The organism is Streptomyces dryopteridis, from assembly GCF_049606955.1.
Classification (GTDB): Bacteria; Actinomycetota; Actinomycetes; order Streptomycetales; family Streptomycetaceae; genus Streptomyces.
Window position 1 is genome coordinate 1,552,648 of sequence record NZ_CP187113.1, and the last position, 226,648, is coordinate 1,779,295.

General features: G+C 72.9%; 199 protein-coding genes, 3 tRNA genes, 2 pseudogenes and 1 riboswitch (1 of these 205 cut by a window edge). Of the genes and pseudogenes, 87 read left to right on the forward strand and 117 right to left on the reverse strand.

Annotation, left to right across the window (positions count from 1 at the left end; all coding sequences use genetic code 11):
* A protein-coding gene (locus tag ACN20G_RS06205; RefSeq protein ID WP_424211714.1) for a hypothetical protein crosses the window boundary here: on the reverse strand, nucleotides 1-126 show its start. It extends 270 nt beyond the left edge of the window; the window shows 126 of its 396 coding nt (coding positions 1-126); its start codon is at nucleotides 124-126; the stop codon falls past the left edge of the window.
* 406 nt (nucleotides 127-532) lie between these two features.
* Here ACN20G_RS06205 and ACN20G_RS06210 point away from each other — a divergent pair, with 406 nt between their 5' ends.
* The 4 genes from ACN20G_RS06210 to ACN20G_RS06225 all read left to right on the forward strand — a co-directional run bounded on the left by ACN20G_RS06210 (nucleotide 533) and on the right by ACN20G_RS06225 (nucleotide 4,519).
* Nucleotides 533-850, forward strand: a complete 318-nt coding sequence (locus ACN20G_RS06210) for a hypothetical protein (RefSeq protein WP_424211715.1) — start codon at nucleotides 533-535, stop codon at nucleotides 848-850.
* Nucleotides 847-2,490, forward strand: a complete 1,644-nt coding sequence (locus ACN20G_RS06215; RefSeq protein WP_424211716.1) for a peptidoglycan-binding protein — start codon at nucleotides 847-849, stop codon at nucleotides 2,488-2,490. Before ACN20G_RS06210 ends, ACN20G_RS06215 begins: the two co-directional genes overlap by 4 nt.
* A 110-nt stretch (nucleotides 2,491-2,600) precedes the next feature.
* Nucleotides 2,601-3,272, forward strand: a complete 672-nt coding sequence (locus ACN20G_RS06220) for an ABC transporter ATP-binding protein (protein WP_424211717.1) — start codon at nucleotides 2,601-2,603, stop codon at nucleotides 3,270-3,272.
* Nucleotides 3,269-4,519: an ABC transporter permease gene (locus ACN20G_RS06225; protein ID WP_424211718.1), complete on the forward strand. Its 1,251-nt coding sequence runs from the start codon at nucleotides 3,269-3,271 to the stop codon at nucleotides 4,517-4,519. The genes ACN20G_RS06220 and ACN20G_RS06225 overlap by 4 nt, the downstream gene beginning before the upstream one ends.
* A 31-nt stretch (nucleotides 4,520-4,550) precedes the next feature.
* Here the strand turns inward: ACN20G_RS06225 and ACN20G_RS06230 are convergent, their stop codons facing one another.
* Nucleotides 4,551-4,883 carry a thioredoxin family protein gene (locus ACN20G_RS06230; protein ID WP_424211719.1) on the reverse strand — a complete coding sequence of 111 codons (333 nt, stop codon included), beginning with the start codon at nucleotides 4,881-4,883 and terminating at the stop codon, nucleotides 4,551-4,553.
* A 128-nt stretch (nucleotides 4,884-5,011) separates the two neighbouring features.
* Nucleotides 5,012-5,398, reverse strand: a pseudogene (locus ACN20G_RS06235) (MerR family transcriptional regulator); the annotation flags it as partial.
* Nucleotides 5,399-5,804: 406 nt separating this feature from the next.
* Here ACN20G_RS06235 and ACN20G_RS06240 point away from each other — a divergent pair.
* On the forward strand, nucleotides 5,805-6,488 hold the full coding sequence (locus ACN20G_RS06240; RefSeq protein WP_424211720.1) for a helix-turn-helix domain-containing protein: 684 nt from the start codon (nucleotides 5,805-5,807) through the stop codon (nucleotides 6,486-6,488).
* Between the two features lie 266 nt (nucleotides 6,489-6,754).
* Here the strand turns inward: ACN20G_RS06240 and ACN20G_RS06245 are convergent, their stop codons facing one another.
* Complete coding sequence (locus ACN20G_RS06245) at nucleotides 6,755-7,780, reverse strand: ATP-dependent 6-phosphofructokinase (protein WP_424211721.1); 1,026 nt, start codon at nucleotides 7,778-7,780, stop codon at nucleotides 6,755-6,757.
* Between the two features lie 487 nt (nucleotides 7,781-8,267).
* Here ACN20G_RS06245 and pta point away from each other — a divergent pair, with 487 nt between their 5' ends.
* The 3 genes from pta to pyk all read left to right on the forward strand — a co-directional run bounded on the left by pta (nucleotide 8,268) and on the right by pyk (nucleotide 13,196).
* Nucleotides 8,268-10,361 carry a phosphate acetyltransferase gene (pta, locus tag ACN20G_RS06250; protein WP_424211722.1) on the forward strand — a complete coding sequence of 698 codons (2,094 nt, stop codon included), beginning with the start codon at nucleotides 8,268-8,270 and terminating at the stop codon, nucleotides 10,359-10,361.
* A 121-nt stretch (nucleotides 10,362-10,482) separates the two neighbouring features.
* A complete protein-coding gene (locus ACN20G_RS06255; RefSeq protein WP_424211723.1) occupies nucleotides 10,483-11,700 on the forward strand; it encodes an acetate kinase in 1,218 nt (405 codons plus the stop codon).
* A gap of 62 nt (nucleotides 11,701-11,762) precedes the next feature.
* Nucleotides 11,763-13,196 (forward strand): pyruvate kinase, encoded by a 1,434-nt coding sequence (gene pyk, locus ACN20G_RS06260; RefSeq protein ID WP_424211724.1) that lies wholly within the window; start codon nucleotides 11,763-11,765, stop codon nucleotides 13,194-13,196.
* A gap of 99 nt (nucleotides 13,197-13,295) precedes the next feature.
* On the opposite strand, the gene ACN20G_RS06265 is transcribed toward pyk, so the two are convergent.
* The 4 genes from ACN20G_RS06265 to ACN20G_RS06280 form a co-directional block, all read right to left on the reverse strand.
* Entirely contained in the window at nucleotides 13,296-14,690 is a 1,395-nt protein-coding gene (locus ACN20G_RS06265) for a hypothetical protein (protein WP_424211725.1), read from the reverse strand.
* Complete coding sequence (locus ACN20G_RS06270) at nucleotides 14,680-15,384, reverse strand: DUF6114 domain-containing protein (protein ID WP_424211726.1); 705 nt, start codon at nucleotides 15,382-15,384, stop codon at nucleotides 14,680-14,682. Before ACN20G_RS06270 ends, ACN20G_RS06265 begins: the two co-directional genes overlap by 11 nt.
* Before the next feature lie 136 nt (nucleotides 15,385-15,520).
* On the reverse strand, nucleotides 15,521-16,174 hold the full coding sequence (locus ACN20G_RS06275; RefSeq protein ID WP_424211727.1) for a DUF6230 family protein: 654 nt from the start codon (nucleotides 16,172-16,174) through the stop codon (nucleotides 15,521-15,523).
* A gap of 586 nt (nucleotides 16,175-16,760) precedes the next feature.
* Entirely contained in the window at nucleotides 16,761-17,726 is a 966-nt protein-coding gene (locus tag ACN20G_RS06280) for a tetratricopeptide repeat protein (protein ID WP_424211728.1), read from the reverse strand.
* A gap of 285 nt (nucleotides 17,727-18,011) precedes the next feature.
* On the opposite strand from ACN20G_RS06280, the gene ACN20G_RS06285 reads away from it, so the two are divergent.
* Entirely contained in the window at nucleotides 18,012-18,659 is a 648-nt protein-coding gene (locus tag ACN20G_RS06285; protein WP_424211729.1) for a TetR/AcrR family transcriptional regulator, read from the forward strand.
* A gap of 79 nt (nucleotides 18,660-18,738) precedes the next feature.
* Here the strand turns inward: ACN20G_RS06285 and ACN20G_RS06290 are convergent, their stop codons facing one another.
* The 5 genes from ACN20G_RS06290 to ACN20G_RS06310 all read right to left on the reverse strand — a co-directional run bounded on the left by ACN20G_RS06290 (nucleotide 18,739) and on the right by ACN20G_RS06310 (nucleotide 23,573).
* Nucleotides 18,739-20,439, reverse strand: coding sequence for an acyl-CoA mutase large subunit family protein (locus ACN20G_RS06290; protein WP_424211730.1), 1,701 nt, complete (start codon nucleotides 20,437-20,439; stop codon nucleotides 18,739-18,741).
* 65 nt (nucleotides 20,440-20,504) lie between these two features.
* Nucleotides 20,505-21,155, reverse strand: a complete 651-nt coding sequence (locus ACN20G_RS06295; RefSeq protein ID WP_424211731.1) for a hypothetical protein — start codon at nucleotides 21,153-21,155, stop codon at nucleotides 20,505-20,507.
* Nucleotides 21,156-21,303: 148 nt separating this feature from the next.
* Complete coding sequence (locus ACN20G_RS06300) at nucleotides 21,304-21,639, reverse strand: DUF3817 domain-containing protein (protein ID WP_424211732.1); 336 nt, start codon at nucleotides 21,637-21,639, stop codon at nucleotides 21,304-21,306.
* A 43-nt stretch (nucleotides 21,640-21,682) separates the two neighbouring features.
* Nucleotides 21,683-22,192, reverse strand: coding sequence for a MarR family winged helix-turn-helix transcriptional regulator (locus ACN20G_RS06305; RefSeq protein ID WP_424211733.1), 510 nt, complete (start codon nucleotides 22,190-22,192; stop codon nucleotides 21,683-21,685).
* 43 nt (nucleotides 22,193-22,235) lie between these two features.
* Nucleotides 22,236-23,573 (reverse strand): MFS transporter, encoded by a 1,338-nt coding sequence (locus ACN20G_RS06310; protein WP_424211734.1) that lies wholly within the window; start codon nucleotides 23,571-23,573, stop codon nucleotides 22,236-22,238.
* 113 nt (nucleotides 23,574-23,686) lie between these two features.
* Between ACN20G_RS06310 and ACN20G_RS06315 the strand changes: the two genes are divergently transcribed.
* Both ACN20G_RS06315 and ACN20G_RS06320 read left to right on the forward strand, forming a co-directional pair.
* A complete protein-coding gene (locus ACN20G_RS06315) occupies nucleotides 23,687-24,697 on the forward strand; it encodes a DUF5937 family protein (RefSeq protein WP_424211735.1) in 1,011 nt (336 codons plus the stop codon).
* 124 nt (nucleotides 24,698-24,821) lie between these two features.
* Nucleotides 24,822-25,895 carry a glycoside hydrolase family 6 protein gene (locus ACN20G_RS06320; protein ID WP_424211736.1) on the forward strand — a complete coding sequence of 358 codons (1,074 nt, stop codon included), beginning with the start codon at nucleotides 24,822-24,824 and terminating at the stop codon, nucleotides 25,893-25,895.
* Between the two features lie 44 nt (nucleotides 25,896-25,939).
* On the opposite strand, the gene ACN20G_RS06325 is transcribed toward ACN20G_RS06320, so the two are convergent.
* From ACN20G_RS06325 to ACN20G_RS06340, 4 genes are all read right to left on the reverse strand, one after another.
* Nucleotides 25,940-27,949 (reverse strand): galactose oxidase-like domain-containing protein, encoded by a 2,010-nt coding sequence (locus ACN20G_RS06325; protein ID WP_424211737.1) that lies wholly within the window; start codon nucleotides 27,947-27,949, stop codon nucleotides 25,940-25,942.
* Between the two features lie 5 nt (nucleotides 27,950-27,954).
* Nucleotides 27,955-29,739: a glycosyltransferase family 2 protein gene (locus tag ACN20G_RS06330; RefSeq protein WP_424211738.1), complete on the reverse strand. Its 1,785-nt coding sequence runs from the start codon at nucleotides 29,737-29,739 to the stop codon at nucleotides 27,955-27,957.
* 170 nt (nucleotides 29,740-29,909) lie between these two features.
* Complete coding sequence (locus tag ACN20G_RS06335; RefSeq protein WP_424211739.1) at nucleotides 29,910-30,206, reverse strand: MTH1187 family thiamine-binding protein; 297 nt, start codon at nucleotides 30,204-30,206, stop codon at nucleotides 29,910-29,912.
* Nucleotides 30,203-30,559 carry a DUF3817 domain-containing protein gene (locus ACN20G_RS06340; protein ID WP_424211740.1) on the reverse strand — a complete coding sequence of 119 codons (357 nt, stop codon included), beginning with the start codon at nucleotides 30,557-30,559 and terminating at the stop codon, nucleotides 30,203-30,205. The genes ACN20G_RS06335 and ACN20G_RS06340 overlap by 4 nt, the downstream gene beginning before the upstream one ends.
* Before the next feature lie 163 nt (nucleotides 30,560-30,722).
* On the opposite strand from ACN20G_RS06340, the gene ACN20G_RS06345 reads away from it, so the two are divergent.
* The 5 genes from ACN20G_RS06345 (at nucleotide 30,723) to ACN20G_RS06365 (ending at nucleotide 33,563) form a co-directional block, all read left to right on the forward strand.
* The gene (locus ACN20G_RS06345; protein WP_424211741.1) at nucleotides 30,723-31,361 is read left to right on the forward strand and encodes an AIM24 family protein; all 639 of its coding nucleotides are present in this window, start codon (nucleotides 30,723-30,725) and stop codon (nucleotides 31,359-31,361) included.
* Nucleotides 31,361-32,011: an AIM24 family protein gene (locus tag ACN20G_RS06350; protein WP_424211742.1), complete on the forward strand. Its 651-nt coding sequence runs from the start codon at nucleotides 31,361-31,363 to the stop codon at nucleotides 32,009-32,011. The genes ACN20G_RS06345 and ACN20G_RS06350 overlap by 1 nt, the downstream gene beginning before the upstream one ends.
* Nucleotides 32,008-32,841, forward strand: coding sequence for an AIM24 family protein (locus tag ACN20G_RS06355; protein ID WP_424211743.1), 834 nt, complete (start codon nucleotides 32,008-32,010; stop codon nucleotides 32,839-32,841). Before ACN20G_RS06350 ends, ACN20G_RS06355 begins: the two co-directional genes overlap by 4 nt.
* Before the next feature lie 56 nt (nucleotides 32,842-32,897).
* On the forward strand, nucleotides 32,898-33,374 hold the full coding sequence (locus ACN20G_RS06360) for a MarR family winged helix-turn-helix transcriptional regulator (RefSeq protein WP_424215392.1): 477 nt from the start codon (nucleotides 32,898-32,900) through the stop codon (nucleotides 33,372-33,374).
* A 114-nt stretch (nucleotides 33,375-33,488) separates the two neighbouring features.
* Nucleotides 33,489-33,563: a 50S ribosomal protein bL37 gene (locus ACN20G_RS06365; protein WP_372460710.1), complete on the forward strand. Its 75-nt coding sequence runs from the start codon at nucleotides 33,489-33,491 to the stop codon at nucleotides 33,561-33,563.
* 57 nt (nucleotides 33,564-33,620) lie between these two features.
* On the opposite strand, the gene meaB is transcribed toward ACN20G_RS06365, so the two are convergent.
* The gene (gene meaB / locus ACN20G_RS06370; protein WP_424211744.1) at nucleotides 33,621-34,583 is read right to left on the reverse strand and encodes a methylmalonyl Co-A mutase-associated GTPase MeaB; all 963 of its coding nucleotides are present in this window, start codon (nucleotides 34,581-34,583) and stop codon (nucleotides 33,621-33,623) included.
* 99 nt (nucleotides 34,584-34,682) lie between these two features.
* Nucleotides 34,683-35,885, reverse strand: coding sequence for an acetyl-CoA C-acetyltransferase (locus ACN20G_RS06375; RefSeq protein ID WP_424211745.1), 1,203 nt, complete (start codon nucleotides 35,883-35,885; stop codon nucleotides 34,683-34,685).
* 135 nt (nucleotides 35,886-36,020) lie between these two features.
* On the opposite strand from ACN20G_RS06375, the gene mce reads away from it, so the two are divergent.
* The 7 genes from mce (at nucleotide 36,021) to ACN20G_RS06410 (ending at nucleotide 46,279) form a co-directional block, all read left to right on the forward strand.
* Complete coding sequence (mce, locus tag ACN20G_RS06380) at nucleotides 36,021-36,461, forward strand: methylmalonyl-CoA epimerase (RefSeq protein ID WP_424211746.1); 441 nt, start codon at nucleotides 36,021-36,023, stop codon at nucleotides 36,459-36,461.
* Between the two features lie 183 nt (nucleotides 36,462-36,644).
* On the forward strand, nucleotides 36,645-41,138 hold the full coding sequence (gene scy / locus ACN20G_RS06385) for a polarized growth protein Scy (RefSeq protein ID WP_424211747.1): 4,494 nt from the start codon (nucleotides 36,645-36,647) through the stop codon (nucleotides 41,136-41,138).
* 205 nt (nucleotides 41,139-41,343) lie between these two features.
* Nucleotides 41,344-42,282: a cellulose-binding protein gene (locus tag ACN20G_RS06390; protein WP_424211748.1), complete on the forward strand. Its 939-nt coding sequence runs from the start codon at nucleotides 41,344-41,346 to the stop codon at nucleotides 42,280-42,282.
* A 100-nt stretch (nucleotides 42,283-42,382) separates the two neighbouring features.
* Nucleotides 42,383-43,396 (forward strand): ABC transporter ATP-binding protein, encoded by a 1,014-nt coding sequence (locus tag ACN20G_RS06395; RefSeq protein ID WP_424211749.1) that lies wholly within the window; start codon nucleotides 42,383-42,385, stop codon nucleotides 43,394-43,396.
* A 2-nt stretch (nucleotides 43,397-43,398) separates the two neighbouring features.
* Entirely contained in the window at nucleotides 43,399-44,178 is a 780-nt protein-coding gene (locus ACN20G_RS06400) for an ABC transporter permease (RefSeq protein ID WP_424215393.1), read from the forward strand.
* 185 nt (nucleotides 44,179-44,363) lie between these two features.
* Nucleotides 44,364-45,464, forward strand: a complete 1,101-nt coding sequence (locus ACN20G_RS06405; protein ID WP_424211750.1) for an ABC transporter ATP-binding protein — start codon at nucleotides 44,364-44,366, stop codon at nucleotides 45,462-45,464.
* A complete protein-coding gene (locus ACN20G_RS06410; protein ID WP_424211751.1) occupies nucleotides 45,461-46,279 on the forward strand; it encodes an ABC transporter permease in 819 nt (272 codons plus the stop codon). Before ACN20G_RS06405 ends, ACN20G_RS06410 begins: the two co-directional genes overlap by 4 nt.
* 26 nt (nucleotides 46,280-46,305) lie before the next feature.
* On the opposite strand, the gene ACN20G_RS06415 is transcribed toward ACN20G_RS06410, so the two are convergent.
* On the reverse strand, nucleotides 46,306-46,575 hold the full coding sequence (locus ACN20G_RS06415; protein ID WP_424215394.1) for an ATP/GTP-binding protein: 270 nt from the start codon (nucleotides 46,573-46,575) through the stop codon (nucleotides 46,306-46,308).
* A 251-nt stretch (nucleotides 46,576-46,826) separates the two neighbouring features.
* Between ACN20G_RS06415 and ACN20G_RS06420 the strand changes: the two genes are divergently transcribed.
* Nucleotides 46,827-47,858 (forward strand): LLM class flavin-dependent oxidoreductase, encoded by a 1,032-nt coding sequence (locus ACN20G_RS06420; RefSeq protein ID WP_424211752.1) that lies wholly within the window; start codon nucleotides 46,827-46,829, stop codon nucleotides 47,856-47,858.
* Between the two features lie 89 nt (nucleotides 47,859-47,947).
* On the opposite strand, the gene ACN20G_RS06425 is transcribed toward ACN20G_RS06420, so the two are convergent.
* Nucleotides 47,948-48,340, reverse strand: a complete 393-nt coding sequence (locus tag ACN20G_RS06425; RefSeq protein WP_424211753.1) for an SCO5389 family protein — start codon at nucleotides 48,338-48,340, stop codon at nucleotides 47,948-47,950.
* Between the two features lie 235 nt (nucleotides 48,341-48,575).
* Here ACN20G_RS06425 and nucS point away from each other — a divergent pair, with 235 nt between their 5' ends.
* Nucleotides 48,576-49,247, forward strand: a complete 672-nt coding sequence (gene nucS / locus ACN20G_RS06430) for an endonuclease NucS (RefSeq protein ID WP_424211754.1) — start codon at nucleotides 48,576-48,578, stop codon at nucleotides 49,245-49,247.
* Between the two features lie 183 nt (nucleotides 49,248-49,430).
* Here nucS and ACN20G_RS06435 read toward each other — a convergent pair whose 3' ends face one another.
* The 3 genes from ACN20G_RS06435 to ACN20G_RS06445 all read right to left on the reverse strand — a co-directional run bounded on the left by ACN20G_RS06435 (nucleotide 49,431) and on the right by ACN20G_RS06445 (nucleotide 54,090).
* Nucleotides 49,431-52,220, reverse strand: a complete 2,790-nt coding sequence (locus ACN20G_RS06435) for a hypothetical protein (protein WP_424211755.1) — start codon at nucleotides 52,218-52,220, stop codon at nucleotides 49,431-49,433.
* Between the two features lie 240 nt (nucleotides 52,221-52,460).
* On the reverse strand, nucleotides 52,461-52,784 hold the full coding sequence (locus ACN20G_RS06440; protein WP_424211756.1) for an STAS domain-containing protein: 324 nt from the start codon (nucleotides 52,782-52,784) through the stop codon (nucleotides 52,461-52,463).
* A 454-nt stretch (nucleotides 52,785-53,238) separates the two neighbouring features.
* Complete coding sequence (locus ACN20G_RS06445; RefSeq protein ID WP_424211757.1) at nucleotides 53,239-54,090, reverse strand: 3-hydroxyacyl-CoA dehydrogenase family protein; 852 nt, start codon at nucleotides 54,088-54,090, stop codon at nucleotides 53,239-53,241.
* 211 nt (nucleotides 54,091-54,301) lie between these two features.
* Here ACN20G_RS06445 and ACN20G_RS06450 point away from each other — a divergent pair, with 211 nt between their 5' ends.
* The 4 genes from ACN20G_RS06450 to ACN20G_RS06465 all read left to right on the forward strand — a co-directional run bounded on the left by ACN20G_RS06450 (nucleotide 54,302) and on the right by ACN20G_RS06465 (nucleotide 59,380).
* Nucleotides 54,302-54,874, forward strand: coding sequence for a cob(I)yrinic acid a,c-diamide adenosyltransferase (locus ACN20G_RS06450; protein WP_424211758.1), 573 nt, complete (start codon nucleotides 54,302-54,304; stop codon nucleotides 54,872-54,874).
* Between the two features lie 271 nt (nucleotides 54,875-55,145).
* Complete coding sequence (locus ACN20G_RS06455) at nucleotides 55,146-56,462, forward strand: sensor histidine kinase (RefSeq protein ID WP_424211759.1); 1,317 nt, start codon at nucleotides 55,146-55,148, stop codon at nucleotides 56,460-56,462.
* 39 nt (nucleotides 56,463-56,501) lie between these two features.
* Nucleotides 56,502-57,230 carry a response regulator gene (locus ACN20G_RS06460; RefSeq protein WP_424211760.1) on the forward strand — a complete coding sequence of 243 codons (729 nt, stop codon included), beginning with the start codon at nucleotides 56,502-56,504 and terminating at the stop codon, nucleotides 57,228-57,230.
* A gap of 329 nt (nucleotides 57,231-57,559) precedes the next feature.
* Nucleotides 57,560-59,380, forward strand: a complete 1,821-nt coding sequence (locus ACN20G_RS06465; RefSeq protein WP_424215395.1) for a glycosyl hydrolase family 18 protein — start codon at nucleotides 57,560-57,562, stop codon at nucleotides 59,378-59,380.
* A 152-nt stretch (nucleotides 59,381-59,532) separates the two neighbouring features.
* On the opposite strand, the gene ACN20G_RS06470 is transcribed toward ACN20G_RS06465, so the two are convergent.
* The 25 genes from ACN20G_RS06470 to ACN20G_RS06590 form a co-directional block, all read right to left on the reverse strand.
* On the reverse strand, nucleotides 59,533-59,979 hold the full coding sequence (locus tag ACN20G_RS06470) for a DUF2550 domain-containing protein (protein ID WP_424211761.1): 447 nt from the start codon (nucleotides 59,977-59,979) through the stop codon (nucleotides 59,533-59,535).
* 129 nt (nucleotides 59,980-60,108) lie between these two features.
* The gene (locus tag ACN20G_RS06475) at nucleotides 60,109-60,483 is read right to left on the reverse strand and encodes a F0F1 ATP synthase subunit epsilon (protein WP_424211762.1); all 375 of its coding nucleotides are present in this window, start codon (nucleotides 60,481-60,483) and stop codon (nucleotides 60,109-60,111) included.
* A gap of 152 nt (nucleotides 60,484-60,635) precedes the next feature.
* A complete protein-coding gene (gene atpD, locus ACN20G_RS06480) occupies nucleotides 60,636-62,078 on the reverse strand; it encodes a F0F1 ATP synthase subunit beta (protein ID WP_424211763.1) in 1,443 nt (480 codons plus the stop codon).
* Nucleotides 62,078-62,995 carry a F0F1 ATP synthase subunit gamma gene (locus tag ACN20G_RS06485; RefSeq protein WP_424211764.1) on the reverse strand — a complete coding sequence of 306 codons (918 nt, stop codon included), beginning with the start codon at nucleotides 62,993-62,995 and terminating at the stop codon, nucleotides 62,078-62,080. The genes atpD and ACN20G_RS06485 overlap by 1 nt, the downstream gene beginning before the upstream one ends.
* A gap of 20 nt (nucleotides 62,996-63,015) precedes the next feature.
* Nucleotides 63,016-64,608, reverse strand: a complete 1,593-nt coding sequence (gene atpA, locus ACN20G_RS06490; RefSeq protein WP_424211765.1) for a F0F1 ATP synthase subunit alpha — start codon at nucleotides 64,606-64,608, stop codon at nucleotides 63,016-63,018.
* Between the two features lie 129 nt (nucleotides 64,609-64,737).
* The gene (locus ACN20G_RS06495; RefSeq protein ID WP_424211766.1) at nucleotides 64,738-65,553 is read right to left on the reverse strand and encodes a F0F1 ATP synthase subunit delta; all 816 of its coding nucleotides are present in this window, start codon (nucleotides 65,551-65,553) and stop codon (nucleotides 64,738-64,740) included.
* Nucleotides 65,550-66,095 carry a F0F1 ATP synthase subunit B gene (locus ACN20G_RS06500; protein WP_424211767.1) on the reverse strand — a complete coding sequence of 182 codons (546 nt, stop codon included), beginning with the start codon at nucleotides 66,093-66,095 and terminating at the stop codon, nucleotides 65,550-65,552. Before ACN20G_RS06500 ends, ACN20G_RS06495 begins: the two co-directional genes overlap by 4 nt.
* 39 nt (nucleotides 66,096-66,134) lie before the next feature.
* Nucleotides 66,135-66,386, reverse strand: a complete 252-nt coding sequence (locus tag ACN20G_RS06505) for an ATP synthase subunit C (protein ID WP_018535366.1) — start codon at nucleotides 66,384-66,386, stop codon at nucleotides 66,135-66,137.
* A 78-nt stretch (nucleotides 66,387-66,464) separates the two neighbouring features.
* Entirely contained in the window at nucleotides 66,465-67,301 is an 837-nt protein-coding gene (gene atpB / locus ACN20G_RS06510; protein ID WP_424215396.1) for a F0F1 ATP synthase subunit A, read from the reverse strand.
* Between the two features lie 216 nt (nucleotides 67,302-67,517).
* A complete protein-coding gene (locus ACN20G_RS06515; protein WP_424211768.1) occupies nucleotides 67,518-67,955 on the reverse strand; it encodes a hypothetical protein in 438 nt (145 codons plus the stop codon).
* A 262-nt stretch (nucleotides 67,956-68,217) separates the two neighbouring features.
* Nucleotides 68,218-69,648 carry an MraY family glycosyltransferase gene (locus tag ACN20G_RS06520; protein WP_424215397.1) on the reverse strand — a complete coding sequence of 477 codons (1,431 nt, stop codon included), beginning with the start codon at nucleotides 69,646-69,648 and terminating at the stop codon, nucleotides 68,218-68,220.
* Nucleotides 69,649-69,751: 103 nt separating this feature from the next.
* On the reverse strand, nucleotides 69,752-71,014 hold the full coding sequence (glyA, locus tag ACN20G_RS06525; RefSeq protein WP_424211769.1) for a serine hydroxymethyltransferase: 1,263 nt from the start codon (nucleotides 71,012-71,014) through the stop codon (nucleotides 69,752-69,754).
* 76 nt (nucleotides 71,015-71,090) lie between these two features.
* Complete coding sequence (locus ACN20G_RS06530) at nucleotides 71,091-71,720, reverse strand: protein-tyrosine-phosphatase (protein WP_424211770.1); 630 nt, start codon at nucleotides 71,718-71,720, stop codon at nucleotides 71,091-71,093.
* A 23-nt stretch (nucleotides 71,721-71,743) separates the two neighbouring features.
* Nucleotides 71,744-72,391: an L-threonylcarbamoyladenylate synthase gene (locus ACN20G_RS06535; protein WP_424211771.1), complete on the reverse strand. Its 648-nt coding sequence runs from the start codon at nucleotides 72,389-72,391 to the stop codon at nucleotides 71,744-71,746.
* A gap of 52 nt (nucleotides 72,392-72,443) precedes the next feature.
* Nucleotides 72,444-73,289 (reverse strand): peptide chain release factor N(5)-glutamine methyltransferase, encoded by an 846-nt coding sequence (prmC, locus tag ACN20G_RS06540; protein ID WP_424211772.1) that lies wholly within the window; start codon nucleotides 73,287-73,289, stop codon nucleotides 72,444-72,446.
* Between the two features lie 45 nt (nucleotides 73,290-73,334).
* Nucleotides 73,335-74,414, reverse strand: a complete 1,080-nt coding sequence (prfA, locus tag ACN20G_RS06545; RefSeq protein ID WP_424211773.1) for a peptide chain release factor 1 — start codon at nucleotides 74,412-74,414, stop codon at nucleotides 73,335-73,337.
* A gap of 132 nt (nucleotides 74,415-74,546) precedes the next feature.
* Nucleotides 74,547-74,765: a 50S ribosomal protein L31 gene (gene rpmE / locus ACN20G_RS06550; RefSeq protein WP_424211774.1), complete on the reverse strand. Its 219-nt coding sequence runs from the start codon at nucleotides 74,763-74,765 to the stop codon at nucleotides 74,547-74,549.
* A 195-nt stretch (nucleotides 74,766-74,960) separates the two neighbouring features.
* Entirely contained in the window at nucleotides 74,961-76,052 is a 1,092-nt protein-coding gene (locus ACN20G_RS06555; protein WP_424211775.1) for an LCP family protein, read from the reverse strand.
* Nucleotides 76,053-76,297: 245 nt separating this feature from the next.
* Nucleotides 76,298-78,403 (reverse strand): transcription termination factor Rho, encoded by a 2,106-nt coding sequence (gene rho, locus ACN20G_RS06560; protein ID WP_424211776.1) that lies wholly within the window; start codon nucleotides 78,401-78,403, stop codon nucleotides 76,298-76,300.
* A gap of 454 nt (nucleotides 78,404-78,857) precedes the next feature.
* Entirely contained in the window at nucleotides 78,858-79,784 is a 927-nt protein-coding gene (gene thrB, locus ACN20G_RS06565) for a homoserine kinase (RefSeq protein ID WP_424211777.1), read from the reverse strand.
* Between the two features lie 401 nt (nucleotides 79,785-80,185).
* Nucleotides 80,186-81,256: a threonine synthase gene (thrC, locus tag ACN20G_RS06570; protein WP_424211778.1), complete on the reverse strand. Its 1,071-nt coding sequence runs from the start codon at nucleotides 81,254-81,256 to the stop codon at nucleotides 80,186-80,188.
* Between the two features lie 7 nt (nucleotides 81,257-81,263).
* On the reverse strand, nucleotides 81,264-82,553 hold the full coding sequence (locus ACN20G_RS06575; protein WP_424215398.1) for a homoserine dehydrogenase: 1,290 nt from the start codon (nucleotides 82,551-82,553) through the stop codon (nucleotides 81,264-81,266).
* 128 nt (nucleotides 82,554-82,681) lie between these two features.
* Complete coding sequence (lysA, locus tag ACN20G_RS06580; protein WP_424211779.1) at nucleotides 82,682-84,073, reverse strand: diaminopimelate decarboxylase; 1,392 nt, start codon at nucleotides 84,071-84,073, stop codon at nucleotides 82,682-82,684.
* A 30-nt stretch (nucleotides 84,074-84,103) separates the two neighbouring features.
* The gene (locus ACN20G_RS06585) at nucleotides 84,104-85,027 is read right to left on the reverse strand and encodes a DALR anticodon-binding domain-containing protein (protein ID WP_424211780.1); all 924 of its coding nucleotides are present in this window, start codon (nucleotides 85,025-85,027) and stop codon (nucleotides 84,104-84,106) included.
* 129 nt (nucleotides 85,028-85,156) lie between these two features.
* Nucleotides 85,157-85,627: a response regulator gene (locus ACN20G_RS06590; RefSeq protein WP_424211781.1), complete on the reverse strand. Its 471-nt coding sequence runs from the start codon at nucleotides 85,625-85,627 to the stop codon at nucleotides 85,157-85,159.
* Nucleotides 85,628-85,725: 98 nt separating this feature from the next.
* Here ACN20G_RS06590 and ACN20G_RS06595 point away from each other — a divergent pair.
* Nucleotides 85,726-85,797 (forward strand) — tRNA-Arg (locus ACN20G_RS06595).
* 212 nt (nucleotides 85,798-86,009) lie between these two features.
* Complete coding sequence (locus ACN20G_RS06600) at nucleotides 86,010-86,993, forward strand: XdhC family protein (RefSeq protein ID WP_424211782.1); 984 nt, start codon at nucleotides 86,010-86,012, stop codon at nucleotides 86,991-86,993.
* A 9-nt stretch (nucleotides 86,994-87,002) separates the two neighbouring features.
* Here the strand turns inward: ACN20G_RS06600 and ACN20G_RS06605 are convergent, their stop codons facing one another.
* Nucleotides 87,003-88,004 carry an HNH endonuclease gene (locus ACN20G_RS06605; RefSeq protein ID WP_424211783.1) on the reverse strand — a complete coding sequence of 334 codons (1,002 nt, stop codon included), beginning with the start codon at nucleotides 88,002-88,004 and terminating at the stop codon, nucleotides 87,003-87,005.
* Between the two features lie 80 nt (nucleotides 88,005-88,084).
* Here ACN20G_RS06605 and ACN20G_RS06610 point away from each other — a divergent pair, with 80 nt between their 5' ends.
* Nucleotides 88,085-88,477, forward strand: a complete 393-nt coding sequence (locus ACN20G_RS06610) for a DUF6479 family protein (protein ID WP_424211784.1) — start codon at nucleotides 88,085-88,087, stop codon at nucleotides 88,475-88,477.
* Between the two features lie 73 nt (nucleotides 88,478-88,550).
* Here the strand turns inward: ACN20G_RS06610 and ACN20G_RS06615 are convergent, their stop codons facing one another.
* On the reverse strand, nucleotides 88,551-89,612 hold the full coding sequence (locus ACN20G_RS06615; RefSeq protein ID WP_424211785.1) for a Ku protein: 1,062 nt from the start codon (nucleotides 89,610-89,612) through the stop codon (nucleotides 88,551-88,553).
* A gap of 31 nt (nucleotides 89,613-89,643) precedes the next feature.
* Between ACN20G_RS06615 and ligD the strand changes: the two genes are divergently transcribed.
* Together ligD and ACN20G_RS06625 are read left to right on the forward strand one after the other, a co-directional pair.
* Nucleotides 89,644-90,546 (forward strand): non-homologous end-joining DNA ligase, encoded by a 903-nt coding sequence (gene ligD / locus ACN20G_RS06620; RefSeq protein WP_424211786.1) that lies wholly within the window; start codon nucleotides 89,644-89,646, stop codon nucleotides 90,544-90,546.
* A gap of 7 nt (nucleotides 90,547-90,553) precedes the next feature.
* Entirely contained in the window at nucleotides 90,554-91,531 is a 978-nt protein-coding gene (locus ACN20G_RS06625; protein WP_424211787.1) for a DNA ligase, read from the forward strand.
* 6 nt (nucleotides 91,532-91,537) lie between these two features.
* Here the strand turns inward: ACN20G_RS06625 and ACN20G_RS06630 are convergent, their stop codons facing one another.
* Nucleotides 91,538-92,341, reverse strand: coding sequence for an NERD domain-containing protein (locus ACN20G_RS06630; protein WP_424211788.1), 804 nt, complete (start codon nucleotides 92,339-92,341; stop codon nucleotides 91,538-91,540).
* A gap of 256 nt (nucleotides 92,342-92,597) precedes the next feature.
* Here ACN20G_RS06630 and ACN20G_RS06635 point away from each other — a divergent pair, with 256 nt between their 5' ends.
* The 3 genes from ACN20G_RS06635 (at nucleotide 92,598) to ACN20G_RS06645 (ending at nucleotide 95,963) form a co-directional block, all read left to right on the forward strand.
* Nucleotides 92,598-93,359, forward strand: a complete 762-nt coding sequence (locus ACN20G_RS06635; protein WP_424211789.1) for a hypothetical protein — start codon at nucleotides 92,598-92,600, stop codon at nucleotides 93,357-93,359.
* A gap of 205 nt (nucleotides 93,360-93,564) precedes the next feature.
* Complete coding sequence (locus ACN20G_RS06640) at nucleotides 93,565-94,566, forward strand: hypothetical protein (protein ID WP_424211790.1); 1,002 nt, start codon at nucleotides 93,565-93,567, stop codon at nucleotides 94,564-94,566.
* Between the two features lie 74 nt (nucleotides 94,567-94,640).
* Nucleotides 94,641-95,963, forward strand: a complete 1,323-nt coding sequence (locus tag ACN20G_RS06645) for an ATP-binding protein (RefSeq protein WP_424215399.1) — start codon at nucleotides 94,641-94,643, stop codon at nucleotides 95,961-95,963.
* A gap of 43 nt (nucleotides 95,964-96,006) precedes the next feature.
* Here ACN20G_RS06645 and ACN20G_RS06650 read toward each other — a convergent pair whose 3' ends face one another.
* The 3 genes from ACN20G_RS06650 to ACN20G_RS06660 all read right to left on the reverse strand — a co-directional run bounded on the left by ACN20G_RS06650 (nucleotide 96,007) and on the right by ACN20G_RS06660 (nucleotide 98,737).
* Entirely contained in the window at nucleotides 96,007-96,285 is a 279-nt protein-coding gene (locus ACN20G_RS06650) for a hypothetical protein (protein ID WP_424211791.1), read from the reverse strand.
* A 75-nt stretch (nucleotides 96,286-96,360) separates the two neighbouring features.
* Nucleotides 96,361-97,116, reverse strand: a complete 756-nt coding sequence (locus ACN20G_RS06655) for a TetR/AcrR family transcriptional regulator (protein WP_424211792.1) — start codon at nucleotides 97,114-97,116, stop codon at nucleotides 96,361-96,363.
* A 661-nt stretch (nucleotides 97,117-97,777) separates the two neighbouring features.
* Nucleotides 97,778-98,737 carry an AurF N-oxygenase family protein gene (locus ACN20G_RS06660; protein ID WP_424211793.1) on the reverse strand — a complete coding sequence of 320 codons (960 nt, stop codon included), beginning with the start codon at nucleotides 98,735-98,737 and terminating at the stop codon, nucleotides 97,778-97,780.
* Between the two features lie 290 nt (nucleotides 98,738-99,027).
* Between ACN20G_RS06660 and ACN20G_RS06665 the strand changes: the two genes are divergently transcribed.
* The 3 genes from ACN20G_RS06665 to ACN20G_RS06675 all read left to right on the forward strand — a co-directional run bounded on the left by ACN20G_RS06665 (nucleotide 99,028) and on the right by ACN20G_RS06675 (nucleotide 101,940).
* Nucleotides 99,028-100,137 carry a ferritin-like domain-containing protein gene (locus ACN20G_RS06665; RefSeq protein ID WP_424211794.1) on the forward strand — a complete coding sequence of 370 codons (1,110 nt, stop codon included), beginning with the start codon at nucleotides 99,028-99,030 and terminating at the stop codon, nucleotides 100,135-100,137.
* A gap of 98 nt (nucleotides 100,138-100,235) precedes the next feature.
* Nucleotides 100,236-100,931 carry a HEAT repeat domain-containing protein gene (locus ACN20G_RS06670; protein WP_424211795.1) on the forward strand — a complete coding sequence of 232 codons (696 nt, stop codon included), beginning with the start codon at nucleotides 100,236-100,238 and terminating at the stop codon, nucleotides 100,929-100,931.
* Between the two features lie 4 nt (nucleotides 100,932-100,935).
* Nucleotides 100,936-101,940, forward strand: coding sequence for a HEAT repeat domain-containing protein (locus tag ACN20G_RS06675; RefSeq protein ID WP_424211796.1), 1,005 nt, complete (start codon nucleotides 100,936-100,938; stop codon nucleotides 101,938-101,940).
* 16 nt (nucleotides 101,941-101,956) lie between these two features.
* On the opposite strand, the gene ACN20G_RS06680 is transcribed toward ACN20G_RS06675, so the two are convergent.
* From ACN20G_RS06680 to ACN20G_RS06690, 3 genes are read right to left on the reverse strand one after another with little or no spacing between them, the layout of a single operon-like run.
* Nucleotides 101,957-102,445 carry a DUF3291 domain-containing protein gene (locus tag ACN20G_RS06680; protein ID WP_424211797.1) on the reverse strand — a complete coding sequence of 163 codons (489 nt, stop codon included), beginning with the start codon at nucleotides 102,443-102,445 and terminating at the stop codon, nucleotides 101,957-101,959.
* Nucleotides 102,446-102,489: 44 nt separating this feature from the next.
* Nucleotides 102,490-104,034, reverse strand: coding sequence for a penicillin-binding transpeptidase domain-containing protein (locus ACN20G_RS06685; protein WP_424211798.1), 1,545 nt, complete (start codon nucleotides 104,032-104,034; stop codon nucleotides 102,490-102,492).
* Nucleotides 104,031-105,416 (reverse strand): FtsW/RodA/SpoVE family cell cycle protein, encoded by a 1,386-nt coding sequence (locus ACN20G_RS06690; protein ID WP_424211799.1) that lies wholly within the window; start codon nucleotides 105,414-105,416, stop codon nucleotides 104,031-104,033. The genes ACN20G_RS06685 and ACN20G_RS06690 overlap by 4 nt, the downstream gene beginning before the upstream one ends.
* 196 nt (nucleotides 105,417-105,612) lie before the next feature.
* Here ACN20G_RS06690 and ACN20G_RS06695 point away from each other — a divergent pair, with 196 nt between their 5' ends.
* Nucleotides 105,613-107,355: an NlpC/P60 family protein gene (locus ACN20G_RS06695; RefSeq protein ID WP_424211800.1), complete on the forward strand. Its 1,743-nt coding sequence runs from the start codon at nucleotides 105,613-105,615 to the stop codon at nucleotides 107,353-107,355.
* Here ACN20G_RS06695 and ACN20G_RS06700 read toward each other — a convergent pair.
* The 5 genes from ACN20G_RS06700 to ACN20G_RS06720 are packed head-to-tail and all read right to left on the reverse strand — an operon-like array spanning nucleotide 107,352 to nucleotide 113,171.
* Nucleotides 107,352-108,692 carry a styrene monooxygenase/indole monooxygenase family protein gene (locus ACN20G_RS06700; RefSeq protein ID WP_424211801.1) on the reverse strand — a complete coding sequence of 447 codons (1,341 nt, stop codon included), beginning with the start codon at nucleotides 108,690-108,692 and terminating at the stop codon, nucleotides 107,352-107,354. The two genes, ACN20G_RS06695 and ACN20G_RS06700, sit on opposite strands and share 4 nt — an antisense overlap.
* Nucleotides 108,693-108,732: 40 nt before the next feature.
* Nucleotides 108,733-109,386, reverse strand: coding sequence for a GTP-binding protein (locus ACN20G_RS06705; RefSeq protein WP_424211802.1), 654 nt, complete (start codon nucleotides 109,384-109,386; stop codon nucleotides 108,733-108,735).
* Nucleotides 109,367-109,747 (reverse strand): DUF742 domain-containing protein, encoded by a 381-nt coding sequence (locus ACN20G_RS06710; protein ID WP_424211803.1) that lies wholly within the window; start codon nucleotides 109,745-109,747, stop codon nucleotides 109,367-109,369. Before ACN20G_RS06710 ends, ACN20G_RS06705 begins: the two co-directional genes overlap by 20 nt.
* Nucleotides 109,744-110,274 carry a roadblock/LC7 domain-containing protein gene (locus tag ACN20G_RS06715; protein ID WP_424211804.1) on the reverse strand — a complete coding sequence of 177 codons (531 nt, stop codon included), beginning with the start codon at nucleotides 110,272-110,274 and terminating at the stop codon, nucleotides 109,744-109,746. Before ACN20G_RS06715 ends, ACN20G_RS06710 begins: the two co-directional genes overlap by 4 nt.
* The gene (locus ACN20G_RS06720; RefSeq protein WP_424211805.1) at nucleotides 110,271-113,171 is read right to left on the reverse strand and encodes a nitrate- and nitrite sensing domain-containing protein; all 2,901 of its coding nucleotides are present in this window, start codon (nucleotides 113,169-113,171) and stop codon (nucleotides 110,271-110,273) included. Before ACN20G_RS06720 ends, ACN20G_RS06715 begins: the two co-directional genes overlap by 4 nt.
* Before the next feature lie 509 nt (nucleotides 113,172-113,680).
* Between ACN20G_RS06720 and ACN20G_RS06725 the strand changes: the two genes are divergently transcribed.
* A complete protein-coding gene (locus tag ACN20G_RS06725) occupies nucleotides 113,681-114,457 on the forward strand; it encodes a hypothetical protein (RefSeq protein WP_424211806.1) in 777 nt (258 codons plus the stop codon).
* 27 nt (nucleotides 114,458-114,484) lie between these two features.
* On the opposite strand, the gene ACN20G_RS06730 is transcribed toward ACN20G_RS06725, so the two are convergent.
* From ACN20G_RS06730 to ACN20G_RS06745, 4 genes are all read right to left on the reverse strand, one after another.
* Entirely contained in the window at nucleotides 114,485-114,925 is a 441-nt protein-coding gene (locus ACN20G_RS06730; protein ID WP_424211807.1) for a MarR family winged helix-turn-helix transcriptional regulator, read from the reverse strand.
* 161 nt (nucleotides 114,926-115,086) lie between these two features.
* Complete coding sequence (lon, locus tag ACN20G_RS06735) at nucleotides 115,087-117,510, reverse strand: endopeptidase La (RefSeq protein WP_424211808.1); 2,424 nt, start codon at nucleotides 117,508-117,510, stop codon at nucleotides 115,087-115,089.
* A 151-nt stretch (nucleotides 117,511-117,661) separates the two neighbouring features.
* Nucleotides 117,662-118,459: a DUF4097 family beta strand repeat-containing protein gene (locus ACN20G_RS06740; protein WP_424211809.1), complete on the reverse strand. Its 798-nt coding sequence runs from the start codon at nucleotides 118,457-118,459 to the stop codon at nucleotides 117,662-117,664.
* 80 nt (nucleotides 118,460-118,539) lie between these two features.
* Nucleotides 118,540-119,181, reverse strand: coding sequence for a TetR/AcrR family transcriptional regulator (locus ACN20G_RS06745; protein WP_424211810.1), 642 nt, complete (start codon nucleotides 119,179-119,181; stop codon nucleotides 118,540-118,542).
* Nucleotides 119,182-119,329: 148 nt separating this feature from the next.
* On the opposite strand from ACN20G_RS06745, the gene ACN20G_RS06750 reads away from it, so the two are divergent.
* The 5 genes from ACN20G_RS06750 (at nucleotide 119,330) to ACN20G_RS06770 (ending at nucleotide 128,665) form a co-directional block, all read left to right on the forward strand.
* Nucleotides 119,330-120,643, forward strand: a complete 1,314-nt coding sequence (locus ACN20G_RS06750) for an MFS transporter (protein ID WP_424211811.1) — start codon at nucleotides 119,330-119,332, stop codon at nucleotides 120,641-120,643.
* A gap of 107 nt (nucleotides 120,644-120,750) precedes the next feature.
* Nucleotides 120,751-122,475, forward strand: a complete 1,725-nt coding sequence (locus ACN20G_RS06755; protein WP_424215400.1) for a glycoside hydrolase family 3 N-terminal domain-containing protein — start codon at nucleotides 120,751-120,753, stop codon at nucleotides 122,473-122,475.
* A 199-nt stretch (nucleotides 122,476-122,674) separates the two neighbouring features.
* On the forward strand, nucleotides 122,675-123,427 hold the full coding sequence (locus tag ACN20G_RS06760; protein ID WP_424211812.1) for a response regulator transcription factor: 753 nt from the start codon (nucleotides 122,675-122,677) through the stop codon (nucleotides 123,425-123,427).
* The gene (locus ACN20G_RS06765; protein ID WP_424211813.1) at nucleotides 123,427-124,515 is read left to right on the forward strand and encodes a HAMP domain-containing sensor histidine kinase; all 1,089 of its coding nucleotides are present in this window, start codon (nucleotides 123,427-123,429) and stop codon (nucleotides 124,513-124,515) included. The genes ACN20G_RS06760 and ACN20G_RS06765 overlap by 1 nt, the downstream gene beginning before the upstream one ends.
* A 259-nt stretch (nucleotides 124,516-124,774) precedes the next feature.
* Entirely contained in the window at nucleotides 124,775-128,665 is a 3,891-nt protein-coding gene (locus ACN20G_RS06770; RefSeq protein WP_424211814.1) for a multifunctional oxoglutarate decarboxylase/oxoglutarate dehydrogenase thiamine pyrophosphate-binding subunit/dihydrolipoyllysine-residue succinyltransferase subunit, read from the forward strand.
* A gap of 62 nt (nucleotides 128,666-128,727) precedes the next feature.
* Here the strand turns inward: ACN20G_RS06770 and ACN20G_RS06775 are convergent, their stop codons facing one another.
* Nucleotides 128,728-129,918 (reverse strand): aKG-HExxH-type peptide beta-hydroxylase, encoded by a 1,191-nt coding sequence (locus ACN20G_RS06775; RefSeq protein WP_424211815.1) that lies wholly within the window; start codon nucleotides 129,916-129,918, stop codon nucleotides 128,728-128,730.
* Between the two features lie 148 nt (nucleotides 129,919-130,066).
* On the opposite strand from ACN20G_RS06775, the gene ACN20G_RS06780 reads away from it, so the two are divergent.
* Entirely contained in the window at nucleotides 130,067-130,252 is a 186-nt protein-coding gene (locus ACN20G_RS06780; RefSeq protein ID WP_030190019.1) for a DUF6104 family protein, read from the forward strand.
* A gap of 152 nt (nucleotides 130,253-130,404) precedes the next feature.
* Here the strand turns inward: ACN20G_RS06780 and ACN20G_RS06785 are convergent, their stop codons facing one another.
* Nucleotides 130,405-131,607, reverse strand: a complete 1,203-nt coding sequence (locus tag ACN20G_RS06785) for an NAD(P)-dependent malic enzyme (RefSeq protein WP_424211816.1) — start codon at nucleotides 131,605-131,607, stop codon at nucleotides 130,405-130,407.
* A 531-nt stretch (nucleotides 131,608-132,138) separates the two neighbouring features.
* Here ACN20G_RS06785 and ACN20G_RS06790 point away from each other — a divergent pair.
* From ACN20G_RS06790 to ACN20G_RS06805, 4 genes are all read left to right on the forward strand, one after another.
* The gene (locus tag ACN20G_RS06790; RefSeq protein WP_424211817.1) at nucleotides 132,139-133,092 is read left to right on the forward strand and encodes an ABC transporter substrate-binding protein; all 954 of its coding nucleotides are present in this window, start codon (nucleotides 132,139-132,141) and stop codon (nucleotides 133,090-133,092) included.
* Nucleotides 133,093-133,121: 29 nt separating this feature from the next.
* Nucleotides 133,122-134,072 (forward strand): amino acid ABC transporter permease, encoded by a 951-nt coding sequence (locus tag ACN20G_RS06795; RefSeq protein ID WP_424211818.1) that lies wholly within the window; start codon nucleotides 133,122-133,124, stop codon nucleotides 134,070-134,072.
* The gene (locus ACN20G_RS06800) at nucleotides 134,069-134,836 is read left to right on the forward strand and encodes an amino acid ABC transporter ATP-binding protein (RefSeq protein ID WP_424211819.1); all 768 of its coding nucleotides are present in this window, start codon (nucleotides 134,069-134,071) and stop codon (nucleotides 134,834-134,836) included. Before ACN20G_RS06795 ends, ACN20G_RS06800 begins: the two co-directional genes overlap by 4 nt.
* Before the next feature lie 161 nt (nucleotides 134,837-134,997).
* Nucleotides 134,998-135,627 carry a CGNR zinc finger domain-containing protein gene (locus ACN20G_RS06805; RefSeq protein WP_424211820.1) on the forward strand — a complete coding sequence of 210 codons (630 nt, stop codon included), beginning with the start codon at nucleotides 134,998-135,000 and terminating at the stop codon, nucleotides 135,625-135,627.
* Here ACN20G_RS06805 and sodX read toward each other — a convergent pair.
* Entirely contained in the window at nucleotides 135,531-135,968 is a 438-nt protein-coding gene (gene sodX, locus ACN20G_RS06810; RefSeq protein WP_424211821.1) for a nickel-type superoxide dismutase maturation protease, read from the reverse strand. The two genes, ACN20G_RS06805 and sodX, sit on opposite strands and share 97 nt — an antisense overlap.
* 142 nt (nucleotides 135,969-136,110) lie before the next feature.
* On the opposite strand from sodX, the gene sodN reads away from it, so the two are divergent.
* From sodN to ACN20G_RS06830, 4 genes are all read left to right on the forward strand, one after another.
* Entirely contained in the window at nucleotides 136,111-136,506 is a 396-nt protein-coding gene (sodN, locus tag ACN20G_RS06815) for a superoxide dismutase, Ni (protein ID WP_424211822.1), read from the forward strand.
* 130 nt (nucleotides 136,507-136,636) lie between these two features.
* Nucleotides 136,637-137,599 carry a zinc-binding dehydrogenase gene (locus ACN20G_RS06820; protein WP_424211823.1) on the forward strand — a complete coding sequence of 321 codons (963 nt, stop codon included), beginning with the start codon at nucleotides 136,637-136,639 and terminating at the stop codon, nucleotides 137,597-137,599.
* 49 nt (nucleotides 137,600-137,648) lie between these two features.
* Nucleotides 137,649-137,858, forward strand: coding sequence for a helix-turn-helix domain-containing protein (locus ACN20G_RS06825; RefSeq protein WP_424211824.1), 210 nt, complete (start codon nucleotides 137,649-137,651; stop codon nucleotides 137,856-137,858).
* A gap of 1 nt (nucleotide 137,859) precedes the next feature.
* Nucleotides 137,860-138,387 (forward strand): Clp protease N-terminal domain-containing protein, encoded by a 528-nt coding sequence (locus ACN20G_RS06830; protein WP_424211825.1) that lies wholly within the window; start codon nucleotides 137,860-137,862, stop codon nucleotides 138,385-138,387.
* Between the two features lie 1,285 nt (nucleotides 138,388-139,672).
* Here the strand turns inward: ACN20G_RS06830 and ACN20G_RS06835 are convergent.
* Together ACN20G_RS06835 and ACN20G_RS06840 are read right to left on the reverse strand one after the other, a co-directional pair.
* Entirely contained in the window at nucleotides 139,673-140,647 is a 975-nt protein-coding gene (locus ACN20G_RS06835) for a helix-turn-helix transcriptional regulator (RefSeq protein WP_424211826.1), read from the reverse strand.
* A 1-nt stretch (nucleotide 140,648) separates the two neighbouring features.
* Nucleotides 140,649-141,593, reverse strand: a complete 945-nt coding sequence (locus ACN20G_RS06840; RefSeq protein WP_424211827.1) for a DUF4097 family beta strand repeat-containing protein — start codon at nucleotides 141,591-141,593, stop codon at nucleotides 140,649-140,651.
* Nucleotides 141,594-141,859: 266 nt separating this feature from the next.
* Between ACN20G_RS06840 and ACN20G_RS06845 the strand changes: the two genes are divergently transcribed.
* Nucleotides 141,860-142,702, forward strand: a complete 843-nt coding sequence (locus tag ACN20G_RS06845; RefSeq protein WP_424211828.1) for a hypothetical protein — start codon at nucleotides 141,860-141,862, stop codon at nucleotides 142,700-142,702.
* 67 nt (nucleotides 142,703-142,769) lie between these two features.
* Here ACN20G_RS06845 and ACN20G_RS06850 read toward each other — a convergent pair whose 3' ends face one another.
* Nucleotides 142,770-143,705 (reverse strand): LysR family transcriptional regulator, encoded by a 936-nt coding sequence (locus ACN20G_RS06850; protein WP_424211829.1) that lies wholly within the window; start codon nucleotides 143,703-143,705, stop codon nucleotides 142,770-142,772.
* Nucleotides 143,706-143,931: 226 nt separating this feature from the next.
* On the opposite strand from ACN20G_RS06850, the gene snpA reads away from it, so the two are divergent.
* Nucleotides 143,932-144,630 (forward strand): snapalysin, encoded by a 699-nt coding sequence (snpA, locus tag ACN20G_RS06855; protein WP_424211830.1) that lies wholly within the window; start codon nucleotides 143,932-143,934, stop codon nucleotides 144,628-144,630.
* A 155-nt stretch (nucleotides 144,631-144,785) separates the two neighbouring features.
* Here the strand turns inward: snpA and ACN20G_RS06860 are convergent, their stop codons facing one another.
* The 3 genes from ACN20G_RS06860 to ACN20G_RS06870 form a co-directional block, all read right to left on the reverse strand.
* Complete coding sequence (locus ACN20G_RS06860; RefSeq protein ID WP_424211831.1) at nucleotides 144,786-145,382, reverse strand: GNAT family N-acetyltransferase; 597 nt, start codon at nucleotides 145,380-145,382, stop codon at nucleotides 144,786-144,788.
* Between the two features lie 360 nt (nucleotides 145,383-145,742).
* Nucleotides 145,743-146,960, reverse strand: a complete 1,218-nt coding sequence (locus ACN20G_RS06865; RefSeq protein WP_424211832.1) for a family 2 encapsulin nanocompartment cargo protein polyprenyl transferase — start codon at nucleotides 146,958-146,960, stop codon at nucleotides 145,743-145,745.
* Between the two features lie 32 nt (nucleotides 146,961-146,992).
* Complete coding sequence (locus ACN20G_RS06870; protein WP_424211833.1) at nucleotides 146,993-148,402, reverse strand: family 2B encapsulin nanocompartment shell protein; 1,410 nt, start codon at nucleotides 148,400-148,402, stop codon at nucleotides 146,993-146,995.
* 352 nt (nucleotides 148,403-148,754) lie between these two features.
* Here ACN20G_RS06870 and ACN20G_RS06875 point away from each other — a divergent pair.
* The 3 genes and pseudogenes from ACN20G_RS06875 to ACN20G_RS06885 form a co-directional block, all read left to right on the forward strand.
* A pseudogene (locus tag ACN20G_RS06875) lies at nucleotides 148,755-149,192 on the forward strand (RrF2 family transcriptional regulator); the annotation flags it as partial.
* A gap of 301 nt (nucleotides 149,193-149,493) precedes the next feature.
* Nucleotides 149,494-150,696 carry a globin domain-containing protein gene (locus ACN20G_RS06880; protein WP_424211834.1) on the forward strand — a complete coding sequence of 401 codons (1,203 nt, stop codon included), beginning with the start codon at nucleotides 149,494-149,496 and terminating at the stop codon, nucleotides 150,694-150,696.
* Nucleotides 150,697-150,774: 78 nt separating this feature from the next.
* On the forward strand, nucleotides 150,775-151,701 hold the full coding sequence (locus ACN20G_RS06885; protein WP_424211835.1) for a 1-aminocyclopropane-1-carboxylate deaminase/D-cysteine desulfhydrase: 927 nt from the start codon (nucleotides 150,775-150,777) through the stop codon (nucleotides 151,699-151,701).
* 4 nt (nucleotides 151,702-151,705) lie between these two features.
* On the opposite strand, the gene ACN20G_RS06890 is transcribed toward ACN20G_RS06885, so the two are convergent.
* Nucleotides 151,706-153,307, reverse strand: coding sequence for a Na+/H+ antiporter (locus ACN20G_RS06890; RefSeq protein ID WP_424211836.1), 1,602 nt, complete (start codon nucleotides 153,305-153,307; stop codon nucleotides 151,706-151,708).
* 153 nt (nucleotides 153,308-153,460) lie between these two features.
* Here ACN20G_RS06890 and ACN20G_RS06895 point away from each other — a divergent pair, with 153 nt between their 5' ends.
* From ACN20G_RS06895 to ACN20G_RS06905, 3 genes are all read left to right on the forward strand, one after another.
* Nucleotides 153,461-153,721, forward strand: coding sequence for a UBP-type zinc finger domain-containing protein (locus ACN20G_RS06895; RefSeq protein WP_424211837.1), 261 nt, complete (start codon nucleotides 153,461-153,463; stop codon nucleotides 153,719-153,721).
* Between the two features lie 189 nt (nucleotides 153,722-153,910).
* The gene (locus tag ACN20G_RS06900) at nucleotides 153,911-154,324 is read left to right on the forward strand and encodes an anti-sigma regulatory factor (RefSeq protein ID WP_424211838.1); all 414 of its coding nucleotides are present in this window, start codon (nucleotides 153,911-153,913) and stop codon (nucleotides 154,322-154,324) included.
* Nucleotides 154,325-154,503: 179 nt separating this feature from the next.
* The gene (locus ACN20G_RS06905; RefSeq protein WP_424211839.1) at nucleotides 154,504-155,532 is read left to right on the forward strand and encodes an RNA polymerase sigma factor SigF; all 1,029 of its coding nucleotides are present in this window, start codon (nucleotides 154,504-154,506) and stop codon (nucleotides 155,530-155,532) included.
* Nucleotides 155,533-155,619: 87 nt separating this feature from the next.
* On the opposite strand, the gene ACN20G_RS06910 is transcribed toward ACN20G_RS06905, so the two are convergent.
* Nucleotides 155,620-156,066: a hypothetical protein gene (locus tag ACN20G_RS06910; protein WP_424211840.1), complete on the reverse strand. Its 447-nt coding sequence runs from the start codon at nucleotides 156,064-156,066 to the stop codon at nucleotides 155,620-155,622.
* A gap of 57 nt (nucleotides 156,067-156,123) precedes the next feature.
* Between ACN20G_RS06910 and ACN20G_RS06915 the strand changes: the two genes are divergently transcribed.
* Together ACN20G_RS06915 and ACN20G_RS06920 are read left to right on the forward strand one after the other, a co-directional pair.
* Nucleotides 156,124-157,095 (forward strand): diacylglycerol/lipid kinase family protein, encoded by a 972-nt coding sequence (locus ACN20G_RS06915; RefSeq protein WP_424211841.1) that lies wholly within the window; start codon nucleotides 156,124-156,126, stop codon nucleotides 157,093-157,095.
* 319 nt (nucleotides 157,096-157,414) lie between these two features.
* A complete protein-coding gene (locus tag ACN20G_RS06920; RefSeq protein WP_003953983.1) occupies nucleotides 157,415-157,672 on the forward strand; it encodes a WhiB family transcriptional regulator in 258 nt (85 codons plus the stop codon).
* Nucleotides 157,673-157,867: 195 nt separating this feature from the next.
* Here the strand turns inward: ACN20G_RS06920 and ACN20G_RS06925 are convergent, their stop codons facing one another.
* Nucleotides 157,868-159,337 carry a sensor histidine kinase gene (locus ACN20G_RS06925; protein WP_424215401.1) on the reverse strand — a complete coding sequence of 490 codons (1,470 nt, stop codon included), beginning with the start codon at nucleotides 159,335-159,337 and terminating at the stop codon, nucleotides 157,868-157,870.
* A 594-nt stretch (nucleotides 159,338-159,931) separates the two neighbouring features.
* On the opposite strand from ACN20G_RS06925, the gene nagB reads away from it, so the two are divergent.
* The gene (gene nagB, locus ACN20G_RS06930) at nucleotides 159,932-160,717 is read left to right on the forward strand and encodes a glucosamine-6-phosphate deaminase (protein ID WP_424215402.1); all 786 of its coding nucleotides are present in this window, start codon (nucleotides 159,932-159,934) and stop codon (nucleotides 160,715-160,717) included.
* Between the two features lie 188 nt (nucleotides 160,718-160,905).
* Here the strand turns inward: nagB and ACN20G_RS06935 are convergent, their stop codons facing one another.
* The 4 genes from ACN20G_RS06935 to ACN20G_RS06950 form a co-directional block, all read right to left on the reverse strand.
* A complete protein-coding gene (locus ACN20G_RS06935) occupies nucleotides 160,906-162,405 on the reverse strand; it encodes a glycoside hydrolase family 3 protein (RefSeq protein ID WP_424211844.1) in 1,500 nt (499 codons plus the stop codon).
* A 4-nt stretch (nucleotides 162,406-162,409) separates the two neighbouring features.
* The gene (locus ACN20G_RS06940; protein ID WP_424211845.1) at nucleotides 162,410-163,306 is read right to left on the reverse strand and encodes a carbohydrate ABC transporter permease; all 897 of its coding nucleotides are present in this window, start codon (nucleotides 163,304-163,306) and stop codon (nucleotides 162,410-162,412) included.
* Entirely contained in the window at nucleotides 163,303-164,307 is a 1,005-nt protein-coding gene (locus tag ACN20G_RS06945; RefSeq protein WP_424211846.1) for a carbohydrate ABC transporter permease, read from the reverse strand. The genes ACN20G_RS06940 and ACN20G_RS06945 overlap by 4 nt, the downstream gene beginning before the upstream one ends.
* A gap of 142 nt (nucleotides 164,308-164,449) precedes the next feature.
* Nucleotides 164,450-165,754, reverse strand: a complete 1,305-nt coding sequence (locus ACN20G_RS06950) for an extracellular solute-binding protein (RefSeq protein WP_424211847.1) — start codon at nucleotides 165,752-165,754, stop codon at nucleotides 164,450-164,452.
* A 297-nt stretch (nucleotides 165,755-166,051) separates the two neighbouring features.
* Between ACN20G_RS06950 and ACN20G_RS06955 the strand changes: the two genes are divergently transcribed.
* The 6 genes from ACN20G_RS06955 (at nucleotide 166,052) to ACN20G_RS06980 (ending at nucleotide 175,064) form a co-directional block, all read left to right on the forward strand.
* Nucleotides 166,052-166,816: a GntR family transcriptional regulator gene (locus ACN20G_RS06955; RefSeq protein ID WP_424215403.1), complete on the forward strand. Its 765-nt coding sequence runs from the start codon at nucleotides 166,052-166,054 to the stop codon at nucleotides 166,814-166,816.
* Between the two features lie 1,255 nt (nucleotides 166,817-168,071).
* Nucleotides 168,072-170,222 (forward strand): carbon starvation CstA family protein, encoded by a 2,151-nt coding sequence (locus tag ACN20G_RS06960; protein WP_424215404.1) that lies wholly within the window; start codon nucleotides 168,072-168,074, stop codon nucleotides 170,220-170,222.
* Nucleotides 170,219-170,413, forward strand: coding sequence for a YbdD/YjiX family protein (locus ACN20G_RS06965; RefSeq protein WP_424211848.1), 195 nt, complete (start codon nucleotides 170,219-170,221; stop codon nucleotides 170,411-170,413). The genes ACN20G_RS06960 and ACN20G_RS06965 overlap by 4 nt, the downstream gene beginning before the upstream one ends.
* A gap of 84 nt (nucleotides 170,414-170,497) precedes the next feature.
* Nucleotides 170,498-171,004 carry a GNAT family N-acetyltransferase gene (locus ACN20G_RS06970; RefSeq protein ID WP_424211849.1) on the forward strand — a complete coding sequence of 169 codons (507 nt, stop codon included), beginning with the start codon at nucleotides 170,498-170,500 and terminating at the stop codon, nucleotides 171,002-171,004.
* A gap of 300 nt (nucleotides 171,005-171,304) precedes the next feature.
* Nucleotides 171,305-171,458, forward strand: a riboswitch (cobalamin riboswitch).
* A gap of 166 nt (nucleotides 171,459-171,624) precedes the next feature.
* Nucleotides 171,625-174,048, forward strand: coding sequence for a ribonucleoside-diphosphate reductase subunit alpha (locus ACN20G_RS06975; protein WP_424211850.1), 2,424 nt, complete (start codon nucleotides 171,625-171,627; stop codon nucleotides 174,046-174,048).
* Nucleotides 174,039-175,064: a ribonucleotide-diphosphate reductase subunit beta gene (locus ACN20G_RS06980; RefSeq protein ID WP_424211851.1), complete on the forward strand. Its 1,026-nt coding sequence runs from the start codon at nucleotides 174,039-174,041 to the stop codon at nucleotides 175,062-175,064. Before ACN20G_RS06975 ends, ACN20G_RS06980 begins: the two co-directional genes overlap by 10 nt.
* Nucleotides 175,065-175,164: 100 nt before the next feature.
* On the opposite strand, the gene def is transcribed toward ACN20G_RS06980, so the two are convergent.
* From def to ACN20G_RS07020, 8 genes are all read right to left on the reverse strand, one after another.
* The gene (gene def / locus ACN20G_RS06985; RefSeq protein ID WP_424211852.1) at nucleotides 175,165-175,806 is read right to left on the reverse strand and encodes a peptide deformylase; all 642 of its coding nucleotides are present in this window, start codon (nucleotides 175,804-175,806) and stop codon (nucleotides 175,165-175,167) included.
* A 68-nt stretch (nucleotides 175,807-175,874) separates the two neighbouring features.
* Nucleotides 175,875-176,867, reverse strand: a complete 993-nt coding sequence (locus tag ACN20G_RS06990; RefSeq protein ID WP_424211853.1) for a tetratricopeptide repeat protein — start codon at nucleotides 176,865-176,867, stop codon at nucleotides 175,875-175,877.
* A 97-nt stretch (nucleotides 176,868-176,964) separates the two neighbouring features.
* Nucleotides 176,965-178,254: an HD-GYP domain-containing protein gene (locus tag ACN20G_RS06995; RefSeq protein ID WP_424211854.1), complete on the reverse strand. Its 1,290-nt coding sequence runs from the start codon at nucleotides 178,252-178,254 to the stop codon at nucleotides 176,965-176,967.
* The gene (locus tag ACN20G_RS07000; protein ID WP_424211855.1) at nucleotides 178,251-179,729 is read right to left on the reverse strand and encodes an HD-GYP domain-containing protein; all 1,479 of its coding nucleotides are present in this window, start codon (nucleotides 179,727-179,729) and stop codon (nucleotides 178,251-178,253) included. Before ACN20G_RS07000 ends, ACN20G_RS06995 begins: the two co-directional genes overlap by 4 nt.
* 221 nt (nucleotides 179,730-179,950) lie before the next feature.
* The gene (gene rsrA, locus ACN20G_RS07005) at nucleotides 179,951-180,277 is read right to left on the reverse strand and encodes a mycothiol system anti-sigma-R factor (RefSeq protein WP_424211856.1); all 327 of its coding nucleotides are present in this window, start codon (nucleotides 180,275-180,277) and stop codon (nucleotides 179,951-179,953) included.
* Nucleotides 180,274-181,083: a sigma-70 family RNA polymerase sigma factor gene (locus ACN20G_RS07010; protein ID WP_424211857.1), complete on the reverse strand. Its 810-nt coding sequence runs from the start codon at nucleotides 181,081-181,083 to the stop codon at nucleotides 180,274-180,276. Before ACN20G_RS07010 ends, rsrA begins: the two co-directional genes overlap by 4 nt.
* A gap of 119 nt (nucleotides 181,084-181,202) precedes the next feature.
* Nucleotides 181,203-181,889: an alpha/beta family hydrolase gene (locus ACN20G_RS07015; protein WP_424211858.1), complete on the reverse strand. Its 687-nt coding sequence runs from the start codon at nucleotides 181,887-181,889 to the stop codon at nucleotides 181,203-181,205.
* 19 nt (nucleotides 181,890-181,908) lie between these two features.
* The gene (locus ACN20G_RS07020; protein WP_424211859.1) at nucleotides 181,909-182,727 is read right to left on the reverse strand and encodes an SOS response-associated peptidase; all 819 of its coding nucleotides are present in this window, start codon (nucleotides 182,725-182,727) and stop codon (nucleotides 181,909-181,911) included.
* A gap of 53 nt (nucleotides 182,728-182,780) precedes the next feature.
* On the opposite strand from ACN20G_RS07020, the gene ACN20G_RS07025 reads away from it, so the two are divergent.
* The 4 genes from ACN20G_RS07025 to ACN20G_RS07040 all read left to right on the forward strand — a co-directional run bounded on the left by ACN20G_RS07025 (nucleotide 182,781) and on the right by ACN20G_RS07040 (nucleotide 186,380).
* Nucleotides 182,781-183,494: a M50 family metallopeptidase gene (locus tag ACN20G_RS07025; RefSeq protein ID WP_424211860.1), complete on the forward strand. Its 714-nt coding sequence runs from the start codon at nucleotides 182,781-182,783 to the stop codon at nucleotides 183,492-183,494.
* Nucleotides 183,495-183,571: 77 nt separating this feature from the next.
* Nucleotides 183,572-184,930 carry a 3-phosphoshikimate 1-carboxyvinyltransferase gene (gene aroA, locus ACN20G_RS07030; protein WP_424211861.1) on the forward strand — a complete coding sequence of 453 codons (1,359 nt, stop codon included), beginning with the start codon at nucleotides 183,572-183,574 and terminating at the stop codon, nucleotides 184,928-184,930.
* 4 nt (nucleotides 184,931-184,934) lie between these two features.
* Complete coding sequence (gene rsgA / locus ACN20G_RS07035) at nucleotides 184,935-185,945, forward strand: ribosome small subunit-dependent GTPase A (RefSeq protein WP_424211862.1); 1,011 nt, start codon at nucleotides 184,935-184,937, stop codon at nucleotides 185,943-185,945.
* Nucleotides 185,946-186,056: 111 nt separating this feature from the next.
* Entirely contained in the window at nucleotides 186,057-186,380 is a 324-nt protein-coding gene (locus ACN20G_RS07040; protein ID WP_424211863.1) for a DMT family transporter, read from the forward strand.
* Here the strand turns inward: ACN20G_RS07040 and ACN20G_RS07045 are convergent.
* A complete protein-coding gene (locus ACN20G_RS07045) occupies nucleotides 186,346-186,873 on the reverse strand; it encodes a TetR/AcrR family transcriptional regulator (RefSeq protein WP_424211864.1) in 528 nt (175 codons plus the stop codon). The genes ACN20G_RS07040 and ACN20G_RS07045 overlap by 35 nt on opposite strands.
* Nucleotides 186,874-187,071: 198 nt before the next feature.
* Here ACN20G_RS07045 and hisN point away from each other — a divergent pair, with 198 nt between their 5' ends.
* Complete coding sequence (gene hisN / locus ACN20G_RS07050) at nucleotides 187,072-187,893, forward strand: histidinol-phosphatase (protein WP_424211865.1); 822 nt, start codon at nucleotides 187,072-187,074, stop codon at nucleotides 187,891-187,893.
* Nucleotides 187,894-188,132: 239 nt separating this feature from the next.
* On the forward strand, nucleotides 188,133-188,540 hold the full coding sequence (locus tag ACN20G_RS07055) for a cyclic nucleotide-binding/CBS domain-containing protein (RefSeq protein WP_424211866.1): 408 nt from the start codon (nucleotides 188,133-188,135) through the stop codon (nucleotides 188,538-188,540).
* A 97-nt stretch (nucleotides 188,541-188,637) separates the two neighbouring features.
* Here the strand turns inward: ACN20G_RS07055 and ACN20G_RS07060 are convergent, their stop codons facing one another.
* Nucleotides 188,638-190,119: a catalase gene (locus ACN20G_RS07060; RefSeq protein ID WP_424211867.1), complete on the reverse strand. Its 1,482-nt coding sequence runs from the start codon at nucleotides 190,117-190,119 to the stop codon at nucleotides 188,638-188,640.
* Between the two features lie 133 nt (nucleotides 190,120-190,252).
* Between ACN20G_RS07060 and ACN20G_RS07065 the strand changes: the two genes are divergently transcribed.
* Nucleotides 190,253-190,669 (forward strand): Fur family transcriptional regulator, encoded by a 417-nt coding sequence (locus ACN20G_RS07065; protein WP_424211868.1) that lies wholly within the window; start codon nucleotides 190,253-190,255, stop codon nucleotides 190,667-190,669.
* 147 nt (nucleotides 190,670-190,816) lie between these two features.
* Here ACN20G_RS07065 and ACN20G_RS07070 read toward each other — a convergent pair.
* The 4 genes from ACN20G_RS07070 to ACN20G_RS07085 form a co-directional block, all read right to left on the reverse strand.
* Nucleotides 190,817-190,890 (reverse strand) — tRNA-Met (locus tag ACN20G_RS07070).
* 84 nt (nucleotides 190,891-190,974) lie between these two features.
* Nucleotides 190,975-192,990, reverse strand: coding sequence for a sel1 repeat family protein (locus ACN20G_RS07075; protein ID WP_424211869.1), 2,016 nt, complete (start codon nucleotides 192,988-192,990; stop codon nucleotides 190,975-190,977).
* A gap of 216 nt (nucleotides 192,991-193,206) precedes the next feature.
* Nucleotides 193,207-193,280: transfer RNA gene (locus ACN20G_RS07080), tRNA-Met, on the reverse strand.
* A gap of 120 nt (nucleotides 193,281-193,400) precedes the next feature.
* Nucleotides 193,401-196,352: a UPF0182 family protein gene (locus ACN20G_RS07085; RefSeq protein ID WP_424215405.1), complete on the reverse strand. Its 2,952-nt coding sequence runs from the start codon at nucleotides 196,350-196,352 to the stop codon at nucleotides 193,401-193,403.
* A gap of 126 nt (nucleotides 196,353-196,478) precedes the next feature.
* Between ACN20G_RS07085 and ACN20G_RS07090 the strand changes: the two genes are divergently transcribed.
* Complete coding sequence (locus ACN20G_RS07090) at nucleotides 196,479-197,048, forward strand: PPA1309 family protein (protein WP_424211870.1); 570 nt, start codon at nucleotides 196,479-196,481, stop codon at nucleotides 197,046-197,048.
* 90 nt (nucleotides 197,049-197,138) lie between these two features.
* On the opposite strand, the gene ACN20G_RS07095 is transcribed toward ACN20G_RS07090, so the two are convergent.
* The 4 genes from ACN20G_RS07095 to ACN20G_RS07110 form a co-directional block, all read right to left on the reverse strand.
* The gene (locus ACN20G_RS07095; RefSeq protein WP_424211871.1) at nucleotides 197,139-198,227 is read right to left on the reverse strand and encodes a YlbL family protein; all 1,089 of its coding nucleotides are present in this window, start codon (nucleotides 198,225-198,227) and stop codon (nucleotides 197,139-197,141) included.
* Nucleotides 198,228-198,397: 170 nt separating this feature from the next.
* The gene (locus ACN20G_RS07100) at nucleotides 198,398-198,940 is read right to left on the reverse strand and encodes a hypothetical protein (RefSeq protein WP_424211872.1); all 543 of its coding nucleotides are present in this window, start codon (nucleotides 198,938-198,940) and stop codon (nucleotides 198,398-198,400) included.
* A 194-nt stretch (nucleotides 198,941-199,134) separates the two neighbouring features.
* Nucleotides 199,135-199,596, reverse strand: a complete 462-nt coding sequence (locus ACN20G_RS07105; RefSeq protein ID WP_424211873.1) for a molybdenum cofactor biosynthesis protein MoaE — start codon at nucleotides 199,594-199,596, stop codon at nucleotides 199,135-199,137.
* A gap of 103 nt (nucleotides 199,597-199,699) precedes the next feature.
* Nucleotides 199,700-200,863: an SDR family oxidoreductase gene (locus ACN20G_RS07110; RefSeq protein ID WP_424211874.1), complete on the reverse strand. Its 1,164-nt coding sequence runs from the start codon at nucleotides 200,861-200,863 to the stop codon at nucleotides 199,700-199,702.
* A gap of 195 nt (nucleotides 200,864-201,058) precedes the next feature.
* On the opposite strand from ACN20G_RS07110, the gene ACN20G_RS07115 reads away from it, so the two are divergent.
* Both ACN20G_RS07115 and ACN20G_RS07120 read left to right on the forward strand, forming a co-directional pair.
* The gene (locus ACN20G_RS07115; protein WP_424211875.1) at nucleotides 201,059-202,456 is read left to right on the forward strand and encodes a zinc-dependent metalloprotease; all 1,398 of its coding nucleotides are present in this window, start codon (nucleotides 201,059-201,061) and stop codon (nucleotides 202,454-202,456) included.
* On the forward strand, nucleotides 202,453-203,013 hold the full coding sequence (locus tag ACN20G_RS07120) for an NUDIX hydrolase (protein WP_424211876.1): 561 nt from the start codon (nucleotides 202,453-202,455) through the stop codon (nucleotides 203,011-203,013). Before ACN20G_RS07115 ends, ACN20G_RS07120 begins: the two co-directional genes overlap by 4 nt.
* Nucleotides 203,014-203,157: 144 nt before the next feature.
* Here the strand turns inward: ACN20G_RS07120 and ACN20G_RS07125 are convergent, their stop codons facing one another.
* The 4 genes from ACN20G_RS07125 to ACN20G_RS07140 form a co-directional block, all read right to left on the reverse strand.
* Complete coding sequence (locus ACN20G_RS07125) at nucleotides 203,158-203,913, reverse strand: AIM24 family protein (RefSeq protein WP_424211877.1); 756 nt, start codon at nucleotides 203,911-203,913, stop codon at nucleotides 203,158-203,160.
* A gap of 16 nt (nucleotides 203,914-203,929) precedes the next feature.
* Nucleotides 203,930-204,610 (reverse strand): AIM24 family protein, encoded by a 681-nt coding sequence (locus ACN20G_RS07130; RefSeq protein WP_424215406.1) that lies wholly within the window; start codon nucleotides 204,608-204,610, stop codon nucleotides 203,930-203,932.
* A gap of 20 nt (nucleotides 204,611-204,630) precedes the next feature.
* Nucleotides 204,631-206,304, reverse strand: coding sequence for a TerD family protein (locus tag ACN20G_RS07135; RefSeq protein ID WP_424211878.1), 1,674 nt, complete (start codon nucleotides 206,302-206,304; stop codon nucleotides 204,631-204,633).
* Nucleotides 206,305-206,538: 234 nt separating this feature from the next.
* Nucleotides 206,539-207,117: a M48 family metallopeptidase gene (locus tag ACN20G_RS07140; protein WP_424211879.1), complete on the reverse strand. Its 579-nt coding sequence runs from the start codon at nucleotides 207,115-207,117 to the stop codon at nucleotides 206,539-206,541.
* Nucleotides 207,118-207,283: 166 nt separating this feature from the next.
* Between ACN20G_RS07140 and ACN20G_RS07145 the strand changes: the two genes are divergently transcribed.
* Together ACN20G_RS07145 and ACN20G_RS07150 are read left to right on the forward strand one after the other, a co-directional pair.
* Nucleotides 207,284-208,831 (forward strand): ThiF family adenylyltransferase, encoded by a 1,548-nt coding sequence (locus ACN20G_RS07145; RefSeq protein WP_424211880.1) that lies wholly within the window; start codon nucleotides 207,284-207,286, stop codon nucleotides 208,829-208,831.
* Between the two features lie 90 nt (nucleotides 208,832-208,921).
* Nucleotides 208,922-210,286, forward strand: a complete 1,365-nt coding sequence (locus tag ACN20G_RS07150; RefSeq protein ID WP_424211881.1) for an ABC1 kinase family protein — start codon at nucleotides 208,922-208,924, stop codon at nucleotides 210,284-210,286.
* A 242-nt stretch (nucleotides 210,287-210,528) separates the two neighbouring features.
* On the opposite strand, the gene ACN20G_RS07155 is transcribed toward ACN20G_RS07150, so the two are convergent.
* From ACN20G_RS07155 to ACN20G_RS07165, 3 genes are read right to left on the reverse strand one after another with little or no spacing between them, the layout of a single operon-like run.
* Complete coding sequence (locus ACN20G_RS07155) at nucleotides 210,529-212,181, reverse strand: DUF262 domain-containing protein (RefSeq protein WP_424211882.1); 1,653 nt, start codon at nucleotides 212,179-212,181, stop codon at nucleotides 210,529-210,531.
* Between the two features lie 17 nt (nucleotides 212,182-212,198).
* Nucleotides 212,199-213,233 (reverse strand): hypothetical protein, encoded by a 1,035-nt coding sequence (locus ACN20G_RS07160; protein ID WP_424211883.1) that lies wholly within the window; start codon nucleotides 213,231-213,233, stop codon nucleotides 212,199-212,201.
* Entirely contained in the window at nucleotides 213,223-214,533 is a 1,311-nt protein-coding gene (locus ACN20G_RS07165) for a DUF3696 domain-containing protein (protein ID WP_424211884.1), read from the reverse strand. The genes ACN20G_RS07160 and ACN20G_RS07165 overlap by 11 nt, the downstream gene beginning before the upstream one ends.
* Before the next feature lie 349 nt (nucleotides 214,534-214,882).
* Between ACN20G_RS07165 and ACN20G_RS07170 the strand changes: the two genes are divergently transcribed.
* Nucleotides 214,883-215,434, forward strand: a complete 552-nt coding sequence (locus ACN20G_RS07170) for a GNAT family N-acetyltransferase (protein WP_424211885.1) — start codon at nucleotides 214,883-214,885, stop codon at nucleotides 215,432-215,434.
* A 22-nt stretch (nucleotides 215,435-215,456) separates the two neighbouring features.
* Here ACN20G_RS07170 and ACN20G_RS07175 read toward each other — a convergent pair whose 3' ends face one another.
* The 5 genes from ACN20G_RS07175 to ACN20G_RS07195 form a co-directional block, all read right to left on the reverse strand.
* On the reverse strand, nucleotides 215,457-215,642 hold the full coding sequence (locus tag ACN20G_RS07175; protein ID WP_424211886.1) for a hypothetical protein: 186 nt from the start codon (nucleotides 215,640-215,642) through the stop codon (nucleotides 215,457-215,459).
* 146 nt (nucleotides 215,643-215,788) lie between these two features.
* Nucleotides 215,789-216,121: a hypothetical protein gene (locus tag ACN20G_RS07180; RefSeq protein ID WP_424211887.1), complete on the reverse strand. Its 333-nt coding sequence runs from the start codon at nucleotides 216,119-216,121 to the stop codon at nucleotides 215,789-215,791.
* Nucleotides 216,118-216,486 (reverse strand): WhiB family transcriptional regulator, encoded by a 369-nt coding sequence (locus ACN20G_RS07185; RefSeq protein ID WP_424211888.1) that lies wholly within the window; start codon nucleotides 216,484-216,486, stop codon nucleotides 216,118-216,120. Before ACN20G_RS07185 ends, ACN20G_RS07180 begins: the two co-directional genes overlap by 4 nt.
* 173 nt (nucleotides 216,487-216,659) lie before the next feature.
* Complete coding sequence (locus ACN20G_RS07190) at nucleotides 216,660-217,010, reverse strand: hypothetical protein (RefSeq protein ID WP_424211889.1); 351 nt, start codon at nucleotides 217,008-217,010, stop codon at nucleotides 216,660-216,662.
* 174 nt (nucleotides 217,011-217,184) lie between these two features.
* Nucleotides 217,185-219,380, reverse strand: coding sequence for an ATP-dependent DNA helicase UvrD2 (locus ACN20G_RS07195; protein WP_424211890.1), 2,196 nt, complete (start codon nucleotides 219,378-219,380; stop codon nucleotides 217,185-217,187).
* A 227-nt stretch (nucleotides 219,381-219,607) separates the two neighbouring features.
* Here ACN20G_RS07195 and ACN20G_RS07200 point away from each other — a divergent pair, with 227 nt between their 5' ends.
* The gene (locus ACN20G_RS07200; RefSeq protein ID WP_424215407.1) at nucleotides 219,608-219,868 is read left to right on the forward strand and encodes a mycoredoxin; all 261 of its coding nucleotides are present in this window, start codon (nucleotides 219,608-219,610) and stop codon (nucleotides 219,866-219,868) included.
* Nucleotides 219,869-219,947: 79 nt separating this feature from the next.
* On the opposite strand, the gene nudC is transcribed toward ACN20G_RS07200, so the two are convergent.
* The 4 genes from nudC to ACN20G_RS07220 all read right to left on the reverse strand — a co-directional run bounded on the left by nudC (nucleotide 219,948) and on the right by ACN20G_RS07220 (nucleotide 226,544).
* Nucleotides 219,948-220,865: an NAD(+) diphosphatase gene (nudC, locus tag ACN20G_RS07205; RefSeq protein ID WP_424211892.1), complete on the reverse strand. Its 918-nt coding sequence runs from the start codon at nucleotides 220,863-220,865 to the stop codon at nucleotides 219,948-219,950.
* A gap of 160 nt (nucleotides 220,866-221,025) precedes the next feature.
* Nucleotides 221,026-222,450, reverse strand: a complete 1,425-nt coding sequence (locus tag ACN20G_RS07210; protein ID WP_424211893.1) for a dipeptidase — start codon at nucleotides 222,448-222,450, stop codon at nucleotides 221,026-221,028.
* 10 nt (nucleotides 222,451-222,460) lie between these two features.
* Nucleotides 222,461-226,066, reverse strand: a complete 3,606-nt coding sequence (locus ACN20G_RS07215; protein WP_424211894.1) for an ATP-dependent DNA helicase — start codon at nucleotides 226,064-226,066, stop codon at nucleotides 222,461-222,463.
* A 52-nt stretch (nucleotides 226,067-226,118) separates the two neighbouring features.
* Nucleotides 226,119-226,544 (reverse strand): hypothetical protein, encoded by a 426-nt coding sequence (locus ACN20G_RS07220; RefSeq protein WP_424211895.1) that lies wholly within the window; start codon nucleotides 226,542-226,544, stop codon nucleotides 226,119-226,121.
* Between the last annotated feature and the right edge of the window lie 104 nt (nucleotides 226,545-226,648).

A 226,648-nucleotide genomic window follows, 5' to 3' on the forward strand; every position in this document is an offset into this window, starting at 1 on the left:
ACCCAGCTCACCGCTGGTGAGCCAGCCGTCCTTCTCCGCCGCCGAGGCCGTGCCCGTCGAGGCCAGGACGGCCCCGAGCGCGATGCCGGCCGCGGCGATCGCACGTAACACCTTGCGAGATCTCATTGAAGATTCCCCCCTCGGGAAGGTTTTTCGACCAAAGGTTTTCGGTCGATCTTTTTCGAAACCCCGAACCGAACAGGTCCGCAGTGGATCACGCGATTGCCATGATCCACAACTGTCCCGGAGAACAGGTCTCACAGCACCCCCCACACCCTTAGGGTGCCCATGACCACGCTGCCCCAGGAGGCCCCTCATGCGTTTGGCGACTTTCCGACTCGCACTCGTCCCCACCGTGTCGGCGACCCTGTTTCTCCTGGCCGGATGTTCGGGGTCCGATTCCGGTTCGGGTTCCGCCGGCGCCCCGTCCCAGGCCGCCCCCGCCGTCTCTCCCGGCTCGGCCGACGGGAAGAAAGAACCGGCTCCACAACAGGCCGATTTCTTCAAGTGTCTCGGCGAGCAGGGCCTGGTCATGGAACAGACCGGCAGCGGCATCTCCATCCCGGACACCACGAAGAACCCCGTCGACACAATCAAGAACGCCGAAAAGGCGTGCGAGAGCCGACGCTCGATCCCCCAGGCCACCGAGGCACAACTGTCCGAGGCCCGGGCACTGACCGCCTGCATGCGGCGCAACGGGGTGTCCGCGTTCCCGGAGCCCGATCCGCGCACCGCGGAACACCTCGGCCTGGAGCGGCTGAACCTGAAGGAGAGCCCGGAGGCCCGCCGCGCCGGAGCGGCGTGCCGGCAGGGCGGACAGGGCGGCGCGGCACCGAGCCCATCGGCATGAGCTCGAACACCGGGGGAGACGGCGACGACGGCACCGCGATCCTCCCCGTGATCCCCTCCCGAACCCCGAGGGACGGGGGGAACGGCGCGGACGACGACGGGGACGGCGGGAGTGCGGCCGGCGGGGGCCTGTCGCGGCGGCGCAAGTGGGTCGCCGTCGTGGTCGTGGGGGCCGTGGTACTCGGCGGGGCCGGGTTCGGGGCGACGTTGGTCGTGAAGTCCCCGGCCCAGGTCGCCGCCGAGACCGGGCCGCCGCCGATGGACGTGCTGGTGGCGCGGGTGGAACGGCGGGTGCTGCGGGACACCGTCATCGTGCGCGGAACGGTCTCTTCCGCTCAGTCCGTGCAGGTCACCCCGATGGCCGGCGCCGGCGAGGGCGGGGCGGCTCCGGTGGTGACGAAGGTCGGCGTGCGGGCGGGCGACCGGATCACGGCGGGCCTGGTGCTGATGGAGGTGTCGGGCCGGCCGCTGGTCGCGCTGCCCGGCGGCGTGCCCGTGTACCGGGACTTGAAGCCCGGGGCCACGGGGAACGACGTGAAGCAGCTCCAGAAGGCCCTGGCCGGGCTCGGGCACGGCACGGGCTCCGACACGGCCGGCACCTTCGGCGCCGGGACGAAGGCGGCGCTCACGGCGTTCTACCGGGGGATCGGGTACGACCCGAAACCGGCCGTGGCCGACGGCGGCGAGGCCGTGGAGGCCGCCGAGGACGCGGTCACGGCGGCCGAACGGACCGTGGAGGACGTCCGTACGGCGAACCGTCCCGCCCCCGCCGCGGGCTCCGGTGCGAGTTCCGGGACGGGGGCGGGGACGGGGGCGGGAACCACGGCCGGGGGCGCCGGCGGGGGCAAGTCCGTGGGCGGAGCCTCCGGCTCCGGTGACGGCGTACGGCAGTTGGCCCGGGCCCGGGAGGACCTCGCCAAGGCCCGGCAGCGTCTCGCCGAGGCGCGCGCGGCGGCCGGGCCGATGCTGCCGGCGGGTGAGGTCGTGTTCCTGGAGTCGTTCCCTGCGCGTGCCGACTCGGTGGCGGTCCGGCCGGGCTCCCCCGCGACCGGGGTGGCCATGTCCCTGTCGGCGGGCGCACCGATCGTGCGCGGGCAGCTCCAGGAACACCAGAAGGGTCTGGTGCGGCCCGGCCGGAAGGTGGAGATCCTCAGCGAGGTCAGCGGGATCACCGCGCCGGCCGAGGTGTTGTCGGTGGCGGACACCCCGCAGGTCCCGCCCCGGGCCGGCTCCGGTACCGAGGGGCAGGGTCGGGAGAGCGAGGGGCAGGGGAGCGCGCCCCAGGGCGGTCCGGCCGGGTACGAGATGGTCGTCAAGCCGCTCGCGGCCCTGGATCCGAAGCTGATCGGGCAGGACGTCCGCCTGACGGTGGAGGCCGCCGCCACGGACGGCAACGCGCTCGTCGTGCCCGTCTCGGCGGTGTCGGCCGGCGCGGACGGGCGGACCTCGGTGACCGTCGTGGACGGCGCGGGCACACAGCGCCGCGTCGAGGTGCGGCCGGGCACGACGGGGGACGGCTTCGTGGAAGTACGCCCCACCGCGTCCGGCTCCCTCAAGGAGGGGGACTCCGTGGTGACGGGCGTCAATCCGGGAGTGGCCGGCAAGAAGGACTCCGGTGGTCCGGGCGGGGGCGCACCGTGAGCCGGGCGTGGCTGCCCCGGCCGCGTGGCCGCCGTCCCGGCCGCTTCGCAGCGGAGGCCGATGCCCCGCTTCCGTGCCCGACGCCCCCGGCATCGGACGCGGGCACGCCCGTGATCGAGTTCCGGGGCGCGGGGCTGACCTATCCCGGACCGCCGCCGGTGGCCGCGTTCAGGCCCTGCGACCTGCGGGTGGGGCGCGGGGAGTTCGTGACGGTGATCGGCCCCTCCGGGTCGGGCAAGTCCACGTTCCTGAACATCGCCGGCCTGCTCGACGCGCCCACCGAGGGCCGCTACCTCCTCGACGGGATCGACACGGGGGCGCTCGGCGATCGGGACCGGACGGCGCTGCGCGGGCGGCGGATCGGGTTCGTGTTCCAGTCCTTCCATCTGCTGCCGCACCGTTCGGCGTGGGAGAACGTGGCCCTGGCGATGTTCTACAACGGGGTGCCGCGCGGGCGGCGGCCGACGCGGGCCCGGGAGGCCCTGACCCGGGTGGGCCTGGGACACCGGGTGGACGCGTTGCCCTCACGCCTGTCGGGCGGCGAACGCCAACGGGTCGCGATCGCCCGGGCCCTGGTGGCACGACCGTCGCTGCTGCTGTGCGACGAGCCCACGGGCAATCTCGACACCGTCAACGCGGAGACCGTGCTCACCCTCCTCGACGAGTTGCACGCGGACGGCATGACCGTGCTCGTCATCACCCACGACCCGGAGGTCGCCGCACGGGGCGGCCGGACCGTCGCGATCCGCGACGGCGTACTGCGCGAGGAGGTCAGGCCATGAGGCGGCACCGGATCGAGCGGCACCGGATCGAGCCCTCGCGGATCACCGTGCGGGACACCCTGGCCGAGGCCCTGGCGGGGGTGTTGCAGCGGCCGGCCCGGTCGGCGTTGACGGCGCTGGGCACGGTGTTGGGCGTGGGCACCTTCGTGGCCGTGCTCGGGCTGACGGCGACGACCTCGTCGCAGATCGACGGCAGGTTCAGCGTGCTGTCGGCGACGGAGGTGACGGTCACGGACGTGGCACAGGAACAAAGCCCGTTCGCCGGACCGGGGTTCCCGGCCGACGCGGACGCGCGCGTCGGCCGGCTGAACGGTGTGCGCGACGCGGGCGTCGTGCACGAGGTGCGGTTGGACGAGGACTCCGGCGGGGTGCGCGCGGCGCCCGTGGGCGGTGGCGGCGCGGCGGGCGAACGCACGACGGTGCTCGGCGCGTCCCCGGGCGCGCTGCGGGCGGCGGTGCCGGAGCTGACGGCGGGCCGGTTGTACGACGGGTACCACGAGAAGACCCGGCAGCGGGTGGCGGTACTCGGGGAGGCGGTGGCGACGCGGCTCGGGATCACGACCCTGGAGACCCAGCCGGCGGTGTTCATCGGGGGCGAACCCTTCACCGTGGTGGGGGTGATCTCGGACGTCCGCCGCAAGTCGGAACTGCTGCTGGCCGTGATGGTGCCGCGCACGACGGCGCTGGAGATCTGGGGAGAGCCGAAGTCGGCCGGGACGACGAGCATGTTGATCGCGACGGACATCGGGGCGGCGCGGCAGGTGGCCGAACTCGCCCCGACGGCCATGCGGCCGGACCACCCGGAGTACCTGAAGGCCGTACCGCCGCCGGACCCGCGCGCGCTGCGCGGTTCGGTGACCTCGGACCTCGACCAGTTGTTCCTGGTCCTCGCCGGGATCTGCCTGATCATCGGGGCCGTCGGCATCGCGAACACGACGCTGGTGGCGGTGTTGGAGCGCACGGGCGAGATCGGCCTGCGCCGCGCGCTGGGCGCGCGCGGCCGACACATCACCTCGCAGTTCCTGGCGGAGTCGGGCGCGTTGGGGGCGCTGGGCGGCCTGGTGGGCACCTCGCTGGGGACGCTCACGGTGGTGGGCGTGGCACTGGCCCGGGAGTGGACGCCGGTGCTGCATCCGCTGACGGTGGTCTCGGCCCCGTTGATCGGGCTGGTGACGGGGGTGCTCGCGGGCCTGTACCCGGCGTGGCGGGCGGCGCGCGTGCAACCGGCGGAGGCCCTGCGCCGGTGACCGGGCGGGGTCGGGCGGGGTCGGGCGCGGGTTACCGCAGGTGCTCTTCGAGGTCGGCCAGGAGTCGGCGTTTGGTGCGGCCGCCGACCCAGGTCGCGACGGGTTGCCCGGCCCTGAACAGCATCAGGGTGGGCACGGCCATCACCCCGTAGTGGATCGCGGCGGCCGGGTCGGTGTCGTTGTCGATCTCGACCACCCGCAGCCGGTCGGCCTCCTCGACGGCGAGGGCGGCGAGCACGGGCCGCAGTTGCCGGCAGGGCGGGCACCAGGGCGCGCCGAACTCCACGAGCACGGGTCTGGGGTCGGGCGTGTTCTCGACCTCGGCGGCGAAGCTCTCGTCGGTCACGGTGCGCACGGTGGTCACGGGCGGGTCCCCCTCGGGTGCTCGGGTGCGGTGGCGGTGGCGGTGGCGGTGGCGGTGGCGGTCGGTACGGGTACGGGTATGGGCGCGGCGGTTCGGTCGGTGAACGGCCCGGACAGGCCGGAGCGCACGCCGAACTCGCAGGCCGGCACGGCCACCGCCCCGCGCAGGGCCTCGGCCTCGGCGAGCTGTCGGGCCACGGTCTCGCGGGCGTCGACGAGCCGGCCGATCAGCTCGTCCATGTCGGCGAGCTTGCGGCGGTGGGCGGCGAGCGAGTCGGGGCAGGAGGCGCCGCTGGGGTGTCCGGCCCGCAGGCAGTCGAGGAACGGGCGGGTCTCCTCCAGCTCGAACCCGAGGTCCTGGAGGGTGCGGATCTGCCGCAGGAGCGTCAGGTCCGATTCCTCGTAGCGGCGGTAGCCGTTGGCGGACCGCCCCGCGACGAGCAGTCCGAGTTCCTCGTAGTGCCGCAGGGTTCTGGTGGTGGTGTTCGCCCGTCGGGCCAGTTCGCCGATCCGCATGACCCCGACGCTAGACCTTGCCCTCGACGTGAAGGAAAGCCCCCGGCGGGCCGCGTCCGCGGTCACCGTGTGCGACGGGCGCGACGGGCTGTGGCGGGGGTCGGGGAGGGGCGGCCGGGCCCTCGCGCCCCCCGTGGGTGAGGGCCCGGCCTCTTCGCTGCACGGATCCGCGCACGGAGGGGTTCGATCCGCGCCGAGATCCACTACGGTGGTGCGGGTGGCTCCGCCGGCCGAAAACGATCCCTACTGCCCCTCTGATCAGGGGTGTTGAACGGATCTCCGATTACCGGACGTTCTCGGGGACAGTGACCCAAAGGGCAACAGTCCGTCGGATGTTCCTACGAGTTGTGACTTGGTTCGAACAACCCGTAGTCGCCGAACCCTGTGCGCTTCTACGGTGTGCCTCGTGCACTCCAGCCCACCCTTCAACGCCCCCGCCGCGCGACGCCTCCGCGCGGCCCTGGGCATGGCTCCCGGTCACGTGGCGTACGGCCTGAACGCGCAGTACGGCCTGCTCGTCGCGCCGGAGACGGTCATGGCATGGGAACGTGGCGAGATTTCGCCCACGCAGGCGGAGCTGACCGCGCTCGCCGGGGTGCTGTGGTGTTCGCCCGCCGAGTTGCTCGCCGAGCCCGTGACCCTGCGTGAGCACCGGGTGGCCCGGGGGCTCAGCGCGGACGACTTGGCCCGCCGGATCGGGCTGGACACCTCCTCGTACCAGAAGATGGAGGACTCGGGCCGCTGGAAGGGCAACGAGCGGCAGTCCGTCGCCCTCGCCTCCACCCTCGGGCTCGACCTGCCGCGGTTCGTCGCGGCCACCGGTCGGGGCGAGGAGCTGGCCGAGGCCCTGCGCAGCGCCGTCTCCACCCGCTGGCAGGGGTACGTGAAACCCGTGACCAAGCTGGTGACGCTGCCCAAGCAACACGTGGAACGGGTGCTGGAGCGGATGCACAACGACTACCAGTCGACCATGGTCGCCACCCTGAGTTGGGGCAACACCGAGACCCGGGCCGGCACGGGCGACGCCGGGCGGGAGTACCTGGATTCGGTCGTGCCGCACTTCTGGGCCCTGGCCCAGAGCCTCGGCTGAGCCCGCCCGGCCCCCCAAGCCCCCAGAGCCCCCAAGGCCCCCGACGGGACGGCGTCGGGTCCCGGGCGGTGCGGTGCGCGTGCGGCGTCGACGGTCCGTCGCGCACCGCCTCCCCCGTCCCGGGAACACGAACGGCCCCGGTCCTGCCCGTCGAGCGGGTGGGATCGGGGCCGTTCGGCACGAGATCGGAGGCGTTCGCCCCGGGGGTCCGGGGCGAAGGTCCGCGCGGGGGTCGGCCGCGCGGAACGCTTCCGCAAAGTTTCGTCCTAGAAGACGGACTCGGCCTCGTACATGCGGTCCTCGGGGACCGTCTTCAGTTCGGTGACGGCCTCGGCCAGGGGGGCCATGACGATGTCGGTGCCGCGCAGGGCGGTCATGTGCCCGAAGTCGCCGCGGTGCACGGCCTCGACGGCGTGCCAGCCGAAGCGGGTCGCGAGCACGCGGTCGTACGCGGTCGGGGTGCCGCCGCGCTGCACGTGGCCGAGGATGACCGGGCGGGCCTCCTTGCCCAGGCGCCGCTCCAGCTCGGTGGCCAGGCGGGTGCCGATGCCGGTGAAGCGCTCGTGACCGTACTGGTCGATCTCGCCCTTCTCGTACGGCATGGCGCCCTCGGCCGGGTGCGCGCCCTCGGCGACGCAGATGACCGCGAACTTCTTGCCGCGCGCGAAGCGCTCCTCGACCATCTTGACCAGGCCGTCGACCTCGAAGGGGCGCTCGGGCAGGCAGATGCCGTGGGCGCCGCCGGCCATGCCGGACTCCAGGGCGATCCAGCCCGCGTGCCGGCCCATGACCTCGACGACCATGACGCGCTGGTGCGACTCGGCGGTGGTCTTGAGGCGGTCGATGGCCTCGGTGGCCACGCCGACGGCGGTGTCGAAGCCGAAGGTGCGGTCGGTGGAGGAGATGTCGTTGTCAATGGTCTTCGGCACGCCGACCACCGGCATCCCGGCGTCCGACAGCATCCGGGCGGCGGTCAGGGTGCCCTCGCCGCCGATCGGGATGAGGGCGTCGAGGCCGTAGCGCTTCTGCAGCTCGGCGCAGTTGTCGGTGGCCTCCTTCAGGCGGGCGCGCTCCATGCGGGCCGAGCCGAGGATGGTGCCGCCGCGGGCGAGGATGCCGCTGACCGAGTTGATGTCCAGGGGGCGGTAGGCGCCGTCGAGGAGGCCCTTGAAGCCGTCCTCGAAACCGATGACCTCGTCGCCGTGACCGACCACCGCGCGGTGCACGACGGACCGGATGACAGCGTTCAGGCCCGGGCAGTCGCCGCCTGCGGTGAGAACTCCGATACGCATCGTGCTGTGTCTCCTGATCCTGGTCGTACGGGGCCGAGCGCGTGCGGGCGCGGGGCCGTACAGGGTCTTCCAGATGAAGGGCGTGTGGCTTCGCCCCGCCCGATTGTTCCACGCGATGCGTGGCCCCCGCGCTTCGTGGCAGTGAGCCCCAGGGTCTTTCGACCCTGCCGAACGGGTCATTTTCCCGGCGGGCGCACTATCCAGCCACAAGGGTATTGTCAAGGGGGCAAGCCCACACTATCCGGTTATTTCGACAGCTCCGATCCGCCGCCGGCCCGCCGAGGCGGCGCGATCGGTCCGGGCCTGCCCCGCCCCCCGCGGCCGTGTCGGCATGCCGGGGGACGGCGTTCGACGGATCATCGAAGGCGTCGGAACCGTTCGCGGTTCCGCCGACGTCGCTGACCGCGCACCACCACCGGAGCCCGGGCCACCGGGCCCGGGACGCAGAGACCACACCGCAGACGGCGAACATGGACGGAGAGCACGCGTGACGCGCAGCGTGTACGTGACCGGTATCGAGCGAGGGGACGGCCGGCAGGTCATCGAGCTGGGTCTCATGGAGCTGCTGACCCGCCAGACCGGCCGGGTGGGCGTGTACCGTCCGCTCCTGCACGACGGCCCGGACCGGCTGTTCGACCTGCTGAAGGCCCGCTACCGGCTGGACCAGGACGCCTCGACGGCCTACGGCATGGAGTACGGCGAAGCCTCGGTGATCCTGGCCGAGAAGGGCACCGACGAGCTGGTGTCCCGGCTCGTGGACCGCTACCACCGCGCCGCCCGCGACTTCGACGTGATGCTCGTGCTCGGCACGGACTACGCCGACACCAACCTCCCCGACGAGCTGGCCCTCAACGCGCGGATCGCCAACGAGCTGGGCGCCGTCGTGGTGCCCGTGGTCGGCGGTTCGAAGGCCGGGGCCGAGGCCGTGCGCGCCGAGACCCGCAACGCCTACCGCGCCTACACCTCGCTGGGCTGCCACGTGGTGGCCATGGTGGTCAACCGGGTCGCGCAGGAGGAGCGCGAGGTCATAGCGGAGCGGCTGGCGGCCCGGCTGCCCGTGCCCTGCTACGTGCTGCCCGACGACAAGTCGCTGTCCGCGCCGACCGTGGCGCAGATCGCCCGCGCGCTGGGCGCCGAGGTGCTGCTCGGCGACGAGGCGGGCCTGGCGCGTGACGCGCTGGACTTCGTGTTCGGCGGGGCGATGCTCCCGAACTTCCTCAAGGCCCTGACCCCGGGCTGCCTGGTGGTGGCCCCCGGCGACCGCTCGGACCTCGTGGTGGGCGCCCTGGCCGCGCACACCTCGGGCACCCCGCCGATCGCGGGCGTGCTGCTGACCCTGGGCGAGCGCCCGGGCCCGGACATCCTGACGCTGGCCTCGAAGCTGGCCCCGGGCACCCCGGTGGTGTCGGTGCCGGGCAACAGCTTCCCGACCGCCGCCGAGCTGTTCTCGCTCCAGAGCCGGCTGAACTCGGCGACCCCGCGCAAGCTGGAGACGGCCCTGGGCCTGTTCGAGCGGCACGTGGACACCGTCGAGCTGCGGGACCTGATCTCGGTGGCCCGTTCCGAGCGCGTCACCCCGATGATGTTCGAGCACATGCTGCTGGAGCAGGCGCGGGCCGACCGGCGCCGCGTGGTGCTGCCCGAGGGCACCGAGGAGCGGGTGCTGCGCGCGGCCGACGTGGTGCTGCGGCGCGGGGTCTGTGACCTGACGCTGCTGGGCGACGAGCAGGCCGTCGTGAAGAAGGCCGCCGACCTGGGCATCGACATCTCCGGCGCGGACATCGTGGACCCGCTGACCTCCCCGCTGCGGGAACGTTTCGCCGAGTACTACGCCAAGGCCCGCGCGCACAAGGGCATGACGGTGGAGCTCGCCAACGACGTGGTCACCGACGTGAACTACTTCGGCACCCTGATGGTCCAGGAGGGCCTGGCCGACGGCATGGTCTCCGGTTCGGTGCACTCCACCGCCGCGACCATCCGCCCCGCCTTCGAGATCATCAAGACCAAGCCGGAGGCGTCCATCGTCTCCTCCGTGTTCTTCATGTGCCTGGCCGAGAAGGTCCTCGTCTACGGCGACTGCGCCGTCAACCCGGACCCGAACGCCGAGCAGTTGGCCGACATCGCCGTGCAGTCCGCCGCGACCGCCGCCGCGTTCGGCGTGGAGCCGCGGATCGCGATGCTCTCGTACTCCACCGGCACCTCGGGCACCGGCGCCGACGTGGACAAGGTCCGCAAGGCCACCGAGCTGGTCCGCGAGCAGCGCCCCGACCTGCTCATCGAGGGTCCGATCCAGTACGACGCGGCCGTGGAGCCCTCGGTGGCCGCGACCAAGCTGCCGGGTTCGGACGTGGCGGGCCGCGCGACCGTGCTGATCTTCCCCGACCTGAACACGGGCAACAACACCTACAAGGCCGTGCAGCGTTCGGCCGGCGCCGTGGCCGTCGGCCCGGTGCTCCAGGGTCTGCGCAAGCCGGTCAACGACCTCTCGCGCGGCGCCCTCGTGCAGGACATCGTGACCACGGTCGCGATCACCGCGATCCAGGCCCAGCAGCAGGGCCAGTCCCCCACCCCGCGGGCGTGAGGCCGACGCGGGCGCCCCGAGGACCCCGGGCGCCCGCGTCCCCCGCCCGCCCCCGCGGTGCGGCGGTTCGACCCCGCCGCCCCGCCCCGACCCTCCTCCCCCACCGAAGGAATCCCGCACCGTGACCGCAACGCCCGCCACCCGAGTCCTCGTCCTCAACTCCGGCTCCTCGTCGGTGAAGTACCAGCTCCTCGACATGGCCGACTCCTCCCGGCTGGCCGTGGGTCTGGTCGAGCGGATCGGCGAGGAGACCTCGCGGCTCGTGCACGAGGCGCTGACCGGCCCGAACCCGGGCAAGCGCGAGCAGGTCGGCCCGATCGCGGACCACGAGGCCGCCCTGAAGGCCGTGGCCGCCGAACTGGCCGCCGACGGCATGGGCCTGGACTCCCCCGAGCTGGCCGCCGTGGGCCACCGCGTCGTGCACGGCGGGACGAAGTTCACCGAGCCCACCGTGATCACCGACGAGGTCCTCGACGCCGTCCGCGACCTGATCCCGCTGGCCCCGCTGCACAACCCGGCGAACGTCACCGGCATCGAGGTGGCCCGCGCGCTGCGCGCGGACCTCCCGCAGGTGGCCGTGTTCGACACCGCGTTCCACTCCACGATGCCGGAGCACGCGGCCCGTTACGCCGTGGACACCGAGATCGCCGACCGGTACTCCGTCCGGCGCTACGGCTTCCACGGAACCTCCCACGCCTACGTCTCCCGGGCCACCGCCGCACTGCTCGGCAAGGCGCCCGAGGACGTGAACGTGATCGTCCTGCACCTGGGCAACGGCGCCTCGGCCTCGGCCGTCAAGGGCGGCGTGTGCGTGGACACCTCCATGGGCCTGACCCCGCTGGAGGGCCTGGTCATGGGCACCCGCTCGGGTGACCTGGACCCGGCCGTGATCTTCCACCTGGCCCGGGTGGGCGGCCTGTCCATCGACGAGATCGACTCGCTGCTGAACAAGAAGAGCGGTCTGCTGGGTCTGTGCGGCGACAACGACATGCGCGAGGTGCTCCGCCGGGCCGGCGAGGGCGACACCAAGGCCGCGGTGGCGTTCGAGACGTACATCCACCGCCTGAAGAAGTACATCGGCGCCTACTCGGCGGTCCTGGGCAAGGTGGACGCGGTCGCGTTCACCGCCGGGGTCGGCGAGAACGCCGCCGACGTGCGCACGGCGGCCATCGCGGGGCTGGAGGAGTTGGGCCTGGCGCTCGACCCCGCCGCCAACGCGGTCCGCTCCCCCGAGCCGCGGCTGATCTCGGCGGAGTACGCCCGGGTCGCCGTGGCGGTGGTCCCCACCGACGAGGAACTGGAGATCGCCGGCCAGGCGTACGCACTGGTTACCCAGTAGTCACTTGGACATTCCACCAGACGGAATATTCCGCTACGAAACAAACCGATAGGATCCGCTCCATGCGCCGTTCCAAAATCGTCTGCACGCTGGGCCCCGCCGTCGACTCGTATGAGCAGCTGAAAGCTCTCATCGAAGCAGGCATGAACGTGGCCCGATTCAACATGAGCCACGGATCCCACGCCGAGCACGAGGAGCGGTACCACCGCGTCCGCAAGGCCGCCGAGGACACCGGGCGTGCCGTGGGCGTCCTGGCCGACCTCCAGGGCCCCAAGATCCGCCTCGAGACCTTCGCCGAGGGCCCCGTCGAGCTGGTGCGCGGTGACGAGTTCACCATCACCGCCGAGGACGTCCCGGGCGACAAGTCCATCTGTGGCACCACCTACAAGGGTCTCCCGGGCGACGTGTCCAAGGGCGACCAGATCCTGATCAACGACGGCAACGTCGAGCTCCGCGTCACCGAGGTCGAGGGCCCCCGGGTCAAGACCATCGTGATCGAGGGCGGTGTCATCTCGGACCACAAGGGCATCAACCTGCCCGGCGCCGCGGTGAACGTCCCGGCCCTGTCCGAGAAGGACGTCGAGGACCTCCGCTTCGCGCTCCGCATGGGCTGCGACCTGGTCGCCCTGTCCTTCGTCCGCGACGCCAACGACGTCAAGGACGTCCACAAGGTGATGGACGAGGAGGGCCGCCGCGTCCCCGTCATCGCCAAGGTGGAGAAGCCGCAGGCCGTCGCCAACATGGAGGCCGTCGTCGACGCCTTCGACGGCGTCATGGTGGCCCGCGGCGACCTCGCGGTCGAGTACCCCCTCGAAAAGGTCCCGATGGTGCAGAAGCGCCTCATCGAGATGTGCCGCCGCAACGCCAAGCCGGTCATCGTCGCCACCCAGATGATGGAGTCGATGATCACCAACTCGCGGCCGACCCGCGCCGAGGCGTCCGACGTGGCCAACGCCATCCTCGACGGCGCCGACGCGGTCATGCTGTCGGCCGAGTCCTCGGTCGGCGCGTACCCGATCGAGACCGTCAAGACGATGTCGAAGATCGTCGCGGCGGCCGAGGAGGAGCTGCTCTCCAAGGGCCTCCAGCCCCTGGTCCCGGGCAAGAAGCCGCGCACCCAGGGCGGCGCCGTGGCCCGTGCCGCGTGCGAGATCGCGGACTTCCTGGACGCGAAGTCCCTGGTCGCGTTCACCAAGTCCGGTGACACCGCCCGTCGTCTGTCGCGCTACCGCGCCTGCCAGCCCATCCTGGCGTTCACCACCGACCCGGCCACCCGCAACCAGCTCGCGCTGAGCTGGGGCGTGGAGACCTACGTCGTGGCGCACGTGGACAACACCGACGAGATGGTCGAGCTGGTCGACGCCGAGCTGCTGAAGCTCAAGCGCTACAACGCGGGCGACGCCATGATCATCACCGCCGGTTCGCCCCCCGGCGTCCCCGGCACCACCAACATGGTGCGCGTCCACCACCTCGGTGGCGGCGCGACCTCTGCCTGATCCGGGCAGCGGGAACGACGGCCGAAGGCCCGGACCCCCGAGAGCGATCTCGGGAGCCGGGCCTTCGGCCGTTCTCGCGTGCGGGGTCGGGCGCCGGCGCTACTCGGCGGGGCCGATGTAGTTGCGCAGCCCCGGCACGGTCAGGTTGCCGCCGAACTGCCCGGCCTGCACCACCTTCACGTCGGTGAAGAAGACCCAGGGCACGTTCAACGGGGGCGGGGTGCCCGGGGTGAACTCGATCGGCAGCAGCCCGAAGATCTTGCCCTTGAGGCTCTCGGTGTACATCGTCACCTTGCCGTCGCGGATCTTCGAGGTGGATCCGGGACGGGATTTCAGGTGCGCGACCCGGTCCCCCGTGCCGACCGTCTGGTAGAGGTCCTTGATGTCCAGGGAGTCCGCCGTGAACTTCAGGACCTTCTTCGTCTTGCCGCCGGCGGTGCGCACCTCCACGATGCCCTCGTAGTCCAGCCCGGACAGGGTCAGCCAGGAACTCGACAGGTACCAGGGCTCGTCGGGCAGCAGCGGGGCGGCGGCGTCGAGCTTGGCGTTGGCGAGGGCCTCGGGGTCGGGGGTGGCGCACGGGAAGGGCTGCTTGCCCTCGGTGGCCGTGCCGTTCTCGCCGTCGGTCTCGTCCTTGGGCGTGGTGACGGTGTCCTTCACCTCGTCGGACAGGTCCTCGGGGTCCACGCCGGCGGCCTTGGCGGCGTCCCGGATGGCCTGCTCGCGCGGATCGACGGGGGCGCTGGGCCGGGGCTTCGGCGTGACCGGGCCCGTGCCGGTCCCGGTGCTCGCGGTGGGCGCGGGTTTGCCGGGGGTGGGCTTGGCCGAGGCGGAGCCGGAGGGCCTCGGCGCGGGCGGGGTCATCCCCGGCGGCGGGGTCTTCCCGGGCCGGACGTTGCCCAGCTCGTCGAAGAACTCCTTGATCCGGTCCCCGACGCCCAACGGGTCCAGCGGGTCCCGGCTCGTCGAGGCGGAGGGCTTCGCGGAGGGCTTGGCGGAGGGCTTCGCGGCCGGCGCGGACGGGCCGCCGCCGGTTCCGGTTCCGCCGCCCGGCTTCGTGCTCGGCTTCGTGCCGGGCTTCGCGCTCGCCGAGGGCGAGGCCGAGCCCGAGGGGCCGGGGGCCGGGGCGGAGGAGGAACCGGAGGCCGAGGGCGAGGGCTTCGCCGATCCGCTCGCGGACGCCGAGGGCGAACCCGACGGCGAACCCGAGGGCGAACCGGAGCCGGAGGCCGAGGGCGAGGGCCCGTCCGAGCGGGTCACGCAGGGTCCGGGCAGGAACGGGATGTCGTGCTCGTCGGCCGCCGCCGGGTTCGGTGCCAGGCCCATGCCGACCAGGACGGCCGTCGGCATCGCCGCGAGCGCCATGGTCTTGCCGACGGGCAGGTTGAACTTGGTCAGCAGTGATTTCCGGGGCGCCGCGTGGCGCGGCGCCTTCTTCTTCTCACGGGACCGCGCCCCGGGCTCCTCGCCCGGTCGCGCCTCGTCACCCCGCACTGTTCCTCCCGCCGTCGGCGTGTCCGGTCGTCTCGGTCGTGCGGTGGCCCTCCGGGGCCCACGGGTGCTTCTCCAGCGGCACGGTGCCCCGCTGCGGGGGCAGCACCGAGGTGTTCGCGCCGGGGTCGACGCCGTATCCGGGTCCGGGCGCCGGCTGCCCCTGCGGGGGCGCGTAGGCCCCGGGCAGCGGCTGCGTCGCGGGGGGCGCGTACGCCCCGGCCGGGACCGGCGCGGGCACGGCGTCCGCGGGCTGCGCCCCGGGCTCGGCCGCTTCGACCGGCGGGGTGCCGGGGGCCCAGGACAGGGCCAGCGAGCCGCCGATCAGGGACAGCATGAGGCCGACGCCGAAGCCGCCGAGGTTGGACACCGGCAGCGAGACCAGGCCGAGCAGGATGGTGGCGACCCCGGCGAAGACCCGGATGCCCTGCTGGAACCAGAGGGCGATGCCGAGGGTCATCAGCAGCACGCCGATGATCAGGGCGCCCGCCCCGCCGGTGGTGGCCATGGCGATGCTGATGTTGCCCAGGCGCAGGTCGGCGTACGGAAGGTAGGCGATCGGCACCCCGGCGCACAGCGTGAACACCCCCGCCCAGAACGGCCTCTTGCCGGTCCAGGTGTGGATCGCGTAGTACACCGCGGTGAGCCAGTGGTCGTCCGCGGAGGTGCGGACCGGGGCCGGGGCCTGGCGGGTCATCGACAACAGCTCCCTGAGGTACGGGTGGTACGGAGAACTACGCTCGGCGCACTCGGGAACCGCGCGGACGACCCGTCGTCCGCCGGTCTGGCCGGCCGTCGGCCGCCCGCGCGGCCCCGGTGCGGTCGCCTGACGGCTACTTGACTTCGCTGTCCTCGTAGCAGGGCTTGTCACCGGGGACGAGCCGCAGCTTGAGGTCCGGCAGGGTGAAGGTGCCGGCCGTGGTGGCCCATGCCTTCTGCCGCACCTTGGTGAGCGTGGCCTTCTCGGCGCGCTGCGAGAACGCGAACGGGCTGGCCAGGGTGCCCGGTTGGGCCGGGGTGACGTGCGACTTGTCGCCGGCCGCGACGCCGATGTCGAGCTTCTCGAAGTAGGCGTCGGCGTCGAGTTCGGCCACGTCCAGGTAGATGTTCGTGGCGACGGCCGGGTTCTTCGGGTCGGTGCCGGTGCGCAGTTGGAGCGTGATCGGGCCGATGCCCGGCACCGGGGTGACCAGCGACTGGCACATGTTGGTGATGGTGGCCTTGCTGAAGCCGGAGATGGTGACCGGGTGGTCCTCCTTCTTGCCGGTCTCCAGGTTGTTGCCGTGCGCGACGCCGCCGTACTGGATCAGGTTCTCACCGACCAGGGAGTCGGCCCGGACCTTGAAGTCCTGGCCCGAGACGCTGAAGGACGCGGCGAGCGCGCCCTGCGCGAGGCCGACGCCCACGGCGGCCGTGGCCGCGATCGAGGGGACCATGACGACGGCGAAGCGCTTCCATCTCGTACCGCCGCGAACCTGGGATTTCATGTGTTGCTCCTCCTTCTCGGACGTACATCCGGTCCGGGCGCAGCCCGTCCTGGGATGGGAGTTGCGAGTCCTCGGGAAGGAGTGCAGGAGATGTCGGCGTGAACCGCGTCCGCACCACCGGCGATCACCCCCGAGCGACAACCACGGGGCCGCGCCTTCGCACGACCCGAAGGACAGGACCCGCCGGATCCGGCGGGTACCCCCCTGTCCGTGAGGTCCGGTGTCATGCCCACCGGACCTGCCCGGTGGGGACCCTTCCGGGCCCCGCGTCGGGGTGCGGCGCGAGGGGGAAGGACCGAGCGTCGCCGATCGTGGTCCATTCCCGGCGCCCGCACAAGGGGGTTCGTTACCGGCGGGTAACGGTCGGGTGTCGGCGGTACGCCGGAGGGGGGCGGGGCGGCGACGCACGGTGGCGCCCATGGCCACGACATATGGGGAGCAAACAGGAGCCCCCCGGCAGTTCGGGGAGCGTGACTTACTACGAGTAACAGCGGCCGCGATTGCCAAGATTTGGCAAAGCGCGGCCGCTGTTGGTCACCGTGTCAACAAATCGCCCCGCCCGTCACGACGGTGCGGAACGCGGGGCTCAGAAGAGCACGCGGGCCAGCGCGGTGCGGGCCGGGCCCACCGCCGGGTGGTCGGCGCCCAGCACCTCGAAGAGCTCCAGCAGGCGCACCCGCACCGTGTCCCGGTCGTCCCCGAAGACCACGCGGATCGTGTCCACGAGCCGCCCGAAGGCGTCCTCGACGTGCCCGCCGGCCAGGTCCAGCTCGGCGACGGCGATCTGCGCGGCCGGGTCCTTGGGGTTCTCCGCGGCGGCGGCGCGCACGGCGGCCGGGTCCATCGCCCGCACCTTGGCGTGCAGTTCGGCCTGGGCCAGGCCGAGCAGGGCCTCGGGGTGCTTGGCGTCGAGCGCCAGCACCTCGCGGTACGCGGCGATCGCGCCGTCGAGGTCCTCGTTGTCCAGGGCCTCGGCGGCGGCGTCCAGCAGGTGGTCGTACGGGCCCGCGGCGGGCTCCTGCGGGGCCTCGGCGCCCGCGGCCTCGTCCACGACCAGGCCGGTGAGCCCGTAGCGCTCCTCGGCGATCTGGACGAGCTGGGCCAGCACGTCGCGGATCTGGTCCTCGGGCGGGAGGTCCTGGAAGAGCGGCAGGGCCTGGCCGGCCACGACCGCGAACACCGAGGGCAGGGCCTGGAGGCCGAACTGCTGGGCGAGGCCCATGTTGGCCTCGACGTCGACCCGGGCCAGCACGAAGCGCCCGGCGGCCTCGACCGCGAGCCGCTCCAGCAGGACGCCGAGGCGCACGCTCGCCTCGGACCGTTCGGAACGGAAGTCGATGACCACCGGCACCTGCGAGGAGAGCCGGAGCACCGTGCCCTCGAAGTTCGCCTCGTCTACGTCGACGACGAGCGCGGAGGCCGGCACCCCGGCCGGTCCGCCGGACCGGGCGGCCTCGACACGGGCCTGCTCCGCCTTGGCCTTGGCCTCGCCGGCCGCCTTCACCGCGGCGAGGTCGACGACGCCGCTCATGGACATGTTTCTGGGCTGCATGCGTACATCCTCCCCCGAGTGCGCACGGCGGCGGGCCACCGATGTCAAGATGGCCCGCCGGGACCACCGCGACGAGCGCGGCGCCGGACGTCCATCCGAAAAGTCGGCGCCCGGTCCCCACCCGGCGCCTGTGTGGTTGTCGCGCGGGGCCGACCGGGTCGGCTCTTACGCTACGAGCCGTAGCGTAACTCCCGCCGGCGTCGACGGTCCGGGCCCTCCGGCGTGATCTGAACCACAGCGCGAGCCCCGGCGCCCGCGAGGCTACCGACGGGTATGGTCACCGCCATGTCCCCGTCCCGCCCTCCTGCCGACCAGGGCGGCGCCGGGCGCCTCGGGCGCCCGCGCAGCGCCGCCGCCGATGCCGCGATCCTGGCCGCGACCCGCGAGGCGCTGGTGGAACTGGGGTGGTCCAAGTTGACCATGGGCGACGTCTCGGCCCGCGCCGGGGTCGCCAAGACCACCCTGTACCGACGCTGGGCGGGCAAGAACGAGCTGGTCGTGGACGCCGTCGCGGAGCTCTTCGACAGCCTGGAGCTGCCCGACCGGGGCTCCCTGGAGGGCGACGTCGAATTCGTCGTGCTCAGCTTCGCGGCCCTGCTGCGCCGACCCGAGGCGCGCACCGCGCTGATGGCGGTGGTGGCCGAGTCCACCCGGGACGAGGCCCTGCGGGACCGGATCCGGACGGCCATCGTGGACCGTCAGAAACGCCTCGTGGTACTGGGGCGGGAACGGGCCCAGGCCCGGGGGGAACTGCCCGCCGAATCGGACGCCGCCCTCGCGGCCCGGACCACCGACCTGATCTTCGACGTGATCGCCGGCACCGTCGTGCACCGGGCGCTGGTCAGCGCGGAGTCCGTGGACGCCGAGTGGGTCGCGGCCTTCACCGCCCTGTTGATGCACGGGCTGCGCGGGGCCGCCGCCGACACCCCCTGACCGCACGCCGTCGCGGCCCGCCGCGCCCCCGGGGGAGTCGGGGCGCGGCGGGCCGCGGGTCGAGGGGGAGCGGCCGGGCTCAGAAGCCGGGCGGCTCCGTGTAGGTGCCCCACTCCTCGCGCAGCACCCCGCAGATCTCGCCGAGGGTGGCCTCGGCGCGGACGGCGTCGAGCATGGCCGGAATCATGTTGGAGCCGTCGCGGGCGGCGGCGAGCATCTCGTCGAGGGCGGCGGTGACGGCCCCCTCGTCCCGGGCCTCCTTGCGCCCGCCCAGGACCCGCACCTGCTCGCGCTCCACCTCGTGGCTGACCCGCAGGATCTCCAGATCGCCGGTGACCGAGCCGGTGTGCACGTTGACGCCGACCACCCGCTTCTCGTCCTTCTCCAGCGCCCGCTGGTAGCGGAACGCGGATTCCGCGATCTCACCGGTGAACCAGCCGTCCTCGATCCCGCGCAGGATGCCGGAGGTGATCGGGCCTACGGGGTGTACCCCGTCGGGGTGGGCGCGCAGTCCGCGCTCGCGGATCTGCTCGAAGATCCGCTCGGCGTCGGCCTCGATGCGGTCGGTGAGCTGCTCCACGTACCAGGAGCCGCCGAGGGGGTCGGCGACGTTGGCGACGCCGGTCTCCTCCATCAGCACCTGCTGGGTGCGCAGCGCGATCTCGGCGGCCTGGGCGCTGGGCAGCGCGAGGGTCTCGTCGAGGGCGTTGGTGTGCAGGGAGTTGGTGCCGCCGAGCACGGCCGCGAGGGCTTCGACGGCGGTGCGGACCACGTTGTTGTAGGGCTGCTGGGCGGTCAGCGAGACGCCGGCCGTCTGGGTGTGGAACCGCAGCCACATGGCCTTGTCGGTCTTGGCCCCGTAGACCTCCTTCATCCAGCGGGCCCAGATCCGGCGGGCGGCGCGGAATTTGGCGATCTCCTCGAAGAAGTCGAGGTGGGCGTCGAAGAAGAAGGACAGGCCGGGGGCGAACACGTCCACGTCGAGCCCGCGCGAGAGGCCGAGTTCCACGTAGCCGAAGCCGTCCGCGAGGGTGTAGGCCAGCTCCTGGGCGGCCGTGGCCCCGGCCTCGCGGATGTGGTAGCCGGAGACGGAGAGCGGCTTGTAGGCGGGGATGCCGCTCGCGCAGTACTCCATGAGGTCGCCGATGAGGCGCAGGTGCGGCTCGGGTTCGAAGAGCCACTCCTTCTGCGCGATGTACTCCTTGAAGATGTCGGTCTGGAGGGTGCCGTTGAGCACGGCCGGGTCCACGCCCTGGCGTTCGGCGGCCACCAGGTACATGCAGAACACGGGCACGGCGGGGCCGCTGATGGTCATGGAGGTGGTGACCTCGCCGAGCGGGATGTCCCGGAAGAGGACCTCCATGTCGGCGGCGGAGTCGATGGCGACCCCGCAGTGGCCGACCTCGCCCAGGGCGCGCGGGTCGTCGGAGTCGCGGCCCATGAGGGTGGGCATGTCGAAGGCGACGGAGAGGCCGCCGCCGCCCGCCTCCAGGATCATCTTGTAGCGCTCGTTGGTTTGCTCGGCGTTGCCGAAGCCGGCGAACTGCCGGATGGTCCAGGTGCGGCCCCGGTAGCCGGTGGCGTGCAGGCCGCGGGTGTACGGGTACTCGCCGGGCCAGCCGATCCGCTCGAAGCCCTCGTAGGTGTCGCCGGGGCGGGGTCCGTAGACCGGCTCGACGGCGTCGCCGGAGAGCGTGGTGAAGTCGGCCTCGCGGGTCCGGGACTTGTCGTAACGGGCCTGCCAGCGACGGCGGCCCTCCTCGATGGCGTCAGCGTCCATGCTTCGAATTTACTAGGACGTCCTAGTAAATGTCGATGGCAAAACCCCGCCGAAACCGGGGAAGATCAGGTCCCGGACCCCTCGCGACCCGGAATGGACAGGTCCACGAGCCGCGCGACCGCCGCCACGAAGGGGCCCCGGTCCGGCGCGGGCAGCACCCGCCGCGCCCACCCCTCCACCAGCCCCAGGAACTCCCGCAGCTCGCCCTCGACCCCGTCGAGCAGCCGCGCGTACACCTCCGCGTCCAGCTCGATCACGGGGCCGTCCGGCTCCTCGGCGTCCACCGTCAACAGCACCCGGTCCCCGACCCTGGCCCCGTGCGCGCTCGGGCTGTGCCCGAACCACACCGGGTCCTCCGGGCCGCTCGCGAGCACCCGCCGCCCCTCCCGCCACTCCTCGATCCCCGAGCAGCAGCCCGGCGCCCACGTCCGCCCGGCACCGTCCGAGCACCACAGCCCGCCCGGGGCCTCCGGTTCCCGCGACGCCGCGAATGCCCGCACACGCGCCGCCGGATCGGCGAAGACCTCGTCCGGATCGTGCGGACACGACACGGCGAAGGTGTACAGCACGGTGCCCAGGGCCTCCTCGTCCAGCCCGCCGTGCAGCGGCACGTGGTCGAAGGCGTCGATCGCGTCCGCCACCGGCCACAGCCCGAACCCCGCGGGCACGAACGCGGCCTCCACCACGGCCCGCAGCTCCACCGTTCCCTCGCGCACCCGCCCGCTCCTCCTCCCGGCGGACCACCCGCCGACCCTCCGATCCTGCCGGCCCGCCCCGGAACGGCGAACGCCGGTCGCCGCGCGCACGGGGTGCGGGGCGACCGGCGTCGGAGCGGCCGGGGGACGGGGGTGCGGTGCGGGCGGGTCAGACCTTCGCGGGCACGGCCGCCGGGTCGTCGATCACGAGCGGGGCGACCTCGGCCCGGATCCTGCGCTCCACGAAGAACGCGGCGAGCGGGATGGTCCCGGAGGCCATCACCCAGATCATCTTGCCGAAGGACCACTTCGCCTTGGAGCTGAGGTCGAAGGCGAAGACCAGGTAGATCATGAAGAGGACGCCGTGGACCTGCGAGACCGCCAGGGTCAGTGTCGCGCCGGTGTCGAAACCGTACTTGGCGACCATGCAGGCGCAGAGGATCAACAGCATGACGGCGGTGGCGAAGGCCATCACCCGGTACCGGGTCAGCACGCTCTTCTTCATGCCCTTGAGCCTAACCGTCCGCTTTGCGTGATCTTGACGCGGGTCAGCCCTCGTCGAAGTCCGAGGCCGCGACCCGCAGCGGGCGCAGCAGGGCGAAGATCTCCCCGCACTCCTCGGCGTCGTACGCGCCCAGTCCGAACTCCATCGCCATCAGGTCCCGGGTCGCGGACTCGACGACCTCGCGGCCCTTGTCGGTGATCGAGGCGAGGGTGCCCCGGCCGTCGTTCGGGTTGGGGCGCTTGGCCACGAGCCCGGACCGCACGAGCCGGTCCACGGTGTTCGTCACCGAGGTCGGGTGCACCATCAGCCGCTCCCCGATCTTCGACATCGGCAGTTCGCCGGCCTTGGAGAAGGTGAGCAGCACCAGCGCCTCGTACCGCGCGAAGGTCAGCCCGTAGGGCTTGACCACCGCGTCCACCTCGCCGAGCAGGATCTGGTGCGCCCGCATGATCGAGGTGATCGCGGCCATCGCGGGGACCGGTCCCCACCGCTCCTGCCAGAGTTCGTCGGCGCGGGCGATGGGGTCGAAGGGAAGGCTGAGGGGCTTGGGCACGCGTAGACCTTACCGGCCGGTCATCTGCCGATCATCCCCCGTCTCAGGACTCGACCCCCCGCGTCGCCGGCGCGCGCCCGCGCGCGCCCCGGGCTCCGCCCGCACGTGCCTCCCGCAGCAGCCACAGGGTCGCGCAGGTGCCCAGGACGGCCGCCGCCGGCACCACCTGGCGCACCGGCCAGAACTCCGCGGCCAGCCCCGCGCCCGCCATCCCCAGGCCCTGGCAGCTCATCAGTCCGGTGCCCAGCCAGGTCATCGCCCGGCCCCGGTCCCCGGCCGGCACCGCCGCCACGAACCACTGGTCCAGGCCGAGGGTGTACACCTGAGCGAGCCCCGCCGCGCACAACAGCAGACCCGTCACGAGCGCCCCGGGGCCGGCCGCCCAGCCCAGCAGCGGCAGCAGCGCGCAGGCCGCGAGCGGCGGCGTGATCCGGGCCCGGGTCTCCGGCCGGAGCCGGGCCCCGGCCCACAGCTCGCCGACGATCGTGCCCACCGCCGGGGCGCACATCAGCAGGCCGAGGGCGGAGGTGCCGATGCCGGCCCCGGCCGCGTACGTGGTGAGCAGCGCCTCGGGGACGACGAGGAAGGTCGGGGGCAGCCAGGACAGCAGCAGGAGGGTCCGGATCCGCCGGTCCCGCAGCAGCGGCGCCCCGCCGATGGGGCCGGCGGGGGCGCCCTCGGACGGGGCGTCACGCCGACGCGGGGCGGGGCGGGCCCGGGTGCCGACGCGCAGCAGCAGCGCCGAGCCGAGGAAGCCGAGGACCGTGGCCGACAGGGCCCCGCGCGGCGGCACGAGGGCGAGGAGCAGCCCGCCGAGGGCGAAGCCGAGCAGTTGCGCGCTCTGCGCGACCGTCCGCAGCAGCGAGCGCCCCAGCACGAACGCGTCCCCGGTGCCGAGGACCTCGGCCAGCGAGGCCGCGCGGACCCCGCCGAACAACGGTGCCACCAGGGACATCACCGCGCGCAGCGCGGGCAGCGGGGTGCCGGGCAGCACCATCGCCCCGGCGGCCGTCGCGCACAGCAGGTCGCAGGCGACCAGGGTGGCGCGGGCCGGCACCCGGTCGGCCCACCGGCCGAGCACGAGCCCGCCCACCGCGTAGGGCAGGAAGCCGAGCGCGAAGGTCAGCGCGGACAGCAGCGGGGAGCCGGTGAGGCGGAACACGAGCACGGTCAGGGAGATCTCGGCGACGACCAGGCCCAGCACCGACAGCAGGTGCGCGGCGAAGACGGCCCGGAACTCCCGCACCCGGAACACCGGCCCGTAACCACGCGCCCCGCTCGGGGCCGGGGGTTCGGACGGCGGGCCGGGGGCGGGCACGGCGGGACCGTCGGCGGCGCCGGCCGCCCGGGAGTCGCGGGAGTCGCGGGAGGCAGGGGGCATGTCCCCGACGATGGGCGCGCGGCCCCTCCCCCGGCCACGGATTCGGCCCCGCCCGAATCCGGCGGCGCGGGCCCGGGTCGGGCGCCGGCCCGGGACGCCGGCAGGCTGGGCCCGTGTCGTACGACTACAGCCTGACCCTGGCCCCGGCGGACCTGCTGCGCTGCCGGTTCGCCGCCTCCCCGTTGTGGGAGACGGTGGAGGCCGTGCGCACCCTGGCCCGGCCCGCGCGGCAGGCGTACCACCTGCCCTGGCTGCGGGCCGCGCGGGCGGCGGGCGCGGGGCTGGACCTGCGTCCGCTGTGGCTGTTGATGCCCCGGCGCGGCCACAACCCGGACTTCCTCGCCCCGGCGCCCACCGCCCCCTCGGCGGGGTTCGCCGAGGAGGCGGCCCGGATCCGGGCCGCCGATCCGGCCCGGGTGCGCGAGGACCTGGCCCGCGCCCTGGCCTGCACCCCGGGCGCGGCGGACGGGGAGCTCGGCCGCCGGATGCTCGCCGATCCGGCCCGTGCGGCGCGGGAGTTGGCGGAGCTGCTGACGGCCGCGTGGCGGGCCCTGGTCGAGCCGTACTGGCCCCGGATCCGGGCCCTGTTGGAGGCGGACGTCGCCCACCACACGCGGCTGACGGCGCGCGGCGGGTTGGCCGCCCTGTTCACCGGCGTCCACCCGGAGGTGCGCTGGGACGGGGCGGCGTCCACCCTGCGGATCGGCCGGGGCACGGGCGGGCACCACCGGGTGCTCGACGGGACGGGCCTGCTGCTGATGCCGAGCGTGTTCGTGTGGCCGGATGTGGTCGCGGGTTGGGAGGAGCCCTGGCAGCCGATGCTCGTGTACCCGGCGCGCGGGGTGGGCGATCTGTGGGCCGGGGCCCCGCCGCAGCCCTCGGCGGCCCTGGCCGGTCTGTTGGGACGGGGACGGGCCCGGGTGCTGTGCGCGGCGGCGGAGCCGGTGACCACGGCGGTGTTGGCGGCGCGGTTGGGGATGGCGGCGTCCTCGGTCTCGGCGCACCTGCGGGCCCTGCGGGCGGCGGGGCTGCTCGACGCGGGGCGGGCGGGGCGGGAGGTGCCGTACGTGTGGACGCCGCTGGGCCGGGCCCTGGTGTCGGGTTCCGATCTGCCCGGGTCCTGACCTCGCCTCCGCAACCGTGCCCACGATCGGCGGTTTGCGGCGTTTCGTCCGGTCGTGGGCGTAGGTTCGGCGCACCACCCCGCCCGCACGGGGCCCTCGCCGTCGAGATCCCGAAGGAAGCCGGATGTCTGGCCGCACCCTCCCGCCCGGTCGCGCCCGCCGCGGTCGCCCCGCGGGGCTCGCCCTCACGCTGCTCCTGCTCCCGGCCCTGCTGGTGTCCGGGTGCGCCGATCCGGGGCCCGAGCGTCCGGGCCGGGACCCGGGCGGGGCGGGTTCGGCGGCCCCCTCGCGGGCCGGCGCCTCTCCGGCGGGCGCCCCGGACTCCCCGTACTGGGTGGACGACCGGAGCGACGCGGCCCGGCAGGTGGCCGAGTGGCGGGCGGCGGGGCGCAATGGGGACGCGGAGGTGCTGCGGCGGATCTCGGAGCGGCCGATGGCGCTGTGGGCGCCGGGCGACGATCCGGGGCCGGAGCTGCGGCGGGCCTCGGCGGCCGCGGCGGCGGCCGGGCGAACCCTGGTGGCCGTGGCGTACAACATCCCGTACCGCGACTGCGGTCAGCACTCGGCGGGCGGGTCGGCGGACGCGGCGGCCTACCAGCGCTGGATCGGCGCGTTCGCCGACAACCTGGGCACGGCCCCGGCGGTGGTGGTGCTGGAGCCGGACGCGGTGCCGCACGTGGTGGACGGCTGCACCCAGGGCGAGCACCACGAGGAGCGGTACGCGCTGCTGTCGGAGGCGGTGGACCGGCTCAAGGCCCGGCCGCGCACGAAGGTGTACCTGGACGCGGGCAATCCGGCGTGGATCCCGGATCCGACGAAGCTGGTGGAGCCCTTGCGGCGGGCGGGGGTGGAGCGGGCGGACGGGTTCTCTTTGAACGTGTCGAACTTTCAGCCCGACGAGGCCGGGCGGGCCTACGGGGGCCGGTTGTCGAAGGCGTTGGGCGGCAAGCACTTCGTGCTGGACACGAGTCGCAACGGCGACGGGCCGCTGCCCGGCAGTCGGGACCAGGCGTGGTGCAATCCGCCGGGCCGGGCACTGGGGAAGGCGCCCACCGACCGGACCGGGGATCCGTTGGTGGACGCCTATCTGTGGGTGAAGCGGCCGGGCGAGTCGGACGGCGAGTGCCGGGGCGGGCCGGCCGCCGGCCGCTGGTGGCCGGAGTACGCGCTGGGCTTGGCCCGTCGGGCCCGGGGGTAATCGCTCTCCCCGAACCCGACGGGTCGACCGCGGACCGGTCGTCGTCACTCGTCGGCGGCGCCTTGGGCGTCGCTGTCGGTGGCGGGGGCCGGCGGCCGGATCTGGATCCACTTGGCGACCGACGGGGTGCCGTCGGCGTCGGCGACGAAGAGCATGTACCAGCCGGGCGGGACCAGGGTGGGGTCCTTCGGCACGGTGACGGTGACGGTGGAGTCGGTCTTGGTCAGGCCGAGTTCCACCGACCGCTGCTCCACGTCCGTGGAGTGGGTGACGGCGCTGGGGCGCATGAGTCGGGCGCGCACGATCCGGTCGGCGTTGGTCGCCTTGAAGGTGGCGCGGCCGTTCTGGTCGACCTCCTGGGGGCCGTCGCCGAGCATCGGGCGCTTGGCCTTGTCCCGGTAGAGGTAGGGCGGGGTGAAGACCTCCAGTCGGTGTTCGAACTTGCCGAGTTTGGTGTTGTCCTTGTCGGCGAAGAGGGGGTCGGATCCGAAGGTGGCCACGCGGCCGTCGGGCAGCAGCAGGGCCTCGGAGTGGTAGTTGCGGCCGACGGTGGGGGCCGCGGCGGCCACGAAGCGGTCGGTGCGCGGGTGGTAGAACTGCGCCTGCAGCAGGTCGCTGGCGCCACGGCCGCGGTAGTCGGAGGAGCCCCCGGCGGTGAAGACGGAGTCGTCGGGGAGGATCACGCTGGAGAGGTAGCGCACCCCTTGCGGGAGGGTGGCCGTGGTGCGGAAGGCGGGGTTCTTCGCCTTCAGGTCGACGACGGCGGTGCGCCGGGTGGACAGGGCGGACTCGCCGACCCCGCCGCCGCCGAGGACCATCAGGCGCTGGTCCTGGGCGGGCGGCAGGAGGAGGGAGGCGGAGGTTTCGAGCTGGTCGCCGTCCTTCATCCCCTCGATCTTGGTGAAGGTGTTCTTCTTGAGGTCCCACAGGCCGGGTTCGCGGCCCTTCTCGGCGGGACCGTAGCCGGCGTTGGAGCCGGTGTAGAGGAGTTTTCCGCCCTGGGTGAGGAAGAGGGCGGGGTAGGTGGGGAAGTAGCGGAAGGGGCCCTGGGACCACTTCTTCGTCTTCGGGTCGTAGATCTCGTTGTCGCCGGGGACCACGTCGCCGACGTCGTTGAGGCCGGAGACGGCGAGGACCTTGCCGTCCTGGAGGGTGACCAGGGTCGGGTACCAGCGGGCGTCCTTCATGGGGTCGACCGGGATGTACCTCTCCGCCTTGGGGTCGAACTCGTAGGCGGACTTGATGCCCTGGAAGTCCTGTTTGGTGACGCTGAGGCGTTCGGCGAGGCCGTAGACGTTCTCGGCGTCCTCGCCCGTGAGCCCGACGACCTCGTACTGGGCGGCCTCGGTGGTGAGTCCCTCGGCTCCGTCCTTGACGGCCTCGACGAACACACGGGTCTCGGCGGCGGTGACCTTCGTCTTCCAGGGCAGCATCCGGCCGCCGCTGCCGTAGCCGATCTCGAACTCGCGCTTGGCCTTGGGGACGGTCACGTCGAACTTGGCGACGTACTCGACCCCGGACGGGGAGCGGAAGACGGTGCCCTTCTTGAGGCGGACCACCTTGTCGGGGCTCTCGTTCTTGACCCTCATGCCGCCGCCGGCGCGGGTGACCTTCCCGTCGAGGACCTCGTAGCGGGCGGTGCCGCCGGCCACGAGGAGCCGGCCGTCGGGGAGTTGGCTGTGGCCGGAGCAGAAGAAGTCCTCGGGGGTGGGGATCTTCTTGAAGGTGTCGTTCGAGGGGTCCCACAGGATGGTGTCGAAGGTGCCCTTGTCGAAGTTCTTCTGGTTGTTGCCGGAGCCCGCGATGAGCAGCACCTTGCCGGTGTGCAGGAGGGCGGCGTGCATCGCGTTGATCCGGTACTGCTTCGGCAGGTCGACCAGGCCCCAGGAGCCGTACTGGATCCGGTACGAGGGCTGGGCGATCTTGTACTGGTGGTACTGGTCCTCGGCGAAGGACACGGCGGCGGGGGCGTTGAGTCCGACCAGCAGGACGGCGGCGCCGCCGCCCAGGAGCGTCTTGCGCAGTGTGCGCGAGGAGCGGTTCGGGGGGGCCATCACCTTCAGTTCCCTCCTGTCGTCGTGGCGAACGCCGGCTCCGGCTCGTCGCCCGGTTCGGGGCCGCGCACGACGACCCGGTTGTGGGCCACGGCGCGGGCCCGGGCGGCGGCCCGGCGGTGGTCGCGCCAGGCGGTCCAGGCCCAGATGGCCGTCGGGGCCAGGGCCACGGCGAGGGCGAGGAACGCCCAGGTGCGCATGGCCGCGTGCGTGTGGTCGTAGCGGACGGACGCGAGCAACGAGACCGCGAGCACCCCGACCCAGAACAGGTGGATGCGGAAGGTCGCGAGCCGGTCGGCGTTGGCGGCGCCGCCCTTGGGGGTGACCACGAACCGTCCCTGGGTGCGCAGCACGGCGGAGCCGAGCGAGCGCAGGTAGATCGGGGCGCAGACGGCGGACATGGCCATCCCGGCGAGGCCGCCGGAGCCCTCGGGTTCGTGCGGGGAGACGTTGTGGCGCCGGTTCCAGAGGTAGAGCCCGATCTGGAGGGCGGCGGCGTCGCTGTAGAGCATCAGCCAGACCGAGGCCGAGACCTGGGTGCCAGAGGCGCCGAGCCACAGGAACAGCACGCAACTGAGGATGCCGAGCAGCCAGTTGACGGCCGTCATGGGGTAGTACACCAGCATCAGCGTGTAGTTGAACCAGCGGCCGGGGGGCATCCGGAAGAAGCTCTTGCCGTACTGCTTGAAGAGGGTCTCGTAGGTGCCCCGGGACCAGCGCAGTTGCTGGGTGAAGAAGTCCGTCCAGGAGGCCGGGCCCTCGCCGACGGCGAGGACGTCGGGGGTGTAGACGGAGCGCCAGTGCCGGCGGGTGGCGGGGTTGCGGCGGCGGTGCAGCTCGAACCCGGTGGCCATGTCCTCGGTGATGGAGTCGACGAGTCCGCCGACCTGGCGCAGGGCGCTGATGCGGACGGCGTTGTTGGTGCCGACGAACATCGGGGCGCCGTAGCGGTTGCCGGCGCGTTGGATCAGCGCGTGGAAGAGGTACTGCTGGGATTCGGCGGCCTTGGTGACGGCGCTGGTGTAGTTGCCGTAGACCTGGGGTCCGACGACGAAGGCCACGTCGGGGTCGCGGAAGTAGCCGAGCATCCGCTCCAGGAACTCGGGGAGCGGGACGTGGTCGGTGTCCACGGAGGCGAAGAACTCGTAGTCGTCGCCGTGTGCGTCGAGCCAGGCGTTGTAGTTGCCGTGCTTGGTCTTGGCGCGGTGTCCGCCCTTGGCGGTGTTCCACTCGGGTATGCCCTTGCGGGTGAAGTGGCGCACGCCGAGTTCGGCGCAGAGCAGGCGGGCCTCGGGGTCGTCGCCCTCGTCCAGCAGCCACACGTCGAGCGGGCCGTCGTGCCGGAGCCGGCGGGCGGCCTCCAGGGTGGCCCGGACCATGCCCAGGGGTTCCTTGCCGGGGACGTAGGTGGTGAGGAACGCGACCTTGGTGCCGGGTTCGGGGGGCACGGGGATCGGGTCGCGGGCGACGAGGGTGGCGTGGGCGATGGACACCACGTTCACCAGCATGAAGAGCATGATCAGCGCGATGCAGACCAGCATCACGGTGTCGAAGCGGACCAGCCAACGGTCGCCGCCCTCGCGGACGGTCCAGTGGGAGGGCCACACGAGATAGGCCAGCAGTCCGGCCGCCGCCAGGGGGGCGAGCAGCATCAGGCCGACGGCTCGTATTCGGTGCGCCTCACCCGACAGCAGGGAGCGGTAGCGCACCCGGTAGGCGCCGCTCTCCGGCTCCGCGAACGGGCCGGCGAGGCGGCTGTGGGTCTCGTAGTCGTAGCCTTCCGGCCGCACGGTCCCTCCCACATTCGATTCGCCAATGGGTTTGATAACCCCACAAAAGGCGACAAACGAGGGCGCGTCCAACGGGGCTCCGCCGACAGGGCGACCGCCGAACGGGAACACGAAGGCCCCCGTCCCCTCACGGGGGCACGGGGGCCTGCGGTGGTACGCGCGGGCGGGGCTCAGCCCTCGGCCAGGTGCCGTTCCACGGTCTCGACCTTGGAGGTGATGCCGTCGGTGACGCCGGGTCGGATGTCGGCCTTGAGGACGAACGAGACCCGGGGCGCGCGCGCCTCCACGACCGCGACGGCCCGCCGCACCACGTCCATGACCTCGTCCCAGTCGCCCTCGATCGTGGTGAACATGGCGTCGGTGCGGTGGGGCAGGCCCGACTCGCGCACCACGCGCACGGCGTCGGCCACGTACTCGCCGACCTCCTCGCCCACCCCGAGCGGGGTCACGGAGAACGCGACGATCACGCGACCGCCCCTTCCCGGTCCGTCTCGCCCACCGGCCCGCGGGCGGCGGCCTCGGCCTCGTCCCGCTTGAGGATCCGGTCGCCGAACAGTCCGCCGAAGGGGATCACGGCGAACACGAAGAAGAGCAGGACCTTGCCGAACTTCCACTTCGCCTTGGACCACACGTCCAGCAGGAACACCGCGTAGATCACGAAGAGGATGCCGTGCAGGATGCCCAGCGGCATCATCAGGAAGTCGATGTCGGAGATCCGGCTGAGCAGCGAGCCGAAGATCAGCAGGGCCGGGAAGGAGAGCGCCTCCGGGACGGAGATGAGGCGCAGCCGGTGCAGGGCGGAGGCGGTCTTGAGGTCCACGGACAACCTTCGGGGAGGGGGGAGCGACGGGCGCGGAACCCCTCCAGTCTCGCAGCCCGTTTTGCGCGATCTTGACCCGGGGCGGCGCCGGGAGCCGACGGCACGGCGCGATGTGGGCCACACGCCCTGTTCCCACCGGCCGCCGCCCGATACCGTCTCCTCCGTGGCTCAGTTCCGTCTCCAGGGGAGCAAGGTGCTCGCGGTCGACCTGACCGGCGACACCGTCAAAGCGAAGAACGGGTCGATGGTCGCCTACGACGGCCGGATGACCTTCAAGAAGATGACCGGCGGCGGCGAGGGCCTGCGCGGCATGGTCACGCGGCGCCTCACCGGCGAGCAGATGACCGTGATGGAGGTGCAGGGCCAGGGCACCTGCTGGTTCGCCGACCGCGCCACGGAGATCAGCCTGGTCCGCCTCCAGGGCGAGAAGCTGCACGTGGAGGCGAGCAACCTGCTGTGCGTGGACTCGGGCCTGCGCACCGGCACCACCTTCACGGGGCTGCGCGGGGCGTCGAGCGGCAACGGGCTGTTCACCACCACCGTGGAGGGCTCCGGCCAGGCCGCGCTGCTCTCGGACGGGCCGGCGGTGGTGCTGCGGGTCTCCGCGCAGTACCCGTTGACCGTGGACCCGGGCGCGTACATCGCGCACACCGGGAACCTGCGCCAGCAGCTCCAGGCCGGGGTCACCTTCCGGACCCTGATCGGCGAGGGCTCGGGCGAGGCGTTCCAGATCCGGTTCGAGGGCGAGGGCCTGGTGTACGTGCAACCGAGCGAGCGGGCGACCTTCGGGGGCGACGTCTGATGCCGTTCACCGAGATCAACTCCCGGGTGGTCGAGGCCCGCGTCGTGCCCGGCCAGAAGCTGTACAGCCAGCGCGGCGCGATGCTCGCCTACCGCGGCTCCGTCTCCTTCACCCCCGACCTCGCGGGCGGCCAGGGCGGGATCACGGGCGCGATCGGCCGGCGGATCGCGGGCGAGCAGACCCCGCTGATGACGGTCGAGGGCGAGGGCACGGTGATGTTCGGCCACGGCGGCCACCACATCCAGGTGATCAACCTGCAGGGCGACACCCTGTACGTGGAGGCCGACCGGCTGCTGGCCTTCGACGGCACCCTGCGCCAGGGCACCATGTTCATGGGCTCGCAGGGCGGCGTGATGGGCCTGGTCCGGGGCCAGGTCACCGGCCAGGGCCTGTTCACCACCACCCTCCAGGGGCACGGCTCGGTGGCCGTGATGGCGCACGGCGGGGTCGTCGAACTGCCGATCACCCCGCAGCGCCCGGTGCACGTGGACCCGCAGGCGTACGTGGCCCACCACGGCGACGTGCGCAACAAGCTGTCGACGGCCCTGGGCTGGCGCGACATGGTCGGCCGCGGTTCGGGCGAGGCTTTTCAACTGGAACTGTCCGGCCAGGGCACGGTCTACGTGCAGGCATCGGAGGAGAAGCTGTGAACCACGGCCCGGCGCCGCTGACGGGCCCCGGGGGGCCCACCGTCCTCGATCCGCACTCGCTGCCCTCGGACGACAACGTCAACCCGTACACCTTCTGCGTGGAGCTCAAGAACAGCCAGTGGCTGCTCCAGAAGGGCAAGATGATCGCCTACTACGGGCGGATCACCTTCGACGGGATCGGGCACGGGCGCTTCGACCGGATCCTGCGCACGAGCTTCCACTCGCCCCTGCACGCCGCCGACTGGGTGGTGGCCGAGGGCCAGGGCAAGATGCTGCTGGCCGACCGCGCCTTCGACGTGAACTCCTACGACCTCGACGAGGGCAACCTGACGATCCGCTCGGGGAACCTGCTGGCCTACGAGCCGACGCTGGCGTTGAAGCAGTCGATCGTGCCGGGCTTCCTGACCCTGATCGGGACGGGGCGGTTCGTGGCCGCGTCGAACGGGCCGGTGGTGTTCCTGGAGCCGCCGCTGCGGGTGGACCCGCAGGCGCTGGTGGGCTGGGCCGACTGCCCCTCGCCGTGCCACCACTACGACCACGGGTACATGTCCGGGGTGATCGGCGGGCTGCGGGCGCTGACCGGGATCGGCGGCACCTCGGGCGAGGAGCACCAGTTCGAGTTCGTGGGCGCCGGGACGGTGCTGCTCCAGTCCTCCGAGACGCTGATGGCGGAGCGCGCCACCGGCACGGTCGGGGCGGAGCCGGGCGTGCCGGGCGCGGGTCCGGGGCACGGCGCCGGGCACGGGAGCGGGCACGGGGGCGCGGGCCAGGTGAACCTGCCGCGGATGCCGGGGCAGCTCGGCGACCTCCAGCGGCGCTTCGGACTGTGATCTTCCTATTTTTGTACGTAATTCAACTTCTTGGGTAGAGTTCACTCATGGAGACGATCGAGACCGAGACCGCCACCCGTTGGCTGACCGACGCCGAACAGTGCGCCTGGCGCACCCATCTCGACGTCAGCAGACTCCTGATGCACCAGCTGGAGAAGGACCTCCAGCCCTTCGGTCTCACCAACAACGACTACGAGATCCTCGTCAACCTCTCCGAGTCCCCCGACCTGCGGATGCGGATGAGCGACCTCGCGACCGCCACCCTGCAGTCCAAGAGCCGGCTCTCCCACCAGATCACCCGGATGGAGAACGCCGGCCTGGTCCGCCGCGTCAACTGCGAGTCCGACCGGCGCGGCCTGTTCGCCGTCCTCACCGACGAGGGCATGGAGACCATGCGCAAGGTCGCCCCGCACCACGTCGCCTCGGTCCGCCGGCACTTCATCGACCTGCTCTCCGGCGAGGACCTGACCGCCCTGCGCGGCTCCCTCGGCCCGGTCGCCGAACACCTGCGGACGGCGCGCGGCAAGCTCTGAGCCCCGCCCTCCCGGGCCCGCCCGACATGTGATCACCGCCGGCCCGCCCTAGGCTGACCGGGCACGGCGAGAGCCCCTCCGCCGCCGTGATCGCGCACCGGAAGGAGCCAGGGCATGTCCAAGCGAGGCAACAAGCGCAGGGCCCGCAAGAAGAAGGGCGCGAACCACGGCAAACGTCCCAACACGTGAGCCCGCGGGCCCGGACCGGAGCTCCTCCGGCCGGGCCCGTCCCGTGCGCCCGGGCGCTCAGCCCTCCGTGATGCCCGTCAGGAGGGAGTCCGCCGCCGCGTAGGGGTCCAGTTCGCCCGCCGCGACCCGGCCCGCCAGCGCCGACAGCCGCGCGTCCCCCTTCAGGTCCGCGATCCGCGACCGCAGGGCCGTCACCGCGATCGTCTCCACCTCCCGCGCCGCCCGCGCGGCCCGGCGCTCGGCGAGCACCCCGTGCTCCTCCATCCACGCCCGGTGCTTGTCGAGGGCCGCGATCAGCTCCTCCACGCCCTCCCCGCGCGCCGCGACCGTCTTCACGATCGGCGGCCGCCAGTCCCCGGCCGCCCGCGCCTCGCCCAGGCCCAGCATGTGGTGCAGCTCCCGCACGGTCGCGTCCGCGCCGTCCCGGTCCGCCTTGTTCACCACGTACACGTCGCCGATCTCCAGGATCCCCGCCTTCGCGGCCTGGATCCCGTCCCCCATGCCCGGCGCCAGCAGCACCACCGAGGTGTCCGCCTGCGCCGCGATCTCCACCTCCGACTGCCCCACCCCGACCGTCTCCACCAGCACCACGTCGAACCCGGCCGCGTCCAGCACCCGGATCGCCTGCGGCGCCGCCCACGACAGGCCGCCCAGGTGCCCGCGCGTGGCCATCGACCGGATGTACACCCCCGGGTCCGAGGCGTGGTCCGACATCCGCACCCGGTCCCCGAGCAGCGCCCCGCCCGAGAACGGCGAGGACGGGTCCACGGCCAGCACCGCCACCCGCCGGCCGGCCGCCCGGTACGCCGAGACCAGCGCCGAGGTGGACGTGGACTTCCCCACCCCCGGCGAACCCGTCAGCCCCACCACGTACGCCCCGCCCGTGAGCGGCGCCAGCGCCGCCATCACCTCCCGCAACCGCGGGGACGCCCCCTCCACCAGGGAGATCAGCCGGGCCACGGCCCGCGGACGGCCCTCGCGGGCCTGCTCGACCAGGGTGGGGACGTCCACCGTCGTCATCGGGTCACTGCTCCTCGTGTCGTTCGCGTGCCGGGCGGTCCCGGGGACCCGGGCGGGTCGGCCGGCGCCGCCCGGCCCGGGTCACCGGGGAGGTGGGGATCAGGCGGAGGGCACCCGCAGGATCAGGGCGTCGCCCTGCCCGCCGCCGCCGCACAGCGCCGCCGCGCCCACCCCGCCGCCGCGCCGCTTCAGCTCCAGCGCCAGGTGCAGCACCAGCCGCGCGCCCGACATGCCGATCGGGTGCCCCAGGGCGATCGCGCCCCCGTTGACGTTCACCTTTTCCGGGGTCACGCCCAGGTCCTTCATTGACTGCACGGCCACCGCCGCGAACGCCTCGTTGATCTCGATGAGGTCCAGGTCCTCGACCCCGAGGCCCTCCTTGCCCAGGGCGTGGACGATCGCGTTCGCGGGCTGGGACTGGAGCGAGTTGTCGGGACCCGCCACATTGCCGTGCGCGCCGATCTCCGCGATCCACTCCAGGCCCAGCTCCTCGGCCTTCGCGCGGCTCATCACGACCACGGCCGCGGCCCCGTCGGAGATCTGCGAGGCGGAGCCGGCCGTGATGGTGCCGTCCTTCGCGAACGCCGGCCGCAGCCGGCCCAGCGACTCCACCGTGGTCTCGGGCCGCACGCCCTCGTCCACGGCGAACAGCACCGGGTCGCCCTTGCGCTGCGGGATCTCCACCGGGGTGATCTCGGCCTCGAACACGCCGTTCTTCTGCGCCGCCGCCGCCCGCTGGTGCGAGAGCGCCGAGAACGCGTCCTGCTCCGGGCGCAGCAGCCCCAGCCGGGTGTTGTGCGTCTCGGTGGACTCGCCCATCGCCACGTTGTCGAAGGCGTCGGTGAGCCCGTCGTGGGCCATCGCGTCGAGCATCTCGATCGCCCCGTACTTGAAGCCCTCACGGGACTTCGGCAGCAGGTGCGGGGCGTTGGTCATGGACTCCTGACCGCCCGCCACCACCACGTCGAACTCGCCGGCGCGGATCAGCTGGTCCGCCAGGGCGATCGCGTCGAGCCCGGACAGGCACACCTTGTTGATCGTCAGGGCCGGGACGTTCATGGGGATGCCCGCCTTGACGGCGGCCTGACGGGCCGGGATCTGGCCGGCGCCCGCCTGCAGCACCTGACCCATGATCACGTACTGGACCTGGTCGCCGGAGACGCCGGCTCGCTCCAGCGCGGACTTGATGGCGAAACCACCGAGGTCCGCCCCGGAGAAGGACTTCAGGGAGCCCAGCAACCGCCCCATGGGGGTGCGGGCCCCAGCGACGATGACCGAGGTCGTGTTGTTCGTTCCGGACATGAGGCACAGCCCCTTGGATGAGGAGTGAACGAGGGTTCACACGAATGTACTGAGCGGTACCCACGCCGTCACCGGCGCGTGAGTGTGATCGCGCGCACGTTGCGTGACCACCCTCCCCGGCGGTGCACTTGACTCATGCTGACACGCATCGACCACATCGGGATCGCCTGTTCCGACCTGGACAGGACCGTCGAGTTCTACCGTGCCACCTACGGATTCGAGGTGTTCCACACCGAGGTCAACGAAGAGCAGGGCGTCCGCGAGGCCATGTTGAGGATCAACGGCACCGACGACGGCGGCGCCTCCTACCTCCAACTCCTCGAACCGACGCGCGAGGACTCCGCCGTCGGCAAATGGCTGGCCAAGAACGGCGAGGGCGTCCACCACATCGCGTTCGGCACCGCCGACGTCACCGCCGAGTCCGAGGCCATCCGTGACAAGGGCGTCCGGGTCCTCTACGACGCCCCCCGACGCGGTTCCATGGGCTCCGCCATCACCTTCCTGCACCCCAAGGACTGCCACGGCGTCCTGACCGAGCTGGTCACCTCCGCGACCGAGCCGAACCCCGACCACTGACCGCCCCGATCCCCGGCCGGTAGAGTGGCACAAGGCTCGGCCGGGGATCGGTGCGGACAAGGGGTCGGGGCTTGTGACCCGCGCCCCGGCATCTGACACCATCACCCCGGGGGCGCCGTTCAGCGGGCGGACGGTGCTCATGTGACAGTGAGCTTGCGACCAGGGGACGGATGGGACCGCGCGGTGCGGGGCTACGAAAGCCAGGAGAGTCAGCAGTCTGAGACCGATCACCTTTCGCTCTTCGAAGCCGAGATGGAACGGCTGAAGAAGGAACGCGGAAAGGTCGTCCAGCACGCCGAGGACCTCGGCTACCAGGTCGAAGTGCTGCGCGCCAAACTGCACGAGGCCCGGCGCGCCTTGGCCTCCCGGCCCGCCTACGACGCCGGCAACCTCGGCTACCAGGCCGAGCAACTGCTGCGCGAGGCGCAGATCCAGGCCGAGCAGATGCGCGTGGACGCCGAACGCGAATTGCGCGAGGCCCGGGCCCAGACCCAGCGCATCCTCCAGGAGCACGCCGAACACCAGGCCCGGCTCCAGGCCGAACTCCACACCGAGGCCGTCAACCGCCGCCAGCGCCTGGACCAGGAGCTCAACGAGCGCCGCCAGACCGTCGAGGCCCACGTCAACGAGAACGTGGCCTGGGCCGAACAGCTGCGCTCCCGCACCGAGGCCCAGGCCCGCCGGCTCCTCGACGAGTCCCGCGCCGAGGCCGAGGCCGCCCTCACCGCGGCCCGCGCCGAGGCCGCCCGCGTGGCCGAGGAGACCCGCCGCCGGATCGCCGAGGCATCCGAGACCGGCCGCGCCGAGGCCGAGCAGACCCTGCTGCGGGCCCGCAAGGAGGCCGAACGCCTGCTGGCCGCCGCCTCCACCCAGGCCCAGGAGGCCACCGAGCACGCCGAGAAGCTGCGCACCACCAGCAGCGCCGAGGCCGAGCAGTCCCGACAGCAGACCCTCGACCTCGGCCGCGTGGCCGAGGCCCGCGTCCTGGAGGCCGACGGCACCCTGCGCGAGGCCCGCGCCGAGGCCGAGACCCTCCTCGCCGACGCCAAGGAGAGCGCCGCCCGGCAGCTCGCCTCCGTCGAGTCCGTCAACGAGCAGCGCACCCGCACCGCCAAGGAGCAGGTCGCCCGGCTCGTCGGCGAGGCCACCAAGGAGGCCGAGGCCCTCAAGGGCGAGGCCGAGCAGACCATCGCCGACGCCCGCGCCGAGGCCGAGCGCCTGCTCACCGAGGCCGACGAGAAGGCCCGCACGGCCGCCGCCGAGGACACCGCCGCCCAGCTCGCCAAGGCCGCCCGCACCGCCGAGGACATCCTCACCAAGGCGTCCGAGGACGCCCGGGCCACCACCCGCGCCGCCACCGAGGAGGCCGACCGGGTCCGACGCGAGGCCGAGGCCGAGGCCGACCGGCTGCGCGCCCAGGCCGCCGACACCGCCGAGGAACTCAAGGGCGCCGCCAAGGACGACACCGAGGAGTACCGGGCCCGCACCGTCGAGCTCCAGGAGGAGGCCCGACGGCTGCGCGGCGAGGCCGAGGCCCTGCGCGCCGAGGCCGTCGCCGAGGGCGAGCGGATCCGCGGCGAGGCCCGCCGCGAGGCCGTCTCCCAGATCGAGGAGGCCGCCAACACCGCCGAGGAGCTCCTCACCCGCGCCAAGGCCGACGCCGACGCCCTGCGCGCCGGGGCCGGCGCCGAGGCCGACCGGGTCCGCACCGAGGCCGTGGAACGCGCCGGCGCCCTGCGCACCCAGGCCGAGGAGACCCTGGAGCGCACCCGCGCCGAGGCCGAGCGGCTGCGCGCCGAGGCCCAGGAGGACGCCGAGACGCTGCGCGCCGAGACCGAGGCCGCCGTCACCGCCCGCCGCGCCGAGACCGACGAGGCCCTGGAGCGTCGCCGCGCCGAGGCCGAGACCGAGCACGCCCGGGTCCGCCAGGAGACCGAGACCCGCCTCGCCGCCGCCGACGAGGAACTGCGCACCGCCAAGGCCGACTCCGAGGAACTGCGCCGCGAGGCCGGCGAGGAGGCCGAACGCCTGCGCGTCGAGGCCGCCGAACGCATCCGCGCCCTGCGCGAGCACGCCGAGACCGACGCCGACCGGCTGCGCGTCGACGCCGCCGACGACGCGGGCCGCACCCGCGCCGAGGCCGAGCAGGTCGCCGTCCGCCTGCGCACCGAGGCCGAGACCGAGGCCGAGCGGGTCCGCGCCGAGGCCCAGGAGACCGCCGACCGGGTCCGCGCCGAGGCCAAGACCGCCGCCGAGCTGCTGGCCGCCGAGGCCGCCGAGGCCCTGGCCGCCGCCCAGGAGGAGGCCGCCCGCCGCCGCCGCGAGGCCGACGAGACCCTCACCGCCGCTCGCGCCGAGGCCGACGGCGAACGCTCCCAGGCCCGGGAGCAGAGCGAGGAACTCCTCGCCGCCGCCCGCAAGCGGGTCGAGGAGGCCCAGGTCGAGGCCGCGCGCCTGACCGAGGAGGCCGAGACCCGCGCCGCCGAGCTGGTCGCCGCCGCCGAGGCCAAGGCCCACGAGGTCCGCGAGTCCGTGGCGGGCCTGCGCGAGCAGGCCGAGGAGGAGATCACCGGGCTGCGCAACGCCGCCGAGGTGGTCGCCGAGCGCACCCGCGCCGAGGCCGAGACCGAGGCCGACCGGGTCCGCGAGGAGGCGTACGCCCACCGGCAGCAGGCCGACGAGGACGCCGCCCGCCTGCGGGCCTCCACCAAGGCCGAGACCGACGCCGCCAAGGAACTCGCCGAGCGCACCGTCGGCGACGCCATCGCCGAGGCCGAGCGCACCCGCACCGAGACCGCCGAGTACGCCCAGCGGATCCGCACGGAGGCCACCGACGCCCTCGCCGCCGCCGAACGCGACGCGGCCCGCACCCGGGCCGACTCCCGTGACGACGCCAACCGCATAAGGTCCGAGGCCGCCGTCTCCCTGGAGGAGGCGCGCACCGAGGGCGCCCGCATCACCACCGAGGCCGAGGAGGCCGGCCGGCGCGTCGAGGAGGCCGCCGCCGAGCGCGCCCGCGCCGTCGAGACCGCCGCCGACGAGGCCGCCGAACGCGTCCGGGCCGAGGCCGCCGGGGTCCTCGACGAGTCCCGCGCCGAGGGCAACCGACTGCGCGCCGAGGCCGCCGAACAGGCCGACCACCTGCTGGCCGGGGCCACCCGCGAGGCCGAACGCCTCACCGCCGAGACCGAGGCCGCGAACGAGGCGACCCGCGAGGCCGCCCGCACCGAGGCCCTCGACCTCACCGACCGCGCCGAGGCCGCCCTCACCGAGGCCGAGCAGGCCGCCGCCGACACCGTCGAGAGCGCCCGCGCCGAGGCCGAGGCCCTGGCCGAACGCACCCGCGCCGCCGCCGAACGCACCCTCGGCGAGGCCGCGGACCGGGCCGAGCAACTGCGCGACGAGGCCGACCGCGTCCTGACCGAGGCCCGCGCCGAGGGCGGCCGGATCGTCGGCGACGCCACCGCCGAGGCCGAGCGCACCGCCGCCGCGGCCGCCCAGACCCTCGCCGCCGCCGAGCAGGAGTCCGACCGGACCCTGGACGAGGCCCGCGCCGAGGCCAACCGGCTGCGTTCGGAGGCCGCCGAACAGGCCGACCGCCTCGTCTCCGAGGCCGCCCACGAGGCCGAGAAGCTCGCCGCCGAGACCCGCGAGTCCGCCGAACGCACCCTGTCCGACGCCGCCGGCGAGGCCGAGCGGCTGCGCGCCGAGGGCGCCGAGGACCTGGAGAGCGCCCGACAGGAGGCCGAGAAGACCCGCCGGGAGACCGAGCGGGCCGCCGCCGAGGCCGCCGAGGAGGCCGACCGGGTCCGCGCCGAGGCCCGCGCCGAATCCGAGCGGGTCCTCGACGAGGCCCGCTCCGAGGCCAACAAGCGTCGCTCCGAGGCCGCCGAGCAGGTGGACCGGCTCGTCTCCGAGGCCGCCGCCGAGGCCGACAAGCTGCGCGTCGACGCCTCCGAGCAGGCCCTCGCCGCCACCACCAAGGCCGAGGAACGGGCCGACGCGATGGTCGCCGCCGCCCGCCAGGAGGCCCACCGGATCACCTCCGAGGCCACCGTCGAGGGCAACGGCCTCGTGGAGAAGGCCCGGACCGACGCCGACGAACTGCTGGTCGGGGCGCGCACGGACGCCGCCGCCATAAGGGAGCGGGTCGAGGAGCTGCGCACCCGCGTGGAGTCCGAGGTCGAGGAGCTGCACGAGCGGGCCCGGCGCGAGTCCGCCGAGCAGATGCGGGCGGCCGGCGAGCGGGTGGACAACCTGGTGCGCGCGGCCACGGAGCAGAGCGTCGAGGCGGAGGCCAAGGCGAAGGACCTGTTGGCGGACGCGAGCAGCGAGGCGTCGAAGGTCCGCATCGCGGCCGTCCGCAAGGCCGAGACCCTGCTCAAGGAGGCCGAGCAGAAGAAGGCCGAACTGGGCCGTCGGGCCGAGACCGCGCTGACCGAGGCGCGGGCCGAGGCGGAGCGTCTGGTGGACGAGGGCCGGCGCGAGCTGGAGGTGCTCGTGCGCAGGCGGGAGGACATTCAGGCGGAGATCTCCCGTGTCCAGGACGTTCTTGAGGCGTTGGAATCATTCGAGGCGCCCACGGGCGGCGGGAAGTCCTCCGGCAGCGGTTCGAGTCCCGGCGTGAAGGCCGGGGCGTCGGTGGGTTCCACTCGTTCGGGTGGCAAGTCGTCATAGGGCCGGCCGACCGCGCGAAGGTGTGCTTCTGAGAGGGGTTCAGGCGAATGAGCGACAAGCAATCCGTCGCCTTGCCACTCAAAAGGGGTGTCATTCTCCGGGCCAAACGCGGATTGACTCGATGACACGCCGCTTGGGCGCCTAGGATTCCCCTGGACACCTCACCCCCACAGCACCTCATCGGTCTCACTTCGACAGGAACCCCATGAGCGACACATCCTCCCCCTTCGGCTTCGAGCTCGTGCGGCGTGGTTACGACCGCGGTCAGGTGGACGACCGCATTACCAAGCTGGTCGCCGACCGGGACAGCGCACTCGGCCGAATCAACTCGCTGGAAAAGCGGATCGAGGAACTGCACCTCGAAACGCAGAACGCCCAGGCCCAGGTCAGTGACGCCGAGCCGTCCTACGCCGGTCTCGGTGCCCGGGTCGAGAAGATCCTGCGGCTCGCCGAGGAGGAGGCGAAGGACCTGCGCGAGGAGGCCCGTCGCGCCGCCGAGCAGCACCGCGAGCTGGCCGAGTCGGCCGCGCAGCAGGTGCGCAACGACGCCGAGTCCTTCGCGGCGGACCGCAAGGCGAAGGCGGAGGACGAGGGCGTCCGCATCGTCGAGAAGGCCAAGGGCGATTCCGCGACCCTGCGCGCCGAGGCCCAGAAGGACGCGGCCTCCAAGCGCGAGGAGGCCGACGCCCTGTTCGAGGAGACCCGCGCCAAGGCCGCCCAGGCCGCCGCGGACTTCGAGACGAACCTGGCCAAGCGTCGGGAGCAGTCGGAGCGCGACCTGGCCGGCCGTCAGGCCAAGGCCGAGAAGCGTCTGGCCGAGATCGAGCACCGGGCCGAGCAGCTGCGCCTGGAGGCCGAGAAGCTCCGCACCGACGCCGAGCGCCGGGCGCGCCAGACGGTGGAGACGGCGCAGCGTCAGGCCGAGGACATCGTGGCGGACGCCAACGCGAAGGCCGACCGGATCCGCAACGAGTCGGAGCGCGAGCTGGCGGCGCTGACGAACCGTCGCGATTCCATCAACGCGCAGCTGACGAACGTGCGCGAGATGCTCGCCACGTTGACCGGCGCGGCCGTGGCCGCCGCCAACCCCATCATGGACGACGAGTCCGTGACCCGCGGCGTGCCGGCGCAGCAGAGCCGCTGATCACGACGGGTGCGCGCACCCGGTCACGAACGCGGAACGGAAGGGCCCCGGGCCACCTCGTCGGTGGCGTGGGGCCCTTCGGCGCAATAGCGTGGCGGGCATGATCGAGCTAGAGGGACTCACGAAACGTTTCGGCGCGAAAACCGCCGTGGACCACCTCAGCTTCCAGGTCAGGCCGGGGGTGGTGACGGGATTCCTCGGACCGAACGGGGCCGGGAAGTCGACCACCATGCGCATGATGATCGGGCTGGACAACCCGACGAGCGGGTCGGTCCGGATCGACGGGAAGCACTACCGGGACCTGCCGGAACCCCTGAAGTACATCGGGGCGCTGCTGGACGCGAAGGCCATGCACGGCGGACGCAGCGCCTACAACAACCTGCTGTGCCTGGCCCAGTCCAATCGGGTTCCCGAACGCCGGGTCTCCGAGGTGTTGGACCTGGTCGGGTTGACGCCGGTGGCCCGCAAGAAGTCGAAGGGCTATTCCCTCGGCATGGGGCAGCGACTCGGCATCGCGGCGGCCCTGCTCGGGGATCCGCGGATCCTCATGTTCGACGAACCTGTCAACGGTCTTGACCCCGAGGGAATTCTGTGGGTCAGGAATCTGATGAAAAGCCTTGCGGCGGAGGGGCGGACGATCTTCGTTTCCTCCCACCTCATGTCCGAGATGGCGATGACCGCAGATCATTTGATCGTGATCGGGCAGGGTCGACTGTTGGCGGACTCCTCCATGGCCGATTTCATTCGTCAGAACTCCCGAAGTTTCGTGCGGCTCCGCTCTCCGCAGCAGGAACGTCTCAAGGACGTGCTGCACGAGGCGGGCATCACCGCGATCACGGTGCCCGGCACGGGGGTGCTGGAGGTGGACGAGGTGCCGATCGAGCGGATCGGCGAGCTGGTGGCCGAACACCGGATCGTGCTGCACGAACTCAGCCCGCAGCAGGCGTCCCTGGAAGAGGCGTTCATGCGGATGACCGCCGAGTCGGTGGAGTACCACGCGCACACGGGCGCCCCCGGCGCCCCGCTCGGCGGGCCCGTCACCGCGCCCCTCGACAATCCCGCCCGCCCGGCCGACGTCCCCGCGTGGGGCTCCCACGAGAAGGACGGTGAGTGACCATGGGTTCCCTCTCCGCCGTACTGCGCTCCGAGTGGACGAAGATCCGCACGGTCTCCGCCACCGTCTGGACCCTGGCCTCGGCCTTCGTCGTGACCGTGGCCGTCAGCGCCCTGCTGTGCTGGTTCCTGAACAGCTCCTTCGCGCAGCTGCCGCCCGAGCAGCAGGCGACCTTCGACCCGACGGCCGGCAGCTTCGCGGGCATGAGCCTGGGGCAGCTCGCGATGATCGCGTTCGGCGTGCTGGTGGTCGGCAGCGAGTACAGCTCGGGCATGATCCGCACCTCGCTCGCGGCGGTGCCGCGCCGGGGCGCCCTGCTGTTCGGCAAGCTGACGGTGGCCACCGCGCTCGCGCTGGCCGTGGGGCTGCTGACGAGCTTCCTGAGCTTCTTCCTGGGCCAGGCGATCCTGGGCGACCGGAGCACCGGGCTCGGGGACGAGGGCGTGCTGCGGGCGGTGATCGGCGCGGGGCTGTACATGGCGCTGATCGCCCTGTTCTCGATGGGCGTGGCGACGATGCTGCGCAGTTCGATGCTGGCGCTGGGCGTCCTGATGCCGCTGTTCTTCCTGGTCTCGCCGATCCTGACCTCGGTGAGCGCGACCCGGAAGGTGGCCCAGTGGCTGCCCGACGCGGCCGGCGGCCGGGTCATGCAGGTGGTCGACGGGGCGATGGGCGGGGCCGAGACCCCGTACGGGCCCTGGGGCGGCCTGGGCATCATGGCCCTGTGGGCGCTGGCGGCCGTCGCGGGCGGCTGGCTGGTGCTGGCCAAGCGCGACGCCTGAGGGCCGCGCCGGCAATCCCCCTCGGGGACCGTCGCCGCGCCGTCTCGGGGGCGACTCAGGGGCCTCTCAGGGATGCCTCAGGGTCGCCTCAGGGACGCTCCGGCCTCGGGAACCAAGGCCCGCTCGCTATCCTCTTAACCCTTACACGGGCGCGAAACCGCCGTTTTCGGCAAGGGGCGAACAGGATGATCGAGGCAGTCGGGCTGACCAAGAGGTTCGGTGCGAAGACCGCTGTCGACGACCTCTCCTTCCAGGTCAGGCCCGGTCACGTGACGGGTTTCCTGGGGCCCAACGGCTCCGGGAAGTCCACCACGATGCGGATGATCCTGGGGCTGGACCGGCCCACCTCCGGGCGGGTCACGATCGACGGGGTGCCCTTCCGCGAGCTGCCCGACGCGCAGCGCCGGGTGGGCGCCCTGCTCGACGCGCACGCGGTGCACGGGGGCCGCAAGGCCCGCACGCACCTGCGGGCGCTGGCCCAGCTCTCCGGGATCCCGGAGCGCCGGGTGGAGGAGGTGCTGGGCGTGGTCGGGCTGGCCGACGTGGCCGACCGGCGGACCAAGGGCTTCTCGCTGGGCATGGGGCAGCGGCTGGGGATCGCGGCGGCCCTGCTGGGCGATCCGGACGTGCTGCTGTTCGACGAGCCGGTCAACGGGCTGGACCCGGAGGGGATCCGCTGGGTGCGCCGGCTGATGCGCCGGTTGGCCTCGGAGGGGCGGACCGTGCTGGTCTCCTCGCACCTGATGAGCGAGATGGCGCAGACCGCCGACCACCTGATCGTGATCGGGCGGGGCCGGCTGCTGGCCGACATGGGGGTGCGGGAGTTCATCACGCACAACTCGGCCGGATTCGCTCGGGTGCGGCCGGCCGGAACCGACCCGAACGGCCGGGAAACGCTGGGTGAGGCCCTGGCCAAGGCCGGGGGGCGGGTGCTCCAGGAGCCCGACGGGGCCCTGCGCGTCACCGGCCTGCCGCTGCCCGAGATCAGCGACCTGGCCCACGCGGCGGGGGTCCGGCTGTGGGAGCTGTCCCCGCACCACGCCTCCCTGGAAGAGGCGTACATGCGGCTGACCCGGGGCGAGGTGGAGTTCACCTCCACCGACGACCCCCGCGAGCAGCTGGAGGAGCCGGACCCGTGGGCCCTGCCCGACTGGGAGGCCCGGGAGAAGGTCCCGCAGGCGCCGAGCGCCGCGTTCTTCGCCCCGCCGCCCCCCGCGGCCGCCGGCGCCGACCCCCGCTTCCGCTCCCCCGCGCCCGCCGCACCCGACGCAGAGGACCCCAGATGACCACCGCCCCCGCGCCCGCGCCCGCCCCGGCGTCCCCCGCGCGTCCGCGCCTGGCGCACGCCGTGGCCTCGGAGTGGACCAAGCTGATCTCGGTGCGCTCCACGGTCTGGACCCTGGGCACGATGGCCTTCCTGGTGGTCGCGGCCGGGATGCTGGCCGTGTCGCTGACCAGGCCCGAGGACTACCAGCGGATGCCGTACACGGCGCCGGCCATGTTCGGGCTGCTCGTCGGGCAGCTCCCGGTGATCCTGCTGGGGGTTTTGTCGATCACCTCCGAGCACGGCACGGGCCTGATCCGCAGCACCTTCACGGCCGCCCCCGACCGGCTGCGGGTGCTCACGGCCAAGTACCTGGTCTTCTCCGGCACCGCGTTCCTGACCGTGACCGGGGCCGTGTTCCTGGTGGCCGTGACGGCGGCGATCGTCAACGGCGGCGCGGGCGCCGGCCCGCACTCCTCCTCCGAGTGGGTGCGGGCGCTGGCGGGCTGCGCGTACGTGACCCTGCTCGGGGTGCTCGGCCTGGCGGTGGGCAGCCTGGTGCGCCACTCGGCCGGGACCATCGTGCTGATGCTGGGGCTGGTGACGCTGCCGCCGGTGATCGGCGGGATGCTGAGCATCTGGCCGGCCCTGGAGCCGGTGGGCCGGGTGATCCTGCTGTACAACGCGCCCGTCGCCCTGCTCCAGCTCTTCGGCGTGGCCGGGGAGGGCGGGGAGATCCGGCAGACCAGCGACCTGGCCCAGATCGGACTGCTGCTGGTGGTGACGGCCGCGACCATGTGCGCGTCCTACTGGACGGTGAGCCGCCGGGACCTGTGAGCCGGGCCCCGCTCCCCCGCCCCGGCTCAGTACCGGGGGGCGTTCCTGGACCGCTGCACCCGCGAGGTGCGGCGGTCCTTGGCGTTCCAGCATGCCTTGTGCCAGTGCCGCCGGTCGTCGACGCCGCCGTACTCGGGCCAGGCCACCAGGTGCGGGGTGCCGGCCGGGATCTCCTGGTCGCAGCCGGGACAGCGGTAGCGCTTGCCGCCCGCCATCGCGCCGGACACCATCCGGACCCGCCACTCCTCGCCGAGGTACTCCTCGACGCGTTCGAGGCCGAAGCGGTCGGGGGACAGAGGGGACCGCTCGCCTCCTTCGGACGGCTCGCCCCTCCGGGGGCGGTTGTTGCGCGGGGACACGTATACCTCACGGGTCGCGAGCTGGTGGGGTCTTTTCTCCAGACTACGCGCAGCACCGTACCGAGCCCTCAGGGTGGTCGGCGGAGGATTCCCCGACAATCCCAAGAACTTCCCGGCCGGCCCGTGCCCTTGGCACGTGTCGGACGTTGTTGCCGGCAGGAGGGGAGTCGAAAGGAGTCGCGAGAGCGATGCGCGTGGGAACGTTCGTGTTGGCGGCCCGCTTCCCGGGTCAGGGGGCGGGAGAGGCTCTGCACCGGGCGGTGCGGACCGCGGAGATGACGGAGCGGAGCGGACTGGACTCGGTGTGGTTGGCCGAGCACCACTTCGTGCCGTACGGGGTGTGCCCGTCGGCGGTGACTCTGGCGGCGCTGCTGCTGGGGCGGACCCGCCGGATCCGGGTGGGGACGGCGATCAGCGTGTTGCCGAACGCGCACCCGGTGGCCCTCGCGGAGCAGACCGCCCTGCTGCACGTGACCTCGGGGGGCCGGTTCACCCTGGGGCTGGGGCGGGGCGGGCCGTGGGTGGACCTGGAGGTGTTCGGCGGCGGGCTCGACGCCCACGACCACCGTTTCCCCGAGGACCTGGACCTGCTGCGGCGCTGGCTGTCCGAGCCGCGGGTGGGCAACGAGGGGGCCGCGCGGCACCCGTTCCGGGAGGTCGCCGTGGTCCCCCGGCCCGACGACGCCCTCGGCGATCCGCCGGCCCCGGAGCTGATCGTCGCCTGCACCTCCCCGGACTCGGTGCGGATGGCGGCCGAGCGCGGCCTGCCGATGCTGCTGGGGATGCACAGTGGGGACGAGGAGAAGGCCGCGATGACCGAGCTGTGGCGGCGCACGGCGCTGGCGGCCGGGCACTCGCGGGAGCTGGCGCACGAGGCGCCGCACGTCTCGGCGGGGGTCTGCCAGCTGGCCGACACGACGGCCGAGGCCCGCGAGACCCTGCTGAAGGCCATGCCGGGCTGGCTGCGGCAGGGCCTGGACGCGCACGTGACGGTGGACGGACGGGAACGCGCGATGCGCGACCCCGTGGCGTACACGGAGCTGCTGTGCTCCCTGCACGCGGTGGGGACGCCCGAACTCGCGGCCGAGCGGTTGACCGCCACCGCCCGCCGCACCGGGATCACCCGGTTCGCACTGCTCGTGGAAGGTTCGGGCGACCTCGCCGCCACGGAGGAGACGGTGCGCCGGTTGGGCTCGGACGTGCTGCCCCTGCTCGGCTGAGCACCGTCCCCGCCGGTCCCGGCCGGCGGCTCGCAAGGGCCGCCGGCCGGACGCGTGAGTCAGAGGGGACGCCGAGTGCCGGGCGGCGTCTAGCAGTCGCGCAGCTCCGGCGACTGGTTCAGCAGTTGCCCGCGGATCGACGTGAACTTGGCGAGCCGGTCGTCGGACGACGGGTCGAGCGGGAACACGGCGACCCGGTGGCAGTTCTGGAACGCCAGGCGGACCCCGAAGTGCCGTTGCAGCGCGCCGCGTATCGCGTCGCTGGCCAGGGCGCGCAGCAGCTGTCCCCGGGCCTGCTCGTTCGGCGGCGGCGTCTGATTGTCGGCGAACTCCCCGCCGTCGACCTTCAGCTGGGCCACCAGTGAGCTGATCATCTCCCATGCGAAGGGCAGGGAGGTCCGGACGCAGTCGACGAAGGCTGCTTCGTCGACCTCGCCTCGCTCGGCCTGTTCCAACAGGGCCGGTGAGACGTCGAGCGACATGGGTTCTCCTCTCGCGACCCCGGCCTGCTTGGTGACCGGAGCCTTACGGGCAGGGAAGGAGGCGCCGACCGCCCACAATGGCAACGCCCTGTGCGCGCTCGACAACCTCCTGCCAACACCGTAGGCGCCGCGCGGGAACCGCACCAGGAGAATGCGCATACAACGCGCCATCGGCGAACGGGGCTTTCAGGGGCGAATCGCGTGGGGGCGCCTCCGTCGAGTAGCGTTGCCGACCATGCGTCTCGTCATCGCCCGCTGCTCCGTCGACTACGCGGGCCGGCTCACCGCCCATTTGCCCTCCGCCCTCCGCCTGATCCTCGTCAAGGCCGACGGCAGCGTCTCCATCCACGCGGACGACCGGGCGTACAAGCCCCTGAACTGGATGTCCCCGCCGTGCACCCTCAAGGAGGGGACCGGGGACGAGTCCCACGTGTGGACGGTCGTCAACAAGGCGGGCGAGAAGCTCATCATCACGATGGAGGAGGTCGTCCACGACTCCAGCCACGAGCTGGGCGTGGACCCCGGTCTGATCAAGGACGGCGTGGAAGCGCACCTCCAGGAGCTGCTCGCCGACCGCATCGAGACCCTGGGCGAGGGGTGGACCCTGATCCGCCGCGAGTACCCGACCGCGATCGGCCCGGTGGACATCCTGTGCCGCGACGCCTCGGGCGCCACGGTGGCCGTGGAGATCAAGCGCCGGGGCGAGATCGACGGGGTCGAGCAGCTCACCCGCTACCTGGAACTCCTCAACCGCGATCCGCACCTCGCGCCGGTGCGCGGCATTTTCGCGGCGCAGGAGATCAAGCCGCAGGCGCGGGTGCTGGCCTCCGACCGCGGCATGGACTGCGTGGTGCTGGACTACAACGCGCTGCGCGGCATCGAGGACGACAAGCTGCGCCTGTTCTGATCCGACGGGCCGACCGGGCGGGACCGGTCCGGGCCCGATCGCGCGAGGCCGAGGCGGCCCGCCCCCGCGTGGGGGTCGGGCCGCTTCGGCGTGCCGGGGGCGGTACGGGGCCCTGGGCGGGCTCCGGGGCCCTGGGCGGGCCCTGCGGGGGCCCGGGAGGATCCGGGGCCTCCCGGGGGCGGCTCAGGCCGTCACGGGGGCGCCCGGGTTCACCACCGGGGGCTTCTCCGGGTCCGGGTTGCCCGGGTCGGGCTTCTCGGGGTCCGGCTTGCCCGGGTCCGGCTTCTCGGGGTCGGGCTTCTCCGGATCGGGCTTGCCCGGGTCCGGCTTCTCCGGATCGGGCTTCTCGGGGTCCGGCTTGCCCGGGTCGGGCTTCTCCGGGTCCGGCTTCTCCGGATCGGGCTTGCCCGGGTCGGGATCGGTCGAGGGCCCCGGGGACGGCGGGGTCGAGGTGCTCGGGTCCGCGGGCCTGCCGGAGGAACCGGTGCTCGTGCCCGCGGTCGAGCCGGTGGAGTCCCCTCCGACGGCGCCCTTGGTGGGCCGGGTGCCGCCCTCCCCGGAGGTGCCGGAGGAGTCCGCCCCTGAAGAATCGTTACTGCTGGTGCTGTCCCCCTCGTCCCCCTGGTCGTGCGAGGGCGCCCCGGAGGACTGCCGGACCTTGGGCTTGCCCTCCGCCTCGCCCCCGGGTATCCCGGCGAGCGCGATGCCGAGCGCGGTGCCCGCGATGACCACGCCGAGCACCCCGGAGGTCGCCACGAGGGCGGCCCGGGTCCGCGACCGCTTGCGCCGGGGCGGGGGCGCCGGCCGGTAGCCCACGTGGCCGGGCACGGTCGGTCCCGCCACCCCGCTCTCGGCCAGCAGCGCGGGCGGAGCCAGCCGCGAACCGGACGCGGCCAGCATCGTGGGCACGGGGCGCGTCTCGGAGTCCCCGTCGATCTCCGCGCCGCCCGCCCAGGCGTGCGGCGGGGTCGCGGCGGTCGGCACCGGGGGCAGCAGCTTGGGGAAGGCCGAGCTGCCGGTGCCGGAGGTGGTCGGACCGTCGACCACCGGCACCTCCTGCGTGATCGCCTCGGTCACCGGGGGCCGGCCGACCGGCCGCGCGCCCGGTCCGGTGCCCGCCGCCGGGGTCTTCACCAGGGACGGCGGGGTGGCGAACCGCCCCACCCCGGTCCGCAGCTCGCGGTCGGCCACCAGGGCCAGGGCCCGGCGTCCGGCCACCGTGCCGCTCTTGTCGGCCAGTGCCCCGCGCAGGGCGATCGCCGCCTCCAGCTCGGTCCGGGCCTGCTCCAGCCGGTTCTCGCACAGGGCGAAGACCCCGAGCTCGTGGTGGAAGTACGCGAGCTCGGCGTCCGCGCCCGCGCCCCGCGCGGCCTCGGCGCCGGCCCGCAGCGCGCGCTCCCACACGTCCCAGCGCAGCGCGGCGGCGAAGGCGGGGGCGGCGGTGCGGGCCAGCCGCAGCGACACGGCCGCGCCGGCGCCCGAGAGCGCGGCCAGCAGGGCCTCCGCCTCGTCGGCGACGCGCTCGGGGGGCACCGTGGAACGGCCGCTCCACCAGGTGTAGTGCCGGGCGGCGCTCTCGGCGTCCGCCGCGCTCTCCTCGGCGGTGAGGTCGGCGCCGCAGCGGGCCAGGACCCCGGCGGACAGCCGGCGCCCCGGGCCGCAGGCCGTCGCCAGACCGGCGGCCACGAGCTCGGCCACGGCCTCCTCGGCGTCGTCCTCGTCGAGCAGGGCCGGCAGGTGCGCGTGGTGGGGCACGGCGCCCTCCAGGGCGCACGCCATCCGCAGCGCGGCCCGGGCGGCCGGGCTCAGCGAGCGCGCGAGCAGCTCGGGCGCGGCCTCGGCCCACTCTTCGGGGGTGGGCAGCGCGGCCGCGCTTTCGTCGTCGTCGCCGTCACGGTCACCGTCGGGGGCGTCGGCGTCGGCGTCGTCGTCGGCGTCGGGGACCGGGCCGCGCGAGCGCAGCAGGGCCGCCGCGCGGACGGCCTCCAGGGGCAGCCCGGCGCCGGCCGTGCGCAGGCTCTCGGCCCACTCCGCCTCGGCCTCCGTCAGCTCCCGGCCGAGCGCGGCCCGCACCAGCTCCGCGTGGGCGGTGCGACTCAGCCCGGCCAGGTGCACCTCGGCGGGCTCCTCGGATTCCGCTTCGTTCTCGGCGGGTGCCACCGGCTCCTTCGCGCCCGCCGCGGCCCCGCCGAACCTCCCGAACCGGCCGGACCGGGCGCCGGCCAGGTCCTCCTCGGTCAGCGCCGGCAGTTCCGCGGTGAGTCCGACCGTCGGCTCCGCGTCCGCCTCGGCGCCCTCCGCTTCCGGTTCCGTGTCGGACGGCGCGTCCGCGTCCGCCCCGGCCGGGTCCACGGCCAGGACGAACACGCTGCGCGGGGCCCCGCGCAGCAGGGCGGCCCGGCCGACCGGCCCGAGGCTCACGTCGTCCACGAGGACCACGGCCCGCACGTCCCGCAGGCGCGCCGTCAGTTCGGCGCGGTCGGGCCGCTCCCGGGGGGCGTCGTGCACCACGGCGTGCAGGGCCTGGAGCAGTTCGCCGGAGCCGGTGCGCCGGTCCCGGCCGTCGAGTCGGACCACCCCGTCGGGCAACAGGTCCGCGCAGTCGGGTTCGAGGGAGTCCAGCAGCGTGGTGCGGCCGCTGCCGGCCGCGCCCGTGAGCAGGGCCGAGCGGCCCCGGCCCAGGAGGTCCAGCAGTCGTCGGCGGGCGCCGGCGCGCTCCAGCAGGGGCAGTTCGGGCAGGGCGGGGCCCGGCGGCACGGGCGGACGGGCGTCCTCGGCGAGGGCGGCCCGCTCCTCGGCGCTCCGCTTCGCGGGACGACCGGCCGAGGCCGTGGTGGTGGGCGCGAGGAGCGGCCGGTGGGCGACGATCTCGCTGCCGTCGATGGGGTTGACGGTCACCTCGTAGCCGCCCGCGACGAAGCGCGCGACCCGGGCCGGCGACAGACGTGGCAGTCCGTCGGGCCCGTGGGGCACCGATCCGCCCTTCCCCGTCGCCCGCCCCTGTGTCCGGTCCATTCCCCGTCCCCCGTCCGCGCCTGTCGCGCCGCTGCCAAACCCTCCCGGCCTGCGCACACGCCGTCGTCGACACGGGTCCGGTTTTGGCCCGAACATTAAACGGTGTTCCCGGTCGCGAGCACGCCAGGGTGCCCGTGAACCGACCCTCACCACCGACTGTGACGTTTCTGCAACGCGCCGGACGTGGGGGGAGCAAACTCAGACGCGCGGCACCGACTCGGCTTCCAGACCGCCTTCGATGGCCAGAATACGATGCAAACGGGTGGCGACGAGAAGTCGCTGCAACTGCGGCGGGACCCCCCGCAGGACCAGCCGGCGGCCGGTGCGGCCCGCGCGGCGGTGCGCGCTCATGATGACGCCGAGTCCGGTCGCGTCCCAGGAGTCGAGTCCGGTGAGGTCCAGGACGAGGTCTCCGTCGCCCCGGTCGAGGGCCGAGTGCAGGACGGTCCGGGCGTCCGCCGCGCTGCGCACGTCGAGACGGCCCCCGACCGCGAGTTCGGCGTGGTCGCCCCTGATGTGCATGTGTACTCCCCGGCGTGCGTGCTGTTCCGCCGCGTGGGCGACGGATCGGGCCGTGCGCCTGTGTCGCGAACGATGGTGACGGCGTGTCCGCCGGCCCGGCCGACAGGGGGCCGACCCGCGGGAGGTGGGGGCGCGGGGTGCACGGGCGAACACAAGGCTCTTACCGACAAATGACTGTCCGACGGGCGAGAAAGTTGCCGGCTGTGAGCGAACCGATACCTGATTCACCCCGGAGGGTGAACCAGGGGGCCGTTCGCCCGCGCGTGAGGGGTGCGGTGTGCGGTGTGCGCGTTCCGCCGGGGCCCGGTCGACGCGTCACGCGCGCGGCGTCCGGTCCGCCGGTTCGGGGTGGAACCGGCGGGTCCCGTGGGTGGTGCGGTGGGGCGGGAGGTGCGGTGGGGCGGTGGTGCGGTGGTGCGCGGCCCCCGGGAGGTGGGGGCCGGACCGGGGCGGGTCAGCCGTGGGTGTAGAAGCCCTGGCCGGACTTGCGGCCGATGTCGCCCGCGTCGACCATCCGGCGCATCAGCTCCGGCGGGGCGAACTTGCCGTCCTGGCACTCGGTGTAGATGTTCTCGGTGGCGTGCAGCAGGATGTCCACGCCGGTCAGGTCCGCGGTGGCCAGCGGGCCCATCGCGTGCCCGAAACCGAGCTTGCAGGCGATGTCGATGTCCTCGGCGGTGGCCACGCCCGACTCGTAGAGCTTGGCGGCCTCGACGACGAGGGCGGAGATGAGGCGGGTGGTCACGAAGCCCGCCACGTCACGGTTGACGACGATGCAGGTCTTGCCCACGGACTCGGCGAACTCCCGCGCGGTGGCGAGGGTTTCGTCGCTGGTCTTGTGCCCGCGCACCAGCTCGCACAGGCCCATCATCGGCACCGGGGAGAAGAAGTGCGTGCCGACCACGCGCTCGGGGCGCTCGGTGACGGCCGCGATCTTGGTGATCGGGATGGCGGAGGTGTTGGAGGCGAGCACGGCGTCCTCGCGCGTCAGCTTGTCGAGCGCGCGGAAGATCTCGTGCTTGACCTCCAGCTTCTCGAACACGGCCTCGACGACGATGTCCGCGTCGCCGACCGCGTCGAGTTCGGTGGTGGTCGTGATCCGGGCGAGCGCGGCCTCGGCGTCCTCGGCGGCCAGCTTCCCCTTCGCGACGAACTTGTCGTACGAGGCGCGGATGCCGGTCAGGCCCCGCTCCAGGGCGGCGTCGGTGACGTCCCGCAGCACCACGTCCCAGCCCGCCTGAGCGGACACCTGCGCGATGCCGGAACCCATGAGTCCGGCACCGATGACGGCGAGCTTCCCAGCCACTGCACACCCCTCGTTCTCGTAGCCTCTCCGGCGGAGACTAGCGCCCGAACAGCCCGGTGTGACCGGGAAGTAACACGCGTCACGTCTCACTGGACGGACGTCACACCGACCCGCCGGGAACCCGCCGCGCACCGGCCGGGATCCCGCCACGCCGGGGCCTCGGGGGGAGGGCTCGGGCGGGCGCGCCGGGGCCCGGGCCTACGCTGGCCGCATGGTGAACCTGACGCGCATCTACACCCGTACCGGGGACAAGGGAACGACCGCCCTCGGTGACATGAGCCGGACCCACAAGACCGATCTGCGGATCTCCGCGTACGCCGACGCCAACGAGGCCAACGCGGTGCTCGGCACGGCCATCGCGCTCGGCGACCTGCCCGAGGAGATCGTGGCCGTGCTGACCCGCGTGCAGAACGACCTCTTCGACGTGGGGGCGGACCTGTGCACACCCGTGGTCGAGGAGCCCGAGTTCCCGCCGCTGCGCGTCGAGCAGTTCTACGTCGACAAGTTGGAGGCCGACTGCGACCGGTTCAACGAGGAGTTGGAGAAGCTGCGCAGCTTCATCCTCCCGGGCGGGGCCCCGGGAGCGGCCCTGCTGCACCACGCGTGCACCGTGGTCCGGCGCGCCGAGCGCTCCACGTGGGCGGCGCTCGAAGCCCACGGGGAGACCATGAACCCGCTCACGGCGACCTATCTCAACCGCCTGTCGGACCTGCTGTTCATCCTCGCGCGGACGGCGAACAAGGAGGTCGGCGACGTGCTGTGGGTGCCCGGCGGCGAACGCTGAGCCGGCCGGGGTCCGGGCCGCCCCCGGACCCCGCCCCGGGCCCGCCGGCGGCCGGCGGGACTCGGGACGATCGATGGCCTGCGACCCCCCGATCGACGACCTCGGTCCCGCCCCCGTCCCGCCCGGCGGTCCGGCGGACGGACCCCGGTCCCGTCGGGCCCGGCCCTTCGGCCCGCGCGGATCGGGACTCGCGGCCGGTGTCGTTCCGGGGTCGGCTCGCTACCTCCCGGGCGGGTTCGCCCTGTTGGATGGGAGGGTGACCATCGGGACCGTGACAAGCACTCCCCCGGCGCCCGGCGCCCCGCCCCCGCGCCGCCGCCCCCACCCCCACGACCTGTGGCTCGCCGCCGGCGGCGTGGCCGTCGGGGTGCTGCTGTGGTCCCTGGGCGTGCACAGCACCAACAACCGCGGGTTCTTCCCGCCCTGGTTCACGCTGGTGCCGCTGGTGGCCATGGGGGGCCTGGCGCTGCTGCGGCGGATCGCCCCGGGGTGGACGCTGCTGCCGGCCGTGCCGGTGCTGGTCGTGGACCAGTTCACGGTCGGGAGCACCACGACCATGCTGTTGTTCACGGACGTGATGTACGCGGCGGCCCTGTACGGGCCCCCGGCCCTGGCCCGCCGGCTGCCGATGCTGACCGGGGTGTTGACCGGGACGGTGGCGCTGGTGCTGCCGGTGTGGACCTCGGTGCCCACCGCCCTGCTGTTCGCCGTGCTGGCCGGGCTGGTCCTGGTGACGCCCGCGCAGACCGGGATCGCGATCCGCAACCACCGCGACCTGGCGGCGGAGGCCCGGGCGCGGGCCGAACAGACGGCCCTGCTGGCCGAGTCGGACCGGCGCCGGGCGGTGCGGGACGAACGGGCGCGAATGGCCCGCGAGCTGCACGACCTGGTGGCCGGGCACCTGTCGGCCATCGCCGTGCACTCCACCGCCGCGCTCTCGCTGGACTCCCCCGCCACCAGCCGGGAGGCGCTGGGGGTGATCCGGGAGAGCAGCGTGCAGGGGCTCGCCGAGATGCGGCGGATGATCGAGGTGCTGCGCGCGGGCCCGGAGGACGAGTTCGGGCGCGACGCACGGCCGGCGGGGGCCTCGGACGGTCCCCCGGCGCCCGCCGAGCCGGTGCCCTCGCCGGCGGGCATCGGCTCCCTCGTGGAGCGGGCCCGGGCGGTGGGCACGGCGACCGGGCTGGAGCCGACGCTGTCGGATCCGGAGGGGATCACGGAGCCCTCGGGGCGTTCCGCTTCGGGTCCCGGCACGCCGGTCCCGGTGCCCGTGGGGATGGCCGCGTACCGGATCGTGCAGGAGGCCCTGACGAACGCGCTCAAGCACGCGGGCCCGGGTCCGGTGCCGGTCCGGCTCGAATCCACCGGTCCGGAGCGGGGTCGGGGCGGGGGCCGCGAACTGGTGGTGGAGGTGGACAGCCCGCTGCCCCCGGCCGCCTCGCGACCCCGGGCCCCGGGTTCCGGTTCGGGGCTGGTGGGGATCCGGGAGCGGTCCGAGCTGCTGCACGGTTCGTTCGCGGCCGGACCCGTGGACGGGGGCCTGTGGCGGGTCCGCGTGACCCTCCCGCTCGACGACCCGACCCCCTGACCCCGCCCCGTTCCACCCACCCGAGTTCCGGAGGAAGCCATGCCCGACCAGACGCCCGCCCCAACTCCCGCCCAGTCGCCCGCCGACGAGAACCACCGACCGGGCCCGATCCGCGTGTTGGTGGCCGAGGACCAGAGGGCGGTCCGGGCCGGCCTCGTACTGATCCTCGGCAGCGCCCCCGACGTCGAGGTGGTGGGCGAGGCGGCGGACGGGGAGGAAGCGGTGCGGATGGCCCGCGCGCTCCGTCCCGACCTGGTACTGATGGACGTGCAGATGCCGCGGCTGGACGGGGTGTCGGCGACCCGGCAGGTGGTGGCCGAGGGGTTGGCGGACGTGCTGGTGCTGACCACCTTCGATCTGGACGAGTACGTGTTCGGCGCCCTGCGGGCGGGGGCCTCGGGGTTCCTGTTGAAGAACGCGGAGGCGGCGGACCTGCTCGCCGGGGTGCGGACGGTGGCGGCCGGCGAGGGGTTGATCGCGCCGGCGGTGACGCGTCGGCTGATCGCGGAGTTCGCCGCGCCGGCCCGGCCCGAGCGGGCGGGGACGGGGGTGCCGGAGGGGGTCCTCGCGGCCGTGGACTCGCTGACCCGGCGCGAGCGCGAGGTGTTGACCTGTCTGGGCGAGGGGCTGTCGAACGCGGAGATCGCGGAACGGCTGTCGATGGCGGAGGCGACCGTGAAGACGCACGTGAGCCGCCTGTTGGGCAAGCTCGACCTGCGCAGCCGGGTGCAGGCGGCCGTGCTGGCGCGGGAGTTGGAGCTGTCCTGAGGAGTCGGACGGGCGGGGCGGGCGGGGCGCGGGGGCGATTCCCGGCCGGCCGCGCGCCGCGTCAACTCCCGTTCCCTGGGCGGACGTCGAGGATCCCTCGGGCTTTCGGCCGGCAGGTCTGGACCTCTTGACGGTTGGTCCAGACCTTTCTAATCTCACCGCAACTGTGGTGAGCGTGCCCCTCGGCGGGCTCACGGGCGGCGCAGGTCCCACCCCCATGTCGCACCGGTCCCCCGGCGGCGACGGACCTCGGAGGAGCACCCTTGAGCACAGCACCCCCGCACGACGGCACCACCCCACGCGGATCCCGGACCTCCCTGCGGCACCGGATGGCGGCCGGTGTCGCCGCCCTCGCCCTCCCCCTCGCCGGTCTCGTCGGCCTCGCCTCCCCGGCCCAGGCCGCCCCCGGCCCCACCGCGACCTACACCAAGGTCTCCGACTGGGGCACCGGCTTCGAGGGCAAGTGGACCATCAAGAACAACGGCACCTCGGCCATCAGCTCCTGGAACGTGGAGTGGGACTACCCCACCGGCACCAAGGTCACCTCCGCCTGGGACGCCACCGTCACCAACAACGGCGACCACTGGTCGGGGAAGAACGTCGGCTGGAACGGCAGCCTGGCCCCCGGCGCCAGCGTCAGCTTCGGCTTCAACGGCCAGGGCGCCGGCGCGCCCACCGGCTGCACGATCAACGGCGCCCCCTGTGACGGCACGGGCCAGCCCCCCGGCGACTCCGCCCCCGGCGCCCCCGGCACCCCCAGCGCGAGCGGCGTCGGCGAGACCTCGCTGACCCTGTCGTGGACCGCCGCCACCGACGACAAGGGGATCAAGAACTACGACGTGTACCGGGGCGGCGCGAAGATCGCCACGGTCACCGGCACCACCTACGGGGACAGCGGGCTGACGAAGTCCACCTCGTACACCTACACGGTCGTGGCCCGTGACACCGCCGACCAGACCGGTCCGGCCTCCGGCGCCCTGACCGTCTCCACCACCGGTGGCGGCGGCACCGACCCGGGCAACCCCGGGGACCCCGGCGCCAAGGTCAAGCTGGGCTACTTCACGAACTGGGGCGTCTACCAGCGCAACTACCACGTGAAGAACCTGGTCACCTCCGGCACCGCGAGCAAGATCACCCACATCAACTACGCCTTCGGCAACGTCCAGGGCGGCAAGTGCACCATCGGCGACTCCTACGCCGACTACGACAAGGCGTACACCGCCGACCAGAGCGTCGACGGCAAGGCCGACACCTGGGACCAGCCGCTGCGCGGCAACTTCAACCAGCTGCGCAAGCTCAAGGCCCAGTACCCGAACATCAAGGTCCTGTGGTCCTTCGGCGGCTGGACCTGGTCCGGCGGCTTCGGTCAGGCCGCCGCGAACCCGGCCGCGTTCGCCGACTCCTGCTACCAGCTGGTCGAGGACCCGCGCTGGGCCGACGTCTTCGACGGCATCGACATCGACTGGGAGTACCCGAACGCCTGCGGTCTGAGCTGCGACACCTCGGGCCAGGCATCCCTGAAGAACCTGATGTCGGCGCTGCGCGCCAAGTTCGGCGGCTCCAACCTGGTCACCGCCGCGATCTCCGCCGACGGCTCCAACGGCGGCAAGCTCGACGCCGCGGACTACGCGGGCGCCGCGCAGTACGTGGACTTCTACAACGTCATGACGTACGACTTCTTCGGGGCCTGGGACGCCAAGGGCCCGACCGCCCCGCACTCCCCGCTCACCTCCTACGCGGGCCTGCCGATCGCCGGCTTCACCTCCGAGGCCGCGATCACCAAGCTCAAGGGCAAGGGCATCCCCGGCTCCAAGCTCAACCTCGGTATCGGCTTCTACGGCCGCGGCTGGACCGGCGTGACCCAGGACGCCCCCGGCGGCACCGCCACCGGCCCGGCCCCGGGCACCTACGAGCAGGGCATCGAGGACTACAAGGTGCTGAAGTCGAGCTGCCCGAGCACGGGCACCGTGGCCGGCACCGCGTACGCCAAGTGCGGCTCCAACTGGTGGAGCTACGACACCCCCGCCACCGTCACCTCCAAGATGGCCTGGGCCAAGAGCCAGGGCCTCAAGGGTGCCTTCTACTGGGAGTTCAGCGGCGACACCGCCAACGGCGAACTCGCCAACGCGGTCCACACCGGACTCCAGTGACCCGACGCGGGTGGGCCGGCCCCTGACCCGGGGGCACGAACCGAAGCCGGGGGGACGGGTCCGCCCCCGTCCCCCCGGCTTCACCGCGACCCCGCGACCGAACGCGCGAAAGCCCCCGGACACCGTCCGGGGGCTCGTGTCGTCTCGGGGGCTCAGGCCACGTTCACCCGCTGGCCGGGCGGGGCCGCCTCCAGCCAGGCCAGGAAGCCGGTCAGGGCGTCCTCGCTCATCGCCAGCTCCAGTCGGGTCCCGCGGTGCGAACAGCCGAGGACCACGGCGTCCGAGAGCAGCGCCAGCTCCTCCTCGCCCTCCGGGGCCCGGCGCGAGATCACCTCGATCGCGGAGCGCTCCAGCAGCCGGCGCGGCCTGGGCGCGTAGGAGAACACGCGGAACCACTCGATCCGGTCACCGCTGTACCGCGAGACGCCGTACACCCAGCCCTTGCCGGACAGGTCCGCCTCCTCCGCCACCCCCCAGCGCAGGGAACAGTCGAAGGTGCCCCCGGACCGTTGGATCAGTCTGCGGCGCAGCCCGAACACGAAGAGCCCGACCAACACCAGGACGACGACCAGGCCACTCACAAGCAGAGCGAGGAGCATCTTCACCGACCTCCTCGCTCATCGACAACCGCACAACGAAAAAAGGACCCGCATCGCCTCAGCCGCGACCCGGTCTGGATGATTCCAGCACGGGCCGCGGCTGAGGGGAAAACTGTGCGGTTACGGGATTCAGGCTCCCGCGACCGCGCGCAGCCGGACATCGGCGCGTCGTTCGGCTGCGGCGTCCGCATCCGACTTGGCGCGCTCCAGTGCCCGCTCCGCCCGCTGGACGTCGATCTCGTCAGCGAGCTCGGCGATCTCGGCCAGCAGCGACAACTTGTTGTCCGCGAACGAGATGAAACCGCCGTGCACCGCGGCGACGACGGTCCCGCCCTCGCTGGTGCGGATGGTCACCGGGCCCGATTCCAGCACGCCGAGAAGCGGCTGGTGACCGGGCATGACGCCGATGTCGCCGGACGTGGTGCGGGCGACGACCAGGGTGGCCTCGCCGGACCAGACACTACGGTCCGCCGCGACCAGCTCGACGTGCAGCTCAGCAGCCATAGTGGCTCCTCGGGTCACCACCCGGCGGTCGCGCCGGGTGTTGGGTCGAATTCTAATGGGCGTGGGGAGAGGGACGGGACGCACCCGGCCCTCTCCGGGCGATCGGGTCGGCCGCGCGGCCCGGTTTCCCGGGGCCGCGGGGCCGTGCCGAATCAGGAGACGCCCAGCTCCTTGGCGTTGGCCTTCAGGTCCTCAAGGCCACCGCAGAGGAAGAACGCCTGCTCCGGGAAGTGGTCGAACTCACCGTCGCAGATCGCGTTGAACGCGGTGATGGACTCGTCCAGGGACACGTCCGACCCGTCGACGCCGGTGAACTGCTTGGCGACGTGGGTGTTCTGCGACAGGAAGCGCTCCACGCGACGGGCGCGGTGCACGACCAGCTTGTCCTCTTCGCCGAGCTCGTCGATGCCGAGGATGGCGATGATGTCCTGGAGGTCCTTGTACTTCTGCAGGATCCCCTTGACACGGGTGGCCGTGGCGTAGTGCTCGGCCGTGATGTAGCGGGGGTCCAGGATCCGGGACGAGGACTCCAGCGGGTCCACGGCCGGGTAGATGCCCTTCTCGGAGATCGGACGGGAGAGAACCGTCGTCGCGTCGAGGTGGGCGAAGGTGGTGGCCGGGGCCGGGTCGGTCAGGTCGTCCGCGGGGACGTAGATCGCCTGCATCGAGGTGATCGAGTGACCGCGGGTCGAGGTGATGCGCTCCTGGAGGATGCCCATCTCGTCGGCCAGGTTCGGCTGGTAGCCCACCGCGGAGGGCATGCGGCCGAGCAGGGTCGACACCTCGGAACCCGCCTGGGTGTACCGGAAGATGTTGTCGATGAAGAAGAGGACGTCCTGCTTCTGGACGTCACGGAAGTACTCCGCCATCGTCAGACCGGCCAGGGCGACGCGCAGACGGGTGCCCGGGGGCTCGTCCATCTGGCCGAAGACCAGGGCGGTCTTGTCGATGACGCCCGAGTCGCTCATCTCCTCGATGAGGTCGTTGCCCTCACGGGTACGCTCACCGACGCCCGCGAACACCGACACACCGTCGTGGTTGTTGGCGACGCGGTAGATCATTTCCTGGATCAGAACGGTCTTGCCGACACCGGCACCACCGAACAGACCGATCTTTCCACCCTTGACGTACGGGGTGAGAAGGTCGATGACCTTGACGCCGGTCTCGAACATCTCGGTCTTCGACTCGAGCTCGTCGAAGTTGGGGGCCTTGCGGTGGATCGCCCAGCGCTCGGTCACCTCGGCGTTGGCCTCGGGGTAGTTCAGCACCTCACCGAGGGTGTTGAACACCTTGCCCTTGGTGAAGTCACCGACGGGCACGGTGATGCCCTTGCCGGTGTCCGTCACCGCGGCCTGGCGGACCAGACCGTCGGTGGGCTGCATGGAGATGGTGCGGACCACGCCGTCACCGAGGTGCTGCGCGACCTCGAGGGTCAGCGTCTTCTGCTTCCCCTCCTCGGCCGGGTCGATGACCTGGACGGTCAGCGCGTTGTAGATCTCCGGCATCGCGTCGACGGGGAACTCCACGTCGACGACCGGGCCGATGACCCGGGCGACGCGGCCCGTGGCAGCGGCCGTCTCAACAGAGGTCGTCATTACTTGTCACTCCCCGCGGTCGCGTCGGCCATGGCGGCTGCGCCACCGACGATCTCGCTGATTTCCTGGGTGATTTCGGACTGGCGCGCCGCATTGGCCAGACGGGACAGGCTCTTGATGAGGTCTCCCGCGTTGTCGGTCGCCGACTTCATCGCACGACGGCGCGCCGCGTGCTCGGAGGCGGCCGCCTGGAGCAGGGCGTTGTAGACCCGGCTCTCGACGTAGCGCGGCAGGAGGGCGTCGAGGACGTCCTCCGCCGAGGGCTCGAACTCGAACAGGGGAAGGATCTCGCCCTTGCCCTCTTCCTTGTTCTTGCCCTCGTCGAGGGTGAGCGGCAGCATCCGGTCGTCCACCGGGTTCTGCGTCATCATCGACACGAATTCCGTGTAGACGATGTGCAGCTCGTCGACCCCGCCCTCGGCCGTCTCCGCGGAGATGGCCTCGATGAGCGGCGCCGCGATCGCCTTCGCGTTCGCGTAGCTGGGGCTGTCGGTGAACCCGGTCCACTTCTCCGCGATCACACGCTCACGGAAGGAGTAGTACGAGACGCCCTTGCGGCCGACGATGTAGGTGTCGACCTCCTTGCCCTCGCCGCGCAGCCGCTCGGTGAGGCGCTCCGCGGCCTTGATGGCGTTGGAGGAGTAGCCGCCGGCCAGACCGCGGTCGCTCGTGAGGAGCAGGACCGCGGCCCGGGCCGGGGCCTCGACCTCGGTGGTGAGCGGGTGCTTGGTGGTGGATCCGGTCGCCACCGCCGTCACCGCGCGGGTGAGTTCGGTCGCGTACGGCGTGGAGGCCGCCACCTGGCGCTGCGCCTTGACGATGCGCGAGGCGGCGATCATCTCCATCGCCTTGGTGATCTTCTTGGTCGCCGTGACGGATCGGATGCGACGCTTGTAGACCCGGAGCTGCGCTCCCATGAGTCAGGTCCCTTCCGTCGTCACTTGCCGGCGGTGGCCGACGCGTCGTCCCCCAGAAGCTGACCGTCCGAGGTCTCGAACTGCTTCTTGAAGTCGGCGATGGCGTCCGCGATGGACTGCAGGGTGTCGTCCGACATCTTCGCGCCCTCGCGGATCGAGGTGAGGAGTTCCTTGCGGTTGATCCGCAGGTTCTCCAGCAGCTCGGTCTCGAAGCGACGGATGTCGTTGACCGGGACGTCGTCCATCTTGCCGGTGGTGCCGGCCCAGACGGAGACGACCTGCTCCTCGACGGGCATGGGGCTGTACTGCGGCTGCTTCAGCAGCTCGACCATGCGCTTGCCGCGCTCCAGGGCGGCCTTGGAGGCCGCGTCCAGATCGGAACCGAAGGCGGCGAACGCCTCCAGCTCGCGGTACTGGGCCAGGTCGAGGCGAAGACGACCGGACACCTGGCGCATGGCCTTGTGCTGGGCCGAGCCACCGACGCGGGAGACCGAGATGCCGACGTTCAGAGCCGGGCGCTGGCCGGCGTTGAACAGGTCGGACTCCAGGAAGCACTGGCCGTCGGTGATGGAGATGACGTTGGTCGGGATGAACGCCGAGACGTCGTTGGCCTTCGTCTCGACGATCGGCAGACCGGTCATCGAGCCCGCGCCCATGTCGTCGGAGAGCTTGGCGCAGCGCTCCAGCAGACGCGAGTGCAAGTAGAAGACGTCACCCGGGTATGCCTCACGGCCCGGCGGGCGGCGCAGCAGCAGGGAAACGGCGCGGTAGGCGTCGGCCTGCTTCGACAGGTCGTCGAAGATGATCAGGACGTGCTTGCCGGCGTACATCCAGTGCTGGCCGATGGCCGAGCCGGTGTACGGCGCCAGGTACTTGAAGCCGGCCGGGTCGGAGGCCGGGGCGGCGACGATGGTCGTGTACTCCAGCGCGCCGGCCTCTTCGAGGGCACCGCGCACGGAGGCGATGGTGGAGCCCTTCTGACCGATGGCGACGTAGATGCAGCGGACCTGCTTGTTCACGTCGCCGGAGCGCCAGTTGTCGCGCTGGTTGATGATCGTGTCGACGGCCAGGGCGGTCTTGCCCGTCTGGCGGTCGCCGATGACCAGCTGACGCTGACCGCGGCCGATCGGCACCATGGCGTCGATGGCCTTGTAGCCGGTCTGCATCGGCTCGTGGACCGACTTGCGGACCATGACGCCCGGGGCCTGCAGTTCGAGGGCGCGGCGGCCCTCGGTCGCGATCTCGCCGAGGCCGTCGATCGGGTTGCCGAGCGGGTCGACCACGCGGCCGAGGTAACCCTCGCCCACGCCCACCGAGAGGACCTCACCGGTGCGCTGCACCGGCTGCCCCTCCTCGACGCCGCTGAACTCGCCGAGGACGATCGCACCGATCTCGCGCTCCTCGAGGTTGAGGGCGAGACCGAGGGTGCCGTCCTCGAACTTCAGCAGCTCGTTCGCCATGGCGGAGGGCAGGCCCTCCACCTTCGCGATGCCGTCGCCGGCAACGCTGACCGTACCGACCTCCTCGCGCGAGGCCGCGTCCGGCTGGTACGACTGGACAAAGGTCTCCAGCGCGTCCCGGATCTCCTCCGGCCGGATCGTGAGCTCCGCCATCTGGGTTCCCTGCTCTCCTTGTTGGGCCCGAAGTTTCTTAGGGGTCTGGGGGCGACCCCCAGGAATCTTCCGCAAGTTCTGCACGGCCCAACCGGGCCGCTGAAATGCTTGTTCTGTTGGTGGCGCGGGTCAGCCGGCCATGCGTCGGGATGCCTCGGAGAGGCGTTCCGCGATGCTGCCGTTGATGACCTCGTCGCCGACCCGCACCACGATCCCGCCGAGGACCGCGGGGTCCACGTCGAGGTTGAGGTGCATCTGGCGGCCGTACAGCGACGCCAGGGCCGCGCCGAGGCGCTGCTTCTGGGTGTCGGTGAGCGGCACCGCGCTGACCACGGTCGCGACCGTGCGGTCGCGGCGCTCGGCCGCGAGCGTGGAGAGGGACTCCAGGCCCGCTTCCAGGCTACGGCCCCGCGGGTGCGTGACCAGACGCGTGACCAGACGGGTGGTCGTGGCGTCCGCGCGACCGCCGAGGAGGCTGCGCAGCAGCTCGCCCTTGGCGGCGGTGGTCGCCGTCTTGTCCGTCAGGGCGGCCCGCAGGCCGGTGTTGGAGGAGACGATCCGCCCGAAGCGGAACAGTTCGTCCTCCACGTCGTCCAGCGTTCCGGCCTTCTGCGCGGCGGTGAGGTCGGCGGTGTTCGCCAGCTCCTCCAACGCGTCGACCAGGTCGCGGGACTGCGACCAGCGCGAGCGGACCGTGCCGGCCACCAGGTCACGGGTGGTCCCGTCGACCTGGCCCGCCAGCAGGCGCCCGACCAGCTCGGCCTTGGCCTCGCCGGACTGCGCCGGGTCGGTGATGACCCGACGCAGCGAGACCTCACGGTCGAGCAGCGCGGTGACGGCGGCCAGCTCGCCGGCGAGCTTCGCCGCGTCGACGGACGTGTTGTCCGTCAGCGCGTCGAGACGCTCGCGGGCGGCGTGCAGCGCCTCGCGGCTCGCTCCGTTCATCGGACGGCCTCGGTCTTCGACTCGAGGTCGTCGAGGAAGCGGTCGATGGTGCGGCTCTGTCGGGCGTGGTCCTCGAGGGACTCGCCGACGAGCTTGCCGGCCAGGTCGGTGGCGAGCTTGCCCACGTCCTGGCGCAGGGCCGCGGCAGCGGCCTTGCGGTCGGCCTCGATCTGGGCGTGACCGGCGGCGATGATCTCCTCACGCTGCCGCTGGCCCTCTGCGCGCAGTTCATCCTTGAGCGCAGTGCCCTGCTCCAGGGCCTCCTGGCGCAGGCGCGCGGCCTCGTGACGAGCCTCGGCGAGCTGGGCCTTGTACTGCTCCAGAACGCTTTCGGCCTCGATCTTGGCCGCGTCGGCCTTCTCGATGCCACCCTCGATGGCCTCGCGACGCTCGTCCAGAACCTTGTTGATGTTCGGGAGGAGCTTCTTGGCGAGGAAACCGAAGACGATGACAAAGGCGATGAGGCCGATGACGAGCTCGGGAATCGGCGGGATGAGGGGGTTTTCAGCCTCCCCGGCCGCGAGCTGAACCAGAGGGTTCACATCAGTGCCTTCCGTCTGAGGTGTTGTTCGCTACCGCGATCAGGAGGTCGGGTAGACGAACGGCATGACCAGACCGATGAGGGCGAGCGCCTCACAGAAGGCGAAGCCGAGGATCTGGTTGGCACGGATCAGGCCGGCGGCCTCGGGCTGGCGGGCCAGGGCCTGGGTGCCGTTGCCGAAGATGATGCCGACGCCGACGCCGGGGCCGATGGCGGCGAGGCCGTAGCCGATGGAGCCGAGGTTGCCCTTGATTTCGACGCCGGCGGCGAGGGTCTGCGCGAGAGCGGACATGCCCGTTCTTCCTTCTCTTTCATGGACCGGTGGGGGTTGGCCACCGGACGACCGTTGGTTTGGGGGTGGGGCCGTTGATCAGTGGTGCTCGGCGACGGCGCCCTGGAGGAAGCTGCAGGCGAGCAGTACGAAGACGTACGCCTGGACAGCCTGGATGAAGAGCTCGAAGGCGGTCATCACGATGACCATCACGAACGACACGCCGGCGTAGGCGATGCCGATGCCGTTGAGCAGGTACCAGCTGGCGATGGTGAACAGCAGCAGCAGGGTGTGCCCGGCGAACATGTTCGCGAAGAGACGGACCGCGTGGGTGAACGGCCGGACGATGACGTTCGAGAAGAACTCGATGAGCATGACCAGCGGCAGGATCCCGCCGAGGTTCTTGTCGTAGCCGGTGAGGTTCTTCAGGCCGCCCACGAAACCGTGGCGCTTGAAGGTCACCGACATCCACATCACGTAGATGATGAGTGCGAGCGCGGCCGGGTACGCGATCACCGAGGTGACCGGGAACTGCGCGAGCGGGATGATCGACCAGAGGTTCAGGATCCAGACGAAGAAGAACGTCGCGACCATGAAGGGGACGTACTTCTCGCCTTCCTTCTTGCCCATCGTCTCGTAGACGATTCCGGTGCGCACGAAGTCGTAACCGGCTTCGGCGACCATCTGCAGCTTCCCCGGCACGACCTTCGGCTTGCGGAAGGCGGCCCAGAAGAAACCGACGATGATGACGGTTCCGAGCAGGGCGAGCAGCATCGTCTTGTTGAAGTAGACGCTGCCGCCGAGTTCGCCGACGATCGGCTCGAACAGGAACGAGTGCAAGCCGGGAGCCGGAAAGCCACAGCCGTCGAAGATGTGGCAATCGGTCTCGAAGGCGAGCACCTGCGTCGGATCAGCACTCACCGCGGGCTCCTTCAGCGTGGCGCATGGGTACGGCAACCTCGTTGTGTCGGCGCGGATCTGGGCCGCGGTTCGGCACGGGACTGGACTTACGGATGTGGGGGCGGCCGGCAGGCGTGAAACCTCGCGCCGTCACCGGCGCCGGCTCCGGCTCGGATGCCTCGGCCCGCGATGCCGCAGTTGGCACCGGACGATAGCAGCATCTCGAACGAGCACTTATCCCGCCCCTACCCTTCACGACGAGGACCCCGTGTTTCCGGGCTTGCCGGTCTTGTCGGCGTCGGTTTCGACGTAGAGGATCTTCGCCTTCATGTGCGCCCGGGCCTGCGCTCCGACCCAGACGAGGGTCGAGACGACGAGCACGATCGCGAAGGCGCGGGGGTTGAACAGCGTCGTGTCCCTGAACACGGCGACGAAGACGAACAGCAACAGGATCTGGACCGTGTAGAGGGCCAATCCCATCATCTGGAACAAATGCGGGAGTTTGCGCGCGGTTCGTTGCAGGGCGACGAAGCCGCTCCCCATGAAGAGCATGACGATCACGCACCCGAAGACGGCGCCCAGGGCCCCCTTGCCACCCGCGACGACACCGCTGACGATCGCGGCGACTACGCCGGCGGCAGCGGTGGGCACGACTGTGTGCAGGAGGGATCGGAGGTCGTCAGACCGCATGATGCTGGGCTCCGCTTGTGGTGGGGGTACGTGACTCGTACGGGACGAGCGTAAGCCCGGTCCGAGACTGGACCTCGGGCCAATGGACCGTCGCACTACGGTCCTTCGGCTCTATCGCCGGGTTTAGTGAACGGTATCACAAACTATTTGATGAGAGCTTTACCTGGTTGGTGTGCTTACCGTCACACATGAGAGTGACCATGCGCGGGTGTGCACCGGCGCTCACTCTAACGTCTGGTATACGCGAATCGATCCCGATTCGTCAGCGGGACGATCCGGCCTTACGTCGGTCGGGAAAGCGCGAACGGGGGCCTACCGCGGTCGCTCCGTTGACGCCCGAGACACCGGCCCGCCGCCCGGAGGTCGACGTTCCACCGCCGGGAGTTCCCGGAACCGACACCGGCGCCCCCGACTCCGCTTCCCCGTCGGCCCCTTCGGCACCCACGCCCACCGGCACCGGCGTTCCGCTTGCGGCCCCGGCGACCCCCGTCACGGGCTCCCCCGCGACCACCCGACGACGCCGGTAGCGCGGCGGCACGACCCGCTGCGCCCACCTCGGCGCGCGCGGGGTGAAACGCGGCATCAACAACAGGATCATCCCCAGCGCGCTCAGCGCCGCGATGACGAACACGATCCACATCGAGGCGGAATGCACCGAATAGGACACCGTCCCGAATGCGATGAGCGCCGACCAGAAATACATGATGAGCACCGCGCGACTGTGGGAATGTCCGATCTCCAGAAGTCGGTGGTGCAGGTGTCCGCGGTCCGCCGCGAACGGGGATTTCCCGTTCCAGGTCCGTCGCACGATCGCCGACAACAGGTCCGCCATCGGAATCGCGATGATGGTCAGCGGGAGCAGAAGCGGAATGAAGACGGGCAGCATCGCGTGGGTCGCGCCGCGCTCGCCGCTCGCGAAGAGGGCCATCGCGTCCGGGTCCACCTGACCCGTGATCGAGATCGCGCCGGCCGCCAGGACCAGGCCGATCAGCATCGAACCGGAGTCCCCCATGAAGATCCGCGCCGGGTGCATGTTGTGCGGCAGGAAGCCCACGCACATGCCCACCAGGATGGCCGCGAAGAGGGTGGCCGGCGCCGCCGCCTCGATCCCGTAGCCGAACCAGATCCGGTACGCGTACATGAAGAACGCCGCCGCCGCGATGCACACCATGCCCGCCGCGAGCCCGTCGAGCCCGTCCACGAAGTTCACCGCGTTGATCGTGATCACGACCAGGGCCACCGTCAGCAGGCTGCTCTGCCACTCGCTGGGCAGGTACGTGCCCACCCCGGGGATCGGCAGGTAGAGCACCGTCAGGCCCTGGATCACCATCACGCCGGCCGCGATCATCTGCGCGCCCAGCTTGATCAGCGCGTCCAGTTCGAACTTGTCGTCCAGCACGCCGATCAGCCAGATCAGCGCCGCCCCCGACAGCAGGGCCCGCGGTTCGTTGGAGAGGTGGAAGACCCCCGCCAGGTTCGGCAGCTGCGCCGCCACCAGCAGACCGGCGCACAATCCGCCGAACATGGCGATCCCGCCGAGGCGCGGCGTCGGCTCGCGGTGCACGTCCCGGGCGCGGATCGCGGGCATCGCCCCGATGGCGATGGCGAACTTCCGCACCGGTCCGGTGAGCAGATACGTCACCGCCGCCGTGACACAGAGCGTCAGCAGGTATTCACGCACGGGCTGCCCCAGGTTCGTCGCCGGCTTCTTCAGCCCCACACATTAGCCGTGCGGGCATCTCCGGCGAGGACGCGCGTCTACCCGTCCCGGGTTCCTGCACGCCTTCCCTCCCCGATCAGGCCCCATACGGAGGAAACCGCAGGGCCAGCCCGGTGACCTCGGAACGCACCCGGGCGACGGCCTGCGGGTCGGTCGCGCGCAGCGCCTCCCCGCACAGCGCCCCGATCCGGACCATCTCCGCCTCCCCCATCCCCTGGGTGGTGACGGCGGCCGTGCCCAGTCGCAGTCCGCGCCGTTCCCCGTAGGGCAGCGCGCACGTGTCCAGGACCATGCCGGCCGCCGCGAGCCGGCCGCGCGCGGTGGGCCCGTCCAGGCCCAGGGGGCCGGCGTCGGCGGCGACGATGTGGGTGTCGGTGCCCCCGGTGGTGACCTCCGCGCCGGCCGCCGCGAGGGCGGCGGCGAGGGTGCGGGCGTTGGCCACGACCCGGTGCGCGTACCCCGCGAACGCCGGGGTCGCCGCCTCCCCGAAGGCGACGGCCTTGGCGGCCACCGTGTGCATGTGGGCGCCGCCCTCGATGAAGGGGAAGACCGCGCGGTCGATCCGTTCGGCCAGCTCCTCCCCGCACAGCACCAGCCCGCCCCGGGGGCCGCGCAGCACCTTGTGGGTGGTGCCGACGACCACGTCCGCGTACGGCACCGGGCTCGGCGCGGCCCCGCCCGCGATCAGGCCGAGCGGGTGCGCGGCGTCCGCGATGAGGTGGGCGCCGACCTCGTCGGCGATCTCGCGGAACGCCGCCCAGTCGGGGTGGCGGGGGTAGGAGATCGAGCCGGCGACGATGGCCTTGGGACGGTGCACGTGGGCGAGGGTGCGGACCTGGTCGAGGTCGATCAGGCCGGTCTCGGGGTCGAGCCCGTAGCCGACGAAGGCGAACCAGCGGCCGGAGAAGTTGGCCGGCGAGCCGTGGGTGAGGTGCCCGCCCTGCGGCAGGGCCATGGCCAGCACGGTGTCCCCGGGGCGCAGCAGGGCCGCGTAGGCGGCGAGCACGGCGGCGGAACCGGAATGCGGCTGGACGTTGGCGTGGGCGGCCCCGAAGAGGGCCTTGGCCCGGTCCACGGCGATCCGCTCGATCAGGTCCGCGTACTCGCACCCGCCGTGGTGCCGGGCGCCGGGATAGCCCTCGGCGTACTTGTTGGCGAGGGTGGAGCCCAGGGCGGCCAGGACCGCCGGGGAGGCGAAGTTCTCGGCGGCCACCAGTTGCAGGGTGTCGGCCTGCCGGCGGGCCTCGCCGGCCAGCAGGTCGGCGATCTCGGGGTCCGCGCGGCGCAGCGCCTCCGGGTCGGCGCCGGGGGTGAGCTCGGTGGGGGCGGTGACGCTCATGGCGGGACTCCCGCGCGAGAGGGGGCTACCGGGTACGCCCCACTGTAGGCGGGCGCGCGCGCGCGCGCGGCGGTCCTCAGGGGCGGGGCGTGACGCCGGTGAGCGCGGTCACCACCGGGTCGAGGGCCTGGTTGATCTCGTCGCCGATGGAGCGGAAGAAGGTGATGGGCGCGCCGTACGGGTCGTGGACCTCGTCGGCGTCGACGGAGGGCGCGAGCAGCCAGCCGCGCAGCGCGGCGGCGGCCCTGACCAGGGCGCGGGCGCGTTCGACGACGCCCTCGCCGGGGGGCGGCAGGGTGGCGGGGTCTATGGCCCGCACCAGCCGGGTGAACTCCTTGAGGGTGAAGGTGCGCAGGCCCGCGGAGTGGCCCATGGAGATGACCTGGGCGCGGTGGTCGCGGGTGGCGGTGAGGACGAGGTCGGCGTGGATGACGTGCTCGTCGAGGAGTTCGCGGCCCACGAAGCCGAGGGGGTCGGCGCCGAAGTCGGCGAGGACGGTGGCGGCGTGGGCCTCCATGGGGGCGCCCTCGTGGCCCCAGGTGCCGGCGCTCTCCACGATGAGGCCGCTGGCGAGGCTCTCGCCGAGGCGGCCGGTCAGGGCGTGCCGGGTCAGCCGCTCCGTGATCGGGGAGCGGCAGACGTTGCCGGTGCTGACGTGGAGTATGCGGAAGGTGTCCCCGACGGCCTCGGCCGTCGGGTGGCCCATTGCTATGCCACGCCCCTGAGGGCTCACGAAGCCACCTCGAGGTCGGGGACGACCTCCCGGAGCTGTGCGGCGGTCAGGGCGCCCTCGCGGAGCAGGACGGGGACCTTGCCGGTGACGTCGACGATGGAGGAGGGCTCGATGCCGGGGGTGGGGCCGCCGTCGAGGTAGACGGAGACGGCGTCGCCGAGCATGGTGCGGGCGGCCTCGCAGTCCTCGGGGGCGGGGTGGCCGCTGAGGTTGGCGGAGGAGACGGCCATCGGGCCGACCTCGGTGAGCAGCTCGATCGCGACGGGGTGCAGGGGCATGCGGACGGCGACGGTGCCGCCGGTCTCGCCGAGGTCCCAGGCCAGGGAGGGCTGGTGGCGGGCCACGAGGGTGAGGGCGCCGGGCCAGAAGGCGTCCACGAGTTCCCAGGCGTGTTCGGTGAAGTCGGTGACCAGGCCGTGCAGGGTGTTCGGGGAGCCGATGAGCACGGGCACGGGCATGCCGCGGCCGCGGCCCTTGGCGGCGAGCAGGTCGGCGACGGCCTCGGAGCTGAAGGCGTCCGCGCCGATCCCGTACAGGGTGTCGGTGGGGAGCACCACGAGCTCGCCGCGGCGGACGGCGGACGCGGCCTCGCGCAGACCCGTCTTGCGGTCGGTCGCGTCGTTGCAATCGTATCGCCGGGCCATCAGCGGGCCTCCTCGTGCGGAGTGGGGGCGGCAGGAAGGGTGGGCGCGCCGGTCACGGGCGGGCCTTGCGGGCGGTGGCGAAGCGGGGGCGCTTGTTGAGGTCGGGGTGGTCCGCCGCGTCGGCCCAGCCCTGTTCCTCGTTGAACAGCCACGGCACCTGGCCGCCCTGGGTGTCGGCGTGCTCGATGACGACGATGCCGCCGGGGCGGAGCAGCCGGTGGGCGGTGCGTTCGATGCCCCGGATGGTGTCGAGGCCGTCCTCGCCGGAGAAGAGGGCCATCTCCGGGTCGTGGTCGCGGGCCTCGGGGGCAACGTACTCCCACTCGGTGAGCGGGATGTAGGGGGGGTTGGAGATGACGAGGTCGACCTGGCCGTCGAGCTCGGGCAGGGCGCTGAGGGCGTCGCCCTGGTGGACGGTGACGCGGGAGCCCTCGGCGTTCTTGCGGGTCCACACGAGGGCGTCCTCGGAGAGCTCCACGGCGTGCACGCGCGAGCGGGGCACCTCCTGGGCCATGGCCAGGGCGATGGCGCCGGAGCCGGTGCACAGGTCGACGATGAGGGGTTCGGCCACGTCGAGGGCGCGGACGGCCTGTATGGCCCAGTCGACCACGGACTCGGTCTCGGGGCGGGGCACGAAGACCCCGGGGCCGACCTGGAGCTCCAGGTAGCGGAAGAAGGCGCGGCCGGTGATGTGCTGGAGGGGTTCGCGGGCCTCGCGGCGCGCGATGGCCTCCCAGTAGCGGGCGTCGAAGTCGGCGTCCTTGACGGTGTGCAGGGCACCTCGCTTGACCCCGTGGACGTAGGCCGCGAGCTCCTCGGCGTCGAAACGCGGTGAGGGCACGCCGGCGGCGGCCAGCCGCTGGGTGGCCTGGGCCACCTCCGCGAGCAGCAAGTTCACGCTGGTCCTCCGGTGCTGGTCGTACGGGGTCCTGGAGTGCGTACGCTACTGCGCGGCCGCGAGCTTGGCGGCGGAGTCGGCGTCCACGCATGCCTGGATGACGGGGTCGAGCTCGCCGTCGAGGACCTGGTCGAGGTTGTACGCCTTGAAGCCGACGCGGTGGTCGGAGATGCGGTTCTCCGGGAAGTTGTACGTGCGGATCTTCTCGGAGCGGTCGACGGTGCGGACCTGGCTGCGGCGGGCGTCGGCGGCCTCGAGGTCGGCGGCCTCCTGGGCGGCGGCGAGCAGCCGGGACCGCAGGATGCGCATGGCCTGCTCCTTGTTCTGGAGCTGGCTCTTCTCGTTCTGGCAGGAGGCGACCACGCCGGTGGGCAGGTGGGTGATGCGGACGGCGGAGTCGGTGGTGTTCACGGACTGGCCGCCGGGGCCCGAGGAGCGGTACACGTCGATGCGCAGGTCGTTGGGGTTGACCTCGACCTCGACCTCCTCGGCCTCCGGGGTGACGAGCACGCCGGCGGCGGAGGTGTGGATGCGGCCCTGGGACTCGGTGGCGGGGACGCGCTGCACGCGGTGCACGCCGCCCTCGTACTTCAGGCGGGCCCAGACGCCCTGGCCGGGCTCGGTGGCGCCCTGGCCGCCCTTGGTCTTCACGGCGACCTGGACGTCCTTGTAGCCGCCGAGCTCGGACTCGGTGGCGTCGATGATCTCGGCCTTCCAGCCCACGCGCTCGGCGTAGCGGAGGTACATGCGCAGGAGGTCCCCGGCGAACAGGGCGGACTCGTCGCCGCCGGCGCCGGCCTTGATCTCCAGGAGGACGTCCTTGTCGTCGCTGGGGTCGCGGGGGACGAGCAGCAGGCGCAGCTTCTCGGTGAGCTCCTCGCGGTGCGCGGTGAGCTCCTTGACCTCGGCGGCGAAGTCGGGGTCGTCGGCCGCGAACTCCTTGGCGGTCTCGATGTCCTCGGCCGAGGTCTTCCAGGCCCGGAAGGTGGCGACGATCGGGGTCAGCTCGGCGTAGCGCTTGTTGAGCTTGCGCGCGTTGGCCTGATCCGCGTGCACGGCGGGATCGGCGAGCTTCGTCTCGAGGTCGGCGTGTTCGCCGACCAGGTCCTCGACGGCCTCGAACATCTGCGGGCTCCTGGGGTGGAAAACGTGCGGAGATCTGCGCTTGCGGGTCCGCTGGGGATCGGACGACAAAGGCGCCGGCACGGGCACGCTCGCACGGGGCGAGCGTGGCCGAGAACCGGCGCCTGGGTCGCGCTACTTCTTGGCAGCGGCCTTGCCGAAGCGGGCCTCGAAGCGGGCCACGCGGCCACCGGTGTCGAGGATCTTCTGCTTGCCCGTGTAGAACGGGTGGCACTCGGAGCAGACTTCGGCGCGGATGGCGCCGGCCTTCAGGGTGGAGCGGGTGGTGAACGACGCGCCACAGGTGCAGGACACCTGGGTCTCGACGTACTCGGGGTGGATCTCGCGCTTCAAGGTGTCTCCTAGTTTCGGGAGGGCTCCGGGTCGCAGGCACGGAATTGAGCGCTGCGTGAACCGGGGCCGACGAACCAGTCTGCCAGGGCCGGCCCGCCTGTCAAAATTCGACGACGCCCTGCACAACGGGTGCCGGGACGGTTTCATTCCCGGCACCCGTGCGGGGTTCCCGCGGGGTGACGCGGAGCGACGGGATCAGGGCTTCACGTACTCGCCGGCCTTGCCCTTGTCCCCCTCGGAGGCGGCGGTGGCCTCGGCCGGGATCGGGCGGTCGGCGCGCAGCGCGTCCCAGACCATGGCGGTCTCGGCGTCGAGGGGGACGACCCGGTTGGGGTCGCGGGTGTCGGCCCTGACCGGCAGCGTGATCATGGTGAGGTCCTCGGCGTCGATGCCGCCGAGGCCCTTCGCGAAGCTCAGCAGGGAGTTCACGTCGCCCAGGGCCTTGTCGGTGGTGACGGCCTTGGTGGCGGTGTCGGCGAGGCCGTAGAGGCGGGTCGGGCTGTCGAACAGGCCGATCTGCTTGACCTGCTTGATCAGGGCCTTCATGAACGCCTGCTGGAGCTGGATGCGCCCGAGGTCGCTGCCGTCGCCGACGCTCTTGCGGGTGCGGACCAGACCGAGGGACTGCTCGCCGTCGAGCCGGTGGGTGCCGGGGGCGAGGTTCAGGTGGCTGGCGCCGTCCTTGATGGGCTTGGTCGTGGTGACCTCGACCCCGCCGAGGGCGTCGACGATCTTCTTGAAGCCGACGAAGTCGACCTCGATGTAGTGGTCCATCCGGATCCCGGACATCTGCTCGACGGTCTTGACCGCGCAGGCCGCGCCGCCGACGGTGAAGGACTCGTTGAACATCTTGCGCGGGCCGCCCGGGTCGGTGCCGCCGCCGTCGGTGGCACAGGCCGGCCGGGTGACGAGGGTGTCGCGCGGTATGGATATGACGGAGGCCGTCTTGCGGCCCTCGTAGAGGTGGACGATCATCGCGGTGTCCGCGCGGGCCGAGCCCCCGTCGTCCTGCCCGTACTCGCCGTTGTCGCCCCCGCGCGAGTCGGAGCCGAGGACCAGCAGGTCCAGGGAGCCGTTGTCGACGTTCTCGGGGCGGTCCTTGCCGAGCAGGGCGTCGATGTCCACGCTCTTGAGGTTGTCGTTGAGCTTGGCCCACAGGGTGCCCAGTCCGCCGCCGCCCAGGACCAGCACCGCGGCGGCGGTCCAGCCGACCACCGCGAGTCCCTTGCGTTTGCGCGGCACGGAGTGCCCGGCGCCTTCCCTTGCCCGTTTGCCCCGCGCGCCCATCGCCCCTCAGCTCCGTTTCCCGTCGTGGTTCTCGTCAACGTGCGGCGACTTTCGGTCGCTTCTTCCCCCCACACTCGTCCGCAACCGAAGACGGTCGGCGCGGGGTTCGGGTTCCCCTGACGGGGCCCCGACCGGCGCGTGTGGCGAAGGTCGCACCCCGCCGCGCCCCCGTGACGCGCCACCGCCCCCGCTCGCACGGGGGCGAACGGGGGCGGTGGCGGCGGTCCGACGAGGAGCGCCCGAGGTCAGTCGTTGTTGCCCGACGGGGTCGTCTTGGCGATCTGCATCAGGAACTCGGCGTTGGACTTCGTCTGCTTCATCTTGTCGAGGAGCAGCTCGATCGCCTGCTGCGAGTCGAGGGCGTGCAGCACCCGACGCAGCTTCCAGACGATGCTCAGCTCCTCGCTGTTGAGGAGGATCTCCTCCTTGCGGGTGCCCGAGGGGTCCACGTCCACGGCCGGGAAGATGCGCTTGTCGGCGAGCTTCCGGTCGAGCTTGAGCTCCATGTTGCCGGTGCCCTTGAACTCCTCGAAGATCACCTCGTCCATGCGCGAGCCGGTCTCGACCAGCGCGGTGGCCAGGATGGTCAGCGAGCCGCCGTCCTCGATGTTGCGCGCGGCACCGAAGAAGCGCTTCGGCGGGTACAGCGCGGTCGAGTCGACACCACCGGACAGGATGCGGCCGGAGGCGGGCGCCGCGAGGTTGTACGCGCGGCCCAGACGGGTGATGGAGTCGAGCAGGACGACCACGTCGTGACCCAGCTCCACGAGGCGCTTGGCGCGCTCGATGGCCAGCTCGGCGACGGTGGTGTGGTCCTCGGCCGGGCGGTCGAAGGTCGAGGAGATGACCTCGCCCTTGACCGACCGCTGCATGTCGGTGACCTCTTCCGGACGCTCGTCGACCAGGACGACCATCAGGTGGCACTCGGGGTTGTTGTGCGTGATCGCGTTGGCGATGGCCTGCATGATCATGGTCTTGCCGGTCTTCGGCGGGGCCACGATCAGACCGCGCTGGCCCTTGCCGATGGGCGAGACGAGGTCGATGATGCGGGTCGTCAGCACGCCCGGGTCGGTCTCCAGGCGGAGCCGGTCCTGGGGGTAGAGCGGGGTCAGCTTGTTGAACTCGGGGCGACCGCGGCCGGACTCCGGCGCCATCCCGTTGACCGAGTCCAGGCGGACCAGCGCGTTGAACTTCTCGCGGCGCTCGCCGTCCTTCGGCTGCCGCACGGCGCCGGTGACGTGGTCGCCCTTGCGCAGGCCGCTCTTGCGGACCTGGGCCAGGGAGACGTACACGTCGTTCGGGCCGGGCAGGTAGCCGGAGGTCCGGATGAAGGCGTAGTTGTCGAGGATGTCGAGGATGCCGGCGACCGGGATCAGCACGTCGTCGTCGGCGACCTGCGGCTCGTTCGGACCGAACTCGTCGCGCCCGCGACGCCCGCGGCGGTCGCGGTAGCGGCCCCGACGGCCGCGGCGGCCGTTCTCGTCGTCGAACTCGTCGAGCGGACCGTTGTCACGGTTGTCGCGGTTGTCGCGGCTGTCACGGTTGTCGCGGCCCTGGTTGCCCTGGCCCTGCTGCTGACCCTGACGGCCCTGACGGCCCTGACGGTCGCCGTCCTGGCCCTGTCGGCCGCCCTGCTGGCCCTGTCCCTGGCCCTGACCCTGCTGCTGGCCCTGGCCGGACTGGCCCTGACCCGCCTGGCCCTGGCCGGACTGACCCTGCTCCTCGCCCTTGGCGCGGTCACGGCGGTCCCGACGGTCCCGGCGGTCACGACGGCCGCGGCCCTCGCCGGCCTCCTGGCCGGGGGCCTCGGCGGTCTTGGGCTCGGGCTGCGCGACGACGGCGGCCTCGGCCTTGGCCGGGGCGGCGGTCTTCGCCGCGACCTTCGGCTCGACGGTGACGGCGGCGGAGGCGCCCTCGGGGCTGCCGGAGGGGGCGGTGGCGCGACGGCGACGGCGCTCGGCGACCGGCTGGTCGTCGGAGGCGGCCGGGGCCGGGATCTCGATCTGCTGCTGCGCGGCGGCGACCGGGGCCTCGGCGGCGGGCTCGCCCGTGCGGGCCTTGCTGGTGGTGCGACGCTTCGGCTTGGCCTCGGCCGCGTCGGCGGCGGGGGCGGCCTTCGGGGCGCCGGAAGATGCCTGCGCCTCCTTGATGACCTCGATCAGCTGGCTCTTGCGCATCCGGGCGGTGCCGCGGATGCCGAGGCCGGAGGCCACCTGCTGCAGCTCGGCCAGGACCATGCCCTCAAGGCCGGTGCCGGAACGGCGCCGCTTCGGCGCGGCGGAACCCGCGGCGGGAGCACTGGTGTCGACGGAGGTGTCGGCAGCGCCCATCAGATCGGTGGTGTCGCTCACGAAGGGTCCTTCCCTGGAGCGGACGTCGGCCTGTCTGGCTCGGCGACCGGTTGTGCTGTCCGGCCTCGGTCCTCGTGGTGTGGACCGGCCGGGGCGGTGGTTCGCATGTGTCGCGATGGTTGCCGACAAAGGCGAAGGAGAATGACGTGCGGGATTACGGCGGACAGTCCCCCGCGCTGCGTGGGAATGTGACACGCCGATTCCGGAGCGTGCTCAAAACTGCTTGTGCAGATCTGATGATCAAAGCAGTTGGGGAGGCTCCCGGAAGAAAGGTGGTCCCTGACGGGGACACTGAGCACCGAGCCCTGGCGGCTTCGGTTGCGCACTTGAGACTAACACTACCGGATCCAACAGACATTCCCCCTCTCGTTCACCGGCATTCCGGCTTCCACGGGGGTGAACGCGGCCGCCTGCCCGGCGGTCCCGCCCACCCTCGCCCCGCCGTCCGTTCGGCCTAGGAGGCCGGGGTTCCCAACGGGAGCACGCTGGCACCCGCGGCGTCGACGGGCAGCCGGTGGGCAGCCCAGCCCTCCCCCGCGAGCCGCGCGACCTTGTCGGCCGCGCCGTTGTCGACCAGCGCCAGGACCGTCGGGCCCGCGCCGGAGATCACCGCGGGGAAGCCGTCCGCCCGCAGTCGGTGCACCAGGGCGACGCTCTCCGGCATGGCGGGGGCGCGGTACTCCTGGTGGAGACGGTCCTCGGTGGCCGGCAGCAGCAACTCGGGGCGGCGGGTCATGGCCTCCACGAGCAGACCGGCGCGACCGGCGTTGACGGCGGCGTCGCCGTGCGGGACGGTGCGCGGCAGCAGGCCGCGCGCGGTCTCGGTGAGCACGGGGGTGGAGGGGACGAAGACCACCGGAACGATGGAATCCGAGGGCTCCATCCTGATGGCGCGGGCGTTGCCGCCGTCCGTCCAGGCGAGGGTGAAGCCGCCGAGGAGGCAGGCGGCGACGTTGTCGGGGTGCCCCTCGATCTCGGTGGCGAGTTCGAGCAGGGCCGCGTCGTCGAGGCGGGCCTCGCCGCCTATGGTGACGGCGCGGGCGGCCACGATGCCGGCGCAGATGGCGGCGGAGGAGGAGCCGAGGCCGCGACCGTGCGGGATGCGGTTGGCGCACACGACCTCCAGGCCGCGCGGCTGTCCGCCGAGCAGGTCGAAGGCGGTGCGCATGGAGCGCACGAGCAGGTGGCGTTCGTCGCGCGGGAGCGTGTCGGCGCCCTCGCCGGCGATGTCGATGTTCAGGCCGGAGTCGGCCACCCGCACGACGACGTCGTCGTAGAGCCCCAGGGCCAGGCCCAGGGCGTCGAAGCCCGGACCGAGGTTGGCGCTGCTGGCGGGGACGCGCACCCGTACGGCGGCGGCGCGGAAGGCGGGACCGGCCATCGCTGGACAACACTCCTTGTGGCTGTGCGAGATCGACTCTGCTGCTCGCTGTGAATGTACTGGAGAACGTACGACACCCGAAGGCCCTTGCGGCAGCACCGTGTCAGGTGCGGTGGGGCGGATGTGGGGACAGCCTATCGAAGGAAGGTTCTGTCGCGACACAGGGCGCACGACGGGCGCACGACGCGTGTCGTGGTGCGCGTCGGTTCCGGGGCGTTCCGCGCTCGGGGCCGTTCGGGGGTCCTGCGGGGTGGGGCGGGGGTTTCGCGCGGCAACCCGTCGAAGAATTGTGCGGGTTCGGCGCGGATTGTCGATTCCCGCCCGGGGGTGCGGCGCCCGACGGGCGCGCGCGGGGCGGCGTGCCACCCCCGTCACGGGCGGGGGTGGCACGCCGACTTCCGTCAGACCAGGCCGAGTCGTACGGCGGCGGCCTCGGCGTCGACCGGGACGGTGACCGGCTGCGGCGCGCCGGCGATCGCCCAATCGGGGTCCTTCAGGCCGTTGCCGGTGACGGTGCAGACGATCTTCTGACCGGGGTCGACCAGGCCGAGTTCGGCGGCCTTGAGCAGACCGGCGACCGAGGCGGCGGAGGCGGGCTCGACGAACACGCCTTCCTGGGCGGCCAACAGGCGGTAGGCGGCGAGGATCTGACGGTCGGTCACCTCGTCGATGAAGCCGCCGGACTCGTCGCGCGCGGCGAGCGCGTAGTCCCAGGAGGCCGGGTTGCCGATCCGGATCGCGGTGGCGATCGTGCTCGGCTCCTTGACGACCTCGCCGCGCACGATGGGCGCGGAGCCGGACGCCTGGAAGCCCCAGACCCGCGGGGTGCGGCCGGCCAGGCCGTCGGCCTTGTACTCCTTGAAGCCCTTCCAGTACGCGGTGATGTTGCCCGCGTTGCCCACCGGGAGGACGTGGATGTCGGGGGCGTCGCCGAGCGCGTCCACGATCTCGAACGCGGCGGTCTTCTGGCCCTCGATGCGCACCGGGTTGACGGAGTTGACCAGCGCCACCGGGTAGTTGTCGGACAGTCGGCGGGCCAGGGTCAGGCAGTCGTCGAAGTTGCCGTCCACCTGGAGGATCTTCGCGCCGTGCACCAGGGCCTGGCCCATCTTGCCGAGCGCGATCTTGCCGCGGGGCACGAGCACCGCGGAGACCATGCCGGCGCGCACCGCGTAGGCGGCGGCGGAGGCGGAGGTGTTGCCGGTGGAGGCGCAGATGACCGCCTTGGCGCCCTCCTCCTTGGCCCGGGTGATGGCCATGGTCATGCCCCGGTCCTTGAAGGACCCGGTCGGGTTCGCGCCCTCGACCTTGAGGTGGACCTCACAGCCGGTCCGCTCCGAGAGCACCTGCGCGGGGACGAGCGGAGTGCCACCCTCGCGGAGGGTGACCACGGGAGTCGTGTCCGTGACCGGAAGCCGGTCCCGGTACTCCTCGATGATCCCTCGCCACTGATGGGTGCGATTGCTGCTCATGGGTCCTTTACTCCCCTTCAACACGCATGATGCTGGCGACACCGCGCACGGTGTCGAGCTTCCGCAGGGCCTCGACGGTGCCGCTGAGGGCGGCGTCGGGGGCGCGGTGGGTGACGACGACGAGGCTGGCCTCGCCGTCCTTGCCCTGCTGCCGGACGGTGTCGATGGACACGCCGTGCTCGGCGAAGACCGTCGCCACCTGGGCCAGGACGCCCGGCTTGTCCGCCACGTCGAGGCTGATGTGGTAGCGGGTGACGACCTCGCCCATGGGGCTGACCGGCAGCTGGGTGTATGCGGACTCGCCCGGCCCCGTTGCCTCGGCGAGCTTGTTGCGACACACGGCGACGAGGTCGCCGAGCACGGCCGACGCGGTCGGCGAACCGCCGGCGCCCGGGCCGTAGAACATGAGCCGCCCGGCGGCCTCCGCCTCGACGAAGACCGCGTTGTACGCCTCGCGGACGGAGGCGAGCGGGTGGGTGAGGGGGATCATCGCGGGGTGGACGCGGGCGGTGACGGACTTGCCGTCGGCGGCGCGCTCCAGGATGGCGAGGAGCTTGATGGTGCAGCCCATGGCCTTGGCGGAGGCGAAGTCGGCGGCGCTGACCTCGGTCATGCCCTCGCGGTAGACGTCGTCGAGGCGGACCCGGGTGTGGAAGGCGATGCCGGAGAGGATCGCGGCCTTGGCGGCGGCGTCGAACGCCTCCACGTCGGCGGTGGGGTCGGCCTCGGCGTACCCGAGCGCGGTGGCCTCGTCCAGGGCCTCCTGGTAGCCGGCGCCGGTGGAGTCCATCTTGTCGAGGATGAAGTTGGTGGTGCCGTTGACGATGCCCATGACCCGGTTGATCTTGTCGCCGGCGAGGGACTCGCGCAGCGGGCGGATCAGCGGGATGGCGCCGGCGACGGCGGCCTCGTAGTAGAGGTCGCGGCCGTGGGTCTCGGCGGCGGCGTGCAGGGCCGCGCCGTCCTGCGCGAGCAGGGCCTTGTTCGCGGAGACCACCGAGGCGCCGTGCTCGAAGGCGGTGGTGATCAGGGTGCGGGCGGGCTCGATGCCACCGATGACCTCGATGACCACGTCGATGTCCCCGCGTTTGACCAGGGCGGTCGCGTCGGTGGTCACCAGCGCCGGATCGATCCCGTCGCGCACCTTGGAGGGGCGGCGGACGGCCACGCCGGCCAGCTCGACCGGGGCCCCGATGCGCGCCGTCAGATCGTCGGCGTGCGTCGTCATGATGCGCGCCACCTCTGAGCCGACCACTCCACAGCCCAGCAGCGCCACCTTCAGCGGACGCGTACGCATCATTCGACCTACGCCTTTCGATCTGCGATCAGCCCCGGCACGCCGTATTGCGTGCCGAGGTGTGAACAAGTCTCACTCAATGGACAGAACTTTCCATCCTCGGTCCATTGGGTGAGATGTCTATTTCATCATCCGAGGTCGAGACGCAGGAGATCTTCCTCCGTCTCCCGGCGCACGATGACGCGGCCGGCCCCGTCGCGGACCGCGACCACGGGGGGTCGCAGCGCGTGGTTGTAGTTGCTCGCCATGGACCGGCAGTAGGCGCCGGTGGCGGGCACGGCGATCAGGTCGCCGGCCGCGAGGTCGGCGGGCAGGAAGGCGTCGCGCACGACGATGTCGCCGCTCTCGCAGTGCTTGCCGACCACGCGGGAGAGCATGGGTTCGGCGGTGGAGGTCCGCGAGACCAGGGCCACGCTGTACTCGGCGTCGTACAGGGCGGTGCGGATGTTGTCCGACATGCCGCCGTCGACGCTCACGTAGGTGCGCAGGTTCTCCAGCGGCTTGACGGTGCCCACCTCGTACAGGGTGAACGCGGTCGGGCCGACGATCGCGCGGCCCGGCTCCACGGAGATCCGGGGGGCGGTCAGGCCGGCCGCCTCGCACTCGCGGGCGACGATCTCGGTGAGGGCCTTGGCGATCTCGTGCGGCTCGCGCGGGTCGTCCTCGGAGGTGTAGGCGATGCCGAGGCCGCCGCCGAGGTCGATCTCGGGCAGTTCCACCCCGTGCTCGTCGCGGACCTCGGCCAGCAGGCGCACCACGCGCTTGGCTGAGACCTCGAAGCCGGCCATGTCGAAGATCTGCGAGCCGATGTGGGAGTGGATCCCGATCAGCTCCAGGCTGTCGTGGCCCAGGGCGCGGCGCACGGCCTCGGCGGCGGAGCCGTCGGCGACGGCGATGCCGAACTTCTGGTCCTCGTGCGCGGTGGCGATGAACTCGTGGGTGTGGGCCTCGACGCCGACGGTGACGCGGATCTGCACGCGCTGGCGCACGCCGAGCTCGCGGGCCACGTGGGCGACGCGGGCGATCTCCTGGTAGGAGTCGAGGACGATGCGGCCGACCCCGACCTCGACGGCCCGGCGGATCTCGGCGAGGGACTTGTTGTTGCCGTGGAAGGCGATCCGCTCGGCGGGCATCTCGGCGGCCAGGGCGGTGCTCAGCTCGCCGCCGGAGCACACGTCGAGGTTGAGGCCCTCCTCCCTCAGCCAGCGCACGACGGCCTTGGACAGGAACGCCTTGCCGGCGTAGAACACGTCGGCGTCCTTGCCGAAGGCGGCGGCCCAGGCGCGGCAGCGGGCCCGGAAGTCCTCCTCGTCGAGGATGTAGGCGGGGGTGCCGTACTCCTCGGCCAGGCGGGTGACGGGGATGCCGGCGACGGTGACGACGCCGTCCTCGGCGCGGCGCACGGTCTGCGACCAGACCTTCTCGTCGAGGGCGTTCAGATCGGCCGGCGGCGCCGAGTAGTGGCCCTCGGGCAGGACGTCGGCGTGGCGGGGGCCGGCGGGGTGGGCGGAGCGGCTCATCGCTGTCGTTCTCTCTATCTGGGTCGCGCGTTACAGGAAGTCCGGGGCGTCGACGCCGATCCGGGTGAGGCCGCCGGCGAGCACCGTCCCGGCGGCTTCGGCGAGGGCGAGCCGGGAACGGTGGGCGGCCGAGGGTTTCTCGTCCCCGAGCGGCAGTGCGCGGTACGAGAGGTCGATGAGGGCGTCGGCGAGCCGGCCGAGCTGCCGCAGCAGCCGGTCGGGGGCACGGTGGTGCGCGGCGGCTTCGCGGGCGAGCCCGTCGTCGGCGAGGGCCGCGAGCAGGGGGCGGGCGGGATCGGCGGGGTGACCGCCGAGGGCTCCACCGTACTCGGGGGTGATGTCGAGTCGGGCGGCGGCCCGGAGCAGGGCGCGGGCCCGGTGGTGGGCGTGGCGGACGGTGAACAGTTCGCTGCTCTCGTCCTGTCGGATCAGTTCGGGGCCGAAGCGGGCGGGGCGCTCGGGCGGGGCGGCGAGCATGGCCCAGCGGACGGCGCCCAGGCCGTGCCGGGCGACGAGGGCGCGGGGGTCGGCGACGGGTACGACGCGGGGGGCGGTGAGCCCGCCGAGGGCGTCGGCGACGACGGCGGCGCGGGGGTTGTCGGCGGCGGCGTCCCAGGTCCGGGCGGGTCCGGGCGGGGCGTAGGGGCCGGCCGCGTCGATCAGGCGGGGGGCGAGGAGCTCCCAGTCGAGGGAGAAGTTCAGGAACCCGGGGCCGGTCACGACGACCTCGCGCAGGCCCGGGGTGTCGCGCAGTCGCTCGCGCAGTTCGCCGGCGAGTGCCTCGGGTCGGGCCCGCAGCGGTCCGGCGGCGCGCAGGGCCACCCCGCACGCGTACTCCCCCACCCCGCCGGGTCGGGTGCGTTCCACGACCACGCGCGGCGCCCCGCTCCCGGCTCCGCCGGCGGGCGGCAGCGCGCTCGCGAGCAGGCGGGTCAGCTCGACGGGGGTGGTCACGGGTTCAGCCTAGGGGGTCGGGGCCGCCGTGCGCGGACCGGTCCACGGGCCGGACGCAGGTCGGGACGGTGAGTGGGACGGCGTGCGGGTGGGTGTGGCCTCGGTGGGCGGGGCGGGCGGCGGGCCGGCTCAGCCCCGCAGGTCCCCGCCCCGGCCGACGACCTGGCCGCGTTCCCGTCCGCATTCGACGAGCCGGCGCACGACCCGGACCAGCTCGACGGGTTCGAAGGGCTTGGCGACGAAGGCGTCGATCCGGGCCTCGGCGGCGGCCTCCATCTCCTGCTCGGTGCAGGCGCTGACGATGGCGACGGGCAGGTGCCGGGTGCGCGGGTCGGCCCGCAGACGGGCGGCGGCGCCGAAGCCGTCGAGGCGGGGCATCACCACGTCGAGGGTGACGGCGTCGGGGCGGACCCGGTGCACGAGCTCCAGGCATTCGGCACCGTCGACCGCGGTCACGACCTCGAAGCCCTCCAGTTCGAGATTGACCGTGATCAGATGCCGGATGACCTTGTTGTCGTCGACGACGAGGACCCGACCGGAAGTGCCTGGCACACCACGAGAGTAGGTCGCCCCCGGCCCCCGCGTCCGGCTTTTCCGCACTTCCGCCCGGACCCCGCGCGGGCCCGGAAACGACGTTGCTGATCACCCCCGGGGAGCTGGTAGTGTTCTACCCGTCACCGCGACAAAGCGGTGGCGAAGCCCCCGTAGCTCAGGGGATAGAGCAACGGCCTCCGGAGCCGTGTGCGCAGGTTCGAATCCTGCCGGGGGCACTTCGCGAGAAGTGCCACAGAGACGCTGACCAGCAGAAATGCCGGTCAGCGTCTTTTTTGTGTTCCGGGCCGGGGCGGGACCGGATGCGGGAACGTACGAGTGACACGGGGTGGCCTCGGTGCTTTTGACCCTTGGGGGGCCGGTGGGGGGTTCCTAGGATTCGGCGAGGAGAGCCTGGTGCGACGCGGGATCTAGGGATGTGGGGTCAGGAATGCGCGAGTTGGCGGAGACGGCGCGGCAGTGGGCGGCCGAGGGGCGGACGGCGTTCCTCGCCCGGCCCGTGACCGAGCAGGGCTTCGGCCCCCGGGACCCCGGGGGCGCGCTGCTCGTGGATCCGCGCGGCGAGTGCGTGGGCGGGATGTACCGGGGCGTGTTCGACGCCGAGTTGGCGGCCGAGGCCGCCGCGATGCCGGCGGGCCGCACGGCGCGGGTCTGCGAGGTGTCGGTGGGCGGCGACGAGGCGGTGGCCGCGCGGTTGACCTGCGGCGGGCAGGCCGAGGTGCTGCTCCAGCCGCTGTCCTCGGTGCCGACCGCGTGGTGGGACCTGCTCGCCGAGGGCGTGGGCGTCGCGTTGGTGACCCGCCTGAACGAGACGGCCGACGCGGCCGAGAGCACCGTCGTGCCGGCCGTGGCCGAACCGTCCTCGGACGCCGACCGGCGGGCCCTGGAACTGCTGGCCACGCACCGGGCCGGACGCGACGCGCTGTACGCGGAGTCGGGCCTGGTGCTGGTGGAGGCGGTGCCCTCGGCGCCGTTCGTGGTCATCGGGGGCGGCGGCGAGCTGGCCGCGATCATCGCCCGGCAGGTGCGGCTGCTGGAGTGGGAGGCGGTGGTCGTGGAGAACGCCGAGGAGGCGTTCGAGGTGATCGCAGCCCGTCGGGACGCCGCGTGCCTGGTGATGCTGAGCCACGAGCCGGAGTTCGACGTCCCGGTGCTGCGGCACGCCCTCGCGCGCCGCGTCCCCTACGTCGGCGCCCTCGGCTCGCGCCGCACCCAGACCCGCCGGCGCGAGGCGCTGCTGTCGGCCGGGGTCACGGAGGCGGAGCTGCGCGCGATCCACGGCCCGATCGGCCTGGACCTGGGCGCGCGCACCCCGGCGGAGACGGCGCTGGCGATCACGGCGGAGATCCTGGGCGTCCTGGGCAACCGCCGAGCCGGCGCCCTCCGCGACACGGACGGCCCCCTGAACTCCTGACCCCGCCGCTCAGGCCCGTCCGCACAGTTCGCGTTGGTACGCCAGGTGCGCCGGGTCGACGGTGTGGCCCGTGGCCTGTCGCAGTCCCTCCGGGCGCAGGAGCGTGTCCCGGCTCCGGTCCGCGCGGTCCCGGATCGACCACACCGCCCCGTCCTCGGCGACGTACAGGACCAGGTTGTCGTAGAGGGCGTGGTGGTCGGGGCACAGGCAGAGCAGGTTGGAGAGCCGGTCGGGTCCGTGGTGCGGCCGACCGAGGGCCTGCGCGTGCGCGGCCTGCGCGATGCGTTCGCCGGGGAGGCCGAGTTTGGTCTCGCAGAGCTGACAGAGGTGGCGGTGCAGTTCCTTGACCCGCCGCGCCAGGCGTTCGTCACGCGGGGCCTGGGTGCCCCCGCGTGGGACCCGGGGCGCCGGCAGGGCCGCCGCCGCCTCCTCGGGGTCGGCGTCGTGGTCGGTGTCGGTGAGGCTCGCGAAGCGGGTGGCCACGTCCTGCTCGGTCGGGCGGCGGACGGACGGCGGGAGGAGCCCGTCGAGGTGGACGGCGGCCAGCAGTCGCGTCTGGTCCAGGTGCGGCAGGTAGGTCTGTCGCACGGCGGTCACGGCGCGCAGGCGGGTGAGGGGGTCCGCCAGCAGGCGCGCGGCCTCGGGGGTGAAGCCGGCCCGGGCCCCGGCATCGAGGAGCCTTTGGGGCGAGACCGCGGCCCCCGACGGGAAGCGGTCCGCGCCCTCCGCCACGTGCCAGAAGGCGCTGGTGCTCAGGTGGACGAACGGGTAGTGGGGCGTCGCGCCGGCCCCGCCGCCGAAGCGGCGCAGCAGACCGCCCACGGCCTGCTCGAACTCGGGCCAGGTCGCCGGCTCCCAGTGGCCGTCGGCGCCGCGGCCGAGCGCCCACAGCACGGCGAGGGGCTTGTGCGGGGAGCGTCGATGGCATCGCATCGAGGTCAGCTCGCCGAGCAGGGCCCGGACGAGCGCGGACTCGGGATCCGCGGGCGTGGAGACGGTGATCGTCGGCATGGCGTCGAGGGTAGGGGGGTGGTCCGACAACGCCTGCGGTTTGCGTGCATACCATCAGCTTTGGGGGGAAAATTAATGGTATGGACAGGACCCTGAGTGACATCGCGTGGTTCCTGGTCGTCGGTATCGCCGTGGCCGGGTTCCTGGTGGGGGCGTTTTGGATGGGGCGGCGGATCCTCGATCGTGAGACCGGGCCGCCCGCGCCCGAGAGTCAGCCGCACCTGCCGCCCGAGGGCGCCTCGTACGAGGTGAGTGAGGAGCGGGAGTACGTGGACTTCCCCGAGCTGGGGCTGCAACCGCACCAGATGCAGGGGTACGGGAACTTCGGGTCCCGGACGGCGGAGCACCAGGAGGAGGTGCGGGCCGGGCGTGAGGACGGGTACCTGGGCAACGCGTGGCAGCGGGTGCGGGGCGGGCCCGGCGTGGGCGGGGGTGCGGTGCCCCCCGTGATCCCGCCCGTGAAGCACGCCTGAGCGGCGGACGGGGGAAGCGAGGGCGGTCGACCGTGAGGTCGACCGCCCTTCGTCGTGGGTCAGGCGTCGTGGGTCAGGCGGAGTCGCGGCGGGTGGTGGTGCGTTTGGACCCGGCGGCCGGTGTCGCCTTCTTCGTGGCGGTCGTCTTCTTCGCCGTCGTCTTCTTGGCGGCGGTGTTCTTCGCCGCCGTGGTCTTGGTCGCGGCGGGCTTGGTCGCGGCGGGCTTCGCCGTGGTCTTGCGGGCGGCGGCCTTCTTCGCGGGCGTCGCGGTCTTCTTGCCCGAGGGGTCCTTGGGGGTGCTCCGGGTGCGCAGGGGGGTGACCTCGGCGGCTGCGCCGTCCCCGCCGCCCTCCCGGCCCTCGCGGGCCGCGCGGACGCTGCGTTCGAGGGCCGCCATCAGGTCGATGACCTGCGCGTCCGTGCCGCCCTCGGGGCCCTCGGCGGCCTGCGGGACCACGGCCTCGCCGGATTTCGCGGCGAGCATGGCCTCGACGGCCTCGCGGTAGTCGTCGTGGAGTTCGGCCACGTCCACCTCGCCGAGCGTGGCCATGAGGGCGTCCGCGAGGTCGAGCTCCGCCTCCCGGACGGTGATCTCGCCCTCGGGGGCGACGCCCTCCGGGGCGCGGATCTCGTCGGGCCACAGCAGGCCGTGCATGGCGATCACGTCGCCGACCACGCGCAGCATCCCGAGGCGTTCCCGTCCGCGCAGGGCGAATTTGGCGATGGCCACGCGTTCGCTGCGCTTGAGGGCCTCGCGCAGCAGCGTGTAGGGCTTGCCGGCGGTCGCCCCGTTGGCGGCGAGGTAGTACGCGGCGTCCATCTGGAGCGGGTCGATCTGGGTGGCGGGCACGAAGGAGACGATCTCGATCGTGCGGGCGGTGGGGAGGGGGAGGGCGGACAGGTCCTCGTCGGTGATCGGGATGACGGCCCCGTCGGCCTCCTCGTAGCCCTTGCCGATGTCGGCCGAGGCCACCTCCTGACCGTCGAGTTCGCAGACCTTGCGGTAGCGGATCCGGCCGCCGTCGGCGGTGTGGATCTGGCGGAAGGAGATCGAGTGGTTCTCGGTGGCGTTCACGAGCTTGATCGGGATGCTGACCAAGCCGAAGGAGATCGCCCCGTTCCATATGGATCGCACGGTTCCTCCTGATTCGTGGCAATCTCATCGTATGACGCCGATCACCGAGGTGGAGGGCCGGCGGGTGGCCCTCAGCAACCTCGACAAGGTCGTCTTCCCCGACGACGGGTGCACCAAGGGCGAGCTGCTGCACTACCACGCGGCGGTCGCCGGCCCGCTGCTGGCGCACCTCGCGGGGCGGCCCGTCTCCTTCCTGCGCTTCCCCGACGGGCCCGGGGGCCAGTTGTTCTTCACGAAGAACCCGCCGCCCGGCACGCCCGACTGGGTGACGGTGGCGCGGGTGCCGCGCGCCGGCGGGGATCCGGCCGCGCGCTACGCCCGGCAGGTGGTCGTGGACGGTCCGGCGGCGCTTTTGTGGGCGGCGAACCTCGTGACGGAGTTCCACGTCCCGCAGTGGCGCGCGGACGCCCCCGAGCTCGCCGACCGGCTCGTGCTGGACCTCGACCCCGGGGCGCCGGCCGACGTGGTGAGCTGCTGCGCGGTCGCCTTGTGGCTGCGGGACCGGCTGGCGGCCGACGGGATCACGGCGTTCGCGAAGACCTCCGGGGCCAAGGGGCTGCACCTGTCGGCCCCGCTGCCGCCGACCCCGTCGGCGACGGTCGCGGCCTACGCGAAGGAGCTGGCGCGGGAGGCGGAGGCCGCGCTCGCGGAGCTGGTCACGCACCGGATGACGAAGGCGCTGCGGCCGGGCCGGGTGTTCGTGGACCACTCGCAGAACGCCGCCGCGAAGACCACCGCGGCCCCCTACACCGTGCGCGCCCGGCCCCGGCCGACCGTGTCCACGCCGGTGACCTGGGAGGAGGTGGCGGGGTGCCGGGAGGCCGGCGGGCTGGAGTTCACGGTGCGCGAGGTGCCGGGACGGCTGGAGCGGCTCGGGGACCTGTTCGCGCCGCTGGACGATCCGGAAGTGGCGCACCCGCTTCCGTCCCGGTGACGCTCCGGTGACGGGCGAGGAGCCGGCCGGCGGTGTGGTGCTGCGGCCGCCCGTGGACGTGATGCGGCCCCGACCGCGGGCCGACCTGCCCGCTCCCGACGAGATGCCCGGCGGCGTCCAGTACGGCCTCAAGCTCGACGGGTTCCGCGCCCTGGCCTTCGTGCTGGAGGGCGGCGCGGTGGTCCTCCAGTCCCGTTCCCGGCGCGATCTCTCCCCCGATTTCCCGCAGGTGGCCCGGCACCTCGCCGAGCGGCTGCCGGCGGGGATCGTGCTGGACGGCGAGCTGTGCGCGTACCGCGACGGCCGGCTCAGCTTCCCCGACCTGCTGCGTTCGCGGCGGGACCGGGAACGGGCCGGGGTCCCGGTGTCCTACGTGGCCTTCGACCTGCTCGCGGTGCCGGGTCGGGACCTGCGGGGGCTGCCGTTGCGGGTCCGGTGGGAGCTGCTGGGGGTGGCGCTGGCGGGCATCGGGGCGCCGGTGGAGCGGGTGACGGTGACCCGGGACCGGGAGGTCGCGCGGGGCTGGTTCCGGGACCTGCGGAAGGCGGGGGTGGAGGGGATCGTGGCCAAGGACCTCGGGTCGACGTACCGGTCGGGGCACACCTGGGCCTGGCGCAAGGTCCGGCACGCCGACACCGAGGACGCCGAACTGCTCGGACTGGTCGTGGACGGGGCCGGGCGGGCGCGGGCCGCGGTGGTGCGGACGGGCGAGGGGCGCACGGCCGTCACCTCGCCGCGGCTCACGCCGGCGCAGGCCCGGGAGCTGCGGGCGGGGGCCGGGCCGCAGCGGGAGTGGGCGGCGGCGGTGCCGGTGGAGGAGTACGGGGGGCTCGTGCGGCGGCGGGTCGCGGGGGCGCCGGCGGTGTGGGTGGAGGTGGCCGTGACGGGCGGGCGGCACGGGCTGGTGCGGTTCGTCCGGGTGCGGGCCGACCATCTCGATCCCGGCCCGGACGACGGGCCCCGGGAGGGACCGGCGGGCGGTTGAGGGCCGTCACCGCCAGGTGCGGCGGTCCCGGGCCCGGGCGTACAGGCCCGCGATCTCGGCGGGTTTGAGGGTGGGCCCCGCGCCGGTCAGCGCCCCGTCGAGTTCCGTGTCGGCCAGCACGAGCAGGTCGCGGGCGTCGGGCCGTCGGTCGATCCGGTCGGCGCCGGCGCCCGCGAGGGCGAGCACGGGGGTGACGGCCGCCGCGAGGGCCCGCGCCGCGAGGTCGGCGGCCCGGCGGGCCAGGCGCGGATCGGGTCGGGGGACGGCGCGGCCGATCCGGACGAGGTCGGCGTCGCACCGCACCCGGTGGCCGCCGGCCGGGACCGTGCGCACGCACAGCACCCCGGCGGGGCCGATCGCGAGGTGGTGGACGTGCTCCCCGGCGGGCAGCGGCAGCTCGTGCAGCACCCGCCAGCCGGCCGGTTCCAAGGCGTCCAGGGCCGCGCCGACCAGTTCCCGGGCCCGCAGTTCGCGGCGCAGCGCCCGCCGGCCGAGGGGGCCGGCGGGGCCTCGGCCGTGGTCGAGGACGCCGTGCAGGTCCTCGCCGGGCCGGTTGGGCGCGAGGTCCTCGTCCGGGGGCAGGGCGAGCCGGGCCAGGTCGGCCCGGCCGGGGACGGGTGGCGGGCCGATGGTCCAGCCGGGGCTCAGCAGGGGCCGCAGGGCGGTCAGGACGGCGTCGCGACGGCCGGGCACGAGCAGGGTGACGCGGCCGGTGTCGCGGTCGTACCAGGCGGCGACCCGCCCGTCGGGCAGGCTCACCCAGAGCCGGCCCCGAGCGTCCGGGACCACCCGTGCCTCGCGTGTCGCCATCGGCGTCACCCCCCGACCCCATGGGAGCAGTCGGGTGGGCGCGGGGGCAATCCCTCGGCCGTGTAACGACTCCGCCGGGACAGTGCCGCGCGGCTGTTACACAAACCGGGCGTGGCCGGTACGGACGGGGCCTAGTTTGGTGACGGGCGGGCGACCGCCCGGGCGCGGGACCTGCCCCGCTCCCCGTGATCCCACCCGACCGGCCCGGTGCCGGGCGGGCTCGCCGCGTTCCCCCCTCGACACCGAAGGACCCCTCGTGATCTCCGTCCGCCGCTCCTCCGCGCGTGCCGGCGCCCTGGCCCTGTGCACCGGCGTCGTGCTGCTCCTGGCCCCGGCCTCGGCCGCGCTGGCCGACCCGGCCGCGACGGCGGGCTCGGCGGACGCGAAGGCCGGTTCGCCGACCGCGCCCCGACTGCTGAAGACGGTGTCGCTGGCCGACGGGGTGACCCTGGCGAAGGTGTACCGGACGGGGTCGGGCGGATACCGGGCCGAGATCCTGGCCGGTGGTTCGGTGCTGGCGACGCTGGCGACGCCGCCTACCCCCGGCGCGGGCGCGGGTTCGGGCGCGCGGGTGCCGTCGCGGATCTCGGTGGGCGAGCTGCGGATCGCGTTGCGGACGGACGGGCGGATCTCCTCGTGGATGGGCGCGGAGGACTCCGCAGCCGGGGCCTCGGCCCGGCCGGTGGCGCTGGGCCCGGGGGCCGACGGTTTCAAGACGGCCCGTCGGACGGGCGCGCACGGGGTGCCCGGCGCGGTGCCCGCGTCGGCGCCGGCCGGGGCGGCTGTCTCGGCGAGCCCGGCCGGTCCGGCGGCGGGCGACGGGGGCGGGCGGGTCGTGGGCATCGAGGCCCGGGACCGGGCCCGCCGGGAGGCGACGGACGCGCTGCGTCTGGACAATCTGGCCGCCGGGCGGCACGGTGACGGCGTGCTGCTGCTGGCCGCGGGCGGGGGCATCGCGGCGGTGGGCGCGGCCGGTCTCGGTTTCGCGATGCTGCGGCGGGGTCGGTCCGCCGGCTGAACGGCGCCCGCGGGCGCGGGGACGTACCGGGGCAGAGCCCTTAAAGTTGGCCGGAAGGCGTCGTCTGCGACGTGACGGCGCACCGGTTCGCGTCGTCGGGATCGAGGGGTCGGAACAGTCCGTGGAGTCACGCAGGTCGGATCTTCGGGGTGCCGCGCGCACGGGCCGCGTGCCCGGGCGGCGGCCGCGGGGCATCGTGTTCGGCGTGCTCTCGCTCCGTCTCCCGGCGCTGCTCGCGGGGGCGCTGCTGGTGTTGACGGGGTGCGGCACCCCGGGCGGGCTGGTGTCGGCGGGCCCGACGCAGACGGCGAGCGGCCCGGTGCACCTGTGGCCGCGACGGGTCGGCGCTTCGGTGGCCCCGGCGGATCCGGGCGGCGCGCCGCCGGAGTACGTGACGGGCCTGCCGCCGGTGCGCGGGCAGGACGTGCACACCGTGGACCCGCTGCGGCTGGTGCTGGCCGAGCTGGACGCGCACGGCGCGGTGGACGTGGGGCCGGACGGGATGCCGCCCGAGACGGCGGCGGCGATCCGGGCGTGCCGGACGCCCGGGGGTTCGTGCCCGGTGCTGGCGCCGTACTACCGGGACCTCACGGGCAACCACAAGGACGAGTTGATCATCGGGATCGAGTACGGGGGTCCCGACCGCCTGATGGCGGTGCGCGTGTACACGGCGGACCCGGACGGCCGGCTGAACCGGATCATGGCGACGGTCGAGCCCGTGATCAGCGTGGAGATGGCCGGGCGGGACGTGATCCTGCGGGCGCCGAGCGGGAACGCGGGCTACGAGCTGATCACGGCGTGGTCGTACGAGGAGTCGCGGCGGAGCATGCTGCCGACCCGGGAGCAGATCGTGCGGGTTCCGACGCGCCCGGGGGCGGCGCCGCCGACGGGCGGGTTCTCCACCGGGCCGGTGCCCTCCGACGGGCCCGGGGCCCCGCCCTCGCCCTCGGCCTCGCCGGGTGCCGGGAGCGCCTCGGCGCCGGCCGGCACGGGCTCGACGGGCGGTGGCGGGGGTCCCGTGGAGCGCACGGAGCCGGGGGCGGGCCCGGTGGAGCGGGAGGAGGCGTGGGCGCCGGGGGCCGGGTTCCTCGGGGTGCCGCGTCCGCCCGGGATCGCGGCCGTGCCGGACGTGCCCGCGCCGGGTCCGGGGCGGGCCCCGGGCGTGCCGGTGGCGAGCGGGCCGGCGTTCACCCCGGAAGTGCCGTGACGGCGCCCGACGCGGAGGGGCCGCGCGGACCCGCCGGGCCGTCCCGGGCCGGCGGACGGCCGCCGCGCCGCCCGCTGGGGCCGGCGTGGGCGGCGACGCTGACGTGGAAGGCCGCCGCGTTCATCGTGGTGATGTGCTGCGCGCTGGCGGCGGTGCTGGGGTCCCTCGTGCACGTGGAGGTGACCCGGCAGACGGTGGCGGTGGCGCGGGAGAAGGCGTTGACGCTGCTGAACACGGCGTCCCGGGCGTACGAGGCGGGCGAGACCCTGCCGGCCTCCTCGGGTCTGGACCCGGAGGGGCTGCCGGAGGAGTTGCGAGCCCTGGCCCTGAAGGGGCAGCGGGGCACGCTCGTCGGCGAGTTCCGGGGGCGGCCGACGATGTGGGCGGCGGCGCCGGCGGACGGCAGGGCGCTGGCGGCGGCCGTGGACTACTCGCAGAGCGCGCGGACGATCAGCGGGCTCGACAACGCGATCATCGGGTCCTCGGTGTTGGCGATCGGCGGCACGCTGGTGCTGGGCGCGTTCGCGGTGACGCGGGTGACGCGCCGGCTGCACTTGACGGCGGCGGTGGCCCGGCGGATCACCCGGGGCGACCTGGACGCGCGGGTGGACGACCCGCGGGCCTCCGATCCGCGGCGCGAGGGGCGGCTGGACGAGGTGGCGACGGTGGCCGCCGCCCTGGACACGATGGCGGCGAACCTCCAGGCGAAGCTGGTGAGCGAGCAGCGGTTCACGGCGGACGTGGCGCACGAGCTGCGCACCCCGTTGACCGGGTTGCTGGCGGCCTCGGAGCTGCTGCCGCCGGGCCGGCCCACCGAGCTGGTGCAGGAACGGGTCCGCACGATGCGGCAGTTGACCGAGGACCTGCTGGAGATCTCGCGCCTGGACTCGGGCACGGAGCGCGTGGACGACGACCGGCAGCGGCTGGGCGCGGTCGCCGAGCGGGTGGCGCGGGCGGCGGCGGCCACGGGCGCGGTGACGGAGGTGTCGGTGGTGGCGGACCGGATCGTGACCACGGACCGGCGGCGGCTGGAGCGGGTGCTGGGCAATCTGGTGGCCAACGCGCACAAGCACGGGCGGGCGCCGGTGGAGGTGCGGGTGGACGGGCTGGTGATCTCGGTGCGCGACCACGGTCCGGGCTATCCGGAGTACCTGACGGAGGGCGGGCCGCAGCGGTTCCGCACCGGCGGGCCGGTCCTCGGGGGCGGTGGCTCCGGTGGGCGCAAGGGGCACGGGCTGGGGCTGACGATCGCGGTGGGGCAGGCGCAGGTGCTGGGCGCGAGCCTGGAGTTCCGGACCCTGCCGCCGACGGACGGGGGCGGCGGCGCGCTGGCCGTGCTGCGGCTGCCGGCGCGCGGCGGGACGGAGCACCCGGCCGGGGACGGGCCGCTCGACTGAGCACGCGGCGGACGGGGCCGGCGGGGCGGACGAGGTGGACGGGTCAGGTGTCCGAGGGCTTGGGGGCGCGGGTCCACGGCCAGCGGGGGCGGGGCCGGCCGGTGCGGTCGGTGTACGCGTACTTCCAGCCCTTCTGGAGCCCGAGGCGCTTGGTGTGACCGGCGGGGACCCGTTCGTAGACGAGCGTGACGGTGGGTCCGCCGGTCGGGTCGGGGACCGGGATCTCGTACCACTTGGGCGGGTGTCCGGTCGGCCCGGTGAGCACGGGGAGGACCCGGCCGTCCATGGGGCCGCCCTCGAAGGGGGTGGGTTCGCTTCTCACTCCCCCAGTGTCACAGGTGCGGGGGGGGTCGCGGGGGCGCGGTGTCACGGGTGGGCGGCGGCGGGGGTGGGGCGCTCACCACAGGTGGGCGGCGGCGGAGACCACCGGGATCACCCGGCGGGCCAGCCGTCCGACCGGGCCTTCGGCGGATTCGGCGGCGAGGGCGACGGCGGCCACGCGGGCGGTCTCGGGATCGGTGGCGGCGGTGGCGGCGAGCAGGGCCACGAACTGGTCGAGGAGCCAGTCGCGCAGTTCGGCCGGATCGGGCCGCTTGCCCTCGTCGAGCCAGATCAGGGAGGCCGCCTCGACGGAGCTGATCCAGGTGCGGACGGTCATCCGCAGCCGGGGCCCGGGCTCGGGGACGCCGAGGTGCAGCAGGATCTGTTCGGCGGCGGTGCGCCGGATGCCGTCAACGGTGGCGGTGGTGCGGGAGGTCTCCACGACGCTGCCGCCCTGGAGGAGGGCGGCGAAGCCGGTGTCGTGCTCGTCGACGAACGTGAGGTACCGGTCGAGGGCGCGGCCGAGGCGTTCGCTGAGCGGGCCGGACTGCGGCTGGTCGAAGCACTGCTCCAGCAGGACGGCGGCGGAGCCGAGCGCGGCCTCGTAGAGCTGCTGCTTGCCGCCGGGGAAGTAGCGGTAGACCAGGGGGCGCGAGACGCCGGCGGCTTCGGCGACGTCGTCGAGGGAGACGTCCTCGGGGGCGCGGTGGGCGAAGAGGCCGAGGGCGGCGTCGAGGAGTTGGGCGCGGCGCTGTTCGACGGTGAGGCGGCGGTAGGCGCGCGGGACCCGGGGGCGGTCGGTGGCCGGGGGCGGCGGCGGGGTCCGGGTCATGGACGCAGGGTAGCCCCGCACGGGCCCGGACCGGGGCGGTCGACCCCCTTCGGCCGATGACGGGCCGGGGCGGCGGACGGCCGGGACGGGACGGGTTCGTCGGGCGGCCGGGGCCGGGGGCGCCGGGCGGGTGGGCCGGACGGGCGGGACGGGGTCGCGGGGCGGGGCGGTGGGACAGGGTGGTTCGGGTTCCGGATCGGAGGGCGCGCGGCGGCTCGCGGAGGTGACGGGGCGGCCGGACGCGGCGGGCCGATTCGGGGACGCGCGGCCGACCGGGGCGCCGGCCCGTCTGTCGGCCGGGCACCGGCCCGCCCTCGGGGCCCGGCACGCCGGAGGGGCGGGGCGGGCGCCGGTCCGGTGCGCCCCCGGAGCCTCGTGCGCCCCCTCCCGATGACCGTGACTCAGCGTTACGATCGACACACGGAGTGACGGTCAGGGGTGGGGTGGGCACATGGGACGGGACGGGTTCGTGCGGCGCGCGTGGCGGTGGATCGCCGACCGCGGGTCGGAGGCCGGGGCGAAGGATCCGCCCCGGCGCCCCGCGTGCGCGGGATCCCGACGGAGGCCCCGACCCGAGTCCGGGCCCGAGTACAGGCCGGGGGCCAAGCCCGAGTCCGGGCCGGGGTCCGGGCCGGGGTGGGGGTTCGGGGCGGGTGTCCGGTCAGGCGAGCAGGCCCGAGCTGCGCCACAGCCGGCGGCCGACGCCGGTCAGCACGCCGATGTCGTCGAGGAAGTCCGTCAGGCGCTTCGCACCGGTCTGCATGACCTCGCGCCGGTGCCCGCTGGCCTTGACCTGGGCCACGGCCTCGCGCCGGTCGAGGCCGACGTTCTCGTACACGGCGGGATTGACGAAGGCCACGGAGAAGACCCGGGCCGCCTCCCCGCAGCTGATCCGCGTCAGCTCCCGCTCCCAGCGGGGCGCGGTAGCCATCTGGCGGCGCAGTTCCTCGCGGGCGTAGCGCACGTGCCGGGCCTCCTCGATCACGTGGATCCGGGTGACGCCGCGCACGAGGGGCTGGATCCGCTCGTCCGGGAAGGTCAGCCGCTGCATCCAGTCGAGGATCTCCTCGCCGAGCAGGGTGCAGGCGAAGGAACCCGGGGTGGTGGAGATCGTCTTGAGGACGCGGGCCAGGTTGTGGTTGAGGCGGGTGACGGGGTACTCGGGTGCCCCACCCGTCTTGATCATGCGGGCGAACATCATGGAGTGCCGGCACTCGTCGGCGATCTCGGTGAGCGCGTAGCGGACGTGATTGCTGGTCAGCGACTTGTCGTAGACGTGCCGGACGAGCAGCTGCATGAGGATGATCTCGAACCAGATGCCGAGCGAGGCCAGCGAGGCCGCCTCGTGGCGGGAGAGGTCGATCCGCTGCTCCTCCCCCATCCGCTTCCACATCGGGGTGTCGTACAGGGAGAGCAGCTCGGGCGGCCAGTAGTACTTGCCGTCGATCGGCGGGGCCTCCCAGTCCAACTCCTTGTCGGGGTCGAAGGAGTGCTTGGCGCTGGACTCCAACAGGCGCTCGGCGACCTGCTCGCGGTCCTTGAGGAGGCCGAGGGCGTCGCGCAGGGCGCCGAGATCGGCGGCCCGGCCGGAGCCGGCACGGGGATCGGTGACGGTCGTCATGGGGGCGGACACCTCGGGGGATCGGGGGCGGACGGACGGGTCGCGTCGGAGACGCGGCCGGGTCGGGGGTGGGGGTCGCGGAGCCGGGTCGGGCCTGGCGGTCCCGGCCCGGGATCCGGGGCGGCGGCGGGGCGACACCGGTCGGCTCCGGCGCCGATCGCCTCCGCACACCCTTATGAGACTGCTTGTCAGCAAGACCGTCAATCCCTTGTGCGCGACTTGTTGACCGCTTGTCTCACAACGTGCTGCACTGCCGACTGTCCAGCACCGCGCAGGGATTGGGGGCGTCAGTGTCGACGCAACGGCTGTACACACAGGACCCGGGCGAGAGCGTCTGGCGGGTGCCGGCCACCGGCTCGGCCCGCTTCACCTGGGAGTACGACGAGGGTCGGGAACGACTGCTCGCGCTCTACCAGAAGGGCAAGGACAAGCAGTGGGACGGGGCCAAGCGGATCGACTGGGAGGTCGAGGTGGATCCGCACAATCCGCTCGGCACCCCCGACGAGGCCCTGCCGCTGTACGAGACCCGGCACTGGGCCAAGCTCACCGAGAAGGACAAGGGTGAGCTTCGGCAGCACTACGCCTCGTGGAACTTCAGCCAGTTCCTCCACGGCGAGCAGGGCGCCATGGTGTGCGCGGCCCGGATCGTGGAGTCCGTGCCCGATCTCGACGCCAAGTACTACTCGGCCACCCAGACCATGGACGAGGCCCGGCACGCGGAGATATTCAGCCGCTTCCTGCACGAGAAGATCGGCATGCTCTACCCGATCAACGACGACCTCCGGGGCCTGCTCGGCGACACCCTGGGCGACTCGCGGTGGGACATGCCCTACCTGGGGATGCAGGTGCTGATCGAGGGGCTGGCGCTGGCAGCGTTCGGCATGATCCGCGACACCACGGACAAGCCGCTGCCCAAGCAGATCCTCGCGTACGTGATGCAGGACGAGGCGCGCCACGTGGCCTTCGGGCGGATGGCGCTGCGGGACTACTACGGGCAGTTGACGGAGGCCGAGCGGCGCGAGCGGGAGGAGTTCGTGATCGAGGGCTGCCTGCTGATGCGGGACCGGCTGCGCGGGGTGGAGGTCCTGGAGAACTTCGGGGTGGACCGCCGGGAGGCGGCGGAACTCAGCGAGCGCTCCGAGTTCCTGCACCTGTTCCGCAAGCTGCTGTTCAGCCGGATCGTGCCCTGCGTGAAGGACATCGGGCTGTGGGGGGAGCGGCTCCAGCGGGCCTACGTCGACATGGGGGTCTTCGACCTCGGCAACGCCAATCTCGACCTGCTCATGCGGCAGGACGAGGAACTCGCGGAGGAGATGGACCGGCGCCGTTTCGCGGCCGAGGAGGAGGCGCGACGGGCGGAGGTGGCCGAGACCGTGGCGCAGGGCGCCCGGGCCGACTGAGCGGACGGGCCGGGCCGGGGCGCGGGGCCGTGCGGGCCGCGGGGTTGACCTTGACACCGTGACAAGGTCTTCACTGCGTCCTCAGGAGGTGGTCCCCGATGACCGAGACGGCACAGGACACGAACACGGGCAGGGCCGCGGACGCGGATGTGGTGCGGGCGCTGCGCGGGTTGGAGGACGCGCGGTCCTCGGTTCGCCTGCGGGCCGCGCTGGCGGTCGGCACGAGGCCCGACGCGAGGTTCGTCGACAGGCTCGTGGAGCGGTGCGCGGTCGAGCCCGAGTTCTTCGTCCGCGACATGCTGACCTGGGCCCTCGTGCGGCACCCGGCGGATCTGACGCTCCCCGCGCTGCTCGGCGAGCTGCGCTCGGGGCGGGCCCAGGCCCGTTCCCAGGCCCTGCACACCCTGTCCAAGATCGGCGACCGGGCGGTCTGGCCCGCGATCACGCGGGACCTGTTGACCGACGCCGACGAGGAGGTGGCGCGCAGTGCCTGGCGGGCCGCGGTGCTGCTCGTGCCCGAGGAGGAGCGGCCGGCCCTGGCCTCCGTGCTGGCCACGCGGCTCGGGCTCGGCGACCGGGCCACGCAGCTCAGCCTGAGCCAGGCCCTGGTGGCGCTCGGTGACGTGATCGTGCCGGTGCTGCGGGTCGCCGAGGGTGCCGGGGATCCGGCCGTGCGGGCGCACGCGCTGGCCACCGGGCGGCTGTTCCGCGAGCCCGACCTCGGTTTCGAGTCGGCGATCGCGGAGGCCAGGCGCGTCGTGGCCCTCACCGGGGCGCCCGTGGACGGAGGATGAGGCGGTGTTGATCGGTGAGGTGGCGCGGCGGTCCGGGGTGAGTGCCCGCATGTTGCGGCACTACGAGTCCCTCGGTCTCGTGACGCCCTCGGGCCGCTCGGGCAACGGCTACCGGGAGTACTCGACCGGGGACGTCCGGCGGATCTTCCACGTGGAGAGCCTGCGGTCGCTGGGGCTGTCGCTGCGGGAGATCGGGCGGGCGCTGGACGATCCGGGGTTCGCGCCCTCGGCGCTCGTCGAGGACCTGGTGCGCCGGACCCGCGAGCGGATCGCGGTCGAGACCGAGCTGCTGACGCGGCTGCTGCGGATCGACGCCTCCGACCCTGCCGCCTGGGAGGACGTCCTGCGGGTGGTCGAACTGCTCCAGGCCCTGGGCTCGCAGAGCCCCGACGCCCGGCAGCGCGCCGCCCTGTCCTCGGGCAGCGGGACCCCGCTGCCCGCCGAGGCCCTGGTGGAGGCGGCGCTGGGCGAGAGCGAGCCGAACGTCGCCGGCGCCCTGCGGTGGGCCCTGGCCCAGGCGGGCGAGGGGGTTCCCGAGCTGCTGGCGCGGGGGCTGGACTCGCCTTCGGCCGCGGTGCGCGCGCGGGCCGTGCGGGCCCTCGTGCCGCTGGCCGACCCGGAGGCGACCGCACTGCTACGGGCGGCCCTCGCGGATCCCGCCGTCGAGGTCCGCGCGCCGGCGGCCCTGGCGCTCGGGGCGCGGGGCGAGACGGCGACCGTGCCGGTGCTCGTGGAGCTGATCGGGGCGGGCGTGAACGACACCGACGCGGCCGATGTCCTGGGGGTGTTGGCGCGGGATCCGGCGACGGCCGAGCGGATCGCGGGCGGGCTCGTGGAGCGGCTGGCCCGTGATCCCTCGGACGCGCCGGCGCGCGGCCGGTTGACCCAGGCACTGGCCGACGTGCCCGGGGACACGGTCGGGCGGGCCCTGGTGGAGCTGTCGCGGGACGGGGACCGCGCGGTGGCCCTGACCGCGACCCATCTCCTGCGGCTGCGCGGGGCGGGCTGACGGGCCCGGCGGCGGGTCAGTGCGCGGCGTCGGCGGGGGCGGGCGGGTCGAAGCGCTTGGTGAGGGTGAAGGCGTGGGCGGTGGGGCCGTGGACGCGCAGGTGGGTGAGGCGTTCCTCGGCCTCGCGGACGCTCGGGGCGTGGCCGGCCGGCACCCACCACAGGGCGGTCATGGGCTCGGGTTCCCGGTCGAACCACTCGCGTCGGCGGGTGAGGACGGCCCGGTGCCGGGCCTCGTACATCCACGTGGTGAGCGATTCGACGTCCCGCCAGACCGACATGTTCACGATCAGTTCGGGGTCCTCGTAGACGGGGATGGTGGTCGCGTCGCCCACCTCGCCCGAGACGGGGTCGACCTCGGCCTTCAGGCGCCACCGGAAGCCGTCGGCCGTCTCGGCGGAGAGGTTCACGGCGTCGAGGTTGCCGACGAAGCCCGCCATCTCGGGTGAGTCGAGGGCGAACTTGAGTCGGGAGATGTTCACTTGGGCTATCTCGAAGCTGGTCATGGGCCCCAGCAGTAACAGGCCGGGGCGCGCGGGCGCAGGAGATTTCAGCGGGTGGACACCGGGCCCGGGGCGGGTCGCGGCGCGGGGGCCGGATGGGGCCGGGAGCCGGCCGGGGGCGGGGGGTTCGCGGCCAGGTGGGCCTCCAGGACGGCGCGGGCGATGGGGGCGGCGGCCCCGTTGCCGCTGATGTCGCCGCGGTTCGCCGCCGCGTCCTCCACGACCACGGCGACGGCGATGCCGGGGCGGGGCTCGTGGGGGGCCTGGGCCCAGGCGATGAACCAGGCGTAGGGGGTGCCGGCGTTGCCGACGCCGTGCTGGGCGGTGCCGGTCTTGCCGCCGACGGTGACCCCGGGGACGGCGGCGTTGCGGCCCGTGCCGTCCTCCACGACCCGCACCATCAGGTCGCGCAGGGTGCGGGCGGTCTCGGGGGTCATGGCCCGGGTCAGGCGGCGGGGTTCGGTGCGGCGCACGGGGGTGCCGTCCGCCTTGGTGACGCGTTCGATCAGGTGGGGGCGCATGAGCTCGCCGTCGTTGGCGACGGCGGCGGCGACCATCGCCATCTGGAGCGGGGTGGCCTTGGTGTTGAACTGGCCGATGGCGGAGAGCGCGAGTTGGTCGCGGCTCATGTCGGTGTCGAAGTTCGAGGGCGAGACCCGGGCGGGGACCTCCAGGGCGGTGTCGTTGAAGCCGAAGCGTTCGGCGGCCGAGACCATGGCCTCCAGTCCCACGTCTACGCCGATCCGGGCGAGCACGGTGTTGCAGGACAGCCGGATGGCCTCGGCCATGGAGGCGTCCTCGCAGCCGCCGCCGACGCCGACGGCGTTGGGCAGCAGGGTGTCGGTGCCGGGCAGCCGGTAGGGGTCGGGGGTGTCGGTGGGGGCGTCGGGGTCGGTGACGGCGCCCGAGTCGAGGGCGGCGGCGGCCGTCACGATCTTGAACGTGGAGCCCGGGGGGTAGGTCTCGCGCAGGGCCCGGTTGAGCATGGGGCGGGTGGGGTCGGCGTTCAGCCGGGTCCAGGCCGCTCGGACTTCGGGCCCGGTGCCGGAGAGCAGGGCCGGATCGTAGGAGGGGCTGGAGACGAGGGCGAGGATCCGGCCGGTGGCCGGGTCGAGGGCGGCGACGGCGCCGCGCCGGCCGGCCAGTCCCGCGTAGGCGGCGCGCTGGAGGGCGTCGCGCACGGTGGTGACGACGCGGCCCGGGTCGGGTCGGGAACGGGTGAACTCGTACCAGAACGGGATGGCGGTGAGGTCCGGGTCGGTGCCGGACAGGATCCGGTCCTCGGCGCTTTCGAGCAGGCTGGTGCCGTAGGTCTGGGAGGCGTGGCCGGTGACGGGGGCGTAGAGCGGGCCCTCGGGGTAGGCGCGTTCCCAGCGCAGGAGTTGCCGGCTGTCGCGGGAGCCGGTGACGGGCCGGTCGTCCACGAGGATGGGGCCCCGGGGGTGGGCCCAGCGGGCGATGGCGGGGCGTTTGTCGGCGGGGTTCGCGGCGGCGGCCGGTGAGGTCCACACCTGGGCGCGGGCGGCGCCGACCCACAGGGTGAGCAGCAGGGCCAGGCAGCCGAGGGCGCACCGGCGGATCCAGCGGATCACGGGCCGCTCCCGAGGTCTCCGGCGGGGGCCGGGCGGCGGGCGCGGTCGCCGAGGCGGATCAGGAGGGCCACGATGATCCAGTTGGTGACGACGGAGGAGCCGCCCTGGGCGAGGAAGGGCATGGCCATGCCGGTCAGGGGGATGAGTCCGGTCACCCCGCCGGCGATGACGAACACCTGGAGGGAGAGGAGCGCGGCGAGGCCGGTGGCCAGGAGTCGGCCGAAGGGATCGCGCAGGGCGAGGGCGGCGCGGAAGCCGGCGGCGACGAGGAGGCCGTAGAGGAGCAGCAGGGCGGTGAGGCCGGCCAGGCCGAGTTCCTCGCCGACGGTGGCCAGGACGAAGTCGGATTTGGCGGCGAAGCCGATGAGGAAGGACTGGCCGTGGCCGAGGCCGGCGCCGAGGACCCCGCCGGCGGCGAACGCGAACAGGGACTGGGCGAGTTGGCCGGGCCCCTCGCCGCGTTCGATCGTGGCGAAAGGATTCAGCCAGTCCTCGACCCGGCCGTGCACGTGGGGTTCGAAGCTGCCCACCGCCCAGGCCCCGCAGGCGGCCAGCACCAGCCCGAGGCCGATCCACCCGACCCGCCCGGTGGCGGCGGTCAGCATCACGACGAACAGGCCGAAGAACAGCAGCGAGGTGCCGAGGTCCCGTTCCAGCACCAGCAGGCCCACGCTGAGCAGCCAGACGGTCAGGATCGGGCCGAGGACCCGGCCGGGCAGCAGCCGGAACCGCCAGATCCGGCGCCCGGTCAGGGCCAGGGCGGTGCGGTTGGCGGCCAGGTGCGTCGCGAAGAACACGGCGAGCAGCACCTTGGCGAACTCGCCGGGTTGGAAGGACAGCCCGGCGAACCGGATCCAGATGTGGGCGCCGTTGACGGCGGGGAAGAACACCGGCGCGAGCATCAGCGCCAGGGCGCCGACGGCCCCGATCCAGGCGTAGCGCTGGAGCAGCCGGTGATCGCGCACCAGGGCCAGGACCAGCACGAACAGCAGCACGCCGACGGCCGACCAGCGCAGTTGGTCGGCGGCGTCGCGGGGCCCGCTCGCCACCGGGTCCAGGCGCCGGATCAGCACGAGGCCGAGCCCGTTGAGGAGCAGGGCGATCGGCAGCGGCAGCGGGTCGGCCCACGGGGCGAGGAAGCGGACGGCGAGGTGCGCCAGGAGGGCGCCGCCGCCGAGGAGGGCGGCGAGCCGGCCGAGGTCGGCGGGCGGGCGGCCGGTGTGCGCGAGGTCCACCTGGATCACGCCGAGCAGGGTGATCAGGACCGCACCGGCCACGAGCAGGAGTTCGACCCCGCGCCGACGCCGTCCGACCGGGCCCGGGAAGGGGGCGTCCTCCGGTTCGGGCTCCGGGAGGACCGACTTGGCCGTCAGTGCGGTCATGGGCGGCAACCTAGCAAGCGAACGGACTAAATGTCCGCTTATGTCACGGGGCGACACGAACGAGTGGCACCCGAACGGTGAACGGCCCCCGCGGATCGGCCGTCCGGGTGGGGGTCGGGGGGCCGCGGGCCCGGTCGGGCGATTCCTCATACCGGTGCGTGCCACGATCGGCGCCCCGACACTCGGAGGTGACGACATGCCGGCACGACTCTTGCGCGGGGTGTGCGTGGCCGCGGCGCTGACGCTCGCGGGTACCGGACTGACCCTGGGGGTGGGGCTCGGGGCGGGCGTCGGCGCGGAACCGCTCGGCTTCGGCGAGGCACCGGGGCGGACCGGCCCCGAGCCGGGGGCGGACGCGGCCCCCGTGACCCCGGCCGCGCACGCGCCCCGGGCCACGCCGCCGGGGCCGCGGGGCGGTGGCGTGCCCACGGCGCGGGCGGACGCGAAGCCGCCCGCCCGGGCCGCCGGGCCGGGCACGGAGCCGCCCGTGACCCGCGCGCCGGCCTCCGCGCGGGGCCGGGCGGTGGTGCGCGGGGCGGGGCGGACCGGGATCGCCGTGGTCGGGCGCCCGGCGGTCGGGCGCTCGAAGCCGGCGGCGAGGGACGACGCCAAGCCCGCCCGTCCCGTCGGCCCGGGCCCCCGCACCCGCCCGGGCGCGCCCGACTCCCCCGGCGCGGTCGAGCCGGTCGAGCCGGTCGAGCCGCCGGAGGCCGCCGAGGGCTTCGAGGGCGTCGACTCCGGGGCCGACACCCTCCCGCCCCGCTCCCCCGTCGCCCTGCCCGGGGCGGCCGGGGCGCCGGCCGTGACCGAGTTGCTGGACCGGCTCGGGGACCTGTACCGGCGGGTCGAGGAGGCGGGCGAGGCCGCGCACGCCGCCGAGGCCCGGCTGCGGACCCGGCAGGCGGAGGAACGCAAGGTGGCCGCGACCCTCGCCGGCACCCGCGACGCGCTCGGGGCGCAGCGGGCACTGGCCGGGGGCCTGGCCCGGGAGCAGTACCGGGGGGACCGGCAGGCGTCGGGCTTCTCCGTGTACGCGCGGGTGGTGCTGTCCGGGGATCCCGACCAGGCCCTGGAGCGGGGCCGGCTGGCGGGTCGGGAGGCCGGCCGCCGGGCCGGTCTGCTGCGCCGGCTGTCGGCCGCCGAGCGCCGGGCGGACGGGTTGGCGACGGCGGCCCGCAAGGCCCTGGACGCCGAGCGGACGGCCGCCGCCGAGGCCCGGGCGGCCCGCACCGAGGTCACCACGCGCCTGAAGGAGGTGGAGCGGCTGCTGGCCTCCCTGGGGCCGGAGCGGGTGGCGGGCCTGGAACGGGCCGAGGAGGAGCGGGCGGCGGACGCGCAGCGGGCCCTGCTGGCCTCGGGCCGGCTCACGCCGGCCGCGACCGTCGGGGACGCCGGTCCCGCCGACGACGCCGCGCCGCCCCTGGACCGGGCCGGGTTCCCCGTGCGCTCCCCCAGCGCCGCCGGCGGGGCAGCCCTCGCCTACGCGGTGCGGCAGTTGGGCGACCCGTACGAGTGGGGGGCGGTGGGCCCGGACGCCTGGGACTGCTCCGGGCTGACCTCGCGGGCCTGGGAGCGCGCCGGGCGGACCATCCCCCGGACGAGCCAGGAGCAGTGGGCGCGACTGCCCCGGGTGCCGCTGGACCGGCTGCGGCCGGGGGACCTGGTGGTGTACTTCCCGCAGGCCACGCACGTGGGCCTGTACCTGGGCGGCGGCCGGGTGCTGCACGCGCCCCGGCCGGGCGGCCGGGTGAAGGTCTCGCCGCTGGCGGCGAACCCGGTGCTGGGCGCGGTCCGGCCGGACGGGGACGCGGCCCCGCTCGCCCGGTGGACGGCGCCGGCCCTCCCGACCGGCACCCACGCGGCCTCGGGCACCGCGACGGACGCGGACCGCGCGACCGACACCGGCACCCCCACCGCCGCCGGCTCCCCGGCCCCTTAGGGCGCGTTCGGGTCCCTGCGCCCGCCGGGGCCGTCGGCGTGGCCCGGGTCGGGGGCGCCACCGGCACGCGCGGCCTCGGCGCGGGCCTTCGCGCGCTCCGCGCGTTCGCCGACCTCCGCCAGGTAGTCGGCGGTGTCCTCGGGGTCGAAGAAGTAACGGGAGAGGTCGGACGGGTTGTCGAAGGAGTTGGCGAAACGATCCGCCACCTCCTGGTGCAGCCCGGCCGCCCCGATCAGCTCCAGCACGTGCGCGGGCGGCGCGGCCAGCATGGCGTTGGTCCAGTCGGTGGTGGGCTTGCCCACCGTGAACCAGTACTTGTCGAACGTGGCCCGCATCCACGGCTCGTCGAAGGGCCGGTCGCCGTGCATGAGGATCGACGAGAGGTAGGAGGCCGCGCACTTGGCCGCCGCGTTCGAACCCTGCCCGGTGATCGGGTCGTTGGCGACGACCACGTCGGCCACGCCGAGGACCAGCCCGCCGCCGGGCAGCCGGCCGATGGGCTTGCGGACCACCGGGGCGTAGCGCCCGGCCAGGGTGCCGTTCGCGTCCGTGAGCTCCACGTCGCGGGCCCGCGCGTACTCCCAGGGCGTGTGCTTCTCCATGAGCTCCAGGGTCAGCGCCAGGTGTTCCCGGGGGTCGGTGACCCCTCGGAACACGTCGAGGGGGCCGCCGGGCAGGCCCTCCCAGAACAGGATGTCGGCGCGGCCGGAGGTGGTGAGGGTGGGCATGGTGAACAACTCGCCCACGCCGGGCACGAGGTTGCAGCGCACGGCCTCGGTGTCGGGGTGTTCGGGGCGGGGGCCCAGGCCGTGCACGTAGGAGACGGCCAGCGCGCGCTGCGGTGTGTCGTACGGGGAGCGGGCGGCGTCGCGTTCGAACATCCGGACCAGTTCGCCCTTGCCGGCGGCCACCAGGACCAGGTCGTAGGCGCGCGAGAAGTAGTCGAGGTCGGCGACGGAGGCCCCGTGGACCACGAGTTGGCCGCCGCGCTGGACGAAGACCTCCAGCCAGCCGGCCATCTTCAGTCGCTGGTCCACGGATTGGGCGGGGCCCTTGAGCCGGCCGAGCCAGTCCACGGCCCGGCCGGAGTCGGGGGCGGCGACGGAGACGCCGAGGCCCTCGACGCGGGGGGCCTGGCGCTCCCAGAAGGCCAGGTCCAGATCGCGTTCGTGGCCGAGCGCGGTGTCGAACATGACCTGGGTGGACATGACCCGTCCGGTGCGGATCTCGTCGGCGGTGCGGCTGGAGACGAGGGTGACGTCGTACCCCTTGGCCTGGAGGCCGAGGGCGAGCTGGAGACCGGACTGGCCGGCTCCGACGATCAGGATCCTGCGCATGGTCCGGTGCCTTCCGTGGTGGTCGGGGGTGGGGAGGGGCTCAGGCCGGGGTGTGGTCGAGGGCGTGGCCGACGAGGCCCAGCAGGGCTTCGAGGACGCCGGCGCGACGCCGCGCGTCCATGATCACGACGGGGGTGTCGGCCGCGATGGTCAGGGCCTCGCGCACGTCCTCGGGCTCGTAGGAGCGGGAGCCCTCGAAGTGGTTGACGGCGACCACGTAGGGCAGTCCGCAGCTCTCGAAGTAGTCGAGGGCCGGGAAGCAGTCCCGTAGCCGTCGGGTGTCGGCCAGCACGATCCCGCCGATGGCCCCGCGCACGAGGTCGTCCCACATGAACCAGAAACGTTCCTGCCCGGGGGTCCCGTACACGTACAGCACCAGGTCGTCGGCCAGGGTGATCCGGCCGAAGTCCATCGCGACGGTGGTGCTGTGCTTGTCGGGGGTGCCGGAGAGGTCGTCGGTGGGCAGGCTGGCCTCGGTCATGACGGCCTCGGTGCGCAGCGGCGCGATCTCCGAGACCGAGCCGACGAAGGTGGTCTTGCCCACCCCGAAACCGCCCGCGACCAGCACCTTCACGGCGATGGGCGCGCGCGAACGGTCGTACTGCCAGGGCTGCACGGGGTCGTCGGCGCGGCCCGGGACCGGTCCGGCGACCCGGTCGCGGCCGCCGACGGCCTCAGACGGCGCCGAGACCACTGAGCACCCTTTCGAGCAGCGCGCGGTCCGGCCGGGCCGCGCCCTGGCCGGAGCCGTAGACCCGGACCCGGCCCTGGTCGGCGAGGTCGGAGACGAGCACGCGGACCACACCGAGCGGCAGTTCGAGGAGCGCGGCGATCTCGGCGATGGTCCGCATCCGGCGGCAGACCTCGACGATGGCGCGCATCTCGGGCATCCGGTCGTCCTCGCGGACGCCGGCGTCCAGGGTCGCGACGAAGGTCTCGACGCGCAGGACGTGGGTGAAGCGGGTGCGTCCTCCGGTGAGGGAGTAGGGGCGGACACGCGCGGGTCGGCGGTCCGCCCCGCGTATCGGCAGGTGTTCGGAGGCCGATGCCCTCATGCGGTGTTCTCGCTCTCGTGCCCGTCCGGTGCGCCGGGCTGGGTGACGTGGTGGGACTGGCGCAGTTCGCTGCGCACCTCGGGGGTCAGGACGTGGCCGGCGCGGCCCACGAAGAGGGCCATGTGGTAGGCGATCACGCTCATGTCGCAGTCGGGGGTGGCGTGCACCCCGAGGAGCGAGCCGTCGCTGATGGCCATCACGAAGACGGAGCCGTGCTCCATCGCGACCATGGTCTGTTTGACCGGGCCGCCGTCCATGAGCTGGGCGGCGCCGGTGGTGAGGCTGCCGAGGCCGGAGACGATGGTGGCGAGGTCGGCCGAGGCGCCGCGCGGCCCCCGGGGGCGTTCGCCCGCCTCGACCGAGGCCGGCCCGCCCTGCTCGCCGGGCTCGGAGGACAGCAGCAGCAGCCCGTCGGAGGAGACCACGGCCACGGAGACGATCCCGGGCACCTCCTCCACGAGGTCGGTCAGCAGCCATTGCAGGTTGCGGGCCTGGGTGCTCAGGCCGTACGTACTGGGCGCGGTCATGAACGTGCCTCCTCCACGGTGTCCCCCTGATCCTTCGGGTCCCGCCCCTGGACCGGCTCCGCCTCCACGTCGCGGCGCCCGTCCTTGGCGCCCTGGTGGAAGCCGGAGAGCCGGCGTCTGAGGTCCTCGGCGTCCACGCGACGCGGCTCGGGGCGGGCGTCGGCGGTGGGGCCGGGGAGAGGTCCGTCCTCGGGCCGGGCGGCCCGGACGGACCGGGGGGTGCGCTTGGGCAGGCCCTTGTCGGTGAGCCGCTCGGCGGGCTCGGACGCGGGTGTGGCGGGGGCCGTGCCCGGGGCCGGCACGTGGCCGGCGGGGGTGTTGGCGCCCGGGGTCCGCACGGGCAGGTCGGCGACGCGGCCGTGTTCGGGGCGGGCGCCGGGGACGGGAGCCGGGGGCGCCGGGGCGGCCGGTTCGGGGGCGCGGTCGGCGAGGGGGCGGACCGTCGGGGTGTCGACGGGCGGCGTCGCGGGGGGCGCGGGCGCGGCGCCGACGGTGAACACCTGGCCGGGGTCGGGCAGTCGCTCGCCGGGCGCGGCGAAGGGGTCGGGTTCCGGGGTGCGACGCGGGGCCGGAGCCGGGGCGTGGGCCTGGGCCGGCGCGGGCGCCGGGGCGGCGGGCGGCTCGGCGGGGGCCGGCACCCGGGGGGCGGCGGCCCGCGGGTCGACGTGCTCCCGCGGGGCCGGGGCGGGGGTCGTCGCGTCCCGGGAGGCGGGGGCCTCGTCCTCCGGGGTCGGGGCGGCGTGCCGGGGGCGGGGCGGCAGGGTGTGCTCGTTGGCCTCGGCGACCACCCCGGGCAGGTGCAGCACCGGGACCTCGCGGCCCAGGGTGTGGGCGGGGGCGACGCCGGGCGCGGGCAGGGTCGGCAGCAGGGAGGGCGGGATGACGACGACGGCCTCGATGCCGGCGCCGCGGCCGGGCCGCAGTTCGGCCGTGACCCCGTGCCGGGCCGCGAGCCGGCCGGCCACGTACAGGCCGAGGCCGAGGCCCTGTTCGGGTTCGGGCTCGGGGTCGTGGGCGTCGGGGCCGGAAAGGCGGGCGTTGAGGACGGCGAGGCGGTCGGGGGTGACGCCGATGCCCTCGTCGACGACGGTGAGGACGGCCTCGCCGGTGTCGAGGATCCGGCCGGAGACGCGGACCTTGGCCTCGGGCGGGGAGAAGGTGGTGGCGTTCTCCAGCAGTTCGGCCAGGACGTGCGAGACGTCGTCGGCGGCGTGCCCGGCGACCTGCGTGAAGGAGGGCAGGGCGGTGATCTCGACGCGTTCGTAGCGTTCGATCTCGCTGACGGCGGCGCGGGCCACGTCCACGAGGGGGACGGGGCCGGCCTGCCCGTGGCCGTGTTCCTGGCCGGCCAGGACGAGGAGGTTCTCGTTGTGGCGGCGCATCACGGTGGCGAGGTGGTCGAGCTTGAAGAGGGTGGCGAGGCGGTCGGGGTCCTGTTCCCGGGACTCCAGGTCCTCGATGACGGTGAGCTGGCGCTCGACCAGGCCGAGGGTGCGCAGGGAGAGGGAGACGGAGGTGCCCGACATGAGCTTGCGGTGCTCGTCGAGGTGGGCGCGCAGTTCGGCGAGCTCCTCCTCCAGCCCCTGCCGGCCCTTGCCGAGGGCCTCGTTGCGGCCGATGAGGCGGCGGTGGTCGGCGTCGAGGCCGGCGATCCTGGTGTGCAGGGCGACGGTCTGGTCGCGGACGCCGTTCAGGGAGCGGACTACCTCGGCGAACTCGTCGTTCCGGCCGGTGAAGCGGACGGGTTCGACGGAGCCCTCGGGGGTGGCGAGGCGGGCCGCGCCGCGCACCAGCACCGACAGGGGTCGGGTCAGGGAGCGGGCAACGCCGGTGGCGACGCCGACGGCGAGGAGGAAGAGGACGGCCAGGCCCGCGATCACGAGTTCCAGGCGGGTCACGTCGTCGTCGCGCAGGCCGGCCAGGGCCGTGGCGCGTTCGGCGACGAGGGTGGACTCGACGGAGCGGGTGCGGTCGATGCGCGCGGTGAGGGCGGCGGAGACGGCGGCGCGGTCGGTGCGCCGGTCGGCGGAGTCGAGGGTGGGTTTGCCGGCGAGGGCGGTGAGGTAGCCGTCGGCGGTCTTCACCTCGGGGCCGGTGACGGTGGCGGCGAGGGTGTCGCGGACCTCGGGACGGGCGCTGTGGGCCACGTCGTCGAGGGCGGCGAGTTCGCGGACGCGGGCGCGTTGGGCGGCGGCGGAGAGTTCGTCGACGACGGGGTTGCCGGAGCCGGTGGAGCTTCCCGTGCCGCTGCCGGTGCCCGTGCCGTCGTCGAAGGAGGAGCCCGTGCCGGTGCCTCCGGTTCCGGTTCCGCTTCCGTCGCCGGAGCCCGATCCGGAACCCGAGCCGCGGGGCACGGCGAGGGCCGCGAGGAGCAGGCCGCGGGTGGCGGACGCCTGCTCGACGGCCTGGCCGAGGGGGGCCAGCGGCCGGGTGAGGGCGAGGGCGGCCTCGGCCCGGGGCGGGGTGCCCTCGGCGAGGGTCTCGCCGGGGATCCGCAGGTCGGCGAGGACGCCGGAGTACGCCTGCTGGGCGGCCAGGGCGGAGCCGGTGCCGGTGAGGGCCTTGGCGCGGACCTCGTCGATCCGGCCGAGGGTGGCGGCGGTGGCCTCGTCGGCCTCGGCCTGGGCCTCGGCGATCTGCCGGTCGGTGCGCCCGGTGCGGTCGGCGAGGACGGCCTTGCCGGCGGCGGGCCGGCCCTGGGCGACGAACTCGGTGACGGCGTCGCGCTCGTCGGCGAGGGCGTGGCTCAGGGCGAGGGTGTGGCGGGCCTGCTCGGCGAGGGTGACCAGGCGCTGGGAGTCGTTCAGCTCGCCCGACGCGGAGACGACGGCGGGCGCGCCGGCGGCCAGGACCGCCAGGCCGGTGATCGCGACGCCCGTGACCAGCCTGTTGCGCACGCGGACGCGGCGTCCTGCGCCGGCGGGTACGTCTGGGGTGGCGGTGCCGCTCTTCCGAGACCGCTTCTTCTGCACCGGTGCTCGCAATCCTGTACGTGTGCTCGTGCTCGTCTACTCGTGTGGCCAAGGTAACGGCCGGTCAACAAGTAAACGCCCCCTGCCCCCTCGTACCGCTTCAGACCTTCGCAGTGCGCCGGGGACACAGAGCCCCACATCGCCCGCCCGGCCACTCGAACGAGTGAACATCAGGGTGGAGTTGGCGAACAACTCGGACGCGGGGCGCGGAGTGTCCGCCGAATGGCGGGCGGTTGAAAGTTCGGCGGGTGCTTTGGCAGGATGCCCGCCCGCAGCCGGCGCCCTCGTCCGCCGGGCCGGCGGGCGTGGGGGTCGGGCGGTGGGCCCGGGGGGCTCGCGGCGGGTCGGGAAAACCGCCCGAACACACGTCAATTGGTATGGACCTGTTGCCGTTTCGCCCTCCGGAACGCGGTCCGACGAGGCACACTGGCGGCATGCGCATCGACCTGACCACGGACCCCGGCGACCCGGAACGCCCCAATGAGGACTGGGTGTCGGCGGCCCTGCCGGCGGGCGGCACCGGCGGGGTGGTGGTGGTCCTCGACGGGGTGACCCCACCGGCCGGGGACGACGGCTGCGAGCACGGCGTGCCGTGGTTCACGGCCCAGCTCGGCGGCCGGCTGACGGAATTGTCCGGCGCCCGGCGCGACCTCGGACTCGACGCGGTGCTCGCCGAGGCCATCGCCCGCACCGCCGCCGACCACCGCGAGAGCTGTGACCTTTCTCACGTCCGCACCCCGCAGGCCACCGTGGTCCTCGTCCGCTGGGACGCGGACCGGGTCGAGCACCTCGTGCTCTCCGACTCCGTGCTCCTGCTGCGCGCCCCCGACGGGAAGGTGACGGCCGTCCTCGACGACCGCCTCGACCGCGTGGACCCGGCCGTGCTGCGCTCCGTCGAGGCCACCGACCGGCTCCGCAACGCCGAGGGCGGGTTCTTCACCGCCGCCGCCGATCCGGCCGTGGCCTCCCGCGCCGTCCTGGGCGAAACGCCCCGCGCGCGGGTGACGGACATCGTCGCGTTGACCGACGGGGCGAGCCGCTGGGTGGACACCTTCGCCGAGGGCGACTGGACGGAGTGCGCGGAGCTGGTCCGGGCGCACGGGGCGCGGGCTCTGGTCGACCGGGTCCGCGCCGTCGAACGGGACCCGGAGCGGACCGCGGCCCGGTACAAGCGGCACGACGACGCCTCGGTCGCGCACGCCGCGCTCTGAGCGGGCCGCGACCCGGTCGCGCCCGGACTACTCGGAGCCCTGGTTGAGCTGGTGCAACAGCCGGGCGAGTTCGGCGACCTCGCCGCGGTCCCAGTCGGCGAGGTTGCGCATGTAGCGGACCCGGCGGGCGTCGCGGACCTTCAGGAAGCGTTCGCGGCCCTCGGCCGTGAGGTCGATGAGGAAGGCCCGGCCGTCGGCGGGGTCGGGGGCCCGGGTGACCAGGCCCAGTTCCTCCAGCGCCCGCAGCTGCCGGCTCATCGTCGCCTTGCCCACGCCGAAGTACGAGGCGAGTTCGGTGGCCCGCTGGAGGCCGCCCGCCTCCAGCCGCACCAGCAACCCGTACGCGGCGGGCTCCAGCTCCGGGTGCAGCTCCCGGGCCATCTCCCCCGAGGAGGCGCGGGCCCGGCGCAGCAACACGGACAGTTCCCGCTCCAACGCGAGGAACTCCTGGTCCTCGTTCCCCTGCACGTGTCACTCCCGCTTCCCAGGGAGCCCCGCCTGGCGGGGCGCCGGATCGACGACCCGATGGGAACAGTATTTCGCAGCCGCCCGCCGGCGCGGCCCGCGCGGGGGCCCGGGAACGACGCTCACGCCGTTCCCGGGCCCGGCTCCCCGCCCGGCCGCCGCGATCAGGCGGCCACCGAGGCGTCCTCCCGCTCCGCGCCCGCGTCCGTGCCGGCCGGCGCGAGGGCCAGGGCCAGCACCTGCCGCACGTCGGTCACCGCGTGCACCCGCAGCTTCTCCAGCACCTCCGCCGGCACGTCGTCCAGGTCGGCCTCGTTGCGCTTGGGGATGATCACGGTGGTGATCCCGGCCCGGTGCGCGGCCAGCAGCTTCTGCTTCACCCCGCCGATCGGCAGCACCCGCCCGGTCAGCGAGACCTCGCCGGTCATCGCCACGTCCGTGCGGACCTGCCGGCCCGACAGCAGCGAGGCCAGGGCCGTGGTCAGGGTGATCCCGGCGCTGGGGCCGTCCTTGGGCACCGCGCCCGCCGGGAAGTGCACGTGCACGCCCCGGTCCTTCAGGTCGGCGACCGGCAGTTCCAGTTCCGCGCCGTGCGAGCGCAGGAAGCTGAGCGCGATCCGCGCCGATTCCTTCATCACGTCCCCGAGCTGGCCGGTCAGGGTCAGGCCCGCCGCCCCGGTCTCCGGGTCGGCCAGCGATGCCTCCACGAACAGCACGTCGCCACCCGCGCCGGTGACCGCGAGGCCGGTGGCCACCCCGGGCACCGCCGTGCGCCGCTCGGCCGGGTCCTGGGCCGACTCCGGCACGTGGTGCGGCCGGCCGATCAGGTCCCGCAGGTCCTCGGCGCCCAGGGTGCTCGGCAGTTCCCGCTCGCCGAGCTCGGCCTGCGAGGCCACCTTGCGCAGTACGCGCGCCAGCGCCCGTTCCAGGGTCCGCACCCCGGCCTCCCGGGTGTACTCGCCGGCCAGGCGGCGCAGCGCGTCCTCCCCGACGGTGACCTCCTCGGCCCCGAGCCCGGCCCGTTCCAGCTGCCGGGGCAACAGGTGGTCGCGGGCGATGACCACCTTCTCGTCCTCGGTGTACCCGTCGAGCCGGACGATCTCCATCCGGTCGGCCAGCGCCTCCGGGATCGACTCCAGCACGTTGGCGGTGGCCAGGAAGACCACGTCGCTGAGGTCGAGCTCCACCTCCAGGTAGTGGTCGCGGAAGGTGTGGTTCTGCGCCGGGTCCAGCACCTCCAGGAGGGCGGCGGCCGGGTCGCCCCGGAAGTCCGAGCCCACCTTGTCGATCTCGTCGAGGAGGACGACCGGGTTCATCGACCCGGCCTCCTTGATCGCCCGCACGATCCGGCCGGGCAGCGCGCCCACGTAGGTGCGCCGGTGGCCGCGCACCTCGGCCTCGTCCCGGACGCCGCCGAGGGCGACCCGGACGAACTTGCGGCCCATGGCGTGCGCCACCGACTCGCCCAGCGAGGTCTTGCCCACGCCGGGCGGCCCGACCAGTGCCAGCACGGCCCCGCCGCGCCGGCCGCCGATCACGCCCAGGCCCCGGTCCTCGCGCCGCTTGCGCACGGCCAGGTACTCGGTGATCCGGTCCTTCACGTCGGCCAGCCCGGCGTGTTCGGCGTCGAGGATCTCCCGGGCGCCCCGGATGTCGTACACGTCCTCGGTGCGCTCGTGCCAGGGCAGTTCCAGCACCGTGTCCAGCCAGGTGCGGATCCAGGCGCCCTCGGGGTTCTGGTCGCTGGCCCGCTCCAGCTTGTCGACCTCCTTCAGCGCGGCCTCCCGCACCTTCTCGGGCAGGTCGGCGGCCTCCAGGCGGGCCCGGTAGTCGTCTGAGCCCTCGCCCTCGGCCTCGCCGTTCAGCTCGCGCAGCTCCTTGCGCACGGCCTCCAGCTGCCGGCGCAGCAGGAACTCGCGCTGCTGCTTGTCCACGCCCTCCTGCACGTCCTTGGCGATGGACTCGGCCACGTCCTGCTCCGCGAGGTGCTCGCCGAGCGCGGTCACGGCCAGCCGCAGCCGGGCCACCGGGTCGGCGGTCTCCAGCAGTTCGACCTTCTGGGCCAGGGTGAGGAACGGCGAGTAGCCCGAGTTGTCGGCGAGCGCGCCGACCCCCTCGATCTGCTGCACCCGGTCCACGACCTGCCAAGCCCCGCGGCCCCGCAGCCAGGTCGTGGCCAGGGCCTTGTACTCCTTGACCAGTTCGACCACGGCCCCCGGCAGCGGGTCGGGCACCGACTCGTCGACGGTCTCGCCCTCCACCCACAGGGCCGCGCCGGGTCCGGTGGTGCCGGCGCCGATCCGGATCCGGCCCACGCCGCGGATCAGCGCACCCTGGTCACCGCCGGAGAGCCGGCCGACCTGCTCGACCGTGCCGAGCGTGCCGGTGGCCGCGTACTTGCCGTCGACCCGGGGCACGAGCAGCACCCGGGGCTTGCCCCCGCCGCCCTTGGCGGCTACCTGCGCGGCCTCGACGGCGGCGCGCACCTCCCCGTCCGACAGGTCGAGCGGCACGACCATCCCGGGCAGCACGACCTCGTCGTCAAGCGGCAGCACGGGCAGAGTGAGCGTTACGGACGTCGAAGCCATGATCTTCCCTCCGGCAGTGAAGTTGAGCTATGTGCACTCAATGCATGTGAGCCGCAGAGTGTTCCCCAACCCGAGTTCACCCTGAGCGAACACCTTCACCGCCGCCCCCACCCCCTCCAACGCCCCGCGCCCGCGTTTGCGTCCCGACCCCTCAGTGCTCCACCGTCGCGTCGCCCGAGCCGCTGGTCACGTCGAGGGTCGCGACCGCCGTGCCGGAGGTGGGCACGGAGACCGTCCGGTCGCCCGAGCCCGTCTTGCCGGTCACGCGGTAGGGGCCGCCCGGCACCCGCACGGTCGTGTCGCCCGAGCCGCTGCGGGCCCGGAGCGAGCCGGGGGCGGCGGCCCAGGCCAGCACGAGGTTGCCGGAGGAGGTCTCGGCGGTGGTGTCGCGGGCCTTGAGGCCGGTGCCGACCACGTCGCCGGAGGAGGCGGCGAGGCGCAGGGTGCCGGTGACGTTCTCGGCCCGGACGTCGCCGGAGGAGGTGCTCAGCTCGGCGTCGGCCACCCCGCGCGCCGTCACGTCCCCGCTGCTCGCCCCGAGCCGGACCCGGGTGCCGGCCGGCACCTCGATCACCCAGTCCGCGCTGCACCCGCGGATCCCCTCCGAGCAGCCCTTGTCCACGGTGAGCACCCCGCCACTGACCTTCTGGGTGGGCTTGGGGGCGGTGTCGCCGACGTAGTGGATCGCGCGGGTGACGCGGGTGGTGGTGTCGGTGGAGCCGGCCGGGCGGGCCACCACCTCGACGTTCCCGGAGCCGTTGTCGGTGATCTCCACGTCGGTGACCCGGTCGGTGACGGTGGCCTCGGAGCGGAGGATCTTGGTGCGGGTCAGCACGTCCGAGGGGGAGCATCCGGTGGTCAGGAGGGCGCCGGCCGCGGCGGCGGCGAGCCCCGCGACGAGGGCGGGACGGAGGGTGCGGCGGCTGCGGGGGTGCTGGGCTGCGGTCATGTCCCCAGCCTGGTCGACCGGGGGCCCGCCGTCGCTGGGGCGGGCGCCCGACAGGGGGGTGGGGTCTTCCCCACCCCCGGTCATCCGGCGGGCGGGGCGGCCCACAGCATGAGCCGGTCGAGGTGGGCGCGGACGCCGGCGGCCATGTCCACGGCCTCGGGGTCGAGCAGCCACTGGATCTGGAGGCCGTCCATGACGGCGAGGAGTTCGCGGCCCACGGCCTCCAGGTCGAGGTCGGCGCGCAGTTCGCCGCGTTCCCGGCCGGCGCGGAGCACGCCGACGGTGTGGTCGAGGACGCGGGCGTAGCGCTGCCGGAAGTAGGCGTGGGCGGGGTGCGCGGGGTCGGCCGACTCGCCGACGAGCACGCTGAACATGCGGACGATGCCGGGCCGGCGCGCGTTGTCCTCGACGAGGGAGACCAGGGTGTCCCAGTAGGCGGCGGTGGTCTCGGCGGGCACGGCGAAGAGGCGTTCGATGTCGCGTTCCTCGCTCTGGGCGAGCACCGACAGCAGCAGGTCCTCCTTGCCGCGGAAGTGGTGCAGCAGCCCGCCCTGGGTGATGCCGCACTCCTTGGCGATGCGGGCGAGGGAGGAGGCGTGGAAGCCCCATTGCGCGAAGTGCTCGACGGCGGTGTCGAGGATCTTGCGACGCCGCGCGTCCCCGACCGCGTAGGTCCCACGGCCCGTGCCCTCTCGGGCCGTTCGCCCCTGTTCGGATGCCATGCGCTCCACCCTATGCCCCGTCGATTTTCGGCCGGGCGGTGTTTGTGATCCTGCCCACTTTTCAAAACCTTTCGGGTACTCGGTTTTCGTGTCACGGTGGCCCTGCCAGGTCGGCGACGAGGCCGACCGCGCACACCCTGGAGTCCCCATGGCGCTGACGCAGGAACCGGCACAGTCGACATCCGGCCACGGACCGGCCCCCCTCCCACCGGCTCCCGACCCCGATCCCGCGGCCCGTCCCGCCGACGCGCCGGCCCGCCTGATCCTCGGCCTCGTCCTCGCCCAGCTCGGCGTCTGCATCGCCGTGTTCACCCCGATCATCGTCACCCTCGCCCTGCGCGTGGCGCAGATCGTCCCGGACGCCGAGAAGGGCGCGGCCCTCGCCAAGGTCCTCACCGTCGGCGCCGTCCTCGCCCTCGTCGGCAACCCCCTCTTCGGCGCCCTCTCCGACCGCACCACCAGCCGCTTCGGCCGCCGCCGGCCCTGGCTGGTGGGCGGCATGGTGGTGGCCCTGATCGGCCTGACCATCGTGGGCCTGGGCAACAGCGTCGGAATGCTCGTGCTCGGCTGGGCCATCGCCCAGCTCGGCTGCAACGCGGCCCTGTGCATGGTCACCGCCTGCATCCCCGACCTGATCCCCGAGCACCAGCGCGGCCGGGTCTCGGGCATGGTCGGCATGATGATGTCGGTCTCCATGGTGGCCGGCAGCTTCCTGGCCCAGGTCTTCGACGAGAACATGGCGCTGGCCTTCGTGGTGCCCGCCCTGGTCGGCGTCGCCGGCGCCGTGGCCCTGGCCCTCGTGCTGCCCGACCGCCCCGCCCGCCCGGGCTCCTTCGGCCGCTACACGGTCAAGGAGTTCCTGCGCAGCTTCTGGGTGAACCCCGTCAAGCACCGCGACTACGCCTGGAACTTCGTCAGCCGCTTCCTGGTCTTCATCGGCATCGCCTGCGTCACCAGCTACCAGGTCTACTTCCTGATGGACCGGCTCGACGTCCCGGCCGACTCCGTGGCCGCCAAGATGTTCACCACCACCCTCGTCACGGTCGCCGGCGTCGTCCTCGGCTCCCTCGTCGGCGGCTGGAGCTCCGACGGCACGGGCCGCCGCAAGCCCTTCGTGCTGGCCTCCGCCGCCGTCGTCGGCGTCGGCCTCGTGCTGATCGCCACCGCCGACACCTTCGGCATGTTCCTGCTGGCCGTGGCCGTCTTCGGCTTCGGCGAGGGCCTCTACCTCGCGGTGGACGTGGCCCTGGCCGCCGCCGTCCTGCCCGACCCCGAGACCGCCGCCAAGGACATGGGCGTCCTCAACATCGCCAACGCCCTCCCCCAGTCCCTCGTCCCGATGATCGCCCCCTTCATCCTCGCGATCGGCGGCGGCGGGAACTACGGGGCCCTGTTCCTCTTCGGCGGCGTCTGCGCGGCCGTCGGCGCCGCCCTCGTCCAGCTCATCCGCTCGGTCCGCTGACCCGACCCCTCCCGAAGGAAGGCCACACCGCCGTGACCACGCACACCCCCGCCTACCGCGACGCCTCCCTCCCCGTCGACCGGCGCGTCGAGGACCTGCTCTCCCGCATGACGCTGGAGGAGAAGGCCGGCCAGCTCTTCCACTCCATGCTGATGATGAACGAGGACGGCACCCCGGTCACCGAGACCGACGGCTCCATGCTCCCGCTGACCACCCCCGAACTGGTCGTGGACCGCCACCTCACCCACTTCAACCTGCTCGGCTCCCACGGCGCCCGCGAGATGGCCCTGTGGCAGAACGCCGTCCAGGCCATGGCCGCCGACACCCGCCTGGGCATCCCCGTCACCCTCTCCACCGACCCCCGGCACGCCTTCACCGAGAACGTCGGCGCCTCCTTCAACGCCGGCGCCTTCTCCGCCTGGCCCGAATCCCTGGGCCTGGCCGCCATCGGCGACGCCGAACTCGTGCGCCGCTTCGCCGACACCGTCCGTCGCGAATACCTCGCCGTCGGCTTCCGGGTCGCCCTCCACCCCCAGATCGACCTGGCCACCGAACCCCGCTGGTCCCGCCAGTCCGGCACCTTCGGCTCCGACGCCGCCCTCTCCTGCGAACTGGTCCGCGCCTACGTGCACGGCCTCCAGGGCGACACCCTCGGCCCCCGCTCCGTCTCCGCCATGGTCAAGCACTTCCCCGGCGGCGGCCCCCAGCTCGACGGCGAGGACCCCCACTTCGCCCACGGCAAGGAGCAGGTCTACCCCGGCGGCCTGCGCGAACTGCACCTCGAACCCTTCGAGGCCGCCATCGCCGCCGGCTGCGCGCAGATGATGCCCTACTACGGGCAGCCGATCGGCACCGACTGGGAGGAGGTCGGCTTCGGCTTCAACAAGGGCGTCCTGACCGACCTGCTGCGCACCCGCCTCGGCTTCACCGGCATCGTCTGCTCCGACTGGGGCCTGATCACCGACTCCGTCATCTTCGGCGAACCCCACCCCGCCCGCGCCTGGGGCCTGGAACACCTCACCCCGCTGGAACGCGCCGCCCGCTCCCTCGACGCCGGCGTCGACCAGTTCGGCGGCGAGCAGTGCCCCGAACTGATCGTCGAACTCGTCCGCTCCGGCCGGATCCGGCACGGACGCGTCGACGCCTCCGTCCGCCGCCTGCTGCGCGAGAAGTTCGTCCTCGGACTCTTCGACGACCCCTACGTCGACCCCGACGAGGCCGAGGCCGTCGTCGGCCGCGCCGAGTTCACCGCCGCCGGCGCCGCCGCCCAACGCCGCTCCCTGACCGTCCTCACCAACCCCGGCGACCGCCTCCCGCTGCCCACCCCCGCCCCGGACGCCGAACCCCCGCGCGTCTGGTGGGGTGAGGAACCCCCCGCCGCCCTCCTGGCCCACCCCGACCGGGTCCGCCCCGCCGCCTCCCCCGCCGAGGCCGACCTCGCCGTGCTCCGCCTGCGCACCCCCCACGAACCCCGCGCCAACCGCTTCGAGTCCTTCTTCCACTCCGGCACCCTCGCCTTCACCGAGGAGGAGCTGACCCCGATCCTCGACCTCCTCAAGACCGTCCCGACCGTGGTCTGCGTCAACCTGGAGCGCGCCGCCGTGCTCCCCGAGATCGCCGAACACGCGGCCGCCCTCCTCGCCGACTACGGCGCGAGCGACGAGGCCCTCCTCGACGTCCTCCTCGGCCACGCCACGCCCGAGGGCCGGCTCCCCTTCGAACTGCCCCGATCCATGGCCGCCGTCGAAGCCTCCCGCCCCGACGTGCCCAACGACACCGCCGACCCCCTCTTCCCGCACCGTCACGGACTGCGCCTGAACCCGCCCCGCTGACCCCGCCCCACCCTGTCCGACCTGCCCCGGAACCTCCCCACGAGGCCCCGGGGCAGGCGCCGTTCCCACGCCGGCCGGCCGAAATCCCGCATGGCCGGCGGCCGGCCCCTCCTCTACGCTGCACCCCAATCACGCGGGATCTTCGGCGCCCGAGGCCGCCGGCGGTCCCCGTCGGACGAACGGGGCGGGACGAAACGGCATGGAACAGATCCACAGCGACAGCACCGACCACGCACGAACCGCCGCGGCCACCCCCGGAGCCCAGCGCCGGGTCCTCGTCGTCGAGGACGACCGCACCATCGCCGAGGCCATCGCCGCCCGACTGCGCGCCGAGGGCTTCCAGGTCACCACCGCCGCCGACGGCCCGGCCGCCGTCGCCGCCGCCGAGTCCTGGCACCCCGAGCTGCTCGTCCTCGACGTGATGCTCCCCGGCTTCGACGGACTGGAGGTCTGCCGCCGCGTGCAGGCCCAGCGCCCCGTCCCCGTCCTCATGCTCACCGCCCGCGACGACGAGACCGATCTCCTCGTCGGCCTCGGCGTCGGCGCCGACGACTACATGACCAAGCCCTTCTCCATGCGCGAGCTGGCCGCCCGCGTCCACGTCCTGCTGCGCCGCGTCGAACGCGCCGCCCTCGCCGCCGGCGCCCCCCGCGGCACCGCCCTGCGCCTGGGCGACCTGGAGATCGACCACGCCCAGCGCCGGGTCCGGGTCCGCGCCGAGGACGTGCACCTCACCCCCACCGAGTTCGACCTGCTCGCCTGCCTCGCCGCCACCCCCCGCGCCGTCCTCTCCCGCGAACAGCTCCTCGCCGAGGTCTGGGACTGGGCCGACGCCTCCGGCACCCGCACCGTCGACAGCCACATCAAGGCCCTGCGCCGCAAGATCGGCGCCGAACGCATCCGCACCGTCCACGGCGTCGGGTACGCCCTGGAGACCCCGGGCACCCGCTGATGGGGCCCGACCCCGAGCGCCGATCGGGCCGATCCGGGCTGCGGCCCTTCTCCCCCTTCTCCATCAAGACCAAGCTCGGCACCCTCGTCGTCGTCTCCGTCTTCATCACCACCGGCCTCGTCCTCGTGGCCACCGCCACCGCCACCGAGGTCCGCTTCATCACCGTCTTCTCCGTGATCGCCTCCATGCTCATCACCCAGTTCGTGGCCCACGGCCTCACCGCCCCCCTCGACGACATGACCCGCGTGGCCCGCGCCATATCCCAGGGCGACTACACCCGCCGGGTCCGCGGCGCCGACCGTCGCGACGAGCTCGGCGACCTCGCCGCCACCATCAACCTGATGGCCGACGACCTCGAAGCCGTCGACCGGCACCGCAAGGAACTCGTCGCCAACGTCTCCCACGAGCTGCGCACCCCCATCGCCGCCCTGCGCGCCGTCCTGGAGAACGTGGTCGACGGGGTCTCCGCCGCCGACCCCGAGACCATGCGCACCGCGCTCGCCCAGGCCGAACGCCTCGGCGGCCTCGTCGAGACCCTCCTCGACCTCTCCCGCGTCGACAACGGCGTCGTCCCCCTGCGCGCCCGCACCTTCGCCGTCGGCCCCTACCTCTCCGGCGTCCTCAAAGAGGCCGGGCTCGCCGCCGGCCGCGCCGGCGACACCGACACCGCCCCCCACCGCACCCGCACCGACGTCCACCTGCACCTCGACGCCCTCCCCGGCGACCTCACCGCCCACGCCGACCCCGAACGCCTCCACCAGGTCGTCGCCAACCTCGTCGACAACGCCGTCAAGCACAGCCCCGCCTACGGACGCGTCACCGTCCGGGCCCGCGCGGGCGAGGACCCGGGGTCCTTGCGCCTGGAGGTGACGGACGAGGGACCCGGTATTCCGGAGGCCGAACGTCACCGGGTGTTCGAACGTTTCAATCGCGGATCCGCCGGCGGCGGCGACGGGGGCACCGGTCTGGGCCTCGCCATCGCCCGCTGGGCGGTCGGACTGCACGGCGGGAAGATCGGCGTCGCCGAGTCCACGCGCGGCTGCCGGATCCTCGTCACCCTCCCGGGCAGCGAGAAACCCGCAGGTTGACGTAGGGTTCGAGGAGGGAAGGACATGATCTCGACCACAGTCGGTCGATGATCGTCAGGGGTGCGGAGCCAGGGGGCCGCAACCTGGTTGCCCCCTACCCGAACCGCGCTTGTTTCCCGCCATTCCCCGGGGCGAAACCCGCCGTTGGGTGTGACCTGCGTGACGGAAGTCCCGCCCGGTCTGCATCTCCGGGCCCGACAGGCGTAGCCTTTATTCCCGCTGTCCATACCTTGTGAAGCGGAAGAGGGCGGTTGCCGCCGTGTCGCCACAGTCCCCCAGTAACCCGACCACGACCACGACCACGACCAACGGATCCGACGGCGGGAAGAACCCCGCCTCGGGCTTCGGTGCCAACGAGTGGCTCGTCGACGAGATCTACCAGCAGTACCTCCAGGACCCGAACTCGGTCGACCGGGCCTGGTGGGACTTCTTCGCCGATTACAAGCCGGGCGGCGCGGCCGCCCCGAGCCCGGTGAAGCCCGCCCCGAGCACCCGCGACGACGCCTCCGCACAGGCCGCCGCCGCTCCCTCGGGCACCCCGACCACCGGTAGTCCCGGAACCGACGCGGCCGCCACGGGGGCGGCAGGCGTCGTACCCGCTCCGGCCGCCGCCTCCGCCGCGCCCAGCACCACCGCAGCACCTGCCCCTGCTCCTGCCACCCCCTCTGGTGCCCCCGCTGTGACTGTCACCTCCCAGGCCCCGGCCGCCGCACCGGCCGCGCCCACCGTCCCCGCCGCCGCCACCCCCCAAAAGGCCGCGCCCGCCACCGAGGCCCCCAAGGGCCCCGAGCTGGTGACGCTCCGCGGCCCCGCGGCGGCCGTCGCGAAGAACATGAACGCCTCCCTCGACGTGCCGACGGCCACCTCCGTCCGCGCGATCCCGGTGAAGCTGCTGTTCGACAACCGCATCGTCATCAACAACCACCTCAAGCGCGCCCGGGGCGGGAAGATCTCCTTCACGCACCTGATCGGCTTCGCGATGGTGCAGGCGATCAAGGCCATGCCGTCCATGAATTACTCCTTCGCGGAGAAGGACGGCAAGCCGACCCTGGTCAAGCCGGAGCACGTCAACTTCGGCCTCGCCATCGACCTGGTGAAGGCCAACGGCGACCGCCAGCTCGTCGTGGCCGGCATCAAGAAGGCCGAGACCCTCAACTTCTTCGAGTTCTGGCAGGCGTACGAGGACATCGTCCGCCGCGCCCGCGGCAACAAGCTGACGATGGACGACTTCACCGGGGTCACCGTCTCGCTGACCAACCCCGGCGGCCTGGGCACCGTGCACTCCGTGCCGCGTCTGATGCCCGGTCAGTCCGTCATCATGGGCGTCGGCTCCATGGACTACCCGGCCGAGTTCCAGGGCACCTCCCAGGACACCCTGAACAAGCTGGGCATCTCGAAGGTCATGACCCTGACCTCGACCTACGACCACCGGGTCATCCAGGGCGCGGCCTCCGGCGAGTTCCTGCGGATCGTCGCCAACCTGCTGCTGGGCGAGAACGGCTTCTACGACCAGGTCTTCGAGTCGCTGCGGATCCCCTACGAGCCGGTCCGCTGGCTGCGGGACATCGACGCCAGCCACGACGACGACGTCACCAAGGCCGCCCGAGTCTTCGAGCTGATCCACTCCTACCGGGTCCGCGGCCACGTCATGGCCGACACCGACCCGCTGGAGTACAAGCAGCGCAAGCACCCCGACCTCGACATCACCGAGCACGGCCTCACCCTGTGGGACCTGGAGCGCGAGTTCGCGGTCGGCGGCTTCTCCGGCAAGTCGATGATGAAGCTGCGCGACATCCTCGGCGTGCTGCGCGACTCGTACTGCCGCACCACCGGCGTCGAGTTCATGCACATCCAGGACCCCAAGCAGCGCAAGTGGATCCAGGACCGCATCGAGCGCCCGCACACCAAGCCGGAGCGCGAGGAGCAGCTGCGGATCCTGCGCCGGCTGAACGCGGCCGAGGCATTCGAGACCTTCCTGCAGACGAAGTACGTCGGCCAGAAGCGCTTCTCCCTGGAGGGCGGCGAGTCCGTCATCCCGATGCTGGACGCGGTCATCGACTCCGCCGCCGAGGCCCGCCTCGACGAGGTCGCGATCGGCATGGCCCACCGCGGCCGGCTGAACGTGCTCGCCAACATCGTCGGCAAGTCCTACGCGCAGATCTTCCGCGAGTTCGAGGGCAACCTCGACCCGAAGTCGATGCACGGCTCCGGCGACGTCAAGTACCACCTCGGCGCCGAGGGCACCTTCACCGGCCTGGACGGCGAGCAGATCAAGGTCTCGCTGGTGGCGAACCCCTCGCACCTGGAGGCGGTGGACCCGGTCCTGGAGGGCGTGGTCCGCGCCAAGCAGGACCTGATCAACAAGGGCGGCACCGACTTCACCGTGCTCCCCGTCGCCCTGCACGGCGACGCGGCCTTCGCGGGCCAGGGCGTGGTGGCCGAGACCCTGAACATGTCGCAGCTGCGCGGCTACCGCACCGGTGGCACCGTGCACATCGTCATCAACAACCAGGTCGGCTTCACCGCCGCGCCCACCTCCTCGCGTTCCTCCATGTACGCCACCGACGTGGCCCGCATGATCGAGGCGCCGATCTTCCACGTGAACGGCGACGACCCGGAGGCCGTGGTCCGCGTGGCGCGGCTGGCCTTCGAGTTCCGGCAGGCGTTCAACAAGGACGTGGTCATCGACCTCATCTGCTACCGCCGTCGCGGGCACAACGAGGCCGACAACCCCTCGTTCACGCAGCCGCTGATGTACGACCTGATCGACAAGAAGCGCTCGGTGCGCAAGCTGTACACCGAGTCGCTGATCGGTCGTGGGGACATCACGCTGGAGGAGGCCGAGCAGGCACTCCAGGACTTCCAGGGGCAGCTGGAGAAGGTGTTCGCGGAGGTCCGCGAGGCCGCCGGCAACCCGGGCGCCCCGGTGCAGCCGCCGCAGACGGCGCAGGAGTTCCCGGCCGTCATCGAGACCGCGATCTCGCAGGAGACGGTCAAGCGGATCGCCGAGTCGCAGCTCAACATCCCGGAGCGGATCACCGTCCACCCGCGTCTGCTGCCGCAGATCCAACGGCGCGCGGCGATGATCGACGACGGCACCATCGACTGGGCCATGGGCGAGACCCTGGCCTTCGGTTCGCTGCTGCTGGAGGGCACCCCGGTCCGGCTGTCGGGCCAGGACTCGCGGCGCGGCACCTTCGGCCAGCGGCACGCGGTGCTCGTGGACCGGGAGACCGGCGAGGACTACACCCCGCTGCTGTACCTCTCCGAGGACCAGGCGCGCTACAACGTCTACGACTCGCTGCTCTCCGAGTACGCGGCGATGGGCTTCGAGTACGGCTACTCGCTGGCCCGTCCGGGCGCGCTGGTGCTGTGGGAGGCGCAGTTCGGCGACTTCGTCAACGGCGCGCAGACGGTGGTGGACGAGTTCATCTCCTCCGCCGAGCAGAAGTGGGGCCAGACCTCCGGGGTCACCCTGCTGCTCCCGCACGGTTACGAGGGCCAGGGCCCGGACCACTCCTCGGCCCGTCCCGAGCGCTTCCTGCAGCTGTGCGCGCAGAACAACATGACGGTGGCCATGCCCACCCTGCCGTCGAACTACTTCCACCTGCTGCGCTGGCAGGTCCACAACCCGCACCACAAGCCGCTGGTCGTCTTCACCCCGAAGTCGATGCTGCGTCTGAAGGCGGCGGCCTCGAAGGCGGAGGAGTTCACCACCGGCGGGTTCCGTCCGGTGATCGGCGACGACACGGTGGACCCGAACGCGGTCCGCAAGGTGGTGTTCTGCGCGGGCAAGGTCTACTACGACCTGGAGGCCGAGCGGATCAAGCGCGGCGACACCGAGACGGCGATCATCCGGATCGAGCGGCTGTACCCGCTGCCGGGCGCGGAACTCCAGGCGGAGATCGCCAAGTTCCCGAACGCGGCGAAGTACCTGTGGGCGCAGGAGGAGCCGGCGAACCAGGGTGCGTGGCCGTTCATCGCGCTGAACCTGATCGACCACCTCGACCTGGCGGTCGGCGCGGACATCCCGGCGGGCGAGCGGCTGCGGCGGATCTCGCGTCCGCACGGGTCCTCCCCGGCGGTGGGTTCGGCCAAGCGGCACCAGGCCGAGCAGGCCGCGCTGGTCGCGGAGGTCTTCGACGCCTGACGCGTCGCCTTGAGGGCCCCGGCCCCTGCCCGTTCGCGGGTGGGGCCGGGGCCCTTCGGCGTTCAGCGGCGGCGGGCGAGGTCCTGGTGGGTGGCGAGGAGGCAGGCGGTGAACTCGCGGCCGGCGGCGGTGAGTCGGGGGTGGGCGGCGAGGGCGGGCAGGACGGCGCCGAGTTCGGCGCGGCAGCGCAGGTGGCGGGCGTGGGCCCCGCGTTCGCCGTACTGGGCGGCGCGTTGCCAGTGGGCGGCGAGGGCGAGTCGGCCGTAGGCGTCGTGGAGGAGGCCGTCGAGGCAGCGGGGCGCGGGGTGCCAGGGGGTGGGGTGGCGGGGTTCGGGGTCGGCGGTGTGGAGGGGGACGGCGGCGCCGAGGATGGCGAGTTTGGCGTGGTGCAGTTCGCGGATGAGGGCGGCGGCGAGGGCGGGTGGGGCCTGGGCGCGGAGCAGGGCGGCGCCGGGGTGGGCGGGGGTGGGGCCGGGGTGGGTGCGGGCGGCGCCGGCGAGGGGGACGACGGCGCGGAGCAGGGCGGTGAGTTCGGGGGCGCGGTCGGGGTCGCAGCGGTCGAGGAGGGTGCGGGCGGCGGCGAAGCGGACGTCCCAGCGATGGTGGCCGGGCGGGGTGAGGCGGCGGGCGGGGGTGGCGGCGGGCGCGGGGTGGGCGGGGCCGCGGTAGGGGTCGAGGTCGTCGAGGGTGGTGTGGCGGTCGGGGAGGGTGTGCAGGGCGCGGGCGGTGTCGGGGCGCCGGGTCCAGGTGTCGGGGGTGAGGGTGAGGGGGCCGGCGGTGTCGGGGTGGAGTACGCCGAGGGTGGGGAGGTGGAGGCGGCCGGCGTCGGGGCGGACGGCGAGGGTGAAGGGGATGCCGGCGCGGAGGGCGGCGGCCGCGGCGAGGGCGCCGAGGCGGCCGAGGTCGGGGGCGGGGGTGGTGCCGGTGTCGAGGCGGCGGAGGGTCTCCTCGGCCCAGCGGGTGGTGGCGGGGTAGTGGAGCACGTCGCCGGTGGCGCGGGGGGCGCGGGCGTGGGCGGCGTCGAGGATCCGCCAGGGGGTGCGGGCGGGGCCCTCGGGCAGGGCTCGGCGCAGGGCGTGCAGGAGGCGGGCGGTGCGGGCGTGGTGGAGGGCGGCGAGGAGGTGGGTGAGGGCGGGGTCGGGGTCGGTGCGGGCGAGGGCGCGCAGGGCGGCGGAGTCGACGGGCGGGTCGGCGGGCTCGGGTCCGGTGCCGGGCGCGGGTCCCGGGATGGTGGTGGTGTCGCCGGTGGTCACGGTGGTCCTCCCCGGGGTGCTCGGTTCTCGTGCGTCACCCTCCCACCGGTGGGGTGGGGTGCGGCGGAGGACCGGTGGAATCGGGCCGGCCGGGTGGGGCGGCTTATCCTGGAGGGGCACACATCGTCCCCCTGACGCGGAGCCTGACTTGTACTTCACCGATCGCGGCATCGAGGAACTGGAGAAGCGGCGCGGCGAGGAGGAGGTCACGTTCGAGTGGCTGGCCGAGCAGCTGCGGACGTTCGTGGACCTGAATCCGGACTTCGAGGTTCCGGTGGAGCGGCTGGCGACGTGGCTGGCGCGGCTGGACGACGAGGACGAGGACGAGGAGTAGGTCTCTCCTCGCGCGCGGGGCCCTTTCCTTCGGGGAGGGGCCCCGCGGCGTGTGCGGGGTGTGGTGCGGGCACGGGGAAGCCCCCTGCCGGAGAAACGTTCCGGCAGGGGGCTTCGGTGACGCTGTGACGCGCCCGGGGCGCGTCGGGGTGCTCAGACCAGGCGGGCGACGCCGTCGGCCTTGGCGGCGGCCGCGACGGCCTCGGAGACGGCCGGGGCCACGCGCTCGTCGAAGGGCGACGGGATCACGTAGTCGGCGGCCAGCTCGTCACCGACGACACCGGCGATGGCGTCGGCGGCCGCGATCTTCATGCCCTCGGTGATCCGGGAGGCCCGGACCTTGAGGGCGCCGGCGAAGATGCCGGGGAAGGCGAGCACGTTGTTGATCTGGTTGGGGAAGTCCGAACGGCCGGTGGCCACGACGGCGGCGTACTTGTGCGCCACGTCGGGGTGGACCTCGGGGTTGGGGTTGGCCATGGCGAAGACGAACGCGTCCTTCGCCATGGAGGCCACGGCCTCCTCGGGGACGGTGCCGCCGGAGACGCCGATGAACACGTCGGCGCCGGCGAGGGCGGTCTCCAGGGAGCCGGTGAGCCCGGTCTTGTTGGTCAGGCCCGCGATCTCGGCCTTGACGTCGGTGAGGTCGGTCCGGTCGGCGGAGACGACGCCCTTGCGGTCGGTGACGCACACGTCGCCGATGCCCGCGTCCACGAGGATCTTGGCGATGGCGATGCCCGCCGCGCCGGCGCCGGAGATGACGGCGCGCAGGTCGGCCAGGGTGCGGCCGGTCAGCTTGGCGGCGTTGCGCATGGCGGCCAGCGTGACGATGGCGGTGCCGTGCTGGTCGTCGTGGAAGATCGGGATGTCCACGCGCTCCTGGAGCTTGCGCTCGATCTCGAAACAGCGCGGCGCGGAGATGTCCTCCAGGTTCACGCCGCCGAAGGAGGGCGCGAGGCGGACGACGGTCTCGACGATCTCGTCCACGTCCGTGGTCGCGAGCGCGATCGGGACCGCGTCCACACCGCCGAACTGCTTGAACAGGATCGCCTTGCCCTCCATGACGGGCAGGGACGCCTCGGGACCGATGTCCCCGAGGCCGAGCACGGCGGTGCCGTCGGTGACGACGGCGACGACGTTCGCCTTCCAGGTGTATTCGTTGACGAGCTCGGGCTGCTCGGCGATGGCGGTGCACACCTTCGCCACGCCCGGCGTGTACGCGAGGGACAGGTCGTCCTTGTCCCGGACGGGCACCGTGGCCTGGATCGCCATCTTGCCGCCTCGGTGGAGGGCGAAGACCGCGTCCGGGTTGTTCTCGGTGTTGCTGTCGCTGCGAGGATTGACGATCTCCGCTGCCACTGGATTGACCCCTTAAGACTTCGAATTTCAACGAGGGTGAGGCCATGCCCTGGTTGGGGCATGGGCGGGCACCGCGTCCGGCTCCGATTCGTCGGGTTTCGGCCCGATTCCCCGGAGAGGAGGTTCGTACGCGCGGGCGCGCCGCACGCGCGCCCTGAGCCCCGGATGAGGGGTGTAACGATCTGTTCTACCGGAAGAACACACACACAGACGAGTCGATTCCCCTTTGAAGATAAGCGGCTTGCCCGACTTTTGGCGAAAAGTCCAAGGGTCTGTGTCCACAAAGCGAGACACCCGGCAAAAGCTGCGGTGAAACGCTGTCGAAACCCCACATGCTGCGGTGTTGATCCCTCGCGGGAGCAGGGGTGTTGAGTCCGGAGGCGTGCCCGTTATCCGATTTTGACCTGACGGCCCCCCTGAATGCGTCGGTCCGAATGGCAAGATGCCGTAATCACACGAGGTCGCGACACTCGAAGGTGCGTGCACGACCCGCATCGGACGCTTTCGACTCCCTGCCGGAGGAACCAGCTCATGACCGCAAGCACCACCCGTCGTACCACCGCCACCCGATCCCGGATCGCCGCGGTCGGCGCGATCGCGGTCGCCGGCGCCCTGATCCTCACCGGCTGTGGCGACCAGACCGACAAGAACACCGGCTCCGGCACCGGCGACACCAAGAAGAGCGACGCCCCGCTGTTCGCGAAGCTCCCCAAGAAGATCCAGGACGCCGGCGTCGTCAAGGTCGGTGCCGACGCCAACTACGCGCCCATGGAGTACACCGAGAACGGCAAGATCGTCGGTGTCGACCCCGACATCGCCGAGGCCCTCGGCAAGCAGCTCGGTGTCAAGTTCGAGTTCGCGAACGGCACCTTCGACGGCCTCATCACCGGCATGTACGCGGGCCGCCAGGACGTGGTCATGTCCTCGCTCTCCGACAACAAGAAGCGCCAGGAGGGCCTCGACGACAAGGGCGCCAAGATCGGCAAGGGCGTCGACTTCGTCGACTACTTCTCCTCCGGCGTCTCCCTGCTGGTCAAGAAGGGCAACCCGCAGGGCGTCAAGTCCCTCGACGACCTGTGCGGCAAGACCGTCGCCGTGCAGCGCGGCACGATCTACGAGGACAGCTTCAAGGCCCAGGCCGCGAAGTGCGGCGACAAGACCCTCAAGATCGAGGCGTTCGACACCGACGCCGAGGCCCAGACCCGTGTGAAGACCGGCGGCGCCGTCGCCGACCTCAACGACTACCCGGTCGCCGCCCACATCGCGAAGACCTCCGGCGGCGGCAACGACTTCGAGGTCACCGGCCAGCAGGCCGACGTGGGCCTCTTCGGCATCGCCACCACCAAGGAGAACACCCAGCTGCGCGACGCGCTGAAGGAAGCGCTCGACGCGATCATCAAGGACGGCTCCTACGCCAAGGTCCTGGAGAAGTGGGACGTCACCTCCGGTGCGGTCAAGTCCGCCCAGATCAACGCCGGCAAGTGAGCGCGTCGCACCACTGAAGGGCAGTCACCGTGACTGACAAGATCGACAAGGTCCCGGCCGGGAACCCGCCGGCCGGGGCCGGGCCCGCGGCCACCCCGTACGAGGCCATCAAGGCGATACCCGTGCGCCACTACGGCCGCTGGGTCAGCGCCGTCGTCGTGGTCGCACTCCTCGCCTGGCTCGTCTACGCCTTCTCCCAGGGCAAGGTCATCTGGGGCACGGTCGGCGACAAGCTGTTCGACCCCAGCGTGCTCGCCGGCCTCGGCAACACCGTGCTGATCAGCGTGACCGCGATGGTGCTCGGCCTGGTGCTGGGCGTCCTGTTCGCCGTCATGCGGCTCTCGAAGAACCCCGTCACCAGCTTCGTGGCCTGGCTGTACATCTGGTTCTTCCGCGGCACCCCGGTGTACGTGCAACTCCTCGTCTGGTTCAGCCTCCCGCTGATCTTCGAGTACATCAACCTCGGCCCGATCTACAAGAACGAGACCGTCGAGGTCATGACCCCGTTCGTGGTCGCCCTGCTGGGCCTGGGCCTCAACGAGGGCGCCTACATGGCGGAGATCGTGCGCGCGGGCATCCAGTCCGTGGACGAGGGCCAGACCGAGGCCGGACACGCGCTGGGCATGACCCAGACGAAGATCATGCGCCGGATCGTGCTCCCGCAGGCCATGCGCGTGATCATCCCGCCCACCGGCAACGAGTTCATCAACATGCTGAAGACCTCCTCCCTGGTCTCGGCCGTGCAGTACACCGAACTCCTGCGGGCCACCTCGAACATCGGCACCACCGCCGGCGCGATCATCGAGATGTACTTCGTCGCCTCCGTCTGGTACCTCGCCCTCACCAGCGTGTTCAGCGTGGGCCAGTACTACCTGGAGCGCCGCTACGCCCGCGGCTCGCTCCGCTCCCTGCCGCCCACCCCGTGGCAGCGCCTCAAGGGCAACCTGAACCTGCTCCGCCGTACGGAGGTCGCCCGATGACCGCCCAGCCCATGGTCAAGGCCGAGGCCGTCCACAAGTCCTACGGCGCCGCCCACATCCTGCGCGGGATCGACCTGGAGGTCGCCCCCCGCGAGGTGTTCTGCCTCGTCGGCCCCTCCGGCTCCGGCAAGTCCACGTTCCTGCGCTGCATCAACCACCTGGAGCGGATCAACGCCGGGCGCCTGTGGGTCGACGGCGAACTCGTCGGCTACCGGCAGAAGGGCGACCGGCTGTACGAGCTGAAGGACAGCGAGATCGCCGCCCAGCGCCGCGACATCGGCATGGTCTTCCAGCGCTTCAACCTGTTCCCGCACATGACGGCGATCGAGAACGTCATGGAGGCCCCGGTCCTGGTCCGCGGCGAGACCAAGGCCGTCGCCCGCGAGCGGGCCCTGCGCCTGCTCGACCGGGTCGGCCTCGGCGACAAGGGCGAGAACTTCCCGTCCCAGCTCTCCGGCGGCCAGCAGCAGCGCGTGGCCATCGCCCGCGCGCTGGCCATGGAACCGAAGCTGATGCTCTTCGACGAGCCCACCTCGGCCCTCGACCCCGAGCTGGTCGGCGACGTGCTCGACGTCATGCGCGACCTCGCCGAATCCGGCATGACCATGATCGTGGTCACCCACGAGATGGGCTTCGCCCGCGAGGTCGGCGACAACCTGGTGTTCATGGACGGCGGCGTCGTGGTCGAGTCCGGCCACCCGCGCGAGGTCCTGGGCAACCCGCGGCACGAACGCACCAAGGCGTTCCTCTCCAAGGTGCTCTGACCCGACGCGCACCACCGCGAGGGCGGCCCCGGGACACCCCCCGGGCCCGCCCTCGCGGCGTTCCACGCCACGCGGCGTTTCACGACGTGGCACGCCCACGGCCCACCCCGTAATACCCTCGGAGGGAGAGCAAGAATTACCGCCCAGGACAAGGACCCCACGTGGAACTGGCCCAGTACTCGGACTACGCCGTGCGCCTGGTCAACACCGAGGAGCCCGCCCGCCACCGGGACGTCCTGACCTCCACCGACGCCGTCCGCGCCCTCTTCGGCCCCGCCGCCACCGCCGCCCGCCGGGTCACCGACGCCGACGTGACCCGCTTCCGCAACGTCCGCGGCCGGCTCCGCTCCGTCTTCGAGGCGGCCGACGCCGGCGACCACCGGCTCGCCGTCGACCTGCTGAACTCGCTGCTCATGGAGTACCCGGTCAGCCCCCAGGTCTCCGGCCACGACACACCCGGGCCCGACGGCGCCCCGAACTGGCACATGCACCTGGCCGACCACCCCTCGAACGCGTCCGCCGGCTACGCCGCGATCGCCTCCATGGGCCTGGCCTTCCACCTCACCGAGCACGGCGCCGACCGACTCGGCCTCTGCGAGGCCGCGCCCTGCCGCAACGCCTACCTCGACACCTCCACCAACCGCTCCCGCCGCTACTGCTCCGACCGCTGCGCCACCCGCGCCAACGTGGCGGCCTACCGGGCCCGCAAACGCGCCGAGGCCGCCGGATCCGCCCCCAGCACCCGCACCGCGGACGCCAGCCCCCGCAGCCGTGCCCTCAGCGACGCCTGAGCCCCCGGATCCCGCAGCCGCACCCGCGCCACCCCCAGCACCAGCTCCTCGGCCACCGGCCCGTAGTCCAGGCTGTCCCCGCTCTCGTTGAACGGGTTGTCCCCGAGCACCCACCAGCCGCCCGGCCGCCGCTCCACCACCCGCTTCACCACCGCCAGGTCCTGCCGCAACGGGTGCCGGAACACGATCACCGCCCCCGGCCGCACCCGCCCGCCGGTGCGCACGAGCAGCAGATCCCCGTGCGCCAACGTCGGCGCCATCGACGGCCCCACCACCCCCAACAAGCCCCACGCACCCCACAACCGCCGGGGTCCCGGCTCCCTCAACACGACCTCGTCCATCTCCCCAGCTTCCCGTACGTTCGCCCGAGGACCCGCCGACACCTCCGGCCCAATCCACCAACCGGGGCGGCCCGACCGCGAAAAGGACTCCGGCACGGAGTAATCTCCCCTCTTGAGAAGACGATCACGAGGAGGAAAACCCATGCTTTCCCGCATCTTCGCCCGCGTGGCGAAGGTCAGCGCCCACTGCGACCTTCCCTGCGGCGTCTACGACCCGGCCCAGGCCCGCATCGAGGCCGAGTCGGTCAAGGCCGTCCAGGAGAAGTACCAGGCCAACGAGGACGCGGACTTCCGCGCCCGCGCCATCACCATCAAGGAACAGCGCGCGGAGCTGGCCAAGCACCACGTCTCGGTGCTGTGGAGCGACTACTTCAAGCCCCCGCACTTCGAGAAGTACCCGCAGCTGCACACCCTGGTCAACGACACCCTGAAGGCCCTCTCGGCCGCCAAGGCGTCCAACGACCCGTCGACCGGCCAGAAGGCCCTCGACCTGATCGCCGAGATCGACCGCATCTTCTGGGAGACCAAGGCCGCCTGATCCGGCCCGGCATCCCGCCGAAGGGGCGGACGACCCACCGGTCGTCCGCCCCTTCCGCACGTCCGGCGTGCCACGCCCCACACGCCCGGAGGCTGGAACCCGGGCCTACCGCCCGGTAGCGTCCGGGGGCATGTTCGCCGCCTACGCCGCACGCATCGATCCCGACCAGCCCCTCGACGGACTCGAACTGGGCGAACGCCCGGCCCCCGAGACCCGCCCCGGCTGGGTCACCGTCAACGTCAAGGCCGCCTCCCTCAACCACCACGACCTGTGGTCCCTGCGCGGGGTGGGACTCGACCCCAAGCTGCTCCCCATGATCCTCGGCTGCGACGCCGCCGGGATCGACCAGGACGGCAACGAGGTCGTCCTGCACTCCGTCATCGGCCAGAGCGGCCACGGGGTCGGCCCCCGGGAACCCCGCTCGATCCTCACCGAGCGCTACCAGGGCACCTTCGCCGAACAGGTCACCGTCCCCGCCTGGAACGTCCTGCCCAAGCCCCCGCAGCTCACGTTCGAGGAAGCGGCCTGCCTGCCCACGGCCTGGCTGACCGCCTACCGGATGCTCTTCACCAACGCCGGCGTCCGCCCCGGCGACTCCGTCCTCGTCCAGGGCGCGGGCGGCGGCGTCGCCACCGCCGCGATCGTCCTCGGCAAGGCCGCCGGCCTGCGGATGTTCGCGACCAGCCGCGACGAGGCCAAGCGCCGCCGGGCCCTGGAACTCGGCGCGGTCGAGGCCGTCGCCCCCGGCGAACGCCTCTCGGCGCGGGTGGACGCCGTGATCGAGACGGTGGGCGCGGCCACCTGGTCCCACTCGATCAAGTCCCTGCGCCCCGGCGGCACCCTGGTCATCTCAGGCGCCACGAGCGGCGACCGGCCCGCCCACGCGGAACTGACCCGGATCTTCTTCCTGGAGCTCAAGGTGGTCGGCTCCACCATGGGCACCAAGGACGAGCTGGAGGACCTCCTGGCCTTCTGCGCCGGCACCGGCGTCCGCCCGGTGATCGACGCGACCCTCCCGCTGGACCGCGCCCGCGAGGGCTTCGAACGCCTCGCCAAGGGCGACCTCTTCGGCAAGATCGTCCTCACCACCTGAGCGTCAACAAAGGTTGACACCCCCTCCCGCGTCAACCTACATTGACACCATGACGGAAGCCACCGACCTCGCCGAACGAGCCGGTGACCACGACCCCCGCGTGGGCCTGCGCGCCGTGGCGGCCCTGCGCCGCCTGCTGGAACGCCTGGAGGCGGTCCAGGTGCGCAGCGCCCGCGCGCAGGGGTGGTCATGGCAGGACATCGCGACCGAACTGGGCGTCACCCGCCAGGCGGTCCACAAGAAGCACGGGAGGGCCTGACATGTTCGAACGCTTCACCCGCACCGCCCGCGAAGCCGTCACCGGCGCCGTGGCCAAGGCGGAGGCGGCCCACGCCCCGGAGGTCACGGAGGAACACCTCCTCCTCTCCCTCCTGGACCTCGGCGCCCTCGAAGCCCTCACGGTGGACGAGCCGGCCCTGCACGCCGCCCTCGAAGCCTCCCGCCGCACGGGCATGACCCGCGCGGACCGCGAGGCCCTGGCCGACCTGGGCATCGACGTGGACGCGATCGTCGCCCGCGTGGAACACACCCACGGCCCCGGCGCCCTCGCCGCCCACCCCCCGACCCGCACCCGCACCCGCCTCCACCTCCCGATGTCCACCGGGGCGAAAAAGGTCCTGGAAGGCTCCCTCCGCGCGGCCCTGGCCCGCCGCGACCGCCACATCGGCCCGGAACACCTCCTCCTCTCCCTCACCACCCACCCCAACCCGGCCACGGACGCGCTGGAATCCCAGGGCATCACGACAACCACGATCGAAACGGCGTTCCCGGACGGGGCGGCGACATAACGAACCCGGGCGCCGGCGGGCGCCTGCGGGCGGCGGGGAGGGGTCCGGGGCGGGGGTCCGTTGCCGCCTGCGGGTGGGTGCGTGGCCGGGGTGGCCGCCTGGCGGCGGCGGGCACGTCAACAGCGTTTCCCGGTGGCGGCCGGGAGGGGTCCGGAGCGGGGGTGCGTCGCCGTCTGCGGGTGGGTACGTGGCCGGGGTGGCCGCCTGCCGGCGGCGGGCACGTCAACAGCGTTTCCCGGCGGCGGCCGGGAGGAGGCCCGGGGCGAAGCCGCGTCGCCGTCTGCGGGCCGGTCCGGGGCCGGTGTGGCCGCCTGCCGGCGGCGGGCAGGTCAAAAGCTTTTCCCAGGGGCGGCGGAGGGGGCAGCGGGCTGGGGTCCGTGGCCGTTCGCCGGTCCGCTCGGGGCGGGGGTTGGTCCACGGCAGGCGTCAGGTCCGGGGGCGGCTGGGGTAGGCCGCTCCATGAACTGCGACCGTGCGCCCCGCCATCCGCCGCGCTCACCGGGCGGTCTCGGGCGCGTGCGGGCCCGTCGTGCCACCCCGAACACCGGCGCCTGACACCAGGCGGGCCCGACTGCGACCGGCCCGGCGTGTCGCCACGTCGAGTAGCCGCCTGGCACCTGGCGGGCTTGGCTGCGGCCGGCCCGGCGTGCCGCCACGGGCGGCCGTCTGACACCTGACGGGTCTGGCTGCGTACCGCCGGGTGTGTCGCCACGTCGAGCGGCCGTCTGACGCATGGGCGTCCTAGGCGCGTTGGGCCTGGTGCGCCACCACATGCCCCGGCCGTCTGGCGCATGGGCGTCTTGGGCGGGGGCGGCCTGGTGCGCCACCACATGCCCCAGCCGTCTGGCGCATGGGCGTCCCGAGCGCGGCCGGGCCTGGTGCGTTTCCACGGGCCGACCCGCAGGTAGGGGACGGGCTTGGGCGCGGCCGGTCCCTCCGCCCGGCACGTTTCTTTCCGGATTGGGGGCGGTGCCGGCAGAGCGGTTGGCTTGCGTCGGCGGGGACGGGGTCAAGGGTGGCGCGCAGCGCCATCGCGCAGCGACGCGACCGAAGGGAGCGCCCTTGAAGCCGTCCCCGACGACGCGAGACGATCGGGCTGACGGGAACGACCCGACACCACACCAGCCCACGACACACCACCCACGGCCCGCACCCGGCCGACGGCACCCACCGCAGCACCTCCGCCACCGCACCACGCTCCACCCGCACCCCGCCCAAAGGCCGGGGCCCGGCCCACCCCGGCCCGCCCCGGGCCACCTGGGCCACCCCGGCCCAGCCTCCGGGTTCAGCCTCGGATCGTCTGCTTCACGTCCGTCAGCGCTTCCGACAGCCGCGCGCGGATCGCCGTGACGCGGGCGCGGTCGAGGGGGGTCGCGGCGTCGCGGCCCGCGTCGCGGATCTCGTCGCGGAAGCGGTCGAGCAGGCGGTCGAGTTCGCGTGCGGGGTCGCCTTCGGCCGGGACGTCCTGCGCCCAGGCCGTGTCGACGGTGCGGGGCGCTCCGGCGGCCGCGCTCGCTCCGGCCGTGTTCGCCCCGGCCTCACCCTCGCCGCCCGCGCCCGCGTTCGCGCCCGCCGTGCCGGTCGGGTTCTCGCGGTTGGAGAGCCAGCCGCCGAGGCGGTCCGTCAGGTCGGCGAGTCCTTCGCGGACGCCGCCCGATGCGAAGTGTTCCTGGACCTGGCCGAAGATCCGCTGGACGTCCTCGCGGGCCTTCTCGTGCGCCTCCTGCGCCTGTCGGCGCGCGTCCTTGGCGTCCTCGCGGGCCCGCCGGCTCTCGTCCTTCGCGCGGCGCGCCTGCTCCTTGAACTCCTGCTTCGCGCGCCGCAGTTCTTCCTTGGCCGCCTCCCACGTGGGGTCCTCGGTGGGGACGGCGCGGGAGGAGGCGGAGGCCGCTTCGCGGAGTTCGCGGCGCAGGTCGCCGGCGACGCCGCGCACGTCGGCGCGGATCTCGGCGGCGAGTTCGGTGACGGAGTCGCGGATCTCGACTTCGAGGTCGGCGAGTTCACCGCTGCGGTCGGCGAGTTCGGCGCGGCCGGCGTCGGTGATGGAGTAGACCTTGCGCCCGCCCTCGGTGGCGTGCGTGACGAGCCCTTCGGCCTCCAGTTTGGCCAGGCGCGGGTAGACCGTGCCGGCGGAGGGGGCGTAGAGGCCCTGGAAGCGCTCCTCCAGCAGCCGGATCACCTCGTAGCCGTGCCGGGGCGCCTCGTCGAGGAGCTTGAGCAGGTAGAGGCGGAGGCGTCCGTGGGCGAAGACGGGCGGCATGTCAGAGCACCTTCTTGTCGAGGGCGAGCGGGGCCGGGGCCTCGGGGGTGGGGCGGCGGAGCAGGGCGATGCCTCCGGAGACGGTGGTGGCGCGCAGGGTGCCGCGCCCGGCGCCGAGGGTGCCGGTGAGGCGGGTCGAGCCGAGTCGTCCGGTGACGGTGAGGTCGTCGAAGGCGTTGGAGATGCCGCCGGTGGCGGTGTTGGCCTCGACCTTGGCGTCGACGGGGTCGGGGAGCCTGATGGCCACCTGTCCGGACACGGAGTTGAGGGCGATGTCGACGGGGCGCGCGGCGCCCGTCGCGGTGTCCGCGAGGTCGAGATCGAGGTCGAGCAGCATGTCGCCGCTGACGGAGTCGGCGCGGACGCTCGCGCCGGCGCCGTCCGCGAGGGTGAGGCCGCCGGAGACGGAGTGGAAGCCGAGGTCGCCGGTGACGGACTGGGCCTCCACGTCGCCGGAGACCGTGTGGGCCTTCACGCGGCCCGCGAGGCCGACGAGGGTGATGTCCCCGCTGACGCCGTTGACGTCCGTACCGCCCGAGACCCCGGAGACGAACGCGGTGGCGCTCACGGTGGCGACGGAGGCGCGGGTGGCGGCGGGTACCGCGAGGGTGAGTTCGGCGGTGCGCTCCCAGGCCTTGCGGCCGCCGCCGCCCGCTTCGGTCCACCGCTTCCACGGCTTGGACTCGAACCACTTGCCGAGGCCGCCTTCGGCGCCGTTCCACGGCAGGTCCTCGTAGGACACGGTGAGGGTGGCGCCGTCGCGCACGATCTGGAGCGGTGGGCCGGTGACGGCGGCGACCTCCAGCCGGGCCGGGCCGGGGTCGTCGGCGGGGAGGGCGACGACGTTGACGGTGCCGCCGATGATCCGGACCCGCACCTCCGCCGGCGCGTCCTCGAAGGTGATCCGTTCGGGTCCGGCGACGGACCACGTCGACTGCTCTGCCATGGCGGTGCCCTCCTCGGGTATCGAGATCCGACGCAACATATCGCGTCTCTGCAACACACGATATATCGCGGCAACCCGAAGTCAAGGCCCGTCGAACCCCGAGACGACCCGGAGACCACCCCGACTCGCGACACATGTCGCGACCCACATCCCGCCCCACCCCCACCCCCTCCCCCACCTCATCCCAGCCCTCCCCCCCATCCCCCACCCCCGCCCCCCTCACCCGGGAATCCTCACTTTTGCCGGTTTTGCCTTAGCGTGTGGGCATGTCGATCTCCTCGCCCACCCCCTCCACCCCCGCGGTCGGCGGACTGCTGTTGTGCCAGGCCACCCCCTTCGCCGTCCGCCCCACCGCCCACGCCCTGCGGGTGCCGTTGCGGCTGGCGCCGGCCGGCTCGTGGAGCGTGCTGGTCCCCGAGGACCTCCCGTGGCAGGGCCCGGAGGCCGACGCGCCCACCGTCGCCGACGCCTTCGACGGCTGGGCTCCGGCCCTGACGGTGGGCGCGGGCTGGCCCGTGATCGGCGTGTGGTGGGACGGCGGGCGCACCGGGTTCGTCTCCGCCCTCGGCTTCCGCCGCGCCGTCTCCTTCGGCTGGGAGGCCGACGGCACCCCGGTCGGGGACCCCGACGTCATGCGGGTGCTGGCGGCGCGGATCGGCCTGGACCCGGTGCTGGACCTGGAGGTGCTGGAGCGTCTGACCCGGCCCGACGAGAACGCCGACGGCCCGGCCCGACTCCTCGGGCTGCTGGCCCTGCTGACCCGCGCGGGCCTGGCGCTGCCGCCCGGCCTCGCCCCCGACACCCCGATGGGCGCCCTGCGCGAGGCGGCCCGGTCGGCGCCCGGAGCGGAGGCGGTCACGTGGTCGGGCTGGCGCGAGGCGGTGCACACGGAGCTGGACGTGCTGGAGGCCGGGCCGCTCGGGCCGTGGCTGCGCGGGCCGCGGGCGCGCGCCCTGGGCATCGCGCAGGTCGCGGCGGCGGTGCCGCTGCTGGCCTGGGCGGGCCGGCGACGCAACACGGCGTGGCTGACCACGGGCGGAGTACTGCTGGCGCACGGGGCGCTGTCGCTGGCCTACGACCGGGCCCGCACCCGGGCCCACGAGTCCTGAGCAGACCCCGAACCCCCACCCACCCCACTCGCCCCACCCACGTCACCCACGCCGCCCCCGCCCCCGCTCACGCGGCCGCCGGCAGCTCCGTGCCGTGGTGCCGCAGCCACTGCCGGTAGGGCACGTTGCCCAGGGCCGCCTCGCGGTATGCCTCGCGCAGGTCCGCGAAGACCTCCTCGTGTGCCCCGGGCCAGGTCACGAGCAGCAGTCGGACCGCCAGCGGGTCGCCGCGCAGGGGGCGGATCGCCATGTCCGGGCGCGGCCCGGAGGTGGGCTGGCAGGGGGCGACGGCCTCGCCGGAGACGATGAGCGACGAGGCCGTGTGGTAGTCGGCGTGGAGCAGGGGCGGGTCGATGCCGGCCTCGGCCAGCACCCGCCGCAGTCCGTCCCATTCGCCGTCCACGGAGGGGTCGACGGCCCAGCGGTCGTGGGCGAGGTCGGCCAGGGAGACCACGGGGGAGGCGGCGGCCGGGTGGTCGAGGGCCATGGAGACGAACTGGGGCTCGCGTTCCATCAGCACCCGGGTCTGGAGCCCGTCGGGGACCCGCAGCGGGCAGCCCTCGACCTCGTGCACGAAGGCCACGTCGAGCCGGCCGTCGGCCACGGACCGCAGCAGCGCGTTCGCCGACACGTCGACGATCAGGCCGGTCTCGGCGACGGGGCGGCGGCGGTGGAGTCGGCGGAGCCAGCCGGGCAGGGCGCGGCTGGCGGTGGAGCCGATGCGCAGGCGGGGGCCGTCGCAGGCGGCGCGGGCCTCGGCGATCAGTCCGGCCATGTCGGCCAACAGGGGTCGGGCGCGGCCGAGTACGGCCCGGCCGAACGGGGTGGGGCGGCATCCGGTGCGTTCACGGAGGAAGAGTTCGCCGTCCAGGTGCCGTTCGATTCGGCGTAGTTGGGTGCTGAGCGAGGGTTGACTCACGCCCAGTTCGCGGGCCGCCTTGTGCAGGCTCCCGGCGTCGGCGATGGCGCAGAGCGCGCGCAGGTGCCTCACCTCTAGCTCCATGAGCCGAGGGTAGGGCGGGGCGGCGGGGGTCCACCAGCCGGTGAGGGGCCGTCGAATTCCGCCATTCTCACGGGAGTTGGCCGAGCGTGTGCCGGGTGATAGCCCGCTGTTATCGCACCTTGGCATCATCCGCCGGCGGGTCCGGCTCCCGCAGACTCCGGTACCGGAACACGGAAGCGACCACCCCCCACAGCCGGTCATCTCCGGACGATTCAGGAGCCCCCACATGTCCGAAAACCGCCAGTCCCGTCCGTCCCGCACGTCCCGCACGGTCCGCCGGTCCCGCAAGGGCGCCCTCGCGGCGATCCTCGGCATCGGCCTCGCCGCCTCCGTCGCCGCCGTCCCGACCGCCGGTGCCGCGCCGGCCGGGCCCTCCGCCGGCAGCGGCAGCCCGGCCACGTACGCGGCGTACGAGCGGTCGCAGGAGAACCAGGCGGCGAACCGCGCGTTCTTCGAGGCGGTCCGGGCCGAGGTGGCCAAGCAGCGCAAGGCGAACCCGTTCGCCCTGGCGGTCACCGTCACGTACAACACCCGCAACGCGCCGACCTTCCGCGGCCAGATAGCGAGCTCCACGTCCATCTGGAACGGCTCGGTGCAGAACGTGAAGCTCCAGGAGGTCTCCTCCGGGGGCAACTTCTCCTACTACGAGGGCAACGACTCGCGCGGTTCGTACGCGAGCACCGACGGCCACGGTCGGGGCTACATCTTCCTCGACTACCGGCAGAACCAGCAGTACAACTCCACCCGCGTGACGGCCCACGAGACCGGGCACGTGCTCGGCCTGCCGGACCGCTACTCGGGCCCGTGCTCGGAGCTGATGTCGGGCGGCGGTCCGGGCACCTCCTGCACCAACGCCTACCCGAACGCCAACGAGCGGGCCCGGGTGAACCAGCTCTGGGTCAACGGTCTGGCCGCCGCGAACTGACCGGGCCCGTCGCGGCCCGTCCACCGAGGGGGCGGGCCACGACGGGGAGACGGGGGCGGGACGGGCGCGCCGACGCCCGCCCCGCCCCCGCCCCGTTCCCGCGCGCCCCCCGCTCCCCCCTCCCTCGTTCTCCCGCTCCCCCGTTCCCCGCCCGCTCAGCCGCGGGGCTTGCGCCACATCGGGTACATGAGCGGGCCCTCCGGCAGTCGCACCGCCTCGCCGGTGAACTCCCAGCCCAGCCGCTCGTACAGCGCGCGACTGCGTTCGCTGCTCGCCTCCAGGTAGGCGGGGACCTGCTCGCGGTCGCAGGCGTCGAGCACAGGGGCCATCAGGGCGGTGCCGAGGCCCTCGCCCTGCCGTTCCGGGTGCACGGCGATCATCAGCAGGTACTCGTGCTCCTCGCCCGTCGGGTGGACGGCCCCGGTGAGCCGGCCGACGAGTTCGCACCGTTCGTTGTCGGGGTCGGCGACGGCCCGCATCCGGGCCGGGACCTCGTCCTCGCCCTCGGGTTCGCCGGCGGGGACCCGCAACCAGAGCGCGGCGGCCGAGCCGTCCTCGACGAGGTCGATCCGCCCCTCCTCCAGGGCCACGTCCACGAACACGCCGAGGAACGCGCCGTGCACGCGGGCGCGGTGCGCGGGGTCGGGGAAGACCCAGCTGCTGACCGGGTCCTCCCGGAAGGTCACGTCGAGCAGGCGTGCCACCGCGTCCCGGTCGGCCGGTCCGGCCCTGCGTATGCGATGCCCCGTCACGGTCACGGTCTTCCCCTCACCCGGCGCGGTCGCGGCGCGCTGTCCGCGATCCGACGCCCTCTCGTCCCACCGGCCCCGCGCGTCACGGGGCTCAACGTCCGCCGGTGATCCTAGAGTTGCGCCGCCGCACACGGAAAGGCCCATTCCGGCTCCGTGAGGTGCCGGAACGGGCCTTCTCCCCCGTGTTCCGGTGTCCGCGGACGGCTTGCCGGTCGAGACCATGCCGGGGCGGTGCGCGGATTCCGGACGACGGTCCGCCGGACAGGCGAGGCGGCGGATCGTCGGTTCGCGGCCGGTCGCCCTCGGGCGGCCGATCACTCGGGTGGTACGGGTGGTACGGGTGGCACAGGTGGGGCCGGGTCAGCGGGTGCGTCGGGTGACGAACTCGGCGAGGGCCAGGAGTTCCCCGGCCGCCGCCGGGTCGGGCACGGCCCGGGTCAGGTGCTGGAGCGCGGCGGCCATCCGGTCGGCGGCGTGGGCCTGGGCCCAGTCGCGTCCGCCGGCCCGTTCGACGGCGGCCGCGGCCCGACGGATCTCGTCGGGTCCGGACAGCGGGCCGGCGTAGAGGGCGGCAAGCTCGGCGCCGGCCGTCGTGCCCGAGGTGAGGGCGGCGACGACGGGCAGGGACTTCTTGCGGGCGACGAGGTCGGCGCCGGCGGGTTTGCCGGTGTGCTCCGGGTCGCCCCAGATGCCGATCAGGTCGTCGATGAGCTGGAACGCGAGCCCGGCCTCGCGGCCGAACGCGTCGAGCGCCTCCACCTCCTCCGGCCCGGCCCCCGTGTACAGGCCGCCCAGGGCGCAGGCACAGCCCAGCAGGGCGCCGGTCTTGGCGGTGGCCATGGCGAGGCATTCGTCGAGGGTGACCTCGGCGCGGTCCTCGAAGGCGCAGTCGGCGTGCTGTCCCTCGCACAGTTCGACGACGCAGTCGGTGAGCCGGGCGACGGCGGCTCCGGCCGCGGGGTGGGGCTCCTCGACGAGCAGGCGCACGGCCGCCGCCGCGAGGGCGTCCCCGGCGATGACGGTGGCGGGGACGCCGAACACGGTCCAGGCGGTGGCCCGGCCGCGCCGGCGGCGGTCCTCGTCGATGACGTCGTCGTGGAGCAGGGTGAAGTTGTGGGCGATCTCGACGGCGGCGGCGGCCCGCACCGCGTCCCGGTCGCCGCCGCCGAGGGCGCGGGCGGCGGCGAGGACGAGGGCGGGGCGGATGGCCTTGCCGCCGGCCGCCCCGGGCGGGGCGGGTCGGCCGTCGGCGTCGGTCCAGCCGAAGTGGTAGCGGGCCACCCCGCGGACCCCCGGGGGCAGTGCCTCGACGGCGCGGCGCAACTGCGGGTCGACGGTCTCCCGGGCCCGGGCGAGCAGGACGACGGCCTCGTGGGCCTCACCCGCTCCCCCGTCGCCCGCTCCCCCGTCACCGGCCGGCCCGTCGCCCGTCGCCGGCTCGCGCCGGTCCTCCGGGGAGGACGCGGGCGCGGGCACGGCGGCCAGGAGCGCGGCCGGGTCACCGATTCCGGCCCCGCCCGTCCCCACACCGTCCGGCCCGGTGGGCGCGGTGGTCAGGGGGTGTTCGCTGGTGGTCATGACTTCGGCGTCTCCTTCGACCGGTGAGCGGGTCAGCCCCAGCGACCGATCTCGACGTTCTCCAGGACGCCGAGCGCGTCCGGGACCAGCACGGCCGCCGAGAAGTAGGCGGTGACGAGGTAGGAGATGATCGCCTGCTCGCTGATGCCCATGAAGCGGACGGACAGGCTGGGCTCGATCTCGTCGGGGATGCCGGGCTGGTGCAGGCCGATGACGCCCTGAGCGGACTCGCCGGTGCGCATGCAGAGGATGGAGGTGGTGCGGGCGTCGCTGACGGGGATCTTGTTGCTCGGGAAGATCGGCACCCCGCGCCAGGCCGGGACCCGGGTGCCGGCCACGTCGACGGACTCGGGGTAGATCCCGCGCTTGTTGCACTCGCGGCCGAAGGCGGCGATGGCCTTGGGGTGGGCGAGGAACAGGTTGGAGTCGCGGCGCATCGCCAGCAGCGCGTCGAAGTCGTCGGGGGTGGGGGCGCCGTCGTGGGGCTGGATGCGCTGGTCGTACTCGGCGTTGTGGAGCAGGCCGAACTCGCGGTTGTTGAGCATCTCGTGCTCCTGGCGCTCGCGCAGCGCCTCGACCGTGAGCCGCAACTGCTGCTCGGTCTGGTTCATCGGCTGGTTGTAGAGGTCGGCGACGCGGCTGTGGACGCGCAGGACCGTCTGGGCGATGGAGAGTTCGTACTCGCGCGGGCGGGCCTCGTAGTCCACGAAGGTGCCGGGCAGCACGGCCTCGCCGACGTGGCCGGCGGAGAGGTCGATGGCGGCCTCGCCGAAGGAGTTGGAGCGCTGCGCGGGCAGGGACCCGAAGGAGTCCACGTGGGCGCGCAGGGATTCCACGCGGTCGGCGAGGAGCTGGAAGTCCTGGCGGGTGATGACGAGCGCGGTGCCGGCGGTGGTGGCGCGGGCGGTGTACTCCCAGACGGCGTCCTCCGCGACGAGGTTCTCGCCGCCGAAGTGGGCGCCGTCGGCGACGGTCCGCAGGACGGCGTCCTCGCCGTAGGGGCCGGGGCCGATGTGCTCGACGCGGCCGTGGGCGAGGAGGTACACGCGGTCGGCCTCGTTGCCGAAGGCGGTGAGTTCCTGGCCGGCCGCGAAGTCGATCTGGGTGGCGCGCTGGGCGAGTTCGCCGAGGACCTCCTCGTCCTCGTAGTCGCGCAGCAGCGGCAGTTCGCCGAGTTCGGCGGGGATGACGGCGACCCGGTCGCCGGTCTTGACGAAGGTGACGCGGCCGTCGCCGACCGTGTAGGTGAGCCGTCGGTTCACCCGGTACGTGCCGCCCTGGACCGAGACCCACGGGAGCACCTTCAGGAGCCACCGGCTCGTGATCTCCTGCATCTGCGGCACGGACTTGGTGGTGGTCGCCAAGTTTCGTGCCGCAGCGGTTCCGAGGCTTCGCTGCGGGGGAGCCTGTCCCTCGGTTTCGGAACCCGCCTGCACCGACATGTCTGTCCCTTTCGATCACTCCGTGCTTCTGCCGCCCGAACACTGTCAGGACAGAGGGTGATGCGACCATTACACAAAAGGGTGGGACTACTCCGTGTGGGTCTGGGAACGCTTCAGGGTTAACCCCCTTCACTCCTCACGGTCCGCGACCCATACGTTTCCGGCCGGCCCGTGCGTCACACGCGCCCCACCACCCCCACACCCCCGCCCCCACCTGCGCGAACCCCGCCCACGGCCGCCCCGACCCGCAGCCGGATCCCACCCCCGGACCGCTCCGCCCCACCCGACTCCGCCCGGCCGCACCCCACCGCGTTAATTTGCACAGCGGATTCCAGTTTTCTACTCTGAGGCCATGCGTCTCACCCGGTTCACCGACCTCGCCCTGCGCGTGCTGATGCGCCTGGCCGTGGAACGACCGGACGCCGAGCACCCCACCACCCGCGTCGTGGCGGAGAGCATGGCCGTGCCGTACACCCACACCGCCAAGGTGGTGGCCAGGCTCCAGCGGATGGGCCTGGTCGAGGCACGGCGCGGTCGCGGCGGGGGGCTCGGCCTCACGCCCGCCGGCCGGACCGCCTCGGTGGGCGCGGTGGTCCGCGAGCTGGAGGGCGCCGGGGACGTGGTGGAGTGCGAGGGGCCGACGCCGTGCCCGTTGCGCGCGGCCTGCGTGCTGCGCGGGGCGTTGCGCGCGGCCCAGGAGGCGTTCTTCGCCGCCCTGGACCCGGTGACGGTGGACGGGCTGGTGGCCGCCCCGACCGGGCCCCTGCTCCTCGGCATCGCCGGCACGGGCACGGGCACGCACCGACCCGCGCCCTTCGCCGAGCCCGCCGGCGACGCCTTCGCCGAGCCCCCGGCGGCGGGCCGCCCGCCCGACTGCCCGAACGGCACCGAACGGGCCGAAAGCCCCGGGCCCTGATGGCCTGATGGCCGGTTCCGATCGGCCGCTCTCCCCGCCTAGAGTCACCTTGGCGGGACCATTCGCACAGATGTCCGTACCGCGACGGCCTTCCGTGCCCACGCCCGTGAATACGCATCTCAGATGCATATTCACGTCACCCACCGCGAGATCCGGAACACCGAGGAGTCACCTGATGCTGTCCGAGAAGTCGACCGCGACCGTCAGCGCCACCCTGCCCGCCGTCGGGGCCGCCATCGGCGACATCACCGAGCTGTTCTACAAGAAGATGTTCGCCGCCCACCCCGAGCTGCTGCGCGACCTCTTCAACCGGGGCAACCAGGCCGCCGGCCTCCAGAAGCAGGCCCTGGCCGGCTCCATAGCCGCGTTCGCGACCCACCTCCTCGCCCACCCGGACACCCGCCCGGACGTGATGCTCTCCCGCATCGCCCACAAGCACGCCTCCCTCGGCGTCACCCGCGAGCAGTACCAGGTGGTCCACACCCACCTGTTCGCCGCGATCGTCGAGATCCTCGGCGAGGCCGTCACCGCCGAGGTGGCCGAGGCATGGGACGAGGTCTACTGGCTGATGGCGAACGCGCTGATCGCCCTGGAGGACCGCCTGTACGCCGAGCGCGGCGTCGCCGCCGGCGACGTGTGGCGCGAGTGGACCGTCACCGGGCGCACGGAGGAGACCGCGGACGCCGTCACCTTCACCCTCGCCCCCGCCGACGGGGCCCCGGCCCCCGCCTTCGCCGCCGGCCAGTACGTGTCCGTGCAGGTCGAACTGGCCGACGGCGCCCGCCAGATCCGCCAGTACAGCCTCTCCAGCGCCCCCGGCTCCGCGACCCGCGCGATCACCGTCAAGCGCGTCCACGGCCCGGCCGCCGCCGGCCCCGACGGCGAGGTCTCCAACCACCTGCACGCGCACGTCGCCCCCGGCCACACCCTGCGCCTGTCCGCCCCCTACGGCGACCTCGTGCTCACCGGCACCGACACCCCGCTGCTGCTGGCCTCCGCCGGCATCGGCTGCACCCCGATGGTCTCGATCCTCGGCGACCTCGCCGCCGCCGGCCACACCGGCCCGGTGACCGTCGTGCACGCCGACCGCACCCCCGCCGACCACCCGCTGGCCGCCGACCACGCCCGCCTCACCGGAGAGCTGACCGGCGCGCGCGGGGTGTTCTTCTACGAGGACGGCGCCGACGCGGAGGCCGGTCACCGCACCGGCCTGGCCGACCTCGCGGACGTGGAACTGCCCGCCGGCACCGTCGCCTACCTCTGCGGCCCGCTGCCCTTCATGCGCGCCGTCCGCGAGCAGCTGCTCGCCAAGGGCGTGCCCGCCGCCGACGTGCACTACGAGGTCTTCGGCCCCGACCTGTGGATCGCCTCGGCCTGACGCCCCACCGCGCCCACCGGGCCGGACGCCGCACCCCGGCGCCCGGCCCGGTCCCGCGCGCGGCCCCACAATGGACCCGTGACCGGCACTCCCCCGCACCCCGCCCACCCCACGGACGCCGAGGCCCGGGCCCTGGCCGCCGTGCCGCCCCGCCCGCCGTCCCCGCTCGTCGAGGTCGACGAACCGGCCCTCGCCCGGCGCGGGGTCCGGCTGCTGCTCAAGCGGGACGACCTGGTCCACCCCGAGCTGCCCGGCAACAAGTGGCGCAAGCTCGCCCCCAACCTGCGCGCCGCCCTCGCCGCCGACCACACCCGGCTCGTCACCTTCGGCGGGGCCTGGTCCAACCACCTGCGGGCCACCGCCGCCGCCGGCCGGCTGTACGGACTGGAGACGGTCGGCATCGTGCGCGGCCACGAGCTCGCCGACCGCCCGCCCAACCCCTCCCTGGCCCGCTGCCTCGCCGACGGGATGCGGCTGCGGTTCGTGACCCGCTCGGACTACCGCGAGCGCAAGGACGCCCTGCCCGCCGAACTCGGCGAGAGCGGGGCCTGGGTGGTGCCCGAGGGCGGCAGCAACGCCCCCGCCCTGACCGGCTGCGCCGAACTCGGCGCGGAACTGCGCGACCGGGCCGAGGTGGTGGCCGTGGCCTGCGGCACCGGCGGCACCCTCGCCGGTCTCGCCGCCGGCCTCGCCCCCGGACAGCGCGCCCTCGGGGTGCCCGTCCTCGCCGGCGGATTCCTCGGCGGCGAGATACGCCGGCTCCAGCTCGCGGCCTTCGGCGGGCCGCGCGGCGACTGGTCCCTGGCCGAGGGCTTCCACCACGGCGGCTACGCCAAGGTGCCGCCCGCGCTGGAGTCCTTCGCCGCCGGCTTCGAGGACCGGCACGGCCTGCCGGTGGAGCGGATCTACGTGGCGAAACTGCTGTACGCCCTCACCGCGCTCGCCGAGGCCGGCGCCTTCGCGCCCGGCACCCGCCTGGCCGCCGTGATCACCGGCCGGCCCTGAGCGCTCAGCCCGTCTCCTCCCGGTAGGCCGCCGCCTCCTCCAGGTCCAGTCGGCGCAGCAGGGTCCGCAGCATCTCGTCGTCGATGGCCCGCCGGTCCCGCAGCTCCACGAACACCTCCCGCTCCGCCGCGATCACCTCCCGCGCCAGCCGCCGGTAGATCGCGTCCGCCGACTCCCCGGTCACCTCGTTGACCGGCCCGAGCCGCTCCCACACCCCGTTGCGCCGACGCTCCAGCACCGTCCGCAGCCGGTCCGCCAACGGGCCCGGCAGCGCGTTGCCCGGCGCCGCCAGCAGTTCGTCCAGCCGCGCCTCGGCGGCCGTGGACGCCGCCGTCTGCGCCTGCGCCTCCGCCAGCGTCTCGGCCCGCACGTTCCGCTCCGGCAGCCTCAGCGCCCGGATCAGCGGCGGCAGCGTGAGCCCCTGCACGACCAGGGTCGCGATCACCGTGGTGAAAGTCAGGAACAGGATCAGGTCCCGGTGCGGGAACGGCGCCCCGGCCTCCGTCACCAGCGGGATCGAGAACGCGATGGCCAGGGACACCACCCCGCGCATCCCGGCCCAGCCCACGATCACCGGCGCCTTCCACGTGGTGTCCGGCTCCCGCTCCCGGATCCGCGCCGACAGCACCCGCGGCAGGAAGGTGGCCGGGAACACCCACAGGTAGCGCACGAGGACCACCGCCACGAACACCGCCAGCGCCCACCACGCCGTCGACCACGGGTCGTACTCGTCGCCCAGGCCCTTGATCACCACCGGCAGTTGGAGCCCGATCAGCGCGAACACCGCCGACTCCAGCACGAAGGCCACCATCTTCCACACCGCCTCCTCCTGGAGCCGGGTCGCGAAGTCCACCTGCCAGGCCCGGTGCCCGAGGTAGAGGGCCACGACCACCACGGCCAGCACCCCGGAGGCGTGGAAGCGCTCGGCCACCGCGTACGCCACGAACGGGATCAGCAGCGACAGGGTGTTCTGGAGCAGCGGTTCCTTGAGCCGGGTCCGCAGCTGGTGGATCGGCACCATCAGCACCAGGCCGACCGCCACCCCGCCGACCGCAGCGAGCAGGAACTCCACGATGCCGCCCGCCCAGCCCGCGCCCTCGCCGACCACGGCAGCCAGCGCCACCTTGTACGCGGTGATCGCCGTCGCGTCGTTCACCAGCGACTCGCCTTGGAGGATCGTGGTGATCCGCGGCGGCAGGCCCAGCTTCCGGGCGATGGCGGTGGCCGCGACCGCGTCCGGGGGCGCGATCACGGCGCCCAGCACCAGGGCCGCCGTCAACGGCAGCTCCGGCACCACCAGGTGCGTCACCCAGCCCACGGCCAGGGTCGCGAACAGCACGTACCCCACCGACAACAGGGCCACGGGGCGCACGTTGGCCCGCAGGTCCAGGTAGGAGCTGTCCACGGCCGCCGTGTACAGCAGCGGCGGCAACAACAGCGGCAGCACCACGTGCGGATCGAGGGTGTACTCGGGCACCCCGGGCACCAGGGTCGCCACCAGACCCACCCCGACCAGCAACAGCGGCGCCGGCACCGGCGTGCGGCGGGCCACCCCCGCGATGGCGGCGCTGACCGCCACCAGTGCCACCAGCGGCAGGATCTCCATCGGACTTCCCCGTCACTCTCGATACGTCGCGCCCGCGCGGGCCCGGCGGGGCGCGCGCCCACATCCTGCGGGTTCCGGCCGGCCGGATCCACACCCCGACCGCCCCTCGGACACGCCCTGCGACCCCGGCGGGCCCCACCTACGCTGGACATCATGATCGAGTGCACCCACGTGGCACGACTGCCGCGCCCCGAACCGACGCCCACGGGCCTGACCTGCCGGGAGTGCGAGCTCGTCGGCAGCCATCCGGTCCAGCTCCGGATGTGCCTGACCTGTGGGCACGTCGCGTGCTGCGATTCCTCCCCGCACCGGCACGCCACCGCACACCATCACGAATCCGGCCATCCCGTGATGCGGAGTTTCGAACCGGGAGAGACCTGGCGGTGGTGCTACGAGGACGGTTCGATCGTCTGAGGCGGGGTAGGTCAACCCTCCGCCGGTTCCCCCGGATCCGACCCCGCACACCTCTGGCCACCCTGCGTGTCCGGAGGCTTACCATCGGCCACCGGCCGTGCGCGGTCCCTTCGGACGGGCCGCGACACGACGGACCGGATCGCGATAGCGTCACCGGCGAACAGAGCTCGTACCACCTTGGAGGTGAGGGTGTCCCAGATCGCAGGCGAGCCCGGGACCCAGGACTTCGTGGAAGTCCGACTGCCGGCCGCGGGCGCCTATCTGTCGGTGTTGCGCACGGCCACGGCCGGCCTCGCGGCACGATTGGACTTCACCCTCGACGAGATCGAGGACCTTCGCATCGCGGTGGACGAGGCGTGCGCGATCCTGCTCCAGCAGGCCGTGCCCGGCTCGGTGCTGAGCTGCGTCTTCCGGCTGATCGACGACTCGTTGGAGGTCACGGTCTCCGCGCCGACCACCGACGGGCGGGCCCCGGAGCGCGACACGTTCGCGTGGACGGTGCTGTCGGCGCTGGCGGGCAAGGTCGAATCGACCGTCGAGGCGGACCGCACGGTCAGCATCAGCCTGTACAAACAGCGCGGCGCGGGACCAGGCCCGGCGTGAGCGGCGGGGAGAACCCGATGCGCCACGACGGGCCGCGACCCGAGGGCGCGGGCCCGACCCGGGCGGCGGACCGGTCGGCGATCCCCGCGCAGGGCGCCCGACCCGGTCCGGGCCGGCCCGGACCGGCGGAGGATGTGGACCACGGCTTTTCGGACTCGGCGGAGCGACGGGCGGGCCCCATGAGCGACAACCAGCACGACGACCCCGGCATCGGACCGGCCGATCCGGTCGAGGGCGGGGACCGGGCCCACGGACCCGCGACGACCGGATCCGCGACGACCGGGCCGGTCGAGGCCGGCACGGCGGACACCGACGAGGTCGGGGCGAACGCGGTCGAGTCCGACGGCGTCCAGGCCGACGGCGTCCAGGCCGACGGGGCCGCGTCCGGCGCTTCGGACCGGCCGGGACCGTTCCGGCGCTCCGGGCGCGGGGTGCCCTCGCAGGGCGGTGAGGGACGGGACCGCAACGGCGCCCGCGCCCTCTTCATCGAACTGCGGGAGCTGCCCGAGGGTTCCCCGGCCCGGGCCGAGCTGCGCAACCGGCTGGTGCGGATGCACCTGCCGCTGGTGGAGCACCTGGCCCGCCGGTTCCGCAACCGGGGCGAGCCGCTGGACGACCTGACCCAGGTCGCCACGATCGGGCTGATCAAGTCCGTGGACCGGTTCGACCCGGACCGGGGCGTGGAGTTCTCCACGTACGCGACCCCGACCGTGGTCGGCGAGATCAAGCGGCACTTCCGGGACAAGGGCTGGGCCGTGCGGGTGCCGCGTCGGCTCCAGGAGCTGCGGTTGGCGCTGACCACGGCCACCGCCGAGCTGTCGCAGACCCACGGCCGCTCCCCCACCGTGCACGAGCTGGCCGAACGGCTCGGGATCTCGGAGGAGGAGGTGCTGGAGGGGCTGGAGTCGGCGAACGCCTACTCGACCCTCTCGCTGGACGTGCCGGACACCGACGACGAGTCGCCGGCGGTCGCGGACACCCTGGGCGCCGAGGACGAGGCGCTGGAGGGGGTCGAGTACCGGGAGTCGCTGAAGCCGCTGCTGGAGGGGCTGCCGCCGCGCGAGAAGCGGATCCTGCTGCTGCGGTTCTTCGGGAACATGACCCAGTCGCAGATCGCGCAGGAGGTGGGCATCTCGCAGATGCACGTCTCGCGGCTGTTGGCGCGGACCCTGGCGCAGTTGCGGGACAAGCTCCTCGTGGAGGAGTGAGCGGACGGCGCGGAAACGGGCGGGGGCCCGGGGAAGAGAGTCTCTTCCCCGGGCCCCCGCCCGTTTCGCGTGTGGCGCCGGCGCGGGTCAGCCGGCGCGGTCGGCGGCCGGGCCGATGCCGAGGGCCTCGGTGGCGGTGGGGTTGACGAGCAGGCCGGTGACCACGACGGCGATCACGGCGAGGACCACGGCGCCGGCGATCAGCGCGCCGCCGGCCGTCCACAGGCTCCAGGCCACGGGCACGGCCATGAGCTGGGTGATCAGGGCCGGGCCGCGGCTCCAGCGGCGGCCGTACCGCAGGCCGCGGGCGGCGATCAGCGGCAGGGCGGCCAGGGCCAGCAGGGTCAGTCCGCCGGTCTCGGCGGTGGTCGCGGACTCGGGGTCGCCGCCGATGCCCACCCAGAGCAGGTAGACGCCGAGTCCGGCGAGGGCCAGCCCTTCCAGGGCGGTGAGTGCGGCCGCCGCCGTCAGTCGGCCGGGAAGCGTCCCGGCGGTGGGCTCGGCGGCTGCGGTGGGGGTCTGCTCGGTGCTCACCCTTGCAGGGTACGGGCCGTGCCGCCGGCCGTTCGACGGGTGGGTACTCTGCTTCCCATGCGTGCTCTCCTCGTGGCCAACCCAGCAGCGACGACGACCAGCGCGCGGACGCGCGACGTGCTCGTGCACGCCCTGGCCAGCGAGATGAAGCTGGAGGCGGTGACCACGGAGTACCGGGGGCACGCGCGGGACCTGGGCCGACGGGCGGCGCGGGACCGGAGCATCGACCTGGTGGTGGCGCTGGGGGGTGACGGCACCGTCAACGAGGTCGTCAACGGTCTGCTGGACGACGACGGCCCGGATCCGGACCGGCAGCCGGCCCTGGCGGTGGTGCCGGGCGGTTCGACGAACGTGTTCGCGCGGGCGCTGGGGCTGCCGAACGACTCGGTCGAGGCGACCGGGGTGCTGTTGGACGCGCTGCGGGAGCGGCGCGAGCGGTCGGTGGGCCTGGGTCTGGCGTCGGGGACGCCGGGGACCGAGGACGAGGGGGTGCCGGCGCGCTGGTTCACGTTCTGCGCGGGTTTCGGTTTCGACGCGGGCGTGGTGGGACGGGTCGAACAACAGCGGGAACGGGGCAAGCGGTCCACGCACGCGTTGTACGTGCGGCAGTTGGTGCGGCAGTTCTGGGAGGAGCCGCACCGGCGACACGGAACGATCGCTTTGGAGCGTCCGAACGCGGATCCGGTGACGGACCTGGTGTTGTCGATAGTGTGCAACACGTCACCGTGGACTTATCTGGGAAATCGCCCGCTGTACGCCTCTCCCGAGGCATCCTTTGACACGGCGCTTGACGTGCTGGCGTTGAACCGTTTGTCAACTTCGGCCGCCGCGCGCTACGGCGCACAGCTGCTGACCTCGACTCCTGAGCGCGGTCCGCACGGCAAGCACGCCGTGTCCCTGCACGATCTGACCGACTTCACCTTGCATTCGAAGGTCCCCCTGCCCTTCCAGATGGACGGCGATCACCTGGGTTTGCGCACCAGCGTTCAGTTCACAGGCGTTCGCCGTGCACTGCGTGTGATTGTGTGAGTGGAAGGGCCTAAAGTCCTTTCACTCGAACGTTTAGGCGCTACTCCACCCCTAGGATGTAGGGCTGTGACCTAGTCGACACCGACGAATCCAAAAAAACTTTCCGGAAGGGGTTGTATCCCCGTCCGAGGTTTGCGAATCTCTTCATGGCGGTCGGGACAGCCCGCAGAACCCGGCACCCCCACAGATCGCCAGAACCCCTCCACGAATCCGGTCCAACACCAGACACCTGGCTGTCGGCCCTTCCCTCACGGGGCGATTCGTGAAAGCGTTCACATTCACAAGCAACCTGCCCGCAATACAAGGAGATGGAGCAGCCATGGACTGGCGTCACAACGCCGTTTGTCGTGAGGAAGACCCGGAGCTCTTCTTCCCCATCGGCAACACCGGTCCTGCGCTGCTGCAGATCGAGGAAGCCAAGGCCGTCTGCCGTCGCTGCCCCGTCATGGAGCAGTGCCTGCAGTGGGCGCTCGAGTCCGGTCAGGACTCCGGCGTCTGGGGCGGTCTCAGCGAGGACGAGCGCCGCGCGATGAAGCGCCGCGCCGCTCGCAACCGGGCGCGCAACGCCAGCGCCTGACCCTGACTTTCGAGCCTCGACGCAGCGCGCAGTTCCCCCCACATCAGCGCCCGCACCAGTGCTCTCGAACCCCGGACCGTGTTCGCACGGACCGGGGTTCAGTGCTGTGCGGGGCCCGCGCCGGCCATGATCCGCGGCGTGTGCGATCGCGATCCGACCCCGGGTCGTCACCTTCCGTGACGACCCGGGGTTCGGTCATTTCTGCGGGGCCACCGGCACGTCCAACACCACGCGGGTGCCCTGGGGTTCGGCAGCGACCATGTCGAAGCGGCCGCCGAGTTCGCCCTCGACCAGGGTGCGGACGATCTGGAGGCCCAGGTTCCCGGCCTTCTTCGGGTCGAAGCCGGCGGGCAGTCCCTTGCCGTCGTCGGTGACCGTGATCACCAGACGGGCGTCGGCCCGGCCCGTTCCGGTGCGGGTGGCGGCCACCTCCACCGTGCCCCGGTCCCCCGGCGCGAAGGCGTGCTCCAGGGCGTTCTGGAGCACCTCCGTCAACACCATGGACAGCGGGGTCGCCACTTCGGCGTCCAAAATCTCGAACCGGCCCACCCGGCGGCAGTCCACCCGGCCCGGGGAGATCTCGGCGACCATCGCGATCACGCGGTCGGCGATCTCGTCGAACTCCACGCGCTCGTCCAGGTTCTGAGACAGCGTCTCATGGACGATGGCGATCGAACCCACCCGGCGGACCGCCTCGGCCAGCGCCTCGCGGCCCTGCGGGGAGTCCATCCGGCGGGCCTGGAGGCGCAGCAGCGCGGCCACGGTCTGGAGGTTGTTCTTCACCCGGTGGTGGATCTCCCGGATGGTGGCATCCTTCGTGATCAACTCGCGCTCGCGGCGGCGCAGTTCCGTCACGTCCCGGCACAGCACCAGGGAGCCGATCCGGGTCCCCTTGGGCTTGAGCGGGATCGCGCGGAGCTGGATCACCCCGCTGCTGCCCTCCACCTCGGTCTCGCGCGGCGCCCAGCCGCTGGCGAGCTTCACCAGGGCCTCGTCCACCGGGCCCCGGGAGGGGGCCAGTTCGGCCGTGATGGCGCCCAGGTGCTGGCCCACGAGGTCGGAGGCCAGGCCGAGCCGGTGGTAGGCGGACAGGGCGTTCGGGGAGGCGTAGGTGACCACGCCCTCCGCGTCCAGCCTTATCAGCCCGTCCCCGGCGCGCGGGGAGGCGTCCATGTCCACCTGCTGCCCCGGGAAGGGGAAGGAACCGGCCGCGATCATCTGGGCCAGGTCGGAGGCGGACTGAAGGTAGGTGAGCTCAAGCCGGCTCGGGGTGCGCACGGTGAGCAGGTTGGTGTTGCGCGCGATCACGCCGAGCACCCGGCCCTCGCGGCGGACCGGGATGGACTCGACCCGGACCGGGACCTCCTCGCGCCACTCCGGGTCCCCCTCGCGCACGATCCGGCCCTCGTCGAGGGCCGCGTCGAGCAGCGGCCGGCGGCCGCGCGGGACCAGGTGGCCGACCATGTCGTCCTGGTAGGAGGTGGGGCCGGTGTTCGGGCGCATCTGGGCCACGGACACGTAGCGGGTGCCGTCGAGGGTGGGCACCCACAGCACCAGGTCCGCGAAGGAGAGGTCGGAGAGCAGCTGCCACTCCGAGACCAACATGTGGAGCCACTCCAGGTCTGTGTCACTGAGAGCGGTGTGCTGGCGTACGAGGTCGTTCATGGAGGGCACGCTTGCGAGGGTACCCGGATCCCGGGAATGTCTTGGGCCAAGACTTTCCTCCCGGTGATACCCACGGGCCCGCCGGTCCGCGTACGCTTGGAGGAAGTGACGGCGACCCCCCGGCGTCACTTGGATGGACAGAGGATATTGGTCTAGTCCACAATGGGGATCACGCTTCCGCCCTCCCCGCACAGGAGGACGGATCGAGGTAAGCCGCGCGTTCTGCCCTGACCGCGCCGGCACCTCCTGCCGGCCGCCGGGAACCGCACACCCGTCGGCCGTGGAAACTCCGGTTTACGGTGCCGGGCGGGTTGAGGGTCCTGCCCCGGCACCGTGGACCGGAGGACCCGTGCGGGGTCGAGGACCACCTCCCCCGCACCCCCTCCCACGAGCCCGCCCCGGCCCGCTCGCCGTGCGCGCCCGGCCCGTCCGCGTCAGCATGGAGAGCGACCCGCGCCCGGCTCCGGCCCTCGGCGAAACCCGGACGAAGGTCGGGCGAAGAGCTGACGAACGGCGGGGCCCGGCGGGCTTCACTCTGCTAGATTGGTCTATACCACAAGAGTGCACACCCCTCTCCAGATCGGCAGGCCCAGCGTGGAAGTTGTCATCGTCCCGGACGCCGCGGCAGGCGGCGAGCTCATCGCGGAGGCCATGGCCGCCCTGGTGCGCCGCAAGCCCGACGCCCTCCTCGGTGTCGCGACCGGCTCGACCCCCCTGCCGATCTACACCGCGCTCGCGGCGAAGGTGAAGGCCGGCGAGGTCGACGCGACCAAGGCCCGCGTCTGCCAGCTCGACGAGTACGTGGGCCTGCCCGCCGGCCACCCCGAGTCCTACCGCGCCGTCGTGCTCCGCGAGGTCGTGGAGCCCCTCGGCCTGTCCGAGGCGTCCTTCATGGGCCCCGACGGCTCCGCCGCCGACATCGTGGCCGCGTGCGAGGACTACGACGCCGCGCTGGCCGCCGCCGGCGGCGTGGACCTCCAGCTGCTGGGCATCGGCACCGACGGGCACATCGGCTTCAACGAGCCCTGCTCCTCGCTGGCCTCCCGGACCCGCATCAAGACCCTCACCGAGCAGACCCGCGTGGACAACGCGCGCTTCTTCGAGGGCGACATCGAGCAGGTCCCGCACCACGTCATCACCCAGGGCATCGGCACCATCCTCGACGCCCGCCACCTGGTCCTGCTCGCCACCGGCGAGGGCAAGGCCGAGGCCGTCGCGCAGACCGTCGAGGGTCCCGTCTCCTCCCTGGTCCCGGCCTCCGCGCTCCAGCTGCACCGGCACGCGACCGTGGTCGTGGACGAGGCCGCCGCCTCCAAGCTGAAGCTGGCCGACTACTTCCGCCACGCCTACGCGAACAAGCCCTCCTGGCAGGGCCTGTAGCCGACCCCGCGAGCCCCTTCGCGGGCCCGCACGGCACACGCCGAAGGGCCGGGACCCCCACACGGGGCTCCCGGCCCTTCGGCGTTCCCGGGGCCCGGGAGCCCGCGGGGAGGCCGCACGCGAACGAGGGGCCGGCACCCCCGTGACGGGTGCCGGCCCCTCGGCCTGTGCGCGGGTGCGCCGACGCGTCAGCGCACGCCCGCGATGTACTCCGCCGCCGCCCGCCCGCAGACGCGGGAGGCGCCGTGGGTGGCGATGTGCAGGGCGCCGGCGGGCTCGGCCCCCGGCAGGCCCAGCTCGACCACGACGGTGTCGGGGCGGGCCGCGACCAGCTCGTCCACGAGGGCGCCCATCCAGGCGTGCCGGTGGATGTCGCGGGCCGCGATCACCAGGGTCCGCTCGCCGGCGGCGGCGCGGATCTCCTCGGCCTTCGCGGACTCGCCGAAGGTCTCGGCGAGGGTGCCGGGCAGCAGCTCGGCGAGGTCGGCCGCGATGCCCCAGGGGGTCTCGGCGCCGACCGCGAAGTTGGACACGGAGTCCAGGGTGGCCACGAAGGGCTCGGCGATCGGGGCGAGCGGGGCGCCGGTGACGCGCAGCGCGCGACGGGCCGCGACCAGGCCGATGCCGGGCGCGTTCCCCTCCTCGGACGCGCCCGGCGCGGCCTCGACCCGGGTGGCCCGGGTCCATTCGGCGAGGGACCGCACCCGGGCGGCGGCGTCGGCGAGACGCTGCTCCGAGAGGGTGCCCTCGCGGACGGCGGACACCAGTGCGTCGCGCAGGCGCAGCACGGTGCCCTCGTCGCTGTGTCCGCCGCCGACGCAGATCGCGTCGGCGCCGGCGGCGATGGCCAGGACGGTGCCGCGCTCGATGCCGTAGGTGCCGGCGATCGCGTTCATCTCGATGCCGTCGGTGACGATCAGGCCCTCGTAGCCCAGCTCGCGGCGGAGCAGGTCGGTGAGGATCAGCGGGCTGACCGTGGCCGGTCGGGTGGCGTCCAGGGCGGGCACGAGGATGTGCGCGCTCATGATCGCCTTGGTGTCGGCGGCGATGGCGGCCTTGAACGGGACCAGTTCGCGGGCCGCGAGGGTGTCGAGGTCCACGTCGATGCGGGGCAGCGCCTCGTGGGAGTCGACGTTGGTGTCGCCGTGCCCGGGGAAGTGCTTGGTGCAGACGGCGACGCCGGCGGCCTGCATGCCCGTGACGTAGGCGGCGGTGTGCCGGGCGGTCAGGCCCGTGTCGGCGCCGAAGGAGCGGACGCCGATGACCGGGTTGTCGGGGTTTGAGTTGACGTCGGCGGACGGCGCCCAGTTGAAGTTGATCCCGCATTCGGCCAGGCGCAGGGCCAGGGCGTGCGCGACCTGCCGGGTCAGCTCGGTGTCGTCCACCGCGCCGAGGGCCAGGTTGCCGGGGAAGGAGGAGCCGGTGTGGACCTCCAGGCGGGTGACGTCGCCGCCCTCCTCGTCGATGGCGACGAGGACGTCGTCGCGCTCGGCGCGGAGGCGGGCGGTCAGCCGGGCGAGCTGCTCGGGGTCCTGGACGTTGCGCCCGAAGAGGGCGACGGAGGCCAGGCCCTCGTCGAGGGAGCGGAGCAGCCAGGCGGGCGGCTCGGTGCCGACGAACCCGGGCTGGAGGACGGCCAGCGCGTCACGGGTGACGGAGTCGACGCGGTGCTGTGCGAGGACGGTCATCGGATCAACCCTTCACGGCGCCGGAGGTGAGGCCGGCGGCCATCTTCTTCTGGACGATCATGAAGAACACGACGACCGGGATGGCGATGAGCGTGGACGCGGCCATCAGGGCGCCGTAGTCGGTGCCACGCGAGGTCGTGAAGTTCATCAGCCACACGTTGAGGGTGTACTTGTCGTTGTCCTGGAGGACCACGTAGGCCAGCAGGTACTCGTTCCACGCGTTGATCAGCGCGAAGATCGACGCGGCGGCCAGGCCCGGGGCGAGCAGCGGGAAGATGACCCGCCAGAAGCCGCCCATCCGGGAGCAGCCGTCCACCATCGCGGACTCCTCCAGCTCCTTCGGGATGTTGATCACGAAGCCGCGGATCATCCAGGTCGCGAAGGGCAGGGTGGAGACGAGGTAGATGACGATGACGCCCCAGTACTCGTTCAACCCGCCGAGGTCGTTGAGCTGGATGTAGATGGGGATGAGCATCGCGGTGGGCGGGAGCAGCTGGATGACCAGCAGCACGATCATGAACGCCTTGCGGCCGAAGAACTTGAAGCGGCCGATGGCGTAGGCGGCGATGGTGGAGAGGATCATGCCGCCGACCACGGCGGTGACGCAGATCAGCAGGCTGGAGTAGATCGCCGTGCCGAAGTTGGGGGCGTTGATGGCGCGGCTGAAGTTGTCGAACGTGATCGAGGACGGCCACAGGGTCTGGTCGTAGCTGCGGATCTCGCTGTTCGGGCGCAGCGAGCTGATGATCAGCCAGTAGACCGGGAAGGCCATGATCACGAAGCCGACGATGCCGATGGCGTTGTAGACGTAGCGGCTGGTGCGGCGCTTTTGCGCACCGCTCTTGGCGGGCTTCGCGGGCTTGGCCGGCGCGGCGGGCGGGGTGGAGGTGGTGGCGCTCACTCGACCTCTCCGATCTTCATCAGCTGGCGCAGGTAGTACACCGCGACGCCGGACAGCAGCAGGACACTGATCAGCGCGATGGCGGAGCCCTGGCTGAAGGAGTTGGACGAGAATGCCTTCTCGAACGAGTAGATGCCGAGCAGCGAGTACTCCGGCTCGGGCTTGTTGCCGCGGATCAGGAAGACCTGGCCGAAGACGTTGAAGTCCCAGATCACGGAGAGGGTGGCGACCATCTGGAAGACCGGCTTGATGACCGGCCAGGTGACGTAGCCGAAGACGCCCATGACGCCGGCGCCGTCGAGGGACGCGGCCTCCTCCAGTTCCTTGGGGACCTGGAGCAGCGCGGCGTAGAGGGTCACGGCCACGAAGGGGATCGCGCCCCAGACCACGACGCCGCCGATGATCAGGAAGCCCTGGACCGGGTTGATGAACCAGTTGTGGCCCTGGAAGTCCAGCCCGAAGTACTTGGTGAGGACCATGTTCAGGACGCCGTAGTCGGAGTCCGAGAACCAGCGGAAGATCGAGGTGGAGACCAGCAGCGGCATCGACCAGGCGGCGATGAGCGCGGCGGTCAGGGTCAGCCGGACCCAGTTCGACATGCGCTGCATGGCCATCGCGACACCGAGGCCGAGGGCCATGGTCGTGACCACGCAGACCACCATGAAGACCACGGTGCGCACGACGACGGACCAGAACTCGCCGTCGCTCAGGATGTTGGTGAACTGCTGGAGGCCGACCCACTCGGGGGTGGCGCCCGACCAGAGCTCTCGGCGGCCCACGTCCTGGAAGGACATGATGATGGTCTTCGCCAGGGGCCAGACGAAGACCGCCACGATGGCGATGAAAGCCGGGGCTATCAGGAGGAAGGGCAGGTAGGCGCCGGCCTTCTTCTTGGCCTTGGGCTTCTTGTCACCCACTCCCGCGGGCTGGGTACCCGAGCCGGCGGCGGCCCGCTGAGCGGGTGCCGTTGGCTCGGCTGCTTTCATGTCGGCAGCACTCACTGGTGGCGGCCTTCCAATCGGTCACGGCGTCTTACGAGGTAAAGGGGGGTGGCGGACCGGTGACCGGTCTGCCACCCCCCCTTGGTGGATCACTCAGCGATCCGCACGCTCCGTGCGGGGAGCGGCTCGGAAGTCCCTACGGTCAGGACTTCTCGTTGATCAGCTTGTTGATGGCCTCGTCGGCCTTCTTGGTGGCGTCCGCGACGCTGGTGCCCTTGATGATGTCGAGCACCATGGTCTCCAGGATTTCCTGCTTCTCGATCGCGGCCCAGCCGGGGGCGATCGGGGTGAACCAGGCGTTCGGGACGGCGTTGGCGACGGCGGCCGTCTCGGGCTTGGCCTTCAGCGGCTCCAGCTGCTTGGTGTTGTTCGGCAGCACGTTCTTGGAGGCGAGCACCTCACCGGCCTTGGCGTTGGTGAAGAGGGAGATCCACTCCTCGCCGAGGTCCTGCTGCTTGGACTTGGAGATGGTCGCCAGGTCCGAGCCGCCGATGAAGGACGGGAGCGCCTTGCCGTCGGGGCCGGGCATGCCCGCGGTGCCGATCTTGTCCTTGAGCTTCGGGTTGCCGTTGGCCGCCGGGTCGACGACGCTGCCGGACTCCCAGCCGTTGCCGTAGAACAGCGCGGCCTTCTCGTTGGCCATGACGTTGGCCTGGTCCTGCTCGTCCTTCGTCTTGTCGCCGTGGTTGTACTTGTTGACGAGGTCGACGAAGTGCTGGATGCCCTTCTGGGCCTCCGGGGTGGACAGGCTCGCGGTCCACTTCTTCGAGCCCTCGTCGTACTTGGCGATCTGGCCGTTGTACGCCGCGACGTAGGACATGGCCGCGTACCAGTAGCGACCCGGGAGGTACAGCGGGGAGAAGGCCTTGTCGGAGCCCTTCTTCTCGGCGATCTTGTCGAGCGCCGCCGTCAGGTCCTTCTCGGTGGCCGGGAGGGCGTCGGAGCCGGTGGCCTCCTTGAAGATGTCCTTGTTGTACACACCGACGCGGGCGCCGGCGTAGTACGGGACGCAGTAGACCTTGCCCTCGTAGGAGCAGGTGTCCTTGAGGCCCTTGATCCAGGAGTCCGAGTTCTCGTACTTCTTCGGGTCGACCTCGCCGAGGGCGCCGTTGAGGATGTACGTCATGGTCTCGGTGTTGCCAAGCTCGACCACGTCGGGGAACTTGTCACCGGCGAGGGAGGCGTCCAGCTTCTTGGTCTTGTCGCCCCACTGCTGGTACTGGACGTTGACCTTGACGTCCGGGTACTTCTTGTTGAACTCGGCGTTGACGTCCTTGACCAGTTCCGGCCAGCTGGTCTGCGCGTCGACCATGAGCCAGACGGTCAGCTCGCCCTTGCGCTCCTTCGGGTCACCGCCGGCCTTGTTGCCACCGTCGTTGCCACCACACGCGGCCAGACCGGCCACCATGCCCGCGACACCGATAGCCGCCATGAGCTTGCGCTTCACGCCACCCTCCTCAGGGATGCTCCATTGCACTTCCCTTGCCCGCGACGGCGACCGCCGAGAACGCCAAGTACTGCCTGTGGGGCCGGGATCTGATCCATATTGGTTTAGACCAGTACCCGGAGCTTGGCCTAGACCTTTGGGGGTGTCAAGGGTCTAATGAACGCGTGACCGGTCCTGTTATCGGACCGACACCTCGAGAGGGGCGAGGGGTGCCCTCCCCCACGTGTCACGATGTGACCGCACATATCGGAGGAGCCGGTGACGGCAACGAAACTGGAGTCGGGAAGGCGGGCGGCGATGGCCACCGAAGGGGCGACCGGAGACCCGGAGAGCGGGACGCCGACACGGACCGCGCGCGTGCCCAAGTACTACCGACTCAAGCGGCACTTGCTCGACATGACCGACACGATGCCCCCCGGCACGCCGGTGCCGCCGGAACGCACTCTCGCGGCGGAATTCGACACCTCGCGAACCACCGTTCGGCAGGCGTTGCAGGAACTCGTGGTCGAAGGTCGACTGGAACGCATTCAGGGCAAAGGGACATTCGTCGCCAAGCCGAAAGTCTCCCAGGCGTTGCAATTGACTTCGTATACGGAGGACATGCGGGCGCAGGGATTGGAGCCGACTTCCCAGCTCCTCGACATCGGGTACGTCACCGCGGACGACACCCTGGCCGGCCAGCTGAAGATCAACACCGGCGGGCGGGTGCTGCGGATCGAGCGGCTCCGACTCGCCAGCGGTGAACCCATGGCCATCGAGACCACCCACCTCTCGGCCAAACGCTTCCCCGCCCTGCGCCGCTCGCTCGTCAAGTACACCTCGCTCTACACCGCCCTCTCCGAGGTCTACGACGTGCGCCTGGCGGAGGCCGAGGAGACCATCGAGACCTCCCTGGCCACCCCGCGCGAGGCCGGGCTGCTCGGCACCGACGTGGGCCTGCCCATGCTGATGCTCTCCCGGCACTCGCTCGACGAGGACGGCGAGCCCGTCGAATGGGTGCGCTCGGTCTACCGGGGCGACCGCTACAAGTTCGTGGCCCGACTGCGCCGCCCCACGGACTGACCGTCCGGGCCGTCCCCTCCCCGGGCCGGCCCGCGCGACCGACCGGCCCCGATCCCAGGGCCCTCGGCCGCTCCCCCGCGAGTCCCCGCCCGGCCCGTGACGCCCGGCGGGCACCCGAGCCCCCCGCACCACTCCCGCACCACCCGGCCGCACGCCGCTCGGCGACGAGGGCACGGCCGGCGGTTTCCGGCCGGCGGCCCCGGCCCGGATCGCCGCACCGCACCCCGGCCGCACACCCCCCGCACCCCCGCGCCCCGGCCCTCCCGGGCCGTGACCACCGCAGGTCCGGGCCGCCCCGGAGCGAGCCGCGCGGGCGCGCCGGACCCCGTGACGCGGAGCCCCGGCACCCCCTCGGGCGGAGCCCCTCGGCATTCCGGCGCCGCCGACGCCCGCACCCGCCCCGAGCCCCGCGCTCCGGCGTCCGGCTGCCGAATGCGCGCACCCATCGAAGCCGCCCCCGAACGGCCCCGCGCGGGACTCGCGACGCGAATTCCGCATCCGCCACGGGCCCGAACCTGCCCGAAACCGGGCAGGGTTGACCGGGATTCCCCTCCTTCCGCTCCAACGGCCGTGATCCTCGCCGGAGACCGAGCCCTCGCGCCTCAAGATCCTTTTCTCCGGAGGGCGTTCGGGGACGGGATATCGCGCGCGCGTCGGGACCGCGAAGAGCGCCGCCCGCGCATTCCCCGCACCGCGTCCCGCACACCCGTCCGAGCCACCCGTCCCGGAACACCGCCCGAGGGAAAGGGAATTCGATCGGAGGCGAATGCGCGAGCGAATGCGCGGGGGGAAATGCCGACGGGACCAGGCCGCTCCTCACGGGCCCCGCCGACCCGGCCCGCGGCCCCCGTCCGCCCCCGTCGACCCCGCCCTCCGACCGACCGCTTCCGGACCCGCTCCGAGCGCCGCGCGAGCCCCGTCCGAGCCGCTCACGACGCGCGCGGCGCACGGTCGTGCTCGTGACGCGCCGGCCGAAACCGTTCGGTCCGCGCGCACCGTCGTCCCCCCTCCGGACACCAACCGGGGCCCGTCAACACGGAGATGACGGAGTCGACCGGAGCCGGAACCGTACCCGACCGTTCCGACCTGCTCAGGGGCCCGAGTTCCGTACCGATATGCGGACGAGGGCTTACGCGCAACGGTCGGCCGGTCGTAGATTGCGCTGCATTCGCACGCAGGGACAAATGATCAACGAGGGGACGCACGGATCATGCCCGAAAGAGAAGCGGAATCCGCGCCGGTGACCACCGGCAGGATGACGCCGAAGTCCATCGCCGTCTGGGTGCTCGTCGCGCTCGTCGCCGCGGCCGGCTGGGGAGTGCTCGCGCTCTCCCGCGGCGAGGAGATCTCCGCGGCCTGGCTGCTCGCCGCGGCGCTCGGCTCCTACGCCATCGGCTACCGCTTCTACTCCCGGTTCATCGCGAACCGCGTGCTGAAGGTGGACAAGACCCGCGCCACCCCGGCCGAACGGCTCGACAACGGCGTGGACTTCCACCCGACCGACCGCCGAGTGCTCTTCGGGCACCACTTCGCCGCCGTCGCCGGCGCCGGCCCGCTGGTCGGCCCCGTGCTCGCCTCGCAGATGGGCTACCTGCCCGGCACCATCTGGATCATCGCCGGCGTGATCTTCGCGGGCGCGGTCCAGGACATGGTCACCCTGTTCTTCTCCACCCGCCGCAACGGCCGTTCGCTGGGCCAGATGGCCCGCGACGAGATCGGACCGGTCGGCGGCGCCGCCGCGCTGGTCGCCGTCTTCATCATCATGATCATCCTGCTGGCGGTGCTGGCGCTGGTCATCGTCAACGCGCTGGCGCACTCCCCGTGGGGCGTGTTCTCGATCGGCATGACCATCCCGATCGCCCTGTTCATGGGCTTCTACCTGCGCGTGCTGCGGCCGGGCCGGGTCACCGAGGTCTCCGTGATCGGCGTCGCGCTGCTGCTCCTCGCGATCGTCGCCGGCGGCTGGGTCGCCGAGTCCTCCCTCGCCGACACCTTCACGCTGGAGAAGGAGACCCTGGTCATCTGGATGGTGGTGTACGGGTTCATCGCCTCCGTGCTCCCCGTCTGGATGCTGCTGGCGCCCCGCGACTACCTGTCCACCTTCATGAAGGTCGGCACGATCGCGCTGCTCGCCGTCGGCGTGGTCGTCGCCCTGCCCACCCTGAAGATGCCGGCGGTCACCGAGTTCGCCTCGCGCGGCGACGGCCCCGTCTTCGCCGGCTCCATGTTCCCGTTCGTGTTCATCACGATCGCCTGTGGCGCCCTCTCCGGCTTCCACTCCCTGGTCTCCTCGGGCACCACCCCGAAGATGATCCAGAAGGAGACCCAGGTCCGGATGATCGGCTACGGCGCGATGCTGACCGAGTCCTTCGTGGCCATCATGGCCGTGATCGCGGCCTGCATCATCGAGCCCGGCCTCTTCTTCGCCGTCAACAGCCCCGCCGGGGTCATCGGCACCACGGTGGAGACCGCCTCGGCGGCCGTCACCAACTTCGGCTTCGCGATCTCCCCGGCCGACCTCGCGCAGGCGGCCAAGGACGTCGAGGAGGTCAGCCTGCTCTCGCGCACCGGCGGGGCCCCGACCTTCGCGCTGGGCATGTCGGAGATCTTCTCCGCCGTGGTCGGCGGCGCCGGGATGAAGGCGTTCTGGTACCACTTCGCGATCATGTTCGAGGCCCTGTTCATCCTCACCACCGTGGACGCGGGCACCCGCGTGGGCCGCTTCATGCTCCAGGACACCCTCGGCAACGTGCACAAGTCCTTCAAGGACGTGAGCTGGAAGCCGGGCGTCTGGCTCGCCAGCGCCATCGTGGTCGGCGGCTGGGGCTACTTCCTGTGGGTCGGCGTCAGCGACCCGCTCGGCGGCATCAACCAGCTCTTCCCGCTGTTCGGCATCGCCAACCAGCTGCTCGCCGCCGTCGCCCTCGCCGTCTGCACCACCCTGCTCGTCAAGTCCGGCCGGCTGAAGTGGGCCTGGGTCACGGGCGTGCCCCTGCTGTGGGACGTGGCCGTCACCCTGACCGCGAGCTGGCAGAAGGTCTTCTCCGAGGACGTGAAGGTCGGCTTCTTCGCCCAGCGCGACAAGTACCAGGACGGCATCGACGCGGGCAAGGTGCTGCCGCCCGCGAAGAACGCCGACGAGATGCACACCATCGTCACCAACGCCACCGTCGACGGCGTCCTGTCCGTCCTGTTCGCCGTCCTCATCCTGGTGGTCCTCGCCGACGCCGCCCGCACCTGCCTGAAGGCGATCCGCCGGCCCGAGACCACGACCAGCTCCGAGGTCCCGTGGACCGAGTCGAGGATCGTCGCCCCGGCCGGCATGTTCGCCACCGCCGAGGAGAAGGCGGAGATCGCCGCCGCCGAGGCCGCCGCGGGCAAGGCCAAGGAGCCGGCCGCGTCATGACGGGCCGGCAGGTGTGGGAGCGGGTCCGGTTCTACGTCCGGGAGTTCTCCGGCGAGGCCGCCTACGACCGGTACGTGGCGCACACCCTGGGCCACGACCCGACGGCCGAGCCACTGACCCGCCGCGCCTTCGAACGGGCCCGCACCGACGCCCGCGAGGCCGACCCGCGCGAGGGCTTCCGCTGCTGCTGAGCACCCCGCGCGAGCCGCCCACCACCCCGACCGGGGCCGGTGGGCGGCTCGTGCCGGTTTCGGCGCCGGTGCGACACTTGGCGGATGGATTTCACGATCAGAACCGCGCGCCCCGAGGAGTACGCGGCCCTCGGTGACCTCACCGCGCGCGTCTACCTGGACGACGACCTCGTGGCCTTCGGCGCCGAGGACCCCTACCTGGACCGGCTGCGCGACGTGGCCGGCCGGGCCGCCGACCCCGGCGTCGTCATTCTCACCGCCGAGGCCGAGGGCCTGCTGCTGGGCCAGGTCACCTTCGCCGAACCCGGCAGCTCCATGTGCGACATCGCGGGCCCCGACGAGGCCGAGTTCCGGATGCTCGCCGTGGCCCCCGAGGCCCGCGGCCGGGGCGTCGGCGAGGCCCTCGTGCGGGCCTGCGAGGAGCGGGCCCGGACCCTGCCCGGCGTGCGCGCCCTGGTGCTGTCCACCACGCGGGACATGGTCGGCGCCCACCGGATCTACCGCCGGCTCGGATTCATCCGCACCCCGGAGCGCGACTGGACCCCGTTCGCCGAGATGGACCCGCTGCACACCTACCGCCTCGCCTTCTGACCCGCCCGCCGCGTGACGGTCGTGTGAACACGACCGCCGGCCCGGAGCGCGCCGCACCGCGCGCCGGCCGGCCCCCGCGGCCCCGCGCGTTCGCGCCCGCGACGCGCCCGCCGGCCGCCCCCGGGCCCCGCGCGGGCGCCGATGCGCCCCTCTCCGAGGACCCGGAGTTCGCTTCCGCGACACGCCGCGCGAGCCCGCACGGGAGCCCCCGAAACCCCCGTCACCAGGGCGCACCGCCCGCATCGGGCGCCGGCCGTCCACAACATGTGGTGGTGTCCGCATCCCGCGCCCCCTACATGTATGCTCGTGCTCGCTGTCGCCGCAGGGGAATCCGGTGTGAATCCGGAACTGTCCCGCAACGGTGTGACACACCCCTTTTCGCCCGTCCCTCCTCCGCGAGGGCGCCGCACGGGGGTGCGCGAGTCCGAGGACCTGCCGACAGTGCGCCCAGACCGACCGGTCCGGGCGCCGATTCGTCCGGGCCTCGCGGTTGGGCCGGTGGACGTCACGCGGAGCACCCCGCCCGAACCTGCCCAGGGCGGTCTCGGTGCGCCCGTTCGCGTGCGCCCCCCGTCGCCCCCGCCCCGAGTGGCCGGAGCCGAGCGAGGGAGAGCCCCCACGTGACCATCGCGCCTGCCGCACCGCGCGCCGCGTCCACCCCGCCCGAGGCAACCGCCGAGAGCCTCGGGGCCGCGCTGCTGCGCACCCTCACCGAGCTGACCGCCGACCTGCCCGACACCGACCCCGGCCGGGTGGCCGCCGCCGCCCTGCGCGGCCGCAGCGGCGCCAGTGACGCGGCCGAGCTGCGCGGGCTGGCCTGCGAGGCCGCGGCCGGCCTGATCTCCGAGGACCCGGCCTACTCGCGGCTCGCGGCCCGCCTGCTGACCCTCGCCGTGGCCGACGAGGCCGCCGGTCAGGGCGCCGTCTCCTTCTCCGCCTCGGTGGCCGTGGGCCACGCCGAGGGCCTGATCGCCGACCGCACCGCCGCCTTCGTCACCGCCCACGCGGCGCGACTGGACGCCCTGGTGGACGCGGCCCTCGCCGAGGGCGCCGACGACCGCTTCGGCTTCTTCGGCCTGCGCACCCTGCACAGCCGCTACCTGCTGCGCCACCCCATCACCCGGCAGGTGATCGAGACCCCGCAGCACTTCATGCTGCGCGTGGCCTGCGGCCTGGCCGAGGACGAGTCCCTGCCGGCCGTGGACGAGGTGGCCTCGCTGTACCGGCTGATGAGCCGGCTGGAGTACCTGCCCTCCTCCCCGACCCTGTTCAACTCGGGCACCCGCCACCCGCAGATGTCCTCCTGCTACCTGCTGGACTCCCCCGCCGACGAGCTGGACTCGATCTACGACCGCTACCACCAGGTGGCGCGGCTGTCGAAGCACGCCGGCGGCATCGGCCTGTCCTACTCCCGGATCCGGGCCCGCGGCTCCCTGATCCGCGGCACCAACGGGCACTCCAACGGCATCGTCCCGTTCCTGAAGACCCTCGACGCCTCCGTCGCGGCCGTCAACCAGGGCGGCCGGCGCAAGGGCGCCGCCGCCGTGTACCTGGAGACCTGGCACGCGGACCTCGAGGAGTTCCTGGAGCTGCGCGACAACACCGGCGAGGACGCGCGCCGCACCCACAACCTGAACCTGGCCCACTGGGTGCCGGACGAGTTCATGCGCCGCGTGAACGCCGACGCCGCCTGGTCGCTGTTCTCCCCCGCCGACGTGCCCGAGCTGGTCGACCTGTACGGCGAGGAGTTCGACGCCGCCTACCGCCGCGCCGAGTCCGCCGGCCTGGCCCGCAAGACGATGCCGGCGCGCGAGCTGTACGGCCGCATGATGCGGACCCTGGCGCAGACCGGCAACGGCTGGATGACGTTCAAGGACGCCTCCAACCGCACCGCCAACCAGACCGCGCTGCCGGGCCGCGTCGTGCACTCCTCGAACCTGTGCACCGAGATCATCGAGGTCACGAACGACGGCGAGACGGCCGTGTGCAACCTCGGCTCCGTCAACCTCGGCACCTTCGTGGACGAGCGCACCGGCGAGCTGGACTGGGAGCGGCTGGACGCCACCGTGCGCACCGCCGTGACCTTCCTCGACCGGGTCGTGGACATCAACTTCTACCCGACCGAGCAGGCCGGCCGTTCCAACGCCAAGTGGCGTCCGGTGGGCCTGGGCGCGATGGGTCTGCAGGACGTGTTCTTCAAGCTGCGGCTGCCCTTCGACTCGCCGGCCGCGCAGGAGCTGTCCACGCGGATCGCCGAGCGGATCATGCTGGCCGCGTACGAGGCGTCCACCGACCTCGCCGAGCGGCACGGGCCGCTGCCGGCGTGGGAGGAGACCCGCACGGCGCGCGGCGTGCTGCACCCGGACCACTACGGAGTGACGCACCACTGGCCGGAGCGCTGGGAGGCGCTGCGGACCCGGATGGCGAGCACGGGCCTGCGCAACTCGCTGCTGCTGGCCATCGCCCCGACCGCCACCATCGCGTCCATCGCGGGCGTCTACGAGTGCATCGAGCCGCAGGTGTCGAACCTGTTCAAGCGCGAGACCCTCAGCGGGGAGTTCCTCCAGGTCAACACCTACCTGGTGGAGGAGCTGAAGCGGCTGGGCGTGTGGGACGCGCAGACCCGCGAGGCGCTGCGCGAGGCATCGGGCTCCGTGCAGGGCTTCGGCTGGATCCCGGCCGAGGTGCGCGAGCTGTACCGCACGGCGTGGGAGATCCCGCAGCGCGGCCTGATCGACATGGCCGCCGCCCGCACCCCGTACCTGGACCAGAGCCAGTCGCTGAACCTGTTCCTGGAGACGCCCACCATCGGCAAGCTCAGCTCGATGTACGCGTACGCCTGGAAGCGGGGGCTGAAGACCACGTACTACCTGCGGTCCCGTCCGGCGACGAAGATCGCCCGGGCCGCGCAGGGCGGCGCCCGCGTCGAGGCCGCCGCCCCGGCGACGGTGCCCGCGACCGCCGCCCCCCTCCCGCAGGCCCTCGACGCCGACGCGTTGGCCTGCTCCCTTGAGAACCCCGAGTCCTGCGAGGCATGCCAGTGAGCACCCCCACCCGATCCCAGAACCTGCTCGACCCGGGTTTCGAGCTGACGCTGCGGCCGATGCGGTACCCGGACTTCTACGAGCGCTACCGGGACGCGATCAAGAACACGTGGACGGTGGAGGAGGTCGACCTGCACTCGGACGTGGCCGACCTCGCGAAGCTGAGCCCGGCGGAGCAGCACATGATCGGCCGGCTGGTGGCGTTCTTCGCGACCGGTGACTCGATCGTCGCGAACAACCTCGTGCTGACCCTGTACAAGCACATCAACTCCCCGGAGGCGCGGCTGTACCTGTCGCGGCAGCTCTTCGAGGAGGCCGTGCACGTGCAGTTCTACCTGACGCTGCTCGACACCTACCTGCCGGACCCGGAGGACCGGGCGGCGGCGTTCGACGCGGTGGAGAACATCCCGTCGATCCGCGAGAAGGCGCAGTTCTGCTTCCGCTGGATGGACTCGGTGGAGAAGCTCGACCAGCTGGAGACCGCGTCCGACCGGCGCCGCTTCCTGCTGAACCTGATCTGCTTCGCGGCGTGCATCGAGGGCCTGTTCTTCTACGGGGCCTTCGCCTACGTGTACTGGTTCCGCAGCCGCGGCCTGCTGCACGGCCTGGCCACCGGCACCAACTGGGTGTTCCGGGACGAGTCCATGCACATGGACTTCGCGTTCGAGGTCGTGGACACGGTCCGCAAGGAGGAGCCGGAGCTCTTCGACGAGGAGCTGGGCCGGCAGGTCACGGAGATGCTGAAGGAGGCCGTCGAGGCGGAGCTCCAGTTCGGCCGCGACCTGTGCGGGGACGGGCTGCCGGGCATGAACACCGAGTCCATGCGCGAGTACCTGCAGTGCGTGGCCGACCAGCGGCTGGTCCGGCTGGGCCTGGACCCGGTGTTCGGTTCGAGCAACCCGTTCTCGTTCATGGAGCTCCAGGGCGTGCAGGAGCTCACGAACTTCTTCGAGCGGCGCCCCTCGGCGTACCAGGTCGCGGTGGAGGGCACCGTCGACCTCGACGAGGACTTCTGAGCCCGCGCGCGGCGTCGCGCGCGCCGTACGCCCGAAGGCCCCGTCCCCGTGAACTCGCGTTCCGGGGCGGGGCCTTCGGGCGTGCGGGCCGGGCCCGCGGTCAGTCGTTGGGGACGGTCTCGTAGCGCGGGGTGCCCTCGGCCATCTGGCGCAGGGCGTCCTTGCGGTCGCGCTTGGAGAGCCGGTCGATGTACAGGTAGCCGTACAGGTGGTCGGTCTCGTGCTGGAGGCAGCGGGCGAAGTAGCCGGTGCCGCGGACCTTGATCGGGTTGCCCTGGGCGTCCTGGCCGGTGACCTCGGCGTAGTCGGGGCGGGCCAGCGCGGCGTACGCGGTGGGCACCGACAGGCAGCCCTCGTTGGAGTCGTCCAACACGCGGCTGCCGGCGGGCAGTTCGACCAGGCGCGGGTTGACGACGACGCCGGTGTGGCGGACGCCCTCGTCGTCCGGGCAGTCGTACACGAAGACCTTCTGGTCCACGCCGATCTGGTTGGCGGCCAGGCCCACGCCCTCGGCGGCCTTCTGGCTGGCGAACATGTCGTCGATCAGCTTGGCCAGCTCGTCGCCGAACTCGGTGACGTCCTTGCACTCGCGGTGCAGGACGGGGTTGCCGACGGTGGTGATCGGGCGCGCCGTGCCGCGCTCGCGGTGGGCCAGCTCGCGCGCCTCACAGTCCTCGGTGTCGACCACGTAGCCGTCGTTCACCGAAACCTCTTGGTCCTGCTCGTTGTGCTGCTCGGCCATCGTCGCTCTCGTGCCTTCCTCGTCCTGCCACGTGTCGCCCTACAGCCTACGGGCAGCGCCGGGGGCCTTCAGCAGACCTCTTCCAGATCGCGCCACTCCCGGGTGTCGGGGCTGTCGGCGACCCAGCCGTCGAGCAGTCCGCGCACGAGGCCGGCCGGGGCGGCGATCCCGCACTCGCGCTCGGGCACCCACAGGGAGCCGGAGCCGGCGGTGCGGTGGCCCAGCGGGCCGGGGTGGCCGGGTTCGCTGTGGTCGTGGGGGTCGAGGTGCTCGCCCTCGCCCTCCCCGCTGGGCATCTCGCTCTCGGAGCAGGTCCGGCACAGCAGGCGCACGGAGGAGGACCAGTCCTCGGCCGCGAATCCGGCGTCGGCGGCGAGGGCCTCCAGGGCGTCCCGGTCCTCCTCGGCGGCGGCCTCCAGCAGCACCACCCAGGTGGGGACGGGCGAGGGGGCCCACAGCTCGATCTCGTCGAAGACGGGGTAGGAGGGGCCGGCGGCGGTGACGCGTTCGCCGTGCGGGACCCCGTCGTGCAGCACCACCTCGCCCCAGCGGCGGCCGGAGGAGGGCAGCGGGATCGAGAGCACCTCCAGACGGGCCGGATCGAGCCGCCGGCCCCACACGACCTCGGCCTCGCCCTCGGGCGAGAGGCGGACGGCGGCGCTGCCCAGTTCCATGCCCAGGGGTTCGCCGGTGCCGGTGCCGCGCGGGTCGCCGGGCACCTTCAGCCCGTACGCCTGCCAGGCCCGGCGGGCCAGCGGCCAGTCCTGGAGGGCGGTGGCGGCGATGCCCACGTTCCACCAGTCCGGGGCGCCCACCCCGCGGTCGAGGAGGGCGACGGCGCGCAGGCCGGCGGCGCGGGCCTGTTCCCAGTCGTGCCGGAACTTGTGCAGGAGCGCGAGGTTGAACCAGGACTCCGAGAGCCACGGTTCGAGGTCGGCCGCTCTGGTGAGCAGCGCGCCCGCGTCCTCGTACCGGCCGTCGCCGATCAGTGTGAACGCGCGGTCGGTGGCCTGCCGCCACGAGGCGGAGGGTCGATGCCGTACCTTCCCGAAGATCCTCACGATTCCCGCCTGCCGGTCCAACGGTGCAGCCCTGTGCGGACACTCTCCACTTCGCATCCAACCATGCCCGCTCGGGGGCCCGCTCATTACCCACCGGTCAGAGGGGGCGCCCGGGGGCCGGGCGGGCCGGGGCGGCGTGCTCGCGCCGCAGTACCCGGGCCAGGGTCTCCACGACCTCCGGCTGGTGCTCGTGGCCCCGGGCCAGCCGGAGGCGTTCGAGGGCGGCCAGTGAGCCGGCCGGGTGACGGTCCTCGCCGAGCAGCTCCTCGTAGCCGCTGACCGTGCGGACGATCCGGGCGGCGACCGGCTGCTCGCGGTACGGGTCGGCCTGCCGGGCGACGATCTCGGCGACCCGGGCGGGCACCCCGGTGCGGCGGGCCACGTCCCCGCCGAGGGCCGCGATGCGGCGGGCCCGCTCGTCGGGGCGGTCGGCGCCGGGTGCTCCCGGCACCGGTTCGGGCAGGGAGAGCCGGCCGATGTCGTGCAGCAGGGCCGCGTACTCCAGCTCGGTCAGCTCGCGCTCGGACAGGCCGAGCTCGCGGCCGACGGCGCGGCTGAGGCCCGCGACCCGGCGGGCGTGGCCGGGGCGGGCGTGGCCGGCGATCTCGGTGGCGCGGGCCAGGGAGGCGATGGTCTGGCGTTGGGTGGCGCGGACCGCGCGGATCCGGCGCAGCGAGAGCTGGGTCAGGAGCAGCGGCACGCTGAACACGGGCAGGGCCCAGAGGCCGGCGGCGGCCACCCCGAGGGCGAGGACGGCGCCGGAGGCCCCGATGGCGGAGCCGAGGCCGGGCAGGGCGTGCACGGCGTCGCGGAGCAGGGCGGTGTGCGGGCGGTCGGCTCCGGGGCGGCCGGGGGCGGCGGCGAGGGCGACGCCGAGGACGGCGTCGGCGAGCGCGGTCAGGGCCAGCAGCACGAGCAGGACGAGGACGAGGCGGGGGCCGTGGCCGAGCCAGGTCTCGTGCCGGCCGCTCTGGTGCAGGGGGCGGAAGCAGACGGCGGCGAAGGCCACGGTGAGCACCCGGCGGGTGACGTGGTCGAGGTCGGGGGCCCGGCCGCGGGCGATGTGCGGGACGGCGGCCACGAGGGCGGCGAGGACGACGACGGCGACGGTCTGGAGCACCCCGTGGTGGGCGGGGACGCCGGCGCGGCTGGCGAGGAGGGCGTAGCCGAGGGCGGCGGCGGAGCCGAGCGGGGCGGTGTGTCTTCCGTCTCCGGGGGGCGCGTCGCGGCGGGCGCATTCGCCGACGGCCACGAGGAGGCCGAAGGCCAGCGCGGTGCCGGGGTCGGCGAAGCCCCGGGCCAGGGTGTGGACGAGGGCGAGGGCGGTGAGGAGGGCGGCGCCGGCGCGCAGGGCGCGGGCGAGGGCGGCGCGGGCGTCGGGGCTCATGCGGGGCCGGGTCCGGGGCCGCCGGCGCTGCGGGAGGGCCGGCGGCGCCGGCGGGCGCGGGCCGGGGGTTCGGCGGGGGCGCGTCGGCCCTGGGAGGGCACCTCGGAGTCGAGGGCCCCGTCCAGAGTGCCCTCGGGGTGTGGGGTGGGGGCCGCGGGGCAGCCGTCGGGGAGGCAGCCGTGGGGGCTGTCGGCGGCGGTGTCGGCGGTCACCACGGGGTGCCAGCCGTGGCGTTGGACGGCGGTCACGAGGGCTTCGACGACGCGGGGGTCGAACTGGGTGCCGGCGCATCTGCGGAGTTCGGCGAGGGCGGCGGGCACGGGTCTGCCCCGGCTGTAGGAGCGGTGGGAGGTCATGGCGTCGAAGCAGTCGGCGACGCAGACCACGCGGGCGAGTTCGGGGATCTCCTCGCCGGCGAGGCCGTAGGGGTATCCGGTGCCGTCGACCTTCTCGTGGTGGTGGAGGATCGCGGTGCGGGCCTCGTCGAGGAAGCCGATGCCCCGGACGATCTCGTGTCCGTACTCGGGGTGCAGTTCGATGACGCGGCGCTCTTCGGGGGTGAGGGGGCCCTCCTTGCGGAGCAGCCGGGTGGGGACGCCGATCTTGCCGATGTCGTGGAGGATGCCGGCGATCCGGACGAGTTCGCGGCGTTCCTCGGGCATGCCGAGTTCGTCGGCGATCAGGGCGGCGGCCTGTCCGACGCGTTCGCCGTGGCCCCGGGTGTAGCGGTCCTTGAGGTCGACGGCCTGCACGAGGGCCCGGATGCCGGCGTGGTGGGCGGCGCGTTCGCGTTGGTACTGGGCGAACAGCCGGCAGGAGATGCCCATGGGCAGCAGGACGGCCAGGGCGGCGGGCACCCCGTAGGGGCTGCGCCAGAGCACCGCCATCATCAGGCCGGCCAGGCCGTGGGTGAGGTGGGGCGCGAGGGCGGCGGGCAGCGGGGCGAGGAGGGCGGCGTGCGGGGAGCGGCCCTCGGCGGCGATCAGGACGGCGCCGTCGAGGAGGGTGAGGACGAGGCAGAAGGCGAGGGCGGCGCAGGCCGCGGGCAGCAGCACGGCGGGGAACCGGGGCGGGTCGCAGAGGTCGGGGCCGGCGGTGAGGGCGAAGGCGCCGGCGGCGCAGGCGGCGGCGAGTGCCTGGGTGGCGGCGTGCCAGAGCCGGCGGACGGCGCGGGGGCCGCGTTCGGGTCGGGTGACGAGGGCGCCGGGCACGGCGACGAGGGCGGCGGCGGCCGGGGGCAGCAGCAGGCAGGCGGCGAGGAGGACGGGGTAGAAGGGGCCGAAGGCGGGGGCCCCGGTGTCGGGGCGGGGGCGGCGGCGGGGCAGCTCGCAGGCCAGGTAGAGGGCGGCGAGGAGGAGGGCCGTGCGCCGGTGGTGGGGGTCGGCCAGGGCGGGGGGCGCGGCGGTGAGCACGGCGAGGGCGGCGCCCAGGACGGTGAGGACGCAGAGGCGTGCCGGGGCCGGCAGTACCCGCATGTCGGTGTCCTCCCCGCTTCGCTCCGTGCCGAAGGGGGAGGATAGGTCGGGGGCGGGCGCCGGCGGGGCCGATTGGGCCGGTGTGCCGTGCCGGGCCCCCGTGATTGGCACCTTCGGGTGAATGTGCGGGGGTTTCGCGTCCGCTCGGGCCCCGGTCCGTCACCCGTGCGGGGTGTGCCGGTACGCCGGGGGCGCACCGGTGTCGGGGCGGGCGGGACGGCTCAGGTCTGGTCGGCGGCCGCGGGGTGGTCGGCGGGGCGCACGACGGCGATCTCCTCGTCGGGGACCGTCTGTCCGGCGCGGATCAGTTCGATCCGGCCCATGACCTTGGAGCGCAGGTCGGTGGGGACGTCGTCGGAGCCGCAGCAGCGCTTGACGAGCTTCTTGACGGCCTGTTCGAGACCGTACTTCTCCAGGCAGGGGCTGCACTCGCCGAAGTGGGTCTCGAACTTGGTGCAGTCACTGTCGGGCATCTCGCGGTCGAGGAATTCGTAGAGGTGGTCGAGCACCTCGGAACATTCCGTCTCGTGCGGCTCTCCGCAGCTCATGAGCCCGCGCCTTTCAGGTCGTTCGTCTCTCCGGCGCCGGCCGGGACGAGGCCGCGCTCACGCGCGTAGTCCTCCAGCATGCCGCGGAGTTGACGGCGGCCGCGGTGCAGTCGTGACATGACCGTACCGATGGGTGTACCCATGATGTCCGCGATCTCCTTGTAGGCAAAGCCCTCCACGTCCGCGAGGTAGACCGCGATGCGGAATTCCTCGGGGATGGCCTGGAGCGCCGCCTTGACGTCGGAGTCGGGCAGGTGGTCGAGGGCCTGGGACTCGGCCGAGCGCAGTCCGGTGGACATGTGCGACTCGGCGCGGGCCAGCTGCCAGTCCTCGATCTCCTCCGCCGCGCTGCGCTGGGGTTCGCGCTGCTTCTTGCGGTAGGAGTTGATGAAGGTGTTGGTCAGGATGCGGTAGAGCCACGCCTTGAGGTTGGTGCCCTCACGGAACTGGTGGAAGGAGCCGTACGCCTTGGCGTAGGTCTCCTGGACCAGGTCCTCGGCGTCGGCCGGGTTGCGGGTCATGCGCAGGGCGGCCGAGTACATCTGGTCGAGGTAGCCGAGGGCGTCCCGTTCGAATCGGGCGTTGCGCTCGGCGGTCGTCTCCTCCGCCTGGCCTTCGTCGGTCCCAGCGACAGGACCCACCTCCTCCGACAGCGTGGCGGGGCCGAAAGCGGACCCGCTCGAATCGGAGAATAGTCGACCTTCCGGGCCGGCCGCCGCTCGGGCGGTGACGCCCTTGGGGGTCGGGAGCACCGTCCATCCCAGGACCCCGGCGTGCGGACGGTACGGGCTGATGACCTGCGTCATGCGACGTTCCCTCTCCCCCTGTGTGTTCTCCGTGCTTCGTACACCGGTCACAACACCCGTCCCCGGCGCCGCATTCCCGGGCCTCCGGGGCGTTTTCCGGCCGGCCGGACTCCGTCAGGTCAGCCGGCCCGAACGGGTTCGGGGAGCCGGTCCAGCCAGTCGGCGACGGCGGCGACGAGGTCGGCGAGGGTGCCCTCCTGGTCGCGGGCGGCCCGTTTGGGGACGGCGAAGCCGTGGTTGGCGGCCGGCAGGTCGACGATCTCGAAGTCGGGACGGAGGCCCTCGGCGCCGGCGGTCGGGAAGGCGGCGGCGGTGCCGAAGGTGTCGGCCCCGCCCTGGACCACGAGGAGGGGGCGGCCGAGGTCGGCGAGTTCCCCGGCCCGGCTCTTGTCGGGCCGGCCGGGCGGGTGCAGGGGGAAGGCCAGGGCGAGGACGGCGAGGGGGTCGAGTTCGACGGCGGTGCGGCAGGCCACGCGGGCGCCGGCGCTGCGGCCGCCGGAGACCACGGGGAGTCCGGGGGCGGTGAGGGCCGGCCACAGGGCCCGCCAGCCGGTGTCGAGGGTCCTGGGCGCGGCGGCGACGCGTTTGCCGGCGACCCGCCAGGGTTGCTCCACGAGGGCGACGGTGGTCCCGCGCGCGGGCAGGGCCCGGGCCAGGGCGTCGAGGTCGCGGGCCTCGATGCCGCCGCCGGCCCCGTGGCCCAGGGCCAGGACGCGGCGGGCGGCGCGGGCGGGGTGCCAGGTGATCCGGGCCTCGCCGTCGGGGGTGGTGACGGTCTCGACGCGGGGCGCGGGGTCGGGGCTCATGGGCCCATTCTCGGGCCGTTCAGAACAGGGTGGTCTCTTCGGGGGCGGCGAGTTCGGTGAGGAGTTCGGGGCCGTTGTTGCGGACGTTGCTGACGGTGGTGGCGACGGGGTGGGCGCGCAGCAGGCCGCCGGGGGGCGGGGCGAGGAGGGCGCGCAGGCTGCCCTCGGTGTCGGTGCGGGCCGGGTCGAGCCAGGCGTCCCAGCGGTCGGGGGTGAGCACGAGCGGCATCCGGGGGTGGATCTCGGAGAGGGAGCGGGGGCCGTCGGCGGGGGCCTGGCCGAGCGGGGTGGTCTCGGCCTCGGTGGTGATCACGGAGCAGGTGACCCACCAGGCGGCGGGGTGGTCGTCGGGCAGGGTGCGGTCGCGCCAGAACTCGTAGAGGCCGGCCATGGCGAGGACGGAGCCGTCGAGGGGGCGCACGAAGTAGGGCTGCTTGCGGGCCCGCTTGCGCTTGCCCTCGACCTCCAGGCGCCGCTCGTCGTGTTCGGTGACCCACTCGTAGTAGCCGTCGGCGGGGATCACGCAGCGGCGCTGGGCGAAGGGCACGCGGAAGGAGGGCTTCTCGTGCAGGGTCTCGGAGCGGGCGTTGATCATGCGGGCGGCGCCGTCGGGGTTTTTCGCCCAGGAGGGGACGAGTCCCCATTTCAGGACCCGGAGCTGGCGAACCGGACGGGGCGTGGGAGCGTCTTTGAGGGGGCGGTCGAGTATGACGTACACCTCTTTGGTGGGGGCCACGTTCCAGTCGGGCGCCAGGGCCCCTACCGGGTCCCAGTGCTCGATGCCGAACAGGTCCACCAGGTCCTCGGGCGAGCGACTCGCCGCGTAACGTCCGCACATGGCACTCACCCTGTCATGTCCCCCACCCCCCACGACAAGGAGCCGGCCGGCCCATGGACACCTCGACCACCGCGGGACTCTGGGATCGCCTCACGGGCATACAGGAGCGGCCGGATCTGTGGCTGGTGCTGGCGACGGCGGCGGTGGCCCTGTTGTTCGTGCTGCCGCGGCCGGTGTGGCTGCTGTCACGGAACGCGGTGACCATCGCGCACGAGGGCGGGCACGGTCTGCTGGCGGTGCTCACGGGGCGGCGGCTGGACTCGATCCGGCTGCACTCGGACACCAGCGGGCTGACGGTGAGCCGGGGCAAGCCGCGCGGGCTCGGGATGGTGCTGACGGCGGCGGCCGGGTATCCGGCGGCCTCGTTGTTGGGCCTGGGCGGGGCGACGCTGCTCGGGCAGGGGCGGCTGACCCTGTTGTTGTGGGTGGCGACGGCCCTGCTGTTGGCGGTCCTGGTGATGGTGCGCAACGCGTACGGGGTGCTGACGGTGCTGCTGACGGGCGGGGCCTTCCTGTTGGTGTCCTGGTTGGCGCCGACCGGGGTGCAGGCGGCGTTCGCGTACGGGGTGGTGTGGTTCCTGTTGCTGGGCGGGGTGCGGCCGGTGTTCGAGTTGCAGTCGAAGCGGCGGGGCGGGGGCAGCCCGGATTCGGACGCGGACCAGTTGGGTCGGCTCACGCACGTCTCGCCGTGGGTGTGGGTGCTGCTGTTCCACGTGGTGACGCTGACCTCGTTGATCGGTGGTTCGCGCAAGCTGATCGGCTGGTGAGACGGGGCGCCCGCACTGCGGAGCGCGGGCCCGCCGCGCGCGGGTGGGGGCCGGTTCCGGCCACTAGAGTGGGGGCCATGACGCTGACCTCCGCCCTGTCCGACCCCTGGCCCGCCCCGCTCGCCGAGGGGCCCGTGCGCGCGACCGTGACCGTGCCCGGGTCGAAGTCGGTGACGAACCGCGCGCTGGTGCTCGCGGCGCTCGCCTCGGAGCCCGGGTGGGTGCGCCGGCCGTTGCGTTCGCGGGATTCCCAGCTGATGTCGGACGCGCTGCGGGCGCTGGGCGTGGGCATCGAGGAGACGGTGTCCTCGGCGTCGGCGGGTGCCGGCGGGGAGGCGTGGCGGGTGATCCCGGCGCCGTTGCGGGGTCCGGCGACGGTGGACGTGGGCAACGCGGGCACCGTGATGCGCTTCCTGCCGCCGTTGGCGGTGCTCGCGGCCGGTGACATCCGCTTCGACGGGGACCCGCGCTCCTACGAGCGTCCGCTGGGGCAGGTCATCACGGCGCTGCGGGCGCTGGGCGCGCGGATCGACGACGGGGGTCGGGGCGCGCTGCCGCTGACCGTGCACGGCGCGGGGGCGCTGGAGGGCGGCGTCGTCGAGATCGACGCCTCGCACTCCTCGCAGTTCGTCTCGGCCCTGCTGCTGTCGGCGCCGCGGTTCAACCAGGGCGTGGAGGTGCGGCACACGGGCGAGACCCTGCCGTCGATGCCGCACATCCGGATGACGGTGGAGATGCTGCGGGCGGCGGGCGCTCAGGTGGACACGCCGGAGTCGGGCGGGGAGAAGAACGTGTGGCGGGTGGCGCCGGGCGCGCTGCTCGGCCGTGACCTGGTGGTGGAGCCGGACCTGTCGAACGCGCAGCCGTTCCTGGCGGCGGCGCTGATCACGGGCGGCACGGTGACGATCCCGGACTGGCCGGCGCGGACCACGCAGCCGGGCGACGAGCTGCGACGGATCTTCACGGAGATGGGCGGTTCCTGCGAGCTGACCGAGGCGGGCCTGGTGTTCACGGGTTCGGGTCGGATCCGGGGCATCGACGCGGACCTGAGCGAGGTCGGCGAGCTGACCCCGGGCATCGCGGCGGTGGCGGCGCTGGCGGATTCCCCGTCGACCCTGCGCGGGGTGGCGCACCTGCGGCTGCACGAGACGGACCGGCTGGCGGCGCTGACGAAGGAGATCAACGCGCTGGGCGGGGACGTGACGGAGACCGCCGACGGGCTGGTGATCCGGCCGCGTCCGCTGCGCGGCGGGCTGTTCCACACCTACGACGACCACCGGATGGCGACGGCCGGCGCGGTGATCGGCCTGGCGGTGCCGGGCGTGGAGATCGAGAACGTGGCCACGACGGCGAAGACGCTGCCCGATTTCACCGCGATGTGGACGGGGATGCTCGGCGGGGTCGGGGAACCCGCGGGAACGGGAGCGGGAGCCTAGGGCCATGCGCCGGTACGGCAAGAACACCGACGAGGACGACATCCGGTCCCGCCCGAACCGCAAGGGCAACCGGCCTCGGACGAGCATCCGCCCCAAGCACGAGGACGCGTCCGAGGGTTTCGTCCTCACCGTGGACCGCGGCCGGCTGACCTGCCTGGTCGAGGACCGCACGGTGATCGCGATGAAGGCCCGTGAGCTGGGCCGGAAGGCGGCCGTGGTCGGCGACCGGGTGAGTCTGGTGGGCGATCTGTCGGGGGCGAAGGACACCCTCGCGCGGATCGTGCGGATCGGGGAGCGGTCCTCGGTGCTGCGGCGCACGGCGGACGACGACGACCCCTTCGAGCGGGTGGTCGTGGCCAACGCCGACCAGTTGGCGATCGTGACGGCGCTGGCCGATCCGGAGCCGCGGCCGCGGATGATCGACCGGTGTCTGGTGGCGGCGTACGACGCGGGGCTGGAGCCGCTGCTGGTGCTGACCAAGTCGGACCTGGCCTCGGCGGACGAGCTGCTGGAGGTGTACTCGACGCTCGGGGTGAACCACGTGGTGGTCAACCGCGAGGAGCTGGCGGTGGGCGAGGCCGCAGACCGGGTGCGGGAGCGGCTGGTCGGTCGGACGACGGCGTTCGTGGGGCACTCGGGCGTGGGCAAGACCACGCTGGTGAACTCGCTGGTGGCCGAGGAGCGGCGGCGGGCGACGGGGCACGTGAACGCGGTGACGGGTCGGGGTCGGCACACCACGACCTCGGCCTTGGCGCTGCCGCTGCCCGGTGGGGACGGTTGGGTGATCGACACCCCGGGCGTGCGGTCCTTCGGGCTGCACCACGTGGACCCCTCGCGGGTGATCCTGGCGTTCCCGGACCTCCAGGGCGGCACGGAGGACTGCCCGCGGGCCTGTTCGCACGACGAGCCGGACTGCGCGCTGGACCGGTGGGTCGAGGAGGGGCACGCTGATCCGGCGCGGCTGTACTCGTTGCGCCGTCTGCTGGCGACCCGGGAGCGCCGCGAGGGCGACTGATCGGCGGGGCGGGTTTGGGCCGGGGCGCGGTCGGTGAATGCATCAACGAACCGATTGCACACCTTTGCCGGCCCGCCGTCCGCCGCGCGGGCCCGACGCGGGAGGCCCCTCATGGCGTGGCTGCTGGTCGTGGTCGCCGGACTGCTGGAGACCGGCTTCGCGGTCTGCCTGAAACTGTCGCACGGCTTCACCCGGCTGTGGCCGACGATCGCGTTCGCGGCGTTCGCACTGGGCAGCTTCGGGTTGTTGACGATGGCGCTGAAGAAGTTGGACGTGGGTCCGGCGTACGCGGTGTGGACGGGGATCGGGGCGGCGGGGACGGCGATCTACGGGATGGTCTTCCTCGGTGACCTGGTGTCCACGTTGAAGATCGTCTCGATCTCGTTGGTGATCCTCGGGGTCATCGGCCTGCAGTTGTCCGGTTCGTCGCACTGAGCCGGAGCATCTCGGCGGGGCCGGTGGGGCCGGGGGCGATGAGGCAGGACAGGGCGAGCCGGACGCCGAGTTCGGCGCGGTCGGCGGCGAGCGGTCCGAGGGCCTCCCGGGCGCGGTCGCGGACGGCGCGGACGAGTTCGGCGGGGCGCGGGGCGTGCGCGCAGGAGGGCAGCGCGGGGTCGTCGAAGCCGGTGAGCAGGACGCGGGTGAGGGGTCGGGCGGCGCCGCCGAGGGTCCAGTCGGCGAGTTCGGTGAGGCGTTCGGCGGGGGTGCCGGGGCCGGCGAGGACCCGGTCCACCCCGTCGAGCCAGCGGGCGGTCTCGCGGCGGACGAGGGCGCGGGCGAGGCCCTCCTTGCCGCCGAACTCGTTGTAGAGGGTCTGGCGGGAGACCCCGGCGCCGGCGGCCACGTCAGTCATCCGCACGGTGCGCCAGGGGCGCAGGGCCAGGGCGGTCTCGGCGGCCCGGAGCAGGGCCTCGCGCGTCGCGGGCATGTGCCGGTCTCCCTCCCGCGCGGCGCCGTGCGCCGTGCCTGTGCACCGGGTGTTTTGTCCCCCGTGCCAGGGTTGACGGGGTCTGACGCGGTGTCAAGGGTGCGGGGGCGCGCGGCCGGGCGTGCGGAGCGGGCGGGGCGCGTCCGGGGAGCGGACGGGGGTCGTCCGGGGAGCGGCCCGGTCGATAGGGTTCCGGGTATGTCCGAATATGACGATGACCTGCGCCTTGCCCTCGAACTCGCCGACGCCGCCGACGTCGCGACGATGTCCCGGTTCCGCGCGTTGGACCTGAAGGTCGAGACGAAGCCCGACATGACCCCGGTGAGCGAGGCCGACAAGGCCGCCGAGGAGATCGTGCGGGCGGGCATCGAGGCGGCACGCCCGGCGGACGCGATCCTGGGCGAGGAGTACGGGCTCAAGGGCGACGGCCCGCGCCGCTGGGTGGTGGACCCGATCGACGGCACGAAGAACTACGTGCGCGGGGTGCCGGTGTGGGCCACGCTGATCTCGCTGATGGAGCAGGCCGAGGACGGGGAGTTCCGGCCGGTGGTGGGCGTGGTCTCGGCGCCGGCGCTGGGGCGCCGCTGGTGGGCGGCCGAGGGCGCGGGCGCGTTCGCGGGCGGCCCGCTGGGCGGGGTGCCGGGCGCGCCGGCCGGCGCGGGGCAGGCGATCTCGGTGTCGCGGGTGGGGCGGCTCGCGGACGCCTCCCTGGGCTACTCCTCGCTGTCGGGCTGGGAGGAGTCGGGCCGGCTGGACGGCTTCCTGGACCTGACGCGGGCCTGCTGGCGGACCCGGGCGTACGGGGACTTCTGGCCGTACATGCTGGTGGCCGAGGGCGCGCTGGACCTGTGCGCGGAGCCCGAGCTGAACCTGTGGGACATGGCCGCGATCGAGATCGTGGTGCGGGAGGCCGGCGGCCTGTTCACGAGCGTGGACGGGGTGCCGGGGGTGCACGGCGGGAACGCGGTGGCCTCGAACGGCCTGCTGCACGCGGCGCTGCTGGACCAGCTGCGCGGCTGAGGCCGGCGCCCGTGCCGCCCGGCGCGCGTGGGTCGCGTGCGCCGGGCCGCGGCGTTTTCGGGCCCGCGCGTGCCCCGTCGCGCCCGCGCGCCCCCTTGATGGCTCCGCACCCCCATGGGAATCTGAGAATCCTCCGCTTGTGCGCTTGTGAATCCGTTCTCGTTGCCCTCGCGGCACGGGCCCGGGCCATCGGCCGCATCCGTCCGGCGGAGGCTCGCACGCCCTGGAGGTGGCATTCCATGCTCGTCCGCGACGCCATGAGCACCGTGATCCTGACCCTCGGACCCGCGCACACCCTTCGCCAGGCGGCCTCGCTGATGTCCGGCCGTCGGATCGGCGCCGCCGTCGTCCTCGACCCCGAGCACTTCGGGGTGGGGATCCTCACCGAACGCGACATCCTCAACTCGCTCGGCGCCGGCCAGGACCCCGACCGGGAGACCGTCGGCGCCCACACCACCGGCAACGTGGTGTTCTGCAGCCCGCAGACCACCGTGCAGGACGCCGCCGAGGCCATGGCCCACGGCGGTTTCCGCCACCTGATCGTGCTGGAGGACGGCGGCCCGGTCGGCATCGTCTCCGTGCGCGACGTGATCCGCTGCTGGGCCCCGGCCCGCCGCCGCGCCGCCGCGACCGCGAGCGCCGCCTGACCCCACCCGTCCCCGGCCCCCGTCCCCGATCCGGACACGCCGACGGGCCGGCACCCCCGAGGGGGTACCGGCCCGTCGTGCCGCGACAAGCGGTCCGTCAGCCGCGCAGGGCCTGGACGGCGGCTTCCAGCCGCTTGCCGAAGTCGCCATCGGCCTGGCGGAAGTTGTTGATCGCCCGCTCGGCGATGTCGTCACGGGAGACTTTGGCGATGAAGCCGGCCAGGTTCTCGACCAGGCGGCTCTTCTCGTCCTCCGAGAACAGGCGGTAGAGGTTGCCCGCCTGCACGAAGTCGTTGTCCTCGGCGTGCACCGGGGCGGCCTGGTCGCCGGTCACACCGGTGACCTGCTGGCCGACCCACAGCGGACGGTCGGTCTGGTGGGGACCGCCGAAGCTGTTGGGCTCGTAGTTCTTCGCACCGGCGTGGCGGCCGTCGTACAGGAAGCCGTCGCGCGAGTTGGTGCGCGCCTCGGTGGCCTTGGGACGGTTCACCGGCAGGTGGTCGGCGTTGATGCCGACGCGGTAGCGGTGCGCGTCGCCGTAGGCGAACAGGCGGCCCTGGAGCATCTTGTCCGGGGACGGACCGATGCCGGGCACGAAGTGCGCCGGGGAGAAGATGGACTGCTCGACCTCGGCGAAGACGTTCTCCGGGTTGCGGTTGAGCTCCAGCTTGCCGATCTCGATCGGCGGGTAGTCCTCGTGCGGCCACACCTTGGTGAGGTCGAACGGGTTGAAGCGGTAGTTCGCCGCGTCGGCCGCGGGCATGATCTGCACCTGCACGGTCCAGCTCGGGAAGTCCCCGCGCTCGATCGAGGTGCGCAGGTCGCGCTGGTGCGAGTCGGGGTCCTCACCGGCGAGCTGGTTGGCCTCGGCCTGGGTGAGGTTCTTGATGCCCTGGTCGGTCTTGAAGTGGTACTTGACCCAGAAGACCTCGCCGGCCTCGTTGTTCCACTGGAACGTGTGCGAGCCGTAGCCGTTCATGTGGCGGTAGGACGCCGGGATGCCGCGGTCGCCGAACAGCCAGGTCACCTGGTGGGTGGACTCGGGCGACAGACCCCAGAAGTCCCAGACGTTGTCCGCCTCCTGCGAGCCCGTGTACGGGTCGCGCTTCTGGGTGTGGATGAAGTCGGGGAACTTGATGGCGTCCTTGATGAAGAACACCGGGGTGTTGTTGCCGACGAGGTCGTAGTTGCCCTCTTCGGTGTAGAACTTCAGCGCCCAGCCGCGCGGGTCACGACGCGCGTCGGCGCCGCCGAGGCTGTCGGCCACGGTGGAGAACCGCAGGAAGGTCTCGGTCTGCTTGCCGACCTCGGAGAGGAACTTGGCCCGCGTGTACTGCGTCACGTCGGCCGTGACGGTGAAGGTGCCGTAGGCGCCGGCGCCGCGCGCGTGGACCACGCGCTCCGGGATGCGCTCGCGGTTGAAGTGCGCGAGCTTCTCCAGCAGGAGCTGGTCCTGGACCAGAACGGGGCCGTTGACGCCGGCCGTCTCGCTGTTCTGGTTGTCGGCGACCGGAGCCCCGGCCTCCGTGGTGAGCGGTCCCTGCGTCGTCACTTGCGCCTCCTGCGAAGTTCTCTGCACGCCCTGTCCTTGGCGTTTGCCGTAACCGATCCTACAATGGACATTGTCCAAGTCAAGCAAGCATCCAAATCCACAATGGTTCGGGATCTTGACAGACCACGGATCCATACCCCTTCGCTGTTAGGCTGGAGCCATGAGTGACCTGCTGGAACGACTCCGCGGACGCGGCTGGCGCATGACCGCGCAGCGACGCGTCGTGGCCGAAGTGCTCGACGGTGACCACGTGCACCTGACGGCGGACGAGGTCCACGCCCGCGCGGTGACCAGGCTGCCCGAGATCTCTCGGGCCACGGTCTACAACACCTTGGGCGAGCTCGTGACCCTCGGCGAGGTCCTGGAGGTCTCGACCGACCGCCGCGCCAAGCGCTACGACCCCAACGCCCACCGGCCGCACCAGCACCTGGTCTGCGCCCGCTGCGGCGCGATCCGGGACGTCCACCCCTCCGGCAACCCCCTGGCGGACCTGCCCCTCGCCGAACGCTTCGGCTTCACCGTCGAAGGCGTCGAGGTCACCTACCGGGGCGTCTGCCCCGACTGCGCCACGGCCTGAACCGGCGCGGCACCGCGACACCCGAAGGGCCCCGCGCCGCGGCGCGGGGCCCTTCGCCGTCCCCACACCCACCCGGACCGGAACCCGCACCGGGCCCGAACACGCCGAAGGCCCGGAACTCGATGAGTTCCGGGCCTTCGGTTTCAGTAGCGGGGACAGGATTTGAACCTGCGACCTCTGGGTTATGAGCCCAGCGAGCTACCGAGCTGCTCCACCCCGCGTCGGTAAACCCGACTCTACGCGAGTCATCCCGCCGGGGGCAAATCCATTGCCGACCGCCCCCGCGCGCCCCGCCTCGGGCCGTCTCAGGCCGACAGTTCCTCGGCCAGCGCGTCCCGCAACCGGCCGGCCCGCTCGGCCACCTCCGCCGGCCCCAGCTCCATCGCCCGCACGCACCACTTCTGCCCCTCGGACAGGTCCCCGTGCCGCGCCGCCAGCAGGGCGAGCCGCAGCGCGGCCCGGCCGTGCCCGGCCACCGCCGCCCGGGTCCACCACAGCGCCGCCTCCGGCTCGCTGCCCTCCCGGGCCAACAGCAGGCCCAGGTTGAAGGCCCCGTTGCGCGAACCGGCCTCGGCGGCCTCCCGGTACCAACGCGCCGCGACCCCGAGCTCCCCCCGTCCGGCCGCGAGCATCCCGACCCGGACCTGCGCCCGCCGGTGCCCCAGCTCGGCGGCCCGTTCGTACCACTCCTCGCTCTCCGTGCGCGGCCCGCCCATCGGCTCGCCGAGGGTCGGCGGCTCCGGCGGCGGGGCCAGCGACTCCAGCAGCGAGGCCAGCCGGAACGCGGCCTCGGCGCTGCCGCCGCCCGCCGCGCACCGCAGGTGCCGCTCGGCGGCCCGCTCCTCGCCGTCGCGCACGAGCGCGATGCCGACCTGGAGGGCCGCGTCGGTGTGCCCGGCGGCGGCGGCCCGCTCGTACCAGCGCAGTGCCTCGCGGTCCTCGTCCCGGCCCGCGTGCAGGATCCCGAGGTTGAAGGCCGCGTCCACGCTGCCCGCCTCGGCGGCCTTGGAGAACCACGGCTCGGCGCCGGCCGCGTCCCCGCCCTGGAGCAGCAGGATCGCGAGCGCGTTGGCGGCCTCCCGGTGCCCGGCGTACGCGGCCCGGCGGTACCACTGCTCGGCCTGCGCCGTCCGCTCCTGCGAGGCGCACAACAGGGCCAGGTTGTAGGCCCCGTTCTGGTCCCCGGCGTCCATCGCGACCCGGTACCAGCGCTCGGCGGTCTCGGTCTCCCCGCGCGCCGCGTGCAGGGCGCCCAGCGCGTTCGCCGCGTTCCCGTCCCCCTCGCGGGCCGCGCGGTGCCACCACACGGCCGCGGTCTCCTCGTCCCCGGCGTCGCGCAGCAGGAAGCCCAGGGCGCACGCGGCCCGCGACTCGCCCTGCTTGGCGGAGGTCAGGTACCAGCGGCCGGCCTCCTTCAGCTCTCCGCGCGCCTCCAGCAGGGTGCCCAGGTGCAGGGCGGCCCGCCGGTGGCCGCGCGCGGCGGCCTGCCGGTACCACTGCTCGGCCTCGGCCGGCCGGCGCCGGCGCACCAGTCGGGCGAGCCGGTACGCGGCCTCGCGGTGCCCCTGTTCGGCGGCCATCCGCAGCCAGGGCTCGGCGCCCTTCTCGCCCCGGTGCTCGATCAGGTCGGCGAGCCCGTACGCGCCGAGCGCGTGCCCGGACTCGGCCGCCAGCCGCAGCCAGTACTCGGCGGCCGGCTCGTCCCCGCGTTCACGGAAGTGCCGACCGAGGGCGTGCGCGGCGGGCGCGGATCCGGCCACGGCGGCCACCCGCCACCAACCGGCCGCCTCGTCCGGGCAGCCGCGCTGGTGCAGCAGGACGCCGAGGTTGTTCGCGGCGGCCCGGTCCCCCTCGGCGGTGGCCCCGCGCAGGTACGGTTCGGCCCCGTCGAGGTCGCCCCGGCGCAGCAGCAGGGCCCCGAGCACGCTCATGGCCCCCGGGTCGCCCCGGTCGGCGGCGGGCCGGTGACGGGCCTCCAGCTCGGCGTCACCGCTGGGTTCGGCCACGAGGTCGGCCTCGGCGGGGTCCAGGGGGACGGCGGTGTCGTCGGGGGCGCCGGCGGGCGCGGGGATCCGCGGGGCGGGGGGCGCGTATCGGCCGGCGCCGCGGGCGGCGGCGGAGGCGCCGGCCTGACCGCGGGCGGTGCCGGAGGTGGTCGGCCCGGCCGGGGCGGGAACCCTCGGCGGGGCCTGGACGGGGGTGCGGGACAAGCCGGATCCGACGACCGGGACGCCCCGGTCGACGTGTCCGCCGGCCCTCGCCTCCGCCCTCACAATCCGCCCTGTCTCCAGCAGAGTTGCCCTGTCCCCCATGAATCCCATCGTCGCATCACCTGCTACCCGCGTACACCTGCTCTGTCGCAGCCAGTGAGGGCCTCACAACGTTTTGTCGACATGCCCACAGAGAGACAAGTCAAACACGCTGCGCCCCCAACTCACCCGCCTCGGTGACCGCGTGTCCCGCAGGAGATGTTTCACACCTCTTGTGACGCGTACGACAAAGGCCCGGATCCAAGGATCCGGGCCTTTGTCTGCTAGTAGCGGGGACAGGATTTGAACCTGCGACCTCTGGGTTATGAGCCCAGCGAGCTACCGAGCTGCTCCACCCCGCGTCGGTAGGACCACAGTAGCACGGGGCTCGGACCACATCCGAATCGCTTTCCCCGCAGGCCCCACCCGCGCGGGGCGGGCGGGACCGGCGGGGTCGGCGAGGTGGACGTGCGGGAGGTCGCTCAGCCGCTCGGCGCGGGTGACGGCGAACCCGAGCCGCTCGGGTTCGGGCTCGGCGGCGGACTGGTCGCGGCGCCCGGCTTCAGCTTGCCCTCGGCCTCCACGGCCCGCTTCAGCGCGGCGGCCAGGTCCTCCTGGGCCTTGCCGTACGCGGCCCAGTCACCGGCCTTCAGCGCCTTGTCGGCCGCCTCGACCGCCTTCTGGGCGTCGCCCAGGGCCGCCTTGACCGTCGGGTCCTGGGTGCCCGGGTTGGTGGTGCCCGTGCCCGGCGGGGTGGTCGGCGTCTCCGGCGTGGTCGGGGTGGTCGGGGCCTCGGCCCCGAAGACCACGTTCAGCGCCTTCTCCAGGGTGTCCTCGAAGGCCGTCTGCCCGCCGTAGGTGACGAGCACCTTGCGCAGCAGCGGGTACTTCAGGCCGGCGCTGCGGACGTAGACCGGCTCCACGTAGAGCATGCCGTCGTCCAAGGGGACCGTGAGCAGGTTGCCGTACTCGACCTCGGAGTCGCCGCCGCGCAGCAGGCGGATGGACTCGGCGATCTTCGGTTCGGAGTTGAACTTGCTCTGCACCTGCTTGGGGCCGTCGACCGGACGGCTCGTCGGCAGTTTCAGGATCCGGATCTTGCCGTAGTCGGAGGTCCCCGGATCGGCGTTCACCGCCATGTAGGCGCTGAGGTTGTCGCGGCCGTTCGGGGTGAAGGTGGTCGTCAGCGAGAAGACCTGGTCCTTCTCCTTCTGGCCCGGCATCTTCAGCGACAGGTAGTACGGCGGGACGGCCGTGCCCGGCTTGGCGGTCGGGTCGTCCGGCACCTGCCACGCCTCGGAACCGCTGAGGAAGGTCTGCGGGTCGGTGACGTGGTAGCGGGTCAGCAGCTCGCGCTGGACCTTGAAGAGGTCCTGCGGGTAGCGCAGGTGGTCCATGAGCGGCTTGGAGATCTCGCTCTTGGGCTTGACCGTGCCCGGGAACGCCTTCATCCAGGTCTTGAGGACCGGGTCCTGGGTGTCCCACTGGTACAGGCTGACCGTGCCGTCGTAGGCGTCCACGGTCGCCTTGACGGAGTTGCGGATGTAGTTGACCTGGTTCTCCTGGGTCACCACGGCGCGCTGGCTGTTGGTCAGCGAGTCGGTGGTGGAGTCGCCCAGGGTGGTGCGGGAGGCGTACGGGTAGCCGTTGCTCGTGGTGTACGCGTCCACGATCCACACCACGCGCTTGCCGACGACCGCCGGGTAGGGGGCGCCGTCGATGGTCAGCCACGGGGCGACCGACTCCACGCGCTCCTTCGGGGTGCGGTTGTACAGGATCCGCGAGCCCTCGCCGATGGCCCCCGAGTACAGGATCTGGGGCTCGCTGAAGGTCAGCGCGTACGCGGCGCGGTTGATCGGGTTGTCGAGGTTGACCCCGCTCTTGCCCTCGTAGCTGGTCTCCTTCTCCCCGCTGTCGTCGGAGTAGTCCAGCTCCTTCTGCGGGCCGCCGACGATCGAGTACTGCGTGGTCTGCTCGCCGTAGTAGATCCGCTGCTGGAAGGACTTGTCGTCGCCGAACTGGCCCTTCGAGGGCAGGTCCGACTGGGTGAACTCCGGGGCGCCCTCGGCGGTGGCCGTGGTGCCCTTCGCGGCGACCACGCCGTAGCCGTGGGTGTAGCGGAAGTGGTCGTTGATCCAGTTGTTCTTCGGGATGCCCTTGATGTTCAGCTCGCGCAGGCCGATCACCGTGTCCTGGCCGTTGTACCGGTCCACCGCGAGGGTGGACGGGAACGCGTAGTAGCCCTTGACCTGCTGGAGCTGCTGGAAGGCCGGGGAGACGATGTTCGGGTCCAGGAGACGGACGCTCGCCGTGCTGGACGCGGCCTCGCGGAGCTTGGTCTTGTCCTCCGTGCCGGAGACGCCCGCGTAGTCCTTCACGTCCGAGTTCGCGATGCCGTAGGCGTCACGGGTGGCGTCGATGTTCTTCTCGACGTACGGCGATTCCTTGGCCTGCTCGTTCGGCTGGACCTGGAACTTCTGCACGATCGCCGGGTACAGCCCGCCGATCAGGACCGCCGACAGCACCATCAGGCCGAAGCCGATGACGGGCAGCTGCCAGGTGCGGCGCCACAGGGTCGCGAAGAACAGCACGGCGCAGATGGCCGCGATGCAGAACAGGATGGTCTTCGCCGGCAGGTACGCGTTGGCGTCCACGTACCGCAGACCGGTCCAGTTGTCGGCGGCCTTGAAGTCGCTGGACTTCACGGCCAGCCCGTACCGGTCCAGCCAGTACGCGACGGCCTTCAGGGCCACGAACAGCCCGAGCAGCACCGACAGGTGCCCGGTGGCGGCGGCCGTGGCGCGCGCGCCGGGGGTGCTCAGGCGCAGCCCGCCGTACAGGTAGTGCACGAGGGCGGCGGCGATCACCGAGAGCACGACGGCGGCGAAGCCGAAGCCGAGCAGGAACCGGTACCAGGGCAGGTCGAAGGTGTAGAAGGAGACGTCCAGCCCGAACTGCGGGTCCTTGGTGCCGAACGGCACCCCGTTGACCCACATGAGCCAGGTCTTCCACTGACCGGCGGCCGAGGCGCCCGCGATCAGGCCCACCAGCACCGCGATCGCCAGGAGCAGCCACTTCTTGAAGGGCGCGACGCCCATCCGGTAGCGGTCCAGGCTCTGCTGTTCGGCGGACATCGCCGACAGCGGCGGTCGCAGCCGGTGCGCCAGCCAGATGTTGAAGCCGACGGCCAGGGCCATCAGCAGGCCGAACACGACGAACAGGACGACCCTGGTCCACAGGGTGGTGGTGAAGACGGTCGAGTACTTCACCGAACGGAACCAGAGCCAGTCCGTCCAGAAGCCCGCGAACATGATGAAGATCATGCCGAGGACGGCCAGTACGCCCAGGGTCATGAGCAGGGTGCGGGCCCGCCGGGACGGGCGGCCGACTCTGATCCGTGAAGGCCCGGAGGGGCCTCCGCCGCGGTCCGGCATCTGGAAAGCCAAGGTGCGCACCTCGAAAGTCGCTGTGTGGTCAAGCGGGCCCCCGATCGTAGGGCCCACTGATGCAACTTACTGAGCCTTTGCTCAGTTCCCGGTATCCCCCCTGAAGGAGGCAGGATGTTTCCCATGTCCAATGTCTCCTCCCCCTCCGGCACCCCGATGGCGGCGAGCCCGCTGACCCGCGCGTGCCTCGAAATCGACGAGTACGCCGCCACCCTCGGCTGGGACGCCCCGGCCCGGCTGTTCGCGCTCGTCGACACGGCCCGGCTGCGCTCCACCGAACCCCGCCTCGCGACCCAGCTCGGCCTCGACCAAGACGACACCGGCAAGAACCAGCTCACCCCCATCGAGCAGGACGAGCTGCCGGCCGGCGCGGCCCTCGACAAGTTCCTCGGCACGATCGCCTGGCCCGACGCCGTGGTGGGCTGCGCCCTGACCGTGGAGCGGCTCATGCTGCCCCCGTCGGCCGAGGCGCAGGTCCCGACGGGCCTGTCCGACAAGAAGCTCGCGGCCTGGGTGGCCCAGCACCCGGAGCGGCAGGAGGTGCGGCTGACCGTGGCGGTGCTGCGGGACGGCTCGCGCGAGTCGGCGGTGCGGCTGCGCGAGAAGGACAGCGCGAACGACGTGCTGACCGGCGCCGGGCTGGTCCCGGGGCTGGCCGACGCGCTGGCGGCGACCTTCTCCTGACCCGACGCTCGGGTGCGCGCACGGGGCGGGCCCCGGACCGGTGCGGTCCGGGGCCCGCCCCGTACGTGTGTCGCCCCTCGGGGGCCCGGCTCAGCCGGCCGAGCAGCGGGGCAGGCCGTCGGTCTTGCCGGAGCGGATCCTCTCCAGCGCGCCCGTCGCGTCCTTGATGGTGCCGATCTTCACGAGGGTGAGGCCGGCGGGGGTGTCGCGGGAGGCCGCGGCGCAGTTGTCGGCGGGGGTGAGGAAGTACTGGGCGCCGGCCTCGCGGGCGGCGATCGTCTTCATCTGGATGCCGCCGATCGGGCCCACCTTGCCGGCGTCGTCGATGGTGCCGGTGCCGGCGATGAACCGGCCGCCCGTCAGATCGGTGGGGGTGAGCTTGTCGACGATGCCGAGCGCGAACATCAGGCCGGCGCTGGGGCCGCCCACCTCGTCGAGCTTGATGTCGACGGGGAAGGGGAAGGTGTGGTCGGTGCCGGCGCGGATCCCGACGATGGCGTGCCCGTCGTCGGGGGCCTTGGCGGTGGTGACGGTGATCTTCTGCTCGACCGTGGGGGCCTTGCCGGCCTTCTCGGCGGCGGCGGCGTCCTTGGCGGGCACGATCGTGAAGACGACCTTCTCCCCCGCCTTGTGCCGGGTCACCAGCTTCGACACGTCCTCGGGGGCGTTCACCGGGGACCCGTCCACCGCCTTGATCACGTCACCGGCGTGCAGCAGCCCCTCGGACGGGCTCGCCTTGACCACGGCGGCGACCACGACCCGGGTGGGCACCGTGATGCCGACCTCACGCAGGGCGGCGACCTTCGCGCTCTCCTGGGACTGGCTGAATTCCTCGGCGTTCTCCTGCTCCGACTGCTCGTCGGTCTTGCCACCCGGGTAGAGGTTCTCGTGCGGGACGACGATACTGTCGCCGGACAGCCACCCGATCAGCGCCTTCGGCAGGCTCATGTCGTAGTCGGCGCCGGTGACGCGGACGGTGGTCATGTTGAGGTGACCGGTCGTCGGGTACGTCTTGTGGCCGGAGATCTGGAGCACCGGCTCGCCGTGCGCCTCGCCCAGGGTGTTGAACGTGGGGCCCGGGCTCATCTGGGAGTAGGGCACCTTGAGGAAGAAGCCCGCGCACAACAACGCGAAGAGGACCAGGGTCGAGGCGAGCATCGTCGCGGTGCGGCGTGGCATGGAACGACAGTACGGGACCCGCCTGTGAAGCGACTCCCGGGGCCGTCCGAACGATGGCCCGCCCCCGAACGGCCGCACGCGGCACGGACGCGGGAAGGCCCCGACCCGCCCGGGGTGGGGGCGGGTCGGGGCCTTCGGAGCCGGTGGCCCGGTCGGGGCTCGGGTCTCGGTCAGACGCGTTCGCGGGCCGGCTCGGGGGCGTGCTCGGGGCCGATGGCCGGGGGCACCGGGTCGGCGGGCGCGGTGCGGGCGGCGGGCGGGAGCGCGGCGGGGGTCTCGGGGGCGACGGCGTGGTGCTCGGGGTCGACGAGCCGTACGGGGGTGAGCGTGGCCGGTCGCAGGGTGCGGGCCTCGGCGCGGGCGGCGGCGACGGCACGGTCGATGCCGGCGGCGCGGGCCAGTCGGGCGAGTCCCTCGGTGCGGCGGGTCCATTCGGCGGCCTGGCGGGCGGCGCCCCGGCCGGGGGCGGCGCGCCGGGCGGCGAGGGCCGCGCGCAGCGGGCGGGTGAGGCGGGCGAGGGGGGTGGCGCGCGGGGCGGCGGGTCCGGCCGGGGTCGCGGGGGTGTCCTCGCGGTCCATCGCGGCGCGGAAACGGGCGTAGCCGGCGAGTTCCGATATGTCGCCGGAGGTGCGGTCGCGCGCCGCCCAGCTGCCCCATATCGCGGCTCCGATCGCCGCGAAGAGCGGAATCAGGAGCCAAGCCAGTGCCGCCATGTGAGCCTCCCTGCCCCGAGTGACCGGCCGTTGGTGGCTTCAACGCTGGGTCCGGGCGGGGGGTTACGCAAATCGAGGGCGTGTTGGGGAGGCGAACGGGTGACCGGTGCGTCCGGACGGGTGTCGCGGGGGGCCGTCCGGGTCCCGGGGAGGGGTCCGGACGGTCGCGTCCGTTCGGGCCGGCGCGGGCGGGGTCAGCAGGCGCCGACCCACTCCTCGGTGCCGTCGGAGAACATCTGGTGCTTCCAGATGGGGACCTCGTGCTTGAGGTCGTCGATGAGCATCCGGCATGCCTCGAACGCCTCGCCGCGGTGCGGGCAGGAGACGGCGACCACGACGGCGAGGTCGCCGACGCTCAGGTCGCCGATCCGGTGGACGGCGGCCAGCGCGCGGACCGGGTACTTCTCCACGACCCGCTCGGCGACGCGCCGCATCTCGGCGAGGGCCGTGGGGTGGCAGGAGTAGCCGAGGGAGTCCACGTCGGCGCCGCCGTCGTGGTTGCGGACGGTGCCGACGAAGAGGGTGGTGCCCCCGGTGGCGTCGTCGCCGACGGCGCGGAAGACCTCGTCGAGGGAGAGCGGGGTCTCGCGGATGTCGAGCAGACGGATCGGGTCGTTCGCGGCCTGCTCGCCGGGGTGGTCGTAGTGCGCTGCCATGTCGTCCATCGTGCACCAGTTCCCGGCCGGCGCGTCAATCCGCGATTCCGCCGGGGCGCCCCGCCCGGGTTGGGAGCCTCCTACAGGCGGGGCGCGCCCCGCCTCACAGGCCGCGGCGGCGGCGGGCGGCGCGGACGACGGCGGCGGCGCCCAAGAGGGCGACGGTGGCCCCGGCGGCGCCGGCGGCCGTGGCGTCCTTGCGGCCCAGTCGGCGGCCGGCGACGGTGTGGCGGCCGGACACCTCCTGGAGGAGTTCGGCGAGGACCTCCTCGTTGGTCCGGCGGGGGCGCCAGCCGGCGGCGTAGAGGCGGCTGACGCTGACCACCCACGGGTGCATGGTGTAGGCCAGGTCGCCGGCCGGGGACGGGGTGAGGCCGATCCGGTGCAGGCGGGCTGCGGCGCCGAGGGCGACGGCGGAGGGCAGCTCCATGCGGCGGATGCCGCTCAGCTCCTCGACCTCCTCCTGTTCGAGCCAGCCCTCGCAGCCGACCGCGAACTCGCCGTCGACCTTCTCCAGGGCGGCGTACTCCAGGGCCGTGACCAGGTCGTCGACGTGGCAGAACTGCCAGGTGGGGCGGGAGCCGGCGACGACGAGGAGACGCGGGGACTCGAAATAGCGGGTGAGGGCGGTGTCGGTGCCGCCGACGAGGATCGCGGGGCGCACGACGGTGACGTTGAGGCCGGGGTGGGCGCGGGGGGCGCGGCGGCCGAGGCGTTCGATCTCCAGCAGGTCGCCGACGCCGGTGGCCTCGGCGGTGGCGCGCAGCTCGGAGTCCTCGGAGAGCGGGATGTCGTTGTCGGGGAGGGCCCCGTAGACCATGGCGGAGGTGCACAGGACCACGCGGCGCACGCCGGCGGCGGCGGAGGCGGTGAGGACGGTCTGGGTGCCGCGCACGTTGTAGGCGGTGCGGGCGGCCGGGTCGGTCTCCAGGTCGAGGTCGACGGCGAGGTGCACGACGACGTCGACGCCCCGGAGCCGCTCGGCGATGGCGGGGTCGCGCACGTCGAGGACGTGCCACTGGACGTCGGTGCGTTCGCCCCGGCGTTCGTCCACGGCGACGAGCTGCTTGATCTCGTCGGATTCGGCGAGCCGGGCGAGGAGGGCGGCGCCGATGCCGCCGGCGGCGCCGGTCACGGCGATGACGGGCCCGCGGGCGCCCGGGTTTCGCGACCGGCGAACGGCGTCGGCGGGGGCCTGCTCGGCGGCGCCCTCGTGGGGGCCGTCGGCGTCGTCGGCGGCACGGACCTGCGGATCTGGGGAACTCACCAGGCGTCTCCAGCGGTTGTCTTCAGTGGGTGCCGCGCTGTGACGCGTACCCACCAGGTACCTCCCATCCTGCCGCAGCCCGGAGGCCGGCGGAGCACCGAGCCCGGAAGCGGGCGGGGTGTCTACGCTTGGGGTTGTTGTCGGACCATTTCCCGTCGGCTTGACGCCGGCGGCCCTACCGAGCCGAGGAAACCCGTGAGTGACATGCCATTCGGATTCGGCCTTCCGCCGGAGGAGCCGGAGGACGGCGACGAGGGCAGGAAGAAGGGCGGGCAGGGCGGCGGCGCCGGAAACCCCTTCGGGTTCGGCCCCGGGGCCGGCGGCGACAATCCCTTCGCCGCGATGTTCGGCGCCATGAACCCCAACGATCTGGGTGCGGCCTTCCAGCAGCTCGGGCAGATGCTCAGCTACGAGGGCGGCCCGGTGAACTGGGACATGGCCAAGGACATCGCCCGCAAGACCGTCGCGCAGGGCACGGCCGACGGGGTCAAGGACAGCAGCGTGGGCCCGGCCGAGAAGGCCGCGGTCGAGGAGGCCGTGCGGCTGGCGGACCACTGGCTGGACGGCGTGACCTCCCTGCCGTCGGGCGCGGCGGGCGCGGTGGCGTGGAGCCGGGCCGAGTGGGTGGAGGCGACCCTTCCGGTGTGGAAGGAACTCGTGGACCCGGTGGCCGAGCGGGTCGGCGCGGCCATGGGCGGGGTGCTGCCCGAGGAGATGCAGGCCATGGCGGGCCCGCTGCTGGGCATGATGCGCTCGATGGGCGGCGCCATGTTCGGTCAGCAGATCGGGCAGGCCGTGGGCACGCTGGCGGGCGAGGTCGTCGGGTCGACGGACATCGGTCTGCCGCTGGGCCCCTCGGGGCGGGCGGCGCTGCTGCCGCTGAACGTGGAGGCGTTCGGCAAGGACCTGGGGGTGCCCTCGGACGAGGTGCGCCTGTACCTGGCGCTGCGCGAGGCGGCGCACCAGCGGCTGTTCGCGCACGTGCCGTGGCTGCGTTCGCACCTGTTCGGCGCGGTCGAGGGCTACGCGCGGGGCATCAAGGTCGACACCTCCAAGCTGGAGGACGTGATGGGTCAGCTCGACCCGTCCAACCCCGAGCAGCTTCAGGACGCGCTCCAGCAGGGCATGTTCCAGCCGGAGGACACCCCGGAGCAGAAGGCGGCGCTGGCCCGGCTGGAGACGGCGCTCGCGCTGGTCGAGGGCTGGGTGGACGCGGTCGTGCACGAGGCCGCGAAGCCGCGTCTGACCTCGGCGGACGCGCTGCGCGAGACGCTGCGCCGGCGGCGGGCCTCGGGCGGTCCGGCGGAGCAGACCTTCGCGACGCTGATCGGTCTGGAGCTGCGTCCGCGCCGGCTGCGGGACGCGTCCCGGCTGTGGGCCTCGCTGACCGACGCGCGGGGCGTGGACGGCCGGGACGGGCTGTGGGAGCACCCGGACATGCTGCCGACGGCCTCGGACCTGGACGACCCGGACGGGTTCGTGCACCGCGAGCACCTGGACTTCTCGGAGCTGGACAAGATGCTCGGGGAGGCCGCGCGCGGCGAGGGCGACGCGGGCAAGGACGACGAGGGCAAGGGCGACGGCGCGAAGTGAGCGGAACCCTGCACGAGGCCGTCGTCCGCACCCTCACGGCGTACGACGGCGGTGGTGACGCGGAGCAGCTAGCGCTGCGCGAGGTCTACCTGAAGCACCTGGCGGCGGAGCCGGACGGGGTGTGGAAGCGGTGCGAGGCCGGGCACGTGACCGGCAGCGCGCTGGTGATCGACCCGGTGAACGAGCGGGTGCTGCTGACCTTGCACCGCAAGCTCGGCCTGTGGTTGCAGATGGGCGGCCACTGCGAGCCGCAGGACACGACCCCGGAGGAGGCGGCGCTGCGGGAGGCCGTCGAGGAGTCCGGGATCGCGTCGGGGCTGGAGCTGGTGGCCGGGGGCCCGGTGCGGCTGGACCGGCACCCGATCCCGGCGCCGTGCAACTGGCACCTGGACGTGCAGTACGCGGTGACGGCCCCGCCGGGGGCGGTGGCCGAGATCAGCGAGGAGTCCCTGGACCTGTGCTGGTACGGGTACGAGGAGGTCGCCTCGGTGGCGGACACCTCGGTGGTGCGGCTGCTGGCGGCGACCCGCGAGCGGCTGGCCGCGACGGAGCGCTGAACCGGCGCGCCTCGGGCGCGGCGGGTGACGGCCCGGACGGACGGGACACGCGGTGCGCGTGTGGCGTCCGTCCGGGCCGTCGCGCGTGCGGGCGGCGGCGTCCGGGCGACCGGCGGCGTGCGCGCGGCCGGCGGCGACCGGCCGTCAGCTCCAGGCGTTGCCGCGGTTCTGCCCGTGGGCGCCCTGCTGCCCCATGCCGAACTGGGCGGCGGCCCCGGAACCGATCTGCGCGTTCTGCGGCGGCAGCACCTCACTGGGCTGGACCAGGGCGATGCCGGTGCCGAGGAAGCTGAGCTCCCAGCCCTCGCCGGTGTTGCCGCGCCGCCGCCAGACCCCGCTGGAGTGGGTCTGGGCCTGCATCTGCACCCGCAGGGAGGTGGACCAGGCGACGATCGCGTCGGCGTCGACGTTCACGTACTTGTCGGGGGTGATCTGGAGCAGCAGCGGCTGCCCGGAGGTCATGAGCGCGACCTTGCCGCGTCCGGTGATGTTGAGCTGGTACTTGCCGGAGCCGGAGATGCCGTACTGGCTGTCCACGGCGATGACCTCGGTGTGCAGGGTGGAGTCGAGGGCGAGCACGTAGGCGCTGTCGACGGTCAGGCCGTCCTGCTCCACGTCCACGACGTGGACGTACTGGGCGAGGTTGGCGAGGTAGACGGTGCCCTGACCGGAGCAGCGCATCAGGTCGAGGCCCTCGCCGGTGCGGCGGCGCCGGCCGCGTTCCCCGGCGGACTGGTACTCGCCGTCGAAGTCGATCAGGCCCTGGTAGGCGACCATGGCGCCCTTGCGGGCGAGCACGTCGTCGTGGCCGGTCAGGGCGACCCGCAGCAGCTGCGGGTTCTGCACGGCGTACCGCTCGTCGGTGGGCGTCTCGGCGTGCCCGAACAGTGAACTCTGCATGGTGGGTCCCTCCCCCTCAGCCCCGGACCCGGAGGCGGTCGGTGCTGTCCTCGCTCGGCTGGACGACGACGATGCCCTGGCCGGAGAAGGCCATCTGGTACGCCTCGCCGCTGCCCCGGCCGATCATCGACGAGGCCTTGAAGCTGCGCTTGCCCTTGACCTTCAGGTGCGGGGACCAGGCCACGAGGGCGTCGGGGTCCACGCAGGTCTCGTCCTCGCCGCGGCCGCACTCGACGACGACGGGCGTGCCCCGGGAGGTGATCGCGACCCAGCCGGTCCCGGACAGTCCCACGTTGAACAGGCCCTGACCGGCGAACTTGGCCATCCCCTTGACCCGCTCGACGCCCCACTGGAGCTGGGCGTCGAAGGCGAGCAGGTTGGTGCCGTTGACGGAGAGCGCGTCGTTGGCGAGGTTGATGACGACCACGTCCGCGCCGTAGTCGGCGAGGTAGAGCAGCCCGTCCCCGGAGCACTTCATCAGCGGGGCGCCCTCGCCGGTCAGCCACTGGGAGGCCATCTGGCGAACGGCCGGCGGGTTGGCCTCGTACTGCACGAAGCCCTCGTAGGCGATCATCGACCCGGTCCGGGCGAACAGGTCCTGGCCGCTCTGCATGGCGACCTTGACCATGGACCGGCCGTGGTTCTGCATGCGTGCGGTGACGGGGCCGGGGGCGTACCCGGCGAGCTGGTGGTTCACGGCGTTCATGGCGGGCTCCCTCAGACCTCGTAGGGCTGGACGACGATGAAGTTGCCGGGGGCGCCCCGGAACTGGAGGTTGACGGTCTCGCCGCTGTGTCCGGGGTAGGCGTTGCGGCGCAGCCGGACCTGGCTGGACAGGATCACCTGGGAGCCGGCCGACCAGGCCACGATCGCGTTGCTGTCGGCGAAGGTGGTCGGGGTGACGGGCAGGACCACGGGGGTGCCGTGGGTCTTGACGATCACGGTGCCGGTGCCCTGGAACTGCATGGTGAACAGGGCTCCGCCGGGGATGCCGTGGCCCTCGATGCGGCGGACCTCGTGCTGGAGGGTCTCGTCGAAGGCGAGCACGTTCTCGGCGGACACGCAGATGCCGTCGCCCTGGAGCTCGACCGCGTGCAGGTGGGCCCCGTTCTCGGCGAGGAAGACCTGGCCGCGCCCGGTGCAGCGCATCAGCTGGAGCTCCTGGCCGGTGGCGTTGCCGACGATCCGGCCGGCGAAGCCCGCGCCCTTGTAGCCGAAGTCGACCTTGCCCTGGTAGAGCACCATGCTGCCCTGGCGGGCGAGGACGGCCTGGCCGCCCAGCGACAGGTCCACCCGCATGAGCTGCTGGTTCTGCGGGGTCCAGCGGGCGCCGGTCGCGGCCTCCTTGAAGGGCTGGAGGGCGGCGGCGAGTCCGGGGGCCTGCGGGGCCTGGGCGGGCACCCCGTACGCGCCGGGCTGCGGCTGCCCGTAGGGGGCCGGCGCGGGCGGGGCGCCGTGCCCGCCGTAGGGCTGCGGGGGCTGCGGGGGCTGCCCGTAGGGCTGCGGGGCCGGCGCGGGCGGCGGCACGGGGGCGCCGTGGGAGGGCTGGTGCGCGGGGTAGGGCTGCTGCGGCGGGTACGGCTGCTGCGGGGGCTGCGCGTACGGGGTCGGCGCGGGGGCCGGGGGCGCGGGCGGCGGCGGGGCGACGGGGGCGACCGGTGCGACCACGGTGGGCTGCGTGTGCACGGGCTGTGGGGCCGGCGGCGGGGTGGGGTGGGCGCCGGGCGGCGGCCCGAAGCCGGGCGCGGGGGCCGGCGGGGCGGGCGGGGCGGCGGGGCCGGGCGGCGGGGCGAACGCGGGCGGCGCGAAGGCCGGCGGGGCGCTCTGCTGAGCGGGCACGGGGGCCTGCTGCGGGGCCTCCTCTTCGAGGACCTCGCCGCCGAAGTTCTTCAGGAGGGCGGCGAGACCGCCGTCGAAACCCTGGCCGACGGCGGCGAAGCGCCACACGTCCTTGAGGTAGAAGTCGCCGAGCATCACGGCGCGTTCGGTGCTGAACTCGGATCCGGTGAAGGAGTAGCGCGCGACCTCCTCGCCGCCGGCGACCAGTCGCAGGTAGCCGGGGCCGACCTGGGACATCTGGCCGGCGCCGTCGATGGTGGCGGTGAAGGAGAGCTTGTGGATCGCGGCCGGGATCCGGTCCAGGGTGACCCGGAAGGACTCGGTGTCACCGGCCTGCGCGCCGAGGAGCCGGATGGATTCCTCGGGGGACTTGGGCTGGTTGAAGAAGACGAAGTAGCGGTCGTCCGAGAGGCGTTCGTCGGCGTCGAGTCCGAAGCAGCTGATGTCGAAGGTCAGTCCCGGGCCCTCGATCCGCACTCCGACGTACAGGTCCGTGCCCGCCGTCAGATCGCCGATCCTCGCCTTGTGACCGCGCTGGAATTCCCTGGCCATGCGTGTCGCCGTCCCCCTGTCCCGCCGTCGTGTCTGCGTCGAATCAGGCTAGCGGGAGATCCGGACATCCGACCAAGTCGGTACCGAGCCGGTACAGATCACGGCCCGTCAGGGGCGTACGCGCGCCGCTTTCATGCCCGAATGCCCCGAATTTCCTGCCGGTTCGCGGCGACAAGGGCGAATCGCCCGAACTCTCCGGTGTGAACCCGAGGCTCCCGTTCCGGCCGCCTCGACTCAGGCGTCCTCGGGGTCGCCCGCCGTGTCGCCGTCCTCGTCGCCTGCGTCGGGGGCGGTGGGGTGCGGGAGGCGCCCCGCGGCCGCGACCCCCTCCAGGTAGCCGCGCGCCCGTTCCGTGCGCGGGTACGCCTCCAGCAGTCGCCAGAAGTCCTCGCCGTGACCGGGGACGAGCAGGTGCGCCAGCTCGTGCAGCAGCACGTAGTCGACGACGTACTCGGGCATGCCCTTGAGGCGGTGGGAGAGCCGGATGCTGCCCTCCGCCGGGGTGCACGAACCCCAGCGGGTGTTCTGGTTGGTCACCCAGCGCACGCTGCGTGGGCGGGCCCGACCGGCCAGGTACTGCTCGGCGAGGCGGTCGGCCCGCTCGGCCAGTTCGGTGTCGTTGGGGGTGCGTTTGCTCTCCTGCGCGGCGAGGCGTTCGAGCATCACGCCGACCCAGCGGCGTTCCTCCGCTTCGGTCATCCGGGCGGGGATGAGCACGATCGTGCGGTCGCCCTCGCGGTACGCGGACACGGTGCGCCGGCGGCGGGCGCTGCGGCGGACTTCGACGGCGGGCTGGGCGGAGTCGGCGGACACGTGCTGCACGGTACCTGGCAGGGCCACGAAACACCCCCTCTTCATTTCATATGCCTGATCACGTGGCCCTGTGGACAACTCGACGCAGCCCGCGAGGATCTCCGCCACTCTGTCCGTGCCGGGTCGAACCGGCGCTTACGGGACCCACCTGCCGAGGGAGTGCACCATGTCCGCCACCCGCCGCCCCACCCCCGGGGCGCCCGCCGCCACCTCCCCCGCCGGCCCGTCCGGCGCCCCCTCCGGGGGGCCGTCCGCTCCGTTCCGCGCGCGGTTGAGCTTCACCCACACGGTGGGCGGTCGGGGCGCCGGCGGCGCGCCGGCGGGTCGACGCACGCCCCCGGGCCCCCCGCCCCCGCGCGCTCGGGCACCGCTGCCGCCGCCCGCCGCCTGGGATCCCCCGACCTTCGCGGAGGCCGACGAGGAGGAGCAGGAGCGGGCGCCGGGCCGAGGGGACGGATCCGCCCTGGTCCCCCTGCCCACGGGCGCGGGCGGGGCGACGGGCACGTCGGGAGCACCCGGCGGGTCCTCCCCCGGGCCGGTGCGGCATCCCCGGGTGAAGCCGGCCCTGGCCCGCGCCTGGGGCGACCGGCAGACCGTCCGTTTCGGGGTGACCCCGGCGCACGCGGTGTCGCTGGGCCCGGTGGACCCGGCCACCGGACTGCTCATCGACCGGCTGGACGGCACCCGCAGCTTGGAGGCGCTGCGGCTGGCGGGTCCCTCGATGGGGCTGGAGCCCGGCCGGGTGGACGGGGTGGTGCGCCGGTTGACGGCGGCCGGGTTGATCGAGGACGGCCCGGCCGGTCCGGCCCCGGGCGCCCGCGAGGACACCGGTCCGGCGCGGGCGGCGGCCCTGACCGAGGCCCGGCTGGCCCCGGACCTCGCCACCCTGTCCCTGCTGCGCCGGGAGCCCGGCGGCGCGGACCGGGCGATGGCCGCGCGGGCGGAGGCCCGCGTGCTGGTGCGGGGCGCGGGTCGGGTCGGCGCGCTGATCGCGGCGGCCCTGGCGGGGGCCGGGGTGGGCGCGGTGGAGGTGATGGACGGCGGCCGGGTGGAGGAGCAGGACCTGGCGCCGGGTGGCTTCGGGGTCGAGGACCTCGGGCGCTCGCGTGCCGAGGCCGGGGCGGCGCTGGTACGGGCCGCGTCCCCGCGCCGGCCGGCGCGGGCGACCGGCGGGCGGCGGTCCGGGCCGGCCCTGGTGGTGATCGCTCCTCGGGACGGGCTGGGGGCGTGGGCCCCGGACCCGTCGGCGGCGGACTGGGTGGCCACCGGCACCCCGCACCTGTACGCGGGGGTGCTGGAGGCCACCGGGCTGGTCGGGCCCCTGGTCCTGCCGGGTGCCACGGGCTGCGCGGGATGCGTGGAGCTGGCCCGTCGGGAGGCGGATCCCTCGTGGGCGCGGATGGTGGCGCAGTGGCGGACCGCGCACCGTCGGCGGCCGGTGGGGGCCTGTGATCTGACGGTGGCGACGCTGGTCGCGGGACAGGCGGCGGCCCACGCGCTGGCCTTCGTGGACGGGGAGGTGCCGGGGGCCGCGGGCGCGCGGTGGGAGGTGTGGCCGCCGACCCTGCGCGGCCGGTGGGTGGACGTGCCCGGGCATCCCGACTGCGCCTGCGGGGCGGGGCGGAGCAGGGGCCCTTCGGCCCCCGATCGTGCCGCCGCCCGGCCCGAGGTCGGGGCCGGGGCGGAACCGGGGCGGGGGGAGTCGGACGCGTGAGGGGGACGACAGGACACAATGGCCGGGTGGCCGCCCCCGGCGGCCCGGCTCGGCCCGACGCGGGCACGGCGTGGAACTGGAGGGGCGCGCATGTCTGATCTTCCCCGGAAGGCGGTCACTCGCACGGCCAAGCTGGCCGCGCTGCCGTTGGGCATCGCGGGGCGGGCCACCTGGGGCCTGGGCAAGCGGATCGCCGGCCGGTCGGCCGAGCTGGTCGCCACCGAGCTCCAGCAGCGCACGGCCGATCAACTCTTCAAGATCCTGGGCGAGTTGAAGGGTGGTGCCATGAAGCTCGGGCAGGCCCTGTCGGTGTTCGAGTCGGCGTTGCCCGAAGAGGTCGCGGGCCCCTACCGGGCCGCGTTGACCAAGCTCCAGGAGGCGGCCCCGCCGCTGCCGGCGGCCACCGTGCACCAGGTGCTGGCGGAGCGGTTGGGGCCGGACTGGCGGGAGCTGTTCACCGAGTTCGACGACAGACCGGCGGCGGCGGCCTCGATCGGTCAGGTGCACCGGGCGGTGTGGCACGACGGGCGGCGGGTGGCCGTCAAGGTGCAGTACCCGGGCGCGGGCGAGGCCCTGCTGTCGGACCTGCGGCAGCTCACCCGCTTCGCGGGGCTGCTGGGGCCGCTGGTCCCGGGCATCGAGATCAAGCCGCTGCTCGCGGAGATGCGCGAGCGGGTGGCGGAGGAGCTGGACTACGCGCTGGAGGCGGAGGCGCAGCGGATCCACGCGGAGGTCTTCGCGGGGGATCCCGACATCCGGGTGCCGGAGGTGGTGCACCAGGCCGATCAGGTGCTGGTCACCGAGTGGATCGACGGGGTCCCGCTGTCCGAGGTGATCAACGACGGGGACGAGGAGGCGCGGAACGCGGCGGGCGGGTTGCTGGCCCGGTTCCTGTTCTCCGGCCCGGCCCGCACGGGCCTGCTGCACGCGGACCCGCACCCCGGCAATTTCCGTCTGCTGACCGACGAGGACGGCCGGCGCCGGCTCGGGGTCCTCGACTTCGGCACGGTCGACCGCCTGCCCGGCGGGCTGCCGGAGACCATCGGCATCTCGCTGCGGCAGACCCTCGGCGGGGACGCCGAGGGCGTGTACGCGCACCTGCGGGCGGAGGGCTTCGTGAAGGAGTCCCTGCCGCTGGACCCGGAGGCGGTGCTGGACTACCTGCTGCCGATCATCGAGCCGGCGGCGGTGGAGGAGTTCACGTTCACCCGGGGGTGGATGCGGGCCCAGGCCGCCCGTATCGCGGACCCGCGCTCCCCGGCGCACCAGCTCGGCCGGCAGATCAACCTGCCGCCCGCGTACCTGTTGATCCACCGGGTCACGCTGAGCACGATCGGCGTCCTGTGCCAGCTCGGCGCCACGGTCGCCCTCCGCGAGGAACTGACCACCTGGCTCCCGGGCTTCGCCCCCACTCCCCCACCGGAGGAGAACGCACCCACCCCGACGGAATCTTGATGACGAGGTCGACTCGCACCGGCAGGACCCCGCAGTCGCGAGCGTAGCCGGTAGTGGCATCTTCACCACCGAGGTCACCACCGGGACCGCTGGAGATCCCGCACGAGTAAGAGACACGGGAACAGGACATCTCGTGGCGCAGCCGTGGCCTCACAGCTCCGAAGCCGAAGCGAACAACCACGCCATGAGACCACCCGCCGAGTGCTGCTCACGTATTTTCGGAGGCCAAGTCACACCACCGGTCATTCCGTATCGATGTCGGCTTCACCGAAGTCCTGATCCGAAGACAGAATACCCAGGCTCTCGATGAACTTCTTCTCACGCGAAGCCATCTCATATTGCCGCATGGCGATAAAATCGACATAGTTTGCTGTTTTGAGATGCTCAACCGAGGCCAGACTGATTCCGTGAGAATTAAGAATGTCGATGCGACCATCTTCAGCAAGATTGATGAGAGCCTGGCGAATCGAGAGTCCGGGCGGCGTAACCATCGCGATACGGTTGGCCGGACTTGACGAGCCTGGTATTCCACTCTGCGTGATGATGTGCCGGTAGGTTTCTCGATGCGTCTTGGCCAGCAACTCGAGCACGTCGAGAGAGCCCCCATCAGAGTTCATGCGGTCCGGGAAAGTCTGCAGGTCCCAGAGAAGATACGACCGGACCCGCGCACTGCGAAGGTCGAACCGCTCAGGGAAAGCGCGAGCCCTCTCGTTCGAGTACGAGAGATCACCCTCGCCCGCAGCAAACGCCTTCATCTCCGCTATGAACTTGCGCACCTGCGTGGTGTTTGCACTGGCAAATGTCCCTGCCAGCGAAGTAATCCAGAACCAATCTCGAAGCTTTCTGCGCTGCTTTGCCTGAACCTTCCCTGAGAAGTAGAAAAAGACAGCTAAAAGCATGATCTGTATGTTGTATGGAACCAATCGGGCGAGCGGAACCCGGACCTCCTCCTTCAAAAAGTCGACGACCTCCTGCAGGATTCGGTCAGTCTCCTGTACTGCCTCTACCAATTGACCTTGAACCTTGCGGGCCATCATCTCCCAAGAGGTGTTCTGCACATCCTCTTCACCCGACAGGGCAAGCACGGTCTGGAAGATCGTCATGATCGGGATTTCCCCGAACCCAGAGGTCGCAATACGCCCCTGAATATCATCCATTTTATCGCTCAAGGTTTCCGGACCAGTGGTCCCGTACGCCAAAGCCGAGACCATCTGATCCGGACGCATGTTCTGGCCACTGCTGTTGATTCTGGAGAACACCTCCACAGCTTGCTGAAGCGTTCCACCCTCCATGCGTACAACAGAAACCTTATAATTCTTGACCCGTTGCGCGATACGCTCACTTTGTTCCGTGAGGCGTTCCGCCTCCGCCCTGTCGTAGTTCGCCGAGAGCTCTCGGGCATACTCGAGGAAATCCAGAGTCCGGAGCACGGACCTCATGGGCAGATAATTCGCGGGGATCTTTTCGTTACTCTTCCAATGCCGATAACGGACACCTTCGTGGTCCATGCGGTCGAGGGGGCGGTAACCCCACCACATCCAGTCCTCTTGCTTCGTCGACCGAGGATCTTCCGCACCGCGGTGCAACACGCCGAAGAGCGTCGAGAGGCGCTGATGGCCATCCAGGACATATGCGACCTTCGCTCCCTTGGGCGCGGGAGGAATGCTGCGTCCACCGATGGAATCGAGGCTCGCCAGCTCCATCGACGTCTCCCAGATCAGGAGACTCCCCACCGGGTAGCCGCGCTCCATGCTGTCGAACAACTGCATCATCTGTTCCGGGCGCCAAAGAAACGGGCGCTGGAATTTAGGAATTCGCAGCTCACCGCGGGAAACCCATCCCAGCACCTGCTCAAGGAACTGCACTTCCGGCACAACAGAAATATCCTTGGCCATCTCACCCTCCATGAGGCTCAGATCACACTCCGAATCTTTTCCAGCATCGATCGCAGCTCTCGGGACGCGCCAGGCCCCAGACTTTCTAGGTCCTTCTCTATGACACCTCCGAGCTTGACCTCCCTCAAGAAAAGTCCAGGCAACTCTACCCCGAACCCTTCCCGCAGGATGATCAGATCACTTTCCGCCACATTGGCATATAGGTCGAGATGCCGAGGATTTATGCTGTACGCCCCACGGGAACCATGGGCGTGGCGAGGTTTCCGCTCTGAAAAGCTGGGAGGATTTTTACCCTTCCCCCTGAATCCATTCTTCATGTCGAAATAGGCCCGCTGTTCGACAGAAAGCCTTTTCAGAGAATCCAAACGCTTACTTTGTTTCGCCTGGAGATTTGCGATCTTCGGCTGTCGAGCAAGAACTCGATTCGGGATGTAATTCTCCATCTCTCGAAATATCAAGACATGCGAATCACCCCCTTCGCGTACTACCGCAGCCCCATAGCCGAAATTTGGCGAAGGCTCGTCGGGGTGGTAACTGTCTCCATCCAGAACCAGGACAACCCGTTTTGTTCGAGCAAACTTTCCGGCCTGCTCAACAGCATGAACGGACGCACCATGCTTTCCACCTCCATTGTAAATCTCCAACCTAAAAAATTCCTTGGCCTCAATAATATCCTCGAAGCCTAATATTCTTGCTATTGCCTCTATCATCTGCCAGTCGTAGATGGCATTCTCGACCACCAGGACCGCAGGCCTGCCAAGATCGAGAACATCATCCAGCAAAGTATCTCCGGTTACCCTTACCACCTCTGCAGCGTTCCGGGTCGGGAGCCAGACCCCGGCGGCACTGGATTTCGCGGCAACCTCTTGATACACAGGAGCAAGGCTGGGGAAATTAACCCGAAAGAACCTGTCTACCGCCTCACATTCCAGCGGCGAAAGTTGCCATTCGTGTCTGGATTCTCTGAAGAGAGAAATCAACTTGAAGACTCGATCAACATCCTCCGCACCCATGTCACCGGAGAAAAGATCGGAAGATATTTCAACCCTCATCGCGGGCTCGATTCACCTGCGCGTGGGCGAGTGCCTTGATCTCCTCGAAATCTTCCGAGAAAACCCCTGCAGGCCAATAGTCAATGTTCCCGAGCCTGTCTACCTCGATTTTCCGAAGCTGGGACGAGCCGCTCACCTGCTCGACGAAGTAAACCTTCAGATCTTCTGGTGCCAGCCGCCCCTCAGCCACGCGCCGACGCAAACGGAGGAGGAAGTTCTCGCTGTGCGTCTCGACCATGAACCGGACGGAAGAATTCTGGGCCGCATCAATGTATAGATCCGCGATCGACGCATGGGCTGAAGGGTGAAGATGCAGTTCGGGCTCCTCCACTACTTCGATCACTGACATGGCCGGCGGGTTCACCCTGTCTGCCGCACGCTGCACGAGCAAGGGAAGGAACTGTATGACGCCAGTTCCGACATCGTCGATGTGTACGAACAGGTCAGGGTTGCGGGTGGAGTGTAAACGAGGCATGTAAATGTCCGAGCCGAGATCCGTGAGCGCAAGACGCCACCCCGGCAGCATCGACTCCAACAGTCGGTTGACCTCTTCGACCATGCGACCAGGATCCGCTTCGTGAGCGGCGAGCATACTCAAGGCCCTTTCACCCCGGTGGCCTACGGTGCGTGAGGCCCTGGACGAAGCCTGGAAGAACCGCCTCGGAACCTCTCGCAGCGGTCCCTGGTAGCGGACCTCGTCGAAGCTCTCCCGAACCAGTTCCGTGACCTCGCCTGCATCACTCACGAAGCCGAAGGAGCCACCCCCGTCAGGCAACAGACCGCGAAATGTCATACGGCAGGTGTCCTTGCCATCGTGATAGGTCCGCCCCTGCGCGAAGTACGCGTCGGGGCCGGGCACCCAAGAGAAACTTCTCCTCTGCCCGTTCTGCGCGATCTGCAGCTCCGAGACGAGCTGGATCCTGTGATCGGCGATGTTCTGAATGTTGGCGTCCACGGTGATCACGCGATCGTCGCGCGTAAGCACCTCGACTCCCAAGCCGATGCGCCCGTGTGGGGACGAGCCGTGAATCAGGTCGGTGAACAAGGGAGCGGGTCCCTGTACGGGGTTCAGGTCCAGAGGGTAGGGAGAGTCAGTGGAGAATCCCGAGGCCAGGATTGGGAGAGACCGCACAACCGCGCTCTTGCCGGAGTTGTTGCGTCCCAACACCACGGTTATGCGCCCAAGCTCCACCTCCTGCCGGTCCCTAAAGCATCGATAGTTCTCCAAAGAGAACTTCTCCAATGACACGCGGGCACTCCGTTCGGTCTTGTGCATGTCCGCAGCCCGAAGGAGCCTCATGTGACCTCGGGGGAGACCTTCGCGCAGCTACGGCACAACATTCGGGCGATGAACATTGCTTATGGGCATCCAGATCATGATTCCACAAGGATCTTGCCTGTCGCCAGACCATCACCGGCCAAAGGCATTCAGTGCGTCAAGTGGACGCAGGGCATCCGGATTCCGGGCATCCGATACGGTTTCATTAGCAACCAGAATCTCGGGGACGGCAGCGTGAAACACGAGGTGGCGGATGACGCACGGTCTGCGCGTACGGAGGGCTTCCGATATCGCGCCTTCGGCAGCCCAAGGCGTCGGGGCAGCCGGAAATGCGTTGTGGGGGGTGGTGGGCGGAGTCGAGGATGCCGGTATGACACAGCCTGCCGAGATGCTTTCCTCCGGGCCCGTCGCGTTGCGCCGGTGGCGCGAGGAGGACGTGGACGTGCTGCACGCGTTGGTGGTCGGGGCGCGTGAGCACCTCGTGCCGTGGATGCCGTTCGCGGCGACGCACGATCGTGTGCGGGGCGAGGCGTGGTTGGCGGAGTGCCAGGAGGAGTGGGCCTCCGGGGACGCCTTCCACTTCGCGATCACCGTCGACGGCGAGCCCGCGGGCAGTTGCAGTCTGATGCGACGGATCGGCGCGGGCGCGCTGGAGATCGGCTACTGGCTGCACCCGGCGTGGACGGGGCGGGGGCTGGTGACGGCGGCGGTGCGGGCCCTGGTGGAGGCCGGGCGGGGGCTGCCGGGGATCGACCGGGTGGAAATCCACCACGACGTGGCGAACACGGCCAGTGGCGCGGTGCCCCGGCGGTTGGGGTTCACGGAGGTGGGGCGCCGGCCGTACGAGGGCCCGTCGGCCCCGGCGGACACGGGCACGGACCTGGTCTGGCGCTGGTCGTTCGGGTCCCCGGCGGGGGCCTGAGCCCGGGGCCCCACCTCCGAGGTCACCACCAGGCGGGGTCGAGGCGGCTTTCGATGGAGCGCAGGTGGGCGCGGGCGCAGTCCCCGCACGTGTAGTGGCGCTCGCCCCGTTCGACGGAGCAGGTCCAGGTGAGGGGCGGGCCGTCGGCGGGGGCGGGCGCGCCGCAGTGGGTGCAGCGGGCCGGGGGCGGGGGCTCGGAGGCGGTCATTCGCCGACGATAGCGCCGCCGGGCGGTGGTGTTCGCGTCCGGTGCGTCCGCCGGGGTGACGGGTGGGAAACGGGTGAGGGACCCGGCCGTGCGGCCGGGTCCCTCCGTGGTCGTGCGTGGCCCGCGGGTGCGGGCCGGGCCGTCCGTCAGTGCATGACGGCCATGGCGAGCGCGCGACGGGCGCGCAGCGAGACGCGCTCGGCGCGACGCTGCATCCGGCGCGCGGTGACCAGGCGCAGGGCGCGACGCTCGGCGTCGGCCTCGCGCATCCGGTCGTCCATATGCGCACGGGCCAGGGCTTCGGGGATGAGTTGCATGGCGCGGGTCCTGTTCTGACGCGAGGTGATCGCGCCGGTGGTGATGAAGTCTTCGGTGGCGGAGCCGTAGGGCTGCTCGCTCGTCATGGCGTGGGCCGTCATGGGGTCCTGCTTCAGCGGGTCGTGCGTGTGGGGGTGGTCGATGGTGCCGCGGGCGTTCATGCCGCGACCGGGTTCTTGCGCGGGCGGCCGCGGGGCCGCTTGCGGGCCACGACCACGCCCTGGACGAAGAGCTCGCCGCCCCAGACGCCCCAGGGCTCGCGGCGCTCCTGCGCGCCGGCGAGGCATGCCTCGACAAGGGGGCAGGTGCGGCAGAGGGACTTGGCGTACTCGACGTCGGCCGGGGACTCGGCGAAGAAGACCTCCGGGTCGTACGAGCGGCAGGGGACGGGCACGCCGAGGTTCTCGATGGCGTCGTCGAGCGCGGAGAGCGCGGTGAGCGGGGTCAAGGTGGAGTCCTCCGGAGCGGGGGGCGGGGTGATCTTTCGGTCCTGCGGTACGGACGGGGCGTGCGCTTCGAGTTGCACGGGGTGTCTTTCCTCGTCTTGTCGTTCCGGCTGGTGGCCGGGTTTCGGCTGGTACCTGGTATGGCCAGTCCCGAGGCGCCTTCGCGTCTGTCGCTCCCCGTTCGGGGCAAACAGAAGGGCCGCGGATCCCGGTGGGGTTCCGCGGCCCTGAAGGCGCCGGCCTGATCATGCGATCAGGCTGGATCACTCCAGGGTTCGAGCCCGCGGAAGGCCCACATGACGTTCTGGTGCTTGACGTTCTGGTGCTGCTCGTGCTGCGGAGTCCGGGTGCCGGCATCGGTGGCGCCGAAGCCATAGCCCATGGCCGTCTTGGCTACTGCCGCCGATGCCGTGAGCGGTCGCTCGTTCCGCTCGCGAACGATGGCGGGGGCGGCAAAGCCGGCGCTGGTACCCAGGGAGAGGGACAGACCGGTGCCGTGACCCTTGATCGAGGGCGCGGCGAGCAGGAGAGCCGAGCCGAGCAGGCAGGGGGAGGCGGCGACCGAGATCTCGGTCATTTTGGTGGTGGTCATGATCGTGGTCACGGGGACTCGCCTCCTCTCGGCGTCTCGGGGACCGGCCGCCAGGCCAGTCCCGTGTATGTGGACAAGTACAGCACGAACCCAGGGCTTCCAAGAAGCCTCTGTTTCCGTTGCTAAGAACCTATGGGGATGCGCCGTGCTCGCGCAAACTATTTTTCCGACGAGTTTCGGAGTGTGTCAGTCGTGGTCTTCTCCAGGGTCCCGACCTGCGCAGATGGCCAGTACGTCGGGTCCGTAGAGGTCCAGCTTGGCGCGTCCCACGCCGGCGATCGTCGCGAGTTCGCCCCGGGTGTCGGGGCACAGTTCGGCGATGGCCAGGAGGGTCTTGTCGGTGAACACGCACCAGTCGGGCATGCCCTGGCGCCGGCCCTGGGCCAGGCGCCATTCGCGCAGTCGTTCGTAGAGGCCCTCGTCCAGGTCGGAGGGGCAGTCCTCGCAGCGCAGCAGTTTGATCTCGCCGGCGTCCATGAGGGTCTTGCCGCAGACCCGGCATTTGGCGTTGCCGCGCCGGCGCCGCGCGCGGGCGTCGCGCTCGGGGGTCCCGTCGGGGCCCAGGCCCGCGCCGGCGGCGCCGGTGCCCGCGCCTCCGCGACCGCGAACGCCGCCGGAACCGGGGCGCAGCCCCTTCAGGAAGCGGCTGGGGCCGCGGAAGTTGCGTCCGCCGGGGGACCGGGCCAGGGCCCAGGAGAGGGTCAGGTGGTGCCGGGCGCGGGTCACGCCGACGTAGAGGAGGCGCCGCTCCTCCTCGATCTGTTCGTCGGTCTTGGCGTAGGTGATGGGGAGCATGCCGTCGGTGAGCCCGACGAGGAAGACGGCGTCCCATTCGAGGCCCTTGGCTGCGTGCAGGGAGGCGAGGGTGACGCCCTGCACGGTGGGGGCGTGCTGGGCGATCTGCCGGGCCTCCAGTTCGGCGACGAACTCGGGCAGGCCGGCGGTGGGGTGGGCGCGGCCGAAGTCGGCGCCGAGGCGGGCGAGGGCGGCCAGGGATTCCCACTGGTCGCGGGCGGCGCCGGAGCCGGCGGGCGGGGTGGGGCTCCAGCCGTGGGCGGTGAGGACGGCGCCGACCTGGTCGCCGAGGCCGACGGCGTCGGCGAGGGCCGGATCGTTGCCGGCGGCGCGGGCGGAGCCGCGCAGGGTGATCAGGGCCTTGCGGACCTCGGCCCGTTCGAAGAACCGTTCCGCGCCGCGCAGCTGGTAGGGCACGTCGGCGTCGGCGAGAGCCTGCTCGTAGACCTCGGACTGGGCGTTGATCCGGAACAGGACGGCGATCTCGCCGGCGGGCACCCCGGCGGCGATCAGGGCCTTGATCCGGCGGGCGACGCCCTCGGCCTCGGCGGGTTCGTCGGCGTACTCGGTGTACGCGGGCTCGGGGCCGGGCTCGCGCTGGGAGACGAGTTCGAGGCGGTGCTCGGCGGCCCGGCCACTGGCCTGGGCGAGGATCCCGTTGGCGAGGTGCACGACCTGCGGGGTGGAGCGGTAGTCGCGGACCAGCTTGACGACGGTGGCCCGCGGGTAGCGGGCGCGGAAGCCGAGCAGGTGGTCGGGGGTGGCGCCGGTGAAGGAGTAGATGGTCTGGCTGGCGTCGCCGACCACGCACAGGGTGTCGCGGTCGCCGAGCCACAGGTCGAGCAGCCGCTGCTGGAGGGGGCTGACGTCCTGGTACTCGTCGACGACGAAGTGCCGGTACTGGCGGCGGACGGTCTCGGCGATGTCGTGCCGGTCCTGGAGGATGCCGACGGTGAGCAGCAGCACGTCCTCGAAGTCGATCATGCCCCGGTCGCGTTTGATCTGCTCGTAGTGGGCGTAGACCTGGGAGATCTCGGCGGCGGCGCGGGGGGTCTCGCGGCCGGCGAGGGCGGCGGCGCCCGCGTAGTCGGCGGGGACCGTCTGGGTGACCTTGGCCCATTCGATCTCGCCGGTGAGGTCGCGCAGCTCGTTGCGGTCCAGGCGCAGGCCGCAGCGGTCGGCGGCGGCGGCCACGAACTGCACCTTGCGTTCCAGCAGCCGGGGCAGCTCGCCGCCGACGGCCTTGGGCCAGAAGTACTGGAGCTGGCGCAGGGCGGCGGAGTGGAAGGTGCGGGCCTGGACGCCCTCGGCGCCGAGCTGGCGCAGCCGGCCGCGCATCTCGCCGGCGGCCCGATTGGTGAAGGTGACGGCGAGCACGCTGGTGGGGGCGAGGAGGCCGGAGCGCACCCCGTAGGCGATCCGGTGGGTGATGGCGCGCGTCTTGCCCGTGCCGGCCCCCGCCAGGACGCACACGGGCCCCTGGAGGGTCGTGGCGACCTCGCGCTGCTCGGGGTCGAGCCCGAGGAGCACCGCGTCGGCGGTCTCGGCGACCGCCGGGAAGCTGGGGGTGTGGGTGGCTGCTGTCACTCCGCCATGCTGCCAGGTTCGGTGGGACGGAAGGGAACGTTGTCCACAGGGGAAACGCTGCGGTCATACCGTCGTACGGAACGTGACCCGCGACTCCCGTCACATCCTGCCGCCGACGGGAATGCGCCGGCGCCGGCGTACGTTCGACTGGATCGGACGGTGTCGGACCCACCCGACCACTCCGATCAGGCCACACACCGCCGGGCATGCCAGAGGAGAGCGCAGCCATGCAGGACAAGGGTTCCGTGACGATGTACAGCACCACCTGGTGCGGCTACTGCCGTCGCCTGAAGTCGCAGCTCGACCGCGAGGGCATCGCCTACACCGAGATCAACATCGAGCACGACCCGGACTCGGCCGCGTTCGTCGAGAAGGCCAACGGCGGCAACCAGACCGTCCCGACCGTCCTGGTCGTCGGCGACTCGGGCACCGAGTCCGTGATGACGAACCCGAGCCTGGCCCAGGTCAAGCAGGCCCTCACCGTCTGACCGACCCCGGCCCGCCGGCCCCCACGAAGGCCCCCGCATCCCGGGGGCCTTCGTCGTGTCCGAACGGACCCTCGCGGGCTCAGGGGGTCGGGGGCGGGCCGGGCTTGGGGAGGGGTTGGCCGTACCAGAGTTCCACCAGGCGGGCCGCGATCGAGATGCCCGACGGGGGCAGCACCTCGCCCGCCTCGATGGCCTTCCGCAGGTCCTCGCGGGAGAACCAGCGGGCCTCCTGGATCTCCTCGCCGTCCACGGAGATCTCCGAGGACGTGGCCCGCGCCGTGAAGCCCAGCATCAGGCTGTACGGGAAGGGCCAGGGCTGGCTGGCGACGTAGTCGACCTGTCCGATCCGGACGCCGGCCTCCTCCCAGACCTCGCGGACCACCGACTGTTCGATGGACTCGCCCGGCTCCACGAACCCGGCCAGGGTCGAGAAGCGGCCCTCGGGCCAGTGCACCTGCCGGCCGAGCAGGGCCCGGTCCTCCGCGTCCGTGACCAGCATGATCACGGCCGGGTCGGTGCGCGGGTAGTGCTCGGCGCCGCAGCCGGGGCAGCGGCGGATGTGGCCGGCGGCGGCGACGACCGTGCGGTCCCCGCAGCGGGAGCAGAAGCGGTGCATCCGCTGCCAGTTCTCCAGGGCCACGGCGTGCACCATGAGGCCGGCGTCGCGGGGGCCGAGGAGCAGGCCGGCCTCGCGCAGCCCGGCGGGACGCGCGGACTGGTCGATGCGGCCGGGCAGGGAGTCCTTCTGGAGGGCGAAGTAGTGCACGCCGCCCTCGTCGGTGCCGAGGAAGTAGCGGTGGGTCTCGGTGACCGGCGCCTCGAAGGCGGGGGTCATGACGATCTCGGTGCCCCCGTCGGGGGTGTCGTCGATGAGGACCTGTCCGCCGGAGACGACGAACACGCGCGTGGTGGGGTGGCTCCAGGCCGCGGCGAGCCACGCCTCGTCGAGACGGTGGTGGGCGGCGCGGTCGATGCCGCTGGCTTCACTGAGCGACACGGGTCGCTCGGTCGAGGTGCTCACGTGGTGGTTCCAACTCCCCCGGTGGTGTGGGACGGACAGGCGCCCCTGCGGACGGACGGTGTGGTGCGCGGGCCGCCGCCGGCCGGCCCCGGCACGGTGGTCGGGGCGGGGCGGGCGGCCCGCGGTGGCGGTGGGCTCAGGTGGTCGCGGGCACGTCCGCCTCGGCCGGTCGCCAGGTGGTGCCGAGGTCCTCCCACAGGTGGGCGGCGGTCTCGACGCCCTTGAGGAGGAGGTTCAGCTCGACCTTCTCGTTGGGCGAGTGCCAGCCGTCGGAGGGCACGGAGATGCCGAGGAAGAGGACGGGCACGTCGAGGAGGTCCTGGAGGTCGGCGGCGGGGCCGGAGCCGCCCTCGCGGGTGAAGCGGACCTTCTGTTCGAAGGCCCGTCCCATGGCCCGGACCACCGACTTCAGGGCCGGGTGGTCCAGGGGGGTCAGGCAGGGACGGGTGGGGGCGCCGAAGACGATCTCGTGGCGGATGCCGGCGGGGATCCGGGCGGCGACCCAGTCCTTGACGGCCGCCTCGACCTCGTACGGGTCCTGCCCGGACACCAGGCGGAACGATAGCTTCAGGTGCGCGGAGGCGGGCACGATGGTCTTGCCGCCGGGGCCCTGGTAGCCGCCGCCGATGCCGTTGACCTCGGCGGTGGGGCGGGCCCAGATCCGCTCCAGAGTGGAGTGCCCGGCCTCGCCGAACGGGGCGTGCGAGTGCGCGGTGCGCAGCCATTCCGCTTCGTCGAAGGGCAGCTCGGCGAGGAGGGCGCGTTCGGCCTCGCCGAGTTCGGCGACCCCGTCGTAGAAGCCGGGGATCGTGACGCGCTCGTCCTCGTCGTGGAGGGCGGCGACGAGACGCGCGGCTATGGTCGCCGGGTTGGGCACGGCCCCGCCGAAGGCGCCGGAGTGGATGTCCTGGTCCGGGCCGTACAGGTCGATCTCGCAGTCGGCGATGCCGCGCATGCCGGTGCAGACGGTGGGGGTGGTCTCGTTCCACATGCCGGTGTCGGAGACGATCGCGACATCGGCGGCGAGGCGGGCGCGCTCGCGCTCCACGAGCTCGCGGAAGTGGATGGAGCCGGACTCCTCCTCGCCCTCGATGAGGAGCTTGAGGTGCACGGCGGGCGCGGTGCGCCCGGTCGCGGCGAGGTGGGCGCGGACGCCGAGGGTGTGGAAGAACACCTGCCCCCTGTCGTCGGCGGCGCCCCGCCCGTACATCCGCCCGTCGACGATCACCGGCTCGAAGGGCTCGGTGTGCCACCCGTCCTCGCGGGCCGCCGGCTGCACGTCGTGATGGCCGTAGACCAGGACGACGGGGGCCCCGGGGTCCTCGCTGGGCCATTCGGCGAACACGGCGGGCGCCCCGGGGGTCTCCCAGACCTCGGCGACCGGGAACCCGGAGTCGCGCAGGGCCCCCACCAGCCATTCGGCACTGCGCCGGACGTCGGGCGCGTGCTCGGGCTGGGCGGAGACGGAGGGGATCCGCAGCCACTCGGCGAGGTCGGCGAGGAAGGCGGTGCGGTGGCTGTCGATGTACGTGCGGACGACGCTGTCCGGGATTGCGCTCATGCCCCTGAGCCTAACCGTGTGTCGGAAGGTGAAGCTCGGCGTCCGGTTTGCCCGGCCCGCCTTGGAGGATGCGCTCAAGGGCGGCACGGTCGGGCAGGCCCGGGGGACGGATGGTGCGCCCGGTGCGGACGTGGTGGAACGCGGCGGTGATCCGCTCGGGCGGCGTGCCGGTCTGTTCGGCCCAGGCCAGGCGGTAGACGGCGAGCTGGAGCGGGTCGGCGCCGGCGGCGCGGCCGGTCTTCCAGTCGACGATCTCCCAGCGCACCAGCCCGTCGGCGTCGACGCTCCGGTACACGGCGTCTATCCGGCCCCGGATCACCCGGCCCGCGAGGGTCAACTGGACGGGCACCTCCATGCGGTACGGGGGCCGGTCGGCGTACGGGCCGGCCTCGAACGCGGCCTTGAGGCGTTCCAGGTCGCGTTCGTCGGCGATCTCCTGGTCGGTGCCGGGGAGGTCGGCGATCGGGTCGAGCACGTCGAGGTGCGGCAGCGGAAGATCCGCGAACCGGGACTCGACCCACGCGTGGAAGCGGGTGCCGCGCCGGGCGGCGGGCTGCGGCGGCTGCGGGAGGGGACGGGCCAGCTCGCGGGTGAAGGCGTCCTCGTCCTCGGCGAGGCGCAGCACCTGCGAGGCGGACAGGGCGGTGGGCAGCTCGACCTCGCGAACGGCGGCGCGGGACCGCAGCAGCTCCCCTTCGAGGGCGTCGAGATCCCGATCCCAGGACTCGACGGCCCGCCGCTCCTCGGGGGCGAGGCCGAGCCCGGGGTCGATGGAAACGGGCTCACCGGGCACGTCGACCGGCGCCCCGAGGGCGGGGTCGTCGGGAGCTGCGGCGGCTGCCTCGGTGGCTTCGGCGCTGTCGACGGCCTCGGTGGCGTCGGCCCAGGGGTCGGCGTCCCAGGGGTCGGGCTCCCACTCCGGCGGGGGCCCGTCGCCCGCGCCGTCCGCGCCGCCAACGCCGTCCGGCTCCTCGCAGTCGGGCGGCCACACGTACTCGGCGTCGTGGGCGTCGGCGTCCGCCTCGCCCGCCCGCGCCGCGCCGGCGCTCGCGTGGCCGGCCCGGGCGCGCGCCAGGTACGCCTCCACGAGGTCCGCCGCCGCCCGCCGCATCCGGTGCGTGTCGGGGTCCAGCGGCAGCGGCCACGCCGCGTCCACGGCCCCGGCCGGGTCCAGCGCCGGGTTCTGCGCGTCCTCCTCGGGCTCCGGCGCCCACGCCTCGACCTCCGTCCACGGCCCGTCGTGCACGGCGTCCAGGAACGCGGAGGGGCCGCGCCGCTTCTTCTGCGTGGGCCCCCACCAGTGTCCCGAGGCCAGCAGCAGGGACCGGGGCCGGGTGAAGGTGACGTAGCCCAGCCGCAGCTCCTCGACCCCCTTGTGCGCCCCGAGCGCCGCCTTGAACGCCGACAGCCCCTTCGCCGTCCACTCCGGGTCCGCCGGCAACGTGGCCGCGTCCCCGCGCAGCGCGTACGGCAACACCTTCGCGTGCGCCGTCCACGCGTCCGGGGCCTTCTCCTTCGGGAAGCCGCCGCCGATCAGGCCGGGGACGACGACCACGTCCCATTCGAGGCCCTTGGACTTGTGGGCGGTGAGGACCTTCACGGTGTTCTCGCCGCCGACGAGCGGGTTGTCGAGGCCCTTGTCGTGCCGGTCGGCGGTGCGCAGGAAGGCGAGGAACGCGGGCAGGCCGGCCTCGCCGTCCACGGCCGCGAAGCCGGCGGCGACGCCCAGGAAGTTGTCGAGGGTCTCCTTGCGGCGGGCGGCCAGCGCGCGCGGGGACGCGGCCAGCTCCACGTCCAGGCCGGTGGTGGACAGCACCCGGTGCAGCACGTCCATGAGCGGGTCGGAGAGGGAACGTCGCAGGTCGCGCAGTTCCCGTGCCAGGTGCGCGAACCGCACCGTCGCCTCCGGGGAGAACGGGAACTCCGCGTCGAACGCCGCCCCGGGCCCCTCGTCGCCACCGACACCGGCCCCGTCGAGGAACACCTCCAGGGCGTCGGCGAGGGAGACGATCTCGGCGGGGTCCACGCCCTCGACGGCGGCGGCCAGCCGGTCCTCCCCACCGGTGTCGCGGGCGACGAGCCGGCGCGCGAGACGCCCGAGCAGGGCCAGGTCCCGGGGGCCGATCCGCCAGCGCGGGCCGGTCAGGATCCGCACCAGGTGCGCGTTCGCCCCCGGGTCCTGCAACACCTCGCACACGGCGACGAGGTCGGCCACCTCGGGCAGGTGCAGCAGCCCCGACAGGCCCACGACCTCGACCGGCACGTCCCGGGCCACCAGCACGGCCTGGATCGCGCCGAAATCGGCGGCGGACCGGCACAGCACCGCGATCTCCCCGGGCGCGCGGCCGGTGCGGATCAGGTGGGAGACGGAGTCGCCGAGCCACTCCAGCTCCTCCTCGTGCGTGTCGAGGAGGGCGCAGCGCAGGGTTCCGTCGTGCTCGGCGTCGGGCGCGGGCCGCAGCGCCTCCACCCCGTCGTGCCGGGCCCGCAGCGGGGCGGCCAGCTCGTTGGCGAGGGTCAGGAGCCGGCCGCCGCTGCGGCGGTTCTCGCTCAGCGCGAAGCGGTCGGCGGGCCGACCGTCGGCGTGCGGGAAGTGCTCGGGGAAGTCGTCCAGGTTCGCGACGGACGCGCCGCGCCACCCGTAGATGGCCTGGCAGGGATCGCCGACGGCGGTCACCGCGTGCCCGGCGCCGCCGCCCGTGTGCCCGGCGCCGTCCGCGTGCTCCGTGCCCGCGCCGAACAGTGCCGACAGCAGGCGGCGCTGGGCCACGGAGGTGTCCTGGTACTCGTCGAGGAGCACCACCCGGAACTCCTCCCGCAGCAGCGCCCCCACCTCGGGCCGGTCCTCGGCGAGCCGTGCGGACAGGGCGATCTGGTCCCCGAAGTCGATCAGGTCACGGGAGCGCTTGGCCTGCCGGTAGCGCTCCACCAGTTCCAGCAGCTCCAGCCGGGCCCGCGCGGTGTCGGGGACCCGGCGCAGGTCGGCGTTGGTGAGCTTCGCGCCGGCGAGCTCGTCGAGGAGGGCGAGATCGTACGCCCGCAGCGTGTCGGGGGTCACGAGGTGCTCGGACAGCTCCCCGTCCAGCGCCAGCAGCTCCTCCACCAGGTCCGGCACGGACCGCGTCAGCGCCGGGAACGGGCCCGGGGCCTCGCGCAGCACCCGCGCGGCGAGCTGGAAACGCGTGGCGTCGGCCAGCAGCCGCGTCGTCGGCTCCAACCCGATCCGCATCCCGTGGTCCTTCAGGAGCTGCCCGGCGAACGCGTGGTACGTGGAGATGCGGGCCTCCCCACCGGCCGCCTCCTCCTCCCCCGGCAGCGGATCCGGGTCGAGGATCCCGGCCCGGCCGAGCGCGGTGCGCACCCGCTCGGCCAACTCGCCGGCGGCCTTGTTCGTGAACGTCAGCCCCAACACCTGACCGGGCTCCACCTGCCCCGTCCCCACCAGCCACACCACGCGGGCGGCCATCACGGTGGTCTTCCCGCTCCCGGCCCCCGCGACGATCACCTGCGGCGACCGGGGCGCGGTGACACAGGCCATCTGCTCGGGCGTGAACGGAATCCCGAGGAGCTCCTTGAGCTGCTCGGGGTCGCTGAGTACGGGAGTACGCGGGGCCACCCGAAAAGGCTAGCCCGCACCACGGACACCCGGCCCGCGCGCGCCCCTCCCCTCAGGCGCGACCGCGCCGGCGGCGGGCCCGCAGGACGAGGGACTCGATCAGGATCGAGGTCAGGGTCGTCACGGTCACGGTCCCGAACAGCAGCATGGTCACGCCGACCATGTACAGGCCGCTGGCGTCGTCGGACCAGTCGTACCAGGCCCCGAACGTGACCCCGGCCGTCAACCCGAGCGCCGACGCCATCCCCCACGGCGTGGCGGCGGTCGCCCACACCCCGGCGAGCACCGTCAACCCGAGCCCGAGCACCTGCCACACGGCGTACGTCTCGTTCGGCACCCCCTCGACGGTCGAAACGTGCAGCTGATCCCACCCCAACCAGGCCGCCCAGGCCCCGGCCCCCACCACCCCGGCCACCAACCCGGCACCAATCCGCCCGAACGCGGGACGAGACCGGGGACTACGCAGTACGTCGCTCATGCGCCCCAGTCTTCGGGCGGGGGGTGGGCGGCGGGGAGAGTACGCGTACTCATCTCCACCCGGGTACCGGGGCGGGCGGGCACGGGCAGCGAGCCATCCACCGG

Coding starts and splice junctions, on each gene's coding strand:
- ACN20G_RS06750 (WP_424211811.1), top strand. CDS start 119,330: ATGGCGCTGACGCAGGAACCGGCACAGTCGACATCCGGCCACGGACCG.
- ACN20G_RS06215 (WP_424211716.1), top strand. CDS start 847: ATGAGCTCGAACACCGGGGGAGACGGCGACGACGGCACCGCGATCCTC.
- ACN20G_RS06740 (WP_424211809.1), bottom strand. CDS start 118,459: ATGACCGCAGCCCAGCACCCCCGCAGCCGCCGCACCCTCCGTCCCGCC.
- ACN20G_RS06925 (WP_424215401.1), bottom strand. CDS start 159,337: ATGAACGACCTCGTACGCCAGCACACCGCTCTCAGTGACACAGACCTG.
- thrC (WP_424211778.1), bottom strand. CDS start 81,256: ATGAGCAGCAATCGCACCCATCAGTGGCGAGGGATCATCGAGGAGTAC.
- ACN20G_RS06695 (WP_424211800.1), top strand. CDS start 105,613: ATGCCGGCACGACTCTTGCGCGGGGTGTGCGTGGCCGCGGCGCTGACG.
- ACN20G_RS06845 (WP_424211828.1), top strand. CDS start 141,860: ATGTCGATCTCCTCGCCCACCCCCTCCACCCCCGCGGTCGGCGGACTG.
- ACN20G_RS06310 (WP_424211734.1), bottom strand. CDS start 23,573: ATGCCCCCTGCCTCCCGCGACTCCCGCGACTCCCGGGCGGCCGGCGCC.
- lon (WP_424211808.1), bottom strand. CDS start 117,510: ATGGCTTCGACGTCCGTAACGCTCACTCTGCCCGTGCTGCCGCTTGAC.
- ACN20G_RS06840 (WP_424211827.1), bottom strand. CDS start 141,593: ATGGCAGAGCAGTCGACGTGGTCCGTCGCCGGACCCGAACGGATCACC.
- ACN20G_RS06350 (WP_424211742.1), top strand. CDS start 31,361: ATGCCGTTCACCGAGATCAACTCCCGGGTGGTCGAGGCCCGCGTCGTG.
- ACN20G_RS06920 (WP_003953983.1), top strand. CDS start 157,415: ATGGACTGGCGTCACAACGCCGTTTGTCGTGAGGAAGACCCGGAGCTC.
- thrB (WP_424211777.1), bottom strand. CDS start 79,784: ATGGCCGGTCCCGCCTTCCGCGCCGCCGCCGTACGGGTGCGCGTCCCC.
- ACN20G_RS06830 (WP_424211825.1), top strand. CDS start 137,860: ATGTTCGAACGCTTCACCCGCACCGCCCGCGAAGCCGTCACCGGCGCC.
- ACN20G_RS06700 (WP_424211801.1), bottom strand. CDS start 108,692: ATGCGCAGGATCCTGATCGTCGGAGCCGGCCAGTCCGGTCTCCAGCTC.
- nucS (WP_424211754.1), top strand. CDS start 48,576: ATGCGTCTCGTCATCGCCCGCTGCTCCGTCGACTACGCGGGCCGGCTC.
- ACN20G_RS07105 (WP_424211873.1), bottom strand. CDS start 199,596: ATGGCAGCGCACTACGACCACCCCGGCGAGCAGGCCGCGAACGACCCG.
- ACN20G_RS07025 (WP_424211860.1), top strand. CDS start 182,781: ATGGACACCTCGACCACCGCGGGACTCTGGGATCGCCTCACGGGCATA.
- ACN20G_RS06880 (WP_424211834.1), top strand. CDS start 149,494: ATGCTGTCCGAGAAGTCGACCGCGACCGTCAGCGCCACCCTGCCCGCC.
- ACN20G_RS06505 (WP_018535366.1), bottom strand. CDS start 66,386: ATGTCCGCTCTCGCGCAGACCCTCGCCGCCGGCGTCGAAATCAAGGGC.
- ACN20G_RS06300 (WP_424211732.1), bottom strand. CDS start 21,639: ATGAAGAAGAGCGTGCTGACCCGGTACCGGGTGATGGCCTTCGCCACC.
- ACN20G_RS07010 (WP_424211857.1), bottom strand. CDS start 181,083: ATGACGCAGGTCATCAGCCCGTACCGTCCGCACGCCGGGGTCCTGGGA.
- ligD (WP_424211786.1), top strand. CDS start 89,644: ATGACGCCGATCACCGAGGTGGAGGGCCGGCGGGTGGCCCTCAGCAAC.
- ACN20G_RS06280 (WP_424211728.1), bottom strand. CDS start 17,726: ATGCAGCCCAGAAACATGTCCATGAGCGGCGTCGTCGACCTCGCCGCG.
- hisN (WP_424211865.1), top strand. CDS start 187,072: ATGTCCGAATATGACGATGACCTGCGCCTTGCCCTCGAACTCGCCGAC.
- ACN20G_RS06955 (WP_424215403.1), top strand. CDS start 166,052: ATGGCCACCGAAGGGGCGACCGGAGACCCGGAGAGCGGGACGCCGACA.
- pyk (WP_424211724.1), top strand. CDS start 11,763: ATGCGCCGTTCCAAAATCGTCTGCACGCTGGGCCCCGCCGTCGACTCG.
- aroA (WP_424211861.1), top strand. CDS start 183,572: ATGACGCTGACCTCCGCCCTGTCCGACCCCTGGCCCGCCCCGCTCGCC.
- ACN20G_RS06980 (WP_424211851.1), top strand. CDS start 174,039: ATGCCAGTGAGCACCCCCACCCGATCCCAGAACCTGCTCGACCCGGGT.
- ACN20G_RS06290 (WP_424211730.1), bottom strand. CDS start 20,439: ATGGACGCTGACGCCATCGAGGAGGGCCGCCGTCGCTGGCAGGCCCGT.
- ACN20G_RS07055 (WP_424211866.1), top strand. CDS start 188,133: ATGCTCGTCCGCGACGCCATGAGCACCGTGATCCTGACCCTCGGACCC.
- rsgA (WP_424211862.1), top strand. CDS start 184,935: ATGCGCCGGTACGGCAAGAACACCGACGAGGACGACATCCGGTCCCGC.
- ACN20G_RS07100 (WP_424211872.1), bottom strand. CDS start 198,940: ATGGCGGCACTGGCTTGGCTCCTGATTCCGCTCTTCGCGGCGATCGGA.
- ACN20G_RS06755 (WP_424215400.1), top strand. CDS start 120,751: ATGACGCTGGAGGAGAAGGCCGGCCAGCTCTTCCACTCCATGCTGATG.
- ACN20G_RS06835 (WP_424211826.1), bottom strand. CDS start 140,647: ATGCCGCCCGTCTTCGCCCACGGACGCCTCCGCCTCTACCTGCTCAAG.
- ACN20G_RS06530 (WP_424211770.1), bottom strand. CDS start 71,720: ATGGGCCACCCGACGGCCGAGGCCGTCGGGGACACCTTCCGCATACTC.
- snpA (WP_424211830.1), top strand. CDS start 143,932: ATGTCCGAAAACCGCCAGTCCCGTCCGTCCCGCACGTCCCGCACGGTC.
- ACN20G_RS07220 (WP_424211895.1), bottom strand. CDS start 226,544: ATGAGCGACGTACTGCGTAGTCCCCGGTCTCGTCCCGCGTTCGGGCGG.
- glyA (WP_424211769.1), bottom strand. CDS start 71,014: ATGAGCGTCACCGCCCCCACCGAGCTCACCCCCGGCGCCGACCCGGAG.
- ACN20G_RS07145 (WP_424211880.1), top strand. CDS start 207,284: ATGTCCGCCACCCGCCGCCCCACCCCCGGGGCGCCCGCCGCCACCTCC.
- ACN20G_RS06865 (WP_424211832.1), bottom strand. CDS start 146,960: ATGACCACCAGCGAACACCCCCTGACCACCGCGCCCACCGGGCCGGAC.
- ACN20G_RS06905 (WP_424211839.1), top strand. CDS start 154,504: ATGAGCGACAACCAGCACGACGACCCCGGCATCGGACCGGCCGATCCG.
- ACN20G_RS06420 (WP_424211752.1), top strand. CDS start 46,827: ATGCGCGTGGGAACGTTCGTGTTGGCGGCCCGCTTCCCGGGTCAGGGG.
- ACN20G_RS06390 (WP_424211748.1), top strand. CDS start 41,344: ATGAGCGACACATCCTCCCCCTTCGGCTTCGAGCTCGTGCGGCGTGGT.
- ACN20G_RS07175 (WP_424211886.1), bottom strand. CDS start 215,642: ATGACCGCCTCCGAGCCCCCGCCCCCGGCCCGCTGCACCCACTGCGGC.
- ACN20G_RS06460 (WP_424211760.1), top strand. CDS start 56,502: ATGCCCGACCAGACGCCCGCCCCAACTCCCGCCCAGTCGCCCGCCGAC.
- sodN (WP_424211822.1), top strand. CDS start 136,111: ATGCTTTCCCGCATCTTCGCCCGCGTGGCGAAGGTCAGCGCCCACTGC.
- ACN20G_RS06820 (WP_424211823.1), top strand. CDS start 136,637: ATGTTCGCCGCCTACGCCGCACGCATCGATCCCGACCAGCCCCTCGAC.
- ACN20G_RS06965 (WP_424211848.1), top strand. CDS start 170,219: ATGACGGGCCGGCAGGTGTGGGAGCGGGTCCGGTTCTACGTCCGGGAG.
- ACN20G_RS06655 (WP_424211792.1), bottom strand. CDS start 97,116: ATGACCCGGACCCCGCCGCCGCCCCCGGCCACCGACCGCCCCCGGGTC.
- ACN20G_RS07125 (WP_424211877.1), bottom strand. CDS start 203,913: ATGCAGAGTTCACTGTTCGGGCACGCCGAGACGCCCACCGACGAGCGG.
- ACN20G_RS06495 (WP_424211766.1), bottom strand. CDS start 65,553: ATGAACGGAGCGAGCCGCGAGGCGCTGCACGCCGCCCGCGAGCGTCTC.
- ACN20G_RS06680 (WP_424211797.1), bottom strand. CDS start 102,445: ATGACCAGCTTCGAGATAGCCCAAGTGAACATCTCCCGACTCAAGTTC.
- ACN20G_RS06765 (WP_424211813.1), top strand. CDS start 123,427: ATGGGGCCCGACCCCGAGCGCCGATCGGGCCGATCCGGGCTGCGGCCC.
- ACN20G_RS06725 (WP_424211806.1), top strand. CDS start 113,681: ATGCGCATCGACCTGACCACGGACCCCGGCGACCCGGAACGCCCCAAT.
- ACN20G_RS06660 (WP_424211793.1), bottom strand. CDS start 98,737: ATGACGACCGTCACCGATCCCCGTGCCGGCTCCGGCCGGGCCGCCGAT.
- ACN20G_RS06610 (WP_424211784.1), top strand. CDS start 88,085: ATGGACAGGACCCTGAGTGACATCGCGTGGTTCCTGGTCGTCGGTATC.
- ACN20G_RS06575 (WP_424215398.1), bottom strand. CDS start 82,553: ATGCGTACGCGTCCGCTGAAGGTGGCGCTGCTGGGCTGTGGAGTGGTC.
- ACN20G_RS07095 (WP_424211871.1), bottom strand. CDS start 198,227: ATGCCACGCCGCACCGCGACGATGCTCGCCTCGACCCTGGTCCTCTTC.
- ACN20G_RS07155 (WP_424211882.1), bottom strand. CDS start 212,181: ATGGCCAAGGATATTTCTGTTGTGCCGGAAGTGCAGTTCCTTGAGCAG.
- ACN20G_RS07000 (WP_424211855.1), bottom strand. CDS start 179,729: ATGCGGGTACTGCCGGCCCCGGCACGCCTCTGCGTCCTCACCGTCCTG.
- ACN20G_RS07150 (WP_424211881.1), top strand. CDS start 208,922: ATGTCTGATCTTCCCCGGAAGGCGGTCACTCGCACGGCCAAGCTGGCC.
- ACN20G_RS07085 (WP_424215405.1), bottom strand. CDS start 196,352: ATGCCGGACCGCGGCGGAGGCCCCTCCGGGCCTTCACGGATCAGAGTC.
- atpD (WP_424211763.1), bottom strand. CDS start 62,078: ATGACGACCTCTGTTGAGACGGCCGCTGCCACGGGCCGCGTCGCCCGG.
- prfA (WP_424211773.1), bottom strand. CDS start 74,414: ATGTTCGAGGCCGTCGAGGACCTGGTCGGCGAACACGCCGACCTCGAG.
- ACN20G_RS06995 (WP_424211854.1), bottom strand. CDS start 178,254: ATGAGCCCCGACGCCCGCGCCGCCCTCGCCCGCGCCCTGCGCGCCGGC.
- ACN20G_RS06760 (WP_424211812.1), top strand. CDS start 122,675: ATGGAACAGATCCACAGCGACAGCACCGACCACGCACGAACCGCCGCG.
- ACN20G_RS06245 (WP_424211721.1), bottom strand. CDS start 7,780: ATGCGTATCGGAGTTCTCACCGCAGGCGGCGACTGCCCGGGCCTGAAC.
- ACN20G_RS07165 (WP_424211884.1), bottom strand. CDS start 214,533: ATGAGGCTCCTTCGGGCTGCGGACATGCACAAGACCGAACGGAGTGCC.
- ACN20G_RS06225 (WP_424211718.1), top strand. CDS start 3,269: ATGAGGCGGCACCGGATCGAGCGGCACCGGATCGAGCCCTCGCGGATC.
- ACN20G_RS06515 (WP_424211768.1), bottom strand. CDS start 67,955: ATGCGGTCTGACGACCTCCGATCCCTCCTGCACACAGTCGTGCCCACC.
- ACN20G_RS06960 (WP_424215404.1), top strand. CDS start 168,072: ATGACGCCGAAGTCCATCGCCGTCTGGGTGCTCGTCGCGCTCGTCGCC.
- meaB (WP_424211744.1), bottom strand. CDS start 34,583: ATGACGACGGTGGACGTCCCCACCCTGGTCGAGCAGGCCCGCGAGGGC.
- ACN20G_RS06275 (WP_424211727.1), bottom strand. CDS start 16,174: ATGAAATCCCAGGTTCGCGGCGGTACGAGATGGAAGCGCTTCGCCGTC.
- ACN20G_RS06485 (WP_424211764.1), bottom strand. CDS start 62,995: ATGGGAGCGCAGCTCCGGGTCTACAAGCGTCGCATCCGATCCGTCACG.
- ACN20G_RS07160 (WP_424211883.1), bottom strand. CDS start 213,233: ATGAGGGTTGAAATATCTTCCGATCTTTTCTCCGGTGACATGGGTGCG.
- atpA (WP_424211765.1), bottom strand. CDS start 64,608: ATGGCGGAGCTCACGATCCGGCCGGAGGAGATCCGGGACGCGCTGGAG.
- ACN20G_RS06405 (WP_424211750.1), top strand. CDS start 44,364: ATGATCGAGGCAGTCGGGCTGACCAAGAGGTTCGGTGCGAAGACCGCT.
- ACN20G_RS06440 (WP_424211756.1), bottom strand. CDS start 52,784: ATGCACATCAGGGGCGACCACGCCGAACTCGCGGTCGGGGGCCGTCTC.
- ACN20G_RS07075 (WP_424211869.1), bottom strand. CDS start 192,990: ATGGGATTCATGGGGGACAGGGCAACTCTGCTGGAGACAGGGCGGATT.
- ACN20G_RS07180 (WP_424211887.1), bottom strand. CDS start 216,121: ATGAACGCCCGCGGCACCATCGACCACCCCCACACGCACGACCCGCTG.
- ACN20G_RS06850 (WP_424211829.1), bottom strand. CDS start 143,705: ATGGAGCTAGAGGTGAGGCACCTGCGCGCGCTCTGCGCCATCGCCGAC.
- ACN20G_RS07210 (WP_424211893.1), bottom strand. CDS start 222,450: ATGAGCGCAATCCCGGACAGCGTCGTCCGCACGTACATCGACAGCCAC.
- ACN20G_RS07015 (WP_424211858.1), bottom strand. CDS start 181,889: ATGAGCCCCGACCCCGCGCCCCGCGTCGAGACCGTCACCACCCCCGAC.
- ACN20G_RS06270 (WP_424211726.1), bottom strand. CDS start 15,384: ATGACCCGCCAGGCCCCGGCCCCGGTCCGCACCTCCGCGGACGACCAC.
- ACN20G_RS06935 (WP_424211844.1), bottom strand. CDS start 162,405: ATGACCGTCCTCGCACAGCACCGCGTCGACTCCGTCACCCGTGACGCG.
- ACN20G_RS06410 (WP_424211751.1), top strand. CDS start 45,461: ATGACCACCGCCCCCGCGCCCGCGCCCGCCCCGGCGTCCCCCGCGCGT.
- ACN20G_RS06715 (WP_424211804.1), bottom strand. CDS start 110,274: ATGACCGCGCCCAGTACGTACGGCCTGAGCACCCAGGCCCGCAACCTG.
- ACN20G_RS06670 (WP_424211795.1), top strand. CDS start 100,236: ATGACCGAGACGGCACAGGACACGAACACGGGCAGGGCCGCGGACGCG.
- ACN20G_RS07135 (WP_424211878.1), bottom strand. CDS start 206,304: ATGGCCAGGGAATTCCAGCGCGGTCACAAGGCGAGGATCGGCGATCTG.
- ACN20G_RS06870 (WP_424211833.1), bottom strand. CDS start 148,402: ATGTCGGTGCAGGCGGGTTCCGAAACCGAGGGACAGGCTCCCCCGCAG.
- ACN20G_RS06375 (WP_424211745.1), bottom strand. CDS start 35,885: ATGTCCGGAACGAACAACACGACCTCGGTCATCGTCGCTGGGGCCCGC.
- ACN20G_RS06465 (WP_424215395.1), top strand. CDS start 57,560: ATGGCGGCCGGTGTCGCCGCCCTCGCCCTCCCCCTCGCCGGTCTCGTC.
- ACN20G_RS06600 (WP_424211782.1), top strand. CDS start 86,010: ATGCGCGAGTTGGCGGAGACGGCGCGGCAGTGGGCGGCCGAGGGGCGG.
- ACN20G_RS06890 (WP_424211836.1), bottom strand. CDS start 153,307: ATGGAGATCCTGCCGCTGGTGGCACTGGTGGCGGTCAGCGCCGCCATC.
- ACN20G_RS06210 (WP_424211715.1), top strand. CDS start 533: ATGGAACAGACCGGCAGCGGCATCTCCATCCCGGACACCACGAAGAAC.
- ACN20G_RS07170 (WP_424211885.1), top strand. CDS start 214,883: ATGACACAGCCTGCCGAGATGCTTTCCTCCGGGCCCGTCGCGTTGCGC.
- sodX (WP_424211821.1), bottom strand. CDS start 135,968: ATGGACGAGGTCGTGTTGAGGGAGCCGGGACCCCGGCGGTTGTGGGGT.
- ACN20G_RS07040 (WP_424211863.1), top strand. CDS start 186,057: ATGGCGTGGCTGCTGGTCGTGGTCGCCGGACTGCTGGAGACCGGCTTC.
- ACN20G_RS06970 (WP_424211849.1), top strand. CDS start 170,498: ATGGATTTCACGATCAGAACCGCGCGCCCCGAGGAGTACGCGGCCCTC.
- ACN20G_RS06425 (WP_424211753.1), bottom strand. CDS start 48,340: ATGTCGCTCGACGTCTCACCGGCCCTGTTGGAACAGGCCGAGCGAGGC.
- ACN20G_RS06470 (WP_424211761.1), bottom strand. CDS start 59,979: ATGCTCCTCGCTCTGCTTGTGAGTGGCCTGGTCGTCGTCCTGGTGTTG.
- ACN20G_RS06800 (WP_424211819.1), top strand. CDS start 134,069: ATGACCGCCCAGCCCATGGTCAAGGCCGAGGCCGTCCACAAGTCCTAC.
- ACN20G_RS07090 (WP_424211870.1), top strand. CDS start 196,479: ATGTTTCCCATGTCCAATGTCTCCTCCCCCTCCGGCACCCCGATGGCG.
- ACN20G_RS06400 (WP_424215393.1), top strand. CDS start 43,399: ATGGGTTCCCTCTCCGCCGTACTGCGCTCCGAGTGGACGAAGATCCGC.
- ACN20G_RS06605 (WP_424211783.1), bottom strand. CDS start 88,004: ATGCCGACGATCACCGTCTCCACGCCCGCGGATCCCGAGTCCGCGCTC.
- ACN20G_RS06325 (WP_424211737.1), bottom strand. CDS start 27,949: ATGGCCCCCCCGAACCGCTCCTCGCGCACACTGCGCAAGACGCTCCTG.
- mce (WP_424211746.1), top strand. CDS start 36,021: ATGCTGACACGCATCGACCACATCGGGATCGCCTGTTCCGACCTGGAC.
- ACN20G_RS07045 (WP_424211864.1), bottom strand. CDS start 186,873: ATGCCCGCGACGCGCGAGGCCCTGCTCCGGGCCGCCGAGACCGCCCTG.
- ACN20G_RS06395 (WP_424211749.1), top strand. CDS start 42,383: ATGATCGAGCTAGAGGGACTCACGAAACGTTTCGGCGCGAAAACCGCC.
- ACN20G_RS06895 (WP_424211837.1), top strand. CDS start 153,461: ATGATCGAGTGCACCCACGTGGCACGACTGCCGCGCCCCGAACCGACG.
- ACN20G_RS07200 (WP_424215407.1), top strand. CDS start 219,608: ATGCAGGACAAGGGTTCCGTGACGATGTACAGCACCACCTGGTGCGGC.
- ACN20G_RS07065 (WP_424211868.1), top strand. CDS start 190,253: ATGAGTGACCTGCTGGAACGACTCCGCGGACGCGGCTGGCGCATGACC.
- ACN20G_RS06475 (WP_424211762.1), bottom strand. CDS start 60,483: ATGGCTGCTGAGCTGCACGTCGAGCTGGTCGCGGCGGACCGTAGTGTC.
- ACN20G_RS06825 (WP_424211824.1), top strand. CDS start 137,649: ATGACGGAAGCCACCGACCTCGCCGAACGAGCCGGTGACCACGACCCC.
- ACN20G_RS06630 (WP_424211788.1), bottom strand. CDS start 92,341: ATGGCGACACGCGAGGCACGGGTGGTCCCGGACGCTCGGGGCCGGCTC.
- ACN20G_RS06555 (WP_424211775.1), bottom strand. CDS start 76,052: ATGGGCGCGCGGGGCAAACGGGCAAGGGAAGGCGCCGGGCACTCCGTG.
- ACN20G_RS06285 (WP_424211729.1), top strand. CDS start 18,012: ATGTCCCCGTCCCGCCCTCCTGCCGACCAGGGCGGCGCCGGGCGCCTC.
- lysA (WP_424211779.1), bottom strand. CDS start 84,073: ATGAGCCGCTCCGCCCACCCCGCCGGCCCCCGCCACGCCGACGTCCTG.
- rsrA (WP_424211856.1), bottom strand. CDS start 180,277: ATGAGCTGCGGAGAGCCGCACGAGACGGAATGTTCCGAGGTGCTCGAC.
- ACN20G_RS06745 (WP_424211810.1), bottom strand. CDS start 119,181: ATGGCATCCGAACAGGGGCGAACGGCCCGAGAGGGCACGGGCCGTGGG.
- ACN20G_RS06450 (WP_424211758.1), top strand. CDS start 54,302: ATGGTGAACCTGACGCGCATCTACACCCGTACCGGGGACAAGGGAACG.
- ACN20G_RS06535 (WP_424211771.1), bottom strand. CDS start 72,391: ATGGCCCGGCGATACGATTGCAACGACGCGACCGACCGCAAGACGGGT.
- ACN20G_RS06690 (WP_424211799.1), bottom strand. CDS start 105,416: ATGACCGCACTGACGGCCAAGTCGGTCCTCCCGGAGCCCGAACCGGAG.
- ACN20G_RS06915 (WP_424211841.1), top strand. CDS start 156,124: ATGCGTGCTCTCCTCGTGGCCAACCCAGCAGCGACGACGACCAGCGCG.
- def (WP_424211852.1), bottom strand. CDS start 175,806: ATGGCCGAGCAGCACAACGAGCAGGACCAAGAGGTTTCGGTGAACGAC.
- ACN20G_RS06710 (WP_424211803.1), bottom strand. CDS start 109,747: ATGAGGGCATCGGCCTCCGAACACCTGCCGATACGCGGGGCGGACCGC.
- ACN20G_RS06320 (WP_424211736.1), top strand. CDS start 24,822: ATGTCTGGCCGCACCCTCCCGCCCGGTCGCGCCCGCCGCGGTCGCCCC.
- ACN20G_RS06790 (WP_424211817.1), top strand. CDS start 132,139: ATGACCGCAAGCACCACCCGTCGTACCACCGCCACCCGATCCCGGATC.
- ACN20G_RS07020 (WP_424211859.1), bottom strand. CDS start 182,727: ATGTGCGGACGTTACGCGGCGAGTCGCTCGCCCGAGGACCTGGTGGAC.